160 protein-coding genes, 1 other RNA gene and 2 pseudogenes are annotated in these 177,658 nt (G+C 55.8%); 98 read left to right on the top strand and 65 right to left on the bottom strand.

Going from position 1 to position 177,658, the window contains the following annotated elements; genetic code table 11:
- Positions 1–76: 76 nt before the first annotated feature.
- Positions 77–1,873 carry a thiamine pyrophosphate-requiring protein gene (locus RTM13_RS14990; protein WP_312212807.1) on the bottom strand — a complete coding sequence of 599 codons (1,797 nt, stop codon included), beginning with the start codon at positions 1,871–1,873 and terminating at the stop codon, positions 77–79.
- Positions 1,874–1,992: 119 nt separating this feature from the next.
- Here RTM13_RS14990 and RTM13_RS14985 point away from each other — a divergent pair, with 119 nt between their 5' ends.
- Positions 1,993–2,445 carry a DUF4385 domain-containing protein gene (locus RTM13_RS14985; protein WP_409456052.1) on the top strand — a complete coding sequence of 151 codons (453 nt, stop codon included), beginning with the start codon at positions 1,993–1,995 and terminating at the stop codon, positions 2,443–2,445.
- Here the strand turns inward: RTM13_RS14985 and RTM13_RS14980 are convergent.
- From RTM13_RS14980 to trxC, 5 genes are all read right to left on the bottom strand, one after another.
- Positions 2,442–2,762 carry a YfiM family lipoprotein gene (locus tag RTM13_RS14980; RefSeq protein WP_312212803.1) on the bottom strand — a complete coding sequence of 107 codons (321 nt, stop codon included), beginning with the start codon at positions 2,760–2,762 and terminating at the stop codon, positions 2,442–2,444. The two genes, RTM13_RS14985 and RTM13_RS14980, sit on opposite strands and share 4 nt — an antisense overlap.
- Positions 2,763–2,817: 55 nt before the next feature.
- Positions 2,818–4,173 carry a CDP-diacylglycerol--serine O-phosphatidyltransferase gene (gene pssA, locus RTM13_RS14975; RefSeq protein ID WP_312212801.1) on the bottom strand — a complete coding sequence of 452 codons (1,356 nt, stop codon included), beginning with the start codon at positions 4,171–4,173 and terminating at the stop codon, positions 2,818–2,820.
- A 129-nt stretch (positions 4,174–4,302) separates the two neighbouring features.
- Entirely contained in the window at positions 4,303–6,963 is a 2,661-nt protein-coding gene (locus RTM13_RS14970) for a GNAT family N-acetyltransferase (RefSeq protein ID WP_312212799.1), read from the bottom strand.
- Between the two features lie 32 nt (positions 6,964–6,995).
- Positions 6,996–7,694, bottom strand: a complete 699-nt coding sequence (locus RTM13_RS14965; RefSeq protein WP_312212819.1) for a tRNA-uridine aminocarboxypropyltransferase — start codon at positions 7,692–7,694, stop codon at positions 6,996–6,998.
- A gap of 72 nt (positions 7,695–7,766) precedes the next feature.
- The gene (trxC, locus tag RTM13_RS14960; RefSeq protein WP_312212797.1) at positions 7,767–8,186 is read right to left on the bottom strand and encodes a thioredoxin TrxC; all 420 of its coding nucleotides are present in this window, start codon (positions 8,184–8,186) and stop codon (positions 7,767–7,769) included.
- A 192-nt stretch (positions 8,187–8,378) separates the two neighbouring features.
- On the opposite strand from trxC, the gene RTM13_RS14955 reads away from it, so the two are divergent.
- A complete protein-coding gene (locus RTM13_RS14955; protein ID WP_312212795.1) occupies positions 8,379–9,428 on the top strand; it encodes a tRNA/rRNA methyltransferase in 1,050 nt (349 codons plus the stop codon).
- A gap of 49 nt (positions 9,429–9,477) precedes the next feature.
- Here the strand turns inward: RTM13_RS14955 and ung are convergent, their stop codons facing one another.
- On the bottom strand, positions 9,478–10,167 hold the full coding sequence (gene ung / locus RTM13_RS14950; protein WP_312212793.1) for a uracil-DNA glycosylase: 690 nt from the start codon (positions 10,165–10,167) through the stop codon (positions 9,478–9,480).
- 313 nt (positions 10,168–10,480) lie between these two features.
- Here ung and grcA point away from each other — a divergent pair, with 313 nt between their 5' ends.
- Complete coding sequence (grcA, locus tag RTM13_RS14945; RefSeq protein ID WP_312212791.1) at positions 10,481–10,864, top strand: autonomous glycyl radical cofactor GrcA; 384 nt, start codon at positions 10,481–10,483, stop codon at positions 10,862–10,864.
- Positions 10,865–10,907: 43 nt separating this feature from the next.
- Here the strand turns inward: grcA and srmB are convergent, their stop codons facing one another.
- Positions 10,908–12,230: an ATP-dependent RNA helicase SrmB gene (srmB, locus tag RTM13_RS14940; RefSeq protein WP_312212789.1), complete on the bottom strand. Its 1,323-nt coding sequence runs from the start codon at positions 12,228–12,230 to the stop codon at positions 10,908–10,910.
- 131 nt (positions 12,231–12,361) lie between these two features.
- Between srmB and trmN the strand changes: the two genes are divergently transcribed.
- Positions 12,362–13,099, top strand: a complete 738-nt coding sequence (gene trmN / locus RTM13_RS14935) for a tRNA(1)(Val) (adenine(37)-N(6))-methyltransferase TrmN (RefSeq protein WP_312212787.1) — start codon at positions 12,362–12,364, stop codon at positions 13,097–13,099.
- Here trmN and nadB read toward each other — a convergent pair.
- Complete coding sequence (gene nadB, locus RTM13_RS14930; protein WP_312212785.1) at positions 13,092–14,717, bottom strand: L-aspartate oxidase; 1,626 nt, start codon at positions 14,715–14,717, stop codon at positions 13,092–13,094. The genes trmN and nadB overlap by 8 nt on opposite strands.
- Positions 14,718–15,024: 307 nt before the next feature.
- Between nadB and rseD the strand changes: the two genes are divergently transcribed.
- From rseD to acpS, 12 genes are all read left to right on the top strand, one after another.
- Complete coding sequence (rseD, locus tag RTM13_RS20235) at positions 15,025–15,105, top strand: rpoE leader peptide RseD (RefSeq protein ID WP_243731523.1); 81 nt, start codon at positions 15,025–15,027, stop codon at positions 15,103–15,105.
- The gene (gene rpoE, locus RTM13_RS14925; RefSeq protein ID WP_042395496.1) at positions 15,102–15,677 is read left to right on the top strand and encodes an RNA polymerase sigma factor RpoE; all 576 of its coding nucleotides are present in this window, start codon (positions 15,102–15,104) and stop codon (positions 15,675–15,677) included. The genes rseD and rpoE overlap by 4 nt, the downstream gene beginning before the upstream one ends.
- 31 nt (positions 15,678–15,708) lie before the next feature.
- Positions 15,709–16,359 carry an anti-sigma-E factor RseA gene (gene rseA, locus RTM13_RS14920; RefSeq protein ID WP_312212783.1) on the top strand — a complete coding sequence of 217 codons (651 nt, stop codon included), beginning with the start codon at positions 15,709–15,711 and terminating at the stop codon, positions 16,357–16,359.
- A complete protein-coding gene (gene rseB / locus RTM13_RS14915) occupies positions 16,359–17,312 on the top strand; it encodes a sigma-E factor regulatory protein RseB (protein WP_312212781.1) in 954 nt (317 codons plus the stop codon). The genes rseA and rseB overlap by 1 nt, the downstream gene beginning before the upstream one ends.
- Entirely contained in the window at positions 17,309–17,797 is a 489-nt protein-coding gene (gene rseC / locus RTM13_RS14910) for a SoxR-reducing system protein RseC (RefSeq protein WP_312212779.1), read from the top strand. Before rseB ends, rseC begins: the two co-directional genes overlap by 4 nt.
- Before the next feature lie 167 nt (positions 17,798–17,964).
- The gene (lepA, locus tag RTM13_RS14905) at positions 17,965–19,764 is read left to right on the top strand and encodes a translation elongation factor 4 (protein ID WP_312212777.1); all 1,800 of its coding nucleotides are present in this window, start codon (positions 17,965–17,967) and stop codon (positions 19,762–19,764) included.
- 17 nt (positions 19,765–19,781) lie between these two features.
- A complete protein-coding gene (lepB, locus tag RTM13_RS14900) occupies positions 19,782–20,756 on the top strand; it encodes a signal peptidase I (protein WP_312212775.1) in 975 nt (324 codons plus the stop codon).
- Positions 20,757–20,966: 210 nt separating this feature from the next.
- Positions 20,967–21,647 (top strand): ribonuclease III, encoded by a 681-nt coding sequence (gene rnc, locus RTM13_RS14895; protein WP_312212774.1) that lies wholly within the window; start codon positions 20,967–20,969, stop codon positions 21,645–21,647.
- Positions 21,644–22,552, top strand: a complete 909-nt coding sequence (era, locus tag RTM13_RS14890; RefSeq protein ID WP_312212773.1) for a GTPase Era — start codon at positions 21,644–21,646, stop codon at positions 22,550–22,552. Before rnc ends, era begins: the two co-directional genes overlap by 4 nt.
- A gap of 65 nt (positions 22,553–22,617) precedes the next feature.
- Positions 22,618–23,343: a DNA repair protein RecO gene (gene recO, locus RTM13_RS14885; RefSeq protein ID WP_312212817.1), complete on the top strand. Its 726-nt coding sequence runs from the start codon at positions 22,618–22,620 to the stop codon at positions 23,341–23,343.
- A gap of 43 nt (positions 23,344–23,386) precedes the next feature.
- Positions 23,387–24,118, top strand: a complete 732-nt coding sequence (gene pdxJ / locus RTM13_RS14880) for a pyridoxine 5'-phosphate synthase (RefSeq protein ID WP_312212772.1) — start codon at positions 23,387–23,389, stop codon at positions 24,116–24,118.
- Positions 24,118–24,498 (top strand): holo-ACP synthase, encoded by a 381-nt coding sequence (gene acpS, locus RTM13_RS14875; RefSeq protein ID WP_312212770.1) that lies wholly within the window; start codon positions 24,118–24,120, stop codon positions 24,496–24,498. Before pdxJ ends, acpS begins: the two co-directional genes overlap by 1 nt.
- On the opposite strand, the gene RTM13_RS14870 is transcribed toward acpS, so the two are convergent.
- Both RTM13_RS14870 and RTM13_RS14865 read right to left on the bottom strand, forming a co-directional pair.
- Positions 24,495–24,755: a YfhL family 4Fe-4S dicluster ferredoxin gene (locus tag RTM13_RS14870; RefSeq protein WP_312212769.1), complete on the bottom strand. Its 261-nt coding sequence runs from the start codon at positions 24,753–24,755 to the stop codon at positions 24,495–24,497. The genes acpS and RTM13_RS14870 overlap by 4 nt on opposite strands.
- 55 nt (positions 24,756–24,810) lie before the next feature.
- Positions 24,811–25,659 (bottom strand): MurR/RpiR family transcriptional regulator, encoded by an 849-nt coding sequence (locus RTM13_RS14865; RefSeq protein ID WP_312212767.1) that lies wholly within the window; start codon positions 25,657–25,659, stop codon positions 24,811–24,813.
- A 116-nt stretch (positions 25,660–25,775) separates the two neighbouring features.
- On the opposite strand from RTM13_RS14865, the gene murQ reads away from it, so the two are divergent.
- Genes murQ through tadA form a run of 4 tightly spaced genes read left to right on the top strand, consistent with a single transcriptional unit; the run spans position 25,776 to position 29,237 of the window.
- Entirely contained in the window at positions 25,776–26,672 is an 897-nt protein-coding gene (gene murQ / locus RTM13_RS14860; RefSeq protein ID WP_312212815.1) for an N-acetylmuramic acid 6-phosphate etherase, read from the top strand.
- Between the two features lie 9 nt (positions 26,673–26,681).
- The gene (locus RTM13_RS14855) at positions 26,682–28,046 is read left to right on the top strand and encodes a PTS transporter subunit EIIC (RefSeq protein WP_312212765.1); all 1,365 of its coding nucleotides are present in this window, start codon (positions 26,682–26,684) and stop codon (positions 28,044–28,046) included.
- A gap of 3 nt (positions 28,047–28,049) precedes the next feature.
- Positions 28,050–28,685: a phosphatidylglycerophosphatase C gene (yfhb, locus tag RTM13_RS14850; protein WP_312212763.1), complete on the top strand. Its 636-nt coding sequence runs from the start codon at positions 28,050–28,052 to the stop codon at positions 28,683–28,685.
- A gap of 60 nt (positions 28,686–28,745) precedes the next feature.
- A complete protein-coding gene (tadA, locus tag RTM13_RS14845; RefSeq protein ID WP_312212762.1) occupies positions 28,746–29,237 on the top strand; it encodes a tRNA adenosine(34) deaminase TadA in 492 nt (163 codons plus the stop codon).
- On the opposite strand, the gene mltF is transcribed toward tadA, so the two are convergent.
- Positions 29,234–30,889 (bottom strand): membrane-bound lytic murein transglycosylase MltF, encoded by a 1,656-nt coding sequence (gene mltF / locus RTM13_RS14840; protein WP_409456051.1) that lies wholly within the window; start codon positions 30,887–30,889, stop codon positions 29,234–29,236. The genes tadA and mltF overlap by 4 nt on opposite strands.
- A 185-nt stretch (positions 30,890–31,074) precedes the next feature.
- Between mltF and purL the strand changes: the two genes are divergently transcribed.
- The 5 genes from purL to glnB all read left to right on the top strand — a co-directional run bounded on the left by purL (position 31,075) and on the right by glnB (position 39,379).
- The gene (gene purL, locus RTM13_RS14835) at positions 31,075–34,962 is read left to right on the top strand and encodes a phosphoribosylformylglycinamidine synthase (RefSeq protein ID WP_312212761.1); all 3,888 of its coding nucleotides are present in this window, start codon (positions 31,075–31,077) and stop codon (positions 34,960–34,962) included.
- A gap of 498 nt (positions 34,963–35,460) precedes the next feature.
- Positions 35,461–36,891 carry a two component system sensor histidine kinase QseE/GlrK gene (gene qseE, locus RTM13_RS14830; protein ID WP_312212760.1) on the top strand — a complete coding sequence of 477 codons (1,431 nt, stop codon included), beginning with the start codon at positions 35,461–35,463 and terminating at the stop codon, positions 36,889–36,891.
- Complete coding sequence (gene qseG / locus RTM13_RS14825) at positions 36,892–37,626, top strand: two-component system QseEF-associated lipoprotein QseG (RefSeq protein WP_409456050.1); 735 nt, start codon at positions 36,892–36,894, stop codon at positions 37,624–37,626.
- On the top strand, positions 37,623–38,960 hold the full coding sequence (gene glrR / locus RTM13_RS14820) for a two-component system response regulator GlrR (RefSeq protein WP_312212756.1): 1,338 nt from the start codon (positions 37,623–37,625) through the stop codon (positions 38,958–38,960). Before qseG ends, glrR begins: the two co-directional genes overlap by 4 nt.
- 80 nt (positions 38,961–39,040) lie before the next feature.
- Positions 39,041–39,379: a nitrogen regulatory protein P-II gene (gene glnB, locus RTM13_RS14815; RefSeq protein ID WP_002438074.1), complete on the top strand. Its 339-nt coding sequence runs from the start codon at positions 39,041–39,043 to the stop codon at positions 39,377–39,379.
- A gap of 68 nt (positions 39,380–39,447) precedes the next feature.
- On the opposite strand, the gene hmpA is transcribed toward glnB, so the two are convergent.
- On the bottom strand, positions 39,448–40,638 hold the full coding sequence (gene hmpA / locus RTM13_RS14810) for an NO-inducible flavohemoprotein (RefSeq protein ID WP_312212754.1): 1,191 nt from the start codon (positions 40,636–40,638) through the stop codon (positions 39,448–39,450).
- Between the two features lie 313 nt (positions 40,639–40,951).
- Here hmpA and glyA point away from each other — a divergent pair, with 313 nt between their 5' ends.
- Positions 40,952–42,205, top strand: a complete 1,254-nt coding sequence (gene glyA, locus RTM13_RS14805; protein WP_312212752.1) for a serine hydroxymethyltransferase — start codon at positions 40,952–40,954, stop codon at positions 42,203–42,205.
- Positions 42,206–42,267: 62 nt separating this feature from the next.
- Here the strand turns inward: glyA and RTM13_RS14800 are convergent, their stop codons facing one another.
- The 9 genes from RTM13_RS14800 to RTM13_RS14760 all read right to left on the bottom strand — a co-directional run bounded on the left by RTM13_RS14800 (position 42,268) and on the right by RTM13_RS14760 (position 51,697).
- Complete coding sequence (locus RTM13_RS14800) at positions 42,268–42,660, bottom strand: hypothetical protein (RefSeq protein WP_312212750.1); 393 nt, start codon at positions 42,658–42,660, stop codon at positions 42,268–42,270.
- The gene (locus RTM13_RS14795; protein ID WP_312212748.1) at positions 42,653–44,101 is read right to left on the bottom strand and encodes a PAAR domain-containing protein; all 1,449 of its coding nucleotides are present in this window, start codon (positions 44,099–44,101) and stop codon (positions 42,653–42,655) included. The genes RTM13_RS14800 and RTM13_RS14795 overlap by 8 nt, the downstream gene beginning before the upstream one ends.
- On the bottom strand, positions 44,091–44,588 hold the full coding sequence (locus RTM13_RS14790; RefSeq protein ID WP_312212746.1) for a hypothetical protein: 498 nt from the start codon (positions 44,586–44,588) through the stop codon (positions 44,091–44,093). The genes RTM13_RS14795 and RTM13_RS14790 overlap by 11 nt, the downstream gene beginning before the upstream one ends.
- A 328-nt stretch (positions 44,589–44,916) precedes the next feature.
- Positions 44,917–45,516: an SIS domain-containing protein gene (locus tag RTM13_RS14785; protein WP_312212744.1), complete on the bottom strand. Its 600-nt coding sequence runs from the start codon at positions 45,514–45,516 to the stop codon at positions 44,917–44,919.
- A complete protein-coding gene (locus tag RTM13_RS14780; protein ID WP_312212742.1) occupies positions 45,513–47,150 on the bottom strand; it encodes an FGGY-family carbohydrate kinase in 1,638 nt (545 codons plus the stop codon). Before RTM13_RS14780 ends, RTM13_RS14785 begins: the two co-directional genes overlap by 4 nt.
- Positions 47,151–47,167: 17 nt before the next feature.
- The gene (locus tag RTM13_RS14775; RefSeq protein ID WP_312212740.1) at positions 47,168–48,121 is read right to left on the bottom strand and encodes an ABC transporter permease; all 954 of its coding nucleotides are present in this window, start codon (positions 48,119–48,121) and stop codon (positions 47,168–47,170) included.
- Position 48,122: 1 nt separating this feature from the next.
- Positions 48,123–49,109, bottom strand: coding sequence for an ABC transporter permease (locus tag RTM13_RS14770; RefSeq protein WP_312212738.1), 987 nt, complete (start codon positions 49,107–49,109; stop codon positions 48,123–48,125).
- Complete coding sequence (locus RTM13_RS14765; protein WP_312212736.1) at positions 49,102–50,610, bottom strand: sugar ABC transporter ATP-binding protein; 1,509 nt, start codon at positions 50,608–50,610, stop codon at positions 49,102–49,104. The genes RTM13_RS14770 and RTM13_RS14765 overlap by 8 nt, the downstream gene beginning before the upstream one ends.
- Before the next feature lie 103 nt (positions 50,611–50,713).
- A complete protein-coding gene (locus tag RTM13_RS14760) occupies positions 50,714–51,697 on the bottom strand; it encodes an autoinducer 2 ABC transporter substrate-binding protein (RefSeq protein ID WP_312212734.1) in 984 nt (327 codons plus the stop codon).
- 376 nt (positions 51,698–52,073) lie between these two features.
- Here RTM13_RS14760 and RTM13_RS14755 point away from each other — a divergent pair, with 376 nt between their 5' ends.
- On the top strand, positions 52,074–53,213 hold the full coding sequence (locus tag RTM13_RS14755; RefSeq protein ID WP_312212732.1) for a 3-phenylpropionate MFS transporter: 1,140 nt from the start codon (positions 52,074–52,076) through the stop codon (positions 53,211–53,213).
- Here RTM13_RS14755 and csiE read toward each other — a convergent pair.
- Positions 53,210–54,487, bottom strand: coding sequence for a stationary phase inducible protein CsiE (gene csiE, locus RTM13_RS14750; protein WP_312212730.1), 1,278 nt, complete (start codon positions 54,485–54,487; stop codon positions 53,210–53,212). The two genes, RTM13_RS14755 and csiE, sit on opposite strands and share 4 nt — an antisense overlap.
- Positions 54,488–54,611: 124 nt before the next feature.
- Here csiE and RTM13_RS14745 point away from each other — a divergent pair, with 124 nt between their 5' ends.
- Together RTM13_RS14745 and RTM13_RS14740 are read left to right on the top strand one after the other, a co-directional pair.
- The gene (locus tag RTM13_RS14745) at positions 54,612–55,253 is read left to right on the top strand and encodes a DUF1007 family protein (RefSeq protein WP_312212728.1); all 642 of its coding nucleotides are present in this window, start codon (positions 54,612–54,614) and stop codon (positions 55,251–55,253) included.
- On the top strand, positions 55,253–56,212 hold the full coding sequence (locus tag RTM13_RS14740; RefSeq protein ID WP_312212726.1) for a nickel/cobalt transporter: 960 nt from the start codon (positions 55,253–55,255) through the stop codon (positions 56,210–56,212). Before RTM13_RS14745 ends, RTM13_RS14740 begins: the two co-directional genes overlap by 1 nt.
- Positions 56,213–56,265: 53 nt before the next feature.
- Here RTM13_RS14740 and suhB read toward each other — a convergent pair whose 3' ends face one another.
- Complete coding sequence (gene suhB / locus RTM13_RS14735) at positions 56,266–57,069, bottom strand: inositol-1-monophosphatase (RefSeq protein ID WP_312212724.1); 804 nt, start codon at positions 57,067–57,069, stop codon at positions 56,266–56,268.
- Between the two features lie 121 nt (positions 57,070–57,190).
- Between suhB and trmJ the strand changes: the two genes are divergently transcribed.
- The 11 genes from trmJ (at position 57,191) to sseB (ending at position 66,002) form a co-directional block, all read left to right on the top strand.
- Positions 57,191–57,922 carry a tRNA (cytosine(32)/uridine(32)-2'-O)-methyltransferase TrmJ gene (gene trmJ, locus RTM13_RS14730; protein ID WP_312212722.1) on the top strand — a complete coding sequence of 244 codons (732 nt, stop codon included), beginning with the start codon at positions 57,191–57,193 and terminating at the stop codon, positions 57,920–57,922.
- Between the two features lie 271 nt (positions 57,923–58,193).
- Positions 58,194–58,685 (top strand): Fe-S cluster assembly transcriptional regulator IscR, encoded by a 492-nt coding sequence (gene iscR, locus RTM13_RS14725; RefSeq protein ID WP_312212720.1) that lies wholly within the window; start codon positions 58,194–58,196, stop codon positions 58,683–58,685.
- Between the two features lie 116 nt (positions 58,686–58,801).
- Positions 58,802–60,016, top strand: coding sequence for an IscS subfamily cysteine desulfurase (locus RTM13_RS14720; protein WP_312212718.1), 1,215 nt, complete (start codon positions 58,802–58,804; stop codon positions 60,014–60,016).
- A gap of 27 nt (positions 60,017–60,043) precedes the next feature.
- Complete coding sequence (iscU, locus tag RTM13_RS14715; RefSeq protein ID WP_312212716.1) at positions 60,044–60,430, top strand: Fe-S cluster assembly scaffold IscU; 387 nt, start codon at positions 60,044–60,046, stop codon at positions 60,428–60,430.
- A gap of 15 nt (positions 60,431–60,445) precedes the next feature.
- Positions 60,446–60,769 (top strand): iron-sulfur cluster assembly protein IscA, encoded by a 324-nt coding sequence (iscA, locus tag RTM13_RS14710; protein WP_103818854.1) that lies wholly within the window; start codon positions 60,446–60,448, stop codon positions 60,767–60,769.
- Between the two features lie 72 nt (positions 60,770–60,841).
- On the top strand, positions 60,842–61,357 hold the full coding sequence (gene hscB, locus RTM13_RS14705; protein ID WP_312212714.1) for a co-chaperone HscB: 516 nt from the start codon (positions 60,842–60,844) through the stop codon (positions 61,355–61,357).
- 15 nt (positions 61,358–61,372) lie between these two features.
- Positions 61,373–63,223 (top strand): Fe-S protein assembly chaperone HscA, encoded by a 1,851-nt coding sequence (hscA, locus tag RTM13_RS14700; protein ID WP_312212712.1) that lies wholly within the window; start codon positions 61,373–61,375, stop codon positions 63,221–63,223.
- A 1-nt stretch (position 63,224) separates the two neighbouring features.
- Complete coding sequence (fdx, locus tag RTM13_RS14695; RefSeq protein WP_034459208.1) at positions 63,225–63,560, top strand: ISC system 2Fe-2S type ferredoxin; 336 nt, start codon at positions 63,225–63,227, stop codon at positions 63,558–63,560.
- Position 63,561: 1 nt separating this feature from the next.
- On the top strand, positions 63,562–63,762 hold the full coding sequence (gene iscX / locus RTM13_RS14690) for a Fe-S cluster assembly protein IscX (RefSeq protein ID WP_042389051.1): 201 nt from the start codon (positions 63,562–63,564) through the stop codon (positions 63,760–63,762).
- Between the two features lie 65 nt (positions 63,763–63,827).
- Entirely contained in the window at positions 63,828–65,117 is a 1,290-nt protein-coding gene (pepB, locus tag RTM13_RS14685; RefSeq protein ID WP_312212710.1) for an aminopeptidase PepB, read from the top strand.
- Between the two features lie 102 nt (positions 65,118–65,219).
- Positions 65,220–66,002, top strand: coding sequence for an enhanced serine sensitivity protein SseB (gene sseB, locus RTM13_RS14680; protein ID WP_312212708.1), 783 nt, complete (start codon positions 65,220–65,222; stop codon positions 66,000–66,002).
- A 21-nt stretch (positions 66,003–66,023) separates the two neighbouring features.
- Here sseB and RTM13_RS14675 read toward each other — a convergent pair whose 3' ends face one another.
- The 4 genes from RTM13_RS14675 to RTM13_RS14660 all read right to left on the bottom strand — a co-directional run bounded on the left by RTM13_RS14675 (position 66,024) and on the right by RTM13_RS14660 (position 70,658).
- Positions 66,024–66,794 carry a MurR/RpiR family transcriptional regulator gene (locus RTM13_RS14675; RefSeq protein WP_312212706.1) on the bottom strand — a complete coding sequence of 257 codons (771 nt, stop codon included), beginning with the start codon at positions 66,792–66,794 and terminating at the stop codon, positions 66,024–66,026.
- A gap of 2 nt (positions 66,795–66,796) precedes the next feature.
- A complete protein-coding gene (gene sseA, locus RTM13_RS14670) occupies positions 66,797–67,639 on the bottom strand; it encodes a 3-mercaptopyruvate sulfurtransferase (RefSeq protein ID WP_312212704.1) in 843 nt (280 codons plus the stop codon).
- Between the two features lie 101 nt (positions 67,640–67,740).
- Positions 67,741–69,102 (bottom strand): 6-phospho-alpha-glucosidase, encoded by a 1,362-nt coding sequence (locus RTM13_RS14665; protein ID WP_312212702.1) that lies wholly within the window; start codon positions 69,100–69,102, stop codon positions 67,741–67,743.
- Positions 69,103–69,113: 11 nt separating this feature from the next.
- Positions 69,114–70,658, bottom strand: coding sequence for a PTS transporter subunit EIIC (locus tag RTM13_RS14660; RefSeq protein ID WP_312212701.1), 1,545 nt, complete (start codon positions 70,656–70,658; stop codon positions 69,114–69,116).
- A gap of 270 nt (positions 70,659–70,928) precedes the next feature.
- On the opposite strand from RTM13_RS14660, the gene RTM13_RS14655 reads away from it, so the two are divergent.
- From RTM13_RS14655 to RTM13_RS14580, 16 genes are all read left to right on the top strand, one after another.
- Positions 70,929–75,878, top strand: coding sequence for an alpha-2-macroglobulin (locus tag RTM13_RS14655; RefSeq protein ID WP_312212700.1), 4,950 nt, complete (start codon positions 70,929–70,931; stop codon positions 75,876–75,878).
- A gap of 1 nt (position 75,879) precedes the next feature.
- On the top strand, positions 75,880–78,204 hold the full coding sequence (gene pbpC, locus RTM13_RS14650) for a peptidoglycan glycosyltransferase PbpC (protein WP_312212699.1): 2,325 nt from the start codon (positions 75,880–75,882) through the stop codon (positions 78,202–78,204).
- Between the two features lie 148 nt (positions 78,205–78,352).
- A complete protein-coding gene (gene ndk / locus RTM13_RS14645; protein ID WP_312212698.1) occupies positions 78,353–78,784 on the top strand; it encodes a nucleoside-diphosphate kinase in 432 nt (143 codons plus the stop codon).
- A gap of 148 nt (positions 78,785–78,932) precedes the next feature.
- Complete coding sequence (locus tag RTM13_RS14640) at positions 78,933–80,099, top strand: bifunctional tRNA (adenosine(37)-C2)-methyltransferase TrmG/ribosomal RNA large subunit methyltransferase RlmN (RefSeq protein WP_103818865.1); 1,167 nt, start codon at positions 78,933–78,935, stop codon at positions 80,097–80,099.
- 294 nt (positions 80,100–80,393) lie between these two features.
- A complete protein-coding gene (gene rodZ / locus RTM13_RS14635) occupies positions 80,394–81,416 on the top strand; it encodes a cytoskeleton protein RodZ (RefSeq protein WP_312212697.1) in 1,023 nt (340 codons plus the stop codon).
- A gap of 27 nt (positions 81,417–81,443) precedes the next feature.
- Positions 81,444–82,562 (top strand): flavodoxin-dependent (E)-4-hydroxy-3-methylbut-2-enyl-diphosphate synthase, encoded by a 1,119-nt coding sequence (gene ispG, locus RTM13_RS14630; RefSeq protein WP_103818867.1) that lies wholly within the window; start codon positions 81,444–81,446, stop codon positions 82,560–82,562.
- Between the two features lie 105 nt (positions 82,563–82,667).
- Complete coding sequence (hisS, locus tag RTM13_RS14625; protein WP_312212696.1) at positions 82,668–83,942, top strand: histidine--tRNA ligase; 1,275 nt, start codon at positions 82,668–82,670, stop codon at positions 83,940–83,942.
- A gap of 36 nt (positions 83,943–83,978) precedes the next feature.
- Positions 83,979–84,599 (top strand): YfgM family protein, encoded by a 621-nt coding sequence (locus RTM13_RS14620; RefSeq protein ID WP_312212695.1) that lies wholly within the window; start codon positions 83,979–83,981, stop codon positions 84,597–84,599.
- Positions 84,600–84,609: 10 nt separating this feature from the next.
- Positions 84,610–85,788 (top strand): outer membrane protein assembly factor BamB, encoded by a 1,179-nt coding sequence (bamB, locus tag RTM13_RS14615; RefSeq protein ID WP_312212694.1) that lies wholly within the window; start codon positions 84,610–84,612, stop codon positions 85,786–85,788.
- Positions 85,789–85,918: 130 nt separating this feature from the next.
- Complete coding sequence (gene der / locus RTM13_RS14610) at positions 85,919–87,403, top strand: ribosome biogenesis GTPase Der (protein WP_312212693.1); 1,485 nt, start codon at positions 85,919–85,921, stop codon at positions 87,401–87,403.
- A 298-nt stretch (positions 87,404–87,701) separates the two neighbouring features.
- Positions 87,702–89,246 (top strand): peptide MFS transporter, encoded by a 1,545-nt coding sequence (locus RTM13_RS14605; protein ID WP_312212692.1) that lies wholly within the window; start codon positions 87,702–87,704, stop codon positions 89,244–89,246.
- A 230-nt stretch (positions 89,247–89,476) separates the two neighbouring features.
- Positions 89,477–89,959: a type VI secretion system tube protein TssD gene (locus tag RTM13_RS14600; protein WP_312212691.1), complete on the top strand. Its 483-nt coding sequence runs from the start codon at positions 89,477–89,479 to the stop codon at positions 89,957–89,959.
- Between the two features lie 113 nt (positions 89,960–90,072).
- Positions 90,073–90,366: a polymorphic toxin type 44 domain-containing protein gene (locus tag RTM13_RS14595; protein ID WP_312212690.1), complete on the top strand. Its 294-nt coding sequence runs from the start codon at positions 90,073–90,075 to the stop codon at positions 90,364–90,366.
- Positions 90,344–90,742: a hypothetical protein gene (locus tag RTM13_RS14590; protein ID WP_312212689.1), complete on the top strand. Its 399-nt coding sequence runs from the start codon at positions 90,344–90,346 to the stop codon at positions 90,740–90,742. The genes RTM13_RS14595 and RTM13_RS14590 overlap by 23 nt, the downstream gene beginning before the upstream one ends.
- A gap of 93 nt (positions 90,743–90,835) precedes the next feature.
- The gene (locus RTM13_RS14585; protein WP_312212688.1) at positions 90,836–91,057 is read left to right on the top strand and encodes a zinc ribbon domain-containing protein; all 222 of its coding nucleotides are present in this window, start codon (positions 90,836–90,838) and stop codon (positions 91,055–91,057) included.
- Positions 91,058–91,124: 67 nt separating this feature from the next.
- Complete coding sequence (locus RTM13_RS14580) at positions 91,125–92,267, top strand: MFS transporter (RefSeq protein WP_312212687.1); 1,143 nt, start codon at positions 91,125–91,127, stop codon at positions 92,265–92,267.
- On the opposite strand, the gene xseA is transcribed toward RTM13_RS14580, so the two are convergent.
- Positions 92,264–93,646, bottom strand: coding sequence for an exodeoxyribonuclease VII large subunit (gene xseA, locus RTM13_RS14575; RefSeq protein ID WP_312212686.1), 1,383 nt, complete (start codon positions 93,644–93,646; stop codon positions 92,264–92,266). The two genes, RTM13_RS14580 and xseA, sit on opposite strands and share 4 nt — an antisense overlap.
- A 157-nt stretch (positions 93,647–93,803) precedes the next feature.
- Between xseA and guaB the strand changes: the two genes are divergently transcribed.
- The 3 genes from guaB (at position 93,804) to RTM13_RS14560 (ending at position 98,424) form a co-directional block, all read left to right on the top strand.
- A complete protein-coding gene (gene guaB / locus RTM13_RS14570; RefSeq protein WP_312212685.1) occupies positions 93,804–95,270 on the top strand; it encodes an IMP dehydrogenase in 1,467 nt (488 codons plus the stop codon).
- Positions 95,271–95,348: 78 nt separating this feature from the next.
- Positions 95,349–96,926, top strand: a complete 1,578-nt coding sequence (gene guaA, locus RTM13_RS14565) for a glutamine-hydrolyzing GMP synthase (RefSeq protein ID WP_312212684.1) — start codon at positions 95,349–95,351, stop codon at positions 96,924–96,926.
- 307 nt (positions 96,927–97,233) lie between these two features.
- Complete coding sequence (locus RTM13_RS14560) at positions 97,234–98,424, top strand: tyrosine-type recombinase/integrase (RefSeq protein ID WP_312212683.1); 1,191 nt, start codon at positions 97,234–97,236, stop codon at positions 98,422–98,424.
- Positions 98,425–98,686: 262 nt separating this feature from the next.
- Here the strand turns inward: RTM13_RS14560 and RTM13_RS14555 are convergent, their stop codons facing one another.
- Both RTM13_RS14555 and RTM13_RS14550 read right to left on the bottom strand, forming a co-directional pair.
- Positions 98,687–99,982, bottom strand: a complete 1,296-nt coding sequence (locus RTM13_RS14555) for an anti-phage deoxyguanosine triphosphatase (protein ID WP_312212682.1) — start codon at positions 99,980–99,982, stop codon at positions 98,687–98,689.
- A 38-nt stretch (positions 99,983–100,020) separates the two neighbouring features.
- Positions 100,021–100,992: a LuxR family transcriptional regulator gene (locus RTM13_RS14550; RefSeq protein ID WP_409456053.1), complete on the bottom strand. Its 972-nt coding sequence runs from the start codon at positions 100,990–100,992 to the stop codon at positions 100,021–100,023.
- A gap of 77 nt (positions 100,993–101,069) precedes the next feature.
- Here RTM13_RS14550 and RTM13_RS14545 point away from each other — a divergent pair, with 77 nt between their 5' ends.
- The 8 genes and pseudogenes from RTM13_RS14545 to RTM13_RS14510 form a co-directional block, all read left to right on the top strand.
- Positions 101,070–101,300: a helix-turn-helix transcriptional regulator gene (locus tag RTM13_RS14545; protein ID WP_094110081.1), complete on the top strand. Its 231-nt coding sequence runs from the start codon at positions 101,070–101,072 to the stop codon at positions 101,298–101,300.
- Positions 101,301–101,305: 5 nt separating this feature from the next.
- A complete protein-coding gene (locus RTM13_RS14540) occupies positions 101,306–102,163 on the top strand; it encodes a helicase RepA family protein (protein WP_312212680.1) in 858 nt (285 codons plus the stop codon).
- Complete coding sequence (locus RTM13_RS14535) at positions 102,150–102,932, top strand: ABC transporter ATPase (protein WP_312212679.1); 783 nt, start codon at positions 102,150–102,152, stop codon at positions 102,930–102,932. Before RTM13_RS14540 ends, RTM13_RS14535 begins: the two co-directional genes overlap by 14 nt.
- A gap of 663 nt (positions 102,933–103,595) precedes the next feature.
- Positions 103,596–103,949 (top strand): conjugal transfer transcriptional regulator TraJ, encoded by a 354-nt coding sequence (gene traJ / locus RTM13_RS14530; RefSeq protein ID WP_312212678.1) that lies wholly within the window; start codon positions 103,596–103,598, stop codon positions 103,947–103,949.
- An 81-nt stretch (positions 103,950–104,030) separates the two neighbouring features.
- Positions 104,031–104,825, top strand: coding sequence for a P-type conjugative transfer protein TrbJ (trbJ, locus tag RTM13_RS14525; protein ID WP_312212677.1), 795 nt, complete (start codon positions 104,031–104,033; stop codon positions 104,823–104,825).
- 187 nt (positions 104,826–105,012) lie between these two features.
- The gene (gene trbL / locus RTM13_RS14520) at positions 105,013–106,371 is read left to right on the top strand and encodes a P-type conjugative transfer protein TrbL (RefSeq protein ID WP_312212676.1); all 1,359 of its coding nucleotides are present in this window, start codon (positions 105,013–105,015) and stop codon (positions 106,369–106,371) included.
- Positions 106,372–106,453: 82 nt separating this feature from the next.
- Positions 106,454–106,657 carry an antitoxin VbhA family protein gene (locus RTM13_RS14515; protein ID WP_312212675.1) on the top strand — a complete coding sequence of 68 codons (204 nt, stop codon included), beginning with the start codon at positions 106,454–106,456 and terminating at the stop codon, positions 106,655–106,657.
- 320 nt (positions 106,658–106,977) lie between these two features.
- Positions 106,978–107,064: pseudogene (locus RTM13_RS14510) on the top strand (hypothetical protein); the annotation flags it as partial.
- 218 nt (positions 107,065–107,282) lie between these two features.
- Here the strand turns inward: RTM13_RS14510 and RTM13_RS14505 are convergent.
- Positions 107,283–108,173, bottom strand: a complete 891-nt coding sequence (locus RTM13_RS14505) for a hypothetical protein (protein ID WP_312212674.1) — start codon at positions 108,171–108,173, stop codon at positions 107,283–107,285.
- Between the two features lie 135 nt (positions 108,174–108,308).
- Between RTM13_RS14505 and RTM13_RS14500 the strand changes: the two genes are divergently transcribed.
- A complete protein-coding gene (locus tag RTM13_RS14500) occupies positions 108,309–109,400 on the top strand; it encodes a hypothetical protein (protein WP_312212673.1) in 1,092 nt (363 codons plus the stop codon).
- A 285-nt stretch (positions 109,401–109,685) separates the two neighbouring features.
- Here RTM13_RS14500 and RTM13_RS14495 read toward each other — a convergent pair.
- From RTM13_RS14495 to RTM13_RS14455, 9 genes and pseudogenes are all read right to left on the bottom strand, one after another.
- Positions 109,686–109,880: pseudogene (locus RTM13_RS14495) on the bottom strand (DUF4917 family protein); the annotation flags it as partial.
- A gap of 87 nt (positions 109,881–109,967) precedes the next feature.
- Complete coding sequence (locus tag RTM13_RS14490) at positions 109,968–110,711, bottom strand: hypothetical protein (protein ID WP_202123240.1); 744 nt, start codon at positions 110,709–110,711, stop codon at positions 109,968–109,970.
- Between the two features lie 160 nt (positions 110,712–110,871).
- On the bottom strand, positions 110,872–112,593 hold the full coding sequence (locus RTM13_RS14485) for an ABC-three component system protein (RefSeq protein ID WP_312212672.1): 1,722 nt from the start codon (positions 112,591–112,593) through the stop codon (positions 110,872–110,874).
- Positions 112,590–112,838, bottom strand: coding sequence for an ABC-three component system middle component 6 (locus tag RTM13_RS14480; protein ID WP_072262266.1), 249 nt, complete (start codon positions 112,836–112,838; stop codon positions 112,590–112,592). The genes RTM13_RS14485 and RTM13_RS14480 overlap by 4 nt, the downstream gene beginning before the upstream one ends.
- Complete coding sequence (locus RTM13_RS14475; RefSeq protein WP_312212671.1) at positions 112,835–113,755, bottom strand: ABC-three component system protein; 921 nt, start codon at positions 113,753–113,755, stop codon at positions 112,835–112,837. Before RTM13_RS14475 ends, RTM13_RS14480 begins: the two co-directional genes overlap by 4 nt.
- 1,293 nt (positions 113,756–115,048) lie before the next feature.
- A complete protein-coding gene (locus RTM13_RS14470; protein ID WP_312212670.1) occupies positions 115,049–115,687 on the bottom strand; it encodes a hypothetical protein in 639 nt (212 codons plus the stop codon).
- Positions 115,684–116,919 carry a hypothetical protein gene (locus RTM13_RS14465; RefSeq protein ID WP_312212669.1) on the bottom strand — a complete coding sequence of 412 codons (1,236 nt, stop codon included), beginning with the start codon at positions 116,917–116,919 and terminating at the stop codon, positions 115,684–115,686. Before RTM13_RS14465 ends, RTM13_RS14470 begins: the two co-directional genes overlap by 4 nt.
- A complete protein-coding gene (locus RTM13_RS14460) occupies positions 116,916–118,007 on the bottom strand; it encodes a hypothetical protein (protein WP_312212668.1) in 1,092 nt (363 codons plus the stop codon). Before RTM13_RS14460 ends, RTM13_RS14465 begins: the two co-directional genes overlap by 4 nt.
- Before the next feature lie 466 nt (positions 118,008–118,473).
- Positions 118,474–118,668 (bottom strand): YfgG family protein, encoded by a 195-nt coding sequence (locus RTM13_RS14455; protein WP_312212667.1) that lies wholly within the window; start codon positions 118,666–118,668, stop codon positions 118,474–118,476.
- A gap of 350 nt (positions 118,669–119,018) precedes the next feature.
- Here RTM13_RS14455 and RTM13_RS14450 point away from each other — a divergent pair, with 350 nt between their 5' ends.
- Entirely contained in the window at positions 119,019–121,262 is a 2,244-nt protein-coding gene (locus tag RTM13_RS14450) for an EAL domain-containing protein (RefSeq protein ID WP_312212666.1), read from the top strand.
- A 26-nt stretch (positions 121,263–121,288) separates the two neighbouring features.
- On the opposite strand, the gene ppx is transcribed toward RTM13_RS14450, so the two are convergent.
- The 4 genes from ppx to purM all read right to left on the bottom strand — a co-directional run bounded on the left by ppx (position 121,289) and on the right by purM (position 126,732).
- Positions 121,289–122,830, bottom strand: coding sequence for an exopolyphosphatase (ppx, locus tag RTM13_RS14445; RefSeq protein WP_312212665.1), 1,542 nt, complete (start codon positions 122,828–122,830; stop codon positions 121,289–121,291).
- Positions 122,831–122,833: 3 nt separating this feature from the next.
- Positions 122,834–124,894: a polyphosphate kinase 1 gene (gene ppk1, locus RTM13_RS14440; protein ID WP_312212664.1), complete on the bottom strand. Its 2,061-nt coding sequence runs from the start codon at positions 124,892–124,894 to the stop codon at positions 122,834–122,836.
- A gap of 165 nt (positions 124,895–125,059) precedes the next feature.
- Positions 125,060–125,698: a phosphoribosylglycinamide formyltransferase gene (purN, locus tag RTM13_RS14435; RefSeq protein ID WP_312212663.1), complete on the bottom strand. Its 639-nt coding sequence runs from the start codon at positions 125,696–125,698 to the stop codon at positions 125,060–125,062.
- Positions 125,695–126,732 (bottom strand): phosphoribosylformylglycinamidine cyclo-ligase, encoded by a 1,038-nt coding sequence (gene purM / locus RTM13_RS14430; RefSeq protein ID WP_222888474.1) that lies wholly within the window; start codon positions 126,730–126,732, stop codon positions 125,695–125,697. The genes purN and purM overlap by 4 nt, the downstream gene beginning before the upstream one ends.
- Positions 126,733–126,958: 226 nt before the next feature.
- On the opposite strand from purM, the gene upp reads away from it, so the two are divergent.
- The 3 genes from upp (at position 126,959) to RTM13_RS14415 (ending at position 129,768) form a co-directional block, all read left to right on the top strand.
- Positions 126,959–127,585, top strand: coding sequence for a uracil phosphoribosyltransferase (gene upp, locus RTM13_RS14425; RefSeq protein ID WP_103818887.1), 627 nt, complete (start codon positions 126,959–126,961; stop codon positions 127,583–127,585).
- Between the two features lie 97 nt (positions 127,586–127,682).
- On the top strand, positions 127,683–128,972 hold the full coding sequence (gene uraA, locus RTM13_RS14420) for a uracil permease (RefSeq protein ID WP_312212662.1): 1,290 nt from the start codon (positions 127,683–127,685) through the stop codon (positions 128,970–128,972).
- A gap of 94 nt (positions 128,973–129,066) precedes the next feature.
- A complete protein-coding gene (locus RTM13_RS14415; protein ID WP_312212811.1) occupies positions 129,067–129,768 on the top strand; it encodes a DnaA inactivator Hda in 702 nt (233 codons plus the stop codon).
- Positions 129,769–129,798: 30 nt separating this feature from the next.
- On the opposite strand, the gene arsC is transcribed toward RTM13_RS14415, so the two are convergent.
- Both arsC and bepA read right to left on the bottom strand, forming a co-directional pair.
- Entirely contained in the window at positions 129,799–130,155 is a 357-nt protein-coding gene (gene arsC / locus RTM13_RS14410) for an arsenate reductase (glutaredoxin) (RefSeq protein WP_312212661.1), read from the bottom strand.
- Positions 130,156–130,167: 12 nt separating this feature from the next.
- A complete protein-coding gene (bepA, locus tag RTM13_RS14405; protein WP_312212660.1) occupies positions 130,168–131,631 on the bottom strand; it encodes a beta-barrel assembly-enhancing protease in 1,464 nt (487 codons plus the stop codon).
- 151 nt (positions 131,632–131,782) lie between these two features.
- On the opposite strand from bepA, the gene RTM13_RS14400 reads away from it, so the two are divergent.
- Entirely contained in the window at positions 131,783–132,844 is a 1,062-nt protein-coding gene (locus RTM13_RS14400) for an AI-2E family transporter (protein ID WP_312212659.1), read from the top strand.
- A gap of 81 nt (positions 132,845–132,925) precedes the next feature.
- Here RTM13_RS14400 and bcp read toward each other — a convergent pair whose 3' ends face one another.
- Together bcp and RTM13_RS14390 are read right to left on the bottom strand one after the other, a co-directional pair.
- Complete coding sequence (bcp, locus tag RTM13_RS14395; RefSeq protein ID WP_312212658.1) at positions 132,926–133,396, bottom strand: thioredoxin-dependent thiol peroxidase; 471 nt, start codon at positions 133,394–133,396, stop codon at positions 132,926–132,928.
- Positions 133,396–133,968, bottom strand: coding sequence for a glycine cleavage system transcriptional repressor (locus RTM13_RS14390; RefSeq protein ID WP_312212657.1), 573 nt, complete (start codon positions 133,966–133,968; stop codon positions 133,396–133,398). The genes bcp and RTM13_RS14390 overlap by 1 nt, the downstream gene beginning before the upstream one ends.
- Before the next feature lie 157 nt (positions 133,969–134,125).
- Here RTM13_RS14390 and dapA point away from each other — a divergent pair, with 157 nt between their 5' ends.
- From dapA to ypfH, 6 genes are all read left to right on the top strand, one after another.
- The gene (gene dapA / locus RTM13_RS14385; RefSeq protein WP_312212656.1) at positions 134,126–135,004 is read left to right on the top strand and encodes a 4-hydroxy-tetrahydrodipicolinate synthase; all 879 of its coding nucleotides are present in this window, start codon (positions 134,126–134,128) and stop codon (positions 135,002–135,004) included.
- Positions 135,005–135,020: 16 nt separating this feature from the next.
- The gene (gene bamC, locus RTM13_RS14380; RefSeq protein ID WP_312212655.1) at positions 135,021–136,052 is read left to right on the top strand and encodes an outer membrane protein assembly factor BamC; all 1,032 of its coding nucleotides are present in this window, start codon (positions 135,021–135,023) and stop codon (positions 136,050–136,052) included.
- 117 nt (positions 136,053–136,169) lie between these two features.
- Positions 136,170–136,883, top strand: coding sequence for a phosphoribosylaminoimidazolesuccinocarboxamide synthase (purC, locus tag RTM13_RS14375; RefSeq protein ID WP_103818897.1), 714 nt, complete (start codon positions 136,170–136,172; stop codon positions 136,881–136,883).
- A 128-nt stretch (positions 136,884–137,011) separates the two neighbouring features.
- Complete coding sequence (locus tag RTM13_RS14370; RefSeq protein WP_103818898.1) at positions 137,012–137,872, top strand: neutral zinc metallopeptidase; 861 nt, start codon at positions 137,012–137,014, stop codon at positions 137,870–137,872.
- Between the two features lie 24 nt (positions 137,873–137,896).
- Complete coding sequence (locus RTM13_RS14365; protein ID WP_312212654.1) at positions 137,897–139,918, top strand: tRNA(Met) cytidine acetyltransferase TmcA; 2,022 nt, start codon at positions 137,897–137,899, stop codon at positions 139,916–139,918.
- A gap of 77 nt (positions 139,919–139,995) precedes the next feature.
- A complete protein-coding gene (gene ypfH, locus RTM13_RS14360; RefSeq protein ID WP_312212653.1) occupies positions 139,996–140,694 on the top strand; it encodes an esterase in 699 nt (232 codons plus the stop codon).
- Between the two features lie 48 nt (positions 140,695–140,742).
- Here ypfH and RTM13_RS14355 read toward each other — a convergent pair whose 3' ends face one another.
- The 3 genes from RTM13_RS14355 to RTM13_RS14345 are packed head-to-tail and all read right to left on the bottom strand — an operon-like array spanning position 140,743 to position 142,445.
- A complete protein-coding gene (locus tag RTM13_RS14355; protein WP_042389360.1) occupies positions 140,743–140,931 on the bottom strand; it encodes a YpfN family protein in 189 nt (62 codons plus the stop codon).
- A 26-nt stretch (positions 140,932–140,957) separates the two neighbouring features.
- Entirely contained in the window at positions 140,958–142,085 is a 1,128-nt protein-coding gene (dapE, locus tag RTM13_RS14350) for a succinyl-diaminopimelate desuccinylase (protein ID WP_312212652.1), read from the bottom strand.
- Positions 142,086–142,088: 3 nt separating this feature from the next.
- Entirely contained in the window at positions 142,089–142,445 is a 357-nt protein-coding gene (locus RTM13_RS14345) for an ArsC family reductase (RefSeq protein WP_312212809.1), read from the bottom strand.
- A 476-nt stretch (positions 142,446–142,921) separates the two neighbouring features.
- Here RTM13_RS14345 and ypfM point away from each other — a divergent pair, with 476 nt between their 5' ends.
- On the top strand, positions 142,922–142,981 hold the full coding sequence (gene ypfM, locus RTM13_RS14340; RefSeq protein WP_100181659.1) for a protein YpfM: 60 nt from the start codon (positions 142,922–142,924) through the stop codon (positions 142,979–142,981).
- Positions 142,982–143,079: 98 nt separating this feature from the next.
- On the opposite strand, the gene acrD is transcribed toward ypfM, so the two are convergent.
- Positions 143,080–146,196 (bottom strand): multidrug efflux RND transporter permease AcrD, encoded by a 3,117-nt coding sequence (acrD, locus tag RTM13_RS14335; protein ID WP_312212651.1) that lies wholly within the window; start codon positions 146,194–146,196, stop codon positions 143,080–143,082.
- 261 nt (positions 146,197–146,457) lie between these two features.
- On the opposite strand from acrD, the gene aegA reads away from it, so the two are divergent.
- The 3 genes from aegA to RTM13_RS14320 all read left to right on the top strand — a co-directional run bounded on the left by aegA (position 146,458) and on the right by RTM13_RS14320 (position 150,222).
- Positions 146,458–148,440, top strand: coding sequence for a formate-dependent uric acid utilization protein AegA (gene aegA / locus RTM13_RS14330; protein WP_312212650.1), 1,983 nt, complete (start codon positions 146,458–146,460; stop codon positions 148,438–148,440).
- A gap of 33 nt (positions 148,441–148,473) precedes the next feature.
- Positions 148,474–149,049: a GDP-mannose pyrophosphatase NudK gene (gene nudK / locus RTM13_RS14325; RefSeq protein WP_312212649.1), complete on the top strand. Its 576-nt coding sequence runs from the start codon at positions 148,474–148,476 to the stop codon at positions 149,047–149,049.
- Positions 149,050–149,178: 129 nt separating this feature from the next.
- Positions 149,179–150,222, top strand: coding sequence for a DUF1176 domain-containing protein (locus RTM13_RS14320; protein ID WP_312212648.1), 1,044 nt, complete (start codon positions 149,179–149,181; stop codon positions 150,220–150,222).
- On the opposite strand, the gene tkt is transcribed toward RTM13_RS14320, so the two are convergent.
- Together tkt and tal are read right to left on the bottom strand one after the other, a co-directional pair.
- The gene (gene tkt / locus RTM13_RS14315) at positions 150,212–152,206 is read right to left on the bottom strand and encodes a transketolase (protein ID WP_312212647.1); all 1,995 of its coding nucleotides are present in this window, start codon (positions 152,204–152,206) and stop codon (positions 150,212–150,214) included. The two genes, RTM13_RS14320 and tkt, sit on opposite strands and share 11 nt — an antisense overlap.
- Positions 152,207–152,226: 20 nt before the next feature.
- On the bottom strand, positions 152,227–153,177 hold the full coding sequence (gene tal / locus RTM13_RS14310; protein WP_312212646.1) for a transaldolase: 951 nt from the start codon (positions 153,175–153,177) through the stop codon (positions 152,227–152,229).
- A gap of 281 nt (positions 153,178–153,458) precedes the next feature.
- Between tal and maeB the strand changes: the two genes are divergently transcribed.
- On the top strand, positions 153,459–155,738 hold the full coding sequence (gene maeB, locus RTM13_RS14305) for an NADP-dependent oxaloacetate-decarboxylating malate dehydrogenase (RefSeq protein WP_312212645.1): 2,280 nt from the start codon (positions 153,459–153,461) through the stop codon (positions 155,736–155,738).
- A 5-nt stretch (positions 155,739–155,743) separates the two neighbouring features.
- On the opposite strand, the gene hemF is transcribed toward maeB, so the two are convergent.
- Positions 155,744–156,646, bottom strand: a complete 903-nt coding sequence (hemF, locus tag RTM13_RS14300) for an oxygen-dependent coproporphyrinogen oxidase (protein ID WP_312212644.1) — start codon at positions 156,644–156,646, stop codon at positions 155,744–155,746.
- Complete coding sequence (gene amiA, locus RTM13_RS14295; protein ID WP_312212643.1) at positions 156,646–157,518, bottom strand: N-acetylmuramoyl-L-alanine amidase AmiA; 873 nt, start codon at positions 157,516–157,518, stop codon at positions 156,646–156,648. Before amiA ends, hemF begins: the two co-directional genes overlap by 1 nt.
- Positions 157,519–157,727: 209 nt before the next feature.
- Here amiA and RTM13_RS14290 point away from each other — a divergent pair, with 209 nt between their 5' ends.
- The 11 genes from RTM13_RS14290 to pdxK all read left to right on the top strand — a co-directional run bounded on the left by RTM13_RS14290 (position 157,728) and on the right by pdxK (position 167,431).
- Entirely contained in the window at positions 157,728–158,153 is a 426-nt protein-coding gene (locus tag RTM13_RS14290) for a GNAT family acetyltransferase (RefSeq protein ID WP_312212642.1), read from the top strand.
- Positions 158,154–158,186: 33 nt separating this feature from the next.
- On the top strand, positions 158,187–158,765 hold the full coding sequence (locus tag RTM13_RS14285; RefSeq protein ID WP_312212641.1) for an RpoE-regulated lipoprotein: 579 nt from the start codon (positions 158,187–158,189) through the stop codon (positions 158,763–158,765).
- Positions 158,766–158,859: 94 nt separating this feature from the next.
- Complete coding sequence (locus RTM13_RS14280) at positions 158,860–159,759, top strand: Dyp-type peroxidase (RefSeq protein WP_312212640.1); 900 nt, start codon at positions 158,860–158,862, stop codon at positions 159,757–159,759.
- 205 nt (positions 159,760–159,964) lie between these two features.
- On the top strand, positions 159,965–161,311 hold the full coding sequence (locus tag RTM13_RS14275) for an OprD family outer membrane porin (RefSeq protein WP_312212639.1): 1,347 nt from the start codon (positions 159,965–159,967) through the stop codon (positions 161,309–161,311).
- 141 nt (positions 161,312–161,452) lie between these two features.
- Positions 161,453–161,593, top strand: coding sequence for a hypothetical protein (locus tag RTM13_RS14270; RefSeq protein ID WP_312212638.1), 141 nt, complete (start codon positions 161,453–161,455; stop codon positions 161,591–161,593).
- A gap of 165 nt (positions 161,594–161,758) precedes the next feature.
- Entirely contained in the window at positions 161,759–162,775 is a 1,017-nt protein-coding gene (locus tag RTM13_RS14265) for a sulfate ABC transporter substrate-binding protein (RefSeq protein ID WP_312212637.1), read from the top strand.
- Positions 162,775–163,608 carry a sulfate/thiosulfate ABC transporter permease CysT gene (cysT, locus tag RTM13_RS14260; RefSeq protein ID WP_312212636.1) on the top strand — a complete coding sequence of 278 codons (834 nt, stop codon included), beginning with the start codon at positions 162,775–162,777 and terminating at the stop codon, positions 163,606–163,608. The genes RTM13_RS14265 and cysT overlap by 1 nt, the downstream gene beginning before the upstream one ends.
- Positions 163,608–164,480 carry a sulfate/thiosulfate ABC transporter permease CysW gene (cysW, locus tag RTM13_RS14255; protein WP_312212635.1) on the top strand — a complete coding sequence of 291 codons (873 nt, stop codon included), beginning with the start codon at positions 163,608–163,610 and terminating at the stop codon, positions 164,478–164,480. The genes cysT and cysW overlap by 1 nt, the downstream gene beginning before the upstream one ends.
- A complete protein-coding gene (cysA, locus tag RTM13_RS14250; protein ID WP_312212634.1) occupies positions 164,470–165,564 on the top strand; it encodes a sulfate/thiosulfate ABC transporter ATP-binding protein CysA in 1,095 nt (364 codons plus the stop codon). Before cysW ends, cysA begins: the two co-directional genes overlap by 11 nt.
- A gap of 113 nt (positions 165,565–165,677) precedes the next feature.
- Entirely contained in the window at positions 165,678–166,589 is a 912-nt protein-coding gene (gene cysM, locus RTM13_RS14245) for a cysteine synthase CysM (protein WP_312212633.1), read from the top strand.
- 5 nt (positions 166,590–166,594) lie between these two features.
- Entirely contained in the window at positions 166,595–167,431 is an 837-nt protein-coding gene (gene pdxK, locus RTM13_RS14240; RefSeq protein WP_312212632.1) for a pyridoxine/pyridoxal/pyridoxamine kinase, read from the top strand.
- Positions 167,432–167,494: 63 nt separating this feature from the next.
- Here the strand turns inward: pdxK and crr are convergent, their stop codons facing one another.
- The 5 genes from crr to cysZ all read right to left on the bottom strand — a co-directional run bounded on the left by crr (position 167,495) and on the right by cysZ (position 172,326).
- Positions 167,495–168,004: a PTS glucose transporter subunit IIA gene (gene crr / locus RTM13_RS14235; protein WP_042389417.1), complete on the bottom strand. Its 510-nt coding sequence runs from the start codon at positions 168,002–168,004 to the stop codon at positions 167,495–167,497.
- Positions 168,005–168,044: 40 nt separating this feature from the next.
- Entirely contained in the window at positions 168,045–169,772 is a 1,728-nt protein-coding gene (ptsI, locus tag RTM13_RS14230) for a phosphoenolpyruvate-protein phosphotransferase PtsI (RefSeq protein WP_312212631.1), read from the bottom strand.
- Positions 169,773–169,816: 44 nt separating this feature from the next.
- Positions 169,817–170,074 carry a phosphocarrier protein Hpr gene (ptsH, locus tag RTM13_RS14225; protein ID WP_002913505.1) on the bottom strand — a complete coding sequence of 86 codons (258 nt, stop codon included), beginning with the start codon at positions 170,072–170,074 and terminating at the stop codon, positions 169,817–169,819.
- 379 nt (positions 170,075–170,453) lie between these two features.
- Complete coding sequence (gene cysK / locus RTM13_RS14220) at positions 170,454–171,425, bottom strand: cysteine synthase A (RefSeq protein WP_042389425.1); 972 nt, start codon at positions 171,423–171,425, stop codon at positions 170,454–170,456.
- 139 nt (positions 171,426–171,564) lie between these two features.
- Entirely contained in the window at positions 171,565–172,326 is a 762-nt protein-coding gene (gene cysZ / locus RTM13_RS14215; RefSeq protein WP_312212630.1) for a sulfate transporter CysZ, read from the bottom strand.
- Between the two features lie 230 nt (positions 172,327–172,556).
- Between cysZ and zipA the strand changes: the two genes are divergently transcribed.
- From zipA to RTM13_RS14200, 3 genes are all read left to right on the top strand, one after another.
- Positions 172,557–173,585 (top strand): cell division protein ZipA, encoded by a 1,029-nt coding sequence (zipA, locus tag RTM13_RS14210; RefSeq protein ID WP_312212629.1) that lies wholly within the window; start codon positions 172,557–172,559, stop codon positions 173,583–173,585.
- A gap of 69 nt (positions 173,586–173,654) precedes the next feature.
- Positions 173,655–175,673, top strand: a complete 2,019-nt coding sequence (ligA, locus tag RTM13_RS14205; protein WP_312212628.1) for an NAD-dependent DNA ligase LigA — start codon at positions 173,655–173,657, stop codon at positions 175,671–175,673.
- Position 175,674: 1 nt separating this feature from the next.
- Positions 175,675–175,890: a DUF3820 family protein gene (locus RTM13_RS14200; protein ID WP_042389434.1), complete on the top strand. Its 216-nt coding sequence runs from the start codon at positions 175,675–175,677 to the stop codon at positions 175,888–175,890.
- On the opposite strand, the gene RTM13_RS14195 is transcribed toward RTM13_RS14200, so the two are convergent.
- The 3 genes from RTM13_RS14195 to RTM13_RS14185 form a co-directional block, all read right to left on the bottom strand.
- Positions 175,887–176,879, bottom strand: coding sequence for a bile acid:sodium symporter family protein (locus tag RTM13_RS14195; RefSeq protein ID WP_312212627.1), 993 nt, complete (start codon positions 176,877–176,879; stop codon positions 175,887–175,889). The genes RTM13_RS14200 and RTM13_RS14195 overlap by 4 nt on opposite strands.
- 110 nt (positions 176,880–176,989) lie before the next feature.
- Positions 176,990–177,334: a FlxA-like family protein gene (locus RTM13_RS14190; RefSeq protein ID WP_312212626.1), complete on the bottom strand. Its 345-nt coding sequence runs from the start codon at positions 177,332–177,334 to the stop codon at positions 176,990–176,992.
- 172 nt (positions 177,335–177,506) lie between these two features.
- Positions 177,507–177,658: non-coding RNA, RtT sRNA (locus tag RTM13_RS14185), on the bottom strand; the annotation flags it as partial.

The raw sequence follows: 177,658 nt of genomic DNA, 5'->3' as shown, positions 1-177,658 counted from the left end.
TACAGACGATGCCGCTCCCGCAGGCCGGGCAAACGGCGTGCCGCCCGGCGTGGTACTAAGCCTTATGTCTTATGCCTTACGCTTTATTTCCCGGCAGGACCGTATTGATAATCTGACTTGCCGTATCGGCGATCACTTTACCTGTGGATCGGTCGCCTTTCGCCATTGACGACATAAACGCTTTCGCCTGCTCAAACGTAATATGCGGCGGTAGGGGCGCGACTTCCGGGTCGGTTTTAACCTCCAATACCACCGGGCGATCCGAGCTCAACGCTTCATTCCATGCGTCATGCAGCTTATCCGGATCGTCAACGAAGATCCCTTTTAGCCCAATGGACTCCGCAAACTTCGCGTAAGGCACGTCTGGCACATCCTGAGTCGCCTCAAAGCGGGGATTTCCCTCCATGACGCGCTGTTCCCAGGTCACCTGATTAAGATCTCCATTGTTAAATACGCAAACAATGAGTCGTGGATCGGACCAGCCCTGCCAGTACTTCTGGATGGTAATTAACTCAGCCAGGTTATTCATCTGCATAGCGCCATCGCCTACCAGCGCAACGACCGGTTTTTCCGGGAAGGCGAACTTAGCGGCAATAGCATAGGGCACCGCCGCACCCATGCAGGCCAGACCGCCAGACAGAGAGGATCGCTGGCCCTGCTTAACTCTGAAATCACGTGCGTACCAGTTTGCGCACGAGCCGGAGTCGGACGTGACGATAGCATTGTCCGGCAGCAGGGGTGACATTTCCCACACTACGCGCTGAGGATTAACCGGGTTGGCTTTCGCCATGGCCCGCTCCTCCATTTTTTCCCACCACGCCTGGACAGAGACTGCGATCTTCTCCTGCCATGCACGATCCTCCTTGTGCTTAAGCAGGGGCAGCAGCGCCTGTAGCGTACTGACCGCATCACCGTGCAGATTCACTTCAGTGGGATAACGTAACCCCAGCATGGAGGCATCAATATCGATCTGTACTGCACGTGCCTGTCCCTCTTTAGGTAAAAACTCAGTCCACGGGAAGCCAGTGCCAATCATCAGCAGCGTGTCGCAATCCTGCATCAGATCCCAGGAGGGTTCAGTACCCAACAAGCCGATACAACCCGTGACGAACGGCGCATCATCAGGGAGTATATCTTTACCCAGCAGCGCCTTCGCGACCCCTGCACCAAGGAGGTTAGCCGTCTGAACCACTTCAACGGCGGCATCCCGTGCACCCGCGCCAATCAGGATCGCTACCTTTTTACCTTCGTTGAGGATGTCGGCGGCACGCTGAAGATCGTACTGATAGGGAATGATCTGCGGGCGTTGATAGCCAGGACCGGAGTGCGTAAAGCCATGGGCATGCTGCGGCTCCTGCCACTCTTCATCCTGGATATCCTTCGGCAGGATCAGCACCGTGACGCCGTTATTGGCTTTGGCGATACGCACGCCGCGATCCACCAGATGGCGTACTTGAGAGGGCGTCGCCGCCTCCTGCACGAAGTTCGCCACGTCGCTGAATACGCGATCGAGGTTGATCTCCTGCTGATAATTCGAGCCGCGGGCCGTGGCCTCTGCCTGGCCCGCAATGGCGATCACTGGCATATGGTCCATGCGGGCGTCATACAGGCCGGTCAGCAGGTGGGTCGCGCCTGGGCCGCCGGTGGAGAGGCAGACGCCAGGCTCGCCGGTGAACTTGGCGTGGGCGCAGGCCATAAAGGCAGCCATCTCTTCATGGCGTACCTGAATAAACTCAATTCCGTTACCCGCTTTTTCAGCGCGCTGCAGCGCACCGAGTACGCCGTTAATGCCATCTCCAGGGTAGCCATAAATACGGGTGACGCCCCAGGCTTTTAATCGTTCTACAAAGAAGTCGCTGGTCATCTGAGCCATTATTTTTCCTCGTGTCTGGTGTTTGTTCGAGGATAGTTCACCTAAGGCAAATCGGCGAAAAAGGGGGAGTTCTCTGAAGAGTGCTATGTTTAAAAGAGCAAACACAACGGAGAGTAGCGGTGCGCAAAGAATTTGATTATGAGCAGGACTTTACTGAAACAGATTTTCGCGAGCATCCCGAACGTTACCAGGTGGGCCGGGGAGAGCAGGGCGTATTGCTGGTCGAGCCCTATAAGGGGGAGATCCTGCCCTTCTGGCGCTATAAGGATCCGGAGTCGGCGCAGAAATCAGCGGAACAGATTTATGCCCTGTTTGAAGAGTACCGCAAGAGTGATGACTTTGTCGGTATGGATATGGCACGTAAGTTTATTCAGATGGGGTATACCCGCGCCCGGCGTTACGCCAACTACAAGGGCGGTAAAAAGTATGATGAGAACCGCGAGCTAAATCCACGTGGTAACGATCCGGTTAAAGCAGCGGCGGCGGCAATATTCAAAACCTGGTGGGATCGGATCCGCGCCGATGAGGATTACCTGAAGCGTAAAAAAGCGCATCAGGCGAAATGGGGCTAGTGCGCCAGCTGCCAGACGGTGTAGCCGGTCGTTGCCCCTGCCACATCCCAGGCAAAATCTTTCCAGCTCCAGCCGCTTCCTGCCGGGCGGCTATCCCACAGCTCCTTTGACGCCCCCAGGCTCAGCGAAAACATAACCCCGATAGCCGCGCTGCGATCGGCGCTGACGCCCTGACGCTGGGCATACTCATTCCCCGCGGCAGCGAGCATGGCAGAGCCAATGAAGTGCTGGGCCTTGTCCTGACCATGCCACCGATCGTCAGCCATATGCGTGCAGCCGGTTAACAGCAGCAGGGAAGGTAAGATAAGTGCGCGCATCGCCAATCCCAATAAAAAGGCCCCATCGATGACGGGGCCTAACGTTGTAAACAGGTTACAGAATACGGCTAATCAGCCTGTCGATACGTATCCTACGCAGGCGGCGGATGAGCTTACGCACCTTAACCGGGTACTCGGCAATGCTTTGCAGATCGCGATAGTGTTTCACCACGGTAGTATGGGTGCGGATCAGCTCCAGCTCTTTATCACGCTGCGGAGCCAGCTCCTGCTGCGGATCGTGGATAAGGATCGCATTTTCCAGATCCAGTCGCCATGCGCGTGGGTTAAGGTTGTTGCCGGTCAGCAGCAGCCACTCGTCATCCACCCACATCCCTTTCAGGTGATAGCTGTTATCCGCATCCTTCCACAGGCGGACAATGAGCTGATCGGTATTCACATAGTACTGCAGACGGCTCAGGAAGCGGCGTAGGTTAATCTCATAGAGATAGGGCAGCGCGCCAATGATCTTAAACGGCTCGTTTTCCGGAATATAGAAATCGTTCGCTGTCTTATCCCCGACGATGATCTCAACTTTCTTACCTTCGCGCAGCAGCTGAATGATATTGCGTACCAGCACCGCCGGCAGGTTAAAGTAGGGGGTGCAGATCGTCAGCTTGTGCTCGGTGCACGGCATCAGATGGAAAATCGTCTTGTTGAGCAGGCTGGTTTTGCCAAGGCCCACCAGCGGTGTTACCGCCAGTTGCTCGTTATCCGCATCGCCCTGAAAATGGTAGCCTGCGTCACGCAGCTCCTGGCGGAATTGACGAATATCATTTTTGATTTCCGGGCTCTTAGGTCGCTGGTCGCTATCGAGGCGGTTAACGCCGCACCCCTGAATCAGATTCCTGTCGACCCACTCCAGCATAATGTCGGCCATCCGCGCATTGCGGATCAGCTGGTAGCGGTCATAGCGATACTTCTCATGCTGATGCAGGTAGACATCGTTCAGGCTGGCACCGCTGTAGAGCACGGCATCATCAATGATAAAGCCTTTATAGTGCAGCACGCCCAGCGCTTCGCGGGTATTTACCGGCACGCCGTAAACGGCGATATCAACGCCGGGGTTCTCCTGCGCCAGACGGCAGTACCAGTCAGCATTTGTATTAGCCGCAGCAGCGCCGATACGGCCGCGCTGGGCACGATGCCAGTCGACCAGAACGCGCACATCCAGCTCCGGCCGCTGGCGTTTCGCCTCATAGAGCGCCGCCATAATGTCTCTACCGCCGTCGTCCTGCTCAAGGTACAGGGCGATAATACAGATGCGTTGTGTTGCACTGGCAATCTGTTTAAGCAGTGTCTCCCGAAAGTCGGCGGGAGAGTAATAAAACGTGACATCATCAACTGACTGAGAGAGCTTAGGTAGTTGAGCAAGGTGTTGTTGATGTTTATTACGCTTAAATTTTGACAACATCACAGTGCGTATCTTCTCTGTTTATTGAAGGGTCCTCTGTATCATGCATCTACAGAAGCATGCAGACCACATAAGCGGACAATGATAACACCAGAGCCAGCGAAGTGGTCAACATTTCCAGTACCTTACTCAGGAGCCGCCAGGCTCCGCAAGAGGAAGCGTCAGGCTGACAATCCCATCCTCCAGCTGGATATCGACGGTAAAGCAGAGTTTACGTGCCAGCGTTACCATACCGCGATTATTAGGCATCGTAATACCATTCAGACGCATGAGACCATGATCGCGGGTATAGCCAATCAGTTTCTCCAGCAAGCGCCTCCCCAGACCCAGACCCTTGAGGTCGGAACGGACCAGTACGGCAAACTCTGCATCCACGTTGTCCGGATCGGAGATCGCCCGCGTCACGCCAAGGATCTCTTCGCCATCGTCAGTACGGCGCACGGCAACGATCGCCATCTCCCGATCGTAGTCGATCTGGGTCATATTGGCTAAGTCCTCATGGGTGAATTCGTTGATCTCACTGAAGTAACGATAATAAAGATCCTCTTTCGTGACGCGGGCGATAAAACGCTGCAGGGCCGGCTCATCTTCGGGGAGGATAGGGCGGAACAGGCAGGTATCACCGTTCTTTAGCGTCACGCTCTCCTCAAGATGCTGAGGGTAGGGACGAATCGCCAGCCGACTTTCGCTGCTGCCGCTAAATGCAGCCAGCGTCATCGTTACGTCGAGGGCGGTAAACTCCCCGGCGGAGGCCAGCAGCGGGTGAATATCCAGCCGCTGGATCTCCGGGCAGTCGACAATCAGGTTCGAGACCCGCACCAGAAGTTGGCTCAGGCCGATCACGTCCAGCGGCTGGAGACCGCTGCGTCCGCGGATCTTCTTATTTTTGATGGCCTGAATGACCAGGTAGCGGGCAAGGTTCATGTTCAACGGCGGCAGCGCCACCGCGGCCTGGTCCTGCGCTCGCCACTCCACGCCGCCTTCGCCCAGCATGATCAGCGGACCAAACACCGGATCCTGCTCTACCACTACCCGTAGCTCCTGGGCACCGGCGCGGTTAGCCATGCTCTGCACCTGCAAACCGTGCACCCGCGCCTGCGGCCAGCGCATCTTAACGCGATCGATAATCGCCTCTGCCGCCTGCTGTACTTCCGCAGCGGTACGCAGATAGAGCATTACCCCCTGAACTTCCGACTTGTGCGGAATATCTGGGGAGCGCAGCTTTAGGGCGACGGGGTAGCCAATCTGGCCAGCAATATATACTGCCTCTGCGCTATCGCTGGCAATCCAGGTCGGGAGCGTGTGCAATCCGTAGGCGTGCAGTACCGGCTGGACTTCATGGGTATCGAGCGTGGAGGCCCCCTCATCGATAGCGCGCTGCAACAGCTTATGCGCTTCGGCGGTATCGGCGTTCAGGTTACTGGGCAGGGCCGGGGTTTCCCGGAGCTGCTTCTGGTTACGACGATACTCCACCATATGCATAAAGGCGGTGATGGTCCCCTCTGGCGTTCGGTAGGTGGGTAACCCCGCCTCACTAAACAGTCGGCGGGCCTCCTGAGAGGAGAACTCCCCGCACCAGTTGGTCAGCACGGTGACATATTTACCGCGCGGATGCTTTTTCAGGGCTTCGATCAGGGCCAACGCGCTCTCGCTGCCGGGGGCGGCGGCGCTGGGGGAGTGGATCACCAGCAGAGCATCGTAGTCCGGGCTGTCGAGCAGGATGTTAAGCGCGGTGATATAGCGCTCGCTGCTGGCATCGTCGCGCAGATCCAGCGGGTTATCCGCTACGACGGATCCGGGCAGCGCCTCACGCAGGCGGGAGAGGGTCTCCTCGCCGAGGGTCGCCAGCTTGCCGTTGCGCAGCCACAGCTCGTCCAGCGCCAGTGCCGCCGGTGCTGCGCCGTTGCTGACAATCATCAAGCGCTCTCCACGCAGCGGACGCATATGACTCAGGGTCTCAACGGCGGAGAAAAGCTCATGGGTATCCTGCACACGCAGCAGGCCTGCGCGCTGGATTGCCGCATCCCAGGCGGGATCCATCCCGGCGTTGACGTGCAGCAGGCGCTGCGCCGCCGGGCTACGGCCGCTTTTAATCACCAGAATAGGCTTATTACGCGAAGCGCTACGGGCGGCCGACACAAAGCGCCGGGCATCGCTCAGATGCTCCAGGTAGAGCAGGATAGCGCTGGTTTTGCTGTCGCGGGCCAGGAAGTCGAGAAGCTCATCAACGTCGATATCCAGACTGTCACCGAGGGCGATAAAGTAGGAGAAGCCCATCTCGCGCTGCTGGGCCCAGTCGAGAATGGTATTGGACACCGCCGCCGACTGGGAGATAAAGGCCAGCTTGCCGCGGGCGATCGGTACCGGAGAGAAGCTGGCGTTAAGCCCCTGCCAGGGTGCCAGCAGGCCAAGGCTGTTTGGCCCCAGCAGGCGCATCTGGAAGCGGCTGGCGCAGGCCAGCAGGTCGGCATGCTGTTCCGGCGGCGCAGAGAGGATGATGCAGGTCTTACACCCCTTCAGGCCTAACGCCTCCAGCAGGCTCAGGTTGCGTTTTGCATGGGTGCAGAGCACGGCGAGATCCGGCGTAAAGGGCAGGCTGGCAACGTCCGGCCAGGCCAGCACCCCCTGCACGGCTTTCCAGGCCGGGGTCACCGGCAGCACCGGGCCGGCAAATCCGCCAGCCAGCAGGTTACGCATCATCAGAAAACCGGCGCGATCCGGCTTCATTGAGGCACCAATCACCGCAATCGACTTAGGGCGCAGCAGCGCTTCCAGTCCTCGTTGGCTCATACCGGTCTCCAGAAAAGAGTGACCCGATGACTTTAAACGCTTTCTTCGATATCCGCTGTGACGCTGCCCTTATGATGCGTTTTTCCTGCCAGATAGCGGGTGCGGAAGCAGGAGAAGTGATCCCCCAACGCCTGAGCAGCAGGCTGGTCTGCGGCGAGATCGAGCAGGGCGATCGCCACCTCAGCCGTGCAGTATTGCCCTTCGACCTGAGCTTCGCGCAGGCGGTAGGCGGAGACGCGGGAGAGATCGACGGAAATCACTGGCAGTGCATCGAGATAAGGACTTTTACGAAACATCTTTCGCGCCTCGGTCCAGGTTCCGTCGAGCATAATAAACAGCGGCGGCTTACCGCTGGGAGGCGCGGCGATCACCTGTCGCTCGCTGCCCGCATAGGCGGCGGGAAAGACGACCATCGGCTGGTAATGGGGATCGGCGACCAGATCCAGCAGCGCCTGCGGTGGCTCAGTGCGCGACCACTGGAACGCGGCGGTATCCGGCAGGATATCGGCAATCAGCCGTCCGGTATTGCTGGGCTTCATCGGCTCGGTATCAAACATCACCAGACAGAAGCGGCTGCGGGCAGCGCTGGGTTGCAGCGTGGCACAGAGACACTGCTTCTGCGGCAGCAGGCAGCGCTGACAGCGACGAATACGGTTACCCCGGGCGAGAAAAGGGCGTGTGGCGCGGGCAAGACGTTGCGCCCGAAGTTGCAGTACGGCGTTATTGGTCACGGTCATTGAGATGGCGCAGAAAAAACGCCATTGTGGCAGAGGGAAAAACGGGGCACAAGCGGCCCCGCAAGATTAGATTGATTCGTTCAGCCAGCTGTCGAACGGCGCTTTTGGCACCGCGCCGCTCAGCATGTCGACAACCTCACCATTTTTGAACAGCATGATGGTGGGAATGCTGCGGATACGGAAGCGGGCGCTCAGTTCGCGCTCGGCTTCGGTATTCACCTTCACAAAGCGTACTTTGCCGCTGCGCTCTTCGGCGACATCTTCAAAAATAGGGGCAAAGCTACGGCAGGGGCCACACCAGGGAGCCCAGAAATCTACCACTACTGGCAGATCGTCCTTCAGCAGTTTGTCCAGCGTCTCACCGGTGGCGTTAATCACATCGCCATCGAAAAGATCGTGGCCACAGCGTCCACATTTCGCGCCGTCGGTAGCATGGTCATCGGGAATGCGGTTCAGTGCCTGACAGCTTGCACATACGGTATTCATAACTAACCTCTGGGTAGTGCGGTGGAACAGAGTATGTTTCCAATATGTTACATATTATCTTTGAGCGGCTGTAAAACGACAACGCGTTTTATTCAATGAGTACAATAGTCGCAGACTTTTAATTGAAGTAATGGCTATGCGCCTGCACATCGGGTAATCTGCGCGCTTCGCGCAGCGCTGGTGGAGAAAAGCATGAACGACGAACTGAAAAACAAAAGCGGCAAGGTCAAAGTGATGTATGTCCGCAGTGATGATGATTCTGATAAACGCACCCATAACCCGCGTACCGGGAAGGGGGGCGGACGTCCGGGATCGTCTCGTGCAGACGGTGGCCGTCGCCCCGCCCGCGATGAGAGAAAACCTTTTAGTCGCGATCGTGACCGCGATAACGACCGTGACGGCGGCTCGCCGTGGCGCACCGTCTCTCGCCCGCCCGTTGCCGATTCGGTAAGGGACGAAGAAGAGTCAGCTAGCGGCAAACCGGTTATCGATCCGGAAGTGATCCGCCGCCAGCGCGCTGAAGAGACGCGCGTTTACGGTGAAAACGCCTGCCAGGCCCTGTTCCAGAGCCGCCCGGACTGCATCGTTCGCGCCTGGTTTGTCCAGAGCGTGACGCCGCGCTTCAAAGAGGCGCTGCGCTGGATGGCTGCTAACCGCAAGGCTTACCACGTTGTGGATGAAGCCGAGCTGGCAAAAGCCTCCGGGACCGAACACCACGGTGGCGTCTGCTTTATCATCAAAAAGCGCAGCGGCATTTCTGTGCAGCAGTGGGTGAGCCAGGCCGGCGAGCAGGATTGCGTCCTGGCGCTGGAAGATGTGGGTAACCCGCACAACCTCGGCGCGATGATGCGCAGCTGCGCGCACTTCGGCGTGAAGGGCGTGGTGCTGCAGGATGCAGGGATTATCGAGTCTGGCGCAGCGGTGCGTACTGCTGAGGGCGGGGCTGAGCATGTGCAGGCGATCACCGGTGACAGCGTACTTGATGCACTGGATGCCTTCCGCAAAGCGGGCTACACCATTGTGACGACCTCCAGCCATGAAGGTACGCCGCTTTATAAAGCCGAGCTGCCGAAGAAGATGGTGCTGGTGTTAGGCCAGGAGCGTGACGGTCTCTCCGATGCAGCGCTGGCCAGCGCCGATCTGAGTCTTGCTATTCCGGGCACCGGCAACGTTGAAAGTCTCAACGTCTCCGTAGCAACCGGCGTTCTGCTCGCCGAGTGGTGGCGTCAGAACAAAGCGTAACGCTTTCAAGGCCCGGCAGGCATCGCGCCGCCGGGCCTGATTCCCTTCGTTATTCGCTCTCTGCTGGCAGAGTCGGCATCCAGTCAATCGGCTTCTCGCCGTGCTGCTCCAGCCACTCGTTGGCCAGCACAAAATGGTTACAGCCAAAAAATCCCCGATGCGCCGATAGCGGTGAAGGGTGGGGCGCTTTCAGAATATGGTGGCGTTTACCGTCAATAATCGCCCCTTTCTTCTGCGCGTGAGATCCCCACAGCAAAAACACCACGTTCTCGCGGTGCTCGTTAATCAGGGCAATCACCTTATCGGTAAAGGTCTCCCAGCCAAGGCTGGCGTGAGAGTGCGCCTGGCCTGCGCGTACGGTCAGTACCGTGTTGAGCAGCAGTACCCCCTGACGCGCCCAGCTCTCCAGATAGCCGTGCGTCGGGCGGCTAAACCCTGGTATTGAGTTCTCCAGCTCTTTATACATATTGAGCAGCGACGGCGGGGTAGCGACGCCGGGGCGTACGGAGAAGGCCAGGCCGTGTGCCTGTCCCGGTCCATGGTAGGGATCCTGGCCCAGGATCACCACCTTCACATCCCCCAGCTCGGTGAAGCGAAAAGCGTTAAACACATCCTTCTGTGGCGGATAAACCGTCACGCCAGCCTCGCGCTCGGCGGCGACTGCGTTAAGCGTATTGGTAAAGTAGGGCTGCTTTTTCTCTTCAGCCAGCACGTCGTGCCATGTTTGCGAAGTGGTCATTCCGATCTCCTGCCTATTTTGATGATCCTAAGCTTAACCGCTTCTTTCACGGGAATAAAATGCGCGAGTTAAAACGGCCGGAAAAGCCTAAAAATATTTGAAAATTTGCAGGACAATTTTAGACTGGCGAAATACGTAAGTTGATATAAAACAACTATTTCCCGTGATGACCCTTTTTGTGGTGGGGTTTTTATTGATGTAAGTCAAAGAATGAGCGCGATTTGGCTGGTATATAGACACTCAGGCAACAATGGTTTTACCAATTGGCCGGGATATGGCCGACACAATAAATTAAGACGCCCGGAGGCATCATATGATTACAGGTATCCAGATCACCAAAGCGGCAAACGACGACCTGCTGAACTCTTTCTGGCTGCTCGACAGCGAAAAAGGCGAAGCGCGCTGCGTTTGCGCCAAAGCTGGTTTTGCAGAAGATGACGTGGTTGCGGTTGACCAGCTGGGCAACATTGAGTATCGCGAAGTGCCGATGGAAGTCCAGCCGCAGGTTCGCGTAGAGGGTGGCCAGCACCTGAACGTTAACGTACTGCGTCGCGAAACCCTGCTTGATGCGGTTGAGCACCCGGAAAAATACCCGCAGCTGACTATCCGTGTATCAGGCTATGCGGTGCGCTTTAACTCCCTGACCCCGGAGCAGCAGCGCGACGTTATTGCCCGTACCTTTACTGAAAGCCTGTAACAGGCTCTATAAAAAAAGCCGGGTTTATCACCCGGCTTTTTTATTACTCGTTTGAAGACTCCTGAGAGCCGCTTGGCTTACGACGCTTACCAATGTTTTTGGTATCGCGATGGCGCTGCTTCACGCGCGGCTTCTCTTTCTCTTTTTCTTTCTTCTCGGCGCGCTTGGCCAGTGCCTTCTTCGACGGTTTCCCCGTCATTTTCTCGCTCGGCGCACGGGTGGTTGGGCGCAGCTCGTCAATGACGCGTGCCTTTAACGGCTCGTCAACGTAGCGGCCAATTTTCTGCAGCAGCAGGTGGTCATGCGCCTCGACCAGCGAAATGGCGGTGCCTTTGCGCCCAGCGCGGCCGGTACGGCCAATACGGTGCAGATAGATATCGCCGCTGCGCGGCATATCAAAGTTAATCACATGGCTCACGTCCGGAATATCGATCCCGCGCGCAGCAACGTCGGTGGCGATCAGCACATTGACCCGGCCTTCGGTCAGGCGTTTGATACCTTCGGTACGCTTCACCTGGGCCATCTCGCCTTCAAGATAGCAGTTGTTGATGCCGGCGTTACGCAGCAGCTCTGCCAGCTCGTGAACGCGCTCGCGCTTGCGGACAAACACGATGGTGCGGGTCGCGTCGTCCTGCTTGAGCAGGTGCTGCAGCAGGGCGGTTTTATGCTCAAAGTTATCTGCGCGGTAGTACCACTGGTGGATCTTTTTACGCTCGCGGGTAGACGGCGTCGCAGAGACCTCGACCGGATCTTCCAGCAGGCGCTCGGCAAAGTCCTTCACGGCATTGCCTTCCAGCGTGGCGGAGAAGAGCATGGTCTGCTTACGCCAGCGCGTCTCTCCGGCGATGTGCTCGATATCCTGGGCGAACCCCAGCTCCAGCATGCGGTCCGCTTCATCAAGGATCAGCGTCTCTACGGCGCGGCAGTCAAAGTTCTCTTCTTTGATGTACTGCATTAAGCGGCCAGTCGTCGCGACCACAATATCCTGATTCTCGCTGAACACTTCAGCGTGGTTCATATAGGCCACGCCGCCGGTAATAGTGGCGATATCCAGGTGGGTATTTGCCGACAGCTCACGTGCGTGCTCGGCTACCTGCATCGCCAGCTCACGGGTAGGCGTCAGGATAAGAATACGCGGCGGTCCGGATTTCTTACGCGGAAAATCGATCAGGTGCTGCAACGCAGGCAGCAGGTACGCCGCCGTTTTCCCTGTGCCGGTAGGCGCAGAACCGAGTACATCGCGGCCCTCCAGCGCAGGCGGAATAGCAGCCGCCTGAATGGCAGTTGGGCGTGTGAAGCCTTTCTCCTGGAGCGCGTCCAGCAGGCTTTCATCGAGTTCGAGTTCGGAAAAAGTCGTTACAGTCATGTTCTACCTCAGTGTGGGGCGCTGATTATAATCGTTATGGCTGCAATCTTCATCTGTTTGTGTGGATAACGCTTTCCCGCCTGGCGGCTTTCCCCTATCCTACACCGGTTTCGTTAGTTGGATTGTTAATAATGCCCCACAGCAAAGCGCAGCTGCGTCGTAACGGATTTACGTTTAAACAGTTTTTTATTGCCCATGACAGATGTGCCATGAAGGTCGGCACCGACGGTATTCTACTCGGTGCATGGTCGCCGGTTGCCGGGGTTAAGCGTATCCTCGATATCGGTACCGGCAGCGGTTTGCTGGCGTTGATGCTGGCCCAGCGTACCGGCAAGGCGGTGAGCATTGACGCCGTGGAGCTGGAGGCCGAAGCTGCCCAGCAGGCGCAGGAGAACGTGACCGAGTCGCCATGGGCGGATCGCATTCAGATTCATACCGCCGATATTCAGCAGTGGGTCAACGAGCGCACCAGCCGCTACGATCTGATCGTCAGTAATCCTCCCTACTATGAGAAAGGGGTCGAGTGCGGGACGCCGCAGCGGGAGCAGGCGCGCTACACCGTCTCTCTGGATCACGGCGCGCTGCTGACCTGCGCCGCCGAGTGCATCACGGAAGAGGGCTTTTTATGCGTGGTGCTACCGGAGGGGCTGGGGAATCTCTTTACGCAAAAGGCGCTGGAGACCGGCTGGCATCTGCGCCTGCGCACCGACGTTGCCGATAACGAAAGCCGTCTGCCGCATCGTGTGTTGCTGGCTTTCTCCCCAACGCAAGGGGAGTGCTTTAGCGATCGGATGACCATCCGTGGGGCGGATCAGCGCTACTCTGACGACTATACGGCGCTGACCCAGGCCTTCTATCTCTTTATGTAGTTCTCTTTATATAGTTGCGCGGAGCGAGCACTGACGGCCCGGATTCAGCCAGTGGTTCCGGGTAGTCGAGCGTATAGTGCAATCCCCGGCTCTCCTTACGCGCCATAGCGCAGCGGACAATCAGCTCCGCCACCTGCACCAGGTTGCGCAGCTCCAGCAGGTTGTTGGAGACGCGGAAGTTAGCGTAGTACTCATCAATCTCCTGCTGCAGCATCTGGATCCGCCGCAGGGCACGTTCCAGCCGCTTGCTGGTGCGCACAATCCCTACATAGTCCCACATCAGCAGGCGCAGCTCGTGCCAGTTATGCTGAATAATGACCCGCTCATCTGGATCCTCTACCTGGCTCTCATCCCAGGCGGGGAGCATTGCGGTCTCCGGTATGGCAGGAAGCCGTCCGGCAATATCCTCAGCCGCTGACCAGCCGTAGACCAGACACTCCAGCAGCGAGTTAGATGCCATACGATTTGCGCCGTGCAGGCCGGTATAGCTCACCTCGCCGATGGCATACAGTCCGTCAACATCGGTGCGGCCCGCGTCATCTACCATCACGCCGCCGCAGGTGTAGTGCGCCGCCGGCACGATGGGCACCGGCTCTTTCGTCAGGTCGATACCCAGGCCGAGCAGCTTCTCATAGATCATCGGGAAGTGCTGGCGAATAAAGGCCTCAGGCTTATGGCTGATATCCAGGTACATACAGTCAGCGCCGAGACGCTTCATCTCATGGTCAATCGCCCTGGCTACCACGTCGCGCGGGGCCAGTTCGCCACGAGGATCGAAGTCAGGCATAAAGCGTGTGCCGTCCGGACGTTTAAGGTAAGCGCCTTCGCCGCGCAGCGCTTCAGTGAGGAGGAAGTTCCGCGCCTGAGGATGGAAGAGGGCGGTAGGGTGAAACTGGTTAAATTCGAGGTTGGCAACCCGACAACCTGCGCGCCAGGCCATGGCGATGCCGTCCCCGGAGGCGATATCCGGGTTGGTGGTATACTGATAGACCTTTGATGCACCTCCCGTCGCCAGCACCACTGCTTTTGCACGGCAGGTCTCTACCGCCTCTCTATTACGGTTCCATACCCATGCGCCTACCGCGCGGCGTGGACCCGAGAGGCCCACTCGATCGGAAATAATCAGGTCTACGGCGTTGCTGCGCTCAAGCACATGAATATTGGGATGGCTCAGGGCCTGGCTTACCAGCGTTGTCTCGACCGCTTTGCCAGTAGCATCGGCGGCGTGCAGGATCCGGCGATGGCTGTGTCCGCCCTCGCGGGTCAGGTGGTAGCCCTCTTCACCGTTAGGCTGAACGTGGGTATCGAACAGTACACCCTGATCGATCAGCCACTGCACGCAGGGCCGGGCGTTGCTGGCGACAAACTCAGCCGCATGGCGATCAACGATACCCGCGCCCGCTATCAGCGTATCTTCCACGTGTGAGCTAATGCTGTCCGTCTGATCAAATACGGCGGCGATCCCACCCTGCGCATAGAGGGTTGAGCCTTCGCTAATGGGACCTTTACTGAGAACAATCACGCTATGGTTTTGTGCCAGACGCAGCGCCAGAGAGAGACCCGCAGCGCCGCTGCCAATAACCAGCACATCACAGGAGAGATCGGGAGTCGTGTTCATGATAGTGTGTTTAATTTACTAAACAGGATGGGGTCAGCATAGATCTAAAAGCCGTATAAAGCACCTGTTTTTTTAAATAGGGTTGTAAAGACTAAACAGCGAGACGGGAAACGTGCTAAGTCAGTTTTGTGGTGAAAAAAAAGCGGGGTTGCGTTACTCTGCTGACGGTATAAAAGGCTTTTCTTCTATGCAACGTGCATAGTTTAGCGTCAGTAGACTTATAATGAGTCATAACGAGCGGTCTGCGAAACGATACACAAAAACAAAGGCGTAACGGAACTTTTGCCGAAAAAGTCTCTCTAACCACATGCTTGCTCAGAGTGCTGTGTGGGAGTGGCGTTTCGATTACGCGTGGATATTAGGTTTGGGGAGACATTACCTCGGATGAGCGAGCAGTTAACGGATCAGGTCCTCGTCGAACGGGTCCAGAAGGGAGATCAGAAAGCCTTTAACTTACTGGTGGTCCGCTACCAGCATAAAGTAGCGAGCCTGGTTTCCCGTTATGTGCCGTCGGGCGACGTTCCCGATGTGGCACAAGAGTCTTTTATTAAGGCCTATCGCGCGCTGGATTCATTCCGGGGAGATAGCGCTTTTTACACCTGGCTCTATCGTATTGCGGTGAATACCGCCAAGAATTACCTGGTCGCTCAGGGTCGTCGTCCACCGTCCAGCGATGTTGATGCTATAGAAGCAGAAAACTACGAAAACGGTGGGGCGCTGAAAGAAATTTCGAACCCTGAGAACTTAATGTTGTCAGAAGAACTGAGACAAATCGTTTTCCGAACCATTGAATCGCTTCCGGAAGATTTACGTATGGCAATCACCTTACGGGAGCTGGATGGCCTTAGCTATGAAGAGATAGCCGCCATTATGGACTGCCCGGTGGGTACGGTACGTTCCCGTATCTTCCGCGCTCGGGAAGCCATTGATAATAAAGTTCAACCGCTTATCAGGCGTTGACGATAGCGGGATACTGGAAAAGGTATTAGGCATGCAGAAAGAAAAGCTTTCCGCTTTGATGGATGGTGAGACGCTGGATACCGAGCTGCTCAAGGAGCTGTCTCGTGATCCGGAAATGCAGCAAACCTGGGAGCGTTATCATCTGGTTCGTGACGCTCTACGCGGTGACACTGCTGACGTCATCCATTTCGATATCTCAAGCCGCGTCATGGCCGCCATTGCCGACGAACCGGTACGGCAGACAACGCCACTGATCCCGGAATCCCAGCCTGCACCGCAGCAGTGGCAGAAGATGCCGTTCTGGGCCAAAGTGCGTCCCTGGGCAAGCCAGATCACCCAAATGGGCGTAGCTGCCTGCGTTTCGCTTGCCGTTATCGTAGGCGTGCAGCACTATAACAGCCAGTCCGACACCGCCCAGCAGCCTGAAGCGCCGGTATTTAACACGCTTCCTATGATGGGTAAAGCCAGTCCAGTAAGCCTGGGCGTGCCGTCGGATGCCACCGCCGATGCGGGTCAACAGCAGCAGGTTCAGGAGCAGCGCCGCCGTATCAATGCGATGCTACAGGACTATGAGCTGCAGCGCCGTCTGCACTCCGAACAGCTTCAGTTTGAGCAGGCGCAAACCCAGCAGGCCGCTGTACAGGTGCCAGGAACCCAAACTTTAGGAACGCAATCGCAGTAATGAAGCAACTTTGGTGTGCCATGTCTCTCATGGCCGGTAGTCTGTTGTTTTCTGCTAACGCCTCGGCTGATGTTACCTCCGGGGCGTTGTTGCAGCAGATGAACCTGGCCAGCCAGTCTCTCAACTACGAGCTCTCTTTCGTCAGCATCAACAAGCAGGGCGTCGAGTCGTTACGCTACCGGCATGCCCGTCTTGAAAACCAGCCTCTCGCTCAGCTATTGCAGATGGATGGCCCGCGTCGCGAGGTCGTGCAGCGCGGCAGCGAGATAAGCTACTTCGAGCCAGGCCTTGAGCCGTTTACGCTCACCGGTGACTATATTGTCGATTCGCTGCCCTCGCTGGTGTATACCGATTTCAAACGGCTGGCCTCCTTCTACGATTTTATCTCGGTAGGACGTACCCGGATCGCCGATCGCCTGTGCGAAGTGATCCGCGTCGTGGCTCGCGACGGCACCCGCTACAGCTACATTGTCTGGCTGGATGCAGAGACCAAGCTCCCTATGCGGGTTGATCTGCTCGATCGCGACGGTGAAACGCTGGAGCAGTTCCGCGTCGTGGCGTTCACCGTTAACGAGCGGGTGGGGAGTAATATGGAGAACCTCGCCAAAGCTAACCTGCCGCCGCTGCTGTCGGTTCCGGCGGGTGAAAAGATCGATTTTAACTGGTCGGCCAGCTGGCTGCCGCAGGGCTTTAGCGAAGTCTCCAGCAGTCGTCGCAAGCTGCCAACTCTCGACATGCCGGTCGAATCCCGTCTCTTCTCTGACGGGCTGTTTAGCTTCTCGATCAACGTCAATCGCGCCAGCCACAACAGCAGCGATCAAATGCTGCGCACCGGGCGTCGTACTGTGAGTACCACCGTTCGGGATAACGCAGAAATTACCGTGGTAGGCGAGCTTCCGCCGCAGACCGCAAAACGTATTGCAGATAGCCTCAAATTCAGGGCAGCACAATGATCAAAGAGTGGGCGACCGTCGTCTCATGGCACAATGGCGAAGCCGTTGTCAGCTGTGACGTTAAAGCATCCTGTAACAGCTGCGCCTCACGTGCAGGGTGCGGCAGCCGGGTTCTGAACAAGCTGGGGCCGCAGATGACCCACACCATTTCCGTGCCGAGCGAGCAGCCGCTGGTGGTTGGGCAGAAGGTTGAGCTGGGTATTGCCGAAGGCAGCCTGCTCAGCTCTGCGCTGCTGGTCTATATGTCACCGCTGGTGGGGCTGTTTATCATGGCCGCGCTGTTCCAGACGCTGTTCGGTTATGACCTGGCAGCAATGGGCGGTGCCGTGCTGGGCGGGGTAGGCGGCTTTCTGCTGGCCCGCGCTTTCTCACCGAAGCTGGCCGCACGCGAAGCCTGGCAGCCGGTTATCCTGAGCGTTGCCCTGCCGCCGGATCTGCTGCGGGTCGATGCCACCCCGGCAGACGTCAGTTCTCGTTCGCATTAATTATTAGCAATTACGCCGCCGATAAATAGCGGCGTCTCGCCTTCCCGCTCTCCTCGCGGGATGAGCATTCCCCGCGTTGTTGTTGTAGTGTAGAATGCGGCGTTTCAGACAACAGACGTGGCTCAGTACAGCGGCCTCTTAGTTTCGTAAGGCATAAATCTCCCTATATGAAGAACATAAGAAATTTCTCCATCATTGCGCACATCGACCACGGTAAATCGACGCTGTCTGACCGTATCATCCAGCTTTGCGGTGGCCTGTCCGATCGCGAAATGGCAGCCCAGGTGCTGGACTCCATGGATCTTGAGCGCGAGCGCGGGATCACCATCAAAGCCCAGAGCGTAACGCTGGACTATAAAGCCGCCGACGGCGAAACCTACCAGCTGAACTTTATCGACACCCCAGGCCACGTTGACTTCTCGTATGAGGTCTCCCGCTCGCTGGCGGCGTGCGAAGGTGCACTGCTGGTGGTCGATGCAGGCCAGGGCGTGGAAGCGCAGACGCTGGCTAACTGCTACACCGCAATGGAAATGGATCTGGAAGTCGTCCCGGTCCTCAACAAAATCGACCTGCCGGCCGCCGATCCAGAGCGCGTGGCGGAAGAGATTGAAGATATTGTCGGTATCGATGCCGCCGACGCCGTACGCTGCTCCGCGAAGACCGGGGTAGGGGTGGGCGACGTGCTGGAGCGTCTGGTGCGTGATATTCCGCCACCGCAGGGCGATCCTGACGCACCGCTGCAGGCGCTGATCATTGACTCCTGGTTCGATAACTACCTGGGCGTTGTCTCCCTGGTGCGTATCAACAACGGCACCATGCGTAAAGGCGACAAGATCAAGGTGATGAGCACCGGCCAGACCTATAACGCCGATCGCCTGGGTATCTTTACGCCGAAGCAGGTTGACCGTACCGAGTTGAAGTGCGGCGAGGTAGGCTGGCTGGTCTGTGCGATCAAAGACATCCTTGGTGCACCAGTAGGCGATACCCTGACCACTGCCCGTAACCCGGCGGACAAAGCGCTGCCTGGCTTTAAGAAGGTGAAACCGCAGGTGTACGCCGGTCTGTTCCCGGTCAGCTCTGACGACTACGAGAACTTCCGCGACGCGCTGGGCAAGCTGAGCCTCAACGACGCCTCCCTGTTCTACGAGCCGGAAAGCTCTACCGCGCTGGGCTTCGGCTTCCGCTGCGGCTTCCTCGGCCTGCTGCACATGGAGATCATTCAGGAGCGTCTGGAGCGTGAATACGATCTGGATCTGATTACCACCGCGCCGACCGTAGTCTATGAAGTGGTTACCACCTCGAAAGAGACGATCTACGTCGACAGCCCATCCAAGCTGCCGCCGCTGAACAACATTCAGGAACTGCGCGAGCCTATCGCCGAGTGCCATATGCTGCTGCCGCAGGAGTATCTGGGCAACGTTATCACCCTCTGCGTCGAGAAGCGCGGCGTGCAGACCAACATGGTTTACCACGGTAAACAGGTAGCGCTGACCTATGAGATCCCGATGGCGGAAGTGGTGCTCGACTTCTTCGATCGCCTGAAGTCCACTTCCCGTGGCTATGCGTCGCTGGACTACAACTTCAAGCGCTTCCAGGCCTCCAACATGGTACGCGTGGACGTGCTGATCAACAGCGAGCGTGTTGACGCCCTGGCGCTGATCACCCACAACGATAACGCACCGTACCGCGGTCGTGAGCTGGTTGAGAAGATGAAAGAGCTGATCCCGCGCCAGCAGTTCGATATCGCGATTCAGGCCGCCATCGGTAACCATATTATTGCCCGTTCAACTGTGAAGCAGCTGCGTAAAAACGTCCTGGCTAAGTGCTACGGCGGTGACGTTAGCCGTAAGAAAAAGCTGCTGCAGAAACAGAAAGAGGGTAAGAAGCGTATGAAGCAGGTCGGTAACGTTGAGCTGCCGCAGGAAGCGTTCCTCGCCATTCTGCACGTAGGTAAAGACGGCAAATAAACCATTAAGGAGTTGGTATGGCGAACATGTTTGCCCTGATCCTGGTGATTGCAACCCTGGTGACGGGGTTGCTCTGGTGCCTGGACAAGGCCGTATTTGCACCCAAGCGCCGGGAGCGGCAGGCCGCAGCCCAGGCGGCGGCGGGCGATACGCTGGATCAAAAAACGCTAAAGAAAGTTGGCCCGAAGCCGGGCTGGCTGGAGACCGGGGCCTCCGTGTTCCCGGTGCTGGCGATTGTGCTGGTGGTGCGCTCGTTCATCTACGAGCCGTTTCAGATCCCGTCTGGTTCGATGATGCCAACCCTGCTGATCGGCGACTTTATTCTGGTGGAGAAGTTTGCCTACGGGATTAAGGATCCGATCTACCAGAAAACGCTGATCGAAACCGGCCATCCGAAACGCGGCGACATCGCGGTGTTTAAGTATCCGGACGATCCGCGCCTGGACTACATCAAGCGCGTCGTCGGTCTGCCGGGTGATAAGGTCAGCTACGATCCGGTGGCTAAGCAGGTCACGGTGCAGCCAGGGTGCAGCTCCGGTCAGGCGTGCGCCAGCGCGCTGCCGATCACCTACTCCAACGTTGCACCCAGCGATTTTGTGCAGACCTTTAGCCGCCGCAACGGTGGTGAGGCCAGCAGCGGCTTCTTCCAGCTGCCGCCGGGTGAAACCAAAGAGAACAGCGTGCGTCTCGCCGAACGGAAAGAGACGCTGGGTGACGTGACGCACCGCATTCTGACCGTGCCGATCGCCCAGGATCAGCTGGGGCTTTATCACCAGCAGCCAGGCCAGCCGCTGGCGACCTGGATCGTGCCGCCAGGCCACTACTTCATGATGGGTGATAACCGCGACAACAGCGCGGACAGCCGTTACTGGGGCTTTGTGCCGGAAGCGAATCTGGTAGGTCGGGCAACGGCAATCTGGATGAGCTTCGAGAAACAAGAGGGCGAGTGGCCAACCGGCGTGCGCTTAAACCGCATCGGTGGCATCCACTAATCCGTCGGGTTGCAGCTGATCTGGCTGCAACCCAAATTATTTCCGCTATAAATCAGTTACGGCTAACGACATCCCACGCCGTTGTGTATAGAATATTCCCCCGAAGTTTAGGCTGGCTCCGCAGGGAGCCACGGCACACGAAACCGCGTTGTTCTCTTCAGGTCGGTTTCGTGTGCTGCATTTTTGACGCATTCATTCTATTGGTATCGCATGAACCCCATCGTAATTAATCGGCTTCAACGGAAGCTGGGCTACACTTTTCAACATCAGGAGCTATTGCAGCAGGCGCTAACCCATCGCAGTGCCAGCAGCAAACACAATGAGCGTCTGGAGTTTTTGGGTGACTCCATTTTAAGTTTTGTTATTGCCAACGCGCTCTATCACCGTTTTCCTCGCGTAGACGAGGGCGACATGAGCCGGATGCGCGCCACGCTGGTGCGTGGCAACACGCTGGCCGAGATTGCCCGTGAGTTCGAGCTGGGCGAGTGCCTGCGTTTAGGGCCGGGCGAGCTTAAAAGCGGCGGTTTCCGCCGGGAGTCGATTCTGGCCGATACCGTAGAAGCGTTGATTGGCGGCGTGTTTCTCGACAGCGATATTCAGACCGTCGAAAAGCTGATCCTCTACTGGTATCAGTCCCGCCTGGACGAGATTAGCCCAGGGGATAAACAAAAAGATCCGAAGACGCGTTTGCAGGAATTTTTGCAGGGTCGTCACCTGCCGCTGCCAACCTATCTGGTTGTGCAGGTGCGTGGCGAAGCCCACGATCAGGAATTTACTATCCACTGCCAGGTAAGCGGCCTGAGTGAACCGGTGGTCGGCACAGGTTCCAGCCGCCGCAAGGCGGAGCAGGCAGCCGCCGAACAGGCGTTGAAGAAACTGGAGCTGGAATGAGCAACGAAAAAACATACTGCGGATTTATTGCCATCGTTGGACGTCCCAACGTTGGCAAATCCACCTTGCTGAACAATCTGCTTGGGCAGAAGATCTCTATTACCTCCCGTAAAGCGCAGACCACGCGTCACCGCATCACGGGGATCCACACCGAAGGCGCTTATCAGGCCATCTACGTGGACACCCCGGGCCTGCACATGGAAGAGAAGCGCGCCATCAACCGCCTGATGAACAAGGCGGCCAGCAGCTCTATCGGCGACGTTGAGCTGGTGATCTTCGTGGTGGAAGGCACCCGCTGGACGGCGGACGACGAGATGGTGCTTAACAAGCTGCGCGACGGTAAAACGCCGGTAATCCTGGCGGTTAACAAGGTCGATAACGTGCAGGAGAAGGCGGATCTGCTGCCGCACCTGCAGTTCCTCGCCAGCCAGATGAACTTCCTCGATATCGTGCCGCTCTCTGCCGAGACCGGAATGAACGTGGATACCATCGCCAGCATCGTGCGTAAACATCTGCCGGAAGCGATCCACCACTTCCCGGAAGATTACATCACCGATCGCTCACAGCGCTTTATGGCCTCGGAGATCATTCGTGAAAAGCTGATGCGTTTTCTCGGTGAAGAGCTGCCCTACTCGGTGACCGTCGAGATCGAGCAGTTTGTCAGCAACGATCGCGGCGGCTACGACGTCAACGGCCTAATCCTGGTTGAGCGCGAAGGGCAGAAGAAGATGGTGATTGGCAACAAAGGGGCCAAGATCAAAACCATCGGCATCGAAGCCCGCAAAGATATGCAGGAGATGTTCGAAGCGCCGGTGCACCTTGAGCTGTGGGTGAAGGTTAAATCCGGCTGGGCCGACGACGAGCGCGCTCTGCGTAGCCTCGGCTACGTTGACGATCTCAAATAATTGACTGAGGTGAACGGGTGCTGCCAACGCACCTGCGACTCGCAAGACGACGAGTATAAATGCTGATGGAAGGGTGGCAGCGCGCTTTTGTCTTACACAGTCGTCCCTGGAGCGAAACCAGCCTGATGCTGGACGTCTTCACGGAAGAGTCGGGCCGCGTGCGCCTTGTTGCAAAAGGCGCACGGGCAAAACGATCTAACCTGAAGGGCGCCCTCCAGCCCTTTACGCCTCTACTGGTACGCTTCGGCGGCCGGGGTGAAGTCAAAACCCTGCGCAGCGCGGAAGCGGTCTCACTGGCGCTCCCCCTGAGCGGCATCACGCTCTACAGCGGTCTCTACGTTAACGAGCTTATCTCTCGCGTACTTGAACATGAGACGCGCTTCTCTGAACTTTTTTTCGATTACCTGCACTGTATCCAGGCGCTGGCAGGCCTGAGCGGCTCACCCGAACCGATCCTCCGGCGCTTTGAGCTGGCGCTGCTGGGTCATCTTGGGTACGGTATCGATTTTCTGCACTGCGCCGGAACCGGCGAAGCGGTGGAGGATACCATGACCTACCGCTACCGGGAGGAGAAGGGGTTTATTGCCAGCGTGGTAATAGATAACCGCACCTTTACCGGCCGCCAGCTGCGGGCGCTTGCCGAGCGCGAGTTTCCCGACGGCGATACGTTAAAAGCGGCGAAACGCTTTACCCGCGCGGCCCTGAAGCCGTATCTTGGCGGGAAACCGCTAAAAAGCCGGGAGCTGTTTCGCCAGTTTGTGCCGAAACGGCCAGCGCCGGATGCACCGTAAAACATCCACCGTAAGATAAAGGATATTCGAGGATTGTATTGTCATGGCTGAACTACTGTTAGGCGTTAATATCGATCACATTGCTACCTTGCGTAACGCACGTGGCACGGCATACCCTGATCCGGTCCAGGCGGCGTTTATTGCCGAGCAAGCAGGGGCGGACGGTATTACGGTGCATCTGCGCGAGGATCGCCGCCACATCACCGACCGCGACGTGAAGGTACTGCGCCAGACCCTGGATACGCGCATGAACCTGGAGATGGCGGTTACCGAAGAGATGCTGGCTATCGCCTGCGAGACCAAACCTCACTTCTGCTGCCTGGTACCGGAGAAGCGTCAGGAGGTCACCACCGAAGGCGGGCTGGACGTAGCCGGACAGCGGGATAAGATGCGCGACGCCTGCACGCGGCTGGCGGAAGCCGGGATCCTGGTATCGCTGTTTATCGATGCCGATCCCGAGCAGATCAAAGCCGCCGCTGAGGTAGGTGCGCCCTACATCGAAATCCATACCGGCTGCTACGCGGATGCGGAAGACGAGGCCACCCAGGCCAAAGAGCTGGAGCGCATCGCCAACGCGGCGACCTATGCGGCGAGTCTCGGGCTTAAGGTTAACGCCGGTCACGGTCTGACCTACCACAACGTGAAGGCCATCGCCCAGATCCCGGAGATGCACGAGCTGAACATCGGCCACGCCATTATTGGCCGGGCGGTGATGAGCGGCCTGAAAGAGGCGGTTGCCGAGATGAAACGCCTGATGCTGGAAGCGCGCCGGTAATGGCTATTCTGGGCTTAGGCACGGATATCGTGGAGATCGATCGCATTGAAGGGGTGATCTCCCGCTCCGGCGACCGACTGGCAAAGAAAGTGCTGAGCGCCAACGAATGGGCCATCTACCAGGCCCATCAGCAGCCGGTGCGCTTTCTTGCCAAGCGCTTTGCGGTAAAAGAGGCGGCGGCAAAAGCGTTCGGGACCGGGATCCGTAACGGCCTGGCGTTCAATCAGTTTGAAGTCTTTAACGACGAGCTGGGCAAGCCACGCCTGCGTCTGTGGGGCGAAGCGCTGAAGCTGGCGGAGCGGTTGGGCGTGGCGCATATGCACGTGACCCTGGCGGATGAGCGACGCTACGCCTGCGCGACGGTGATTATCGAGAGCTAAATTTTATCCGCGTGGTGCAGCAGGACAAACTTATCCCACAGCTGCTCCTGGCTCTCGATGTGCGCCGCATCCTTGAGGATCGTATTCGGGATAGGGCAGACCTTCTGACACGTCGGCGTTTCGTAGTGGCCGACGCACTCCGTGCAGCGATCGCTGTCGATCTCATAAACGCTCTCACCCATCGAAATGGCCTCGTTCGGACACTCGGGTTCGCACATATCGCAGTTTATGCATTTTTTGGTGATCAACAGCGCCATCGGGAAATCTCAGAAGCTACACAAGCAGGGCGGGTATTATACGCCCGATTTCTGCTCAGACCAGTTTTTTCACCAATGCCTCGCTGTGGCGGATCCGCTCCGGGGCGTGCTCCAGATCCTGCTGCACCAGTGCCATAAACAGCAGATCAGTCAGTAACATTTGCGCGCTGGTAGAGGAGATGGCCGCGCTGCGGGTGGCCTGCTCCTCGGCGATGGTATACAGGCAGCGGGTTGAACGCTGCTGCAAAGCATTAGGCGTAAAGCCAGTGATCGCCAGGATCTTCGCCCCAACGCGAAAGGCTTCATCCGCCGCCATGTTGATCTCCCGCCGCTCGCCAGTATAGGAGATAGCCAGCAGCAGATCGTCGCTCTCCATGGCCTGCGCCGTTGCCAGCAGGGCATGCATATCCTGCTCTACCACCGCATGCAAACCAATCTTCATCAGCTTCCAGCCAAAATTACGCGCCACCAGCCCGGACGCGCCGATGCCGGTCAGCACGATCCGCCGCGCATCGCGCAGCATGATTACGCTCTCCTGCAGCTTATCCTCGGTATTTACATCAAGCGTCGCGTTCATGGCGCTGACCTTCTCATGGATCAGCTTCTCGCCTACCACCCGCAGGGGATCGTCGCCGCGGATCTGGTTATGCACCGGAACGGAGTGGGGCGTTGGCGTGCTGACCAGCGCTTCGCTAATCGCCAGCTTGAGCGCCGGAAATCCTTTAAACCCCAGCTTCTGGGCGAACTTTACCACGCTGGACTGGCTGATACCCGCCTCGGCTGCCAGCTGTTGCGAACTGAGGTGGCGGGCGCGATCGGGCTGGGTGAGGAGAAAATCAGCCAGCTTTTTATCGCTTTGTGCCAGGCCCGCATAGCGCTGACGGATATGGATCAAACAGTTCATGGCAACTCCGGGGGCAAAACGTGACAACGGCAACAAACATCCTGTTCGCAGGCATCAATGAATTATATATTCCATTATACTGCGCGGGACACGAATTAAATATTCAAAAGGTACTGATAATGAATCTTGGCTCACTGGTATCAGAAACGCGAAATTCCGAGACGATGGATCTGGATGCGCTTTCGACTATCGAGTTAGTAACCCGTTTTAATCAACAGGATACGCTGGTCGCGCTGGCAGTGAAAGAGACATTGCCAGATGTTGCAAAAGCGGTGGATGCCGCAGCGGCAGCACTGAAAGCAGGCGGACGTATCATCTATATGGGCGCAGGCACCAGCGGGCGGCTGGGTATCCTGGATGCTTCAGAGTGCCCACCGACCTTTGGCGTCCCGCACGGCCTGGTGATTGGCCTGATTGCCGGTGGTCCAGGCGCGCTGTTGAAAGCGGTAGAGGGGGCAGAGGATAACCCACAGCTGGGGGAGGACGATCTGCGTGAACTGACGCTCGCCCCCCAGGATCTGGTAGTGGGTCTGGCCGCGTCCGGGCGCACGCCTTACGTCATCGGCGGGCTGAAATATGCACGGGCCACGGGCTGCACCACGGTGGCTATCTCCTGTAATCCCGCCTCGCCAATCGCTCAGGAAGCTGACATTGCCATCTCGCCCGTAGTAGGGCCGGAAGCGTTAACCGGCTCTACCCGCCTCAAGTCCGGCACGGCGCAAAAGCTGGTGCTGAACATGATCTCCACCGGGGCGATGGTCAAGTTTGGCAAGGTCTACCAGAACCTGATGGTCGATATGAAAGCGAGCAATATCAAACTTGTCGATCGCGCCTGCCGCATGGTGGTTGAAGCTACAGGCGTCACGCTGGAGCAGGCCCGCAGCGTGCTGGAGCAGACCGGGTATGACGTGAAGCCCGCTATTTTAATGGTGCTCACCGGGCTGGACGTAGACGCTGCCCGCGCCCGGCTCGACGCACATCAAGGGTTCTTACGCGCCGCGCTTAACGACTAAGAGGTTCACATGGATAAGTCACTGACGTTGGCAGGGGAGATTTTGCAGGGCATCGGCGGGCAGGGCAACGTGCTGCGGCTGGAAAACTGTATGACCCGCGTCCGGTTTGAGGTACAGGATGAGGGGCTGCTTAATATCGGCAGGCTGAAATCGCTCCCGGGCGTCAGCGGCTATGTTAAGCAGGGTGAGCAGCATCAGCTGATCGTCGGGCCAGGAAGAGCCGGGCAGGTGGTAGATGCCATGCGCTTGCTGGTCAATGGCGAGGGTGCAGCCCCGATCCCGGATGAGATCGCCCGCAATAAGGCCCAGGCGAAAGCGCAGTATAAAGCGCCGATGAGCGATGCGCTGCGCATGCTGGCGAACGTTTTCATTCCGCTCATTCCGGCGTTTATCGCTTCCGGCCTGATCACCGGCATTATCAATATCCTGAAGCGACCCGATATTGCTGGCGATATCGCGATTCACTACCCCAACGTGCTGGGGCTGCTCGGCATCTTTGGCAGCGCCGTGTTTGCGATTATGAATATTCTTGTGGGGGTCAACGCGGCGAAGGTGTTCGGCGGCTCGCAGGCGTTAGGCGGAGTGATGGCAGGCATTCTCTCGAGTCCGCAACTGGCGCAGATCACGCTGTTTGGCGAAGCGTTGCAGCCAGGGCGCGGCGGGGTGATCGCCGTGCTGCTGGTCGTTGCGCTGATGTGCTGGTTTGAGAAGCGGTTTCGTGAACGACTGCCAGGCTCACTGGAGTTAATTCTTAACCCGCTGCTGACCACGCTCATCACCGGGACGATTGCGATCGTGGCACTACAGCCCCTCGGGGGCTGGATTTCTGAATCCATTGCTCAAGGTGCTGGCTGGGCTATCGATCGCGGCGGTCTGCTGGTGGGCGCAGTGCTGGCCGGTAGCTTTTTGCCGCTGGTGCTTACCGGCCTGCATCAGGGCCTGGTACCGATCCACGTGGAGTTGGTTCAGGCGCACGGCTTCAACGCCCTGCTGCCTATCCTCTCCATGGCGGGCGTCGGTCAGGTAGGCGCGGCGCTCGCCGTGCTGCTCAAAACACGCAATGCCCGGCTAAAAACGGTCATCAAAGGTGCGCTGCCGGTGGGGCTGTTGGGCATCGGTGAGCCGCTGATTTTTGGCGTTACGCTGCCGCTGGGCAAACCGTTTATCGGTGCCTGCCTGGGCGGCGCAGTAGGTGGGGCGCTCGTCTGCTACTGGAAGGTAGCGACGGTTATTACCTTTGGGATTTCCGGTTTACCGCTGGCTTTAACGATTGTTACCGGAAAAGTCACGATCTATCTGTTAGGCTATTTATTGGCGGTCATCGCCGGGTTCCTGTTTACCTGGCTGTTAGGTTTTAACGATCCAAAGGAGTAGGGTTTGGCAAATAGCGAGCGTCGTGTCGTCTTTTTCGATCTGGATGGAACGCTGCACCAGCAGGATATGTTCGGGACATTTCTGCGGTATCTGCTGCGGCATCAGCCACTCAATGCGCTGCTCGTTCTACCGCTGCTGCCGGTTATCGGTATTGCATTACTGGTAAAGGGGCGGGCTGCCCGCTGGCCGATGAGTCTGTTGCTGTGGGGGTGCACGTTTGGTCACAGCGAGGCGCGGCTTAAGGCGCTGGAAAAGTCGTTTGTCACCTGGTTTCGTGGGCGCGTTACCGCCTTCCCGGTGGTACAGGATCGCCTGACCAACTATCTCGACGCCTCGGATGCGGATATCTGGCTGATCACCGGCTCGCCGCAGCCGCTGGTGGAGCAGGTCTATTTTGATACGCCCTGGCTGCCCCGCGTCAACCTGATCGCCAGCCAGATCCGCCGTAGCCACGGTGGCTGGGTGCTCTCTATGCGCTGTCTCGGTCATGAGAAGGTGGTGCAGCTGGAGCAAAAAATCGGCACGCCGCTGCGCCTTTATAGCGGCTACAGCGACAGCAAGCAGGATAATCCGCTGCTCTATTTCTGCGAACATCGCTGGCGGGTCACGCCCCTTGGAGAGCTACAGCAACTCGAGTAGTGTGTGCATACTTACACCTGTGTATAATGCGCCCCGTTTTGACTACTGGAGTGCTGAGCCGTGTCCGATACTGAATTTACCCACGAATACTGGATGCGCCACGCGCTCTTACTCGCGCAGCGCGCCTGGGACGAAGGGGAGGTTCCGGTCGGGGCGGTGCTGGTACACAACAATCGCGTCATCGGCGAGGGCTGGAACCGGCCCATCGGTCGCCACGATCCCACCGCCCACGCCGAAATCATGGCCCTACGGCAGGGGGGGCTGGTGCTGCAAAACTACCGCCTGCTTGATACCACGCTCTACGTCACCCTCGAGCCCTGCGTCATGTGCGCGGGGGCAATGGTGCATAGCCGTATTGGCACGCTTGTGTTTGGCGCACGGGATCTGAAAACCGGCGCGGCAGGCTCCCTGATGGATGTTCTGCATCATCCCGGTATGAATCATCGGGTGGAGATCGTTGAGGGAGCGCTGCGTGACGAGTGTTCAGGCATGCTCAGTGAATTTTTCCGCCAGCGTCGGCTGGCCATTAAAGCGCAAAAGCAGGCACGTTAATGCGGCTTTGCGCCCGCTGACGCCTGGTTCAATATCCCCGGCAGCGTAAAGCTGGATTGACCAAAGGCCTCGGCGGGGGAGAAGGCACTCAGCGGCATCACGCCATAGCGCGTCTCCTCAAGCTCCTGCAAGGCGACCACCGGATAGCTTTGCGCCATACGCTGCTCGTGAGCGAGCTGCTGCTCCTGCTGCCGGGTTTTCTCCTGCAGATAACCCACCAGGCTAATCTGATACTTGCGGATGTTTTCCACGTAGGCGTAGGCCTCATGGCCGCGGGCATAGCCGTAGGTCAGCCGGCTGTACCACGCCTTCTGGCTAAGCAGTGGCAGGCGCTGCTTTACGTCAGACCAGCTATCCGGGTTGCCTTTGGTCTTCGCCGTCAGGGCGCGGGCATCAAGCATATGGGCATAACCCATGTTGTAAGCCGCCAGCGCAAACCAGATCCGCTCCTCCTCGGGGACGTTCTCAGGTACTCGAGCCATCATATCCTGCAGATAGCGCGCCCCGCCGCTGATGCTCTGCTCGGCATCAGTGCGATCGGTCAGGCCCAGGCTCTGGGCGGTATTTTTGGTCAGCATCATCAGGCCGCGCACGCCGGTGGGGGAGGTAGCCTGAGCATCCCAGTGAGACTCTTGATAAGAGATGGCCGCCAGCAGACGCCAGTCAATCTTCTGGGCGTATTTTTCAAACAGCGGCTGCAGGTCAGGCAAGACGCTGTCGATGGCGCGCAGGAAGGCACGGGTATCAACATAGTCGAATCCCTTACCGTGGCCGAGATACTTCTCCTCAAGGCGTGCGAGGGTGCCGTCTTCGTTAATCACGTTGAAGAAGTCCAGCATAGCGGCGGAGAGGGCGTTATCGCTATCTTTTTGGCTAAACCACGCCACCGGCTGCTCATCGGTGATATCCAGCGCTACCGCCAGCTCGGGGTGCACGCGCTGGAACAGGCTAATGGCCACGGAGTCGGCAATGGTATAGGCCAGCTTGCCCTGGGCAACCTGCAAAAGCAGGTCGTTAGTGCCCAGTTTCTCATCCACCTTCCAGCTCAGCTCCGGATACTTCTTCTCTTTCAGCGCCTGCAGGTCGTTGATAGCAACGTGCCCCGGCGCGACGGTCAGCTGGGCGTCGGTCACCGTCGCCAGCGTGCGCGGGCGCAGGCTGCCTACCCGGTAGACCAGCTGCTGGGAGACCGAGTAGTAGACCGGCCCGCTCTGATAGTGCTTGATGCGTTCGTTGTTATAGACCAGCCCGGCCGCCAGCATATCGGCATTATCATTATCGAGATCGTCAAACAGCTGGTTGATATTCTGCCGCACGGTGACGCGCAGCTTCACTCCAAGATAGTTAGCAAACTGTTCGGCCAGCTCGTAATCAAGGCCGGTGGGCTTATCGCTGGTGGCGTTCCAGGTGAGCGGAGAGATCAGGGTACTAACGCGCAGCTCGCCGCGCGCCTGGATAGCGGCGATGCGGTTTTCGGCTTTACCTGACCAGGGGATAGAGGGCCACAGGGCTGCTGCCAGCAGCAGGGTGACAATGCCGATAAGCAGATAATTAAACTTTAATTTTCTCAATGAGTTAATTCTCTGCGTCGCCTGACGCCTCAGTCTGCCGTCATTATTATAGAAAAGCGTTTGTCCGGAAGTGAGCGGCATTTTGCTTAAGATTGCGGGACTTAGCAACTTATTAGAGAATTAGGTCACATCTATTGTTAAAAAATGCGGGCAATTTTATTTCCACGCAAACGGTTTCGTCGGCGCGCAGGATTCTCTATAATGACGCCCGTTTTCCCCCTGGCGCATTCTTACAGCGTCATCGACGCGCTAAAGACGAGAGACTTATGATGGAAATTCTGCGTGGTTCGCCTGCACTGTCTGCATTCCGTATCAACAAACTGCTGGCACGCTTTCAGGCAGCCGCCCTCCCGGTAAGTAACATTTACGCTGAGTATGTCCATTTTGCTGACCTCAACGCTCCTCTAAATGCCGATGAACACGCCCAGCTTGGCCGTCTGCTGACCTACGGCCCGCGCCTGAGCAGCCACGCCCCCACTGGCAAACTGCTGCTGGTCACGCCGCGTCCGGGGACCATCTCTCCCTGGTCTTCAAAAGCGACGGATATCGCCCACAACTGTGGCCTGACGCAGATCTCCCGCCTTGAGCGCGGCGTCGCATACTACGTTGAGGCGTCGACCCTGAGCGCAGAGCAGTGGCAGGCGGTGGCCGCCGAGCTGTATGACCGCATGATGGAGACGACGTTTGATGCGCTGGAAGAGGCTGAGAAACTCTTTGCCCATCATCAGCCCGCGCCGGTAGAGAGCGTGGACATGCTGGGGCAGGGACGTGATGCGCTGGTAGACGCTAACCAGCGTCTGGGCCTCGCGCTGGCGGAAGACGAAATTGATTACCTGTTCGATGCCTTCACCACCCTCGGGCGTAACCCGAATGACATCGAGCTTTACATGTTTGCTCAGGCGAACTCCGAGCACTGCCGCCATAAAATCTTCAACGCCGACTGGGTTATCGACGGCGAGCAGCAGCCAAAGTCGCTGTTTAAAATGATCAAGAACACCTTTGAGAAAACGCCGGAGCACGTGCTGTCTGCCTATAAAGACAACGCGGCGGTGATGGAAGGCTCAGAGGTAGGGCGCTTCTTCGCCGATAGCGAAGCAGGCCGCTACGATTTCCACCAGGAGCCTACCCATATCCTGATGAAGGTTGAGACCCACAACCACCCGACGGCGATCTCGCCGTGGCCGGGCGCGGCAACTGGCTCCGGCGGTGAGATCCGTGACGAAGGCGCAACCGGACGCGGCGCGAAGCCAAAAGCGGGCCTGGTGGGCTTCTCGGTCTCTAACCTGCGTATTCCTGGCTTTGAGCAGCCGTGGGAAGAGGATTTCGGCAAGCCGGATCGTATCGTTAACGCGCTGGATATCATGACCGACGGTCCGCTGGGCGGCGCGGCGTTCAACAACGAATTTGGTCGTCCGGCGCTGACCGGTTACTTCCGTACCTACGAAGAGAAGGTCAATAGCCACAACGGTGAAGAGCTGCGCGGCTACCACAAACCAATCATGCTGGCGGGCGGTATCGGTAACATCCGTGCCGACCACGTGCAGAAGGGCGAGATCACCGTCGGCGCGAAGCTGGTGGTGCTTGGTGGCCCGGCAATGAATATCGGTCTTGGCGGCGGCGCGGCCTCGTCAATGGCGTCCGGCCAGTCCGATGCCGACCTCGACTTTGCCTCCGTCCAGCGCGACAACCCGGAGATGGAGCGCCGTTGCCAGGAGGTGATCGACCGCTGCTGGCAGCTGGGCGATGCCAACCCAATCCTCTTTATCCACGACGTTGGCGCGGGCGGTCTCTCTAACGCCATGCCGGAGCTGGTGAGCGACGGCGGCCGCGGCGGCCGTTTTGACCTGCGCAGCATTCTGAGCGATGAGCCGGGCATGAGCCCGCTGGAGATCTGGTGTAACGAATCGCAAGAGCGCTACGTGATGGCGGTGGCCGCCGATCAGATGGCGCTGTTTGACGCCCTCTGCCGCCGTGAGCGCGCCCCTTATGCCGTTATCGGCGAAGCGACCGAAGAGCGCCACCTGAGCCTTACCGACAGCCACTTCGACAATCAGCCTATCGACCTGCCGCTGGACGTTCTGCTCGGTAAAACGCCGAAGATGACCCGTGACGTCGAATCGCTGAAAGCTGCCGGAGAAGCTTTCGACCCGCAGGGCATTACCGTGGCCGAAGCGGTTAACCGCGTGCTGCACTTGCCTGCGGTAGCGGAGAAAACCTTCCTGGTGACCATCGGCGACCGTACGGTCACCGGCATGGTCGCCCGGGATCAGATGGTTGGCCCGTGGCAGATCCCGGTCGCCAACTGCGCGGTGACCACCGCCAGCCTCGACAGCTACTACGGTGAAGCGATGTCCATCGGGGAGCGCTCTCCGGTGGCCCTGCTGGACTTTGCCGCCTCCGCCCGCCTGGCGGTAGGTGAAGCGCTAACCAACGTGGCCGCCACTCAGATTGGCGACATCAAACGTATCAAGCTCTCCGCGAACTGGATGGCCGCAGCCGGCCACCCGGGTGAAGATGCCGGTCTCTATGAGGCGGTGAAAGCGGTGGGCGAAGAGCTGTGTCCGGCGCTCGGCCTGACGATTCCGGTGGGTAAAGACTCCATGTCGATGAAAACCCGCTGGCAGGAGGGGAGCGAGAAGCGTGAGATGACCTCGCCGCTGTCGCTGGTGATCACTGCGTTTGCCCGCGTCGAGGACGTGCGCCACACCGTGACGCCGCAGCTCTCTACCGACGATAACGCCCTGCTGCTGATTGACCTGGGCAAGGGCCACAACGCGCTGGGCGCGACGGCGCTGGCCCAGGTTTACCGCCAGCTGGGCGATAAGCCAGCCGACGTGCGCGACGTGCATCAGCTTAAAGGCTTCTACGACGCCATGCAGGCGCTGGTGGCGGCACGTAAGCTGCTGGCCTACCACGACCGCTCTGACGGCGGCCTGCTGGTGACCCTCGCCGAGATGGCCTTCACCGGCCACTGCGGCATCGAGGCCGATATCGCTGCGCTTGGCAGCGATCGTCTGGCGGCGCTGTTTAACGAAGAGCTGGGGGCGGTGATCCAGGTCCGCGCCGGGGATCGTGAGGCGGTGGAGAATATCCTCAGCGCTCACGGCCTGGCCGACTGCATCCACTACCTTGGCCGCGCCGTCGCCGGCGATCGCTTCGTGATTACCGCCAACGATCGGGCGGTGTTCAGCGAAAGCCGCACCACGCTGCGTATGTGGTGGGCAGAGACCACCTGGCAGATGCAGCGTCTGCGTGATAACCCAGCCTGTGCCGATCAGGAGCATAATGCTAAGGCACAGGATAACGATCCGGGCCTCAACGTGAAGCTCTCCTTCGACATCAACGAAGATGTGGCCGCACCTTACATTGCAACCGGTGCGCGTCCGAAAGTGGCCGTCCTGCGTGAGCAGGGTGTTAACTCCCACGTTGAGATGGCAGCAGCCTTCCACCGTGCGGGCTTTGATGCCATTGACGTTCACATGAGCGACCTGCTGGAAGGTCGCACCACGCTGGAAAGTGCGCATGCGCTGGTGGCGTGCGGCGGCTTCTCCTACGGTGACGTGCTGGGGGCGGGCGAGGGCTGGGCGAAGTCGATTCTCTTCAATGAGCGTGTACGCGACGAGTTCGAAACCTTCTTCCACCGTCCGCAGACCCTGGCCCTGGGCGTCTGTAACGGCTGCCAGATGATGTCCAACCTGCGCGAGCTGATCCCAGGCAGCGAGCTGTGGCCGCGCTTCGTGCGTAACGTCTCTGACCGCTTTGAAGCGCGCTTCAGCCTGGTCGAGGTCACGCAAAGCCCGTCGCTGCTGTTGCAGGGGATGGTCGGGTCGATGATGCCTATCGCGGTTTCCCACGGTGAAGGCCTGGTGGAAGTGCGTGACGACGCGCATCTGGCTCAGCTGGAGAGCAAAGGGCTGGTGGCGCTGCGCTATGTCGATAACTTCGGTAAGGTCACCGAAACGTATCCGGCCAACCCGAACGGCTCGCCGAACGGGATCACGGCGGTGACCAGCGAAAGCGGACGCGTGACCATCATGATGCCGCACCCGGAGCGCGTATTCCGTACCGTAGCGAACTCCTGGCACCCAGAAAACTGGGGCGAGGATAGCCCGTGGATGCGTATCTTCCGTAACGCCCGTAAGCAGCTGGGTTAATAGCAGCACGCCGCTGTCGCAAAATCCCGACAGCGGCAAAAATCAGTGTCGCCAATTGGAGACACTTAATTTATTGATTTTAAATGATTTATTTTTGATGTCTGCGCGGTGTTGCTGATTGACGACACTTTGTTTAAAAAGAACACAAAGATGATGCAGTTCACACAATAATAATTAGCTATATAAACAGTGAGTTATGTATGACTTGTGTACTTTGGCATAACTTGTGCATATAATAGTGCAGTGGCTCATTCACCTTCTTATGTCAGCCCCTTCGGGACGTGCTACATAAACCCTGGAATGACGCACAAACAGGTGCCTGCCGTCTCACTTCTGATCATAGCGCTGCTATTTCAGGCCCGGGGCGAAACGTCGAGTAAGGCACCGCCTATTCCATGATAATGCCGGGTTTTTACCCGGCTTTATTATTTTTAGCCTTCCCCCATGGGTCATCCTCAGCTAGCATTCCGTTAAATCCTTTCTGACGAGAGTAACGCGTTGAAACGCTGGCCTGCATTTCCCCGCTCCCTGCGACAGCTTGTCATCATGGCCTTTTTGCTGGTTCTGCTGCCGCTTCTGGTACTGGCCTGGCAGGCGTGGCAAAGTCTCAATACGCTCAGTGCCCAGGCGGCACGCACCAACCGAACCACGCTTATCGACGCCCGGCGCAGCGAGGCGATGACCAACGCAGCGCTGGAGATGGAGCGCAGCTATCGGCAGTACTGCGTGCTTGACGATCCCACCCTGGCGCGGGTCTACCAGAGCCAGCGCAAACGCTACAGCGATATGCTTGATGCCCATGCTGACGTGCTGCCGGATGAGCGACTCTACCAGGCGCTGCGAGAGGATTTGAACGCCCTTGCCCAGCTGCAGTGCCACAACAGCGGCCCCACGCAGGCGGCCTCGGCCAGCCTTGAAGCCTTCGCTGCCGCCAATACCGAGATGGTGCAAACCACCCGCAAGGTCGTATTTACCCGCGGACAGCAGCTTCAGCAGGAGATCGCCGCCCGCGGCCAGTTCTTTGGCTGGCAGGCGCTGCTGCTATTCCTGGTTAGCCTGGTGCTGGTGCTGCTCTTTACCCGCATGATCATCGGCCCGGTGAAGGGCATTGAACGAATGATCAACCGGCTGGGGGCAGGGCAGTCGCTGAACAGCCGGGTGGCTTTTAAGGGACCGCGTGAGCTACGCTCTGTTGGCGAGCGCATCATCTGGCTCAGCGAGCGCCTGGCGTGGCTGGAGTCCCAGCGCCATCAGTTTCTGCGCCATATCTCTCACGAACTGAAAACCCCGCTGGCCAGCATGCGTGAAGGCACCGAGCTGCTGGCTGACGAGGTGGTGGGGCCGCTGACGGCGGAGCAGAAAGAGGTGGTGGATATTCTGGACGGCAGCAGCCGCAATCTGCAAAAGCTGATCGAGCAGCTGCTGGATTATAACCGCAAACTTGCCGACGGGGCCGTGGAGCTAGAGACCGTTGCCATTGCGCCGCTGATCGAGACGGTGATCTCCGCTCACAGTTTACCGGCACGGGCTAAAATGATGCATACGGAGGTCGCGCTGAAGGCGGAGAGCTGTCTGGCGGAGCCGGTACTGTTACTGAGCGTGCTGGATAATCTCTACTCTAACGCGGTGCACTATGGCACTGAATCCGGTAACATTCTTATTCGTAGCTATCCGCACGGCACGCGCCTGCGGATAGACGTCGCCAATACCGGTTCGCCCATTCCACAGGCCGAGCGTGAGATGATTTTCGAACCTTTTTATCAGGGAAGCCACCAGCGTAAAGGCGCGGTAAAAGGCAGCGGGCTGGGGCTGAGCATTGCCAGGGACTGTATTCTGCGCATGCAGGGTGAACTGCAGCTGGTCACCAGCGATGAATCGGGCGTCTGTTTTCGCATTGAGCTGCCGCTGGCTGGATCGGATAAAAGCTAATTGAATTTATATCAGGTAACTATGTCGCATATTTTGAGTCGCGTTGTGAAAATGATTTCGCCGCATTCCGCGTTGCCTGTCGGCTTATCTTGCCTGCTGCTGGCGGGCTGCGCACCGGACGCTCCCGTTAAGCCGGTTAATAAAGTTCAGGAAGAGAAGCTCCCCCAGCGTCAGCTGGCTGATTTTCTGTCAACACCCTGCGATAACGTCTGGTCGCTAACCGGGCAGGCCGTGGAGTCGAATCCGCTCTACTGGCTGCGCGGCATGGATTGCGCGGAGCGCCTCTCACCGGTAATGGCGCGCGCCGAAGCTAAGCGCTGGCCTGATGATACCTGGCAGGCTACCTTCAAGCGCGGCATCCTGCTGGCCAATGCCAAAATCACTCCGCTGGAGAGACGCGCCTTTACCACGCGGATGGACACTCTCAGCCCACAGCTGCCGATGCAGGTTCGGACGCTGTTCCAGGTCTGGCGCGACGGTCAGGCGACCCAGCTCCAGCTGGCGGAGGAGCGCTCGCGCTATGCCAAACTCCAGCAGTCGCGGGACAGCGATCTGGAGGCGCTACGTCTGCAGCAGCAGCATCTGCGCGAGGAGCTGGAGACCACCTCGCGTAAGCTGGAAACCCTGACCGATATTGAGCGGCGGCTCTCAACACGCAAACCTGGTGGGACGGAGATCCCCGACAGCACTCGTCCGGCGCAGCCGGATGCTCAACAGGAGGATGTTAAGCCATGACGCCGCGTAAACCTGCCCATCTGCTGCTGGTAGATGACGATCCCGGCCTGCTAAAGCTGCTGGGCCTGCGCCTGACCAGCGAGGGCTATAGCGTTGTGACCGCCGAAAGCGGCCAGGAGGGGCTGCGCGTGCTGGCGCGGGAGAAGGTCGATCTGGTGATCAGCGACCTGCGTATGGATGAGATGGACGGCATGCAGCTCTTTGCCGAGATCCAGCGCGTCCAGCCAGGCATGCCGGTGATTATCCTTACCGCCCACGGCTCCATTCCCGACGCCGTTGCTGCCACCCAGCGCGGGGTATTTGGCTTTCTCACCAAGCCGGTGGATAAAGACGCGCTCTATAAGGCCATCGACGATGCGCTGGAGCACGCCGCGCCCGCCAGCGATGAAGCGTGGCGGGAGAATATCATCACCCGCAGCCCGGTGATGCTGCGCCTGCTGGAGCAGGCCCACATGGTGGCTCAGTCCGACGTCAGCGTGCTGATCAGCGGCCAGAGCGGAACCGGCAAGGAGATCCTCGCCCAGGCAATCCACAACGCCAGCCCGCGCGGCAAAAAAGCCTTTATCGCCATTAACTGCGGCGCGCTGCCGGAGCAACTGCTGGAGTCAGAGCTGTTTGGTCACGCGCGCGGGGCCTTTACCGGCGCGGTCAGCAGCCGGGAAGGGCTGTTCCAGGCGGCGGAGGGCGGCACGCTGTTTCTCGATGAGATTGGCGATATGCCCATCCCGCTGCAGGTCAAGCTGCTGCGCGTATTGCAGGAGCGTAAGGTACGTCCACTGGGCAGCAATCGCGATATCGATATTGACGTGCGCATTATCTCCGCGACCCACCGCGATCTGCCCAAGGCGATGGAGCGCGGCGAGTTTCGGGAAGATCTCTTTTATCGCCTGAACGTGGTCAGCCTGAAGATCCCGGCGCTGGTGGAGCGGGCAGAGGATATCCCGCTGCTGGCTAATCACCTGCTGCGCCTGGCCGCCAGCCGGCATAAGCCGTTTGTGCGGGCCTTCTCTACCGACGCCATGAAGCGTCTGATGACCGCCTCCTGGCCGGGTAACGTGCGCCAGCTGGTGAACGTCATCGAGCAGTGTGTGGCGCTCACCTCCTCGCCGGTAATCAGCGATGCGCTGGTAGAGCAGGCACTGGAGGGGGAGAACACCGCGCTGCCCACCTTTGCCGACGCCCGGAATCAGTTCGAACTTAACTATCTGCGCAAGCTGCTGCAGATCACCAAGGGCAACGTAACGCACGCGGCGCGTATGGCCGGGCGTAACCGCACCGAGTTTTATAAGCTGCTTTCACGTCACGAGCTGGACGCAAACGACTTTAAAGAGTAGGCCGCACACGCACGTGAAATATGGTAGTGTGAGCAATCGATTACGACGCTGCTGACAGGCAAAAGAATTAGGGGATCACCGTGAAAAAGATTGATGCGATTATTAAACCTTTCAAGCTGGATGATGTGCGTGAAGCGCTGGCGGAAGTCGGCATTACCGGAATGACCGTCACCGAGGTGAAAGGCTTTGGTCGCCAGAAGGGCCACACCGAGCTGTATCGTGGCGCGGAGTACATGGTGGATTTTCTGCCAAAGGTAAAAATTGAGATCGTGGTGACCGATGATATCGTCGATACCTGCGTGGATACCATTATCCGCACGGCGCAGACCGGTAAAATTGGCGACGGTAAGATTTTCGTTTTCGACGTGGCGCGCGTAGTACGTATCCGTACCGGCGAAGAGGACGACGCGGCTATCTAAATAGCCCGCAGGCTTACCCCAGCCCCATTGCGCGGGCCGGGGTAAGCGAGATCTTACAGAACCAATATTTACAGAACCTTGTGCGGACCGAAGCACTCGTAGTGGATGCGATCGGCATCAACGCCCAGAGCGATCAGCTGCTTCGCCGCGAACTGCATAAAGGCTACCGGGCCGCAGAGATAGCACTGCATTGTCGGGTCGCTAAACGCACCCTCCAGCTTGCTTAAATCCATCAGCCCTTCGCTATGAAAATAGGGCATTACGCGATCCGCGTTGAGCGGTAGGCGATACCAGATGTGCTTGTTAAAGTTCGGTAAGCGCTCTCCCAGCTTGTTCACTTCAGCGGTAAACGCATGTACCGCACCATTCTCCGCAGCATGGAACCAGTTTACCTGGGCTGCATGCTCCGTGCTTACCAGGGTATCGAGCATCGCCAGCATCGGCGTTTGACCCACGCCCGCAGAGATCAGCGTTACCGGTGTCTGCGGGGTTACGTCGAGGAAAAAGTCTCCGGCCGGTGAGGCCAGTTGTACCACATCGCCTACCTGTGCCTTATCATGCAACCAGTTAGAAACTTGCCCCCCTTCTTCACGCTTCACGGCAATACGATATCCTTTGCCATCAGCCTTACGGGTCAGTGAATACTGGCGGATCTCCTGATGCGGGAAACCTTCTGGCTTCAGCCAGACGGCGAGATACTGGCCCGGACGATACGCGGCTACCGGCTGGCCGTCGACTGGCGCAAATTCAATGCTGGTGATCAGTTCGCTCTGAGGCGTTTTCTCCACGATGCGGAAGGCGCGGGTACCCTCCCAACCACCGGGCTGGGTAGCGTGCGCTTTATACAGCTCGGCTTCGCGGTTGATAAACACGCCCGCCAGCACGCCGTAGGCTTTGCCCCACGCCTCCAGCACCTCCTGGCCTGGACTATACAGCTCATCAAGGGTCGCCAGCAGATGCTCACCGACGATGTTGTACTGGTCAGGTTTGATCTGGAAGCTGGTGTGCTTCTGGGCGATCTTTTCTACCGCAGGCAGCAGCGCCGGGAGATTCTCAAGATTGCTGGCATAGGCGGCAATGGCGTTAAACAGCGCTTCGCGCTGGTCGCCGTTGCGCTGATTGCTCATGTTGAAAATCTCTTTCAACTCTGGATTATGCTTAAACATGCGGTCATAGAAGTGCGCCGTCAGCTTTGGGCCGGTCTCGACAAGCAGGGGAATAGTGGATTTTACGGTTGCGATAGTTTGTGCATCAAGCATGGCCTTTTCCTTAATAAGTATTTCTATAAGTTGTATTTTAAATGCATCTTATAAAAGTTCCCCTGTTTTGTAAATGGTTAATAGCGTATTTCCGCTGCGTTGAAATGTCATGAAAAATTTGCACGATAAACCTGAAAAGAAATCGTGATTCTGGAGGCGGGTTCTTGCACGACAAACCCTTACGCCACGCGGAGCCAATCGTTTGCGTAAAAACGCATGTCAAGACCTGTTATCAGAAAATGGATCGGTTATACTGGTCGCCGTTGCCCTGAGGGCCATTGAAAATTACCGTTAGCTGAGTCAGGAGATGCGGATGTTAAAGCGTGAAATGAACATTGCCGATTATGATGCCGAACTGTGGCAGGCGATGGAACAAGAGAAAGTACGTCAGGAAGAGCACATTGAGCTGATCGCCTCCGAAAACTACACCAGCCCGCGCGTCATGCAGGCTCAGGGTTCTCAGCTGACCAACAAATATGCCGAAGGCTACCCGGGCAAGCGCTACTACGGCGGCTGCGAATACGTCGACGTGGTTGAGCAACTGGCTATCGACCGTGCAAAAGCGCTGTTTGGCGCAGACTACGCTAACGTGCAGCCGCACTCTGGCTCCCAGGCTAACTTCGCGGTCTACACCGCGCTGCTGCAACCGGGCGATACCGTTCTGGGTATGAACCTGGCGCAGGGCGGCCACCTGACTCACGGCTCCCCGGTAAACTTCTCCGGCAAACTGTACAACATCATCCCTTACGGTATTGATGAGTCCGGTAAAATCGATTATGAAGACATGGCGAAGCAGGCTAAAGAGCACAAGCCGAAGATGATCATCGGTGGTTTCTCTGCTTATTCCGGTATCGTTGACTGGGCAAAAATGCGTGAAATCGCAGACAGCATCGGTGCTTACCTGTTCGTTGATATGGCGCACGTTGCAGGTCTGATTGCTGCAGACGTTTACCCGAACCCGGTTCCGCACGCGCACGTCGTCACCACCACCACCCACAAAACGCTGGCGGGTCCACGTGGCGGTCTGATCCTGGCGAAGGGCGGCAGCGAAGAGCTGTACAAGAAGCTGAACTCCGCTGTGTTCCCAAGCGCGCAGGGCGGCCCGCTGATGCACGTTATCGCGGCAAAAGCGGTTGCGCTGAAAGAAGCGATGGAGCCAGAGTTCAAGGTTTACCAGCAGCAGGTTGCCAAAAACGCCAAAGCAATGGTGGACGTGTTCCTGAACCGTGGCTACAAAGTGGTCTCTGGCGGTACTGAAAACCACCTGTTCCTGCTGGATCTGGTTGATAAGAACCTGACCGGTAAAGAAGCTGACGCTGCCCTGGGCCGCGCCAACATCACCGTGAACAAAAACAGCGTGCCGAACGATCCGAAGAGCCCGTTTGTGACTTCCGGTATCCGTATCGGTTCTCCGGCTGTGACTCGCCGTGGCTTTAAAGAAGCGGAAGTGAAAGAGCTGGCTGGCTGGATGTGTGACGTTCTGGACAACATCAATGACGACGCGGTCATTGAAAGCACTAAACAGAAAGTACTGGATATCTGCGCCCGCTTCCCGGTTTACGCATAATCCTTGCTGGATGTGAAAAAAGGCCGCTGATGCGGCCTTTTTTATTGAGGTTTAACGTGATATCAAAAGCCTCCTTTAATGACACCACACGCAATCATAGAAATAAACGCTATTAAAGAAATATAGAAGTCGATAATAAACCAATATTTAAGTCGTGGCGGCAGTTGTTTCATAAATAAAACATCATCCACTTTGCTGTGAATGGATTTCTTTCCGAATATCAATGGGCGTAAAATAAAGCTATTTTTTACTGAATAACCAGCAGTGAAGCCAATCGGACTACACTTTTTCAGGATCGAAACAGCTAATGGTAGCTCTCCAAACTTACGCTCATATAAATCGCAAACTTCATTGAACCTACTTTTGCTAAATATTGCCATTAAAATTGTTAGAAAGCAGCAGGTCAAAAAAATTGATCCTAACATTAAGGCCAACATATCGCGTAAGTTATTCATTTATTATTTTCTCGCTAATTTTTTCACCAGTCCATTCACCGATTGCACCAAATAGCTTATCACCTTTATATACTGCAGTTCCTGTAACAGCCAGGGAGCACGTGAGAGCCAGGATTCCACCAGCCTCGATACTTAATGCTCCTAAAACGACCGCACATCCGGCATCTGCTATCTCCGATGTTAAAATTTTAGTCGCAACTATGCCGCCTCCTAACCCTCCAGCAAACTCCCCCACTGAGGTGAATGTGGTTTTTTCGCATTCTCGGCCGGTCGTGCAGGCATCATAGATTTTTCCAGCGGCATTAAGGGCATTTAGACCGATCCCGACTCTGCCGAAAACTTCCATCGCCTTAACAATTTTGACGGCCTTTTCAATGTGCGTGGCGTAGTTCTCAATATCACCCACACCGGTTTCATTCCACTGGTGTGTAATGGCGTGAGTGGAAAGGCCTAATGATGCTTTCAGGCTTTCATATTGATTAAACATAAAGCGTTTATTCATGAATGCTTTTAACACGCTGTCGAGTTGAGCCAGCAACTGACGGCGCTGGACATAAAACTCCTCCCCGATAAGCGCACCCTGGGTGATAAAGGCGTTTTGATAGGTTATCTGAATTTTTATCAGCAATTGCTCTATGCGCTCAAAATAACCTTTTGCGGCTTCTGCAATGCTCCCTGCTGCATCTCTTCCGGCTCCCGATGCATCAAGGGCAGCAGCAGCCATTGTCAGCGCATCACGGTTTTTGTGCAGAAACAGGGCCTGCTGGTGGCTGAGTGGGGCCAGTGCCGCATCAACCCGTGCTTTGGCGGCTTTCATATGAGCTATCTGTCTGTCATCCTGTTTTTCAGGATCGACAATTAACAGAAGTGAACCTGCTTTAAATTCCCCTGAGCCATTCAGCGAATGATAGAGGGCTTTTGTACCGGATACGGGTTCGTCATTGAATAACCAGGATTCATAGCTTTTCGCCGTTGCGCCATAGGGAAGAATACAGTAACCCGCATCAACAGGAATATGGAGCTTTTTAGGTGGTGCCGTTACAGGTTGTGGTGAGGGGGATGTCTGAGGAGGGACTTTAGCTGTCTGCGTATGCTGTACGGGCTGGGGTTGACTCACTATCCTGATACTTTGTGGCCTGCTCCTGCCCACAGGCCCGGCAGGGGATATTAGCCGATTTGAACCAGGGGGACAGCCACACGTAACCACAGCATTATTCCCCGCAGCGCATCGCCCATGAAGAATGACGAATGGAATATTACCGATAAGTTCACCGACCTGACCGCAGGCGGGGCAGGGCGTTGTTTTATCGCCATGACGAAGTGCGCCTGTTCCCTCAGTGCTGAAATTTGGTAAAGAACTTATTGCGTAAGAACCTGTTGTCGTACGATCATCGTCAAGTCCTTCGGGTATGCCATCCCATATAGCTCGGTTAGTCGCCATTATTCTGCTCCTGAATCAAAAAATCATCCGGTAGCTGATATCCTTCTCTGATAGCAAGTAACGCACTTTGCTGCGGAGTGCTGATGATTTCATCCCCGTTACTCAGTTGGCTTCCCACAAGTGCATAGCTTTGCCCCTCTCCGTTGTAGGATTCCTTTCCGGCTCCACTGAGAATTGTCGCTGTAGAGCCGTCCGGGTACACCGCCACGTCCTGAGTCTGTGCAATCCGGCGCTCTTTACCGCATTCATCGATGATGGTCATTTTCGTTGTACCCGTCCGGATAACACCCCCGTCCCGGGTAAGGCTCCCTTCCACAGCAAAACGATAAATGGCGATCACAGGATGCAGGCTGTCATACTCCTGCTGTTTCAATATGATTTTTTGAGCCTCTTCCGGCAATGCAGCCAGCTGCTCAGGCGTATGAGATGGCGTATTGAGTTGAGCCAGCAGCTCAGAAGTAAGCGCATTGGTATACTGCTTCGTCATGTAAAACCCCTTTTTTTATATTGATAAATAGTAGGGTAATAATAACGCCGACAGGTGATGGGATTCAAAAAAGGTAACGGCCCTGCAGGCCGCATTAAATCTATGATTATTTTGTTACTTACATTAAATTACTGTCTGTAACCAGATAACAGAAAGTCGCCTGAGTAGCAGGCATAAAAAATCCGGAAATGGGTGAGAATTTCCGGATCGTAACCGATTGGCATTACCGCTGATGCGGCCTTTTTTTGTCAGATAGCGCACTTGCCTGTAGGCCCGGCAAGCATCGCGCCGCCGGGCGTTTCATTGCTCACTGCAAACGCCGGGCCTATTACCGCTCGCTGCGTAGCGTAACGCCCACGTCGCCGCCGGGATGCACCGCCAGCAGGCTCTCTTTTGAATACCCGCTTTCGCTCATCAGGCAGGCGCAGGCGGCATCGAAAATCGCCAGCGCCAGTACGATGGAGGTGGTTGCCAGCATGTTCAGCGGATCGATCTCGCGCTGTACGCCGGTGGAGATCACTAGCCGGGAAGCGCGGGCAATCGCCGAGTCGGCGTTCTCGGTCACGCTGACCAGCGGCACGCTGCGGGCCGCAAGTCCTGGCAGAAGACGCGTCAGCTCGTCGGAGTTCCCTCCGCGCGAGAGCATGATCATCAGATCGTCGGCGCGTAAAAAACCCAGATCGCCGTGGGCCGCATCGGTGGCGTTCAGGTAGATCGCCGGGCGCTCCACGCAGGCTAACATGTGGGCTATTTTACGCGCCGCGATGCCAGAGGTGCCGACACCCGTCACGACTATCTTGCCTTTGCAGCCGCGCAGCTCGGCCAGCAGCGCCTCCCACTGCGGCTCGCTAAGATGCTGACCAAGCCCGGCCAGCGCTTCGCTATAGATACCCCAGGCGGCGGTTGCCTGCTGCCACGATTGACTCATGCTCCCTCCTGCATCAGCTGACGGTACTTCATGTGATCCAGGTACATCTCATGGAACACCTTGTACTTACGGTCATAGTACTGCTTGATCTTATTGGTCTGCGGCGTCACGGTCTTACCGATCCGGCTCATGGCCGACATCGCCTCCGGGAAGGTCTCAAAAACGCCCGCCGCAAGGGTACCCATCATCGCACCGCCGAGCAGCATCGCTTCGCTCTCCTCCGGCAGCAGCATGGCGCAGCCGGTGGCGTTAGCGTGCTCCTGCACAAAGATTGGGTTCTTGGTGCCGCCGCCGCTGGCCATAATGGTGTCGATGGTGTAGCCAGTTTGGTTCATGGTCTCGATAATGTGCCGGGTACCGAGGGCAATCGCCTGGATGGTCGCCAGATAGTGCAGAGCCATATCCTCCGGCGTACGGGAGAGTTTCAGACCGCTAATGACGCCGGTTAATGTCGGATTGGCCCGCGGTGAGCGGTTGCCGTGGAAGTAGGGCAGAATATGGATATCGCGGGTCAGGAAAGCGATATTCTCCGGCTCGCCGGCCATCTTGCGCAGCAGGGCATTAAGCACTTCATAGATGGTCTGCCCCTGCGTTTTCGCCTGCGCCAGCAGGGTTTCATAGCAGGGGTGGGACTGAATAATATGGTCGATCAGCGCCCCGGTCGCCGACTGGCCGCCCTCGTTAAGCCAGTAGTCCGGCAGCACCGCCGAGTAGTATGGGCCCCAGACGCCGCCGATAAAGCGCGGCTGCTGGGAGATAGCCATATGGCCCGTTGAGGTACCGCCAATCAGCGCGACGCGGCGATCGAAGTCCGCCACTTCGCCAGAGACGCCGCTTGCTCCCAGGGTGCCGAGAGTACCGGCATGGGCATCGATAATCGATACGCTCACCGCCGTGCCGGGGATCAGCCCCATCTCGCTGGCGGCGCGCTGGGTCAGGCCGTGACCCAGCGGTTCGCCCATGGTTTTGACGTAGCGGCCAATTTTCTCCGCGTCGTGCTCAAGGAGATCCTCCAGCCCAATCTGCCGAAAGTAGCTCCCATCCCACTTATCCTCGTGGCCCATGTAGGTCCATTTGCAGACGGTGGAGCAGAGCGAGCGCGTATCGTCATCCGTGGCGCGCCAGGTAAGGAAATCCGGCAGGTCAAAGTAATAGCCCGCGTTCGCCCAGGTGTTCGGCATATGCTGCTTCAGCCACAGCAGCTTCGGCGTCTGCATCTCCGGGGAGATGATCCCACCGACGTAGTCCAGCACCCGATGGTGCAGGGCGTTGATGCGATCGGCCTGGGTAATGGCCCGATGATCCATCCACACGATAATGTTCTGCTCGCTGCGCCCCGAGGGGCTGATGGTCAGCGGCTTGCCCTCTTTATCCAGCACTACCAGCGAGCAGGTGGCGTCGAAACCCAGCCCTTTAACCTGAATGGGATTGATGTCCGCCTGGTTGACCGCATCACGCACCGCGTTGCATACCATCTGCCAGATATTGTCGGAGGACTGCTCAACGAAATCAGCCTGCGGACGATACATTTCAATGGCCCGGCTGGCCTGACTGACCATTCTGCCGTTAAGATCAAACACGCCCGCCCGGGCGCTCCCTGTCCCTACATCCACACCAATGAAGTAACTCGCCATAATTTGTTCTCCTGAAATCAGGCTTTACGATTCTGTAATGCGATAAAGAGGATCAGCACCGCGCCCCACAGCGCCATCGTCAGATAGCTGCTGATCCCCAGCAGGTTAAAGCCACTTTCCAGCATCTGTAGCACGATGAGGGCCAGCACCAGGCCGACGATGCGGCCAAATCCGCCGTCGGGGTTGATGCCGCCAAGCACCGAGGCAAGAATGGTCACCAGCAGATAGGATTCACCGTAGCCCGCCTTCGCCGAGTTAAATTTTGCCATCATCAAAATGGCGGCGGCCCAGCCGAGCAGAGCGGAGATGACATACACCGCAATCTGCACGCGCACGGTATTCACGCCGCTGTAGCGCGTGGCCTGCTCGTTGGATCCAACCAGGTAGAGGCTGCGCCCGAGAGTGGTGTGCTCCAGCAGCACCCACAGCAGCACCGCCACGCCTAAAAAGAGCAGCAGCGCCACGGGGATGCCGAGGACAGTAGCGTTACCCAGGAACTGGATCGCTGCCGGGAAGCCGGAGATCACCGTCCCGTTAGAGAGCAGAATATTGAGGCCGGAGATCAGCGTCATGGTGCCGAGCGTGGCGAGGATAGGTGATACGCCTACCCAGGCGATCAGCGCCCCGTTCAGCGTGCCGATCGCTACCGCGACCGCCGCCCCGGCCAGCAGGGCCAGCGCCAGAAACAGCGGATTGTCTGGATGGCTGACGATCACTGCCGCCATCACCAGCGAGCAGGCGTTGGCCCCGGCGATGATCGACAGGTTGATGCCGCCGGTGAGCATGGTGATGCCCATCCCCAGCGCCAGCATGCCAAGGATCGGCAGTTGGGAGCTGATGGACTGGAAGTTAGCGGCGCTGAAGAAGCGGCTGCCCAGCAGTGCCGAGAAGACCACGGCGACGACGATAATAATCACGCACTGCAGGCGGATGATGGCATCACCGGGTAGAAGTCGTGCGATGGCTTTCATTTCAAAGCTCCCTTGCAAGTTTGCGTTTTTCATTCCAGGCCGTGGCGCTGATGCTGACCAGGATAATGACGCCGCTGAATACGGTGTGCCAGTAAGAGGAGACGCTCAGCAGTGTCAGGCCGTTCTGCAAAAAGGCCAGCAGGACTACCCCAAGCAGCGTGCCGGTTAAGGTACCGCGTCCGCCGCTCATACTGGTCCCGCCCAGCACCACCGCCGCCAGCACCGTCAGCTCATAACCGAGCAGAGAGTTGGGGGCAACGGACTGGGTGATCTGGGCCTGCACCACGGCGGCAACCCCGGCGAGAATGCCCATGTAGCCGTAGACGTAGAAGTGCAGCTTGAGCAGGTTCAGCCCCAGACGCGAAGCGGCATCGCGGTTGCCGCCCATGGCGTAAATCTGGCGGCCGAGGCGGGTAAAGTTCATCAGCACGGCGGTGAAAATAATGACCGCTGCCAGGCAGAGCAGGGGCAGGGTAAGACCATAGTCATAGCCGTCGGCGGCGGTGAACGACAGCCAGTTGATGCCGTTCATAAACCAGTCCGGGAAGCCGTACAGCCAGGTGCCTTTGGTAGCGTAAACCAGCAGGCCATAGTAGACGTTGAGCGTGGCGATGGTAATGATGATCGCCGGAACCCGCAGCCAGTAGACCAGGAATCCGTTGATAAGCCCGAGCAGCAGCCCGACGACCATAGCCAGCACCAGCGCCAGGGCAAAGTTGCCGCCGTGGGCAATGACCCAGCTCGCCATGGCATACTGGGCAATGGCGGTCATGGCCGGGAAGGAGATATCGATCCCGCCGGAGATCAGCACTACGAACAGGCCGCAGGCGAGGATCCCGAGAATGGCGTAGCTGGTGGCGACGTCCGTCAGGTTGCCCAGCGAGAAAAACTCGTCGGTGCTGACGCTCAGTCCGACCGCAAGCGCCACGACCAGCAGCCCAAGCCAGAACTCATGTTGCCCGACCAGGCGGGAAAGTCTGTTATTCATGGATCACCTCAACCACTTCAGCAATCTCCTGTTCAGTACAGCGATGCGGATTAAACTCTGCGACCAGCTTGCCGCGGCGCATGACCAGCACGCGATGGCTGTTGTAATAGGCTTCCGGGATCTCATCGCAAATCATCAGCACCGCCATCCCCTGTTCCGCCAGATCGCGGGCGATCTGGTAGATCCCCTCTTTATTGGCGATATCCACTCCGACGGTGGGCGAGTCGAGGATCAGGATGCGCGGATCGGTCGCGACCCATTTTGCGATGGCGATCCGTTGGGCGTTGCCGCCGGAGAGGGTTTTCACCGGCAGCTGCGGATCGGAGACTTTGATATTCAGGTTGCGGATCAGATCGGCCACCAGCTTTTTCGCCTTACCGTGATCCAGCATGCCGCTACGGGTATGCAGCTTGTCGTACACCGTGACGATGGTGTTGTCGTAGATCGACTGCTCCATGATCAGCCCCTGGGTCAGGCGATCCTCAGAGACGTAGCCGATCCCGTGCTTAATGGCATCATGGTTATTGCGCAGGATGACCGGCTTGCCGTTAATGCGCATCTCCCCGCTCTCCGGGTGGGTCATGCCAAACAGGCTCAGGCACAGCTCGGTTCGCCCGGCACCCAGCAGGCCAACAATAGAGACAATCTCGCCGCTGCGCAGCGACAGGTTGATGTTCTGGTATTTACCCCGGCGGCTTAAGTTACGCAGCTCCAGCATGGGCTCCTGATCGGCGGAGGGTTTTTCCGGCAGCGGACTGTAGTGGAAACGCTGGCCGGTCATCAGGAACGCCAGCTCGTGGCTGTCAAGCTGGCTTGCTGGATAGGTGCCCACCAGCTTGCCGTCGCGCATGACGCTGATGCGGTCAGCCACCTCCATCACTTCGTCGAGACGGTGGCTGACGAATACCACGCAGATCCCGGCAGCTTTCAGTTCGTTGACCACCCGCAGCAGGCCGTTAACCTCCTGACGGGTGAGGGAGGCGGTCGGCTCATCCATAATCACCAGCCGGGCGTCGGCGGCGATAGCGCGGCAAATCGCCACCAGCTGGCGGTCGGCAATGGAGAGTTTTTCTACCTTTTTATCCGGGTGGATGTGTACGCCGATGCGCTGCATCGCGGCCAGCGCCTGCTTGCGCATTGCGCCGCGCTTCACCCAGACGTCGCCTCCCGGCAGATAGCGGTTAACGGCGATGTTCTCCGCCACGCTGAAGTTAGGAAAGAGGGAGAGATCCTGATAGATCACCTGAATGCCGTAGTGGGCGGAGAGCTGCGGCGTCAGGTGGTGAAACAGTTTGCCGTCGAGCTGGATCTGCGCCCCTTTTTCCGGGTGATAGACGCCGGAGATCACTTTAATAATGGTGCTCTTACCGCAGCCGTTCTGCCCTGCCAGACAGTGAACTTCGCCTTTTTTAAGCGTCAGATTCACGTTATCCAGCGCCAGCACGCCCGGGAATTGCTTGCTGATATTCTCAAGAGTGATAAATGCGGTGGTGTCGGCCATGGACAATACCCCTGCGAGCGCCCGTTCGGGCGCTTAAGTCATTCTGTACGAGTGTGCCGGCCAGACGGCCGGCGTTGAGGTTCCCTGGTGTAGGCGGAGAGCCTTAGAAACCGAGCGACTGTGCGTTATCTTTGGTGACTTCGAGGATCTTGTTAAAGCGGATCACTTTCTTCTCCATGTCGACATCGGCTTTCCCTAAACCGTCGATGGTCAGATCGGACGTCACTTCTTTACCCTTCAGCAGCTGGTCGGCAACGGTCACCAGCGCATAGCCCGCATCTTTCGGATCCCACAGCAGCGCTTTTTTGATATCGCCGCGCATCAGGTAAGGTGCGGCCTGGGCTGGCATGGCGATACCCACCACGGCCACTTTCTCTTTCGCCCGTTTCTTCTGCACCGCCTGGCCGGCACCGATAGGGCCGAGGGAGCCAAAGCCGATCACCCCTTTCATTTGCGGATAGGTTTTCATCAGGTCCAGCGTGGTGGAGTAGGACTTATCGATGCTCTCCGCCACCGGCAGGCGCGACGTCACCTCAAACATGTCCGGGTATTTCTCTTTCTGATATTTAATCGCGTAGTCGGCCCAGGCGTTATGCAGCGGCACCGTCAGGGAGCCAACGTAGATGGCGTAGCCGCCCTTGCCGCCCATATCCTTCGCCAGCTCATCGACGTTGGCCTGGGCATACTTCTCGCTGTCGATGGTTTCAATATCCCACTGGCCAATCTGCTGATCCGGTGACTCATGAGTCAGCACTACGATGCCTTTATCGCGGGCTTTTTTCAGCACCGGCTCCAGCACTTTAGCGTCGTTAGGCACCACGATAATGGCGTTAACGTTTTTGGCGATCAGATCCTCAATCACCTTTACCTGCTGAGCCGGATCCGGCGTAGAAGGGCCAGTCTGGTAAGCGTTGACGTCGAGCTTTTTCGCTGCCTCGTTGACGCCGGTTTCCATACGGTTAAACCACGGAATGCCGGTCACCTTAGCGACCACGGCAATTTCATATTTCTCCGCTGCAACCGAGGTACCGGACACCATGCATGCAGAAACCAGAGCTGCGCTGAGTAATGCGAGTTTGAATTTCATAGTTATACCTTTTGTAGGGGCCGAGGCATGTCACGGAGAGAAGATTAGCAATGAAGGGAAGGGGAAACGTATCGCAAAATTTTTAAATGTGACCAGCGCCCATTAATGTAAATTTATAGATAAATTTAGGTTAATGTTAAGTTAAATATCAATAATGTCATTACGTTATAAATGGCTATTTATGTTAAAAATTGATTATTTTGTAACTATAAATTAACAATTTATTATCATTTGGCTTATGTAAGGCCTGGGTCTTCGCTGTTTTAGCCCCTTTTATAGCTCATCAAGTTGCAGATATGTGAGCTGAACCGTGACAAGCAAATTGCAGCCGTCCGTTTTTAACGCCAGACTAACGCCTCCAAAAAGGGAGGGATTCATGGTTTTGCATTCAACGCGCTGGCTGGCACTGAGCTACTTTACTTACTTTTTCAGCTACGGCATCTTTTTACCTTTCTGGAGCGTCTGGCTCAAGGGCACTGGCCTGACGCCGGAGACCATTGGCCTGCTGCTGGGGGCCGGGCTGGTGGCGCGCTTTCTCGGCAGCCTGACCATCGCTCCCCGAGTCACCGATCCCTCCCGGCTGGTGTTCGCCCTGCGCGTGCTGGCCCTGCTGACGCTGCTGTTTGCCCTGGCCTTCTGGGCCGGAAACCACATTGGCTGGCTGATGGTGATTATTATCGGCTTTAACCTCTTCTTTTCACCGCTGGTACCGCTCACCGACGCCCTGGCCAACACCTGGCAAAAGCAGATCGTCATGGACTATGGCCGGGTGCGCCTGTGGGGATCGGTGGCTTTTGTTATCGGCTCGGCGCTGACCGGCAAGCTGGTCAGCCTCTTCGACTACCGGGCGATCCTGGCGATGCTCACCCTGGGAACGATCTCCATGCTGCTCGGGATGCTGCTGCGTCCGTCGGTGATGCCCCTCGGGGAGAGCCGGGCGCAGGCCACCGCGGGCTGGCCTGCATGGCGCAGCCTGATCGGTCAGAACGGACGCTTTCTTGCCTGCGTCTCGCTGCTGCAGGGGGCGCACGCCGCCTACTACGGCTTCAGCGCCATCTACTGGCAAGAGGCGGGCTACTCCGCCTCAACGGTGGGCTACCTCTGGTCGCTGGGCGTGGTGGCGGAGGTGGTTATTTTTGCGCTGAGCAATCGCCTGTTCCGCCGCTGGAGCGCGCGCGATCTGCTCCTGCTCTCAGCGGTATGTGGCGTTGTGCGCTGGGCATTGATGGGCTGGACCACGGCACTGCCATGGCTGCTGGTGGTGCAGGTGCTGCACTGCGGGACCTTCACCGTCTGCCATCTGGCGGCGATGCGCTACATTGCTGCCCGCAAGGGGAGCGAGGTGATCCGCCTCCAGGCTGTCTATTCGGCGGTAGCGATGGGGGGCAGCATTGCGGTGATGACCATCTTTGCCGGCTTCCTGTTCCAGCATCTGCATCAGGGCGTATTCTGGGTGATGGCGCTGGTCGCGCTGCCCGCCATTTTCGTCCGGCCCGGCGTTGCCGCCAGGGCCTAAGACTCCAGCATGTCGCGAATGTGTCGCTGCTGCTGCTCGCTTAGCGTGATCACTGCATGGATCAGCGGCGCAGAGAAGAGCGGCAGCGGCGTCACGTAAGGCGTCACAATCAAGGCTGCCTCACGCGGAGCCCCCTCCTGCTGGAAGGTGGTGAGCGGCAGATACTTAATATTCAGGGGCAGCAGCGTCAGCTCGCGCAGCTGCTCCTCAATAGCCCGCTCCCGCTCGGGAGCGTCGTCAGTCAGCAGAACCACCTGCTTCTCGTGCAGATCGCTCTCCTGCATCAGCCACGCGCCAAAGATCACCGCCACCAGGCCCGCCTCCTCATGGGTAAAGCAGAGGTTATACTCCTCTTCAAGACAGATCAGCGCCTCGCGGGTGGTACGCATCAGCCTGGGGTAGAGCAGAGTAATCTCCTCCGTCAGGCTAGCATCAATTCCGATACCAAACAGACTGCGGTTCAGCGCCTGCGCGAGATGGATATAGAGCTGATCGGTCAGCCCCTGCTCATCGCTAAAGTCCATGCCGGAGAGGGCGCGAAAGCGCTCGATGGTGCAACGGATGGCTTCCCGCAGTCGGGTATCCTGTTGGTGGCTGTCGCGGATTGGGTCCGGCGTGCGCAGCAGCATAAACAGTACCGCCAGGAAGAGATGCTCGCTCACGTGCGGGATCGGAACGACCCGGCGCTGCCAGTGGCGAATAATCTCCTGGGCAACCAGATACTCTGCCCGCGCTTCGGCCCAGGCCTGCTGCAGGGGCGCAAACGCGGGCGTAAAGCCAAGCTGGTGTGCAAGCAGACAATACTGTAAATAGAGACGGAGAAACTGAATATCCCGCTGCTCAAACTGCCGCTGGAGGCGACGGGAGCAGAGATTAATCAGGGCATGCAGGTTAGTATCGTCATACAATGTTCTGGCGATACCCTGCTGCTTAAGGGCACTTTTTAGCGCAGGGGTAAAGTGAGCGCTAACAAAATTGGGGCAGAGGCGGATGGCGCGCTTGAGCCAGTGAACGAGACAGAGACGCTGGTCGAGCGCCGTGCCCTCAATGCGATAGCTGCCATCCTGCTGCGCGGCAATGCTCAGCCGATGGTAGCGCTGGATCTCATGACCCGTGTCGGCAATATCTTGCCGGGTGACTGTGCCGTCCACGTTGTTCAGCTTGCCGAGCATATCTGGTGTCACCGTTTGTCCCGGCAGGGCGAGCATTAGGAGTACATGACAGCGGCGTTGTGAACTGGAGAGCACAGATGGCGGTATCGTTACGGTTGTCATCTGCTGGATTCCAGTTAGGGGTTTCGATAAGAATAGCTAAAGGATACGGTGGCGGAAGCCCCCCTGGCGGGCTTTCCCTCAGGAATGCCGGAGGGCGTCACAGAATTTTTCTCGTAAGGAACACATGCAAACAGTCAAACAGTACGCTGGTGCGCTGGTTTTCGCGTTTTTATCGCTTCCCGCGCTGGCTCATCCCCATAGCTTTATTCGTCTGCAAACCGAGCCGGTGGTGGAGGGGGGGCAACTGGTGGCCCTCAACATGCGCTGGACGATGGATGAGATCACCTCAGCCGATCTGCTGTATGACGCCGGTGATGCAAAGCCGGAGTCGCCGGTGTGGAAAAAGCTGGCGGCGGAGGTGATGGCCAACGTGCTGGGGCAGCACTACTTCACCGAAGTCTGGCACAACGGCCAGCGGGTTAAATTTCTCAACCGGCCCAGCCACTACGGCATGTCCCGGGTCGATCACCAGGCGGTGCTGACCTTTACCCTGCCGCTGGCCACGCCGCAGCCGCTGGCCGGGCAAAGCTATACCTTCTCCACCTTCGATCCCACCTACTATGTCGATATGACCTATCAGGATAAGAGTGACGTTACGCTGTCCGCCGATGTACAGAAGCGCTGTAAAGCTGAGTTGCATACGCCGACGCCAGGGGAAGATACGTTAGCCTTCGCGCAGTCGCTGGATAAAGAGGACGCTCCGCCGGAGGATATGGATCTCGGCAAGCAGTTTGCCCAGACTGTGACCCTGGAGTGTAAAGAGTGATGTTGAGTGCGTCCCGCTGGCGCTCGCTCTGGCCGCTGGCCCTGCTGCTGCTCTGTGCGGTCGTGGGCGGGATAGAGCTTTGGCACGCCTGGCCGCAGATCATGCTGGAGAGCGCGGGCTGGCAGCGGGAAGTTAATCAGCAGATGAGCGCTCTGTTAAAAGGCGTGGCGGCAAATCCCACGCAGGCGGGTGGAGCGCTACTGCTGTTTAGCTTTCTCTATGGGGTGCTGCACGCTCTCGGGCCGGGTCACGGTAAAGTGGTGATAACCACCTGGCTCGCCACCCACCCTTCAAAGCTGAAATCAAGTATTGGCCTGACCCTGGCCTCGTCGCTGCTCCAGGGGCTGGTGGCCATCGCGCTGGTCGTGGTAGTGCTGACTCTGCTCCAGCTGCCCGCCCGTCAGCTGCATCTCAGCAGCTACTGGCTGGAGAAGGGGAGCTACGCCCTGGTTGGCGCGCTGGGAATGCTGCTCTGCTGGCGAGCGCTGAAAAGGCTGCGTCTTCTCCTGCGCAGGCCGCAGTTTAGATCCTTTACGCCTCACCATGTGCATGATGCCCACTGCGGCTGCGGCCACCAGCATCTGCCTACGCCCGAGCAATTAACGCGGGGTGACGACTGGCGCGCCCGGCTGATGATTATTCTGTCGATGGGGATGCGGCCCTGTTCGGGGGCGATCATGGTTCTGCTGTTCAGTAAGGTGATCGGCGTATTTAGCTGGGGAGTGGCGTCGGCGATGGCAATGGCGGCAGGCACCTCGCTGACCATCTCGACCCTGGCCTTGCTGGTGCATAGCTTTCGGCAGCTGGCGGTCAGGCTGAGCGGCAATAAAACGCCGGTGCTGTGGCAGCAGGTGGGCTGGTTAACGCTGGCATTGGCCGGCGGTGTGATTCTGGTAACGGCGGCGGTGGTGATGTGGCTGAGTGCGGTGCCGGTCGGAAGGGGATTACGACCGTTTTAGCCGCATAAAACCTGTAGGCCCGGCAAGCGTTGCGCCGCCGGGCATCACTGAGATTAACGCTTCAGCGCTTCGCTCAGTTCATCACGCATGTTCGCCAGCATGGCTCTCACCACGCGCGGGTTACCGGCGACCAGGTTACCGCTCATCATGTAGTTGTGGTTACCGGTGAAGTCACACACCAGGCCACCCGCTTCACGTACCAGCAGCTCGCCTGCGGCGAAATCCCACGGCTTCAGGCCGATCTCAAAGAAACCGTCCACGCGGCCAGCGGCAACGTAGGCCAGATCCAGCGCGGCAGAGCCGGTGCGGCGGAAGTCAGCGCACTCGGTGAAGAGTTTACCCACGATGTTGATGTAGGCTTTAGCGTGCTGTTTCGCCTTGAACGGGAAACCGGTCGCCAGAATGGTGCCATCCAGATCGCGAGCGATGCTGCCGCGCAGGCGGTAGCCGTTGAGCTGTGCGCCCTGGCCGCGGGTAGCGGTGAAGAGTTCGTTACGCATTGGATCGTAAACTACGGCAACTTCGGTGCGGCCTTTAATGCGCACGGCGATAGAAACCGAGAAGTGTGGCAGACGTTTAATAAAGTTGGTGGTGCCATCCAGTGGATCGATAACCCATTGTACATCCTGATCTGCGCCTGCATGTTCACCGGACTCTTCGGTGATAATGGTGTGTTGCGGGTAAGATTTGCGGATAGTGTCGATAATCACGGCCTCGGCGGCTTTATCAACGTTGGTCACGAAATCATTGCTGCCTTTCTGGTTAGTTTCTACAGCGTCTGGTGTTTCGTAGTGTTTGGCAATTACATTACCCGCCTTGCGCGCTGCGCGCACGGCGATGGTCAGCATCGGATGCATCGGTCTCTCTCACTGGATGTTAAAGAACGGGGTGAAAACGGCGCAGAGTATAGCAGCGAGTTCGGACTATGTCTTTGCTTTATGCTAATATGCGCGAATATTCTTAAGACGCTGAAAAACTATGCTGCAAAATATACGAATCGTGCTGGTTGAAACCTCTCACACCGGCAACATGGGCTCCGTTGCCCGCGCCATGAAAACCATGGGCTTAACGAACCTCTGGCTGGTCAATCCGCTGGTGAAGCCGGACTCCCAGGCCATTGCCCTGGCTGCCGGTGCCAGCGACGTTATCGGTAACGCGCAGATTGTTGATACCCTCGACGACGCGCTGGCGGGCTGTAGCCTGGTGGTCGGGACCAGCGCTCGCTCCCGTACGCTGCCGTGGCCGATGCTTGATCCGCGCGAGTGCGGGCTGAAGAGCGTTAGCGAAGGTCAGCACGCCCCGGTGGCGCTGGTCTTTGGCCGCGAGCGCGTAGGCCTGACCAACGAAGAGTTGCAGAAGTGCCACTACCACGTCGCTATTGCCGCCAACCCGGAGTACAGCTCGCTGAACCTGGCGATGGCGGTACAGGTTATTGCCTATGAAGTGCGCATGGCCTGGCTGGCGGCGCAGGAAGAGGGCGCTGAGCCAGCAGAGGAAGAGACGGCTTACCCGCTGGTGGATGACCTGGAGCGCTTCTACGGCCACCTTGAGCAGACCCTGCTGGCAACCGGTTTTATCCGCCCCGATCATCCGGGCCAGGTGATGAACAAGCTGCGCCGTCTCTTTACCCGCGCGCGTCCGGAGAGCCAGGAGCTGAACATCCTGCGCGGTATTCTGGCGTCGATCGAGCAGAAGAATAAAGAGCAGTAGCGTCTATTTGCCCGGCGGCTCAACGCTTGCCGGGCCTACGGTTTTGTAGGCCGGGTAAGCGCAGCGCCACCCGGCGTGAAGGAAACGGCACTAATAGCCAAATACCTGACTAAAACAGTCAAGTAAATAGTTGACCATTTTAGTCGGGAATGTCACACTTGCGCCTGCTATGTAACAGACCATTTATATCACTGTTTTTATAACAACGTTTTATAACTATCTATATATAACGACAACCCCGGGCAGGGGCGAGTTTGAGGTTAAGTAAGACATGAGACTGACATCTAAAGGGCGTTATGCCGTTACTGCAATGCTGGACGTTGCGCTCAACTCTGAATCGGGCCCGGTTCCGTTGGCTGATATCTCCGAGCGTCAGGGAATCTCCCTCTCCTATCTGGAGCAGCTCTTCTCCCGCCTGCGTAAGAACGGCCTGGTGGCCAGCGTACGCGGTCCGGGCGGCGGTTATCTGTTAGGTAAAGATGCCAACAGCATCGCCGTTGGCGAAGTGATCAGCGCTGTTGATGAATCGGTAGACGCGACCCGCTGTCAGGGTAAAGGCGGCTGCCAGGGCGGCGATAAGTGCCTGACCCATGCGCTGTGGCGCGACCTCAGCGATCGTCTGACCGGCTTCCTGAACAATATCACCCTCGGTGAACTGGTCAATAACCAGGAAGTGATGGACGTATCCGATCGCCAGCACAGCCAGGAAACACAGCGCACGACCCGCGCGCAGGACGCCATTAACGTCAAGCTGCGCGCGTAATAAAACCATAAAAGATTTATGAACCAGGCCGGAGCGCCAGCTCCGCCACGTCGGCCGTACATCCAGCCGTCTGCCTGGTTCCTTGCATTGAAGCGATGTACGGAGTTTATAGAGCAATGAAATTACCGATCTATCTCGACTACTCCGCAACTACGCCGGTGGATCCGCGTGTTGCCGAGAAGATGATGCAGTGTCTGACCCTGGACGGAAACTTTGGTAACCCAGCTTCCCGTTCACACCGTTTTGGCTGGCATGCTGAAGAGGCGGTAGATATCGCCCGTAATGAGATTGCCGAGCTGGTTGGCGCTGACCCGCGTGAAATTGTTTTCACCTCCGGTGCAACCGAATCCGACAACCTGGCGATCAAGGGTGCTGCTAATTTCTATCAGAAAAAAGGCAAGCACATCATCACCAGTAAAACCGAACACAAAGCCGTGCTGGACACCTGTCGTCAGCTGGAGCGTGAAGGGTTTGAAGTAACCTACCTTGCGCCGCAGAGCAACGGCATTATTGACCTGAAAGAGCTGGAAGCCGCCATGCGCGACGACACCATTCTGGTCTCTATCATGCACGTGAACAACGAAATCGGCGTCGTACAGGATATCGCGACTATCGGCGAACTCTGCCGTGCGCGCGGCATCATCTACCACGTTGATGCGACCCAGAGCGTGGGCAAACTGCCTATCGACCTGAGCCAGCTGAAAGTTGATCTGATGTCCTTCTCCGGCCACAAAATCTACGGCCCGAAAGGGATTGGCGCGCTGTACGTGCGTCGTAAGCCGCGTATCCGCATCGAAGCACAGATGCACGGTGGCGGTCACGAGCGCGGTATGCGTTCCGGTACGCTGCCTGTACACCAGATCGTCGGCATGGGCGAAGCCTACCGCATTGCGAAAGAAGAGATGGAAACCGAGATGGCGCGCCTGCGTACGCTGCGTAACCGTCTGTGGGACGGCGTAAAGGATATGGAAGAAGTGTATCTGAACGGCGATCTTGAGCAGGGCGTACCAAACATCCTCAACGTCAGCTTCAACTACGTTGAAGGCGAGTCGCTGATCATGGCGCTGAAGGATCTCGCGGTCTCTTCCGGTTCCGCCTGTACCTCTGCAAGCCTCGAGCCATCCTACGTGCTGCGCGCGCTGGGCATGACCGACGAGCTGGCACATAGCTCTATTCGTTTCTCTTTAGGTCGTTTCACTACCGAAGAAGAGATTGACTACACCATCAATCTGGTTCGCAACTCCATTGGCCGTCTGCGCGACCTCTCTCCGCTGTGGGAGATGTTCAAACAGGGCGTGGATCTGAACAGCATTGAATGGTCTCATCATTAATCGGTAGCGGCATCAGGAGAATTTAAAATGGCTTATAGCGAAAAAGTAATCGATCACTACGAAAACCCGCGCAACGTTGGCTCCTTCGACAACAGCGACGCGAGCGTTGGCAGCGGCATGGTGGGTGCACCGGCCTGTGGCGACGTCATGAAGCTGCAGATCAAAGTAAACAACGACGGCATCATTGAAGACGCGCGTTTTAAAACCTACGGCTGCGGCTCGGCGATCGCCTCCAGCTCCCTCGTGACTGAGTGGGTGAAAGGTAAATCTCTGGACGAAGCGCAGGCGATTAAAAACACCGACATCGCCGATGAGCTGGAGCTGCCGCCGGTTAAGATCCACTGCTCTATCCTGGCGGAAGATGCAATCAAAGCTGCGATTGCGGACTACAAAAGCAAGCGTGACGTGAAATAACGAGCAGAGGTCTGTATGTCGATTACCCTTAGCGACAGTGCTGCCGCGCGAGTAAATAGCTTCCTGGCCAACCGGGGTAAAGGGTTTGGCCTGCGCCTGGGGGTGAGAACCTCCGGCTGTTCGGGTATGGCCTACGTGCTGGAATTTGTTGACGAGCCTGCGGCAGAAGATACCGTGTTCGAAGACAAAGGCGTTAAGGTCGTGGTCGATGGCAAAAGCCTGCAGTTCCTGAACGGCACTCAGCTGGACTTCGTAAAAGAGGGCCTCAACGAAGGGTTTAAGTTTACCAACCCGAACGTGAAAGATGAGTGCGGTTGCGGCGAAAGCTTCCACGTTTAACCGCGCCTGAACGACTCAACCCCACTGCTCTGCGGTGGGGTTTGCTTTAACCCGCCTAACCCCGAGACTGTTATGGATTACTTCACCCTCTTTGGGTTGCCCGCTGGCTATCATCTGGATACCCAGGCGCTGGCTACCCGCTTTCAGGATCTGCAACGTCAATACCACCCCGATCGGTTTGCCAGCGGCACCTCTGCTGAACAGCTTGCCGCCGTCCAACACTCCGCGACCATCAATCAGGCCTGGCAGACGCTGCGCCACCCGCTGCTGCGCGCCGAGTATCTGCTCTCCCTGCACGGCTTCGATCTCGCCAGCGAGCAGCATACCGTCCGCGACACTGTCTTTCTGATGGAGCAGCTTGAGCTGCGCGAAGAGCTGGATGAGATTGAGCAGGCCCGTGATACTGACCGGCTGGAAGCGTTCCTGAAGCGCGTCGCCGCAATGTATACCTCGCGCCATCAGACCATGGTCGAGCAGCTTGACGGCGAGTCGTGGAGCGACGCCGCAGAGACGGTGCGTAAACTCCGTTTTCTCGATAAACTACGCAGCACAGCAGAACAACTCGAAGAAAAGCTGCTCGATTTTTAAATTTCGGAAGCAAACATGGCCTTATTACAAATTAGTGAGCCGGGCATGAGTGCCGCGCCGCACCAGCGTCGTCTGGCGGCGGGCATTGATCTGGGTACAACGCATTCTCTGGTGGCTACCGTGCGTAGCGGCCAGGCAGAAACGCTGCCGGACAGCGAAGGACGTCACCTGCTGCCGTCCGTGGTGCACTATCAGCAGCACGGTCACCGAGTGGGCTTTGAGGCTCGCAGCAATGCGGTCAACGATCCGGCTAACACCATCAGCTCGGTTAAACGCATGATGGGCCGCTCGCTGGCCGACATCCAGGCGCGCTACCCGCATCTGCCGTATCAGCTGCAGGCGAGCGAAAACGGTCTGCCGATGATCGCCACCGCTGCCGGCCTGCTGAACCCGGTGCGCATCTCTGCCGATATCCTCAAGACGCTCGCCGCTCGCGCTACAGAAGCGCTGGCGGGCGAGCTGGACGGCGTGGTAATCACCGTCCCGGCCTACTTTGATGATGCCCAGCGTCAGGGCACCAAAGACGCCGCGCGACTGGCGGGCCTGCACGTGCTGCGCCTGCTCAACGAGCCGACGGCGGCCGCGATCGCCTACGGTCTCGACTCGGGCAAAGAGGGCGTGATCGCCGTCTACGATCTCGGCGGCGGCACCTTTGACATCTCTATCCTGCGCCTTAGTCGTGGCGTGTTTGAAGTATTGGCCACCGGCGGCGACTCTGCGCTGGGCGGCGACGACTTCGATCACCTGCTGGCGGATCGTATTCGCGAGCTGGCGGGCATTACCGACCGTGAAGATCCGCGCCTGCAGCGCCAGCTGCTTGACGCCGCTGTCGCGGCAAAAATTGCCCTCAGCGATGCCGAAAGCGTCGACGTTAACGTGGCAGGCTGGCAGGGCAACATCACCCGCACTGAATTCAACGATCTCATCTCTTCTCTGGTTAAACGCACGCTGCTCTCCTGCCGCCGGGCGTTGAAAGACGCAGGCGTTGAGGCCGACGAGGTGCTGGAAGTGGTGATGGTAGGCGGCTCTACCCGCGTGCCGCTGGTGCGCGAGCGCGTGGGCGAGTTCTTTGGTCGCCAGCCGCTGACCACCATCGATCCGGATAAGGTGGTTGCCATCGGCGCGGCTATTCAGGCCGATATCCTGGTAGGCAACAAGCCGGACAGCGAAATGCTGCTGCTGGACGTTATTCCGCTGTCGCTGGGTCTCGAGACCATGGGCGGGCTGGTAGAGAAAGTGATCCCACGCAATACCACCATTCCGGTGGCGCGCGCTCAGGAGTTCACCACCTTTAAAGACGGCCAGACCGCGATGTCGATCCACGTGATGCAGGGCGAGCGCGAACTGGTTGCCGACTGCCGCTCGCTGGGGCGCTTTACCCTGCGCGGTATCCCGGCGCTGCCTGCCGGCGGGGCGCACATTCGCGTCACCTTCCAGGTAGATGCCGATGGCCTGCTGAGCGTTACCGCTATGGAGAAATCCACCGGCGTAGCCGCCTCAATTCAGGTCAAGCCCTCTTACGGCCTGACCGACGGCGAAATCGCTACCATGATCCAGGATTCCATGAGTTTTGCCGGTGAGGACGTGAAAGCGCGAATGCTGGCGGAGCAGAAAGTGGAGGCCGCGCGCGTGCTGGAGAGTCTGCAAAGCGCGCTCGGAACCGATGCCGCGCTGTTAAGCGCCGCAGAACGTCAGGTTATTGACGAGGCCGCTGCACGTGTGCGTGTAGCCGCCGAGGGTAATGATGCTGATGCCATTGAACAAGCCATTAAAAATATAGACAAACAAACCCAGGAGTTTGCCGCACGCCGCATGGACCAGTCGGTTCGTAAAGCGCTGAAGGGCCACTCCGTGGACGAGGTTTAATATGCCAAAGATTGTATTTTTGCCCCATCAGGATCTCTGTCCGGATGGCGCTGTTCTGGAAGCGAATGTCGGCGAGACCATTCTTGACGTTGCCCTGCGTAACGGCATTGAGATTGAACACGCCTGCGAAAAATCCTGCGCCTGCACCACCTGCCACTGCGTCGTGCGTGAAGGCTTTGACTCGCTGGCGGAGAGCACCGAAGACGAAGACGACATGCTGGATAAAGCCTGGGGTCTGGAGCCGGAGAGCCGTCTGAGCTGTCAGGCACGCGTCACCGACGAAGACCTGGTGGTCGAGATGCCACGTTATACTATCAACCACGCACGGGAGCATTGATATGGGCCTGAAGTGGAGTGACAGCCGTGAAATCGGCGAGGCGCTGTATGACGCTTACCCGGATCTCGATCCGAAAACCGTGCGCTTTACCGATATGCACCAGTGGATTTGTGAACTGGACGACTTTGATGACGAACCAAACGCATCCAATGAAAAGATTCTGGAAGCGATTCTGTTAGTCTGGTTAGACGAAGCGTCATAATGCACAGCGGGCTGCCTTCGGGTAGCCCGTTTTCACATCGCAGGCTTGATCATAAGGACAGAATAATGACAACTGAAGCCATGAAAATCACCCTGACGACTCAGCCCGCCGATGCGCGCTGGGGCGAGAAAGCTGCTTACAGCATCAATAGCGACGGCGTTGCGCTGCACCTTACCGGCGCAGACGAGCTGGGCCTGATCCAGCGCGCGGCGCGTAAGATCGACGGCATGGGCATCAAGCACGTTCAGCTGGCAGGCGAGGGCTGGGACGTCGATCGCTGCTGGGCATTCTGGCAGGGCTATAAAGGGCCAAAAGGTAGCCGTAAAATTGAGTGGCCGACCCTGGATGAAGCCCAGCAGAAAGAGCTGGAGAGCCGCCGCAACGTTATCGACTGGGTGCGCGACGCCATTAACGCCTCTCCTGAGGAGCTGGGACCGGAGCAGCTGGCCCAGCGCGCGGTGGATCTGCTGAGTAGTGTGGGGGGAGATAACGTCTCCTACCGTATCACCAAAGGCGAAGATCTGCGCGAGCAGAACTACATGGGGATCTACACCGTCGGGCGTGGCTCCGAGCGGACTCCGGTTCTGCTGGCGCTGGACTACAACCCTACAGGCGATAAAAACGCGCCGGTCTATGCCTGCCTGGTAGGTAAAGGCGTTACCTTTGACTCCGGCGGTTATAGCATCAAGCAGAGCGCCTTTATGGACTCCATGAAGTCCGATATGGGCGGCGCGGCTATGGTCACCGGCGCGCTGGCGTTTGCCATTACTCGCGGCCTGAACAAGCGCGTTAAGCTCTACCTCTGCTGCGCAGATAACCTGATCAGCGGCAATGCCTTCAAGCTTGGCGACATCATTCGCTATCGCAACGGCAAAACCGTTGAGATCATGAATACCGATGCCGAAGGCCGCCTGGTGCTGGCCGATGGCCTGATCGACGCGGTGAAGCAAAATCCGGAGCTGATTATCGACGCGGCAACGCTGACCGGCGCGGCGAAAACCGCCCTGGGTAATGACTACCATGCGCTGCTGAGCTTTGACGACAAGCTGGCAAACCGCCTGCTGGCAAGCGCTAGCGCGGAGAACGAGCCGTTCTGGCGTCTGCCGCTGGCGGAGTTCCACCGCAGCCAGCTGCCGTCTAACTTTGCCGAGCTGAACAACACCGCCAGCGCCGCCTTCCCGGCGGGAGCCAGCACTGCCGCAGGTTTCCTCTCCCACTTTGTTGAGAACTACCGTGAAGGCTGGCTGCATATCGACTGCTCTGCCACCTACCGTAAAGCGGCCGTGGATCAGTGGGCTGCCGGGGCGACAGGTCTGGGCGTGCGTACCATCGCCCATTTATTAACGGCAGAATAGATCGTTTTGTAGGCCGGGTAAGCGTAGCGCCACCCGGCGAGACAATGGCGGGTGGCGCGATGCTTACCCGCCCTACGTGACCCGATTCAATCTGTGGTAAATATGTCTGAGACGAAAAACGAATTAGAGACCCTGCTTGAGCAGGCGGCGACCGAGCCAGGACACCGTCCTGCTTTCTTCCGCACGTTGATGGCCTCCACTGTCTGGGTTCCCGGTACGGCGGCAGAGGGCCAGACGGTAGTTGAGGATAGCGCACTGGATATCCAGCACTGGGAGAAAGACGACGGCACCTCGGTGATCCCGTTTTTCACCTCCCTTGAAGCGTTGCAGCAGGCGGTAGAGGATGAGCAGGCGTTCGTGGTGATGCCGGTGCGCACCCTGTTTGAGATGACCCTCGGCGAGACGCTGTTCCTCAACGCTAAGCTGCCAACGGGGAAAGAGTTTACGCCGCGTGAGATCGCCCACCTGGTAGGCAAAGAGGAGGGTAGCCCTCTCAGCCAGCAGGAGGTGTTAGAGGGCGGCAGCGCGCTGCTGCTCTCTGAGGTAGCCGAGCCGCCTGCGCAGATGATTGACTCCCTGACGACGCTGTTCAAGACCATGAAAACGGTCAAGCGGGCGTTTATCTGCTCTATCAAAGAGGAGGCTGACGCTCAGTCTAACCTGTTGATCGGCATTGAAGTCGAGGCCGACAGCGATATCGATGCCATTATCCAGTCGACTGGCAGCGTGGCCACTGATACGTTACCTGGCGATGAGCCTGTCGATATCTGCCTGGTTGCCGAAGGTGAGAAGGGGATCAGCCACTTTATGCTGGCGCACATTACGCCCTTCTACGAGCGGCGCTGGGGCAGCTTCCTGCGCGACTTCAAGCAGCGCATTATCTAGTCCCTCTGACGGGGTGAGCGTTCACCCCGTTGCCTCCAGCAGCAGCAGATCCATCAGCAGCACCAGGTTCGACTCGAACGAGGTCACGCCCGCGGCTTCGGCGGCGAAGTGCACCGCCTCGTCATACAGCCCGAAATGGAGATCCGCCATGCCAGCCAGGGTATTCGCCGAGGCGCGGGTAAAGGCCACGATGGTCATGCCGACGTTTTTGGCGATCCGCGCTTTATCCAGCACCTGCTCCGTCTCACCGCTGCGGGAGACGGCAATAAACACCTCATAGCGGGCGGCGTTGCTGAGGAAAATATTACGGCTGTCCCCCGGCCCGGAGATAAACGCCGTCTTGCCCAGCACCTGTAGCTTCTTGGTAAGATATTCCGCAAAGAGATAGGAGAAGCCCGCCCCGTAGAGAAAAAAGCTCTCTTTTTCATGCAGCAGGGTAGCGAAGTAGCGGCGCTTCTCCTCTGTCGCCCAACGAAAGGTCTGCTGATAGTTAGCGATAAACTGGTTAAACCGCAGCGAGAGATCGGCGGTTTCACCCGCCGGAACCGCGATATGCGGCGTATCGGCAAGCAGCTGTTTACAGTACCAGATCAGCTCGCTGTAGCCGCTGAAGCCCAGCTTCTGGCACAGGCGCATGATGGTGGCGGTAGAGACGAAGGTCTCCTGCGCCAGCTCGCGCACCGTGATGTTGCCCACCAGCAGCGGGTGGGCGGTCAGATGGGCCAGCACTCGGTACTCTGCGCGGGTCAGCGACTCGCCGCGTGACAGCAGCGGCGCAAGGCGGTTGTCCATGCTCAGGATGGTTCAACGGGCAGATCGTCCCGCGCGCCCCATTCACTCCATGAGCCGTCGTACAGCGTAACGCCCTCAACGCCCAGCGTCTCCAGCGCCAGCGCCACCACGGCAGCAGTCACTCCGGAGCCACAGCTCACCACGATAGGCTTATTGAGATCGACACCCTGACGGGCAAAAACAGCACTCAGCTCGTCGGTGGTCTTCAGCTCACCCTCAAACACCAGATCGCCCCACGGCACGTTCAGCGCCCCAGGAATATGCCCGCGTCTCAGCCCCGGACGCGGCTCATCCGCTTCGGCGTTGAAGCGCGGGGCAGGACGAGCATCAACCAGCTGGGCAGTTTTCTCATGGCTAATGAGCAGCACGTCGGTCAGGCGCTTCACCCGGTCGGCGTCAAAGTGAGCTTCAAATTCAGCTTCGGGCAGCTTCACATCCCCCTGCTGGAGCGGCAGCTCATCACGCTGCCATCCGGCCAGGCCGCCCGCCAGAATTGAGACCTGCTCCACGCCAAAGGCTTTCAGCATCCACCACGCTCGTGGCGCAGAGAAGAGGTCCCCTTCATCGTAGATCACCAGATGCTTGTCGCTGCTGACCCCCAGCTCGCGCATGGCCACGGCGAAGGCCTCCGGGCGCGGCATCATGTGGGGCAGAGGAGAGGTGTGGTCGGAGAGGGCCTCAATATCAAAAAAGACCGCGCCCGGAAGATGTCCGGCGCGGTACTCGCCGCGCATATCACGGTGCTCTTGCCCAGGGGGAGCCATGCGCGCATCAATAATCTGTACGTCAGGGGAGTCGCCGTGTTCAATCAGCCAGTCGGCAGCAACGAAGAATGAGGTAGTCATAGCAGGTGGGCCTCCTTTAATGTATTGACTAAAGGATTGTCGGTGTTTTTTCTCACACCGACAAGTTTACCCTCTCAACGCCGCGAGCAGGCTTCAGAAATTTATACGGATTCTCCATTCTGCCAGGCTCTTTGCAGCTGCGGCCAGTAGTCGCGGTTGGCCTCGATCATATCGTCGAGGATCGCCTTCGCATGCTGCATCGTTGGCACGGTACGGTTCAGCGTGAAGGCCTGGAGGGCTTTCTCATAGCTGCCCTCAATGGTTGCCTCCACCAGCAGTTGTTCAGAGGCCAGTTGCTGCATCAACAGGGTCTGGTGAAACAGCGGCACCGCACCCATACGCACCGGCTCTGGACCATTGGAGGTAATGTAGGCCGGTACCTCGACCATGGCATCATAGGGCAGGTTAGCGATGGCTCCCTTGTTCTCGACAATCACCAGATGGCGCTGGCGCAGGTCGAAGGCCAGCGAGCAGGCAACGTCGACGATAAACGCCCCGTGAACGCCAACGTGGAAGGCATCCGGCAGGATCCCGGTGCGCTGATACTCTTCGGCGGCGGCAAACAGCTTCTTCTCGCGGCCGTTCATCACCTCGTTGGCGCGGGTCAGGTGCGGATCCTGATACTCAACAATCTGGTTCGGCATCAGGTAGTACTGTAGATAGGGGTTCGGCAGATAGTCCGGGAAGTGATCCATAATCGGCTTGATGTTGCGCCAGGTCTTCACCCACGAGGGATCGGCGTGCTGCGGATCGGTCTTGGAAGCATCCTCGGTCAGCAGGCCAAACTGCGCCACATGACGACGCACCTCGGGCAGGCGATCTTCGCCGTCCACCAGGATGCGGGTAAACCAGCCGAAGTGGTTCAGACCAAAATAGTCCACCTGTAATTTGTGACGATCAACCCCCAGAATGGCCCCGATGTTACGCATCGCCGCCACCGGCATATCGCAGATGTTGAGCACCCGCGCGTTGGGGCGCAGACGACGAACCCCTTCAGCCACAATCGCCGCCGGGTTGGAGTAGTTCACAATCCATGCCTTTTTATCCGCGTACTGCTCCACCAGGTCGATAAGCTCTACCATCGGCAGAATGGTGCGCAGGCCATAGGCCAGGCCGCCCGGCCCGCAGGTCTCCTGACCCACCACGCCGTGACGCAGAGGAATCTTCTCATCCTGCTCGCGCATTTTGTACTGGCCGACGCGCATCTGGGCGAAGACAAAGTGCGCCCCGCTGAAGGCGGCCTCGGCGTCGCTGGTGACGGTAAATTTAATCGTGTCGCTGTGGTCGCGGATCACTTTTTCCACCACCGGGGCGAGCGTGCGCTGACGCGACTCGTCGATATCGTAGAGGCGGATCTCCGCTAGCGGGAAATCCTCCAGCCGTACCATCAGGCTTTTAACGATGCCTGGCGTATAGGTGCTGCCGCCGCCGGCGATGGACAGAATAAATGGGGGGGTAAGCATGTGTGCCTCCTTCAAAGAAACGCCTCAACGGCCTCTCGCATTTTTTTGACGTGCAGCCCGTAGACCACCTGAACGTTATTGCCTTGTTTGATCACTCCCTTCGCGCCGGTGGCTTTCAGGCGTGGCTCATCGATAATCGCCACGTCTTTCACCGTGACGCGCAGGCGGGTATAGCAGTTATCCACCACCTCAACGTTGTCGCGACCACCCAGCCCGGCAACAATCGCCTCACCCAGACCGTCGTTGGCCCCTTTCGCCTGGTACTCCTGCTTGCTGTAGAGGCGGGTCTCCTGATCTTCATCCTCGCGGCCCGGCGTCTTCATATCGAAGCGCAGGATCAGGAAGCGGAAGATGACAAAGTAGAGGGTGAACATAATCAGGCCGACCACGATATACATCGGCCAGTTGGATTTTTCGGTGCCGAGCGGCAGGTTATAGACGATGAAATCAATAATGCCGTTCGCGCCGATGGCGTGGACTCCAAGCAGGTAGAAAAGCATCATGCCGATGCCGGTCAGCACCGCGTGAACCACGAACAGCAGCGGAGCGACGAAGAGGAATGAGAACTCAATCGGCTCGGTGACGCCCACCAGCAGAGAGGTCAACGCCGCCGGGATCAGAATCGCCTTGGCCGCCGCTTTGCGCTCGGGTTTGGCGGTCATGTACATCGCCAGCGCGGCGGCGGGCAGGCCAAACATCTTGCTGATGCCGCGGGCGTCCCACACCACGGTGCTGCTCAATTGATGCACGGCGGGGCAGGCCATCTCGGCAAAGTAGATATTGCGTGCGCCCTGATAGGTCTGGCCGCAGACGTCCGCCGTGCCCCCCAGCTCGGTATAGAGGAACGGGGTATAGACCAGGTGATGCAGGCCGGTGGGGACCAGGATGCGCTCCAGAAAACCGTACACCGCCACGCCAAACGGTCCCGCGCCCTTAATCGCCAGTGCCGCCGCGCTGATCCCCTGCTGAGCAAAGGGCCACAGCTCGCTCATGATCACACCGAGCAGCATCGAGACCGGCAGCATGATGATTGCCACGAAGCAGTGGCCGGAGTAGACCGCCATCGCGCCGGAGAACTGCACTCCGGAGTATTTGTTATAGAGGTAGCCTGAGAGCGCACCGGTGAGGATCCCGGCAAAGACGCCCATCTCCAGCACCTGGACCCCCAGTACCATGCTCTGTCCGGCAGCTTTCATCTGATCCGCTGCGGCCAGCTCGCCCTGTAGGCTCAGAGTGACGTTCATGGCATTGATAAAGACCACAAAAGTGACGAGACCGATTAGCGCCGCGTAGCCCTTGTCACGGGCGGCCAGACCCACGGGAATACCTACGGCGAAAACCAGCGCCAGGTTCACCAGCACCGACACCGCCGATTTGGCCATCAGCTGGCCGAGGCTCTGGATAAAGGGGTAGCCGAGGAAGGGCAGGTACTCCGCCAGGTTACCGTTGCCCAACAGATTACCAAAGGCAATGAACAGGCCGACGATGGGTAGAATCAGCACCGGACCGTAGAGGGACTTACCAAAATTTTGTAGGGCATTAACGGCTCTTTTCATCGTCTTCTCTCATTATGAACCGCGCACGGAGGTGCGATAACAGAGTAACGTTAGCAGCGCTAAGCGGTTTCATACCAGCTATCTTCTTGTTTTAAAAACAAATGACGGTCAACGTAACATGTAACGTTATGGGGTGTGATCGGCGTAACAGTCGGGCCTGCCAACAGGCAAAGATTGCGAGCCGCTTTCCAGAGTTTGTATTCTCTTTTTGCTCCTGGGAAAACTGGCGCATACTAAGCCTGACTCTCGAACAACGGCAGGGATAAAGGAATGAAACCGTTACGTTTTACTGCGCTTGCGATGGCACTGGTAGCCACCTCTTTTTTAGCGGGTTGTGATAACAGCGGCGCGCCCCAGGCGGCGGTCACCAAAGCCGCGGAGGCTGACCCAAAGCCAGTGGCTAAAGTTGACAGCGCCCAGCGGGAAAAGCTCGCCGCCCAGAGCGCAGGTAAATCCCTGACCCTGCAGGATGCCTCAGAGGTGCAGCTTGATGGCGCGGCCACCCTGGTGCTCGCTTTCAATATCCCTCTCGATCCCGATCAGGACTTCTCCCGGACGGTACACCTTGTCGATAAGAAGAGCGGCAAGCTGGACGGGGCCTGGGAGCTGGCTCCAAATCTGAAAGAGCTACGCTTTCGCCACCTGGAGCCGAACCGGGAGCTGATCGTCTCCGTTGATAGCGGGCTGGTGGCGCTGAATAAAGCCACCTTCGGCAGCAGCTTTGAAAAAACCATTACCACCCGCGACGTAGAGCCGAGCGTCGGCTTCGCCAGCCGGGGCTCGCTGCTGCCGGGCAAGGTGGTCGAAGGGCTGCCGGTGATGGCGCTCAACGTCAATAACGTTGACGTTAACTTCTACCGCGTGAAGCCCGAGTCGCTGACGGCCTTTGTCAGCCAGTGGGAGTACCGCAACTCGCTAACTAACTGGGAGTCCGATACGCTGCTGAAGATGGCGGATCTGGTCTATACCGGGCGTTTTGACCTTAACCCGGCGCGCAATACCCGTGAGAAGCTGCTTCTGCCGCTGGCCGAGATCAAACCTCTTCAACAGGCGGGGGTCTATATCGCCGTCATGAACCAGGCCGGGCACTATAGCTACAGCAACGCCGCCACGCTGTTTACCCTGAGCAACATCGGCCTGTCGGTGCATCGCTACCACAATCAGCTGGATGTCTTTACCCAGGGCCTGGAGAACGGCGCGGCGGGTGAGGGCGTGGAGGTGACGCTGCTTAATGAGAAGGGGCAGACTTTGGCCCAGGCCACCAGCGATGCTAAAGGCCACGCGGTGCTGAACACTGACAAAGAGGCGGCTCTGCTGCTGGCGCGCAAGGATGGCGAAACCACGCTGCTCGATTTAACCCTGCCAGCGTTGGATCTGGCCGAGTTTGCCATCGCAGGAGAGCCGGGCTACAGCAAGCAGCTGTTCATGTTTGGCCCGCGCGATCTCTATCGCCCCGGCGAAACGGTGATCCTCAACGCCCTGCTGCGCGATCGGGACGGCAAGCCGCTTCCCGCCCAGCCGGTGAAGCTGGAGGTCGTTAAGCCGGACGGTCAGGTGGTGCGCACGGTGGTCAGCCAGCCGCAGGAGGATGGTCTCTACCAGTTTACCTATACGTTGGACGCGGGTGCGCCAACCGGCATGTGGCACGTTCGCGCCAATACCGGCGATAATCAGTCCCCGCAGTGGCGCTTCCAGGTGGAAGACTTTATGCCGGAGCGCATGGCGCTCAACCTCACCGCACAAAAAGCACCGCTGGCGATGGCTGACAGCGTCAGCTTCGACGTAACGGGGCGCTACCTCTACGGTGCGCCCGCCAACGGCAACACGTTGCAGGGGCAGCTTTTCCTGCGTCCGCTGCGTGAGGCCGTCGCCGCGCTGCCGGGCTTCCAGTTCGGCAATATCGCTGAGGAGAATCTCTCCCGCAGCCTCGATGAGGTACAGGTTACCCTGGACGACAAAGGTCACGGCGAGGTAACGACCGAAAGCCAGTGGCAGGAGGCCCATTCGCCGTTGCAGCTGATCCTTCAGGCCAGCCTGCTGGAGTCCGGCGGCCGTCCGGTAACCCGTCGCGCCGAGCAGGCTATCTGGCCTGCCGCCGCGCTGCCTGGCATCCGTCCGCAGTTTGCCGCTAAATCGGTCTACGACTACCGCACCGATACCACCGTTGACCGACCTACGGTTGATGAGAACAGCCAGGCCGGGTTTGACATTGTTTACGTTGATGCCAACGGCGTGAAGAAAGCGGTCAGCGATCTGCAGGTGCGGCTGATCCGCGAGCGTCGCGACTACTACTGGAACTGGTCCGAGAGTGACGGCTGGCAGTCCCAGTTCGATCAAAAAGATCTGGTGGAGGGCGAGCAGTCTCTTAATCTCGCTGCGGATGAGACCGGCAAGGTCAGCTTCCCGGTGGAGTGGGGAGCCTACCGTCTTGAGGTGAAAGCGCCTGATGAGACCGTCAGCAGCGTACGCTTCTGGGCGGGCTACAGCTGGCAGGATAACAACGAAGGGGGCAGCGCGGCGCGTCCTGACCGCGTCACCCTCAAGCTCGACAAACCCGCCTATCAGCCGGGCGATACCATCCAGCTGCATATCGCTGCCCCTGCTGCCGGTAAGGGCTATGCGATGGTGGAGTCCAGCGATGGCCCGCTGTGGTGGCAGGAGATCGACGTCCCGGCCGAGGGTCTGGATCTCGCTATCCCGGTAGATAAAGCCTGGCAGCGCCACGATCTCTACCTCAGCACGCTGGTGGTGCGTCCCGGCGATAAGTCCCGCGCCGCCACGCCGAAGCGCGCCGTTGGCCTGCTGCATCTGCCGCTTGGCGATGAGAGCCGCCGTCTGGCGGTAACCCTTGACGGCCCACAGAAGATGCGGCCTGACCAGACGCTGACCGTCAAGGTCAAGGCCAGCGTTAACGCGGGTGAGATGCCGAAAAAAGTGAACGTGCTGCTCTCGGCGGTCGACAGCGGCGTGCTCAATATTACCGACTACGTGACGCCGGATCCGTGGAAGTCCTTCTTTGGTCAGAAGCGTTACGGGGCAGATATCTATGATATCTACGGCCAGGTGATTGAAGGTCAGGGCCGGGCGGCAACGCTGCGCTTTGGTGGTGACGGCGATGAGCTGAACCGGGGCGGGAAGCCGCCGGTTAACCACGTCAATATCATCGCCCAGCAGGCGCAGCCGGTGACGCTGGATGAGCACGGCGAAGGCACAGTGACCCTGCCAATCGGTGATTTTAACGGCGAGCTGCGAGTAATGGCCCAGGCCTGGAGCGAGGATGAGTTTGGCAGCGCTGAAAGTAAAGTTGTCGTTGCCGCGCCGCTGATTGCCGAGCTGAATACGCCGCGTTTTCTTGCCAGCGGGGACAGCACCCGGCTGGCGCTGGATATCACTAACCTGACCGATAGCCCGCAGACCCTGAACGTCGCGCTCTCTGCCAGCGGTCTGGTGGAGCTGCAAAGCCAGCAGCCTGCTCCGGTAAGCCTCGCCCCTCAGGCGCGGACCACTATTTTCATACCGATCGCTGCCAAAGAGGGTTTTGGTGATGGCGAAATCAGCGCTCAGATTAGCGGCCTGACCCTGCCCAACGAAACTTTCGCTCCGCAGCATAAGCAGTGGAAGATCGGCGTGCGTCCAGACTGGCCTGCACAGACGGTCAACACCGGGACAATGCTGGCTCCCGGCCAGAGCTGGACCGCACCTGCCGATCTGGTAGCAGGGTTTGCTCCCGCCACGCTGCAGGGGCAGCTGCTGCTGAGCGGGAAGCCGCCGCTGAACCTGGCGCGCTATATCCGCGAGCTGAAGGCCTACCCCTACGGTTGCCTGGAGCAGACCGCCAGCGGTCTCTTCCCGTCGCTCTATACCAACGCCGCGCAGCTCAAATCACTGGGCATCGCCGGTGACAGCGACGAGAAACGCCGCGCCGCGGTAGATACAGGCATCTCCCGCCTGCTGCAGATGCAGCGTGACGACGGCGGGTTTGCGCTCTGGGATAAGGGCGGGCCGGAGGAGTACTGGCTCACCGCCTACGTTACCGACTTCCTGGTGCGTGCCGGTCAGCAGGGCTACAGCGTGCCTGCCGAGGCGCTAACCCAGGCCAATAATCGTCTCCTGCGCTATCTGCAGGATCCGGGCATGATGGCGATCCGCTACAGCGATGACGGCCAGGCGAGTAAGTTTGCCGTGCAGGCCTACGCCGGGCTGGTGCTGGCTCAACAGCAGAAAGCGCCGTTGGGAGCGCTGCGTGAGATCTGGCAGCGCCATAGCCAGGCAGCGGCAGGGCTACCTCTGGTACAGCTGGGTATTGCCCTGAAGCTGATGGGCGACGGTGAGCGAGGCGCTCAGGCCCTGGCGTTGGGGTTAAAAACGCCGCGCCAGGACGGTACCCGCTGGCTGGCGGACTACGGCAGCGCTCTCCGTGATAACGCCCTGATGCTCTCCCTGTTGCAGGAGAATAACCTGCTGCCAAATGAGCAAAGCCGTCTGCTGCACACGCTCTCCGCACAGGCATTCGGCCAGCGCTGGCTCTCGACCCAGGAGAGCAACGCGCTCTTCCTGGCGGGCAGAGCTCTGGCGGCAAGTCCGGGCAGCTGGCAGGCCCAGACCTCGCTTTCTGGGGAGGCGCTAAGCGGCGACCATGCCCGGACGCTGCCGCTGGAGGCGGATACGCTCGCGGCGCTTCAGGTCACCAACAGCGGCAGCGCGCCGCTCTGGCTGCGCCTCGATACCAGCGGCTACGCGCAGTACGCGCCAGCACCGTCATCAAACGTATTGCAGATCGAACGGCAGATCCTCGGCACCGACGGTAAGAGCAAATCGCTCTCAGAGCTGAAGAGCGGTGAGCTGGTGCTGGTCTGGCTGGAGGTAAAGGCCAGCCAGAACGTGCCGGATGCGCTGGTGGTCGATCTGCTGCCCGCCGGACTGGAGCTGGAGAACCAGAACCTGGCCAGCAGCAGCGCCAGCCTGCAGGAGAGCGCCAGCGAGGTGCAGAACCTGCTTAACCAGATGCAGCAGGCGGATATTCAGCATATGGAGTTCCGCGACGATCGCTTCGTGGCGGCGGTAGCGGTAAACGAGAGCCAGCCGGTCACGCTGGTCTATCTGGCTCGCGCCGTCACGCCGGGAAGCTATCAGGTACCAATGCCGCAGGTTGAGTCGATGTATGTCCCTCAGTGGCGGGCAACGGGCGCGGCAAGCGGCCCGCTGATCGTTCGGCCATAGCGTGAAGCGTGGTCGTACAGGGCGCTCCCGCTGGCTATTGCTGCCGGGGGCGCTGGCTGCTCTGCTTATTACTCTGCTGCTTGCGGATCGGATCTGGCCTCTGCCCCTCGCCGAGGTTAACCCAGCACGGGTAGTGGTAGCCGAAGACGGCACGCCGCTGTGGCGCTTCGCCGACGCCGATGGCATCTGGCGCTATCCGGTGACCATTGAAGAGGTGTCGCCGCGCTATTTGCAGGCGCTGATCCAGTATGAGGATCGCTGGTTCTGGTCGCACCCGGGGGTTAATCCGCTGGCGATTGCCCGCGCCGCCTGGCAGGATCTGCGTTCGGCCCGGGTAGTCTCCGGCGGCAGCACCCTGACCATGCAGGTTGCCCGGCTGCTCGATCCCCATCCGCGTACCTTCGGTGGCAAGGTGCGCCAGCTGTGGCGTGCGCTCCAGCTAGAGTGGCATCTCTCTAAGCGCGAGATCCTGACACTCTATCTCAATCGTGCCCCCTTTGGCGGCACCTTGCAGGGCGTCGGTGCCGCCAGCTGGGCCTACCTCGGCAAATCCCCGGCGCAGCTGAGCTATGCCGAAGCCGCACTGCTGGCGGTGCTGCCCCAGGCCCCGAGCCGCCTGCGCCCGGATCGCTGGCCCGAGCGGGCGCAGGCGGCGCGGGATAAAGTGCTGGAGCGCATGGCATCGCAGCAGGTCTGGTCCGCGCGGCAGGTGCGTGAATCCCGCGAGGAGCCGGTCTGGCTCGCGCCCCGGCAGATGCCGCAGCTTGCGCCGCTGTTCGCCCGGCGGGTGGCGGGAAGAGATAAGCAGAGCAAAATTGTCACTACCCTCGACGCCACGCTGCAACGGCAGCTGGAGGCGCTGGCGCTCAACGTTAAGCCGCAGCTGCCGCCGCGCAGCTCGCTGGCGATGATCGTTGTCGATCACACCACCATGAAGGTGCGCGGCTGGGTTGGTTCCGTGGATATCAACGACGACAGCCGTTTCAGCCACGTGGATATGGTCACTGCCGTGCGATCTCCTGGATCGGTGCTCAAGCCCTTCGTCTATGGTCTGGCGATGGACGAGGGGCTGATCCACCCGGCGTCGCTCCTGCAGGACGTTCCCCGGCTGGCGGAGGATTACCGTCCCGGTAACTTTGACAGCGGCTTTCACGGTCCGGTCAGCATGAGCGAAGCCCTGGTCCGATCGCTTAACCTGCCCGCAGTGCAGGTGCTGGAGGCCTATGGCCCGAAGCGCTTCGCCGCCCGCCTGCGCAATGCCGGTCTGCCGCTGACCCTGCCCGCCGGGGCCGAGCCGAACCTGTCGCTGATCCTCGGCGGGGCAGGGGCGACCCTGGCCGATATCACTGCCGCCTACAGCGCCTTTGCCCGCCACGGCAAGGCCGGTTTTTTACGCCTCCAGCCGCACGATCCGCTGGTAGATCGCCCGCTGATGTCGCCAGGAGCCGCGTGGATTATTCGTCGTATCCTTGCCTCTCAGGCGCAGCCGCTGCCCGACGCGGATCTTGGCCAGGTTGTTCCCCTGGCGTGGAAAACCGGTACCAGCTACGGCTACCGGGATGCGTGGGCGGTGGGCATCAACGCCCGCTACGTGATTGGCATCTGGACCGGGCGGCCCGACGGTACGCCGGTCGCCGGACAGTTTGGCTTCGCCAGCGCCGTGCCGCTGCTGAACCAGGTCAACAATATGTTACAGGCGCACTCGGCGCTGGAGGTGGCCCGCCAGCCGCGCGATCCGCGTCCTGAGTCGGTTAGCCGGGGCGTCATCTGCTGGCCCGGTGGACAGAGCCTGCCTGCCGGGGATAGCAACTGCCGTCGCCGTCTCGCCACCTGGCTGCTGGATAAGAGCGAGCCGCCTACGCTTTTACTTCCCCAGCAGGAGGGGATCCGTGGGATCCGCTTCCCGGTCTGGCTCAATCATCAGGGACAGCGCGTGGCGGCGGACTGCCCGGAAGCACATGAGCAGACTCTGGTGGTGTGGCCCCTGCCGCTGGAGCCGTGGCTCCCCGCCAGCGAGCGCCGCGCCGCACGCCTGCCTGCGCCTTCAGTTAGCTGCCCGCCGCGTCAGCAGGAGTATCCGCCTCCGCTACTGCTCACTGGCGTAAGGGAGGGGGCGGTGGTGAAGCGTCTCCCCGGCGAAACGTACGTCTCCCTGCCGTTACAGGCGACGGGCGGGGAGGGGGAGCGCTGGTGGTTTATCAACGGCGAGCCGTTAGACAACCATGGACGGGCATTGAGCCTGCGTCTGGATAAGCGGGGGGAGTATCAGCTGGTAGTTATGGATGGGGCCGGACAGACCGCAACGGTGCTTTTTCGGGTGCTGTAACGCCAGTTTGCGGCTGGAGGTTGCTAAAACTCATCTTATTTTAAAAAAATGTTATCTTCATCCATAGGCAAGGGTGGCGTAGCTCTCTATAATTCGCGCCAGGTCATACGGGTGTATGCACGACAACAAATACATAACAGAGGTTATCATGGCAATTGAACGTACTTTTTCCATCATCAAGCCGAACGCGGTGGCAAAAAACGTTATTGGCAGCATCTTTGCACGCTTTGAATCCGCTGGGTTCAAAATCGTTGGCACCAAAATGCTGCATCTGACCGTTGAGCAGGCTCGCGGTTTCTACGCTGAGCACGAAGGTCGCCCATTCTTTGACGGTCTGGTTGAGTTCATGACCTCTGGCCCGATCGTAGTATCCGTGCTGGAAGGTGAAAACGCCGTACAGCGTCACCGCGATCTGCTGGGTGCAACCAATCCGGACAACGCGCTGGCCGGTACCCTGCGCGCCGACTACGCTGACAGCTTCACCGAGAACGGCACCCACGGTTCTGACTCCGTTGAGTCTGCTACCCGTGAAATCGCCTTCTTCTTCGGTGAGAACGAAGTCTGCCCGCGCACTCGTTAATTATTTCGCTAATGCCGCCGACAGACGTGGCATTGGTGCAGTAGAATTTGTACAATGCAGCGCCCCGGACGAGCAGCAGCTTACCGGGGCGCTTCTTTTTTCAACCCTCCAGGGGCCACAACGTGTAACAACGAGGCCGGAATCTATTATGTCAGAACAAACTGTTACGCCTGAAATCGTCGTCTCGACGGTTCCCAACAAAGACGCCAAAATCAACCTGCTGGATCTCAACCGTCAGCAGATGCGCGAATTTTTCAAAAACCTGGGCGAAAAGCCGTTCCGTGCCGACCAGGTAATGAAGTGGATGTACCACTACTGCAGTGATAACTTTGACGATATGACCGATATCAACAAGGTGCTGCGTAACAAGCTCAAAGAGGTCGCCGAGATCCGCGCGCCGGAAGTCGTGGAAGAGCAGCGCTCTACCGACGGCACCATCAAATGGGCCATCGCCGTGGGCGACCAGCGCGTTGAGACGGTCTATATTCCGGAAGAAGATCGTGCCACGCTGTGCGTCTCTTCCCAGGTCGGCTGCGCCCTGGAGTGTAAATTCTGCTCAACCGCCCAGCAGGGCTTTAACCGTAACCTACGGGTCTCTGAGATCATCGGCCAGGTATGGCGCGCGGCGAAAATCGTCGGTGCGGCAAAAGTGACCGGCACGCGTCCAATCACCAACGTGGTGATGATGGGCATGGGTGAGCCGCTGCTCAACCTGAACAACGTCGTTCCGGCGATGGAGATCATGCTGGATGATTTCGGTTTTGGCCTCTCCAAGCGCCGCGTGACGCTGTCGACTTCGGGCGTTGTGCCTGCGCTGGACAAGTTGGGCGACATGATCGACGTGGCGCTGGCGATTTCGCTCCACGCGCCGACGGACGAGATCCGTGACGAAATTGTGCCGATCAACAAAAAGTACAATATCGAAACCTTCCTTGATGCCGTTCGCCGCTATATTAGCAAATCCAACGCTAACCAGGGCCGCGTCACCATCGAGTACGTTATGCTGGATCACGTCAACGACGGCACCGAGCATGCGCACCAGCTGGCGGAAGTGCTGAAGAACACCCCATGCAAGATCAACCTGATCCCATGGAACCCGTTCCCCGGCGCGCCGTATGGCCGTAGCTCAAACAGCCGTATCGATCGCTTCTCTAAGGTGCTGATGGAGTATGGTTTTACCACTATCGTGCGTAAAACTCGTGGTGATGATATCGACGCCGCCTGCGGCCAGCTGGCGGGTGAGGTGATTGACCGTACCAAGCGCACCCTGCGCAAGCGTATGCAGGGCGAGCCAATTTCGGTTAAAGCCGTCTAATTATGCTTTCTGCACGGTTCCGAAGCGGGATCGTGCAGCATAATCGCGTGGCGTAACTTACTCAAATATACAGTTTCGATAAATAATTACGGTGCGTTTCCGTCGTGATTGAGGCAGTATGTAACGATGGAACAACAGTTTAGCCCACGAGGTAAAAGCTGTTCTGTTATCCCCGGCCTGACAGCTCTATACTGTCGGTCTAAGGTTAACTGACCCAGAAGTTTCGCGGTGCGGGTGGGCATTGTGACTTACCGGCACCTGATTTTACATTTCACGTACCAGCAGCTGTAGCGAATGAATACTGAAGCCACTCAAGACCTAAATGCAACACAAACCACTGGCGTCCGCCTGCGCAATGCCCGCGAGCAGCTTGGGCTAAGCCAACAAGCGGTCGCTGAACGCCTGTGCCTCAAGGTTTCCACCGTTCGCGATATCGAAGAAGACAAAGCGCCTGCCGAATTGGCTTCCACCTTCCTGCGGGGCTATATCCGCTCCTATGCACGCCTCGTGCACATCCCGGAAGAAGAGCTGCTGCCAATGATGGAAAAACAGGCACCGGTCAGAGCGGCAAAGGTCGCCCCGATGCACTCTTTTTCCCTTGGCAAACGCCGTAAGAAGCGCGATGGCTGGCTGTCGAGCATCACCTGGCTGATTGTCTTTGTCGTTGTTGGCCTGACCGGCGCATGGTGGTGGCAGAATCACAAAGCCCAGCAGGAGGAGATCAGCACGATGGCCGATCAATCCTCTGCTGAACTCGCCAGCAACGGTGAATCACAAAGCGTCCCTCTGAATACCGACCCTGCCGAGCCTGCTGACGCGCAGACCACAGGTACTGCGCCTGCTGACGTAGCAACCCAGGCGCCGCCAGCGGCGGCAACCACTGCGCCGGCGCAGAGTAACGCGCAAAACGCCGTGGTCTCTCCGTCCCAGGCTAACGTTGACGCCGTGGCTGCCCCAGCAGCAACCGCGCCGGCAACCGCTGCGCCAGCGGCGAATACCGCACCGGACGCAGCGCCGCTGCCGACCGATCAGGCGGGCGTGACAAATACCGTTGATGCCAACGCGCTGGCGATGACCTTTACCGCCGACTGCTGGCTGGAAGTGATCGACGCCACCGGCAAGAAGCTGTTCAGCGGCATCCAGCGTAGCGGTGCCAGCCTGAACCTGGCCGGTCAGACCCCTTATAAGTTAAAAATTGGTGCACCGTCAGCCGTGCAGATCCAGTTCCAGGGCAAGCCCGTCGATCTGAGCCGCTTTATCAGAAGTAACCAGGTTGCGCGCCTGACCCTCAATGCCGAACAATCAGCAGCTCAGTAATTGACGGGCAACGCGGGAGAGTTTTCAATGCATAACCAGGCCCCTATTCAGCGTAGAAAATCGAAACGCATCTACGTGGGGAATGTACCTATCGGCGATGGCGCTCCTATCGCCGTTCAGTCAATGACCAATACGCGCACCACGGATGTGGAAGCGACGGTTAATCAGATCAAAGCCCTGGAGCGCGTTGGCGCGGATATCGTCCGTGTCTCCGTGCCGACCATGGACGCGGCGGAAGCCTTTAAGCTCATCAAACAGCAGGTTAGCGTTCCGCTGGTCGCGGATATCCATTTTGACTACCGTATTGCGCTGAAGGTGGCAGAGTACGGCGTCGACTGCCTGCGTATCAACCCGGGCAACATCGGTAACGAAGAGCGTATTCGCACCGTTGTTGACTGCGCGCGAGACAAAAACATTCCGATCCGCATCGGCGTTAACGCCGGATCGCTGGAGAAGGATCTGCAGGAGAAGTACGGCGAACCGACGCCGCAGGCGCTGCTGGAATCCGCCATGCGTCATGTGGATCATCTGGATCGTCTCAACTTCGACCAGTTCAAGGTGAGCGTCAAAGCGTCCGACGTCTTCCTCGCCGTTGAATCCTACCGCCTGCTGGCGAAGCAGATCGATCAGCCCCTGCACCTCGGGATCACCGAAGCCGGTGGCGCGCGTGCGGGGGCGGTGAAATCAGCCATTGGCCTCGGACTGCTGCTCTCGGAAGGGATCGGCGACACGCTGCGTATCTCACTGGCGGCAGATCCGGTTGAGGAGATCAAAGTCGGTTTCGATATCCTCAAGTCCCTGCGCATCCGCTCCCGTGGCATTAACTTTATCGCCTGCCCAACCTGCTCCCGTCAGGAGTTTGACGTGATCGGCACGGTGAACGCCCTCGAGCAGCGCCTGGAAGATATCATTACCCCGATGGACGTCTCTATCATTGGCTGCGTGGTGAATGGACCGGGCGAAGCGCTGGTCTCCACCCTCGGCGTAACCGGCGGCAACAAGAAGAGCGGCCTGTACGAAGACGGCGTGCGCAAAGACCGGCTGGACAACGGCGACATGATCGCCCAGCTGGAAGCCCGCATTCGCGCCAAGGCCTCCATGCTTGATGAAGCCCGCCGTATTGACGTTCAGCAGCTGGAAAAATAACGTAGCTGGGAAGCGGCTGGCTTCCCGTGTATGATTGAACCCGCAGGGCCCGCACGTTCGGGTTTGCCCTGAGGGTTCATTTTTATATTTATAAAGAGAATAAACGTGGCAAAGAATATTCAAGCCATTCGCGGCATGAACGATTACCTGCCAGGCGACACCGCCATCTGGCAGCGCATTGAAGGCACACTAAAGAACGTGCTCGGCAGCTACGGTTACAGTGAAATCCGCTTGCCGATTGTAGAGCAGACCCCGTTATTCAAACGCGCCATCGGTGAAGTGACCGACGTGGTTGAAAAAGAGATGTATACCTTTGACGACCGCAATGGCGATAGCCTGACGCTGCGTCCGGAAGGTACGGCGGGCTGCGTACGCGCCGGCATCGAACATGGTCTCCTGTACAATCAGGAGCAGCGTCTGTGGTACGTCGGGCCGATGTTCCGCTACGAGCGTCCGCAGAAAGGGCGCTACCGCCAGTTCCATCAGCTGGGCTGTGAAGTCTTTGGCCTGCAGGGCCCGGACATCGACGCCGAGCTGATTCTGCTCACCGCCCGCTGGTGGCGTGCGCTGGGTATCGCCGATCACGTCAGCCTGGAGCTGAACTCCATCGGCTCGCTGGAGGCGCGTGCTAACTATCGCGATGCGCTGGTTGCGTTCCTTGAGCAGCATAAAGATAAGCTCGACGAAGACTGCAAGCGCCGCATGTACAGCAACCCGCTGCGCGTGCTGGACTCAAAAAATCCGGACGTGCAGCAGCTGTTAAATGACGCTCCGGCGCTGGGCGACTACCTGGACGACGACTCTCGCGAGCACTTCACCGGCCTGTGCAAACTGCTGGAAGCGGCAGGCATCGCCTATACCGTAAACCAGCGCCTGGTGCGCGGTCTCGACTACTACAACCGCACCGTCTTTGAGTGGGTGACCACCAGCCTCGGCTCGCAGGGCACGGTCTGCGCAGGCGGCCGCTACGACGGCCTGGTTGAGCAGCTCGGCGGACGCGCGACGCCAGCGGTTGGCTTTGCGATGGGCCTCGAGCGACTTGTTTTGTTAGTTCAGGCAGTTAATCCGGAATTTAATGCCGATCCCGTTGTCGATATATACCTGGTCGCGTCGGGTACGGACACGCAGGCCGCTGCGCTGCAGCTGGCTGAGCGAGTCCGCGATGCAGTGCCAGAGGTAAAATTGATGACCAACCACGGCGGCGGCAACTTCAAGAAACAGTTTGCCCGTGCCGACAAGTGGGGCGCTCGCGTCGCACTGGTGCTGGGTGAGTCAGAAGTGGCTGACGGCAACGTGGTAGTGAAAGATTTACGCTCTGGTGAGCAGACGACCGTAGCGCAGGATAGCGTTGCCGCGCATTTGCGCACACTACTGGGTTAATCTCCCCGGGGAATTATCGTTTAGGAGAAGGACTGCGTGGAAATCTACGAGAACGAGCACGACCAGGTTGATGCGATTAAACGCTTCTTTGCCGAGAATGGCAAAGCGCTGGCCGTTGGGGTTATTTTAGGCGTTGGGGCACTGGTAGGCTGGCGCTACTGGGCGAGCCATCAGGATGATTCCGTGCGTGAATCATCATATGCCTATGAAAATGCCGTCTCGGCGCTGCGGGCAGATAAGCCAGAGACGCTGGCAGCCGCAGAGAAGTTTGCTGCTGATACCAAAAACACCTATGGTGCCTTTGCCTCCCTTGAGCTGGCCCAGCAGTTTGTAGAGAGCAACCAGCTGGATAAAGCCGCAGCGCAGCTGCAGCAGGGACTGGCCGCCGCCAGCGATGAGAATCTGAAAGCGGTGATCAACCTGCGCCTGGCGCGTGTTCAGGTACAGCTGAAGCAGGCCGATGCAGCGCTGAAAACCCTGGAGTCCATCAAGGGTGAAGGCTGGACGGCCATCGTAGCCGATCTGCGCGGCGAAGCCCTGCTCAGCAAGGGCGATAAACAAGGTGCGCGCAGCGCCTGGGAAACGGGCGCGAAAAGCGACGCTTCGCCAGCGCTGAGTGAAATGTTGCAGATGAAAATCAATAATTTGTCCATCTGAGAGGGACCCGATGCAATTGCGTAAATTACTTCTGCCAGGGCTGCTTTCGGTCACCTTGCTGAGTGGCTGTTCTCTGTTTAATGGCGAAGAAGACGTTGTCAAAATGTCTCCGCTGCCGACGGTTGAAAATCAGTTTGACCCGTCTACCGCGTGGAGCACCTCTGTCGGCAACGGCATTGGCGATTTCTACTCTAACCTGCATCCGGCGTTTGCTGACAGCGTGGTTTACGCTGCCGATCGTCACGGGGTGGTGAAAGCCATCAATGCAGATGATGGTAAAGAGGTGTGGTCTATTAATCTGGCCGAGAAGAGCGGCTGGTTCTCAACGCGTCCGGCGCTGCTCTCTGGCGGCCTGACGGTAGCGGGCGGCCACGTCTACGTTGGTAGTGAAAAGGCGCAGGTCTATGCCCTGAATACTAATGATGGCTCAAAAGCCTGGCAGACTACCGCCGCCGGAGAGGTGCTCTCCCGTCCGGTCGTGAGCGATGGCCTGGTGCTTGTCCATACCAGCAACGGCCAGCTGCAGGCGCTGAACGAGAGCGATGGCGCAGTGAAGTGGACCGTCAACCTCGATATGCCAGCCCTGTCGCTGCGCGGTGAGTCCGCCCCGGCGCCGGCCTTTGGTGCGGCGATTGTCGGCGGCGATAACGGTCGTGTCAGCGCGGTTATGCTGAAAGAGGGCCAGATGATCTGGCAGCAGCGTATCTCCCAGGCTACTGGCGCAACGGAGATCGACCGTCTGAGCGACGTTGATACTACTCCGGTAGTGGTGAACGGCGTGGTCTATACGCTGGCCTACAACGGTAACCTGACCGCGCTGGATCTGCGCAGCGGCCAGATTATGTGGAAACGCGAGCTGGGTTCGGTGAATGATTTCATCGTTGATGGCAACCGCATCTACCTGGTTGACCAGAACGATCGCGTATTGGCCCTGACGACTGACGGCGGCGTCACGCTCTGGACACAAAGCGATCTGCTGCACCGTAACCTGACCTCTCCGGCGTTGTATAATGGATCCATCGTAGTGGGTGATAGCGAAGGCTACATGCACTGGATCAATCCAGAAGACGGACGTTTTGTGGCACAGCAGAAAGTTGACAGCTCCGGTCTGCTGACCGAGCCGGTTGTCGCCGATGGCAAACTGCTGATCCAGGCGAAAGACGGTACGCTCTACGCGATTACGCGTTAATTACGGCGGTCGTTGGCGTTGAAAAACGGCTCCTGTTTCAGGGGCCGTTTTACTGTTTTTAATTTTTACTGATTTACCAGCGGCGCGAATTGGCGACGTTGACAATGATTTTTTGAATGAGGCTTTAAACATGATTCCTGTGGTCGCGCTTGTCGGACGCCCGAACGTTGGCAAATCCACCCTTTTTAACCGCTTAACGCGTACTCGTGATGCGCTGGTAGCGGACTTCCCGGGGCTGACGCGCGACCGTAAGTACGGTCGGGCCGAGGTCGAGGGCCGCGAGTTTATCTGTATCGATACCGGCGGTATTGACGGTACGGAAGACGGCGTTGAAACCCGTATGGCCGAGCAGTCTCTGCTGGCGATTGAAGAGGCGGACGTGGTGCTGTTTATGGTAGATGCCCGCGCAGGCCTGATGCCTGCCGATGAGGCCATTGCCAAGCACCTGCGCTCGCGTGAAAAACCGACCTTCCTGGTCGCCAACAAGACCGACGGTCTCGATCCCGATCAGGCTGTCCTTGATTTCTACTCTCTTGGTCTGGGCGAGATCCACCCGATTGCCGCCTCTCACGGGCGCGGCGTGACCAGCCTGCTGGAGCACGTGCTGGTACCGTGGATGCAGGAAATCGATCCGCGTGAAGAGGAAGAGGTAGATGAAGACGAGGCCTACTGGGCGCAGTTTGAAGCCGAGCAGAACGGTGAAGAGGTTGAAGAGCCGGAAGATGACTTCAACCCGCTGGATCTGCCGATCAAGCTGGCTATCGTTGGTCGTCCTAACGTCGGTAAATCTACCCTGACCAACCGCATTCTTGGTGAAGATCGCGTGGTGGTGTACGACATGCCGGGCACCACCCGTGACAGCATCTACATCCCGATGCAGCGCGACGAGCGCGAATACGTGCTGATTGATACCGCAGGCGTGCGTAAGCGCGGCAAGATCACCGATACCGTAGAGAAGTTCTCGGTAATCAAAACCCTGCAGGCGATTGAAGACGCCAACGTGGTGATGCTGGTGATCGACGCCCGGGAAGGCATCTCCGATCAGGATCTCTCCCTGCTGGGCTTTATCCTCAACAGTGGCCGCTCGCTGGTCATCGTTGTCAACAAGTGGGACGGTCTGAGCAATGAAGTGAGAGAGCAGGTGAAAGAGACCCTCGACTTCCGTCTGGGTTTCATCGACTTTGCGCGCGTGCACTTTATCTCTGCCCTGCACGGCAGCGGCGTCGGTAACCTGTTTGAGTCCGTGCGTGAAGCTTACGACAGTTCGACCCGCCGCCAGAGCACCGCGATGTTGACCCGCATCATGAACATGGCTGCGGAAGATCACCAGCCGCCGCTGGTACGCGGTCGCCGTGTGAAGCTGAAATATGCTCACGCCGGTGGTTACAACCCGCCAATCGTGGTGATCCACGGCAACCAGGTGAAAGACCTGCCGGATTCCTACAAGCGCTACCTGATGAACTACTTCCGCAAATCGCTGGACGTCATGGGTACGCCGATCCGCATCCAGTTCAAAGAGGGGGATAACCCGTTCGCTAACAAGCGCAACACCCTGACCCCGAACCAGATGCGTAAGCGTAAGCGTTTAATCAAGCATATTAAGAAAGGCAAATAACCCCTGCCGATCTCGATAAAACCCGCGCCCGTCGCGGGTTTTTTTGTCTGTTGAAAGCGTAAATTTTCCTGCGCTGTGTCAAACACTATTCGTTCCTGCCCAACTTAAAATCTAAGAAAGTAGACAAACGTCGAGTTTTCATCTTAAAGTCCCGGTCTGGGTACTAGACAAAACTAGCGCCAGATTATCAAATAGTTAACAAACCCTTCGCCGCATGTAGAAAAATCGGTCAGATACATAACTGATCGGCGTATATCGCGGCGTTTGCCTGCACAACGACATACCTTTCGGGAGAAATATGCAATCCTCTGTTAATCACCAAGAGAGCCGAACGTTCTTCGGCCATCCTTATCCGCTCGGCTCGCTGTTCTTCACCGAGATGTGGGAGCGTTTCTCGTTCTACGGCATCCGGCCGCTGCTGATCCTGTTTATGGCTGCCACGGTGTATGACGGTGGAATGGGGCTGGCACGTGAGAACGCCTCCGCCATTGTCGGTATCTTTGCCGGTACTATGTATCTTGCCGCGCTGCCGGGTGGCTGGCTGGCGGATAACTGGCTCGGCCAGCAGCGCGCGGTCTGGTATGGTTCAATCCTGATCGCACTCGGCCACCTGTCGATTGCGCTCTCCGCCTTTATGGGCGACAACCTGTTCTTTATCGGCCTGATGTTCATCGTGCTCGGCTCCGGTCTGTTCAAGACCTGTATCTCGGTCATGGTCGGCACCCTGTATAAAAAGGGCGATGCGCGTCGCGACGGCGGTTTCTCGCTGTTCTACATGGGCATCAACATGGGCTCCTTCATTGCGCCATTGATCTCCGGTTGGCTGATTAAAAGCCACGGCTGGCACTGGGGCTTCGGTATCGGCGGCATCGGGATGCTGGTGGCGTTGATTATCTTCCGCGTGTTTGCCGTTCCAGCCATGAAACGCTACGACAGCGAAGTGGGTCTGGACTCCACGTGGAACAGCCCGGTAGTGAAGAGAAAGGGCGTGGGCATGTGGCTGCTAGCATTGGCGGTTGGGGTGGCGGTGGTCGTGACGCTGATCGCCCAGGGTGTGATTGTCATCAACCCGGTCGCGGTCGCCAGCATGCTGGTCTACGTGATTGCGGCATCCGTAGCGCTCTACTTCATCTACCTGTTTGTCTTTGCTGGCCTGAACCGCAAAGAGCGCGCTCGACTGCTGGTCTGCTTTATCCTGCTGGTCTCCGCAGCGTTCTTCTGGTCTGCGTTTGAGCAGAAGCCGACCTCGTTCAACCTGTTCGCCAATGACTATACGAATCGCATGATCGGTGATTTCGAAATCCCTGCCGTGTGGTTCCAGTCGATCAACGCCCTGTTCATCATTCTGCTGGCCCCGGTATTCAGCTGGGCGTGGCCGAAGCTGGCGAGCATGAACATTCGCCCGAGCAGCATTACCAAGTTCGTGATCGGTATTCTCTTTGCGGCGGCAGGCTTTGGCCTGATGATGCTGGCGGCACAGAACGTGCTGAATAGCGGCGGGGCAGGCGTCTCTCCGTTCTGGCTGGTGGGCAGCATACTGATGCTGACGCTCGGCGAGCTGTGCCTCAGCCCGATTGGTCTGGCGACCATGACCCTGCTGGCACCGGAAAGAATGCGCGGTCAGATGATGGGGCTGTGGTTCTGCGCAAGCGCGCTGGGTAACCTGGCGGCAGGCCTGATTGGCGGTCACGTGAAGGCCGACCAGCTTGATATGCTGCCGGATCTCTTCGCCCGTTGTTCCGTAGCCCTCCTGATCTGCGCCGCAGTGCTGATCGTCCTGATTATTCCGGTCCGTCGCATGCTGGAAAATGCGCAGGCTAAACCGGCCGCTAACGCCGGATAACACCTCAACGTTACCGGGGCAGGCGCTATGCTCCGGTAACGTCCTATCGCATATCACAACCATTCAGCCCGCTTTCTTGCGGGCTTTTTCGTATCCGTAAAATTCAAAATGAAGCACAACTCCATTTTTGGACAATTAACAACCAGTAACACACTCATCATCATTTGAAATATCCTTATATATAGTATGTGATTTCAGATTCCCTTTTAAAATATATGGATATTTTATATATGGCTATTCCAATTTATTTATGGCTTAAAGACGATGGTGGTGCAGATATCAAAGGGTCTGCTGACGTAAGGGATCGGGAAGGCAGTATTGAAGTAACTGGCTTTACTCATAATTTGCGTTTGCCTACCGATGCTTTTACCGGAAAAGTGACAGGTACCCGCCAGCATGCCCCGGTATTATTTCAAAAAGAGATAGATTCATCTTCCCTATATCTGATGAAAGCTGTGGCGACTGGACAAACGCTAAAATCTGCAGAGTTCAAGTTCTACGCAATCAACTATGCTGGGCAGGAAGCGGAGTATTACAACATAACGTTGCATAATGTGAAGGTTGTCTCCGTGTCTCCGCTGATGCATGACATCAAAGATCCATCCAAAGAGAAGCACAACCATCTTGAGTTGGTGGAGCTACGCTACGATAAGATTATCTGGAAATACTGCGACGGCAATTTGCAATTCGCAGACAGTTGGGCTGAGCGTTAATTATGCGTATCCCAACTTACATACCGCCTTATGATATATCTTCGTTTTCGCCACCCGGAGTGGACGTTATAAGTCATATGATGATTGCGCGGTTCCATGGTGGAGCTAACCTGATGACCTATACATGGTTTTTTATGATGGTTCGTAATCATGGTCCATGGGATTACAAGCAAGGCAACAGAAAATACGCTAACTTTGGCAACTTTCATTATGGTGCTATCGGCGCGGCAGCAGGTATCCCTGACGGGGTGTTATTGCGTGGGGCTGGCGCTGCGCAGATAGTCGCGGGAACAAGCGACCCGGTAGAATTTGCGAAATACCACAGTGTTGACTCATATGGTGATGATCCGGTTGATCAAACGTGGATACGAGCAGGGATCGACTATGCGAGAAGGTGCGGGTTTTAACTGGCGTACAGGGACTATCTTTGTTTTGCTTATCTTTGGGGTCTGGGCGTATCAATTTCGTGACCTGTTTACCGTATATGAACAGCTGAAAGGTAATATGAATGTAAACGATGGGCTGACCCTGTATATCACCCAGGCGGCGTCCAGTTCACTTTCAAAGGATACATACCGTTACTATCTCTATGATGCCAGGAAGAGTCCTGATGATTTCATGGCGCATGTAAAAGACGCGGAGCCTATTATGATCACTGACGACTATAAGGCTAACGCAGAAGTGAAAGATGGGCAGATCTATTTACGCGTTCGCGGAAATGTCTATTCCTTCAGGAATGTAGGCTACAGCGTTAGGATCCATCTTGATGCTGCATCTTACTGATTACAGAATCACGGGTTGTAGAAAGTGATATCCTATACGGGACATAGTCTTAAACCCCAACGCCGAGCTAACTGCTCTATACCTGGAGGCATTATGCAACTCACCTGTCCGAACTGCGATAAGCCGATGGAACTTGTTGGCACCCATGCACATTGCGAAAACTGTAATCTGGATGTGGCGTTAGAAGCCCATTGCCCCGATTGCCACAAGCCATTAGAGGTGCTCAAGGCCTGCGGTGCCGTGGACTACTTCTGCCAGCATGGCCACGGGCTGATCTCTAAAAAGCGCGTCGAGTTCGTCAGGTCTGACGCCTAATCATAAAATTTACGCAATCGTCTCTTAGCACTTACGTTTTTTAACGACTCATAAAAAGAGAAACGTAATGAAAAGAGACGTGGCGTTAGGAATTACCGGCTTTGCTTTGATCGCCGTAACCTATGGGATGGCGAGATTTTCATGGGGGATCATGCTGCCCGACATTCGGCAAGAGATCCCTTTCACGCCCGAGGTTGCCGGATTGATTGCCGCCTGCAGCTACGTAGCCTATTGCTTATCCGTCTTCATCGCCTCCTCTTTGACCAGCCGCTTCGGTCCACGCGTCCCGGCCATGTTGGCTGCAATTGTGGCCGCAACGGGATTACTTATCCTGGCCTTATCGGCGGCACCGCTCTGGCTGGCGATCGGCCTGTTTATTGCGGGTCTTAGCTCTGGACTGGCCTCCCCATCCCTTGCCGGAGCCGTGAACGTCAGGGTTCCCCTTGAGCGGCAAACACAGGTAAATACGGTGATTAATGCCGGGACCAGCGGAGGCATCATCCTCTCTGTCCCTATTCTATTTTTTATGCCGGGCGGATGGCGCGTGGCCTGCGTAGTGTTCGCTTTACTGGCGCTGGTATGCCTGATCCTTGCATGGCGTAATCTTCCTAAAAGTGCGTCTACATCGACAGAGGGAGCGCTGCGCTGGCGCATCCTCTGTCGTAAGCCGGGCATGTTCCGGCTGTTGGTTATTGCTTTTGTTAGCGGCATTGCCAGTGCGGCATGGTGGAGCTTTGGACCTGAGTTACTTCACCGTCACACCAACGTGGATAGCGCGATGACAAATGTCCTCTGGCTGGTGAGCGGTGGGGCTGGCGTTATTGCCGTGTTTACCGGTACCGCAGCGAGACGTATCGGCATGCGGGGCGTTTACTGGGGATCGCAGTTTTTTATGGCCGCCTCTCTGGCTGCGCTGGCCGTGAGCCACGGTTTTAGCGGCTGGCTTTTTCCGGTGGTGGCGATGAGTGGCGCGGGGTATGTCATTTTGTCCGGCGTGCTGCTGGTACAGGGCGCTGCTATTGCCCAACCTTCACCGGCGGCTGGCGTCAGTATCGCTTTCCTGATGCTGGCCGCGGGGCAGGTAGCAGGCTCGGTTCTCTTTGGACAGCTCTACGGAACGATCGGTGCGGTTGGCGCACTGGCTGTTTTTTCTGGCCTGTCTTGGGTGATGCTTGCCGTTACGCCTGACGGCAAGCATCAGGCGAGCTAGCTAGCGTCAGGTTTTTTGCGTGCCCGGGTTTTTTTAGCAACGGTCACGCCTTTCACTTCGCTTTCCACCCAGCCATCAACCAGGCGGGTGGTGAGGAGATCCCCAGCCTTCACCTGTTTGGTCTGCTTCAGCACGTTGCCGTCTGTTGCAGTGGTCACGCTGTAGCCGCGTGCCAGCGTAGAGAGTGGGCTTACGGCTTCCAGATGCGTGACCGTATTGCCAAAGCGTTCCCGGGTAGCGCTGAGTCTGGCGCTCATCAGCTGGGTCAGACGGTACTCCAGCTGCTGCACCCGGTTCTGAGCGCGGTGAATACGCGGCTGCGGGGAGTGCTGGTTCAGACGCTGGGTCATCCGCTGCTGGCGCTGGCCTGAACGCTTAAGCTGATTATCCATTGCGTAGGTCATCCGCTGACGCAGGCGCTCAAGCACGGTTTGCTGACGCGCCAGCCGCAGCTGCGGGTGCTGCTGTTGCAGGCGGTGCTCCAGCTGGGTAAAGCGACGGGTGCGATTCGCGAGGTAGTAATCCATCGCCATCTCCAGCCGTTGCTGGCCGCTTTGCAGCTGACGCAGCAGCTCAAGCTGGTTGCGGCTGACCATCTCTGCGGCGGCGGACGGGGTCGGCGCACGCAGATCGGCCACAAAGTCAGCAATGGTGACATCGGTTTCATGGCCGACGGCGCTGACGATAGGGATCTGGCTGGCGAAAATTGCCCGCGCCACGCGCTCGTCGTTAAAGCTCCAGAGATCCTCCAGCGAGCCGCCGCCGCGCCCGACGATCAGCACGTCACACTCCTGACGGCTGTTCGCCAACTCGATAGCGCGAACGATCTGTCCCGGTGCGTCTTCACCTTGTACGGCGGTAGGGTAGATCACCACCGGCAGGGAGGGATCGCGACGTTTAAGCACGTGCAGAATATCGTGCAGAGCGGCCCCGGTTTTTGAGGTGATTACCCCCACGCAGTGAGCGGGGGAGGGGAGCGGCTGCTTGCTCTGCTGATCGAATAGTCCTTCTGCCGCCAGCTTGGCCTTTAGCTGCTCATACTTCTGCTGTAACAGGCCTTCGCCTGCCGGTTGCATGCTCTCGACAATAATCTGATATTCGCCGCGTGGCTCGTAGAGCGTAATGCTGGCGCGAACCAGAATCTGCTGGCCGTGCTGGGGACGAAAGGTGACCCGACGGTTGCTGTTGCGGAACATCGCGCAGCGCACCTGGGCAGTATCATCCTTCAGCGTGAAGTACCAGTGACCGGACGCAGGCTGGGTAAAGTTTGAGATCTCACCGCTGATCCAGACCTGGCCAACTTCTCTTTCCAGCAGCAGGCGCACCGTCTGATTCAGGCGGCTAACGGTAAAAATTGCGGGGGATTGCATCGATGACATGTGAGCCAGATCAAATTTTAAATCAGAAGGTTAATTAATCGATAGTAACCCGATGGGCCGCAATCGCAACTATTTTTCGAAAAAAGTGTAGATGCAATCGGTTACGCTCTGTATAATGCCACGGCAATATTTAACCACCCGGTCAGAGATATTGCCCATGCTACGTATCGCTAAAGAAGCCCTGACGTTTGACGACGTCCTCCTCGTTCCCGCTCATTCTACCGTTCTGCCGAATACTGCCGACCTCAGCACCCAGCTTACCAAAACCATTCGCCTGAATATTCCTATGCTCTCCGCAGCAATGGACACCGTGACGGAAGCACGCCTGGCTATCGCCCTGGCGCAGGAAGGGGGCATCGGTTTTATCCATAAAAACATGTCCATCGAACGCCAGGCGGAAGAAGTACGCCGCGTGAAAAAACATGAGTCCGGTGTGGTAACCGATCCGCAGACCGTGCTGCCGACCACTACCCTGCGTGAAGTGAAAGAGCTGACCGAGCGTAACGGTTTTGCTGGTTATCCGGTCGTGACCGCAGACTACGAGCTGGTGGGGATCATTACCGGTCGTGACGTGCGCTTTGTTACTGACCTGAGCCAGCCGGTAAGCGTTTATATGACGCCGAAAGAGCGTCTGGTTACCGTGCGCGAAGGCGAAGCCCGCGATGCCGTGTTTGCCAAAATGCATGAAAAACGCGTTGAGAAGGCGCTGGTTGTAGACGAGAGCTTCCACCTGCGCGGCATGATCACCGTAAAAGATTTCCAGAAAGCCGAACGTAAACCGAACGCCTGTAAAGACGAGCATGGCCGTCTGCGCGTGGGCGCTGCGGTAGGCGCAGGCGCAGGCAACGAAGAGCGCGTTGATGCGCTGGTTGCTGCTGGCGTTGACGTGCTGCTGATCGACTCCTCCCACGGCCACTCCGAAGGCGTGCTGCAGCGTATTCGTGAGACCCGTGCTAAATACCCTGACCTGCAGATCGTTGGCGGCAACGTGGCTACCGGTGCAGGCGCGCGTGCCCTGGCCGACGCTGGCGTCAGCGCGGTGAAAGTGGGTATCGGCCCTGGCTCCATCTGTACTACCCGTATCGTCACCGGCGTAGGCGTTCCGCAGATCACTGCCGTTTCCGACGCGGTTGCAGCGCTGGAAGGCACCGGCATTCCGGTTATCGCCGACGGCGGCATTCGTTTCTCCGGTGATATCGCTAAAGCGATTGCCGCAGGCGCGGCGGCGGTAATGGTTGGCTCCATGCTGGCCGGTACCGAAGAGTCCCCGGGCGAGATCGAACTCTTCCAGGGGCGCTCTTACAAATCCTACCGTGGTATGGGCTCGTTGGGCGCGATGTCTAAAGGCTCCTCCGATCGCTACTTCCAGACCGATAACGCCGCTGACAAGCTGGTGCCGGAAGGTATCGAAGGCCGCGTGGCGTACAAAGGCTACCTGAAAGAGATCATTCACCAGCAGATGGGCGGCCTGCGCTCCTGTATGGGTCTGACCGGCTGTGGTACTATCGACGCGCTGCGTACGCAGGCTGAATTTGTACGCATCAGCGGGGCGGGCATTCAGGAGAGCCACGTTCACGACGTGACGATCACCAAAGAGTCCCCGAACTACCGCATGGGTTCCTGATTTAATTTGTAGGCCGGGTAGGTTAACGCTGCCCGGCACTAATCTTCTCTATCTGTTTCTGCCTCGGAACAATCGTCAATGACCGACAATATTCATAAGCATCGCATTCTTATCCTCGACTTTGGTTCACAGTACACCCAGCTTGTTGCCCGCCGCGTGCGTGAGCTGGGCGTCTACTGTGAGCTGTGGGCCTGGGACGTCACCGAAGCCCAAATCCGCGAGTTCAACCCGAACGGGATCATCCTGTCCGGCGGCCCGGAGAGCACCACTGAACACAACAGCCCGCGCGCGCCGCAGTATGTATTTGAGGCAGGCGTACCGGTATTTGGCGTTTGCTACGGTATGCAAACGATGGCGATGCAGCTTGGCGGCCACGTTGAAGGCTCCAACGAACGTGAGTTTGGCTACGCCCAGGTTGAAGTAAAAACTCAGAGCGCGCTGGTGCGTGGCATTGAGGACTCCCTGAGCGCAGAGGGCAACCCGCTGCTGGACGTGTGGATGAGCCACGGTGACAAAGTTACCGCTATCCCGGAAGACTTTGTGACCGTTGCCAGCACTGAGACCTGTCCGTTCGCCATTATGGCTAACGAAGAGAAGCGCTTCTACGGCGTGCAGTTCCACCCGGAAGTGACCCACACCCGTCAGGGCCTGCGTATGCTGGAGCGCTTTGTGCGCGACATCTGCGAGTGCGAAGCGCTGTGGACCCCGGCTAAGATCATCGACGATGCCGTTGAGCGTATCCGCAAGCAGGTTGGCAATGACAAGGTGATCCTTGGCCTCTCCGGCGGCGTGGACTCCTCCGTTACCGCAATGCTGCTGCACCGCGCCATTGGCGATCGCCTGACCTGTGTATTCGTCGACAACGGCCTGCTGCGTCTGAACGAAGCCGAGCAGGTGATGGATATGTTTGGCGACCACTTCGGCCTGAACATCGTTCACGTTGAAGGCGAGAAGCGTTTCCTCGACGCGCTGGCCGGTGAGAACGATCCGGAAGCGAAACGTAAAATCATCGGCCGCGTATTCGTAGAAGTATTCGACGAAGAGGCGCTGAAGCTGGAAGACGTTAAGTGGCTGGCGCAGGGCACTATCTACCCTGACGTCATCGAGTCCGCTGCGTCGGCGACCGGTAAAGCACACGTCATCAAATCCCACCACAACGTGGGCGGCCTGCCGAAAGAGATGAAGATGGGCCTGGTTGAGCCGCTGCGTGAGCTGTTTAAAGACGAAGTGCGTAAGATTGGTCTCGAGCTGGGCCTGCCGTACGACATGCTCTACCGTCACCCGTTCCCGGGGCCGGGTCTGGGCGTCCGCGTGCTGGGCGAAGTGAAGAAAGAGTACTGCGACCTGCTACGTCGTGCTGACGCTATCTTCATTGAAGAGCTGCGTAAAGCTGACCTGTATAACAAAGTGAGCCAGGCCTTCACCGTGTTCCTGCCGGTACGCTCCGTAGGCGTAATGGGCGACGGTCGTAAGTACGACTGGGTTGTCTCCCTGCGTGCAGTTGAGACCATCGACTTTATGACCGCACACTGGGCGCACCTGCCATACGACTTCTTGGGGCGCGTTTCTAATCGGATTATTAATGAGGTGAATGGCATTTCGCGTGTGGTGTATGACATCAGCGGGAAGCCACCGGCTACGATCGAGTGGGAATGAATTCGCGTCTGGCAACAGCCTGCACGTAAAAGCAGTAAAGTACCTCTAAGCCTGCGTAACTGCGGGCTTTTTTGTTTGTATGTCTGGCACTTTCTGGCAGCTGTTAGCAACGGAAAGCACGGTTTTTTCAATGGAATTTTTGATGGTACTCTCTGGTTTTGAATTCAGGTTTGAAAAAGTACCATGTGACAAATTTCGGTTGAGTTATGGTATTTGTTTTTTATAACTCGATTAAAAACAGATAGTTAAATAACTTTTCTGAATTTTTTACAACATGGTATTTTTTGATAAAGGAAAACAATAAACCATGTTGACTGACACCAAGCTGCGTCACCTTAAGCCGAAGGAGAAACTCTATAAAGTTAATGACCGTGATGGTCTGTATGTTGCGGTCACTCCGGCTGGAACGATCTCATTTCGTTATAACTATTCAATAAACGGAAGACAGGAGACCGTTACTTTTGGCCGCTATGGTGTGGGAGGGATCACGCTTGCAGAAGCGCGTGAACGGCTCAATGAAGCTAAAAAAATGGTTGCCGGTGGAAGATCGCCAGCGAGGGAAAAAGCTAGAGATAAAGCGCGTATCAAAGATGCGGAGACTTTTGGTGCATGGGCTGAGAAATGGTTACGCGGCTATCAAATGGCTGAATCGACGCGTGATATGCGGCGTTCGGTTTATCAAAGGGAGTTGAAGTCAAAATTTGCGCAGCAGAAATTGACCGAGATTACACATGAAGATTTACGCGCATTAACCGATAACATTGTCGAGAGAGGGGCACCGGCGACAGCTGTGCACGCCAGAGAGATTGTATTGCAAGTCTATCGCTGGGCTATTGAGCGCGGTCAGAAGGTTGAGAATCCCGCTGATCTGGTACGGCCTGCAAGCATAGCGAAATTTGAGCCTCGTGACAGGGCATTGACGCCAATTGAAATTGGTTTGATGTATCGGTACATGGAACGGGTAGGAACGACGCCATCAATCAGAGCAGCGGTTAAACTTTTGCTGTTAACGATGGTACGTAAAAGTGAGCTTACTAACGCAACCTGGAACGAGATTGATTTTAGTGAGGCATTATGGACGATACCAAAGGAGAGGATGAAACGACGTAATCCACATTTGGTTTTTCTTTCCAGACAGGCAATGGATATTATGATTGCTCTCAAAACCTTTGCCGGTGGCTCTGATTTTATCCTTCCTTCGCGGTACGATTCCGATGCGCCAATGAGTAGCGCTACTTTAAACCGGGTTTTGACACTGACGTATCGCCAGGCACAGAAAGAAGGGCAGTCATTGCCAAAGTTCGGTCCTCATGACTTACGGCGTACAGCCAGCACCCTACTACATGAGGCTGGGTACAATACTGACTGGATTGAGAAGTGCCTTGCCCATGAACAAAAGGGGGTACGAGCTGTTTATAACAAGGCCGAGTACCGCGAGCAGAGATCAGAGATGCTGCAAGATTGGGCAAATATGATTGATGAATGGGCGAGAAAGTAGTTAATAATCATATTCTTAGCTAGATAACATCCTCGCTCTGCATCAAAAGAAATTTTAGCTGCTAAAATTTATGGATTATTTCATATTCATTGATATGACGATTATGTCGTCATAAAGTGTATGAATTAAGAAAGATATGAATGTTATATATATGAAAATCCAAGCTAAGTTCGCTCGCTTTCTAAAGTATGTTTCTTCCAGATTATTTTAGAAAATAATTATAAAGTGAGGCGATAACCTGCCCCACTTTATTTTGACAAAGCTAAAGCTTATCAAAGATGGAGCCAGAGGATGGCGTGAATATCTTATGATAAAGTCTCGTTGCGTAATCATCTGTAGTGCCTGCAAGATAATCACAAATAACTCTTAAGTTACACCCTTCATTATTATATTTTTCGAAATATTTTTTAGGTAAGAGTCGCGATGGATTGTTTGCTATTGTATCAAACAATTTTAAGACCATTTGTTGCCCTTTGTATTCTAGAGTTTGTACCTCCGGCGTTTTGATAACGTTATTTACAACAAACTCTTTAAGGATATCAAGTTCTTCTCCAACAATCTTTGGAAATTCAGCCTGATAATCTAATAAATTATGACTTAAAATGTCTTGTTTATTTACTTCAACATTAGTCACAAAGTAGTTTACTAGCTGGCTTATTGCTTTTTTTCTGGTTTTATTTTCACCAGAAAAAAGTAATTTGGTGTATTCATCTATTTTGTCTGACATCGGCGCTTTTCTTAATGAGTCCTTAAGTCTGGCAACAACCTCAGTAAGCCATTTTCTTTCGCTAACTAACCCAAGAGCGATAGCATCTTCTAAATCATGAACCCCATATGCAATATCATCAGCAATTTCCATTATGCTTGCATCAAAAGATTTATATAATGGTTTTTTGTGTTTTCCTTCAATAGGATTTGAAGGTGACATGAAAGTTTTTCTGTCATTAGTGAATGGTTGAAGAATCCAATCAACGTGCTCCTTATCACAATCAAATATACATTTTGGAGGTTTATATGAATCTAAGTTTAAACCCTTCGAATCATTGTATATTTTTGCATTAACCACATCACTATAAAAACATGGATATTTTATTATACCAAGTAAAGTTCTTCTTGTAAGATTCAAACCATTTCCATCAGAATATTCACCTAATTTCGTACATATTCTTAACGTCTGTGCATTACCTTCAAAGCCCGCATTGTTTCTCATTGCATAATTCAATGCAACCTCACCACCGTGTCCAAATGGCGGGTGGCCAATATCATGTACTAAACCTATGGATTCAATTAAATTTTGATCAGGTATTAGACCAATAATTGTTTCGTTATCTTTATATTGAGATTTTAAAAATTCTGAAATCCCACCGGCTATTTGTGCGACTTCTAAAGAATGCGTTAAACGAGTCCTGTAAAAATCGCTTTCGCCCAACCCCAGTACCTGAGTTTTTCCTTGTAATCTGCGGAAAAATGCTGAGTGAATAATTCTTGCGCGATCTCTACCGTACTGATCTCGCTCAAAACCACTATCAATTGCTTTTTCAAAACGGTCAGTCCACATATATTGTCTCCTTATAAATTAGTTCTCTTGATGCTTAACTAAATATAAAATTCTTTCCTCACAGAATTCAAGGCCTTTGACACAGCCTGACGTGTCATTGGCAAGTGATAATTTAATGCTAAAATTTTTCCGATATCAGATTGGTTAAATCCTTGCTTTTTCAATGAAAGTATTATTTTCTTCGTGTCGGAAAGCTTAGAATCCGTCATAAGCCGTGCAATATTTCTAAGTTCCCCTGTATCTATTGGGGTTAAGTTTTGGCCTAGTGTCCACTCTAAAAAATAATAATCAACCAATTCATTACCGGAGTTAGCGTTAGCTTTGCTTGGTTTAGCACATTGCCGCCTTAGTCTTAATAGTTCTTTGTTGAATTGTTCAAGGGAACGTTTTCCTTGTCTGTAAAGGGGGTTCCACTGGCCATTGGTAAATCTGGGTCTATGGTTAGAGCAATATCGATCGCTAAAAACCAACTTTTCACGATAAGGGAATTCATTATCTTTAGCAGCATATTCTGAAATTTCAGTAATAAATTTAGAGAATTCAGTCTGGTTACCGCAGAACTCGCAAAAACCGAGTTTACGTTGAGAATTTATAGTTACACCTTTTGCCGGTGATGATTTCTTTGGCCGTTTGGATGCGCACTCACTGACTAATTCAATAAGAGACTCAATTGTAGCAATAAAGCATTTATCGAGAGGATTTTGACTATCTGAAATCAGAATAAATTGACGCAAAAGAAGTCTTTGTGCGCGTGCTACCACATTAAAACCCACATTTTTGAGTATTTCACTAAATTCCACTCCTCCGCCAGAAATGTAGTCCTTATGGCTTAGTGGCAAAGAATTTTTATAAGCAGCTACTGCAGGGTCAATCACTTCCTGTATCAGGCGCAGTATAGGATACCGCCGTGAAAATGTGGAATACGGAGAGCTACGCTCTACAAATACATTAAATGCTGCTGCAACTGTGAGGTCACAGCCTTCCCAGGGGATGATTTTCATGTCAACCATTTTAGCCAATGAATAGGTTTTAGCAAGTGGTAATGCTTGGCATTGTATAGGCCTGATTGGAAACAGGAGGAAGGCAGATGCAACCAAAGGCACATAGCACGCTCATTAACAGAAAAACGCTTCTGGAAATGATCCCATTGTCAGCCCGGACTATTTATAACCTTGAGCAGCGAGGTGAGTTTCCTCGCCGTATAGCACTTACTAGCCGAAATGTTGCATGGCAGTTATCTGAAGTGGAACAGTGGATTGCGGATCGTAAATCAGCAATGTTTAAAGCGGCCAGACCCGGTATTGTTTTAGGTAGGTAATAGCAATGTCATTGAACATAATGGAAGCGTTTGAAGCTCCGCCACAGCCAATTGATTACGTTTTGCCTAATTTAGCTATTGGTACTGTCGGAGCGATTGTTTCTCCGGGAGGCGTTGGAAAGTCAATGATGGCATTACAACTTGCTGTGCAGATTACTTGTGGTGTAGATCTTTTAAACTTTGGTGAATATCCAACGGGGTTAGTGGCATATTTACCTGTGGAGGACTCTGCAAACATTATTCACCATCGTCTATATGCTTTGGGAAAATATCTAACAGCACATCAGCAGCAGATTGTAGCTGATAAGCTACTGGTCGAACCTTTGGTAGGGAAATGTCCAAATATTTTCTTGCCAGATTGGAGAAACTTGATCAATGAAGTTTCAAAAGGTAGACGTTTAATAATTTTGGATACTCTTCGCCGTTTCCACCAGGAGGATGAGAATAATAGCGCAGCAATGTCCAAAGTCATTGGAAAGCTAGAAGGTATTGCTGCTGATACTGGATGTTCGATTATATTTCTACACCATTCAAACAAAGGCGCTGCCACGATGGGCGTTGGTGATATACAGCAGGCAAGCAGGGGTAGTAGCGTCCTGGTTGATAATATACGGTGGCAATCTTATCTGGCGGGCATGACCGCCTTAGAAGCGAAGACGTATGGTATTTCTGATGATGTTCGAGATCAATTTGTTAGATTTGGAATAAATAAAGCAAATTATGGGGAACGTGCGCCAGAACGTTGGTTACAGAGACATGAGGGGGGAGTATTAAAAGTAACGGCGCTCAGCTCGAAGAATAATAAAAAGCTTACTAAAGAAAGAACATCTACCTGGAGTGGCGCTGACAATGACAACTGGTAATAAAGTGGCGCCCACAAGTACAGCTTGGCAAGCCCGAGTAATTCTGTACCAACCAAGCCAGCGTCCTAAGGAGGTAAAGGGACAATGGATGGAGACAAGTTTCGGACGTTGTCGTGTTACCGGACGGCTCGGACAGCGTCATGCCGATATCGTAGAGACAATATTATATGTTGCCGAGCAACGTCGTGAAATTTCTGATGGTGGAATCGAATTATTAGTAGATCCAGCGAAAGTACGCCGAACGCTATCCGATGCACAGTACAGTTATGGTCGTATACATAAATTGCTTTTAGATCTGCGCGTCGCAACAGTTGAAATTATAACGCCAGAGCTGGAGAAAAGCGGCGACTTTATAATAGGGGGACTGATCGATCATGTAGTACCATCACCTATGACGCGTCCAGATCCTTTGACTGGGGGAGTACGCCGTTTATGGCGTGTCCGTCTGGGTGTTGCATTAGCAATGTTACTCAAAAAAGATTTGCCATTTTATTATCATCCTGGCCCCATAGCTCGGTTACAACATGGTATTAGCCAGGCAGTCGCTCGTCATGTCTTAACCCATAGGAATAATCCTTTAGGAGGGTGGTATATGGATACGTTGATATTAGCAGTATGCGGTGAAGGAACGAGTAATATGACTTTACGTAATTACCGTCGGAGATTGAAAGAAGATGCTGTGCAATTGCTTGAGATTGGAATTGATTTGAACGGTTCCAGGATAAAACGTGTCACAACGGCCCGATATTGTGTCACAACGGCCCGATAGCGTGTTATAGCGGCCCGATAGCGTGCTACAGAGGCCCGAATTTTTACTATTCAGCAGTATTTACAGGATCGTTCAGGATCTTCAGGCTTCGAAATCACCTGCCTGAGCAGGCGCTTTCAAATCCAGAATCGGCCAAAGGCCGATGGTTGTACGCCAGAAGAAGAGATTACCTACACGCTTGGTATATTGACGCTTGAGGTAGATTTTATGACATATGAGGTACGCCTCTGCCTTTGGGCATAGGAAGGCAGATTTTAGCCGCTAAAATCTGCAATGCACATGCTCAGACAAGGTAATTAAAAAAGTTCATAAGTAATAAAAGGCTTCTTTCATTATATCGAAACATAAATATAGTTGGCGGACGCCCATATAGAACTACTAGAGGTCATTTTTAAAAGTGAGAATTATAGTTTCCTTGCAAAAAACACATTTGCTGCAGATTTCACTCGAGTAATCCTGCACTAATACATTAAAAAAACACATCCTGTACACTGAAATACACATTGTCGTGCACAGATATACAACGGCAACGGTAGGGCAGGACATGTAAAGTAGGCCCACCGCTCCGGTGTCCCAACTTTACCACTCCCTATTCGCCGCAACGCTGCTCAAGGTAGTCCTGCTCTGCGAGGCTGATCGGCTACCGCCTATATGGAGAGTGATATGACAGTTTCTCAGACTAGAAAGAACAGTACACCAATTAAAGTTTATTGTTTGCCAGAGGAAAAAGCGCAAATCCAGGAAAATGCAGAAGCTTCTGGTTTAAGTGTCGCGAGTTTCATTCGTAAAGTCGCAATGGGTTATCAGGTTGAGTCTATTGTAGATATTAAACAGGTTATGGAACTTAGCCGGGTAAATGCTGATCTAGGGAGACTTGGTGGTTTACTTAAATTGTGGCTAGCTAATGATCCTCGCACAATTGATTTTTCGCCCACACTGATAAAAGCTTTGCTTGCAAAAATAGAATCAACCAGACAAGAACTAAGGACTATTATGGATAGAGTTTTGGATAATTAAATATATGGATTTCTATATATCAGCATCTGTTACCAGTCCAAGTCTACAATACTAATAATCAGTTGAATTTGAGGTAAGCAAATGAAATTTATGCTCCGAATATTTACATCGCAAAGAAGTATTTTAGCCGCTAAAAAAGCATTGGTAGCTTCCTTCATAGCATATATCGTGGCATTACCGGTGAAAGCAGGTATTCCTGTTGTTGATGGAACTAATGTGGTTCAGACCACAATCAGCGCAGTCAACAACGTTCAGGCTGTATCAAAACAAATCCAGCAATATCAGACGCAACTGCAGCAATATGAAAACATGCTGCAGAACACCGTAGCACCTGGGGCTTACATCTGGGACCAGGCTAATTCGACCATCAACAAATTACTGCAGGCGCAGGACACCCTGAATTACTACAAAAATCAGGCCGGAAGTCTCGATTCGTATCTGAAACGTTATCAAGACATTAACTACTACCGTTCATCACCGTGCTTCAACACCAATCTTCAGTGTACTGCATCTGAAATTAGCGCACTGCGTAAAGCTGAACAGGACAGTTCTGAGGCACGAAAAAAAGCTAATGACGCCGTATTCAAGGCGATCGATGAACAGCAAGAAACGCTGCAAAACGATGCTAACAACCTGGCAGACTTGCAAACTCATGCAACCGGTGCAAAAGGACAAATGGAAGCCATTCAGACGGCTAACCAGCTTGCTAGTGCACAAACAAATCAGTTACTGCAAATCCGCTCATTACTGGTAGCACAACAAAATGCAGCTACAACCCTGGCGCAAGCTCAGGCTGATAAAGAAGCCCAACAAATAGCCGCTGATGAGAAAGTATTAGCTGGACAGAATACACCAAGCCCAAAGCGAATGTGGTGAGGACCAATTGAATGAAAAATAAAATCACGATGGTTTTTATTCTAATCACTTCAATGATTATTTGTTCTTGCGAAAAAAACGATAAAGATTGCTCAACGATGCCATATAATAAATTAGATGCGCATAAATACGATAATTGTGCATTGCGTAGTAATAATAATCCAAGTCCTAAACGAGAGTGGTAATTATGAAAATAGTAAGCAAGCTCACATTTTTTGGTATCATAGTTTTATTTTCTTTTAATGCCTATGCTGGTCAGTTAGATAGTAGCGGGTTGCTTGATACATTGTTAGATAAGTTTCAACAAGTAGCTAGCACATGGACAACAGTAATTGGCGATTATGCGAATTGGCTCTTTTGGGGGCTGGTATTAATAAGTATGGTTTGGACATTTAGCATGATGGCGCTGCAAGGGGAGGGGCTGACTGGGGTACTTGCAGAAATGGTTCGTTTTTTTGCTGTTATTGGTTTTTTCTATTATCTTTTAATCAACGGCCCAGCTATATCTCAATCAATAATTAATTCAATGAGACAACTTGCAGCAAACGCTCTGGGAATAGGTACTGGTATATCACCCTCAAGCATAGTTGATATGGCATTTGTGATACTGTCCAAGGTCAGTTCAGCCGCATCAATTTGGTCGCCAATGATATCCACCATTATGATAACAGTAGCGATAATTGTTTTGATAGTAATGGCCCTCATAGCGATAAATATGCTAATCATTTTAGTTTCTGCATGGGTATTGTGTTATGCGGGAGTTATATTGCTTGGGTTTGGTGGCTCGAAGTGGACCTCCGATATAGCAATAAATTACCTACGGACTGTTTTATCGATTGGTATTCAATTATTCACGATGACAATAATCATTGGTATTGGACAATCATTTATAGATCAATACTTTTCTATTATTGGAAATGATATTCCTGATCTTAATAGTCTTATTGTTTTACTTCTGGCTTCAATTATTCTTTTAGTATTGACTAATAAATTGCCGTTGTTGTTATCTGGCATTGTTGGAGGAGCATCCTTACAGGGGATTGGTGGGTTTGGGGCCGGTATGATTACGGGCGCTGCTGCTACTGCGATTAGTGGTGCTGGAACGATGGCAATGAGCACTACAGCTCAAGTCAGTGGTGGGGTTTCTGCATTAAAAGCCGCTTTCGAATCTGCACAAACGGCAATGGCCGAAGAATCTGGATCTGCCGGTGGTTCAGGTGGAGGATTTGGCGGTGGTGAAGATACTGGTTCTGTAAACACGTCGGGAGACCAGTCATCTCGTAAAGGTAGCTCCAGTGGAGGAAGCGAAGGTTTTGCTGCATCGTTCTCGCGTGCTGGACGCATGGCAAGACATATGGGAAGCAGTATGGTTAATGGAGCTGCTGAGTACCAAACAATGAAGCAAAACAGCAATTCTTCTGGTGCTCATCAGACTATTGGAGAAGAGTTGGCGACTCAGATACGTAAACAAACAGCTACTCGTCGGGATAACCGCGAACATGATGATTTTGCCGGAGATAGCTTATCCGGCAATAATAAATCTTGAATTAAGCACGTCAGTTTACGGGAAAACGCGAACTGACGCTTTCACTGAGCAAACTCTACTCCTGCAACTCAAAGGAAAAATCATGTCCAGAACTCCCGAGTCACGGTTACTCATTGAGGGCTTTCGTAAAGCAGAGGCTTCCCTTAGACTCGAAGGAAAGGACCCCAGTGGTACGCCGCTATATGAATCTATCAAGGCACGTATTATTTCAGGTGAGCTGACGTATGAGCAGGGGCGTGCTGAGATTCTTGCCTACTACACAAAAGCAGATACCGGTGGCCTCTGACAGTGGGAGAAATACTGACCGAGGAATTATTAAAACCGCTGAGTATGTCTCATGATGCTTAAGGGGGCTATGGGGATTTCTCGGCAGGATGTCAAAGATATTATGTGCGGTATGCGTCGTCTTAGCGATGTTGAAGCCCGCGTTCTTGCTGACATATTTGGGACTGATGAGGATTTTTGGAGCAATCTGCAGAAGTTGCAAGATCGGAAGAAACGACGGTAAAAATAGTAACTCATATGCCGAGATATCCCAGCGCAGCGGGTGGTGAGAGTGCTGGAAAGGTACGTGTCGAACCGGGGGAACCACTTAAATAGAGGACACGCGTATTTCGGCTGACCCTGCGGGCTGCTCAGGTCTTCATTGATTCCATTTTCACCCTGATGGGCGTTCCGCTGCGCTGTCCGGAATAAGCTACTATTCCAGTTTTTCTCTTCTATCCTCATTTTATTCTAAGGCATCAGTTATGACAAAAGCGTACTAGGTGATAAGTTTTTGGGAAATTACATGCAATGGGATAGGCCACAGCGATGAAGTTTTAAGGTGGCAATAGAGATAATGAAAATCTTTATTGCCGGGATAGAACTATATCAACTCTAAATTTCTGAGTGAATCTTGTGGAAATATTTTACCCTCTGTACTCTTTTTGCTTATCGCGTAATTCACGATGCTTATCAAACTTTTTAAAAACAATAGGTTTGCCAATTTCCCTCAAATCAGCGCTCTCATTATCCTCAACAGCTTTTACGACTTCTTTAAATAATATACTTTCGGTGCTTAATGATGATTGATTAACCTGATAGGTATGATGTATTTCATTGTTATACCGTGTTATACCGATAATGGCTAATTCATTTGCGCCAATTTCCCTTGTTACAAGCTTGACAAAGTTATCATCAAATTCCATTTTGAATGTAAAGAGATGGTTTTTACCAGTTTTATAACAAGATAAGGCTACTATGAAATCACTTGCAAACCATTCCTTCTCAAATTTTTCATCAGTATTAAGGTAAAACTCAGTTATTATTTTCTCAATGCAATGTTTAACTAAGCTAACAAGAAATTCACTGCTTAACAGTTTATTGGCTGCCTCTCTGCAATCGATAAATACATCATCATCCCAGAGCGTGTTTTCAACTTCCTTATTATCTTCACATCCCATGATTAGCTTGTAACCAGCCCCTTTTTGAGTGCCTGAGTGATAGTCATACTCCCCTTTATCATAAGTATATTTTATTTGTCTTAAGTGGCCCTGTATAGAATTAATTATATGTTGAGATACTAAAGTGCTTCCGGCAAAAGCAATCATACAACGATGCCAGGACTCTGTTTCAAAATAGCGAACGATTTTCCCACTAGTATCAAAATCAGGAACTCGTACAATAATTTCAAGCGGCATTATTTTTCTAAAGCTTGATGTCAATTTTACTGACATTCCTCGAGATTTAGTGGTTATGAGAGAGTCTCCACAAAAAACAATACTTCCATCTTTCTCGAAACCTGCAACAACTAATGTCATATTACCTCCTGATGTTCATGACTTTTCCACATTATATTTAGCAGGTTGATAATTCTAAGTAAATGCATATAATGAGATTGGTTTGAAAATTTTTTATTCATCACTTTTTGGCGATATCTTCTGGAGATATGTTGTATGTCTGATTTAAGTTCGGCAATAGTTCATTTAACAATGCGTTTTAACGAACAAACATTATCAACAGGGAGTGGCGTATTCTATAAAAGAGCTGGTCAATACTATGTTGTAACAGCATGGCATAATGTATCGGGTCGCCATACTGATTCCATGGAATGTCTTGACCAAAAGAATAATGCGGTTCCGAATAATATTCTAGTGTCTTTCAAATATCACATATTCGGTCAGGTAACAGTTAGGAATATCAGGTTGCCTTTATACGATGATACTAAAGCGCTTTACCATATTCATCCAGATAACTGGCCAAGAGTGGACGTAGTCGCAATACCTTTTGACGTAAACGGCTTGCATACCTCTGTAGGGTATTCTGGCTATGAGAAGATGGAGTTTGAATATTCACTTTTTGACGAAGAGGATAATTTAACAATTCATGCAATCCAGCAGTATCTCGTTGATGATGTTCTGGCAAAACGATGGATGAATTCGGCTAATGTTACTGATGAGGTGTTCATTCCGGGCTATCCTCACAATATAACAGATCAATTTTATAACCCGGTCTGGAAAAGAGCTACAATAGCTACGAATCCAGCATTCCAATGGCAAAACGCGAGAAAGTTTCTTATCGACAGTGCTTCAAGCAGTGGTATGTCCGGTGCTTCAGTATTTTATTATAATAATGCAGGGGATGTGAGTATTCTTGGTCACCACATTAACGTTGGTCGCATTGCTGCTATTCATGCTGGGATTTATGTTGGCAGAGTCGGTGTTACTGAGAAGGCGGACCCGCAGGTTGGGATTGTATGGCATGCGTCTGTTATTGATGAAATAATTGATGGGAAAGTTTTTGATTTTCATCCTGATGAAATTGAAATGGCGCGCAAGGATATCGAGGCGGTTATTAGAGAACACTTAAAGACGGCAAATGCCAAGGGTATAGAGAATATATTGAATGAGATTACTCCTTCTCGTCATTACGTTCATAGTCAGATTATGAAGGACATTAAAGGCAGAGCTAAACCCGGGGAATTGATGCAGCTTATTCTCGATGTAACAGCTGCTTATGATGGGCCTCTGGTTGAGGACAAAGGTTGACAGAGTCTACTCAATCAATACTGTTAGTCTGCCTGATTTAGTTAATGATGCGTTTTTTGTGTTCAGGAAATACCGCTATTCCAGCCTTACTAAGGGCATTTCTGACCGCAGGGATGCCTATGTTTTGCATGTTCTTTGTAGTGGCATGTTTAAACGAAAAGACCCTGCCCGGTAAGGCATTAACAAAATTTCCTACCCGGCCTTCATTCAGTCGGGCGTTTACCTGATATGTTTTTAACCAGCCGTCGGGATCAAAACTAGGTTCGCAAATTACAATCACGCCTTTATTCGTAGCGAACGGTTGACGTTCGATGCCTGCCAGACGATCCGAAGATCCAGTTCGAAGTCGCTGGTCTGAAAGAAATTGAATAACTGCTGAGCGTTGTCGGGAAGCAAGTTCTGCTCAGTGGCATGCTGAAGCAGTGAGGAATACGAAAAACTCGTATTGATGGAAATGCTGGCACCGTTTCCGAGGAGAATTGTGCATCCGCAGTTTTAGACAATCGCTTCCCAAGGTATGATCTCAAACGGCATGTTGTCGTTCCTTACTCAACTGAGCCGGTACATTCAAGGCTGTTGGATTCGCAGGAGATGGTTCTTGAGCAAGAACCAGCACATGTTGAGCGCGAATGAGCGGCCGAGCCGCGTCATCTGATCTTCTGGGATGCCCATCGGGCGGTGAGCGCCCGGACTTAGAAAACCGAACACGCCAGCCAGCCCTTTTTCCTCCTCGACCGTGATCTCGCCGCTGCTTCGCAGGAACGCAAGCACTTCGCCCCACTTTGATGGGTTGTAGGTGGCTGGTGTCGGCTGCTGCGAGGCGTTATGGGCAGCCACGTCACCGGCCAGCGTCTCCAGCGCCACGCGGGCATTCACGAGCGAAGCGTTGTAGTCGGGTGGTGTCGACCGGAACGCGCCAGCCGAGTCATTGATCTTGGCGATGATTTCCTGCGCACGGGGAGCCCCCGACTTCTGCAAGGCGTCGATCAAGTCATCCTCTAAGGGCGCCGCATCGGTAATCGATGGATCAGTTTGAACCAGCTTCTTGTCCTTGATGATGTAGCCGTCTAGCAGTAGGCACTGCGTCAGGTCGTGCAATCGCTCATCGAAACGATACTTAGGATTGACCCTAGCCCGCAGATCGCCTGTTGTCGCAACGACCTCGGCCAGCGCCAGCATGAGCGTGCGGTCATCGAGATCACGTAGCGTGTTCAGTAAACCGTATAACAGTTGTCCGTGGGGCAAGGATAAGTGTTGCACCCCGTACTTGCCCAAAAGCACGATTGAATTTATGGGCTCTTGCAGTTCCATGAATTGCGCTAACGAATAGCGGGTTCTTTGTCCTATCATCCTTTTTGCTTCTCGCATATTTCAGAGAGGTAGTGCGGCCTTTTATGTGTGCTTCCCGATAGCTCCGAAACTCCCACTATTCAAGCGCATACTCAGAATTCAACCACCACCAGTCCGATAGTTATCCAAATCTGATACCAAACAGCCCACCGTCCTCCGTAGCATCGGTCAAACGTGTTGGAAGCACATGGTCATTAAGGTCGAAGCCACCGATGGTTTCCTTGAAAGCGTCGTCCTCATTCATCGTCACGATGTATTGAAAGCCAAGCTCTTGGGCGATCTCTGAGCCAAGACGCAAAGCGCTAATGACTTGACGTCCGTCAACGCCATCAAACAGATGGCTATCATGGATCAGAAATCCCGGTCCCATCTGCCGTTTGGCGCACAAGCGCATAAGCATCATGTCGAAGCAGAATATCTGCATATTCTTGATGCCTTTGCTGCGCTCACCTTGCATCGGAAATTTGAAAATTGGTCCGTTGGAGGTTTCATCGACCGTCATACTGCCGGCCGATTCATACAAGCGTTGCGAAGTTTCCTCAAAGGCGACGATGGCTTCGGCCAATCGGTCTTTCTGCTCAGCAAAGTCACGTCGCAGTCGAATAGTGAGGCGATTGCGCTCTATGTCCAGCTCGTTCTTGGTACCTTCGAGCTGTTCTGCAGCTTCGAAACGTTGCCTCAACGATTCCACTTCGGATTCCAGCCGGCCCATTTCTCCTTGCAACTTGAGAAACTGTTCGAGAGCACCATGGCTCTTGAGAATTCCAAGGATTTCGCCACGACGTTGGTCGAGCTGTGCTTTCTTACTGTCACGAAGCTCGATACGCAGCTTGGCAGCTTCGAGTTCGCTGGACAGATAGTCCTTGCGATTGCGCACCACTGAGTCGTGAAAGCTCTTCACGTCTTCATAGCGGCGTTTAACCAAGCCGGGAAGCACGATACCTGCCTCTTGATAGACAGCCTGAAGGTCTTCATGGTCCGGAGGAATCTCGGAGGCGAGGGCGTTTTCCAGATCACGAATAGCCGAGAAGTCGATGGTGTTGGCGTTGGCCAAGTCGTTGAGCTCGCGGGTGAGCGTTGCGCTCTCGACTTCCAGCTCCCGGTATTCCGGCAACACCTGGAAAGTCTCAACTTCCGCATGAAGCTTCTTGAGACGGGCCTCCTGAATGGTTAGCTCTGTGCGCAAGTCTGCGACTTTGCCGATGATTGAACCGAAGGCACCGTTGCCAGCCGCTTTCTTCAGCTCTTCGAGAGTCTTTTCCCGATCGCGTACAGCTTGCCAATCTCGGGCAATCTGCCAGTCCAGTCCGAGTAGGAACATTAGCGCCATCTGCATGTCGCCAGTTCCCTGCATCGTAGCCTGTTTTTCTGGCGTCATGAAGGCGCCGCTCGCCTGTCGGCGTACAAAGTAGGCAAACAGCGACCGGAATGAAGGCGGCTTGCTGCCTGCAGCTTCAAGGCTGCTCAGGCCAAACATTTGTTCGCCGAGGAACGTACACCACTCGGTGGCCGAGAACTTGACCTTCGCGGCAGGCGGAGCTGTAACGAAAATTTTGGCTTTGGAACCACCACTGCGCTCGACGACCGTTCGTTCCGAATTCAGATCGAAGTCCATGCCGAAGGTGTGTTCGGCCAGCTCCGGGGTGCGGAAAATCGACTCTGGACCGGCATCGGCACCGAGCAGAAAATGTACCAACTCCACAAAACTGGTTTTGCCGGCACGATTTCGTGTTTGCTTGGTGGATGCTCCCTCAGTTTTTTGAGCGAGCAGCACATTCAGGCCGGGCTTCAGATCTCCAAGATTTTTGAAGCTAGGTAGCGTGCTGAAAATGTGATGAATCACGCTCTTCTCCTGGCCACAAGGCCGCTTTCTAGTTCGATGGTTCCAAGTGTATATAGAAGGTCGAGGGAGAGCAAAAACCAGTCGTAGGTGATTCGCCGAGGCGTTACGGTTAAGCCTGTATCGTGTCTGTTCAATTCATCCCAAAGTGCGGAGACAGTTTTTGGACGAGCGAGGAACGTCAAAACACGCGCACCGACAGTCAGAAGAGCACGCTCCTGAGGCAGATGTTTAGATGGCAGGATCATACAGTCCCCACAGTTTGAGCATCTTCAAAAATTTCGCATTTGTCGAACAAATAAGCCATTACGGCTAACACGGCCGCCTTGTGAGCAGGCGTGGTATTCATAGTACCCCCAGCCCATGCTTCTAAGCGGCCGAATATTTCATCTGGATGAAGTTGAGGAGTTCCATCCCGCAGCCCCTCATATTTGCTCTTGAAAGCCTGTGCGATCTGCTCGCCGTAGGAAGGATTCTTCCAGCTATTAAAGAACTGCGCAACGAGAGGAGACTTCTGCATACCTATCTTCAGGAAGTCTGCAACAGCTTGAGATAGAAGGTTTGCTTCGATCTTTCCGCGCGAAACATCTTTCACATCGCTCGCAGTAGGGATGGGGGTGATGCTAATGTGAGTGAGCACTGCAGCTAAGTCGCCGAAGCCCAGATTTATATTTGCTTCCATTGTTAACGAAGGGCCAAACCAAGATTCGAGATCCTGAAGTTTTAGTTGACGGAACTTCGCTAGCATTTCCTCGTACCCACAATGTCCTATCTTAATCAGCGGGTTGTCCTGAGCTAGTTTGGCTAAAGCTTCAATAATGTGCGGACCTAGCCGCCCATCCGGTGCGTTATGGACGAAGGTCCATTCATTGAAATAATCTTCCCAGTACTCCTTGGCCCCTTCGAAGTCTTCGTTGATCTTCTTGATGGCCTCAACAGCGCTTAAATCATTAGGGGCATAGCTCTGGAACAGTATTCGAGCGGAAGACAGATATCCGTCGTTTTTCCGGTCCCCAACATTGCCCCAAGGCCGGCATGCCATGAAGTCGTTGGGATGTGCCTTCGACATCAGCTTCTCAAATAAACGTTGAAAACCGTCCCCCTTAGATTCTAAGAAGGCAATGCGGAAATCCTTTTCGTAGTTGAGTTGTTGTATGCGATCCATACGCTAGGCTCTGACCCTATGTTTTTGAAATTCTTCAGGCTGTCGCTCATGGCTTCCTGAAGCTGCGGTAAAGGTGCACACGATTGATATCAAGGGGAAAAAATTTGTCGGCCGCAATTAGTATGAATTGCATGAGAATGGCACCCGGGGCAGATATGCCCATTAATACCAATACGTTTGCGGCTTCCTCTTTAAATGCTCATCAATCCGAGTACGAATGACATACTCAATGCTTGCCATAGCACATTTTGGGCTTTGTTGTCGTTAGATTTTGCTTCATTTGCGTATAGATGTCATTTGATTTTTGACGCAGACTTACGAGCATTGTGGCATTGATGGGTGTGGATTATTACTCGCTTCAAACGTGCTGTATCGCGCCAATTCAGCTTCATCACTGGCTCCCGCTGCCCCTCGCAGTCCAGCATTATGCTAATGTGTTTCGCCATAAAGGGAGTTGCATACTGGCGTAACCTCTAGCTTCAAACTGTGGAGGCTTGGGCTATGTCGCTCCTTGGCTCTAACTCAGGAACAAAATTTTTTTCGCCGTTCTGGTATTTTCAATGGTATTTGGATTTAAATCACACTCAATCAACTGATTTGTATTGGTTTTATCTTATGGTTAATAATTGAGTGGGAATGATGAATAGCTAGGTTGTAGTTATTCGGATCTCTTTGAAGAGATTAACCCTCTGTTTTTACAGAGGGTTTTTTATGTTTTGCGTATTGGTTTACCATGTTTTCACACTTATTCGGAGACTATAGTAATGAAAATTTCAAGGTCAGGTTATGCAAACAGCGGATTTTTTATTTATAAATGTAATTTTTTTGTTTGTTTCAGGTCAAAAAGCAATGCTTCGCTGAATAATGATGACAGACAATTTTAATGCTGCACTGAAATCAAATTAGTGTAGAGTCTGTGTTAATGTCTCTGCCTCGCTCATTATATCTGTGGTTACTCTTTGACATCTTTTTTAGTATTAACTTTGGACAGATAAACGATAATGGCAACCCTTTAGTTGGGCTGAACATTGCAACGAATACTTATCACATATAGCCCTAAGATAGCTTCCAACCAGAAAAATGCCAGAGCAGCAAGTTCTTACCTTGATTGGCAAATAGTGTATGAAAATAAGTAAGAAAATCAACTTAATATCTATCTTCTTCACTCTGAATAAAGGTTATTATGCAGTCAAATATTCATTGATTAAAAGAAAAAAAGCCTAAAGCGAAGCATGCTTCAGACTTCTTTCTAAAATTCAAACATCCAAACAACCTAATCCTTCAGGAAACTTTTCAGACAAGGTCGAATAAAGATTCAATATCATCGCTCTGGAAATTAATACGACCTGACTCCGTCAACTCATAAAGCTTACCATTAATATCAAAAATAGCACTATCAACTTTTGCAATTGTATTCATGAAGTTTTCACAGTAAAAATCATATAAATCACCTGTTGAGTTTATTTTGGTTTTAGCCTGAGTTTGGGTGTCATAGAAAATATTACTTAGTGTGGCGCTTTTGAGCTTGCCTTTGTGTATGTGTTTGATGTTCTCAATTATATTTTTCAAATCTAACTTTAACTGGCTGACATGACAGCCTTCGGGAATAAGGTTACGTACAATGTCCGAAGCGTATTTTATATTTCTTGGAGGAGTTAAGAATATTATCGAGTTATTAGAGTTATATCTAAGAATAAAAATAAATTTATAATAAGTTACTTCTTGGATTAAGCTTAATTCACCTTGTGGTGTTTCAATTTGTCTTTCTATTGTGTTTTTTTCAATATATTGAACTTTGCAATAATCGTAATGATCATCTTGGATTATAAACCCGAACCCATCATCATCATTAAATCCTTTTGAGTTAATTTTACTAAGAGCTAATTCTCTTAGCAAGCATTCATCAGTGTGAAAGACCTTGACTTTTATCATTCTTCAGCCTCCGGTTCTTTATTTATAATTTTGATTGGTGCTGATGTAACTCTCGCCAATTCTTCAATAATTAAATCATTTGCATTAAATATTCTATCTTCTAAGGATTTTATAATCAAATCAAATTCATGAGGTTCAATCTTTTCTTTATCATCTCCTGAATATGAGTGTTGCTTATAAAGTATTCTTATTTTAACCTCTCGACAAAAATGCTTGTCCTCAAATCCTATTTCAAAAGTTACAATTGGATTGTTTGTCAATAAAGTGACTCGGGATTTCCATCTTATGAAGCTTCTGTAGAATCCCTCATTACACAACTCTTCTATCTGCTTGGCATCAACTAAAGAATGTCCATCATAAGATGCATTATTTAGTTTAAATACTCTGTTGTGCTCATCCTTTTTATTTTCCTCTTTTTTGCTGATCATGCCCTGAGAGTTTTCATCTTCTTCACTTTCAGTATCTGTGCTGAAATCTGCAGGGTCACTATTTAAATCATCTGCTTCATCGTCAAAAATAGTTTTAATCCTGCTTAGTCTAACTTTCTCAAGACCAAAGTAGTTAAAACCATCATTTGTAAACCTATTGTCAAAATCATAAAGATGTTTGGCGAACATATTTCTTAGTGTTTGATCTGAAATATGTGCTAGATCGATATGCTGTATGTTAATTGTATCCAGGACCTTAACTTTATAATAATTAAGTATATCACCTAAAATATTTGCAATTTTTTTTGTGTGAGTAAATCTTACCGATGTGAAGTTCTTAGATTTTATGAAGCTTATTTTTCCGCCATTTAGTTTTTTTTGCTGAAATTTTCCTCGCCTAAAATCGTATTCTGTATAGATTACTTCAATTGTATATGTGCCCAAGCCTCCACTATGAGTGATACTCTCCTCTCTATGCCTATCTTTTCTTTCCGATTTAATGTGTTCTACAATATCATAAAGGTTATTAACATCAAAGCCTTCATAAATACGTAAAATAGAATAAATTTCATGGTTCGTATTTGTGGCTAATCGATCCTGTATAGATACTACATGAGCATAAGAGAATGGAAGCTCAGACATTTTTTCAATCAATATATCTCTTTCAAGATTTGATGAGAACAGAACCCCTCGATTAAAAGCAATTTCTCGGATGGAGTTATCTGACAGCTTAATTTTGTTTGACTGTAGGGCAGTATATATATCGCTATCAGTAGAGAATATTGTCGCTTGGTATTTATTCATTTCGTTTCTCCAGAGAAATCACAAATTTTATTTATATCTTTGCTAATAACTCTAAATGGAAATATACTGGAGGTTGTGGTATCAATTGATATGTTATGTAATTGATCTCTTAGTCTATTCAATTTGTCTAGGGTGAATGAGTAAAGATTGGAATAAGTCGTAATAGCATCTCTCAAAAAAATAGAAGAAGATGAACTAAAAGGGGTTACTATAAAAATCTTATCAAATTGGTTTAATAATTGATAGTTAAATATATACTCAATCAAAAAAACAAACTGTTCCTCTTTAATTATATTTTCTTTCCAGTATATATTTAATATTTTTTTTGTGACTTTATTACCATTTTGGTCATATAGAAAGTCATGACTGTAATGAAAGAGGATCATTCCTGATGTAATCATCTCTAAACTTGCTGGTAATAATCTGTCTTTGGAAGCGAATTTATTATGTTTGTCAGGATAAAAGAAACCACAATTATCCCACGCAGGTATTTTCTCCCATAGAGTTTCGGTCAACTGTCCATAATAATCTTCATAATTTCTTCGTTTAGCTATATCTTCAGCCATACTTAACAGAAATCTGATAGTTATTGGATCTAGAATAAGAAGATACGAATCACTTGGGAATTTAAGATCTGAGTTAAGAATGTTTGAAATTTTATCAAGTAATTCTTTATCATATTCATTGTCATGATTATATATAAAAAGCATACCATGAACTTGAAATTTTTCAGTTATCTCATTTAGGAATATTTTTTTCCACTCAGGATTTCTAACACTACAATCTACCTGTTGGGCTAAGCTCTTTATCGTAGATTGTAGTTTACCATATTGAGCATCTGTTATTGTTTTTTTGGAGTAAGACTTAAGATCTGTTTGAATGTATTGATATATGTCACTATATGGATCTTTATAAAAGAAAACCACATCCGTAGGGTGCGTTTTTTCTGTTTGGTTATGTTTGAGATGTGAGTCTATACAGCACGGCCAATTAAGATCCGTATGTTTGTTCATCTCCCATTTTAATTCCCTAAAAATTTTACTAGAAATTAATCCAGCAACAGCATCAATATTCTTAGTTTCAGCCACGGAAAAACCCCATTCATTTTTGATTTTTTAATACTGACATTATCATAAATAAATTTCCATACTTTGCACAAAAAAATAGTATTTTTTCCTATTGAAATATTTTAAGTTATTGATATCAAATAATTTTATCTTTTTTGAAATGTGATATGGCTTTATTGTGTATTAAAAAATCTAAACTTTCTTGTTAGGACGCATTTCTCTCTAATGCTAGACTTGTTGCTTGCACTTTGCAGATCTCCAGCCTTTGCAATAATAAGTCCGCTTCAGCAGCGGAATCGTAGAATGCCCATTAAAGGTGCACTTGGCAAATTTGCATAATTCATGCAGGCCCCAATCGCAGCCCTACCGAGCTGCATATGCTGTTCGCAACCTATCTCACAGCACCAACGCGCACCCGCATTCCCCAGCAACTGGAACCTTCATCCCTTCTGGAACTCACTTCACCACGATATGCGTTCAAACCCCGTCAGCGTTGTGACGCTGTCGTATCGATAGGCTGGCTAATCTGCTGTGACTGGGCTTTGTCCTGATGATGATACCAGGCACCGATAGAGGAGTAGACGAAGCGTCCAAAGAAGAAGATAAAGCTGATAAGCAATACGATACGGGTCATGCGACTGTCAAATCGCTGTCGTTTTCGCATACTGTGTGACTGACTCACAAGAGGTTCCTAAGGGTTAACCCGACAGGCGGGCGATTGGTGTATTAATGCACAGAGCGAAGCGCAGATCAATCGGCCGTTATGTAAAATTTCGTCAAAGAAAGCATTTACTAAAGCCATAATAATGAAATAATGATAAAGCGCATGAATTTTCTCAAAAAATTGCGCTGGTAAGAGAGTGCGATGTTTTGAAAGGCATACGGTTGCTTGATCCTGGTCAATCGCAGTCGTTTTTGCGGCACTAAACTCTTCACAAATGTCACAGTCTGACCGACTCTATAATCTTCATGGTTAGCCTGGAACCCTGCCTGATACGCCCCTCAGGACGCTGGGTTTTACACTGAACATCGATGAGCTACACGAAAATTTATACTCTCTATAAAGCTAAATGGTGGGCGCTGCCGCTCGTCTTGCCTTTCCTGCTGCTGCCCCTGGCCCGCATGGTTAATACCTTTACCTGGGTCGTTGATGGCAGCGTGGTGCTCTACTATCTGCCGCTGTCGCTCTTTCTGAGCCTGATGCTCTTCTATGGCTGGGCGGCGCTGCCCGGCATTGTTCTCTCCCTGGCATGGCACTACTATCCCGAGACCAGCGCCCCGGAGACCTTGACCAAAATCCTCCATTTTGTAGTGCCTGTCGTGGTGAGCTGGGGCGGCTATCGCGTCTTCGTCACCCGGCGGCACAACGTCTCCTACGGCGATGCGCAGCTCACCGCACAGCGCATGTTCTGGCAGGTCTTCTGCCCGGCCTCCCTGTTTCTGCTGATCTTTCATACCATCACCTGGTTTGGCCTGTATGAAGACTATCAGGCTCTGACCGGGGTGAACCCGTTCAGCCTGCGCACGCTGATCAACTATCAGGCGCTGCTGGTCAGCGGCCTGACCGGCACGCCGTTCTGCTATCTGCTGATCAGGGTGATCCACCATCCACGCCACCTGAAGGGATACCTCTCCCGCCTGCGTCAGGATTTTGACCCAAAAGTGTCCCGACTGGAGGTAGCCGCCTGGTTTGCCGTCATCGCGCTGCTGATGATGCTGATGCTCTCGCCGTGGGATGAAAGTCCCAGCCTCTTTAGCACCAACTATACGCTGGCGCTCCTGTTACCGGTGATGCTGTGGGGATCGATGCGCTATGGCTACCGCTTTATGTCTATCGTCTGGACACCGTTCCTGATGGTAAGCATTCACTATTTCTACCGCTATACGCCCGTTTCGCCGCGCTACGATATCCAATTGACGATCCTTACAGCCAGCTACCTGGTGTTCTCGTTTATCATCACCTGGATGTCGATGCTGGCAACGCGCCAGCGGGTGATGCACGAGCGGGCTAGCCGCCTGGCATGGCTCGATCCGGTGCTCAATATGCCCAACCTGCGGGCGCTTAACCGCGCGCTGGCGGATGCCCCCTGGTCGGTGCTCTGCTTTTTACGCATCCCCGATCTGGAGCTGCTGGGACGGCACTACGGCGTGATGCTGCGTATTCAGTACAAGCAGATGCTGTCGGAGTGGTTGAAGCAGAGCCTGCATCATAATGAGTGCGTCTACCATCTGTCGGGGTATGACATAGTGATCCGGTTGAATACCGAATCCCATGCGCAGCGCATCGCCGAGCTGGATACGCTGATCAAACAGTTTCGCTTTGCCTGGGATGGCATGCCGCTCCAGCCGCAGGTGGGGATGAGCTACTGCTACGTGCGCTCGCCGGTGGCGCATCTCTATCTACTGCTTGGGGAGCTGAGCACCGCGGCGGATCTCTCTCTTGAGACCCACAGCCCGGAGAGCCTCCAGCATCGCGGGTCGGTAAATCTGCAACGCAGCCTGAAAGGTAAGGTGGAGATGATGAACCGCCTGCAACAGGCGCTGGAAGAGGATCGGTTCCGCCTGATGGCCCAGCCGATCGCTGGCGTACGCGGCGACGATTACCACGAGATCTTGTTGCGGATGCCCAACGACGACGGCGAGCTTATCGGCCCGGATGCGTTCCTGCCGGTGGCCCATGAGTTTGGTCTCGCATCGCGTATCGACCTGTGGGTTATCGAGCATACTCTGCGCTTTATGGCGCACTATCGCGAAACAGAGCCTGGGGCACGTTTTTCCATTAACCTGTCGCCGACCTCCGTCTGCCGGAGCAACTTCGCCCGGGAGGTCGCAAAGCTGCTTGAGCGCTACGACATCGAGGCCTGGCAGCTTATTTTTGAGGTGACCGAGAGCAATTCGCTGACCAATATTAACCAGGCGAAACAGACCCTGGGCCAGCTCCAGCAGATGGGGTGCCGGGTGGCCATCGACGATTTTGGTACCGGCTATGCCAGCTATGCGCGGCTGAAAAATGTTAACGCTGACATCCTGAAGATCGACGGCAGCTTTATCCGCAACCTGACTTCAAACAGCCTCGACTATCAGATCGTGGCCTCTATCTGTCACCTGGCGCGGATGAAAAAGATGCAGGTGGTAGCGGAGTATGTCGAAAGCGAGGAGGTGCGCAGCGCTGCCGTTTCGCTGGGGATCGACTATCTGCAAGGGTTCCTGATTGGCAAACCCGCGCCGCTTGAGGCGCTGGCGGGTGATGCCCAGGCACTGCCAAAGCGTGCCTGAGCGTCAGAGGGGCAGGGCGGAGCGGATCAGGCCGCGACGCCCGAGGAGTGCTCCTCTTCAATCTTCAGCAGCCAGCCGGTGACCGCGCCCCAGTAATCCTGCTCCTTCTCCAGGTCCAGCAGCACCAGCGCGTTTTGGGTGAACCAGTCGCGGGGGAAGCTGAGGGTCCAGTGGTTATCGTCGGTGGTCAGACGCAGGGTCGGCGGGGTAGTGGTCGCCTGGCGCTGATTGTTCAGCAGCACGCCGAGGCGCAGGAGCTGGATCAGCGGCAGAAACTGCTTTTTCTTGAACAGGGTAAAGCGCGGCAGGTCGTCGAGCTTGATCCCTTTACGGTGGAAGCGCACCAGGGTAGCCATCATTGACTGCTGCTCCTGGTTAAAGCCTGGCAGATCGCTGTTCTGCAGGATATAGGCCGAGTGGCGGTGCATTCCGCTGTGGTTGATGTTCAGCCCGACCTCGTGCAGCATCGCCGCCCACTTCAGCAGGGCAGCCAGCTGCGGATTAGCCAGCTTCGGATTCTGCGCCTCCCACTGCGCGTACATATGGGTCGTCGTCTCCAGGACGCGACGGGCCTGCTCCCGATCGATGTTGTACTGGTTGGCCAGGCTCTGCGCCGTGCGGCTGCGGATATCCTGATGGCGGAAGCGACCCTCCATCTCGTACAGCACCCCTTCACGCAGCGCACCGTCGGAGAGACGCAGCTCGCGAATGGCCAGCGCGTCAAATACGCCGCAGAGAATTGCCAGGCCAGGCACGAAGACCGCTTTGCGATCGTCGGACAGCCCTGGCAGGTTGAGGGTGTCAAAGCTGGTGTGCTTCAGCACCTCGGCGACCAGCTTATCCAGCCGCTCGGGAGTGATGAAACCATCTTTCTCGCCCATTGCCAGCAGCACTTCATGGGCAGCCTTGATGCTGCCCGACGCGCCCAGCGCCACGTTCCAGCCCTGAATGCGATACTGCCAGGTGAGGCTCTCCAGCTTCTGCACCGCCGCCATGCGTGCACGGTGGAAGTTTTCCCGGTTGATGGTGCGGCCCGGGAAGTAGGTTTGCGCGAAGCTGACGCAGCCCATACGGCGGCTCTCAACCAGGATAGGCTGGAAATCTTCACCGATCACCAGCTCCGTAGAGCCACCGCCGATATCAATCACCAGCTTGCGGCCTTTTTCCGGCTGCGTGTGCTCAACGCCCATAAAGATCAGCCGGGCCTCTTCGTTGCCGGAGATGATCTCTATCGGGTAGGGGATGACCTGCTCTGCACGCTTGAGGAAGTCAGCGGCGTTGGCGGCCTGGCGCAGGGTGTGCGTCCCGACAATGCAGACGTTAGCCGGGTCGAATCCCTGCAGACGTTCGGCAAACAGCGACAGACAGCTCAGCCCGCGCTCAATCGCCTCTTCGCTCAGAACGCTGTTCTCATCCAGGCCATCGGCCAGGTGCACGCGCTGCTTCAGGCGGCCAATGATCTGCATGGCACCATCTACCACGCGGGCAATGACCATGTGGAAACTGTTCGAACCGAGATCGACCGCAGCAAACTCCTGCGGCCGTGGGGTATTGTCATTTATCGGCATAGATTAGTCTGGTTGTTCGAGTGATTTGATGTAGTCGTAAATCGCCAGCTGCGCGCGAACCTTGCGGCGGTTGCCCCGTTGCACATAGCGATTACTCAATTCCTTGTCGATATACCGTGCTTTTACGGTGTCGCTGAGCAGAAGCTCAATGATATCCAGCACGCGTTGCTTAAGGCGCGGATCGAGCAACGGGGCCGCAACCTCAATACGGTAATCAATATTACGCGTCATCCAGTCGGCAGACGAGAGGTAAACCTGCTTATCGCCGCCGTTTTCGAAAATATAGATGCGATCGTGCTCCAGATAGCGGTCCACGATGCTAATCACCCGGATATTGTCGCTCAAACCTTCCAGCTCCGGGATGAGCGAACACATGCCACGTATCAGCAGGTTAACCGGCACGCCGGAGCCGGATGCGGCATAGAGCCGGTCCACCAGACCTTTGTCCACCAGGTTGTTGAGCTTCAGGGTGATCCCTGACGGCTGGCCGTTTTGCGCATTAGCAATTTCACGGTCGATCATGTCATACAGCAGACGGCGCGAGTTTTGTGGCGACACCAGCAGGTACTCGAAGTGTACCGGCCGGTAGGGGTTCTCGATAAAGTTAAACACCCGGCGCACTTCATTAGTGATGCGTGCGTCGGCGGTGAGCAGGGAGTAGTCGGTATAGAGGCGGGCCGTTTTCTCGTTAAAGTTACCGGTACCGATATGGGCGTAGCGCACCACCTCATCGTTCTCTTTACGTGAGATGAGGAACAGCTTGGCGTGAATTTTCAGCCCCGGCGCGGAGAAGATGACGTGCGCCCCGGCCTCCGTCAGGCGCTTGGCCCAGTGAATGTTGGCCTCTTCATCGAAGCGCGCCTGGAGTTCCACCACCACGGTCACTTTCTTGCCGTTGTGCGCGGCGTGGATCATCGCATCGATGATGCGTGAATCTTTCGCCACGCGGTAGATGTTGATCTTGATCGCCAGCACGTTAGGGTCGAACGAGGCCTGGCGCAATAGCTCCAGCACGTGCTCAAAGGTGTGGTACGGATAGTAGAGCAGTACGTCCCGCTCGCGAATGGCGTCGAAGCCGTTGCGGAAGTTATCGAACCAGACATGGCGCAGGCGCGGCAGCGGCTTGTTCACCAGGTTGGCTTTGCCTACGTTCGGGAAGTTGATGAAGTCTTTAAAGTTGTGGTAGCGGCCGCCCGGTACGATAGAGTCATAGCGCGAAATAGTCAGCTTCTCGCGCAGCATCTCAACCATCGCGTCCGGCATATCGCGCTGGTAGACAAAGCGCACCGGCTCAGCGGTGAGGCGTTGCTTGAGGCTGGACGACATCAGCTCCATCAGGCTCGACTCCATCTCGTGCACCAGGTCGTACTCGGCGTCACGGGTCATCTTCATCGAGTAGGCATTCAGCGCATCGTAGTCAAAGAAACCGTAGAAGATATCATCCAGGCAGTAACGCAGGATGTTATCCAGCAGGATCATCGGCTTACGGCGACGCGGCGTCTCCGGCGGCAGGTTGACGAAGCGCGGCACCTTATCCGACGGGATCTCCAGCAGCGCGTAGCGAATGGTCTCCCCACGAATGATCTCTACTGCCAGATAGGTGTAGTCATCCTTCAGGAACTGCACCAGGTCGGTTTCGCGGTTGATGAGGATCGGCGTAATGTGCTGGCGCAGATAGTGTTTGAAGTAGTGGCGCAGCCAGGTTTGCTGGTTCTCGGAGAGCTGGCGTTCGTTGATCAAGAAGATCTGGTTGCGGGCCATCTCCAGCAGCAGGTCGTTGTACAGACCGTTGAACTCCTGGTCGGCTTTCAGTACGCGGGTCTGGATCTTACCGAGCAGGTGTCGGGAGTGGGCGTTGGAGCCTTGCTCTTCGCTGATGATGATCCGGCGCTTTAGCTCAGCAAAGCGCACCTTGTAGAACTCATCAAGGTTGTTGGAGTAGATGCCCAGGAAACGCATTCGCTCAATAAGAGGGTTACTCTTGTCGGCAGCTTCCTGAAGCACGCGTTCGTTAAACGCTAACCAGCTTAATTCTTTTTCGATGTATAGCTTTTCCTGACCCATTACAACTCACACTCCGGTTCAATCTCGGGACGTGGCAAATCCATCTCAGCCTTTATTATGGTGAGAATTACCACAGCTTGTCCAATTGTGACAGATAAGTATGACAGTAATCTGATAATGCAGCGTTTATTGCCGGACGGTGCAGGCTGTCCGGCAATAGAGGGTCTACTCGGCAGCGTGTCCTTGCGGGGGGAGCTGGACGCCATCGAGCCACGCGGCACCGTCGCGCATCGCCAGACGACCATCAATAAACCAGCTGACCACTAGCGGGTAGATCGCATGCTCCTGGGTCTGGACGCGATCGGTCACGTCCTCTTCGCTGTCGCCGGGGAATACCGGCACTTTGGCTTGCAGGATCACCGGCCCGCCGTCCAGCTCGTCGGTCACGAAATGCACGGAGGTGCCGTGCTCTTCGTCGCCGTTGGCCAGCGCCTGACGGTGGGTATGCAGGCCAGGGTATTTCGGCAGCAGGGAGGGGTGAATGTTCAGCAGGCGTCCCTGATAGTGGGCGACAAACTCGGGGCTGAGAATGCGCATATAGCCCGCCAGCACCACCAGATCCGGGGCGTAGGCGTCGATCTCCATCATCAGCTCACGGTCAAACGCTTCACGGCTGGCAAACTGGTCAGCCGTGATGGCGTGGGCCGCAATCTCGGCCTCACGCGCGCGTTGCAGGCCGAACGCGTCGACCTTGTTACTGAATACCGCACGGATAGTGGCGTTAATTCTCTTCTGCGTGCAGGCGTCAATAATTGCCTGCAAATTGCTTCCGTTACCGGAAATTAGCACCACTATGTTTTTCATTCGATGACCACGCGCTCGCTGGAATCAGAGGCTTTAATCATACCGATTTTCCATGCCTTTTCACCTTTGGCATTCATCAGTTCGATCGCTTTATCTGCATCCTGGGCAGAGAGGGCGATGACCATGCCGACGCCGCAGTTAAAGGTGCGGTACATCTCATGCTGGCTGACGTTGCCTGCCTGCTGTAGCCAGTTGAAGACAGATGGCCACTGCCAGCTGGATTCGTCGATCACGGCCTGGGTGTTGTCCGGCAGCACGCGCGGAATGTTCTCCCAGAAGCCGCCGCCGGTGAGGTGCGCGATGGCATGCACGTCAACATTGGCAATCAGCTCAAGAATGTTTTTCACGTAGATGCGGGTCGGGGCCAGGAGGTGATCCGCCAGCGATTTACCGTCGAGCTGGGTCGTTTCTGGATCGCAGCCGCTCACCTCAACGATTTTGCGCACCAGCGAGTAGCCGTTAGAGTGCGGGCCGCTGGAGCCAAGGGCGATCAGCACGTCGCCGTCGGTGACCTTGGAGCCGTCAATGATTTCCGATTTCTCAACCACGCCCACGCAGAAGCCCGCGACGTCATAGTCTTCGCCATGGTACATGCCTGGCATCTCAGCGGTTTCGCCGCCCACCAGCGCACAGCCGGACTGCAGGCACCCTTCCGCGATACCGCCGATCACGCTGGCAGCGGTGTCGACGTCCAGCTTGCCGGTGGCGTAGTAGTCGAGGAAGAAGAGCGGCTCAGCGCCCTGAACCACCAGATCGTTCACGCACATGGCCACCAGATCGATGCCGATAGCGTCATGACGCTTGAGGTCCATCGCCAGGCGCAGCTTGGTGCCCACGCCGTCAGTACCGGAAACCAGCACCGGCTCACGATATTTTTGCGGCAGCGCGCACAGCGCACCGAAGCCACCCAGTCCACCCATCACTTCCGGGCGGCGGGTTTTCTTCACTACGCCTTTGATTCGGTCAACCAGTGCATTACCTGCGTCAATATCAACACCGGCATCTTTGTAGCTGAGAGAGGTTTTATCGGTCACTGCTTGGATCCCCACATGGCGATAGAAATAAAATTCGGCGCAATTCTAACAGTCAAGGCAAACGTTTGCGAGTCCATTATTCATGGCTCTCAGAGATCGTTGCGATATACTGATTTTCAATCTGATTGATCGGGATCAACCCTCTACCTATAGCGCAACGGAAAAAAAGCGGTATAATCCGGCGATTTTTTTTGTGGCTGCCAACTGTCTGGGGAAGGAGAAGAGTATGAAGATCGTGGAAGTGAAACACCCACTCGTCAAACACAAGCTGGGACTGATGCGTGAGCATGACATCAGCACCAAACGCTTTCGTGAACTCGCCTCTGAAGTAGGCAGCCTGCTGACCTATGAAGCGACCGCCGATCTGGAAACCGAGAAGGTGACCATTGAGGGCTGGAACGGCCCGGTGGAAGTAGAGCAGATCAAAGGTAAAAAAATTACCGTGGTGCCGATCCTGCGCGCCGGTCTGGGCATGATGGAAGGGGTGCTGGAGCACGTCCCGAGCGCACGCATCAGCGTGGTCGGCGTCTACCGCGACGAAACAACCCTGGAGCCGGTACCTTACTTCCAGAAGCTGGTATCGAACATCGATGAGCGTATGGCGCTGGTGGTTGACCCGATGCTGGCAACCGGTGGCTCAATGATCGCCACCATCGACCTGCTGAAAAAAGCGGGCTGCACCAGCATCAAGGTGCTGGTGCTGGTTGCTGCTCCGGAAGGCGTGGCCGCGCTGGAGAAGGCGCATCCGGATATCGAACTCTATACCGCATCGGTCGATCAGGGCCTTAACGAGCACGGGTACATTATTCCTGGTCTCGGCGATGCCGGCGACAAGATTTTTGGTACCAAGTAATTGAATAAATGAAAAAGAGCCGACTTTGATAGTCGGCTTTTTTTTGAATAAAAGACGCAGTTCGCCTTATACAAAACACAACTCAGAGGAAAACACTATGACGCGCCGTGCTATCGGGGTGAGTGAAAGACCGCCGCTTTTACAGACAATCCCGCTTAGTTTGCAGCACCTGTTCGCCATGTTTGGCGCAACCGTGCTGGTGCCAATCCTGTTTCACATTAACCCGGCTACCGTACTGCTGTTTAACGGCATCGGTACGCTGCTCTATCTCTTTATCTGTAAAGGTAAAATTCCTGCCTATCTGGGTTCAAGCTTTGCGTTTATCTCCCCGGTGCTGCTTCTGCTGCCGCTCGGTTACGAGGTTGCGCTCGGCGGTTTTATTATGTGCGGCGTGCTGTTCTGCCTGGTCTCGTTTATCGTTAAGAAAGCGGGCACCGGCTGGCTGGACGTGATGTTCCCTCCAGCGGCGATGGGCGCGATCGTGGCCGTTATTGGCCTGGAGCTGGCGGGCGTGGCGGCTAACATGGCCGGCCTGCTGCCGGCGGAAGGGCAGGCAGCGGACAGCAAAACGGTGATCATCTCTCTGGTGACGCTGGCGGTCACCGTATTTGGCTCGGTGCTGTTCCGTGGGTTCCTGGCAATTATCCCGATCCTGATCGGCGTGCTGGCGGGCTATGCGCTGTCGTTCGCGATGGGCGTGGTGGATACCACCCCGATTGCCCAGGCGCACTGGTTTGCTCTGCCCACCTTCTACACCCCGCGCTTTGAGTGGTTCGCCATCTTTACCATCCTGCCTGCCGCGCTGGTAGTCATCGCCGAGCACGTTGGTCATCTGGTGGTCACGGCCAATATCGTCAAGCGCGACCTGATCCGCGATCCGGGCCTGCACCGCTCGATGTTTGCCAACGGCTTCTCTACCATCATCTCCGGCTTCTTCGGCTCTACGCCGAACACTACCTACGGCGAGAACATCGGCGTGATGGCGATTACCCGCGTCTACAGCACCTGGGTGATCGGCGGGGCAGCGATCATTGCCATTCTGCTCTCCTGCGTCGGCAAGCTGGCGGCGGCTATCCAGATCATTCCGGTTCCGGTCATGGGCGGCGTGTCGCTGCTGCTCTACGGCGTGATCGGCGCGTCTGGTATTCGCGTGCTGATTGAGTCCAAAGTGGACTACAGCAAAGCGCAGAACCTGATCCTCACCTCGGTGATCCTGATCATCGGCGTCAGCGGGGCGAAGGTGCACATTGGTGCAGCAGAGCTGAAGGGCATGGCGCTGGCGACCATCGTCGGCATCGGCCTGGCGCTGATCTTCAAACTCATCAGCGTCCTGCGTCCGGAAGAAGAGGTGATTGACGCCAAAGAGGACGACGTCACCCAGCACTAATCCGGAAATTGAACCGGGCATCGCGCCCGGTTCAAACCGCGCATCGTTTTGTGTTAAACTCGCTGCGTTTAACGTAAGCCCTGTTGAGGTATCTCTGAACGCACCGGCGCAGCTCTCTCTGCCACTCTATCTTCCCGACGATGAAACCTTTGCCAGTTTCTGGCCGGGTGATAACCCCTCTCTGTTGGCGGCTGTGCAAAACGTGCTGCGTCAGGATCATAGCGGATACATCTACTTCTGGTCGCGGGAAGGTGCAGGGCGCAGCCATCTGCTGCATGCCGCCTGTGCCGAGCTATCTGCACGCGGCGACGCCGTCGGCTATGTGCCACTCGATAAGCGTACCTGGTTCGTGCCGGAGGTGCTGGACGGTATGGAGCAGCTTTCGCTGGTCTGCATCGACAATATTGAGTGTATCGCCGGGGATGAGCCATGGGAGATGGCGATCTTCAATCTCTACAACCGCATTCTGGAATCAGGCCGCACGCGCCTGCTGATCACCGGCGATCGCCCGCCGCGCCAGCTCAATCTGCACCTGGCGGATCTCGCCTCGCGCCTCGACTGGGGGCAGATCTACCGGCTTCAGCCGCTGTCGGATGAGGATAAGCTGCTGGCGTTGCAGCTGCGCGCCCGCCAGCGTGGCTTCGAGCTGCCGGAGGACGTGTGCCGTTTTCTGCTAAAAAGGCTGGATCGCGAGATGCGTACCCTGTTTGAGACCCTGGACCAGCTGGACCGCGCCTCGATTACCGCCCAGCGTAAGCTGACGATCCCGTTTGTGAAGGAGATCCTGAAGCTCTGAAATCGCCGGATGGCGCTACGCTTATCCGGCCTACAGAAGCTCTAACACCTGTTCCGGTGGCCGGCCAATACGCGCCTGGCCTTGCTTCACCACGACAGGGCGCTCAATAAGCTTCGGGTTCTCTACCATCGCCTGAATTAACGCCTCTTCCGAAAGACCGCTGTCCGCCAGGTTGAGCGTGCGGTAAAGTTCCTCTTTCTGGCGCATCAGATCCCGGGCGCTGCTTAAATTGAGCATCTGCACCAGGTCGCGTAGCGTGGCCGCATCCGGTGGCGTCTCCAGATAGAGCACTACCTGCGGCTCGACGCCGTTGGATTTCAGCAGACTCAGCGTCTCACGGCTCTTCGAGCAGCGAGGGTTATGGTAGATAGTGACCGCGTCGGACATACATTCTCCTGATTACATCTTGGTATAGGGCTTAAAGCGTTCCTGCATCTGCCGCAGCTGATCGATGCGGGCGTCATAGCGTGCCTGCTGCATGCTGCCCAGCTTCACCTGTGCGCTGGCGCTGCCCAGCAGGGTAATGGCCTGATCCAGCTGACCGTTGAGCGCGAGGCCTTCGGCGCGGGCAGCCAGCTCCTGATCGCGGTTGCCGAGCGTCCCCTCGGTCTGGGCCAGCAGCTCCCAGCCGTTGGTATCATCTTTATAGTTAAAGGTGTAGCGGTTGAGGATCTTCTCTGCCTCGCTTGCCTGGCCGCTCTGCAAATAGGCGTTGGCCAGGTTGAGCTGCAACACCGGGTCGGTTTTTAGCCTCGGGGCATTTTTCAGCCGATTAATCGCCTGATCAAACTTCTTCTGCCCGAGATCGATATCGGTCGCTAAATCGAGATACCAGCTGTTGCCCGGCTCTGCACTCAGCAGCGGCTGCAACGCCTGGCTGGCGGTGGGGTAGTTAGCGCCCTCCATCGCCTGCAATGCCCGGCCATACTGAGCGGCGCGCTGCTCGCGCACGTTGCCCCTGGCCCAGGCATCCAGCAGATCGTTGGTAAGCTGGTTACGCCCGCTGTTATACATCCCCAGCGTACGTGCCTTCGCCAGGTAAAAATCTTCTGATGACTGAACCACCACCGGCCGCATCTGGTTGGCGCGGTTGCGGGTGTCAGAGAGACGGCTCTCCGGCAGCGGGTGGGTGAGTAAGATCTCCGGTGGCCGTGAGGAGTAGCGGGCCTGATCCAGCAGCTTTTCGAGGAAGGTTGGCATCGCCTGCGGATCGAACCCCGAGCGCTGTAGCACCTGAATGCCGATGCGGTCCGCCTCCTGCTCGTTCTGCTGGGTAAAGGAGATCATCCCCTGACGCGTGCCCGCCAGGGTACCGGTCAGGGCTGCCATCCCCGCCTGCGGGCTGGCCATCGCCAGCAGAATAGAGCCTAACGCCCCCGCCCAGGTCAGCGGCGCGCTGTTTTTCTGATCCTCCATCGCCCGCGCAAGGTGGCGCTGGGTGACGTGGGAGATTTCGTGCGCCATCACCGAGGCAAGCTGGCTCTCGTTATCGGCGTAGCGGAAGAGGGCCGAGTGTAGCACCACGTTTCCGCCAAAGAAGGCGAAGGCGTTGATTTCGTCGTTATTGATTAAGTAGAAGTGGAACGGCGTGCGCACCGAGTTGGCGTGGGCGACAAGGCGCATCCCTAAGCCATTAACGTACTGCACCAACAGGGGATCGTTAATCAGCGGTGCGCTGCCACGCAGCTGGCGAACGTAGTAGTCACCCATCTGCAGCTCCTGGGCGATCGACAGCGTACTGCCCGCCGAGGTGCCCATATCCGGCAGAGTATCCGCTGAATCAGCAAAGGCTGGCGCGGCCTGGCCCAGCGTCAGGGTAGCAATCAGGGTGGCAATCAGAGTTTTTCTCAACGTCCTGAACATAACCTCAATCCTGTGTGGCGAGCGTGATGAACATCTTAATCAATTGATGCGCTAGTTTCCTGTGGCAGCGTCGAAAAGCGAAGTCTTTTTTGTTTCACTTCGATACAATTCCTCCGGAAAACCCCCCAGGGACCTACAGGTAAGGTAAGTTATGCTCGAAATGTTAATGCAGTGGTATCGCCGTCGCTTTAGCGATCCGGAGGCGATTGCGCTGCTGGTCATTCTGCTGGCAGGGTTTAGTATCCTGTTCTTTTTTAGCGGGTTATTAGCCCCGCTGCTGGTCGCCATCGTATTGGCCTACCTGCTGGAGTGGCCTACCGCCCGACTGGAGCGCATCGGCTGCTCGCGCACCGTCGCCGCCAGCATCGTGCTGGTGCTGTTTGTCGGCATCCTGCTGTTGATGGCCTTCGTGGTGATGCCCGTCGCCTGGCAGCAGGGGATCAACCTGATTCATGACATGCCCGGCATGCTTAATAAGCTCTCTGATTTTGCAGCCAGGCTGCCGGAGCGCTATCCGGCGCTGATGGACGCGGGCATTATCGATGCCATGGCGGAAAACATGCGCGCCCGCATGCAAAGTTTAGGTGATTCGGTGGTGAAGTACTCTGTCGCCTCGCTGGTGGGGCTGCTGACCCTGGCGGTCTATCTGGTACTGGTTCCGCTGATGGTCTTTTTCCTGGTGAAGGACAAAGAGCAGATGCTCAACGCCGTGCGCCGTATTCTGCCTCGCAACCGTGGCCTGGCAGGCCAGGTATGGGAGGAGATGAACCAGCAGATCACCAACTATATTCGCGGCAAAGTGCTGGAGATGATCGTCGTCGGCGTAGCGACGTGGATTGGCTTTGTTCTCTTTGGCCTCAACTACTCGCTGCTGCTGGCAGTGCTGGTGGGCTTCTCGGTGCTCATCCCCTACATCGGCGCGTTTGTGGTGACCCTACCGGTGATCGGCGTAGCGCTGTTTCAGTTTGGTCTGGGAACGGAGTTCTGGAGCTGCTTTGCAGTCTACCTGATCATTCAGGGACTGGACGGCAACCTGCTGGTGCCGGTGCTCTTCTCGGAGGCGGTGAACCTGCATCCGCTGGTGATTATTCTGTCGGTGGTGATTTTCGGTGGGCTTTGGGGCTTCTGGGGGGTGTTCTTTGCGATCCCGCTCGCCACGCTGATCAAGGCCGTGGTGCATGCCTGGCCGGATGTGCCGGTGGTAGACGAATAGAGTGCCATTGCCGGGTGGCGCTGCGCTTACCCGGCCTACTTAATCGTAGGCTCGTGCAAGCGTAGCGCCGCCGGGCGGGAATTACGCGTTTTCCTGCAACCAGCCAAGCACGATGTCGTGGTGGTTACTGGTTTTAAAATCGTTAAACACGTGTTCAACGACCCCGTCAGGGCCAATCAAGAAGCTGATGCGGTGAATGCCGTCGTAGGTTTTGCCCATAAACGTCTTCTCACCCCAGACGCCAAACTGCTCACAGACCTGATGGTCTTCATCGGACAGCAGCGTAAAGTTCAGCAGCTCTTTTTCAGCAAAGCGGGAGAGCTTTTCCGGCTTGTCGGTGCTGATGCCCAGCACCTCCACACCAATTTTCTTCAGGTCATCCATGTTATCGCGTAGGCCGCAGGCCTGGACGGTACAGCCTGGGGTCATGGCTTTCGGGTAGAAATAGACCAATACACGCTGTCCCTGGAAGTCGGCCAAATTAACTTGTTCTCCGTCTTGATCCGGCAAGCTAAATTTCGGTGCGGTATCACCGGCTTTCAGTGGATTCATCACTTCACTCCATCCTGTTCATCGTTCTGGGAATAGTTGACGACATTTATACTGCCCTGCGCATTTAATTCTGTACATAGTACTTTGAAAGCTTGTTCAATTTTTGCCGCATCTTCCAGCGCCGGGCTATGGGCGGTGATTTGAATAAAGAGCTGGGCGGCCGCGTCAGCCTGGGCGGGCTGGGTGCGAGAGACCAGTTCGGCAATATTCATCTGGTGGGCATCGAACAGGGCGGTGAAGCGCTCAATCAGGTGCGGGGAGTCCGCGACTTCAACCTGCACCCACACCGTGGCGGGCAGGGCCGCGCCGGGCCGGGCGGTGGTGCGTTTCATGACGATCAGCAGATCCAGCTCTGCGCCCTTCAGCGGCAGCGTGGATTCAATCAGGGTAATGGCGTTCCAGGAACCGGAAAGCAGCATGATAAAGGTGAACTCTTCCCCGAGCATCGCCAGCCGGCTATCTTCAATATTGCAGCCGCAACTGCTCACGTGACGGGTGATCGTGTTGACGATACCAGGCCTGTCGACACCTAGCGCGGTGATAACCAGATAATGTTGTGATGAAGGGGTCAAACCTGTTCTTCCTGTAGATGCTTCGCTAACTGTTTCGGTAATCCTAAGGAAAGCATAAAAAAAACCGGCATACAACCGCCGGAACGCCTCGCGTCGCTTGCTTTTATTACAGCACCAAACGTACCATTGAGAATCTTGTTTGCACAGAGGATGGCCCATGTTCACGGGAAGTATTGTCGCGCTTGTTACACCGATGGATGAGAAAGGTAATGTCTGCCGGTCAAGCCTGAAGAAACTGATTGATTATCATGTCGCCAGCGGAACCTCGGCGATTGTATCGGTAGGGACTACCGGTGAGTCCGCCACGCTGAGCCATGAGGAACATGGTGACGTCGTCATGCTGACTCTTGAGCTGGCCGACGGGCGCATCCCGGTTATTGCAGGCACGGGCGCAAACGCCACCGCTGAGGCAATTAGCCTGACTCAGCGCTTCAACGACAGCGGCGTGGTAGGCTGCCTGACGGTCACGCCTTACTACAACCGTCCAACGCAGGAAGGGCTGTTCCAGCACTTTAAAGCCATCGCGGAACACACTGATCTGCCGCAAATTCTGTATAATGTACCTTCGCGTACCGGTTGCGATATGCTGCCTGAAACCGTGGGCCGTCTGGCGAAAGTGAACAATATTGTCGCAATCAAAGAGGCTACCGGGAACTTAAGTCGCGTTCATCAGATCAAAGAGCTGGTTTCAGATGACTTTGGTCTCTTAAGCGGCGACGATGCCACCGGGCTGGATTTCATGCAGCTTGGCGGTCACGGCGTGATCTCCGTGACCTCCAACGTGGCCGCACGCGACATGGCCGAAATGTGCCGTCTGGCCGCTGAGGGGCACTTTAGCGAAGCGCGGGTGATTAACCAGCGTCTGATGCCGTTACACAACAAACTATTTGTCGAACCCAATCCTATCCCGGTGAAATGGGCATGCAAGGCATTGGGGCTTGTGGCGACCGACACGCTGCGTCTGCCGATGACGCCGATTACCGACCACGGTCGTGAGGCTGTTACCGCTGCGCTTAAGCACGCCGGTTTGCTGTAAAGTTTAGGGAGATTTGATGGCTTACTCAGTACAGAAGTCGCGCCTGGTGAAGGTAGCGGGTGTTTCGCTTGTTATGCTGCTCGCTGCCTGTAGTTCGGACTCGCGCTATAAGCGCCAGGTTAGCGGTGATGAATCCTACCTGGATGCCGCGCCGCTTGGTGAACTTCATGCGCCTGCTGGCATGATCCTGCCGGTGCAGAACGGTGACTACAACATTCCAGTAACCAACGGCAGCGGTGCCGTCGGTAAAGCGCTGGATATCCGCCCTCCGGCCCAGCCGCTGGCGCTGGTGACGGGTGCCCGCACCCAGTTTACCGGTGATACCGCAACGCTGCTGGTGGAGAACGGCAACCGCAGTACGCTGTGGCCACAGGTGGTAAGCATCGTTCAGGGCAACAACTACGCGATTGATAAACGCGACGACGCCGCGCAGACCCTGACCACCGGTTGGGTTGACTGGAATCGCCTCGATGAAGATCAGCAGTACCGTGGCCGTTATCAAATCTCGGTAAAACCGCAGGGCTATCAGCAGGCGGTTGTCGTGAAGCTGGTGAATCTGGAGCAGGCTGGCAAGCCGGTGGCCGATACCGCCTCGCTGCAGCGCTACAGCACTGAAATGCTGAACGTCATCTCCGCCGGGCTGGATAAAACCGCCTCTGCGGCACAGAACGCTGCGCAGAACCGCTCCGCTGCTACCCTCGACGTACAGAGCGGTGCCGACGATACCGGTCTGCCGATGCTGGTGGTCCGTGGGCCGTTCAACGTGGTCTGGCAGCGCCTGCCCGCCACGCTTGAGAAGGTGGGTATGAAGGTGACCGACTCCACGCGCTCAACCGGCAGCATGGCGGTAACCTACAAGCCGCTCTCTGATAGCGACTGGCAGGCACTTGGCGCGCGCGATCCGGGCCTCACCTCTGGCGACTATAAGCTGCAGGTAGGCGACCTCGATAACCGCAGCAGCCTGCAGTTTATCGATCCGAAAGGGCACACCCTTACCCAGTCGCAAAACGACGCGCTGGTGGCCGTTTTCGAAGCGGCATTCCAGTAAATAATCAGGCCGGATTGCTCCGGCCTTTTTTATCAGGGTAGACGCAAACGTGTGCGTAGCGGATAATGGCCGCAATTAGTTCTCAAATCATCACACCTGGAACCTGGAGTAACAAAGATGCAAAAGCAAGCTGAGTTGTATCGTGGCAAAGCGAAGACCGTATACAGTACGGAAAACCCGGACCTGTTGGTGCTCGAATTCCGCAATGATACGTCAGCAGGGGATGGCGCGCGCATTGAACAGTTCGATCGTAAGGGCATGGTGAACAACAAGTTCAACCACTTCATTATGAGCAAGCTGGAAGAGGCGGGCATCCCAACACAGATGGAGCAGCTGCTCTCCGATACCGAATGCCTGGTGAAGAAGCTCGAGATGGTTCCGGTAGAGTGCGTTATCCGTAACCGCGCGGCAGGCTCGCTGGTGAAGCGTCTGGGTATTGAAGAGGGAATGATCCTGAATCCGCCTCTGTTCGATCTGTTCCTGAAAAACGATGAAATGCACGATCCGATGGTCAATGACTCCTACTGCGAAACCTTCGGTTGGGTGAATCAGAAGAACCTGGCGCGCATGAAAGAGCTGACCTACAAGGCCAACGACGTGCTGACCAAACTGTTTGACGATGCCGGTCTGATCCTCGTGGACTTCAAGCTGGAGTTTGGCCTGTTTAACGGCGAAGTGGTGCTGGGCGATGAGTTCTCCCCGGACGGCAGCCGCCTGTGGGACAAAGAGACCATGGATAAAATGGATAAAGACCGTTTCCGCCAGAGCCTTGGCGGCGTGATCGAAGCCTATGAAGCCGTCGCTCACCGTCTCGGTGTGAAACTGGACTAGTTTCAACGCAAAAGTATTAGCCGGAGGCGTTCCCCACTCCTCCGGCCTGTTACAGCACCTTTCTTATGGTAATCCTGCTCTTAACCGCCTACGATCAATCATATTATTAAAATATTTCTGAGGTGATTATGCGTTGGCAAGGGCGTCGCGAAAGTAATAACGTTGAGGACAGACGTAGCGAATCAGGCAGCCCGCTGGGTGGCCGTGGTCTGCGTTTACCCCGAGGCAAGGGCGGGATTATTCTCCTGATAATTGTGGTGATTGGCGGCTACTATGGTGTGGATCTCACCGGCCTGCTTACCGGCCAGCCTATTTCCCAGCCGGGTACCCAGCAGGTTGCTACCCCGCAGGAGAATGAGGCGGCGAAGTTTACCCGCGTCATTTTTGCTACCACTGAAGAGACATGGACCCAGCTGTTTGAGAAGATGGGCCGTACCTACCAGCAGCCTACGCTGGTGATGTACCGTAACTATACCCAGACCGGCTGTGGGACTGGCCAGTCGGTCATGGGGCCGTTCTACTGCCCGGCGGACGGCAAAGTCTATATCGATCTCTCTTTCTACGATGAGATGAAGAGCAAGCTCGGCGCAGCAGGCGACTTTGCTCAGGGCTACGTGATTGCTCATGAGGTGGGGCACCACGTGCAGAAGCTGCTGGGCATCGAACCGAAAGTGCGCCAGCTGCAGCAAAACGCCTCCCAGGTTGAGGTGAATCGCTTGTCGGTGATGATGGAGCTGCAGGCCGACTGCTTCGCTGGCGTCTGGGGCCGCAGCATGCAGCAGCAGGGCGTCATGGAGGAGGGCGATCTGCAGGAGGGGCTAAATGCCGCCGAAGCGATCGGGGACGATCGTCTTCAGCAGCAGAGTCAGGGCCGTGTAGTACCGGATAGCTTTACCCACGGCACCTCTGAGCAGCGTTATACCTGGTTTAAACGCGGCTTTGACACGGGCGACGTTGCCCAGTGCAATACCTTTGGCAAAAATCTGTAAGGCTTCAATTGCGGGAAGAGTGACATGGAGCGTTTGACCGCCCTTAGCACGCAGATGGCGCACGAGGGCATTCGTCGCCTGCTGGTAGTCAGCGGGGAAGAAACGTGGTGCCAACAGCAGGCCGCCGCCCTGATTGTTAACCAGGGGGCGCTGTGGGTGGGCGAAGAGCAGGATGCATCCCAGGCGGCACACTACTGCCATCCTCGGGCGTTAACTACGCTGCTGGGCCGTGAGTTCAGCCATGCCGTCTTCGATGCCCGCCGGGGTTTTGACGTTGCCGCCTTTGCGGCGCTCAGCGGTACGCTGCGGGCGGGAGGCTGGCTGATCCTACTCACTCCTGCGCTCTCCCGCTGGGCGCAGACCCCCGATGCCGATGCCTGCCGCTGGAGCGATACCGCTCAGCCTATCGCCACTCCACGCTTTATCAATCACTTTTGCCGCACGCTGCATGCGCACGGCGAAGCCTTACTCTGGCAGCAGGGGCAACCGCTCACGCTTCCTGACTTTGCGCCGCGTCCAGCGTGGCACCCGACCAGCGGTGCGCCGGAGCGTGAGCAGGCCGCGATCCTCACAGAGTTAAATTCTATGTCGCCTGGCGTGATGGTGGTCACCGCCCCGCGTGGACGCGGCAAGTCGGCGCTGGCGGGAATGCACCTTCGTCATTTGCAGGGTAAGGCCATTGTAACGGCACCTGGCCGGGCAGCTACCGACGTGCTGGCACAGTTTGCCGGGGAGGCGGTGGACTTTGTCCCGCCGGATGCGCTGCTCCAGCGGCTGGCTGAGGGAGATGCGGATCGTCCTGACTGGCTGATTGTGGATGAGGCGGCGGCTATCCCTGGCCCGCTGCTGCGTCAGCTGATCGCCGGATTCAGCCGGGCTCTGCTCACCACCACCGTGCAGGGCTACGAAGGTACAGGGCAGGGTTTCTTGCTGAAGCTCTGTGCCGGGCTGGATCGCTTGCGACACAATAGCCTCAGTACGCCGCTGCGCTGGGCCAGCGGCTGCCCGCTTGAGGCCTTCATCAGCGACCTGTTGCTGTTTGATGATGCCCTCCCGTTTTCTGAGTCCAACGTTCAATACCGGATCTCTCCCCTGACCCAGGATGCGTGGCTGACGTCGCCTGAGCAGCCCGCCGCGCTCTACCGCCTGCTAACCAGCGCCCACTACCGGACGTCGCCTCTCGATCTGCGGCGGATGATGGATGCGCCGGGCCAGCGTTTCTGGCAGGCGCTGGCCGGTGAGCAACCCATTGCCGCGCTGTGGCTGGTAGAGGAGGGGGGACTCTCACCCGAGCTGAGCCAGGCGGTGTGGGCGGGCTTCCGGCGGCCGCGTGGCAATCTTGTCGCCCAGTCGCTGGCGGCACACGGTGCTAGCCCGCTGGCAGCCACGCTGGCGGGGCGTCGTATCAGCCGTATTGCCGTCCATCCTTCACGCCAGCGGGAGGGCATTGGCCAGCGGCTGATCGCCGAGGCGCATGCCCACAGCGCGGGCTGCGACTATCTTTCAGTAAGCTTTGGCTATACCCGGGAGCTGTGGCGGTTCTGGCAGCGCTGTGGCTTTCAGCTGGTGCGGCTGGGCAGCTATCGCGAGGCCAGCAGCGGCTGCTACACGACAATGGCTATCTTGCCGCTCACCTCTGCGGCAGAGGTATTGGTAGCAACGGAGCAGCGCAGGCTGGCGAGGGATCTGCCCTGGCTGGCCCCCTGGCGTGCTGAAAAGTTACCCCTGCCGCCGGGAGAGCCGACTACCCTTAATAGTGATGACTGGCTCGAGCTGGCCGGTTTTGCCTTTGCCCATCGTCCGCTCTCAGCGGCCACCGGCGCGCTCAGCCGTCTGCTGAACCATAGCGACCTGCCACTGACCGCGCTGCGCAGCCAGCTGGAGCAGGGTCTCAGTGAGGCAGAGGCCTGCCAGCGTCTACGGCTGGCCGGACGCAAGGCGCTGCTGGCCGCTCAGCGAAACGAGACGGCAGCGGCGCTGACCTCTCTGGACAGAGACCGGGTAGCACAGAGCCAGCAGCAGATTGCCAGCCTACAATTTTTTTAACAATCTCATTCAGTTAAATGGCATGGTCATCGCCGATGCACGGCGTAAACTTACCTCAACGCTATAAGGAGACCGCCATGGAACATGACTATTATGTTGTACAACGTCCTGACAAACCTGCCAGCCAGCTGCTGCTGCTGTTTCATGGCGTTGGCGATAATCCGGTAGCGATGGGGCAGGTCGGTACCGGCTTTGCCGCCCGCTTTCCAGATGCGCTGATCGTCAGCGTTGGCGGAGCTGAACCCTGCGGTCCGGCTCCGGCGCGGCAGTGGTTCTCCGTGCAGGGCGTGACGGAGGAGAACCGCCAGCAGCGCGTGGACGCCATCATGCCAGCCTTTATTGAGACGGTACGCTACTGGCAACGCGAGAGCGGGCTGGGGCCGCAGGCCACGGCGTTGATTGGCTTCTCGCAGGGGGCGATCATGTCGCTGGAGGGGGTCAAAGCCCAACCGGATCTGGCGTCGCGGGTAATTGCCTTTAACGGCCGCTTCGCCAGCCTGCCGACGATTATCGGCGCGGCGGTGACTATCCATCTGATCCACGGCGGGGAGGACCGGGTGATTGAGCTGACGCACGCCGTTGCCGCCCAGGAGGCGCTGTTACTGGCCGGAGGCGATGTGACGCTGGATATTGTTGACGATCTGGGACACGGCATCAGCCAGGAGAGTATGCAGCTGGCGCTCGGTCGTCTGAGCTATACCGTGCCGAAGCACTATTTTGATGAGGCGCTCAGCGGCGGTAAGTTCAATGACGACGATATCGTTGAATTTATGTAGATTTGTAGGCCGGGCAAGCGAAGCGCCGCCCGGCGTAACCCCAACCGATTACTTTTTCTTCGGCCAGTCGTCTTCGTCGTCCCACTTATCGTTAAAATCGCGATGCGGGGGCAGATCGGGCTTGTTAGCGAGAAATTTCTTATGGTCGACGCGCTTGAGGTCTTTAATAACGTTCAGCAGCACGCCCACCAGGAAAACCAGTAACAGAATCCACCAATATTTAGCCAGCCATTCCATGCTCATGTCCTCATTCAGAAACGCAATTATGCAACCAGCTGTTCCATAATGCGTTGATACATACGGGCCAGCAGCTGCAGATCGGCGGCGTTTACGCATTCGTTGATTTTATGAATGGTCGCATTCACCGGCCCAAGCTCGACCACCTGCGCACCCATCCGCGCGATAAAGCGTCCGTCCGAGGTGCCGCCCGTGGTTAACAGCTGCGGTTCAATTTCATTATAGTGCGCAATCGACTTCACCACCGCATCCACCAGCTTACCGCGCGAGGTGAGGAACGGCTGGCCAGAGATCCACCAGTCAACGGTGTAGCGCAGCTGATGCTTATCCAGCAGCTCAGCCACGCGGGCTTTGATCGCCTCGTCGGTAAGCTCGGTGCTGAAGCGGAAGTTAAACTGCATCCGCAGGTCGCCTGGAATGACGTTATTGCTGCCGGTCCCGGCCTGAATATTGGCGATCTGCATGCTGGTCGGCGGGAAAAATTCGTTACCCCGATCCCACTCGATAGCCACCAGCTCGGTAAGCATCGGGGCAGCGCGGTGCACTGGGTTATCCGCCAGGTGCGGGTAGGCCACGTGCCCCTGTACGCCGTGAATGGTCAGGTTACAGGTCATCGATCCGCGACGCCCGTTTTTCACTACGTCGCCCACCACTTCGGTACTGGAGGGTTCACCCACCAGGCAGTAGTCGAGGCGCTCGTTACGTGCCATCAGCGCCTCCACAACCTTCACCGTGCCGTGGGTAGCGCTGGCCTCTTCGTCGGAGGTGATCAGAAAGGCCAGACGTCCTCTATGGTTCGGATGCTGAGCCACGAAACGCTCGGCGGCCACCACCATCGCCGCCAGGGAACCCTTCATGTCGGCCGCCCCGCGACCAAATAGCATGCCGTCGCGGATGGTGGGTTCAAACGGCGGGTTGATCCAGCGGTCGGCGTCGCCAGCGGGAACCACGTCGGTATGACCGGCAAATGCCAGCGTCTCGCCCTGGCCGCGCCATGCCCAGAAGTTTTGTGTGTCGCCAAAATCCATCCGTTCAACGGTAAAGCCGATAGCGCGCAGACGTTCAATCATTAGCGCCTGGCATCCTGCGTCGTCGGGACTGAGAGAAGGGCGGCGAATAAGCTGTTGAGTCAGCTCAATAACCGGGCATGACATAGACTACACCTCGTTAAAATAGTGCTCGTAACTGGATCCTGTGAAACCCAGCAGCATAGGCTTACCGGGCGCGCAGAGCAATGGGCGTTTGATAATTGCAGGCATTTCAAGCATCAACGCCGCCGCCGAGGCGGCATTCTGGATACTTTCTCGCCGCGTTTCATCCAGCTTACGCCAGGTAGTACCGCGCGTGTTCAGTAAGGCTTCCCATCCCAGTTCGGCAATGAAGCGTTGCAGCATATCAGCATCCAGCCCGTCGGCGCGGTAGTCATGGAAGCGGTAGGCGATCTGCTGCTCATCCAGCCAGCGGCGGGCTTTTTTGACGGTATCGCAGTTCTTGATGCCGTACAGCACCGGCAGAGTGTCAGACGCAATGTCGTTCATAAAATTTCACCTTGTTAATGCAGAGGGCCAAAGTATTACCTGAACCGCTGCGATGGTGAAGCAATTTGTTTTAGTTTTAGATTGTTGTTCATCTATTTTGCATAACTTCACGCGTCGCCGATAAATAATTAGCAGGCAATGATTAATATTATTGTGCATTAATAAGATTATTTATTGTGCAATATTTGCCCAGGGAATATCCGAAAAGCTCTCCTGCGTAAACTGGACCAGAAAAGCGTAAAGTTGCGAGGTGCATCACGCTCGCGAAACGTTTCGCTACCCGCTTTTAGGAATGTTGCTATATGTCACATTATTACAGCCGCCGCTGCGTCATAGTCTATTCAAGCCAAACTAATAACGCGGAGGTGTCCAATCATAGCAATTGATTTAGCGTCTCTTCACAGCAATGGCGAGTTTTTGTAGAATACCAATAATAATTAGATGAGGTTGTTATGATTGAGCATGAACTGGGGAACTGGAAAGATTTTATCGAAGGTATGCTTCGTAAATAATTCCGGATACGCACTAAGAAAGAAGCACTAATATAACAGAAGCGTGAACAATATCACGCAACAGCGAGGCGGCCACTATAGGCCGCCTTTTTTGTTGTTCAATCTTCCTGACGCTCTTTAAGCGGGAAGCGCTGCCGCACCAGCACGAAGAAGAGCGGAACAAAGAAAATCGCCAGCACGGTAGCGGAGATCATCCCGCCCATGACCCCGGTTCCCACCGCGTGCTGGCTGCCGGAACCCGCACCGCTGCTGGTGGCCATCGGCAGGACGCCAAAGATAAACGCCAGAGAGGTCATCAGGATCGGTCGCAGGCGCTGGTGACAGGCGTGCAGCGTGGCCGAGAGCAGATCCTGGCCTTTGGCATTCATCTCGTTGGCAAACTCGACGATCAGAATGGCGTTTTTCGCTGATAGCCCAATGACGGTAAGCAGCCCCACCTGGAAGTAGACGTCATTCTCCAGGCCGCGCATCCAGGTCGCCAGCAGCGCTCCGATCACCCCGAGCGGTACTACCAGCATCACTGAGAAGGGCACCGACCAGCTCTCATAGAGCGCTGCAAGACAGAGGAAGACTACCAGCAGTGAGATAGCATACAGCGCCGGAGCCTGCGCACCGGAGAGCCGCTCCTGGTAGGACATCGCGGTCCACTCAAGGCCAAAGCTACCGGGCAGCTGGCTCACCAGGTTCTCCATAATGTCCATGGCGGTGCCGGTACTTACCCCGGTCCCAGCCTCGCCGACAATCTCTACGGCGGAGTAGCCGTTGTAGCGCTCCAGGCGCGGAGAGCCGGTCTCCCAGCGGGAGGTAGCGAAGGCAGAGAAGGGCACCATGCCGCCGACGTTGTTGCGCACGTACCACAGGTTAATGTCATCCGGTAGCATGCGATACTTCGCCGCCGCCTGGACGTAGACCTTCTTCACGCGTCCGCGATCCATAAAGTCATTCACGTAGCTGGAGCCCCACGCGGTTTGCAGCGTGTCGTTGATATCGTCGATAGAGACACCGAGCGCCTGAGCCTTATGCTGATCGATATCGATCTGCAGCTGCGGGCTGTCGTCCAGACCGTTGTGACGCACGCGGGCAAGAGACGGATCGCGCCCGGCCAGCTCCAGCAGCCTGTCACGGGCGGCCATCAGGGCGTCATGTCCGGCTCCGGCGTGATCCTGTAGCTCCATATCAAACCCGGCCGAGCTGCCGAGGCCGCTGATAGCCGGTGGGCTGCTGGCGAAGACCCGCGCCTCGTTGATATCGCGAAACGCCTTCGTAGCACGATCGATAATAGCGAAGGAGCTACCGGTTTTGGGGTCGCGCTCGTCCCAATCCTTCAGGCGGACAAACATGCGGGCCACGTTCTGGCCGTTGCCGCCCGGTCCGGAGCCGATGGTGGCGAAGACCGACATGACGTTATCTTTTTCGTGGGTCGCGAAGTAACTCTCTACCTTCTGCACCACCTTCAGGGTCTGCTGCTGGGTGGCACCGCTGGGCAGCTGCACCGAGGTGGTGAACATGCCGCGATCCTCCTGCGGCAGAAACGAGGTCGGCAGGCGCAGGAAGAGAAACACCATGCCACCGAGCAGCAGGGCGTAGATCAGCATCCAGCGCAGGCTGCGGTGGAGGATTTTCGCGACGCCGGACTCATAGCGCGCTGCGCTGCGGTTAAACATCCGGTTGAACCAGCCGAAAAAGCCCGTCTGCCCGTGCTGCTCCCCTTTATGTATCGGCTTGAGCAGGGTCGCGCAGAGCGCAGGGGTGAGGATCATCGCTACCAGCACCGACAGCACCATTGCTGCCACGATGGTGATCGAGAACTGGCGATAGATTGCCCCGGTGGTGCCGCCAAAGAAGGCCATCGGCACAAACACCGCCGACAGCACCATCGCGATACCCACCAGCGCGCCCTGGATCTGGCCCATCGATTTACGCGTGGCCTGGCGCGGGGAGAGTCCCTCTTCGCTCATAATGCGCTCGACGTTCTCGACCACCACGATGGCGTCATCCACCAGCAGGCCAATGGCCAGCACCATGGCGAACATGGTCAGCGTATTGATGCTGTAGCCGAAGGCGTAGAGCACGGCGAAGGTGCCGAGCAGCACCACCGGCACGGCAATAGTCGGGATAAGGGTGGCGCGGAAGTTCTGCAGAAAGAGATACATCACCAGGAAGACCAGCGCGATGGCCTCCAGCAGAGTCTTCACCACGTCGATAATCGAGGCCTTAACGAAGGAGGTGGTCTCGTAGGCCACCTTGTACTCCAGGCCGTGGGGGAAGAAGTGCGACAGCTCATCCAGCCGGTTGAGCACCAGGTTCGCCGTCTCCATCTCGTTAGCCCCGGAGGCGAGCTTGACCCCAAGACCCGAGGCCGCCTTGCCGTTGAAGCGGCTCAGGTAGTCATACTTCTCCGCCCCCATCTCTACCTGCGCGACGTCGCCGAGGCGCACCTCAGAGCCGTCCTGATTAACCCGCAGGGTGATGTTGCGGAACTGCTCCGGGGTTTCCAGCAGCGACTGGGCGTTGATGGTAGCGTTCAGCGCCTGCTTGTCTACCGACGGCGTGCCGCCCAGCTGGCCAACGGCGATCTGCGCGTTCTGCGCCTCAATAGCATCAGTTACATCCTTTGCCGTCAGCTGGACGCTGTTCAGGCGGGCCGGATCGAGCCAAATACGCATTGAATACTGCGAGCCATAGGCGTCGATGTCGCCCACGCCGTTAACCCGGCTGAGGGGATCCTGAATGTTACTTGCGACATAGTCGGCGATATCCTGCTTATCCATCGAGCCGTCCGTAGAGACGAAGGCGATGGTCAGGATATTGGTATCGCCAGTTTTACGTACCGTTACGCCCTGGTTCTGCACCGCCTGAGGCAGCTTGCGCATTGCTGATTGAAGCTGGTTCTGCACCTGCTGCACCGCCTCGTCGGGATCGGTACCTGCCGTAAAGCTGAGGGTTACCGTCGCCTGCCCGGTGGCGCTGCTTTGCGAGGACATATACATCAGGTTATCCAGCCCGGTCATGTTCTGCTCAATAACCTGGGTAACGGTATTCTCCAGCGTTTGTGCGGAGGCGCCGGGATAGTTGGCCGTGATCCGCACGTTGGGCGGGGCCAGATCGGGATACTGCTCGACGGGCAGCGAAAGAATTGCCAGCGTGCCGGTGAGGCACAAAATGATAGCTAACACCCAGGCGAAAATTGGGCGATCAATAAAGAAATTCGCCATCAGAAGTGAGACCTCTTTTATTGTGCTTTATAACTCAACATTGCTTCATCCCACTTTAGCGGCAATCGCCTGACTAAACGTGGAGAAAAAAAGGAGAAAGTGTAAATTATCACGCCGCATGATGACCCAGGGGAAATAAATTGATCTGGCACAGGAACAGATCGGAAAGATAACCATCCTGGGCATATGGACATTGCCTCTCTTTGATGACGTCGGTAAACAGAGAAACATAAGGTTTACTGAACCAGACAAGAAGGTGTCATGAATCGTTTTGTTATGGCGAATAGCCAGCAATGTATAGGATGTCGTGCCTGTGAAGTCGCCTGCGTGATGGCACATAACGGTGAGCAGCATGTTTTGAGCAACGCGCAATTTCATCCGCGCATTACCGTCGTGAAGCATCAGCGGCAGAGCGGGGCGGTAACCTGCCATCATTGCGAAGCTGCCCCCTGCGCCCGCAGCTGCCCCAACGGCGCAATCAGTCGGGTCAGCGACAGCGTGCAGGTCGATCAGCAGAAGTGTATTGGCTGTAAATCCTGCGTGGTAGCCTGCCCCTTCGGCACCATGCAGGTGCTGGTCACCCCGATTGGGCAGGGCCAGGTCAACGCCACGGCGCACAAGTGCGATCTCTGCCTGACGCGCCCCGACGGCCCCGCCTGCGTAGCGAATTGCCCGGCCGATGCGCTGCGGCTTGTAACCAGTGAAACGCTGGCGGCTCAGGTCAAAGCGCGCCGCTTGCGTACGGCCTGCCAGCAGGCGACGCCGTGGCGCAGCGAAGCCCCCCTGCTGCCCGACCGACATAAAATCGCGCAGATGCAGGCCACGCCCACTCGCGGCGAGCCGGATAAGCTCGCTCCGGAGATCCGTAAACACCATTTTGCTGAAATCTATCTGCCATTTCGTGCTGCACAGGCGCAGCGTGAAGCCCAGCGCTGCCTGACGTGCGGGGAGCACAGCATCTGCGAGTGGACCTGTCCGCTGCATAATCACATTCCCCAGTGGATCGCGCAGGTGAAAGCGGGAAATATTGCTGCCGCGGTAGAGCTGTCGCACCAGACCAACTGCCTGCCGGAGATCACCGGCCGCGTCTGCCCGCAGGATCGGCTCTGTGAAGGAGCCTGTACCGTGCGCGACGACTATGGCGCGGTGACCATCGGCAACATTGAGCGCTATATCTCTGACCAGGCGCTGGGGCAGGGCTGGCGGCCCGATCTGCACCAGGTTACGCCGGTCAATAAGCGGGTGGCGATTATCGGGGCTGGCCCGGCCGGACTCGCCTGCGCCGACGTGCTGGCTCGCCACGGGGTGAGCGCTACGGTATTCGATCGCCATCCGGAAATTGGCGGCCTGCTGACCTTCGGGATCCCGGCCTTTAAGCTGGATAAATCCCTGCTCGCCCGCCGCCGGGAGATCTTCACCGGGATGGGCATTCGCTTCGAGCTGAACTGCGAGGTGGGCAAAGACGTGGCGCTGGAGAGCCTGCTCAACGACTACGACGCGGTGTTTGTTGGCGTCGGCACCTACCGCTCCATGAAAGCGAACCTGCCTAACGAGGATGCGCCGGGGGTCTACGAGGCGCTGCCGTTTTTGATTGCTAATACAAAGCAGCTAATGTCCCTGCCGGAAACCGCTGACGCGCCCTACATCAATACCGAGGGGCTAAACGTAGTGGTGCTGGGGGGCGGCGATACGGCGATGGACTGCGTGCGTACCGCCCTGCGCCACGGGGCGAGCCGGGTGACCTGCGCCTACCGCCGCGACGAGGCCAATATGCCTGGCTCAAAGAAAGAGGTCAAAAACGCCCGCGAAGAGGGGGCCGAATTTGAGTTTAACGTCCAGCCGCTCACCCTGGAGCTGGACGACAGCGGCAGAGTTTGCGGCGTGCGGATGCAGCGCACCGCGCTGGGAGAGCCGGATGCCAACGGTCGCCGCCGTCCGGTGCCTCTCGCTGGCAGCGAGTTCGTCATGCCTGCGGATGCGGTGATTATGGCCTTTGGCTTTAATCCCCATGCGCTGCCCTGGCTTGAGCAGCACGGTGTGGCGCTGGATAGCTGGGGACGTATTGCCGCCAGCGTTGAGAGCCGCTATCGCTACCAGACCAGCAACGTGAAAATTTTCGCCGGGGGCGATGCGGTACGCGGTGCCGATCTGGTGGTCACGGCGATGGCGGAGGGGCGGCACGCGGCGCACGGGATGCTGGCCTGGATGGGGGTAGAGCACGACAAGGCAGGCCTCAGAGCGTAAGATGTGTGTTCACATTCATCTTTTGGGGCCTGTATGTCGCTGAAAATAGACGTTATCAAAGATAAGATCCTCTCTGAAAACTACTTTGTGTTACGCAACATCACCTACGATTTGACCCGCCGCAACGGGGAGGTGATCCGCCATCGCCGCGAGGTTTACGATCGCGGCAATGGGGCGACCATTCTGCTCTACAACCGGGAAAAGCGTAGCGTGGTGCTGGTTCGTCAGTTCCGCATTGCCACCTGGGTTAACGGTAACGAGGATGGACGACTGATCGAGCCCTGCGCCGGACTGCTCGACAACGACGAGCCGGAAGTGTGCGCGCGCAAAGAGGCTATTGAGGAGACAGGCTATCAGGTCGGTGAGGTACGGAAGGTTTTTGAGCTCTATATGTCTCCCGGCGGCGTTACCGAAATCGTCCACTTCTTCATTGCTGAATATAGCGACAGCCTGAAGACAAACGTCGGCGGCGGCGTAGAAGATGAGGATATTGAAGTACTTGAGATGCCTTTCACCCAGGCGCTGGAAGCGGTGGCCAGCGGCGAGATACGCGACGCTAAAGCGGTGATATTACTGCAATATTTACAGGCTTCCGGTCTAATGTCTTGATATTTATCAGGTTAAAAACATGCATTTAGAATAAATCTATCCGATAAATCCGATTGAGTCAGCTACCCCAGCACGACGAAGATACCGCTGTTTACTCGCTATGCTTCTACTTCTGGGGTTGTACCGTTCATGCGTTATCGCGTTTTGCTGCTGCTACTGCTTAATTTATGTGTCGCCTCGTCCGCGTGGGCGGCCCCTGCCCAGCAGAGTTTTTCCGACTGGCAGGTCACCTGTAATAACCAAAATTTCTGCGTAGCACGCAATACCGGTGAGCACTATGGATTAGTCATGACCCTGACGCGCAGCGCGGGGGCGCGTACCGATGCGCAGCTGCGTATCGAGCTTGGCGGCAGCCAGACGCCGTCGACAAAAGAGCCGCCTGTTGCGCCGCGCCTGCTGATCGACGGAATGCCGCTGCGGCTTGAGGCTCAGCACTGGGCCATTTCACCGTGGCGGTTAATCACCGAGCATGCACCTACCATCAGCGTCTTTTTGCAGACCATTCAGAATGCGCAGGCGATAACCCTGAAGGACGGGCAGGGCACGATCTCCCTGGTGGGCCTGAAGGCAGCGCTACTGTTTATTGATGCCCAGCAGAAGCGCGTCGGCAGCGAAACCGCGTGGATTAAAAAGGGCGGTAACCCCTCCCTGAGCGTGCCGCCCGCTCCGGCCCTGAAAGGGGTAGCGGTTGTGAACCCGACCCCGACCCCGCTTACCCGAGAAGAGATGGACTCCCTGCTGGATTACGGCAGCCTGCGAATGAACAACAGCCAGTGCTCGCTGGATCCTATGCGCCGTGAGGTCCGCGTGACCGCCTTAACCGACGATAAAGCGCTGCTGATCGTCAGCTGTGAGGCGGGGGCCTACAATACGGTGGATCTCGCCTGGCTGGTGTCGCGCAGAAAACCCTACGCGGCCAGACCGGTGCGTCTGCGCCTGCCCTTTATTCCGAGCAGCGGCAATGACGAGATGGAGTTGATGAACGCCGGGTTCGATCAAAAAGCCCGCGAATTGACAACGCTTGCCAAGGGACGCGGGCTGGTGGATTGCGGCATTCAGACGCGCTGGCGTTTTGACGGCCAGCGTTTTCGTCTGGTGCGCTATGCAGAAGAGCCAAGCTGCGATAACTGGCATGGGCCAGATGCCTGGCCCACGCTGTGGATCACGCGTTAAGCACCTTTTTCGCTTTGGCGACCACATTCTCGACGGTAAAGCCAAAGAAGGGGAACAGCTTGTCGGCCGGAGCGGATTCACCGTAGCCGGTCATCCCGACGATAGCACCCTTCAGGCCGACGTATTTGTACCAGTAGTCGGCAATTCCGGCTTCAACAGCCACGCGGGCGCTGACGTCTGACGGCAGCACCGACTCGCGATACTCATCATCCTGGGCATCAAAGATATCCGTCGATGGCAGAGAGACTACCCGCACCTTGTGCCCCTCGGCGCTCAGCTGCTCCGCCGCCTTCACGGTAATCTCCACCTCAGAGCCGGTGGCGATGAGGATCAGATCCGGCAGGCCGTCGCTGTCCTTCAGGATATAGCCGCCGCGGGAGATGGCTTTCACCTGCTCCGGGGTACGCTCCATCTGGGTGAGGTTCTGACGAGAGAGGATCAGCGCGGTCGGGCCGTTGTGGCGCTCAATCGCCAGCTTCCAGCCCACCGCCGCCTCGACCTGGTCACAGGGACGCCAGGTGCTGAAGTTTGGCGTCAGGCGCAGGCTGGCGAGCTGCTCAACCGCCTGGTGCGTCGGGCCATCTTCCCCCAGACCGATGGAGTCATGGGTGTAGACCATAATCTGGCGGGCCTTCATCAGCGCTGCCATACGCGCGGCGTTACGCGCGTACTCGACGAACATCAGGAAGGTTGCGGTATAGGGCACGAAGCCGCCGTGGTGAGCGATACCGTTGGCAATGGCGGTCATACCGAATTCACGCACGCCGTAGTGAATATAGTTCCCGGCCGCGTCCTCTTTCAACGAGGTAGACCCGGACCAGATGGTCAGGTTGCTCGGGGCAAGGTCTGCGGAACCGCCCAGCAGCTCTGGCAGCGCCGGACCGTACTGATTAAGCGCGTTTTGCGACGCCTTACGGGTGGCGATCTTCGCTGGCTCGGCCTGTAGCTTAGTGATGTACTCCTGGGTCAGCTGCTCCCAGTTCTCCGGCAGGCCACCGCCCATACGACGGGAGAACTCAGCCGCCAGCTCAGGGTGCGCCTTCTCATAGGCAGCGAATTTCTCATTCCACGACTGCTGGGCTTTCTCACCGCGCTCACGGCCATCCCACGCCTGGTAGATCTCTTTCGGAACTTCGAAGGCCGGGTGCTTCCAGCCCAGCTTCTGGCGGGTCAGGGCGACTTCCTCTTCCCCCAGCGCCGCGCCGTGGGACTCCTCTTTGCCCGCTTTGTTCGGCGAGCCAAAGCCAATCACCGTGCGGCAGATAATCAGTGACGGCTTGTCCTTCACGCTTTGCGCCTCAAGGATAGCCGCTTTAATCGCCTCAGGATCGTGACCGTCAATCTCATGCACTACGTGCCAGTGATAGGCTTCAAAACGTTTAGCGGTATCGTCGGTAAACCAGCCTTCGGTTTCACCGTCAATGGAAATACCGTTGTGGTCGTAGAAGCCGATGAGCTTGCCCAGCCCCAGCGTGCCCGCCAGAGAGCAGACCTCGTGGGAGATCCCCTCCATCAGGCAGCCGTCGCCCATAAAGGTGTAGGTGAAGTGATCGACGATCTCATGTCCCGGCTGGTTAAACTGTGCTGCCAGGGTGCGTTCAGCAATCGCCAACCCTACTGCGTTAGCCAGCCCCTGGCCGAGCGGGCCGGTAGTCGTCTCAACGCCTGGCGTATAGCCGATCTCCGGATGGCCCGGCGTTTTAGAGTGCAGCTGGCGGAAGTTTTTCAGCTCCTCAATCGGCAGATCGTAGCCGGAGAGGTGCAGCAGGCTGTAGAGCAGCATCGAGGCGTGACCGTTAGAGAGAATAAAGCGGTCGCGGTCATACCACGTCGGATCGGTCGGGTTATGCTTGAGGAAATCGTTCCACAGCACTTCAGCGATATCGGCCATCCCCATCGGTGCGCCAGGATGGCCGGAGTTGGCTTTCTGTACCGCGTCCATGCTCAGGGCGCGAATGGCGTTGGCAAGCTCTTTACGGGACATATTTCACTCCATGACAAAAATTAAAGTTTAGCGGCAAGCAGATCTTCAAGTTTGCGCTGGTCGACGGCGAACTGGCGGATACCGTCAGAGAGTTTTTCTACCGCCATCGGATCCTGGTTATGTTCCCAGCGGAATTCAGCTTCGGTCAGCGGCTCCTGACGCGGGAAGCTTTGTGACGTCGGCACCAGCTTGCGTTCAATGGTGCCCTCTTTATCCTGCAGCTCCTGCAGCAGCGCCGGAGAGATAGTCAGGCGGTCGCAGCCGGCGAGGGCCACAATCTGTTCGATACGGCGGAAGCTTGCCCCCATCACGATGGTTTCGTAGCGGTTGCGTTTGTAGTAGTCGTAGATATTACGTACCGATTTCACGCCTGGATCCTCTTCCACCACGTAGGGATCCTGCGGCTTGCGCTGCTGATACCAGTCGTAGATACGGCCCACGAACGGGGAGATCAGGTAGACACCTGCTTCGGCGCAGGCCCGCGCCTGGGCAAAGGAGAAGAGCAGGGTCAGGTTACACTTGATGCCCTCTTTCTCCAGCTCTTCAGCGGCGCGGATCCCCTCCCAGGTTGAGGCCAGCTTGATCAGAATGCGCGACTTATCGATGCCCAGCTCCTCATAGAGCTGTACGATACGGCGGGCCTTGGCGATGCTCTTCTCTTTATCGAAGGAGAGACGAGCATCCACTTCGGTAGAGACGCGGCCCGGAACGCTTTTCAGAATTTCCGCACCGATATTCACCGCCAGCTTGTCGCTGGCTTCGGCAACCTGCTGCTCCTGGGTCTGTCCGCGCGCTTTACCATACTCCAGCGCATCGTCCACCAGGTGAGAGAAGTGCTCCAGCGCTGCGGCCTTCAGCAGCAGGGAGGGGTTAGTGGTTGCATCTTCCGGTTGGTAGTGACGAATGGATTCGATATCACCGCTGTCGGCCACGACGGTGGTGAACTGTTTGATGCCGTCTAAGTAGTTCATACACGATACTCCTTGAAAAGCAAAAGCTTACGTGAGTGTGTTGATTCACACTTTTGTGAAAGATGAAACATGCATAACAAAAAAGCATAGCAGACGGGCACCGGTTTGCTGGCGTAAGGGCATAACACCGTTGATATAAATTGATAACAAATTTTGCGACGGGGTCGTCAGAGTTTGGCAGCGTTCAAAGTTTATGCCGCGCGCAGCGGCGATACTAGGCGGCGCGTCAGGAGCGCTATCACGCTTCAACCCTACAAACGATACGTGAAAGGAACATCATAATGGACGACCAGTTAAAACAGAGTGCCCTCGATTTTCACGAGTTCCCCATCCCCGGAAAAATTCAGGTCTCCCCAACGAAACCGCTCGCCACCCAGCGCGACCTGGCCCTGGCCTACTCGCCGGGCGTCGCCGCCCCCTGTCTGGAGATTGAAAAAGATCCGCTGGCGGCCTTTAAGTACACCGCGCGCGGTAACCTGGTGGCGGTCGTCTCTAACGGCACGGCGGTGCTGGGACTGGGCAATATCGGCGCGCTGGCGGGCAAGCCGGTGATGGAGGGCAAGGGCGTCCTGTTTAAGAAATTCGCTGGTATCGACGTCTTTGACATTGAGGTCGATGAGCTGGATCCGGATAAGTTTATCGACGTGGTCGCGGCGCTGGAGCCGACCTTCGGCGGCATCAACCTCGAAGATATCAAAGCCCCGGAGTGCTTCTACATCGAGGCGAAGCTGCGCGAGCGGATGAACATTCCGGTATTCCACGACGACCAGCATGGCACGGCGATCATCAGCACCGCCGCTATTATCAACGGCCTGCGGGTGGTAGAGAAAAATCTCTCCGACGTGCGGATGGTCGTCTCCGGCGCGGGAGCGGCGGCCATCGCCTGTATGAACCTGCTGGTGGCGTTGGGGATGCAGAAGCATAACATCGTGGTGTGCGACTCGAAGGGGGTCATCTATCAGGGCCGCGAGACGCCAATGGCCGAAACCAAGGCCGCCTACGCCATAGAGGATAATGGCAAACGTACCCTGGCGGAGGTGATGCAGGATGCGGATATCTTCCTCGGCTGCTCGGGGCCGAACGTCCTGACCCAGGAGATGGTGAAGCAGATGGCGCGCCAGCCGCTGATCCTCGCCCTGGCGAACCCGGAGCCGGAGATCCTGCCTCCGGTAGCAAAAGCGGTGCGTGCAGATGCCATCATCTGTACCGGGCGCTCTGACTACCCTAACCAGGTCAACAACGTGCTCTGCTTCCCGTTCATCTTCCGTGGCGCGCTCGACGTGGGCGCTACCGCCATTAATGAAGAGATGAAGCTGGCGGCGGTGCACGCCATTGCCGAGCTGGCCCACGCCGAGCAGAGCGAAGTGGTGGCCTCGGCCTATGGCGATCAGGATCTGAGCTTTGGCCCGGAATATCTGATCCCCAAACCCTTCGATCCGCGCCTGATCGTCAAGATCGCCCCGGCGGTAGCCAAAGCGGCGATGGACTCCGGTGTGGCAACGCGACCCATCGCCGACTTTACCGCCTATATCGATAAGCTCACCGAGTTTGTCTACAAAACCAACCTGTTTATGAAGCCGGTCTTCTCCCAGGCGCGCAACGATCCGAAGCGGGTAGTGCTGGCGGAAGGGGAGGAGGCACGTGTCCTGCATGCAACCCAGGAGCTGATCACCCTCGGGCTGGCGAAGCCGATCCTGGTGGGTCGTCCGAGCGTAATCGAGATGCGTATCCAGAAGCTGGGATTGCAGATCCGTCCCGGCGTCGACTTTGAGATCGTCAACAACGAATCCGACCCGCGCTTCAAGGAGTACTGGAACGAGTACTACAGCATCATGAAGCGCAGCGGCATTACTCAGGAGCAGGCCCAGCGGGCGGTGATCAGCAACACGACGGTGATTGGGGCGATCATGGTGCAGCGCGGCGAGGCGGATGCGATGATCTGTGGCACCATCGGCGACTATCATGAGCACTTTAGCGTGGTTCAACAGCTGTTTGGCTACCGCGACGGTGTGCAGACGGCAGGGGCAATGAATGCCCTGCTGCTGCCAAGCGGCAACACCTTTATCGCCGACACCTACGTCAACGACGATCCAACCCCGGAGCAGCTGGCGGACATTACCCTGATGGCAGCCCAAACCGTGCGCCGGTTCGGCATCGAGCCGCGGGTGGCGCTGCTGTCGCACTCTAACTTCGGCTCGTCGAACTCACCGGCGGCGTGCAAGATGCGCGAGACGCTGGCGAGAGTGCGTGAGCGCGATCCACACCTGATGATTGACGGAGAGATGCACGGCGACGCCGCGCTAGTGGAGAGCATTCGTCAGGACCGGATGCCGGACAGCCCGCTGAAAGGGTCGGCCAATATTCTGATTATGCCTAACGTCGAGGCGGCGCGGATTAGTTACAACTTACTTCGCGTCTCCAGCTCGGAGGGCGTTACCGTCGGGCCGGTGCTGATGGGCGTGGCAAAACCAGTGCACGTGCTGACGCCTATCGCCTCCGTCCGCCGCATCGTCAACATGGTGGCGCTGGCGGTGGTGGAGGCGCAGACGCAGCCGTTATAAGGGCGTTAAATCCACTCTTTGACTTTGATAAACTCGCTGAGGGCGGCTTCCGGGCTGCCCTCCTGCGGCTGGTAGTTATACTCCCATGCCACCTTCGGCGGCATCGACATCAGGATCGACTCCGTACGCCCGCCGGTCTGTAAGCCAAACAGCGTCCCCCGATCCCATACCAGATTAAACTCGACGTAGCGGCCCCGGCGATAGAGCTGGAAGTTGCGCTCGCGGTCGCCGTACGCCATCGCTTTCCGCCGCTGGACAATGGGCAGGTAGGCCTGGGTAAAGCCTTCGCCCACCGCCTGGGTAAAGGCGAAGCAGCGATCAAAATCCGGCGCGTTGAGATCGTCAAAGAAGAGACCGCCGATGCCGCGCTGTTCCTGACGGTGCTTCAGATAGAAGTAGTCATCACACCACTTTTTGTAGCGCGGATAGACATCTTCGCCGAACGGCTGGCAGAGATCGTGCGCGGTGCGGTGCCAGTGGATCGCATCTTCGCTAAAGCCGTAGTAGGGCGTCAGATCGAAGCCGCCGCCAAACCACCAGACCGGATCCGCGCCCGGCTTCTCGGCAATGAAAAAGCGCACGTTGGCGTGGCTGGTAGGCACGTAAGGGTTGTGCGGGTGCACGACCAGCGAAACGCCCATCGCTTCAAAGCTGCGTCCGGCCAGCTCCGGGCGGTGCGCGGTCGCCGAGGCGGGCAGGGCATCGCCGTACACGTGGGAGAAGTTCACTCCTGCCTGCTCGAAGACGCCACCGTCGCGCAGAACGCGGGTGCGCCCGCCACCGCCAGCCTCACGCTGCCAGTTATCTTCAAAGAAGTCGCTACCGTCGATGGCGGAGAGCTGCTGGCAAATCTTGTCCTGCAGCTGAAGGAAAAAGGCTTTCACCAGGTGTGCGTCAGGTTTACTCATTATCGTTTCTTCGAGTGCGCTTTATGATTATCGAACCAGCTAAAGTAGCTCAGGACACCGGAGGCGATGGCCGAAGCGATCTTCTGGCGAAACGCCTTCGTCCCCAGCAACTGCTCTTCAGCGGGGTTGGTGATGAATGAGGTCTCTACCAGCACCGACGGCACGGAGGGGGACTTCAGCACCACAAATGCCGCCTGCTCGGTGTGCTTGCTGTGCAGGCGATGCACCGGCTTAATCTGCTTAAGAATATGCGAGCCAAGGGTCAAGCTGTTCTTGATGGTATCGGTCTGCACCAGGTCAAACAGCACCTGTTGCAGATAGTGATCTTTATCGCGTGCTTTTTTGCCCGCCAGGTCGTCGGCGGCGTTCTCGCGATCGGAGAGGTATTTTGCCATCGCGCTACTGGCTCCCCGGTTGGAGAGAGCAAAGACCGACGCGCCAGCCGCATCCGGATTAGTAAAGCCGTCGGCATGGATCGACATAAAGAGATCCGCTCCGTGCTGGTGGGCAATCTCGACGCGATCGTAGAGCGGAATAAAGGTATCCCCGGTTCGCGTCAGCCGCGCGTCGATACCTTTACTGCGCAGGATGGCGCGGACGTTTTTGGCGATCGCCAGCACTACGTGCTTCTCTTTCGAGCCGTTATGGCCGATAGCACCGGTATCGATTCCACCGTGGCCGGGGTCGAGCATGACCACGCGTCTGGCCCCCGCTTTTTTAGCTTTCGGCCTGGTATGTCCGTTACTGGTTTTTAGCGATGCGTCATCTTTGGCAATAGCCTGTGACGTGCCTGTCAGTGTCAATGCCGCCAGACCTGCTTTCAGAACCTGACGACGCGATGTAAGTACTTTTAATGGTTTAAATGTGCTCATACGACCCAAAATGTAATCATGCGTCCCTGGTGTTATAGCGTATCGCTTACAAGCTTACGACACGTCACGCGTTGAATTGCTTTATTTTTCATTTCAATACGTGACCGTCCATTATTATGCCATTTTTTCGTTGCCATTTCGCCGCATATTGGCTTCACTGGCACTTCACGCCATAATCAACCTTTTGACCCAGCAGACAGGTAAATACCATGGAGATACGCGTTTTTCGCCAGGCCGACTTCGAAGAGGTGATCACTCTGTGGGAGCGCTGCGACCTGCTACGACCATGGAACGATCCGGAGATGGACATCGAACGTAAGCTGAATCATGACGTTAGCCTGTTTCTGGTGGCCGAGGTTGGCGGCGAGGTGGTCGGAACGGTAATGGGGGGCTACGATGGCCATCGCGGTTCGGCCTACTATCTCGGGGTGCACCCGGAGTACCGTGGCCGAGGGATCGCCAACGCGCTGCTTAACCGCCTGGAGAAGAGATTAATTGCCCGAGGTTGCCCAAAGATCAACATTCAGGTGCGGGAAGAGAACGATCTTGTGCTGGGAATGTACGAGCGCCTCGGCTATGAACACGCCGACGTCGTCAACCTCGGCAAGCGCCTGATTGAAGATGAAGAGTATTGAGTTTTAGTAAACCAAGACGAAAGGATTTAAACCATGAAATCGCTGCGTATGCTTCTCTGCGTCCTGCCGCTGGCCCTGACCGGCTGTTCGACCCTCGGGTCAGTGAACTGGTCGGCAGCTAACCCCTGGAACTGGTTTGGTTCCTCATCGGAGGTGACCAATGAGGGCGTGGGGGCGCTGACGGCGGAGACCACCTTTGATGAAGAGTCTATCGCCGACGCGCTGGATGGCGACTATCGCCTGCGCAGCGGGATGCGCTCCGAACAGGGCGGCAACGTGGTCCGCTTCTATGAGGCGCTGGACGGCGATAAGGTTGCATTAATTATTAACGGCGAAAATGGCAAAATCAGCCGCATCGATGTGCTCGACGACAGTATTGAGAGCGATACCGGGGCGAAGGTCGGCATGCCCTTCAGTGAACTGTATGACAAGGCCTACGGCAACTGCACCAAAGCCACCGGCGACGACAGCGGCGGCGTGGAGTGTAAGGCTCAGGGCAGCCAGCGCGTCAGCTATGTCTTTACCGGCAGCTGGAATGGCCCGGAAGGGTTAATGCCGCCGGATGACGCGCTGAAAAAATGGACCCTGAATAAGATTATTTGGCGTCGTTAATTTGATCGGAACAATCCTGGTCCTCTGAAAAAACGGGTACAATAGCGCCATTAATGCCGCGGCTGCGCGGCATGTTTTTTTTAGAGGAGTAGTGATGTCTCAGGTTCAAAGCGGCATTTTGCCAGAACACTGCCGGGCGGCGATTTGGATCGAAGCGAACGTAAAGGGTGACGTTAAAGCCCTGCGCGAAGGCAGTAAAATTTTTGCCGACAAGCTGGCTAACTTCCAGCTCGCTTTTGCCGAAGCCAATCTCGGCGCGGTGGTGGCCTTTGGTCACCGCGTCTGGCCCGCGCTGAGCGGTGGGGAAGGGGCCGAAGAGCTTAAAGAGTTTGTCCCCTACGGCAAAGGGCTGGCCCCGGCCACCCAGTACGATGTGATGATTCACATTCTCTCTCTGCGTCACGACATCAACTTCTCCGTCGCCCAGGCGGCGCTGGCGGCGTTTGGCGATGCGCTGGAGGTCAAAGAGGAGACCCACGGCTTCCGCTGGGTTGAGGATCGCGACCTGAGCGGCTTTGTTGACGGCACGGAGAACCCGGCCGGCAGCGAGAAACGTACCGAGGTGGCTGTGATTCAGGAGGGTATCGATGCGGGTGGCAGCTACGTCTTCGTCCAGCGTTGGGAGCATAACCTGAAGCAGCTTAACCGCATGAGCGTGCCGGATCAGGAGATGATGATTGGCCGCACCAAAGAGGCAAATGAAGAGATCGACGGCGATGCCCGTCCAATTACGTCGCACCTGAGCCGCGTCGATCTGAAAGAGAACGGCAAGGGGCTAAAAATCGTGCGCCAGAGCCTGCCTTACGGTACGGCGAGCGGCAAGCACGGGCTCTACTTCTGCGCCTATTGCGCCCGCCTGTATAACATTGAACAGCAGCTGTTAAGCATGTTTGGTGATACCGACGGCAAGCGTGACGCTATGCTGCGCTTCACCCGTCCGGTGACCGGTGGCTACTATTTTGCCCCGTCGTTAAACCGTCTATTAAACCTGTAATTTTCTCTTATCCTCTGCCCTTCAGTGAAGGGCAGAGGATCGCCCTGTGGTAATTAATATCCGACCATTCAAATGTGACAGCTCTCCCTTTTTAATTTTTTAGATTATATTAATTTCCTGCCCGCATTATTATCTTTTTATTTCCTGATAATCTCTGGAAGTATTATTTATTACAAGAATAAGTTTAAAAGGATTTATGATGAGAATGAAAAAGCTGTTATTAATGGCGTGCTCGCCATGCTGTTTTTTTATAACTGATGTCAATGCGAGCGACTGGGAAAAAACCCTTTCTGACGATCCCTTCTTTGCCGATTCCACCTTTGAGATTTCAGCAAGGAATATGTGGAAATACTTAAAGACGGAAAATCGTTACGATAATGAGCAAGAGCGCTATGCCACTTCGGTACAGCAGGCGTGGGCGCAGGGGGTAACGGTTGATTATACCTCCGGGTATTTCGCTGACTTTATCGGTTTTGATGCCTCTTATTACAGTGCCGCAAAATTAGGTGCCAGTGATAACTTTGCTTCCCGTGCCATTCTCTATGATGATGATGGTGAAGCCAAAGGCTATACCAAAATAGGTCAACGCTACGCGAAGCTGAAAATGGATATTCTTCGTGCCAGGGTGAATGTTAAAGGCGGCTGGTTTACCATCAAGAATACGGGCATCTTCTCTAACTCACAGCGAATGTCCCTCAATACTCATTCAGGCTGGTTCGCCAATACTGCCATCGATAATGTGAGCGTTGATACGCTGTTTCTCGACGGGAAGGTGATGCGGCGTGATAGCCCTAACATAGACAGGATGTATATTCGGGATGGCAACGGAGAGAGCCGCAATGTCGACCATGTCATCACTGGCGGCATAAACTACAAGACTAAGCCTCTGAAAGCCTACTACTTCTACGGCGTTGCCGATGACCTGCTTTTCAAGCAGGGCTTTGAGGGATGGTGGGATGCGTTTCCCGATATCACCCTGGGGACGCAAATTTATGGGCAGGAGTATGGTAGCGATGCGAAAAGAACAACCTCCAGCACCGCCAGGGGAAAACAGGATTTTGATAAGCGAGCCTGGCACTACTCGGCGACAATAGAGTGGCGTATTCCACAAACGCCCTGGAAAATATTGGGTGGTTTAACCTATACCGAGGCTAAGAAAACAAACGGTGTCGGTCAATTTACCCGTAACGTTATTGGCAATGCCCGCGGCCGTTTTAACTCGCCGGCCTATGCGGATATCGATTACGTGCGCGACGGTGAAACCATGCTGGCGTTAGCCGCTGAATATAAATTTACACCCGATCTCTCCGTGGGCGTGCGGACAAACTATAGTGAATTCGATTATGAAGGTGAAACGTTACGCCAGGGGCAGTTGGGAATGTATAGCAACTGGAACCCGGCAAAAAACTGGACGGTCTATTTAAGCGGTGGTTATGGCTGGCACCATGAGCAAGAGTCGGACTATACCACACCAAAACTCTATAATGGCCACTCGCAACGCGCAAATTCGCTCTCTGGCGAAATGGCAGCAACCTATCGGTTTAAACTTTAAATATAATTATTATCTATAACTTTATTGATGCTCAATATATTGCATATGGATATTAAAAGCTATTTTTCAAAAACGATACATCTGAACCTGCTTAAAAAGGTCTATTTTCTGTTTCATGAGAACCCAAGGGCCTTCTTTTCAGTGAGTGACGTATGCGAGTTCGCCGATCTCAACAGGAAGCAGGTTGGGTTTATCTTAACTATTCTGGTCAGGCTGCACATGGTCTACCGGGAGATCAAAAAGTCCGGCGCGAGTAATCGCTATCTCTATCGCGCCAGATGATGCGCTCTGTGAGCGGTGTCCGGCGACTGAGCGCCGTAGCCTGGACACCGCTTATGCTCTTTTCTACTTGCAAATCACCAAACGGTATATAAAACCGTTACTCCTTTGGTACTGCTTATAAATAAACTGTGATTTTGATAGTCATCACAGATATAAGGGTGCGCAATGGCCGTTAACTTACTGAAAAAAGGATATCTCACGCTTGCCGCTTCAGTGTTGCTGGTAGCGCAGGCGCAGGCGACCGAGCTGCTCAACAGCTCCTATGACGTCTCTCGCGAGCTGTTTGCCGCCCTTAATCCGCCTTTTGAGCAGCAGTGGGCGAAAGAGAACGGCGGCGACAAGCTCACCATCAAACAGTCCCATGCTGGCTCCTCCAAGCAGGCACTGGCCATTCTGCAGGGACTCAAGGCGGACGTGGTGACCTATAACCAGGTCACGGACGTGCAGATCCTGCATGACAAAGGCAAGCTGATCCCGGCAGACTGGCAGAGCCGTCTGCCGAACAACAGCTCGCCGTTCTACTCCACAATGGCGTTCCTGGTGCGTAAGGGCAACCCGAAAAATATCCACGACTGGAATGACCTGGTGCGTTCTGATGTGAAGCTGATTTTCCCGAATCCGAAAACTTCCGGCAACGCTCGCTACACCTACCTGGCGGCCTGGGGAGCGGCAGATAAAGCCGACGGCGGCGATAAGGCGAAAACCGAGCAGTTTATGACTCAGTTCCTGAAAAACGTTGAGGTATTTGATACCGGCGGCCGCGGAGCAACCACCACCTTTGTTGAGCGTGGCCTCGGCGACGTGCTGATCACCTTCGAATCCGAAGTAAACACCATCCGTAAGCAGTATGAAGCCCAGGGCTTCGAGGTCGTGGTGCCGAAAGTAAATATCCTGGCGGAGTTCCCGGTGGCGTGGGTAGATAAAAACGTGCAGGCCAACGGCACAGAGAAGGCGGCAAAAGCCTACCTGAACTATCTCTACAGCCCGCAGGCGCAGACCATCATTACCGACTACTACTACCGCGTGAATAACCCGGAAGTGATGGATAAGCTGAAAGATAAGTTCCCGCAGACCGAGCTGTTCAAAGTTGAAGATCGCTTTGGCGCCTGGCCGGAGGTGATGAAAACCCACTTTGGTAGCGGCGGTGAGTTAGACAAGCTGCTGGCGGCGGGGCGTAGCTAATGTTTGCAGTTGCTTCAAAACGCGTGCTGCCCGGCTTTACCCTGAGCCTCGGGACCAGCCTGCTGTTCGTCTGTCTGATCCTGCTCCTGCCTCTCAGCGCGCTGGTTATGCAGCTCTCACAGATGAGCTGGGATCAGTACTGGGAGGTGGTGACCAACCCGCAGGTTGTTGCCGCCTACAAGGTCACGCTGCTGTCGGCCTTTGTCGCCTCGATTTTTAACGGCGTCTTCGGCCTGCTGATGGCGTGGATCCTGACGCGCTACCGTTTTCCAGGGCGCACACTGCTGGATGCGCTGATGGATCTGCCGTTTGCCCTGCCGACGGCGGTGGCGGGCCTGACCCTGGCCTCGCTCTTTTCAGTCAACGGCTTCTATGGCCAGTGGCTGGCGCAGTTTGATATCAAAGTTACCTATACCTGGCTCGGTATCGCCGTGGCGATGGCCTTTACCAGCATCCCCTTTGTGGTGCGGACGGTACAGCCGGTGCTGGAGGAGCTGGGGCCGGAGTACGAAGAGGCGGCCCAGACGCTGGGCGCAACGCGTCTGCAAAGCTTCCGTAAAGTGGTAATGCCGGAGCTATCCCCGGCGCTGCTGGCAGGCGTGGCACTGTCGTTTACCCGCAGTCTCGGCGAATTTGGCGCGGTAATCTTTATTGCGGGTAACATCGCGTGGAAAACCGAGGTGACCTCACTGATGATCTTCGTACGCCTGCAGGAGTTTGACTATCCGGCGGCGAGCGCTATTGCCTCGGTGATCCTCGCGGCCTCTCTGCTACTGCTGTTCTCAATTAATACTCTGCAAAGTCGCTTTGGTCGACGGGTGGTAGGTCACTAATGGCGGAAGTCTCCCAACTTAAACACGATCGTTCCCCTGTCAACTGGGGGAAATGGTTCCTGATCGGCACCGGGATGCTGATCTCGGCATTCATCCTGGTGGTGCCGATGATCTACATCTTTGTGCAGGCCTTTAGTAAGGGGCTGATGCCGGTGCTGGAGAACCTGGCCAATCCGGATATGCTCCACGCTATCTGGCTCACGGTGCTGATTGCGCTGATTACCGTCCCGGTTAACCTGGTGTTCGGTACGCTGCTCGCCTGGCTGGTGACCCGCTTTAACTTCCCGGGCCGTCAGCTGCTGCTGACCCTGCTCGATATTCCGTTTGCGGTATCGCCGGTCGTCGCGGGTCTCGTCTACCTGCTGTTCTACGGCTCCAACGGCCCGCTCGGCGGCTGGCTCGATGAACATAACTTACAGATTATGTTTGCCTGGCCCGGCATGGCGCTGGTGACCATTTTCGTTACCTGTCCATTTGTGGTACGCGAGCTGGTACCCGTAATGCTCAGTCAGGGCAGCCACGAGGATGAGGCGGCGATCCTGCTGGGCGCATCCGGCTGGCAGATGTTCCGTCGCGTCACGCTGCCAAATATCCGCTGGGCGCTGCTCTATGGCGTGGTGTTGACCAACGCCCGCGCTATAGGTGAGTTTGGTGCGGTATCGGTGGTCTCCGGTTCGATTCGCGGCGAGACCCTGTCGCTACCGCTACAGATTGAGTTACTTGAGCAGGACTACAACACGGTAGGCTCCTTTACCGCCGCCGCCCTGCTGACGCTAATGGCTATTTTGACCCTGTTTTTAAAGAGTGGGTTGCAGTGGCGTTTACATAACCAAGAGAAACGCGCGCAACAGGAGGGAAATCATGAGCATTGAGATTGCCAATATTAAGAAGTCCTTTGGTCGCACCCAGGTGCTGAATGATATCTCGCTGGATATCCCTTCCGGACAGATGGTCGCGCTGCTGGGGCCGTCTGGCTCGGGCAAAACCACGCTGCTGCGTATTATCGCCGGGCTTGAGCACCAGACCAGCGGGCATATTCGTTTTCAGGGTACTGACGTGAGCCGTCTGCATGCCCGCGACCGTAAGGTCGGCTTTGTGTTTCAGCACTACGCACTGTTCCGCCATATGACGGTATTCGACAACATCGCCTTTGGCCTGACGGTGTTGCCGCGACGCGAGCGGCCGAACGCGGCGGCGATCAAAGCTAAAGTCACTAAGCTGCTGGAGATGGTGCAGCTGGCGCACCTGGCGGATCGCTACCCGGCCCAGCTCTCTGGTGGGCAGAAGCAGCGCGTTGCCCTGGCACGCGCCCTGGCCCCGGATCCGCAGATCCTGCTGCTGGATGAGCCTTTTGGCGCGCTGGATGCCCAGGTACGTAAAGAGCTGCGTCGCTGGCTGCGTGAGCTGCACGAAGAGCTGAAGTTTACCAGCGTCTTCGTCACTCACGATCAGGAGGAGGCGATGGAGGTGGCCGACCGCGTGGTAGTGATGAGCCAGGGGAATATCGAGCAGGTTGATGTCCCTGAACAGGTCTGGCGTGAGCCAGCGACTCGCTTCGTGCTGGAGTTTATGGGCGAGGTTAACCGCCTGCACGGCGTGGTGCGCGGCAGTCAGTTCCACGTCGGCGCGCACCGCTGGCCGCTGGGCTACACCCCGGCTCACCAGGGCGAGGTCGATCTCTTCCTGCGTCCGTGGGAAGTGGATATTAGCCGCAGAACCAGCCTGGAAGCGCCGCTACCGGTAGTCGTCGTTGAGGCCAGTCCGAAAGGGCACTATACCCAGCTGGTGGTGCAGCCTCAGGGCTGGTATGACGAACCGCTGTCGGTAGTGCTGCGTGGGGAGGATGCGCCGCAGCGCGGCGAGAGGCTGTTTATCGGCCTGCAGAATGCTCGCCTCTACAACGGCACGGAGCGTCTTGCTGAACGCGGGGATCTTGCTCTGGCGCACTCTGCCTGATAGTTTAACGTTACGTGGTTTTTGCCGGGTGGCGCTGCGCTTACCCGGCCTACAAAGCTCCCCGTAGGCCCGGTAAGCGATAGCGCCACCGGGCTTTTTATTGGATAGCGATCGTGAACACACTCGAACAGACCATCGGCAATACCCCCTTGGTTAAACTTCAGCGTATGACCCCCAACAACGGCAGTGAAATCTGGGTCAAGCTGGAGGGAAATAATCCTGCCGGTTCGGTAAAAGACCGGGCCGCGCTCTCAATGATCGTGCAGGCGGAGAAGCGGGGCGAAATTAAGCCCGGCGACGTGCTGATTGAGGCTACCAGCGGCAACACCGGTATCGCCCTGGCGATGATTGCCGCACTCAAAGGCTACCGTATGAAGCTGCTAATGCCGGACAATATGAGCCAGGAGCGACGTGCAGCGATGCACGCCTACGGCGCAGAGCTGATTCTGGTGAGCCGTGAACAGGGCATGGAGGGGGCGCGGGATCTGGCTGCGGCGATGGCCCAGCGCGGCGAGGGTAAGCTCCTCGACCAGTTTAATAACCCCGACAACCCGTATGCCCACTACACCACCACCGGGCCAGAGATCTGGCAGCAGACCGGGGGACGCATCAGCCACTTTGTCTCCAGCATGGGTACCACCGGCACCATTACCGGGGTATCGCGTTTTCTGCGCGAGCAGGCGAAGCCGGTCACCATCGTCGGTCTGCAACCGGAGGAGGGGAGCAGCATCCCCGGCATCCGCCGCTGGCCAGCCGAGTACATGCCTGGCATTTTCAACGCCTCGCTGGTGGATCGGGTCGTGGATATCCACCAGCGCGAAGCGGAAAATACCATGCGGGCGCTGGCGGTACGGGAAGGCATCTTCTGCGGCGTTAGCTCCGGCGGAGCGGTTGCTGGGGCAATCCGCGTCGCCAATGAAAATCCGGGGGCGATCGTGGTGGCGATTATCTGCGACCGTGGCGATCGCTACCTGTCGACCGGTGTGTTTGGTGAGGAGAGCTACGCCCAGGGGGCGGGGATTTAAACATTATGGAGATGATCTTATTTCGGGATAAAACCCGGGCGCAGCAGACAGATATCGTGGCGGTGCAGTCTCAGGTGGTATACGGCAGCGTGGGTAACAGCATCGCCGTGCCCAATATCCGGCGATACCCGCTAACCGTGACGGCAGTGCCGACGGTGCTGTTCAGTAACACGCCGCACTATGACACTTTCTACGGTGGCGTCATTCCCGACGAGTGGTTCAGCGGTTATCTGAAAGCGTTGGATGAGCGGGAGATCCTGCGCGAGCTGAAGGCGGTGACTACCGGCTACATGGGCAGCGCCAGCCAGATTGCGCTGCTGGCGCAGTGGCTCCGCGCGGTAAAAGAGACGCATCCGGACCTGCTGATTCTGGTGGATCCGGTGATCGGCGATATCGACAGCGGAACCTACGTGCATCCCGATATACCCGAAGCCTATCGTCAACACCTGCTGCCGCTGGCGCAGGGCATTACGCCCAACGTCTATGAGCTTGAGATACTGAGCGGCAAGCCCTGCCGTGACCCTGAGAGCGCAATTGCGGCGGCGAAAGGGCTGCTGTCGGAGACGCTGAAGTGGGTGGCTATTACCAGCGCTCCCGTTGCCGGCGAGCCGGACGCTATCCACGTTGTATTGGTGACTGAAAATGCGGTAACGGTCAGCGCGCACCCGCGAGTAACGACCGATCTCAAAGGCACCGGCGATCTCTTCTGTTCTGAACTGGTGAGCGTGATAGTGCAGGGGGCAAGCGTGGCAGAGGCGATTGGCCGTGCAGGCGACCGGGTAACCGAGGTGATGAGATATACCCAGCAGGCGGGCTACGACGAGCTGATTCTACCCGCCTGATTTAATCTGGATAAGAAACAAAAATGGCACCCGCGTGGGTGCCATTTTGCATTCCGGCCAGAATTACTTCTTGATGCGGATCACCGGGGTTTCGCCCACGGTTACGCTACCGGACAGCTTATTCAGCTCTTTGATCTCATCCATGTTGGAGATCACAACCGGCGTCAGGGTAGACTTGGCTTTCTCTTCCAGCAGCGGCAGATCGAACTCAATCACCGGATCGCCAACCTTCACGCGCTGGCCCTCTTCGGCGATGCGTTTGAAACCTTCGCCTTTCAGTTCAACGGTGTCGATACCGAAGTGAACGAACAGCTCAATGCCGCTATCGGATTCGATAGAGAAGGCATGGTTGGTTTCAAAAATCTTGCCAATGGTGCCATCAACAGGCGCGACCATTTTGTTGCCGGTTGGTTTGATAGCAATGCCATCACCAACAATTTTTTCAGCAAACACTACATCCGGCACATCTTCGATGTTGACGATTTCGCCAGACAGCGGAGCAATAATCTCAATGGTTCCGGTATCTTTCTTATCGTCAGAAACCAGAGATTTCAGTTTATCGAACAAACCCATGATCTTCTCCTAAGCAGTAATTTGGGCCGCATCTCGTGGATTAGCAGATTGTTTTTTCTTCAATGAACTTGTTAACCAGCGTCATTAACTCGTCCGTTGTCGGTTGAGCAAGAGCCTGCTCTGCTAAAACCTTCGCATCTTCGAAGTTCGTGTTACGAATGATCTTCTTAATGCGCGGGATAGAAATGGCACTCATACTGAATTCATCCAGACCCATCCCCAGCAACAGAAGTGTAGCACGTTCGTCGCCTGCAAGCTCTCCACACATGCCGGTCCATTTGCCTTCAGCATGAGAAGCATCAATAACTTGCTTAATTAAGGTCAATACAGACGGCGACATCGGCTGATACAGATGGGAGATCATATCATTACCGCGGTCAACTGCCAGGGTGTACTGGGTTAAATCGTTCGTTCCGATACTGAAGAAATCCACTTCTTTAGCCAGGTGACGAGCGATGGTCGCTGCGGCAGGCGTCTCTACCATTACGCCCACTTCAATGGTCTCGTCAAAGGCTTTACCTTCGTCACGCAGCTCCTGCTTGAAGATTTCGATCTCTTTCTTCAGAGCGCGTACCTCTTCAACGGAGATGATCATCGGGAACATGATGCGCAGCTTGCCGAACGCGGAGGCACGCAGGATAGCGCGAACCTGATCACGCAGGATCTCTTTACGATCCATGGCGATACGCACGGCGCGCCAGCCGAGGAACGGGTTCTCTTCTTTCGGGAAGTTCATGTACGGCAGCTCTTTATCGCCGCCGATGTCCATGGTACGAACGATAACGGCCTGGGAGCCACAGGCTTCCGCCACCGCTTTATAGGCGGCAAACTGCTCTTCTTCGGTCGGCAGGGCGTCACGGTCCATGAACAGGAATTCGGTACGGTAGAGGCCTACGCCTTCTGCACCGTTACGCTCGGCACCGTCTACGTCACGTACGGTACCGATGTTGGCGCACACTTCGACCTGATGGCCGTCAAGGGTGATCGCCGGCAGGTCTTTCAGCTTCGCCAGTTCGGCTTTCTCGGAAGCAACCTGCTCCTGCACGCTGCGCAGGGTTTCGATCTCTTCGTTGGTCGGGTTAACGTAAACTTTGTTATTCACCGCATCGAGGATCAGATAGTCGTCATTTTTCACCTGGGCGGTGACGCTACCGGTACCCACAATGGCAGGCAGCTCAAGGGAGCGCGCCATGATGGAGGTGTGAGAGGTACGTCCACCAGCATCGGTGATAAAGCCCAGCACCTTGTTCAGGTTCAGCTGTGCGGTTTCGGACGGAGTGAGATCCGCCGCAACGAGAATCACTTCTTCCTGAATAGAGCTCAGGTCGATGATAGCCAGGCCAAGGATGTTGCGCAGCAGGCGTTTACCGATATCGCGCACGTCAGCGGCACGCTCTTTCAGGTACTCGTCGTCCAGCTCTTCCAGGGCAGTTGCCTGACCTTCGATAACTTCGTGCGCTGCTGCATCGGCAGTCACGTGCTTATCTTTAATCAGGGCTATGATTTCCTGCTCCAGCTCCTCATCTTCCAGCAACATGATGTGGCCTTCGAAGATGGCTTCTTTTTCTTCACCAAAAGTTTCACCAGCTTTGGTTTTGATCGTTTCGAGCTGCGCAGATGCCTTGGCACGACCGCTCAGAAAACGTTCAACTTCCTGATCAACCTTATCGGCAGAAATTTTTTTCCGGTCGATGACGATCTCGTCTTCTTTCAGCAGCAGTGCTTTGCCGAAAGCGATACCCGGGGATGCTAAAATGCCTGAAATCATAACCCTACCTTACTTGTGACTGATTTTTTAAAAGAACCCGGAACTTACTCGAGTTCAGCCATCAGTTTTACCAGATGCTCTACGGCTTTCTGCTCGTCTTCGCCTTCAGCGGACAGCGTTACAACGGTACCCTGGGTCAGGCCCAGAGTCTGGAGTTTGAACAGGCTTTTTGCGCTAGCGCTTTTGCCGTTGGAGGTCACAGTGATCTCTGAAGTGAAGCCTTTCGCTTCTTTCACAAACTGAGCAGCAGGGCGGGTATGCAGACCGTTCGGAGCGGTAATGGTAACTTCTTGCTGGAACATTGTATTTCCCCAACTTATAGGTTTAGTGTTGTGGATCTAAAGTCTAGCCTGGCGGCACAACTTTAGCCTGTATTGTTAGCGCCGGCATAACGGGACACGGGACAAAAGTTCGCCTGCGCAATCCGCTGCTGGCACTTCTGACCGTCGCAAGTACTCGTCTATAACATTATGCCGCGAAAGCGAGACTTCAACCAAATCCTAAAATCGATTCAGCAAGTTTAAAGTCACAATTCGATTAATTTCGCGCTTCAAAATAAATGTGCTGGTTAAATACCAGACCCGACGGGGCTAATCAATGCCAGGTGAGTTGAAAGTTTGACGTGGGCCACAAAAAAGCACCCCGAAAGGTGCTTTTTTATGCGATTTTCGTAGTCCGCGACTACTGCTGCAGCTCTTTTTCAGTAAAGAGGTCGGCAAACAGGGCGGTACTCAAATAACGCTCACCTGAAGAAGGCAGAATAACAACAATGTTTTTGTTGGTAAAGGCCTCATCCTCCTGCAGTTTTAGCGCAGCGGCAACGGCAGCACCGGAAGAGATGCCCGCCAGAATACCCTCTTCTTCCATCAGACGACGCGCGACGCTAATCGCCTCGTCGTTAGTGATCGCAACCACTTTGTCGATCAGCTTCAGATCGAGGTTGCCAGGAATAAAGCCAGCCCCGATGCCCTGAATTTTGTGCGGGCCAGGCTTCAGCTCTTCGCCTGCCAGCGCCTGGGCGATAACCGGGGAGTCCGTCGGCTCAACCGCCACGGTGATCAGATCGGTTTTACCCTTGGTGTTTTTGATGTAGCGCGACACGCCGGTCAGCGTACCGCCGGTACCGACGCCGGAGATGAAGACATCAACCTGACCGTCGGTATCTTCCCAGATCTCCGGGCCGGTGGTTTTTTCATGAATTTCCGGGTTAGCCGGGTTGCTGAACTGCTGCAGCAGCAGGTACTTGGCCGGATCGCTGGCGACAATCTCTTCAGCTTTCTGGATCGCGCCCTTCATGCCTTTCGCGCCTTCGGTCAACACCAGGTTCGCGCCCAAGGCTTTCAGCAGTTTACGGCGTTCGATGCTCATGGTTTCTGGCATGGTCAGCGTCAGTTTGTAACCGCGTGCGGCAGCGACATAGGCCAGCGCAATCCCGGTGTTACCGCTGGTGGGTTCTACCAGCTCAACGCCCGCTTTCAGCACGCCACGTTTTTCGGCGTCCCAAATCATATTGGCACCAATACGGCATTTCACGCTGAAGCTTGGGTTACGGGACTCGACCTTAGCGAGGATGCGTCCATTACCGATGCGGTTCAGTCGGACCAGCGGCGTGTGGCCGATAGTCAACGAGTTGTCTTCAAAAATCTTACTCATAGCCCGTCCTTAACTGTATGAATTTGGGAACGTCATCAGCATACGCGGTTAAGGAATATGCGGAAGTAAGGATTTCGCATATCTATATGCTGATGAGAAATAATAGCAACAACTATGGAATAAGAACGGAATATTGCGTTCAATTCCACAGAGAATGCTTTGGCCGGTAGCAGTCTACCCACATCGCGGTCGCGCCACACACGGCAACCGGCATAATCACCAGGTTAAGAACCGGGATCAGGGTAAACAGGCTGGTCAGCGCACCAAACTGCATATTGGTCACCTTTCTTGCCCGTAGCGCACCGCGCATGGTCTTAAAGGGAACCTTGTGGTTATCAAACGGATAGTCGCAGTACTGGATCGCCAGCATCCACGCGCTAAACAGAAACCACAGCACCGGGGCGACCGTCTGTCCGATGCCGGGAATAAAGTAGAGCAGCAGCAGAACGGCAGCTCTCGGCAGGTACCACGCCAGCTTCTGCCACTCGCGCTTCATAATGCGCGGCAGATCCTTAACGATGCCGGTAATGCCGGTATCCGGCGGCGTGGCGCCAGTCAGCCGGGCTTCAAGCTGCTCTGCCAGCAGGCCGTTAAACGGGGCGGCAATCCAGTTGGCAATGGTAGAGAAGAAGTAGCCAAACACCAGTACCACGGAGAGCACGGCGATAGGCCAGAGCAGATAGCTCAGCCACTGCAGCCAGTCCGGTACGTGGCGCATCAGCGCCGGGATCCAGCTATCGAGCCGGGTAAACAGCCAGGCAAAAGCACAGCCAATCAAAATGATATTGACCAGAAGCGGCATAATCACAAAGCGCCGTATACCGGGCAGGGTGATGAGCTTCCAGCCCTGGGAAAAGTAATAAACGCCGCTGCGGGGCGGGGTGACCGATGTTGAAACCATAGTCGGACTATACTCCTTTAATGACCCCCGAATGGGGTGCGTGGCTATAATATCCGTATCGCGCAGACCGCACAGCTCGGAAATGTTCGAAAAAACAGCAAAAAGTACGATTTTACACATCTTTATGCAGTGAAAGCAGCGTGTGCACTTGCACTTGCGTTGAACGGCAAATACTCTTAGTGAGTAAATGTTTGCCGTGGTGGCAAGGTGTTAGAACAACAGAGAATATAATGATGCAGGATTTGCGTCTGATATTAATCATTGTTGGCGCGATCGCCATAATCGCTTTACTGGTTCACGGTTTTTGGACCAGCCGGAAAGAGCGTTCGACGATGTTCCGCGATCGCCCAATGAAACGCATGAAGTCGCGTCGTGACGATGATGAGTCGTATGATGACGACACCGAAGATAACGTCGATGAAGGCGTGGGTGAAGTGCGTGTTCATAAAACGGGCCACGCCCCGGGTGCGGATCAGGAGCACGAGGCTCCGCGAACGCCGCAGCACCAGTATCAGCCGCCTTACGCGTCTGCTCAGCCTCGCCAGCACGCTCCTGTGCAGCAGCAGGACGAGCCGCTGCGTCAGGTTCCGCCTCAGCAGCCTGCTGCTCCGCGCGTTGAACCCCAGCCGGTAAGAGGCGCACCAGCGCAGCCTGTCCAGCAGCCTGCTCAACCTCAACCGGTACAGCAGCAACCTGTGCAGCAGCACGCACAGCATCAGCCTCTTTCTCAGCAGCCAGTGGCTCAGCCTCAACAGTCTGTCGCTCAGCAGCCAGCACCGGAACCCGCTCCGCAGCCTGCACCGCAGGAAGCACCTGCAGCAGTCGAGAAGCCACAGCGTAAAGAGACCGTAATCATTATGAACGTTGCCGCGCATCCGGGCAGCGAACTGAACGGTGAAGCCCTGTTGGCCAGCATTCAACAGGCCGGTTTCGCCTTTGGTGATATGAATATTTTCCATCGCCATCTCAGCCCTGACGGCAGCGGTCCGGTACTTTTCAGCCTGGCGAACATGGTTAATCCGGGCACCTTTGATCCCGAGATGACCGGTAACTTCACCACCCCTGGTGTCACCATGTTCATGCAGGTGCCGTCCTATGGCGATGAGATGCAGAACTTCAAGCTGATGCTTCAGTCCGCACAGTACATTGCCGATGAAGTCGGCGGCGTGGTGCTTGACGATCAGCGTCGAATGATGACTCCGCAGAAGCTGCGTGAGTACCAGGACCGCATTCGCGAAGTGAAAGAGGCGAACGCGTAAATCCTGCGGTAGTTTTATCTCTCTAATAAGCCCCCGCCTGTCGGGGGTTTTTTCTATTGATGGTGCGATATGGACTCAATCGAACAACAGCTGACTGAACTGCGAACCACGCTTCGCCATCATGAATATCTCTATCACGTGATGGATGCGCCTGAAATCCCGGATGCTGAATATGACCGTCTGCTGCGCGAGCTGCGCGCCCTTGAGGCCGAGCATCCGGATCTTATTACGCCGGACTCGCCTACCCAGCGGGTAGGGGCCGCGCCGCTGACCGCCTTTACCCAGGTGCGCCATGAAGTACCGATGCTGTCGCTGGATAACGTCTTTGACGAAGAGAGCTTTCTGGCCTTTAACAAGCGTGTGCAGGACCGCCTGAAGAGCACCGATGCTCTGAGCTACTGCTGTGAGCTTAAGCTCGACGGGCTGGCGGTAAGTATTATTTATGAAAATGGGGTGTTTATTCAGGCTGCCACTCGTGGAGATGGCACCACCGGCGAGGATATCACCACTACTGTGCGCACTATTCGGGCAATCCCGCTCAAGCTGCACGGCGATAACATTCCGGCGCGGCTTGAAGTACGCGGCGAGGTCTTTCTGCCCCAGGCGGGCTTTGAGAAGATTAATGACGAGGCCAGACGCACTGGCGGCAAAGTATTTGCTAACCCCCGCAACGCGGCGGCGGGCTCTCTGCGCCAGCTCGATCCACGCGTGACCGCCAAACGTCCGCTGACCTTCTTCTGCTACGGGGTAGGGATCCTGCAGGGGGGCGATCTGCCCCGCAGCCATCTGGGCCGCCTGCAGCAGTTCAAGGCATGGGGCCTGCCGGTTAGCGATCGCATTCGCATCTGCGACACGCCAGAAGCCGTGCTGGACTTTTACCATCAGGTAGAAGCGGATCGTCCGACGCTCGGGTTCGACATCGACGGGGTAGTGATCAAAGTCGACTCTCTCGATCTTCAGGAGCAGCTGGGGTTTGTTGCCCGCGCGCCACGCTGGGCGGTGGCATTTAAGTTTCCTGCCCAGGAGCAGATGACCTTTGTACGGGACGTAGAGTTCCAGGTGGGGCGCACCGGGGCGATTACCCCGGTAGCGCGCCTTGAACCGGTGCAGGTGGCCGGCGTGCTGGTGAGTAACGCCACCCTGCACAACGCGGATGAGATCGCCCGTCTGGGGCTAAAAATTGGCGATCGGGTCGTGATCCGGCGTGCGGGAGATGTGATCCCCCAGGTGGTCAACGTGGTTGAGTCCGAACGTCCGGCGGATGCCCGTGACGTTGAGTTCCCCACGCACTGTCCGGTCTGCGGCTCCGACGTCGAGCGCGTTGAGGGCGAGGCGGTAGCACGCTGCACCGGCGGCCTGATCTGCGGTGCGCAGCGTAAAGAGTCGCTGAAGCACTTTGTCTCTCGTCGGGCGATGGACGTGGACGGCATGGGCGATAAAATTATCGACCAGCTGGTGGAGAAGGAGTATGTGCATACCCCAGCCGATCTGTTTCGCCTGACGGCGGGCAAGCTGACGGGGCTGGATCGCATGGGACCGAAGTCAGCGCAGAATGTGGTGAACGCGCTGGAGAAGGCGAAAGAGACCACCTTTGCCCGCTTCCTCTACGCGCTGGGCATCCGTGAGGTAGGTGAGGCCACGGCGGCGGGCCTTGCCGCGCACTTTGGTACCCTGGCGGCGCTGGAGACGGCTTCGATTGAGGATCTACAGAAGGTGCCGGACGTTGGCATCGTCGTTGCTACCCACGTGTTTAACTTCCTGGCAGAAGAGAGCAACCGCGAGGTGATCCGCGATCTGGTTGAAGGGGTAGGCATTCACTGGCCGAAACCGCTGGTGGTTAATGCCGAAGAGATCGATAGCCCGTTTGCCGGTAAAACGGTAGTGCTAACCGGCAGCCTGAGCCAGATGTCCAGGGATGACGCTAAAGCGCGGCTGGTGGAGCTGGGGGCAAAAGTGGCGGGCAGCGTATCGAAAAAGACCGATCTGGTGATCGCCGGCGAGGCGGCTGGCTCTAAGCTGGCAAAAGCGCAGGAGCTGGGCATTGCAGTGATCGACGAAGACGAAATGCTGCGCCTGATGGGAGCCTGAGATGGATAAGGCCCAGCTGGTAGAGATTGCCAATACCGAGATGCCCTTTGGTAAATACAAGGGCCGCAGGCTGATCGATCTGCCGGAGGAGTATCTGCTCTGGTTTGCCCGCAAGGAGACGTTTCCTCCCGGGCATCTGGGTCAGCTGATGGCGTTTACCCTGCTGATCAAAACCGAGGGGCTGACCCATCTGGTGCAGCCCCTGCGACGGCCTTAGCTGTTGTCAGCGGCCTGACGGGCTTGCTGGGCGTCGGCCTGACGCTTATAGCGGCGCGCCAGCACGGCGCAGACCATCAGCTGGATCTGGTGGAAGATCATCAGAGGCAGCACCATCATCCCAATCACCGAGGTAGGGAAGAGAATATTGGCCATCGGGATGCCGTTGGCCAGGCTCTTTTTCGAGCCGCAGAAGACAATAGTAATTTCATCGGCTTTGTTAAAGCCGCAGCTGCGCGCAACCAGGATATTTACCCCCATCACAATCGCCAGCAGTACCAGGCTGACAATCACAATAAACAGCAGCGATCCCATTCCCACCTTGTGCCAGATGCCATTTACCACCGCTTCGCTGAAGGCGGAGTAGACGACCAGCAGGATAGAGGTCTGGTCGGTTTTGGCGATCCACTTTTTATTCCGCGCAACAAACGCGGCGGTCCATGGACGGGAGAGGTGGCCCAGCACAAACGGCAGCAGCAGCTGCAGCATGATCTTACCTACCTGCTCAAGGCTGCCCTGCGCACCGTGCATATTCATCACCAGGCCAACCAGCAACGGCGAGAGGAAGATACCCAGCAGGCTGGAGGCAGAGGCAGAGCAGACTGCCGCGGCTACGTTACCACCGGCCAGTGAAGTAAAGGCAATTGCAGACTGGACGGTAGCAGGCAGGATGCAGAGATAGAGAAAACCGGTGTAAAGCTCAGGGCTGACGTTGACCGGTGCCCACCAGGCAAACAGCACACCCAGCACCGGGAAAAGTATAAAGGTGCTGCACATTACCCACAGATGCAGCCGCCAGTGGCTGCCCCCGGCGATGATGGCCTCGCGGGAGAGCTTGGCCCCGTGCATAAAGAAGAGCAGGGCGATAGCGGCAGTGGTTAGCCCTTCAAAGAACGGGACGAACCCGCCGCGGGCCGGAAGAAAAGAGGCCAGAAGGACCACGGCAATGAGCGTGAGCGTGAAGGGATCGAGGATACGTAAAAATTTCATGATGGCTCCTGAAAGACAGTGCCACCATTTTGCGTTCTTCTGGATGTTAATGAAAAGTGATTTATCGCGTTTGTTGAGAAATTAGAGAGGCATAACGCCTCTCTGAGCGGTTAGATGTAGATATCAATCTTATGCTCGGCGGAAGGGGAGTTTACGCCCTCTGCTTTAGTCTGTTTCTGCTCCTGATTTTTCTGCGCCTCTTCTGCCTGGCGGCGCTGGAGCTGAGCGATCTGCGCCTGCAGCAGCTTGATCTGGTTCTGGATCTGCTCCTGCTGTTTCTGCTTCTCTTCCGCTGTGCCGCTGCCGCTCGCGACATCTTTCAGCTGCTTGGTAAGCTTAGTGACCTGCTGGGTCAGGCTCTGGATCTGGGAGGCGATATCGCTGTTGGCGCTGCTGGAGGAACTGCCGGAGCTGCTGGACTGGACTGACGGTGTCGATGTTGAAATAGTTGTCATTGTAAAACCTCTCTTGCCATAAACCTCTTATATCGGCATTTTTTTAGCGAGCTTGAGAGAGTATTTACAAACCACACGGTGCTCACCGTAGGCCGGGCAAACGCAGTGCCGCCCGGCGTTAAATCGCAGATAGCAGAAAGCAAAAAAGCGCCTTTAGGGCGCTTTTTTACATTGGTGGGTCGTGCAGGATGACTCGCTTCGCTCGCCCTTCGGGCCGTTGCTAAGGCAACGTTATCCTTCACGTTTAACATCTATTATTGATGTTGAATTTGGTGGGTCGTGCAGGATTCGAACCTGCGACCAATTGATTAAAAGTCAACTGCT

The sequence above is a fragment of the Pseudescherichia sp. genome (assembly GCF_031979925.1).
Taxonomy (GTDB): domain Bacteria; phylum Pseudomonadota; class Gammaproteobacteria; order Enterobacterales; family Enterobacteriaceae; genus Pseudescherichia.
Note: the sequence above shows the minus strand (reverse complement) of the source record. Positions and strands in the feature narration are given on the sequence as shown.

What these genes read in the sequence shown, in the direction of transcription:
- RTM13_RS14490 (WP_202123240.1), bottom strand. Translation starts at nt 110,711, where the DNA reads ATGGAACTGCAAGAGCCCATAAATTCAATCGTGCTTTTGGGCAAGTAC.
- RTM13_RS14980 (WP_312212803.1), bottom strand. Translation starts at nt 2,762, where the DNA reads ATGCGCGCACTTATCTTACCTTCCCTGCTGCTGTTAACCGGCTGCACG.
- RTM13_RS14580 (WP_312212687.1), top strand. Translation starts at nt 91,125, where the DNA reads ATGAAAAGAGACGTGGCGTTAGGAATTACCGGCTTTGCTTTGATCGCC.
- guaB (WP_312212685.1), top strand. Translation starts at nt 93,804, where the DNA reads ATGCTACGTATCGCTAAAGAAGCCCTGACGTTTGACGACGTCCTCCTC.
- ndk (WP_312212698.1), top strand. Translation starts at nt 78,353, where the DNA reads ATGGCAATTGAACGTACTTTTTCCATCATCAAGCCGAACGCGGTGGCA.
- der (WP_312212693.1), top strand. Translation starts at nt 85,919, where the DNA reads ATGATTCCTGTGGTCGCGCTTGTCGGACGCCCGAACGTTGGCAAATCC.
- hemF (WP_312212644.1), bottom strand. Translation starts at nt 156,646, where the DNA reads ATGAGTAAACCTGACGCACACCTGGTGAAAGCCTTTTTCCTTCAGCTG.
- grcA (WP_312212791.1), top strand. Translation starts at nt 10,481, where the DNA reads ATGATTACAGGTATCCAGATCACCAAAGCGGCAAACGACGACCTGCTG.
- RTM13_RS14480 (WP_072262266.1), bottom strand. Translation starts at nt 112,838, where the DNA reads ATGATCCTGCCATCTAAACATCTGCCTCAGGAGCGTGCTCTTCTGACT.
- RTM13_RS14655 (WP_312212700.1), top strand. Translation starts at nt 70,929, where the DNA reads ATGAAACCGTTACGTTTTACTGCGCTTGCGATGGCACTGGTAGCCACC.
- RTM13_RS14585 (WP_312212688.1), top strand. Translation starts at nt 90,836, where the DNA reads ATGCAACTCACCTGTCCGAACTGCGATAAGCCGATGGAACTTGTTGGC.
- RTM13_RS14855 (WP_312212765.1), top strand. Translation starts at nt 26,682, where the DNA reads ATGGATAAGTCACTGACGTTGGCAGGGGAGATTTTGCAGGGCATCGGC.
- maeB (WP_312212645.1), top strand. Translation starts at nt 153,459, where the DNA reads ATGGACGACCAGTTAAAACAGAGTGCCCTCGATTTTCACGAGTTCCCC.
- pdxK (WP_312212632.1), top strand. Translation starts at nt 166,595, where the DNA reads ATGGAGATGATCTTATTTCGGGATAAAACCCGGGCGCAGCAGACAGAT.
- rseA (WP_312212783.1), top strand. Translation starts at nt 15,709, where the DNA reads ATGCAGAAAGAAAAGCTTTCCGCTTTGATGGATGGTGAGACGCTGGAT.
- cysW (WP_312212635.1), top strand. Translation starts at nt 163,608, where the DNA reads ATGGCGGAAGTCTCCCAACTTAAACACGATCGTTCCCCTGTCAACTGG.
- recO (WP_312212817.1), top strand. Translation starts at nt 22,618, where the DNA reads ATGGAAGGGTGGCAGCGCGCTTTTGTCTTACACAGTCGTCCCTGGAGC.
- RTM13_RS14800 (WP_312212750.1), bottom strand. Translation starts at nt 42,660, where the DNA reads ATGAATAACTTACGCGATATGTTGGCCTTAATGTTAGGATCAATTTTT.
- fdx (WP_034459208.1), top strand. Translation starts at nt 63,225, where the DNA reads ATGCCAAAGATTGTATTTTTGCCCCATCAGGATCTCTGTCCGGATGGC.
- bepA (WP_312212660.1), bottom strand. Translation starts at nt 131,631, where the DNA reads ATGTTCAGGACGTTGAGAAAAACTCTGATTGCCACCCTGATTGCTACC.
- RTM13_RS14470 (WP_312212670.1), bottom strand. Translation starts at nt 115,687, where the DNA reads ATGATAAAAGTCAAGGTCTTTCACACTGATGAATGCTTGCTAAGAGAA.
- sseA (WP_312212704.1), bottom strand. Translation starts at nt 67,639, where the DNA reads ATGACTACCTCATTCTTCGTTGCTGCCGACTGGCTGATTGAACACGGC.
- RTM13_RS14795 (WP_312212748.1), bottom strand. Translation starts at nt 44,101, where the DNA reads ATGGCGACTAACCGAGCTATATGGGATGGCATACCCGAAGGACTTGAC.
- RTM13_RS14990 (WP_312212807.1), bottom strand. Translation starts at nt 1,873, where the DNA reads ATGGCTCAGATGACCAGCGACTTCTTTGTAGAACGATTAAAAGCCTGG.
- RTM13_RS14475 (WP_312212671.1), bottom strand. Translation starts at nt 113,755, where the DNA reads ATGGATCGCATACAACAACTCAACTACGAAAAGGATTTCCGCATTGCC.
- mltF (WP_409456051.1), bottom strand. Translation starts at nt 30,889, where the DNA reads ATGCCGCTCACTTCCGGACAAACGCTTTTCTATAATAATGACGGCAGA.
- srmB (WP_312212789.1), bottom strand. Translation starts at nt 12,230, where the DNA reads ATGACTGTAACGACTTTTTCCGAACTCGAACTCGATGAAAGCCTGCTG.
- ptsI (WP_312212631.1), bottom strand. Translation starts at nt 169,772, where the DNA reads ATGATTTCAGGCATTTTAGCATCCCCGGGTATCGCTTTCGGCAAAGCA.
- RTM13_RS14595 (WP_312212690.1), top strand. Translation starts at nt 90,073, where the DNA reads ATGACCTATACATGGTTTTTTATGATGGTTCGTAATCATGGTCCATGG.
- tal (WP_312212646.1), bottom strand. Translation starts at nt 153,177, where the DNA reads ATGAACTACTTAGACGGCATCAAACAGTTCACCACCGTCGTGGCCGAC.
- RTM13_RS14605 (WP_312212692.1), top strand. Translation starts at nt 87,702, where the DNA reads ATGCAATCCTCTGTTAATCACCAAGAGAGCCGAACGTTCTTCGGCCAT.
- rnc (WP_312212774.1), top strand. Translation starts at nt 20,967, where the DNA reads ATGAACCCCATCGTAATTAATCGGCTTCAACGGAAGCTGGGCTACACT.
- rpoE (WP_042395496.1), top strand. Translation starts at nt 15,102, where the DNA reads ATGAGCGAGCAGTTAACGGATCAGGTCCTCGTCGAACGGGTCCAGAAG.
- hmpA (WP_312212754.1), bottom strand. Translation starts at nt 40,638, where the DNA reads ATGCTTGATGCACAAACTATCGCAACCGTAAAATCCACTATTCCCCTG.
- RTM13_RS14775 (WP_312212740.1), bottom strand. Translation starts at nt 48,121, where the DNA reads ATGAAAGCCATCGCACGACTTCTACCCGGTGATGCCATCATCCGCCTG.
- hscB (WP_312212714.1), top strand. Translation starts at nt 60,842, where the DNA reads ATGGATTACTTCACCCTCTTTGGGTTGCCCGCTGGCTATCATCTGGAT.
- RTM13_RS14560 (WP_312212683.1), top strand. Translation starts at nt 97,234, where the DNA reads ATGTTGACTGACACCAAGCTGCGTCACCTTAAGCCGAAGGAGAAACTC.
- purC (WP_103818897.1), top strand. Translation starts at nt 136,170, where the DNA reads ATGCAAAAGCAAGCTGAGTTGTATCGTGGCAAAGCGAAGACCGTATAC.
- guaA (WP_312212684.1), top strand. Translation starts at nt 95,349, where the DNA reads ATGACCGACAATATTCATAAGCATCGCATTCTTATCCTCGACTTTGGT.
- uraA (WP_312212662.1), top strand. Translation starts at nt 127,683, where the DNA reads ATGACGCGCCGTGCTATCGGGGTGAGTGAAAGACCGCCGCTTTTACAG.
- RTM13_RS14865 (WP_312212767.1), bottom strand. Translation starts at nt 25,659, where the DNA reads ATGAACTGTTTGATCCATATCCGTCAGCGCTATGCGGGCCTGGCACAA.
- RTM13_RS14540 (WP_312212680.1), top strand. Translation starts at nt 101,306, where the DNA reads ATGTCATTGAACATAATGGAAGCGTTTGAAGCTCCGCCACAGCCAATT.
- RTM13_RS14740 (WP_312212726.1), top strand. Translation starts at nt 55,253, where the DNA reads ATGTTGAGTGCGTCCCGCTGGCGCTCGCTCTGGCCGCTGGCCCTGCTG.
- RTM13_RS14970 (WP_312212799.1), bottom strand. Translation starts at nt 6,963, where the DNA reads ATGAGCCAACGAGGACTGGAAGCGCTGCTGCGCCCTAAGTCGATTGCG.
- tkt (WP_312212647.1), bottom strand. Translation starts at nt 152,206, where the DNA reads ATGTCCCGTAAAGAGCTTGCCAACGCCATTCGCGCCCTGAGCATGGAC.
- acrD (WP_312212651.1), bottom strand. Translation starts at nt 146,196, where the DNA reads ATGGCGAATTTCTTTATTGATCGCCCAATTTTCGCCTGGGTGTTAGCT.
- rodZ (WP_312212697.1), top strand. Translation starts at nt 80,394, where the DNA reads ATGAATACTGAAGCCACTCAAGACCTAAATGCAACACAAACCACTGGC.
- upp (WP_103818887.1), top strand. Translation starts at nt 126,959, where the DNA reads ATGAAGATCGTGGAAGTGAAACACCCACTCGTCAAACACAAGCTGGGA.
- RTM13_RS14400 (WP_312212659.1), top strand. Translation starts at nt 131,783, where the DNA reads ATGCTCGAAATGTTAATGCAGTGGTATCGCCGTCGCTTTAGCGATCCG.
- pdxJ (WP_312212772.1), top strand. Translation starts at nt 23,387, where the DNA reads ATGGCTGAACTACTGTTAGGCGTTAATATCGATCACATTGCTACCTTG.
- purN (WP_312212663.1), bottom strand. Translation starts at nt 125,698, where the DNA reads ATGAAAAACATAGTGGTGCTAATTTCCGGTAACGGAAGCAATTTGCAG.
- xseA (WP_312212686.1), bottom strand. Translation starts at nt 93,646, where the DNA reads ATGTCATCGATGCAATCCCCCGCAATTTTTACCGTTAGCCGCCTGAAT.
- suhB (WP_312212724.1), bottom strand. Translation starts at nt 57,069, where the DNA reads ATGCATCCGATGCTGACCATCGCCGTGCGCGCAGCGCGCAAGGCGGGT.
- ligA (WP_312212628.1), top strand. Translation starts at nt 173,655, where the DNA reads ATGGACTCAATCGAACAACAGCTGACTGAACTGCGAACCACGCTTCGC.
- ispG (WP_103818867.1), top strand. Translation starts at nt 81,444, where the DNA reads ATGCATAACCAGGCCCCTATTCAGCGTAGAAAATCGAAACGCATCTAC.
- RTM13_RS14370 (WP_103818898.1), top strand. Translation starts at nt 137,012, where the DNA reads ATGCGTTGGCAAGGGCGTCGCGAAAGTAATAACGTTGAGGACAGACGT.
- pssA (WP_312212801.1), bottom strand. Translation starts at nt 4,173, where the DNA reads ATGTTGTCAAAATTTAAGCGTAATAAACATCAACAACACCTTGCTCAA.
- iscA (WP_103818854.1), top strand. Translation starts at nt 60,446, where the DNA reads ATGTCGATTACCCTTAGCGACAGTGCTGCCGCGCGAGTAAATAGCTTC.
- csiE (WP_312212730.1), bottom strand. Translation starts at nt 54,487, where the DNA reads ATGACAACCGTAACGATACCGCCATCTGTGCTCTCCAGTTCACAACGC.
- arsC (WP_312212661.1), bottom strand. Translation starts at nt 130,155, where the DNA reads ATGTCCGACGCGGTCACTATCTACCATAACCCTCGCTGCTCGAAGAGC.
- RTM13_RS14870 (WP_312212769.1), bottom strand. Translation starts at nt 24,755, where the DNA reads ATGGCGCTGTTGATCACCAAAAAATGCATAAACTGCGATATGTGCGAA.
- RTM13_RS14275 (WP_312212639.1), top strand. Translation starts at nt 159,965, where the DNA reads ATGAAAAAGCTGTTATTAATGGCGTGCTCGCCATGCTGTTTTTTTATA.
- RTM13_RS14190 (WP_312212626.1), bottom strand. Translation starts at nt 177,334, where the DNA reads ATGACAACTATTTCAACATCGACACCGTCAGTCCAGTCCAGCAGCTCC.
- RTM13_RS14450 (WP_312212666.1), top strand. Translation starts at nt 119,019, where the DNA reads ATGAGCTACACGAAAATTTATACTCTCTATAAAGCTAAATGGTGGGCG.
- RTM13_RS14200 (WP_042389434.1), top strand. Translation starts at nt 175,675, where the DNA reads ATGGATAAGGCCCAGCTGGTAGAGATTGCCAATACCGAGATGCCCTTT.
- crr (WP_042389417.1), bottom strand. Translation starts at nt 168,004, where the DNA reads ATGGGTTTGTTCGATAAACTGAAATCTCTGGTTTCTGACGATAAGAAA.
- sseB (WP_312212708.1), top strand. Translation starts at nt 65,220, where the DNA reads ATGTCTGAGACGAAAAACGAATTAGAGACCCTGCTTGAGCAGGCGGCG.
- RTM13_RS14505 (WP_312212674.1), bottom strand. Translation starts at nt 108,173, where the DNA reads ATGACATTAGTTGTTGCAGGTTTCGAGAAAGATGGAAGTATTGTTTTT.
- RTM13_RS14355 (WP_042389360.1), bottom strand. Translation starts at nt 140,931, where the DNA reads ATGGAATGGCTGGCTAAATATTGGTGGATTCTGTTACTGGTTTTCCTG.
- dapA (WP_312212656.1), top strand. Translation starts at nt 134,126, where the DNA reads ATGTTCACGGGAAGTATTGTCGCGCTTGTTACACCGATGGATGAGAAA.
- RTM13_RS14265 (WP_312212637.1), top strand. Translation starts at nt 161,759, where the DNA reads ATGGCCGTTAACTTACTGAAAAAAGGATATCTCACGCTTGCCGCTTCA.
- acpS (WP_312212770.1), top strand. Translation starts at nt 24,118, where the DNA reads ATGGCTATTCTGGGCTTAGGCACGGATATCGTGGAGATCGATCGCATT.
- rseD (WP_243731523.1), top strand. Translation starts at nt 15,025, where the DNA reads ATGCTTGCTCAGAGTGCTGTGTGGGAGTGGCGTTTCGATTACGCGTGG.
- dapE (WP_312212652.1), bottom strand. Translation starts at nt 142,085, where the DNA reads ATGTCATGCCCGGTTATTGAGCTGACTCAACAGCTTATTCGCCGCCCT.
- RTM13_RS14600 (WP_312212691.1), top strand. Translation starts at nt 89,477, where the DNA reads ATGGCTATTCCAATTTATTTATGGCTTAAAGACGATGGTGGTGCAGAT.
- RTM13_RS14365 (WP_312212654.1), top strand. Translation starts at nt 137,897, where the DNA reads ATGGAGCGTTTGACCGCCCTTAGCACGCAGATGGCGCACGAGGGCATT.
- glyA (WP_312212752.1), top strand. Translation starts at nt 40,952, where the DNA reads ATGTTAAAGCGTGAAATGAACATTGCCGATTATGATGCCGAACTGTGG.
- RTM13_RS14550 (WP_409456053.1), bottom strand. Translation starts at nt 100,992, where the DNA reads ATGGTTGACATGAAAATCATCCCCTGGGAAGGCTGTGACCTCACAGTT.
- RTM13_RS14515 (WP_312212675.1), top strand. Translation starts at nt 106,454, where the DNA reads ATGTCCAGAACTCCCGAGTCACGGTTACTCATTGAGGGCTTTCGTAAA.
- lepA (WP_312212777.1), top strand. Translation starts at nt 17,965, where the DNA reads ATGAAGAACATAAGAAATTTCTCCATCATTGCGCACATCGACCACGGT.
- lepB (WP_312212775.1), top strand. Translation starts at nt 19,782, where the DNA reads ATGGCGAACATGTTTGCCCTGATCCTGGTGATTGCAACCCTGGTGACG.
- zipA (WP_312212629.1), top strand. Translation starts at nt 172,557, where the DNA reads ATGATGCAGGATTTGCGTCTGATATTAATCATTGTTGGCGCGATCGCC.
- RTM13_RS14955 (WP_312212795.1), top strand. Translation starts at nt 8,379, where the DNA reads ATGAACGACGAACTGAAAAACAAAAGCGGCAAGGTCAAAGTGATGTAT.
- nudK (WP_312212649.1), top strand. Translation starts at nt 148,474, where the DNA reads ATGTCGCTGAAAATAGACGTTATCAAAGATAAGATCCTCTCTGAAAAC.
- RTM13_RS14290 (WP_312212642.1), top strand. Translation starts at nt 157,728, where the DNA reads ATGGAGATACGCGTTTTTCGCCAGGCCGACTTCGAAGAGGTGATCACT.
- era (WP_312212773.1), top strand. Translation starts at nt 21,644, where the DNA reads ATGAGCAACGAAAAAACATACTGCGGATTTATTGCCATCGTTGGACGT.
- RTM13_RS14755 (WP_312212732.1), top strand. Translation starts at nt 52,074, where the DNA reads ATGGTTTTGCATTCAACGCGCTGGCTGGCACTGAGCTACTTTACTTAC.
- RTM13_RS14665 (WP_312212702.1), bottom strand. Translation starts at nt 69,102, where the DNA reads ATGCTTACCCCCCCATTTATTCTGTCCATCGCCGGCGGCGGCAGCACC.
- RTM13_RS14280 (WP_312212640.1), top strand. Translation starts at nt 158,860, where the DNA reads ATGTCTCAGGTTCAAAGCGGCATTTTGCCAGAACACTGCCGGGCGGCG.
- amiA (WP_312212643.1), bottom strand. Translation starts at nt 157,518, where the DNA reads ATGAGCACATTTAAACCATTAAAAGTACTTACATCGCGTCGTCAGGTT.
- cysK (WP_042389425.1), bottom strand. Translation starts at nt 171,425, where the DNA reads ATGAGTAAGATTTTTGAAGACAACTCGTTGACTATCGGCCACACGCCG.
- cysT (WP_312212636.1), top strand. Translation starts at nt 162,775, where the DNA reads ATGTTTGCAGTTGCTTCAAAACGCGTGCTGCCCGGCTTTACCCTGAGC.
- RTM13_RS14760 (WP_312212734.1), bottom strand. Translation starts at nt 51,697, where the DNA reads ATGAAATTCAAACTCGCATTACTCAGCGCAGCTCTGGTTTCTGCATGC.
- ppx (WP_312212665.1), bottom strand. Translation starts at nt 122,830, where the DNA reads ATGCCGATAAATGACAATACCCCACGGCCGCAGGAGTTTGCTGCGGTC.
- trxC (WP_312212797.1), bottom strand. Translation starts at nt 8,186, where the DNA reads ATGAATACCGTATGTGCAAGCTGTCAGGCACTGAACCGCATTCCCGAT.
- rseB (WP_312212781.1), top strand. Translation starts at nt 16,359, where the DNA reads ATGAAGCAACTTTGGTGTGCCATGTCTCTCATGGCCGGTAGTCTGTTG.
- trmJ (WP_312212722.1), top strand. Translation starts at nt 57,191, where the DNA reads ATGCTGCAAAATATACGAATCGTGCTGGTTGAAACCTCTCACACCGGC.
- RTM13_RS14195 (WP_312212627.1), bottom strand. Translation starts at nt 176,879, where the DNA reads ATGAAATTTTTACGTATCCTCGATCCCTTCACGCTCACGCTCATTGCC.
- RTM13_RS14660 (WP_312212701.1), bottom strand. Translation starts at nt 70,658, where the DNA reads ATGAAAAGAGCCGTTAATGCCCTACAAAATTTTGGTAAGTCCCTCTAC.
- RTM13_RS14285 (WP_312212641.1), top strand. Translation starts at nt 158,187, where the DNA reads ATGAAATCGCTGCGTATGCTTCTCTGCGTCCTGCCGCTGGCCCTGACC.
- ppk1 (WP_312212664.1), bottom strand. Translation starts at nt 124,894, where the DNA reads ATGGGTCAGGAAAAGCTATACATCGAAAAAGAATTAAGCTGGTTAGCG.
- RTM13_RS14555 (WP_312212682.1), bottom strand. Translation starts at nt 99,982, where the DNA reads ATGTGGACTGACCGTTTTGAAAAAGCAATTGATAGTGGTTTTGAGCGA.
- ung (WP_312212793.1), bottom strand. Translation starts at nt 10,167, where the DNA reads ATGACCACTTCGCAAACATGGCACGACGTGCTGGCTGAAGAGAAAAAG.
- traJ (WP_312212678.1), top strand. Translation starts at nt 103,596, where the DNA reads ATGACAGTTTCTCAGACTAGAAAGAACAGTACACCAATTAAAGTTTAT.
- bcp (WP_312212658.1), bottom strand. Translation starts at nt 133,396, where the DNA reads ATGAATCCACTGAAAGCCGGTGATACCGCACCGAAATTTAGCTTGCCG.
- ypfH (WP_312212653.1), top strand. Translation starts at nt 139,996, where the DNA reads ATGGAACATGACTATTATGTTGTACAACGTCCTGACAAACCTGCCAGC.
- bamB (WP_312212694.1), top strand. Translation starts at nt 84,610, where the DNA reads ATGCAATTGCGTAAATTACTTCTGCCAGGGCTGCTTTCGGTCACCTTG.
- glrR (WP_312212756.1), top strand. Translation starts at nt 37,623, where the DNA reads ATGACGCCGCGTAAACCTGCCCATCTGCTGCTGGTAGATGACGATCCC.
- iscU (WP_312212716.1), top strand. Translation starts at nt 60,044, where the DNA reads ATGGCTTATAGCGAAAAAGTAATCGATCACTACGAAAACCCGCGCAAC.
- RTM13_RS14320 (WP_312212648.1), top strand. Translation starts at nt 149,179, where the DNA reads ATGCGTTATCGCGTTTTGCTGCTGCTACTGCTTAATTTATGTGTCGCC.
- hscA (WP_312212712.1), top strand. Translation starts at nt 61,373, where the DNA reads ATGGCCTTATTACAAATTAGTGAGCCGGGCATGAGTGCCGCGCCGCAC.
- rseC (WP_312212779.1), top strand. Translation starts at nt 17,309, where the DNA reads ATGATCAAAGAGTGGGCGACCGTCGTCTCATGGCACAATGGCGAAGCC.
- RTM13_RS14790 (WP_312212746.1), bottom strand. Translation starts at nt 44,588, where the DNA reads ATGACGAAGCAGTATACCAATGCGCTTACTTCTGAGCTGCTGGCTCAA.
- bamC (WP_312212655.1), top strand. Translation starts at nt 135,021, where the DNA reads ATGGCTTACTCAGTACAGAAGTCGCGCCTGGTGAAGGTAGCGGGTGTT.
- iscR (WP_312212720.1), top strand. Translation starts at nt 58,194, where the DNA reads ATGAGACTGACATCTAAAGGGCGTTATGCCGTTACTGCAATGCTGGAC.
- RTM13_RS14590 (WP_312212689.1), top strand. Translation starts at nt 90,344, where the DNA reads ATGCGAGAAGGTGCGGGTTTTAACTGGCGTACAGGGACTATCTTTGTT.
- RTM13_RS14770 (WP_312212738.1), bottom strand. Translation starts at nt 49,109, where the DNA reads ATGAATAACAGACTTTCCCGCCTGGTCGGGCAACATGAGTTCTGGCTT.
- RTM13_RS14675 (WP_312212706.1), bottom strand. Translation starts at nt 66,794, where the DNA reads ATGGACAACCGCCTTGCGCCGCTGCTGTCACGCGGCGAGTCGCTGACC.
- purL (WP_312212761.1), top strand. Translation starts at nt 31,075, where the DNA reads ATGATGGAAATTCTGCGTGGTTCGCCTGCACTGTCTGCATTCCGTATC.
- RTM13_RS14720 (WP_312212718.1), top strand. Translation starts at nt 58,802, where the DNA reads ATGAAATTACCGATCTATCTCGACTACTCCGCAACTACGCCGGTGGAT.
- RTM13_RS14780 (WP_312212742.1), bottom strand. Translation starts at nt 47,150, where the DNA reads ATGGCGAGTTACTTCATTGGTGTGGATGTAGGGACAGGGAGCGCCCGG.
- cysA (WP_312212634.1), top strand. Translation starts at nt 164,470, where the DNA reads ATGAGCATTGAGATTGCCAATATTAAGAAGTCCTTTGGTCGCACCCAG.
- trbL (WP_312212676.1), top strand. Translation starts at nt 105,013, where the DNA reads ATGAAAATAGTAAGCAAGCTCACATTTTTTGGTATCATAGTTTTATTT.
- pepB (WP_312212710.1), top strand. Translation starts at nt 63,828, where the DNA reads ATGACAACTGAAGCCATGAAAATCACCCTGACGACTCAGCCCGCCGAT.
- RTM13_RS14545 (WP_094110081.1), top strand. Translation starts at nt 101,070, where the DNA reads ATGCAACCAAAGGCACATAGCACGCTCATTAACAGAAAAACGCTTCTG.
- nadB (WP_312212785.1), bottom strand. Translation starts at nt 14,717, where the DNA reads ATGAACACGACTCCCGATCTCTCCTGTGATGTGCTGGTTATTGGCAGC.
- RTM13_RS14765 (WP_312212736.1), bottom strand. Translation starts at nt 50,610, where the DNA reads ATGGCCGACACCACCGCATTTATCACTCTTGAGAATATCAGCAAGCAA.
- aegA (WP_312212650.1), top strand. Translation starts at nt 146,458, where the DNA reads ATGAATCGTTTTGTTATGGCGAATAGCCAGCAATGTATAGGATGTCGT.
- iscX (WP_042389051.1), top strand. Translation starts at nt 63,562, where the DNA reads ATGGGCCTGAAGTGGAGTGACAGCCGTGAAATCGGCGAGGCGCTGTAT.
- RTM13_RS14535 (WP_312212679.1), top strand. Translation starts at nt 102,150, where the DNA reads ATGACAACTGGTAATAAAGTGGCGCCCACAAGTACAGCTTGGCAAGCC.
- trmN (WP_312212787.1), top strand. Translation starts at nt 12,362, where the DNA reads ATGCCCCACAGCAAAGCGCAGCTGCGTCGTAACGGATTTACGTTTAAA.
- RTM13_RS14785 (WP_312212744.1), bottom strand. Translation starts at nt 45,516, where the DNA reads ATGAGTCAATCGTGGCAGCAGGCAACCGCCGCCTGGGGTATCTATAGC.
- RTM13_RS14640 (WP_103818865.1), top strand. Translation starts at nt 78,933, where the DNA reads ATGTCAGAACAAACTGTTACGCCTGAAATCGTCGTCTCGACGGTTCCC.
- cysZ (WP_312212630.1), bottom strand. Translation starts at nt 172,326, where the DNA reads ATGGTTTCAACATCGGTCACCCCGCCCCGCAGCGGCGTTTATTACTTT.
- RTM13_RS14500 (WP_312212673.1), top strand. Translation starts at nt 108,309, where the DNA reads ATGTCTGATTTAAGTTCGGCAATAGTTCATTTAACAATGCGTTTTAAC.
- trbJ (WP_312212677.1), top strand. Translation starts at nt 104,031, where the DNA reads ATGAAATTTATGCTCCGAATATTTACATCGCAAAGAAGTATTTTAGCC.
- RTM13_RS14465 (WP_312212669.1), bottom strand. Translation starts at nt 116,919, where the DNA reads ATGAATAAATACCAAGCGACAATATTCTCTACTGATAGCGATATATAT.
- RTM13_RS14745 (WP_312212728.1), top strand. Translation starts at nt 54,612, where the DNA reads ATGCAAACAGTCAAACAGTACGCTGGTGCGCTGGTTTTCGCGTTTTTA.
- ptsH (WP_002913505.1), bottom strand. Translation starts at nt 170,074, where the DNA reads ATGTTCCAGCAAGAAGTTACCATTACCGCTCCGAACGGTCTGCATACC.